This is a genomic window from Streptomyces sp. DSM 116793, from assembly GCF_057320905.1.
In genome coordinates this window covers 9,084,803-9,287,313 of the sequence record NZ_CM170494.1, presented here as the reverse complement: position 1 = coordinate 9,287,313, position 202,511 = coordinate 9,084,803, and the positions used below count along the sequence as shown (strand labels likewise).

The window sequence follows — 202,511 nt, the reverse complement described above, 5'->3', positions numbered from 1 at the left end:
CTCCAGGAGCACGGCCGGGCAAGCCCGGACCGGTGGCCTCCGCTGCGCTCCAGCCACCCAACAGGCCACGCTCCCCGCGGCCTGACTCGGCAGCAGCAAGGGGAGGGAGGGGTGACGGGCCGTCGGAAGGGGGGACCTAGGCAGTTTCGTTTGGATCAGTGAGTCGTTGGTCCGTGTGTGCCGTTGACTGATGCGCAGTGGGCGCGGATCGAGCCGTTACTTCCGGATCGGAGGCCTCAGCGGGGTGGCCGGTGGCGTGATCACCGTGAGGTGCTCGACGCGATCGCTTACAGGTTCCAGACTGGAACGCAGTGGGTCCACCTGCCCGAGAGGTACGGCAACTGGCGAGGCGTCTACAACCGCCTGCGCATGTGGGCCGTCGATGGGACCTGGGAGCGGGTGTTCATCGCCCTGATGGCCCAAGCCGACGCAGACGAGGACTTGAAGTGGGCCGTCTCGGTCGACTCCACGATCGTGCGGGCTCACCAGCACGCAGCCGGGGCCCGCAAAAGGGGGCCCCGGCCGGCGAGCCGCACGACCATGCCATCGGACGGTCCCGCGGCGGGCTGACCACGAAGATCCACCTCGCCGCCGACGGCAACTGTCGACCGTTGGCCTTCGTCCTCACCGCCGGGCAGGCCGGTGACGCCCCCGCATTCATGGATGTGATGGCCCGCCTGCGCGTACCCCGGCGCCGTGGACGGCCGCGCACCAAGCCGGACGTGGTCCTGGCGGACAAGGCGTACTCCTCCCGCGCGATCCGCCATCACCTTCGTCACCGTGGCATCCGGGCAGTGATTCCCATCCCGGCGGACCAGCAACGACATCGGCTACGTCGAGGCAACCGGGGCGGCAGGCCACCGGCCTTCGACCGGCAGACATACAAGCAGCGCAACACCGTCGAGCGGTGCATCAACCGCCTCAAGCAGTGGCGGGGCATCGCCACCCGCTACGAGAAGACCGCGACCATCTACCTGGCCGGACTCCACATCGCAGGCATCTTCCTGTGGTCCGCCCGATGATCCAAACGAAACGCCCTAGGGACGTGGAATGAGTTGACCGGTTGTCAGGCTGCTTTGCATGGTGGCCACAAGGCAGCAGTAACAGAATTCAGCCACGTTCGAGGATTTTCTCGGTTCCGAGTGCTTCACTTTGATGCATGGGATAGAGTCTGGACTCAGACAGCATCACCACTAAGGGATCTGGACCGGTTTCCGATCACGCTTCCGGTTACTGGCCTGAGGCTGCGACCCGGGTCAGGCGAGGTTCACCGTAGCCGATCGCACGCCTCCTACGTGCAGGTTTCACGCTTCCTGCCCAGCCAAGAGCCCAGGAGAAGGCAGACGGATATGTCGACCACAAGCCGCGCCGATCAGCGTGAGGCGGCGCAGCAGGAAGCCGTTGACGCGGTTGTCCATGCCCTCGAATTGTCTGCAAGATCGCTTACTCCCGCGAGGGGGCTCCGGACTCAGGTGATCATGGCGACCGGGTCCGGTAAGACCCGGGTTGCGGCCCGCAGCGCGGAGAAGCTCCGCGCGGGCCGTGTGCTGGTGCTCGTCCCCTCGCTGGATCTGCTCACCCAGACCGAGGCCGCGTGGCGCGAGGCCGGCCGCACGGGCCCGATGGTCGGGGTCTCGTCCCTGCGGGGCGAGGACGTGACCTTCCCCAACACCACGGACGTGGAGGAACTGGTCGGCTGGGTGCGGCCGTTCGACAAGGCCACCGTCTTCGCCACGTACGCCTCCCTCGGGCTGGGCACGCTGGAGCGCGCGCACAAGGCTGGCCTTCCGGGGTGGGACCTGATCGTGGTCGATGAGGCGCACCGGACGTCGGGGCGGCTGGGCAAGCCGTGGGCGGTCGTCCACGACAACACCCGCATCCCGTCCCTGCGCCGCCTCTACATGACCGCCACGCCTCGTCTGTGGCAGTTGGACGAGGAGGCCGAGGGCGCGCCCGGTGAGCTGGTGGCGAGCATGGAGGACGACCCGGACGGCCCGTTCGGCGCCCGCTGCTTCACGCTGACGCTGTCGGAGGCGATCGACCGGGGAATCTGCGCCCCTTATCAGGTGGTGTGCGTGGACATCACCGACACGCAGCTCCAGGCCGCGCAGCTCCTGGGCGCTGAGGGTCGTTCGGACGAGGTCCGCGGGGCCCGGCTCGCCGCGCTCCAGACCGCCCTGCTCAAGGCGTCGTCGGAGGAGGGCTTCCGGCGCACGCTCGTCTTCCACCACGTGGTGAAGGAGGCCGAGGCGTTCGCGGCCGGCCTTACCGACGTCGCCGCGCAGCTGCACGCCGCCGACCCCGAGCTGTACCCGCGCACGATCTGGGCGGACTGGCTGTGCGGCGAGCACAAGCCCAGCCACCGGCGGCGGGTCCTCGGGGAGTTCGCCGATGGGATCGCCACGGACGGCACGGTCGTGGAGAAGTGCTTCCTGGGCTCGGTGAAGGTGCTGGGCGAGGGCGTCGACACCAAGAACTGCGACTCCGTGTACTGGGCCGACGTGCGTGGCTCGATGCCCGACCTCGTCCAGGCCGTGGGCCGCGCGCTGCGGATGCAGCCCGGCGAGGGGAAGGTGGCCAGCCTGGTCGTGCCAGTGCTGCTCGGGCCGGGCGAGACCGCGGACAACATGCTCACCAGCCGCGCGTTCGGCGGGTTGGCGAAGCTGCTGGAGGCGCTCAGAGCGCACGACGCCCGGGTGGTGGAGCAGCTCGCCGAGCAGCAGGCCCCCAGCGCCTACAAGCCCGTCCAGAAGGCCGCGCAGGGCCAAGAGAGCCGGGGCGAGGGGAACGGGTCCAGCGGGCCATCGGCCCTGGCCCGGAAGCTGCTGAAGTTCAGCACGCCGCGCGACCCGGCGCAGCTGGCCGCGTTCATCAACCTGCGGGTCCTCAACCCCGAGCACGAGCACTGGCGGCGGGGGGTGGAGGCCGCCGTCATCTACGCCCGTGAGCACGGCGACCTGAAGGTGCCCTTCACCTACCGGGTGCCCGGCGGGGAGGGCCAGGCGGTGGAGGCCGAGGGGTGGCCGGCCTCGCTCGCGGACTTCCCCCTCGGGCAGTGGATCGCCGACAACCGGCGCTTCTACGCCCGCGGGGACATGGACGAGGACCGCATCGAGCAGTTGGAGAAGCTGGGCATGGTGTGGTCGCACTTCGACGTCGCGTGGGAGGAAGGTCTCGCGGCGGCGCGCGGGTGGGCGGCCGAGGCGGGCCACCTCCTGGCCCCGCTCGACGCCACCTTCCAGGGCTACCGGGTGGGGATCTGGCTGAAGAACGCGCGGGCCGCCGCCCGCAAGGTGCAGGCGATCGAGCAGCGGCGTGCCGAGGGTCTGCCGGTTCAGTCGTCGGCCGGGGCGCTGTCGGAGGAGCGGCGCGAACAGCTGGAGGACATCGACCCGTCGTGGTGCCCGAGCTGGCCGGTGGAGTGGCAGCGCTGCTTCCACCTCGTCCGGCGGCACCTGGAGGCCGGCCGCCCGCTGCCGACCGAGCCGGGCGACGTCGTGCACCAGGGCGAGGACCTCGGACGGTGGGTGCGCTCGGTCCGGCTCGGCTGGGACAACCTCACCACCGTCCAGCAGTGGATGTGCGAGCAGGTCCTCGGGATCGAGTCTGCGGCCGAGGACGAGAAGCCGCCCCCGCGGCGTACACAGGCCGACAAATGGGCCATGAACTATCAGGCCGCCCGACAGTTCTACGAGCGCGAGGGCCACCTGCGGGTGCCGAGGAAGCACGTCGAACGGATCGTCCTCGGCGAGGAGGAGCGGGAGCTCCGGCTCGGGGCATGGATCGGGAACCAGCGCTCACGGGCCGCGACACTGTCCCCGGAGCGGGTGGAGCAGTTGTCCGCGATCGGGATGCGGTGGTCGTGATGGACGCGAGCGCATCGGTCTACACAGCAGATCCACTCAAAGACTCATGAACCGCCCACTGAGGTCCTACAGAGCGGCGGTTGTCTGCTGACCGGTCGCGCTGGCACCGAGCCAGTTCGACCACGACAGATTGAAGTCCCCGTAGCCGTTGTCTCCGGCGGCCTTACCGCGCGGAGATCCGGTGATGGTGACGGGGTCACCCTGCTTGGTCAGGTTGTAGAACCACTCGGCGTTGGCAAAGGACAGGTGCACGCAGCCATGCGATCCGTTGCCGTGGCCCGGGTCCGGGTCGCCGGTGGAGTAATGGAGATAGGTGCCCGACGTGGTGAGGTGGACGTCCCAGGGCAGTACCAGGTCGTAGTAGTTGGGGTCATTCTTGTTGCAGGCGATACCGACGCTGCAGGAGGTCTGCCGCAGCTCTTTCTGCTTGTCGATCACTGCCATCGTTCCGTCCCAGGACGGGAAGGTGGGGCTGCCGGCGTCGACCGGGATCGTGCGCAGCACCTTGCCGTTCTCGGTGACTGTCATCGAGTGGTTGGGCACCGACACCGTGGTCTGGACATCCGATCCGATGGTGAAGTGGTGCACATAGCTGTGCACACCGATCCGGCCGTTGCCGTTCTTCACGCCGGTCAGATCGGCGTTCAGGGTGACCTTGGTACCGGCGGTCCAGAAGTGCAGCGGACGCCAGTCCGCCCGGGTCGAGCTGAACCAGTGCCAGGCTCCCTCCACCGGCTGGGACGCCGACACCTTCATGTGGTGTTCGACCCCGGCCCGGGCGGACGTCGCGACCGGGTTGCTGAAGTTGACCGATATCGGCATCGCCACTCCGACCGTGGCCCCGTCCTCGGGTTCGATCGTGTTCAGCAGCATCGGCGGACCGGCCGGCGGCTTGGGCTTCGTCGCCATCTTCGCTTGTACCGCTGCCGCTGCCGCCTTGGCCGAGGGCGACCGGGCGGCCGAGGACGACCCGCTTGCACTGCAAGCACTGGCGCCGGCCAGAACCGCTCCCATGATCAGTGCGATTCTTATGTGCTTTCGACGGCCCATTATTCGGTCCACAACCACGCTGCAGCTCCAGTCACATCGCTCACGTCGGCATCCGACACCTGTAAAGGATACAGAAGCCGACCAAATGGTCGCAGAACATATATAAAGGGACCGTCAAGTCCTGGCGCGTATCCGAGCAGGCAAGACCGTAGGACAGACGGGCGGATGGCCCGCCCCGGCCCGACAAAATTGAGGTCCGCAGCCCCCGAGGCTGCTATGTCGTGTCAAGCCGCGAGTACGTTCCTGGATGCTCCCAGTCTTGGTGCGTTCAGTCCGTTCGAGGGTCTTGAAGATCGAGCGGCAGATGACCCGCTTGAGGCATCTATGCGCGTCGCGAGGAGTCTTCCCCTCGGCGATTTTCCGGGCGACATACGCATTCGTGGCCGGTCAAGCCGCATGCGGATCAAGGTGATCGTGTGCATGGCGCGGTTGAGCTGCCGGTCTCCACTCCGGTTGAGCCGGTGCCGGTTGGCGAGCACAGAGGAGGCAGGAATCGGCGAGACGCCGGCGAAGGACGCGAAGGCGGCTTCCGAGCGGACCGGCCGGTCCGCCGATGCTGCTGAACACGATCGAACCCGAGGATCGCCTCCACCACTGACGCCCACCCCCACCCATATCCCAGGGCTTGGTCAGTGAGAGGAGGAGAGAAGAGGTTGTGACAACGCGACGCAAGGGCCGTATCTGCATGTGACCTGCGGATTTCCCGTCCCGATGGGCGCCGGGCACCAAAGTGGGTCCCAAAGTGGCACCCCAAGTGCATACCGCAGGAGGGCGGCTTGCCTGCTGCCGGTCGGTCCCATGGCCGGGGCCGGGCGCGCCGGGCGCCTGCCCATGGTCGGTGCGTGGTCATCGCGGTGGCTCCTTCGCTTCGGGCCGCCCTTGGGTGGGCGGTGATCGAGGAGCAGCGTGCAGGGGATTCCCTTGTCCGCGATCTGACCGTGGCCGGTAGCGGCCGTGGTCAAGGAGAAACGCGGCAGCGGCCGGGGCGGTAGCGGACCAGGACAAGGGGTCGTGCGCCGACTCGACGCACTGCCCGCGGCGCGGGCCGAGGTGGACTGGGACGCGCGCGGGGCATGCGGCCCTGCCAACGCTCCGCCCTCGCCCGAGCTCGCTCCCGCCGGGTGGGCGCCGGGGCCCCACGGCGCGTGGGGCCCCGGCGTTTCTGACGCTCCCCGGGCGTCACGGCGTGGCCGGCACTGCGCCGCGCCGGGGCAACAGCGGTCGGGGCGCGGCGCGCCCCCGACCCATCCGCGGCGGGCTCCCTCCCCTGCCCGCCGCCGGTCCCCCGCCAGCCGCGCGCAGCGCCGCCCCGGGGCCCCCTGGCTGCCCCTCGAGCGCCCGCCCTCCCTCCCTTCCTTATTTCCTTCACCACCAAGATGAGAAGGGGGCGCGAGAGGGGCAGACAGGGGGAAGTCAGCGAACTCACCAGATGAAAAACAGGCCTTGACCTGCACCGCCCCATGATCGCTCCCAGATGCTGCGCACCCCCTGGCGCAACCCTTGGCTCGCCCCCCGGTGCACCCTCTGGTGCGCCCTCCCTCGCACCCCTCTGCGCGCCCCCGGCGCCGCCACAGCCGGACCCGCACCGAGCACGCTCCGCCTCTCCATACGCTCCCCCACCCTCTTCAGCGACCTCCCCGAACGCCGGGGCGCCGTCACGACCGTACGGCCGGGCGGGCCGGCCGGACAGGGCGCACACCGGCCCGCCGCCGCACGCCCCGGGCGGCCGCCGGCACGGCCATGCCGGTCCCGGGCCGCGGTGCCGGCCGTGCCCTGCCAGCACTGGGGTCGTTGACCAGGCGGGGCGCTGTGCCGTCGCTCCCCGCCGTCCTGCTCGCCGCCCCTGCCGAGCTGACCGTGCCGACCCTCGCCGTCCCGCCCGCGCCCGCATCGGGGCCGGCGCTGAGTCCCGATGGCGGTCAGCGCCTCGTCGAACAGGCCGTGGTGGCCGACGCGTTGAGCGGTATGGAGCCCGAGGCCCTGGTGTGCGTCGACGTCCCCCTGTCCGGCGGCGGACTGCGTCAGTACACCGCCTGGACCGGCGGCGGCGAGCAGCTCGGCGACCACATCGACCGCGTCGCCCTCGCCGCCGGGCTGGACGCCTGGTCCTGGATCGAGATCCTCGAACGCCACGTCCGCATCACCTACCGCGGCCGGATCGAGATCCGCGCCCACCCCCTGCGCCGCGTCCTCGCCGACGTCGAGGCCGGCCACCGCGGCGACGAGAGCATCCACGCCGGCCTCGCCCGCGCCCTGGCCGCCGAAGCCGCCCGCCACGGCCTGCCCCCGCTGCCCGCCCCGGGAATCCTCCGGTGGATCGGCGTCGGCCCCCGGCTGCATCACCAGCACCGGCTGTAACCCGTCCGGGGAGGCCGTCCGCCCGCCGGTAGGGTGATCCGCCCGGTCGGCAGACGTGAAGGACGACGACATGGCCAGCACCCCGGCGCCGCGCGGCACCCACCTCGTCATCGCCCGGGAGATCGCCGACCAGGTACGGGCCGACCCCGGCATGCGGCAACTGCCCTCGGCGCCGGCGGGGCACCGTACGACGGGCCGCCGCACGGCCCGGCACGGCGGACAACCGGCACGCACAGCCGTAACAGCACCCCCCGGCACCCCGCCCAGCTCGCCCACGACGGCGGGGGCCCGCTCGCGCACGGCCGCGGGGATGTCCGCCGTACGAGCGTGAGCAGCTGCCCGCCGCCACCGCACGACGGGGCTGGGTCTGGACGGCGCCCATGCCGCCGGCGCCGGACGAGCGATTTCCAGACGTTGTCCGCGCACCCCAGCGGATCACCGCCCCATTCGGCAGACTGAGGGCAATGAGAGCCGCCTCTGCACGCCAACTGGCACTGCCCTGGGGGAACTTGTGATCATCCGGGGATTCCTCGACAACGACGGTGAGCTGGCCCAGCACCTCGCCCAGCAGCTCAACATCCCACTGGACTGGCCCCAGGGCGAAGGACTGAACGCCGGACACGTCGCGCAGATCGCTTCCGCGGCAGCCTGCGACGTCTCCTACAACCAGGCATCCAACGGCCATCTGATCGACCTCTTCGCCGCCCTGCCCCTGCCAGGCACACCCGACGGCGACGAGTTCTGGATGGCGCTGGAGAAGGCGGGAGGCACTGCCGCCCTGTACATCGACCCCGGCAACATGGGCGGCCCGTTCTTCGACCGCCTGGCCCGGGGCAACGAAGCGGGCATCGCCGACCGCGTGCTCAGCTTCCTGGCCGAGCTCGACGACCAGCAGCGCGACGCCGTGACCAAAGTGATCGGCGACGCACTCGCCCACGACACCCTCATCCCAGGCGCCCGCTACCTCGGCCAGCTGTGGCTGCGCGACGCCGAGACCACCGCCTGGCACGTCCTGCTCGCCAAGCGCCGGCAGCACGAGGCAGGGGACGACCGCGCACGCTTCTTCGAAGCCTGGGGCAGCGCCTGAACACCACGGCCGTAACAGCCGGCGGCTCCACTGCCGGAGCCAGGACGTTGGGACGCCCCCGGCCGAAGGGGATCACCGCCGTCATCACGGACGACGAGCCCGAGGCGAGCCGGGCGGGCGGTCGTACGGCGGCCGCCTGGAGGCGCGCGGCAGATGCGGAGGGGCGGTTCACGGCCAGGTCGGCGTCGCCGGCGTCGACGGTTCGCAGGCGATGTGCACGCAGCTGATGGTCCTGGACCGCAATCCGCACGTGGTAGGCCTGTCTCGGCGCGGCCGGTGCGACTGATCGTGCAGCGCCGCTGGGTGGAGGCCGCCGTAGCGGTACGGTTCGAGCAGCTGGCGCCGGGGCTGTGGGGGCTGGTCGACAAGCGCCACCTGCGCGGCCCGTCGCCCACCGGGCGTACGGACGAGCGGGTGGTGGCCGCCATGCTGGAGGCGCTGCGCCGGTGCCGGGGGCGGAGGAAGACCACCACCCGGCAGGTCATCGAGCTGACGGAGCAGATCGTGGCGGACACCCACGAGCCGGGCCGGGTACGGCTGCCTGCCCGCTCGTCGCTGTACCGGCTGGTGAAGGCGCTGTCGGATCCGGCCGAGCCGCCGGGCAGCCCGGCCGCGCACCGCCACCGCAGCGGGCCGGGCCGGTGGCCCGCCTGCCGCGCTGCGGCCCGCGGAGCGGGTCCATGTCGCCACCGCCCGCCTGCCAGACGGCGCGGTGGGCGAGGACAGGGCCGGGGTGAAGGTGGCGGTGACGGCCGCGCTGGATCAGGCGGGCGGCTGCGTGCTGGCCGCCGTACTGCACCCTGAGCAGGGCGGGCCGGTTGAGCTGTCGGTGCTGCTGGCCGAGCTGGCCGTGCCCCAGATGCTGCGCCCGGGCTGGCCCGCCCTGCTGGAGCAGGCCCACGCGGGCGGGCCGGCGCGGCGGCTGATGTCCTTGCCCGCCCGGATCGAGGCCACCGCGGCGCGGCCGGCGGCCGTGCCCGAGACACTCGTCCTCGACCACGGGACGGCCGGCGTCTCCTCGACGTTCCTGACCGTGTGCGAGAGCCTCGGCATCAGCCTAGAGCCGGCCCCGCCCCGGACGGCGGACGCCCGCCCCGGTTCCCTGCGCACGCTTCAGGAGCTCGCCGGCCTGTTCAAGATCCTCGGCTACAACTCCAGCCCCAGGTTCCGCGACCTGGACGACCAGCGGTTCTGGCGGGCCATGATGCCCGGCGTCGAGACCGGCAGCTACGGCGTGGTGGAGGACCTGGCCCGCAACCGCGTGAACCTGAACAAGGTGATCACGCACTGGCCGGACATGCTGAAGGTCGCCGGTTCCCTGGTCACCAACCAGGTCCGCGCCTACGACCTGCTGCGCATGTTCGGACGCGACGGGCGCCCGACCCCGCTGGGCGCCGCGTTCGCGGAGTACGGGCGAATCGCGAAGACCGAGCACCTGCTGCGGGTCACCGACCCAGTGGACGACACCTACCGCTGGCAGATGAACCGGCAGCTCACCGTGCAGGAATCCCGCCACAAGCTGGCCCGGGATGTGTGCCACGGCAAGCGCGGCACCATCCACCAGGCGTACCGCGACGGCATGGAGGATCAGCTCGGCGCGCTCGGCCTGGTCCTCAACGCCATCGTGCTCTGGACGACCCGCTGCATCGACGCCGCCGTCGTCCAGCTGAAGGCCGAGGGCCACGAGATTCGGGACGAGGACATCACCCGGCTCTCCCCGCTCAAGCACCGCAACCTGAACCTGCTCGGCCGCTACAGCTTCACCGCCTCCACCCCGGCCGCAGGCGCCCTGCGCCCGCTGCGCGATCCAAACGCACTGGAGCTGGACGAAGACGAGGACGAGTCGGCTGCCGACTGAAGCGGGTTGTCAGCCGGCAGGCACCAACGCGGCGTCGTACCGTACGGCGGCTCAGAAGCTGTGTTCTGACGCTGACGTGTCGACCTCGTTGAAGGGCGGGCCCGGCCTTGTCAGTGGCCACCTGTTTACTTGGCATATGACCGACAAGATGAGTCACAGCGATGTCCGCCGAACCACGGCTCTCACTCCCGACACAGAGATGGTCGAGCCGTACGGAGGCGGGACGGGATTTCGGTTCAAGATCCGCAACGTGAAGATCGATGGCCAGGCCGACGTGGTACACGTGCGCGGAGGAGGTTCGCACAAGGTCAGTTTCGACGTGCTGCATGATTGCTCGGAGTGTGGCAACGCCATCAATCAGGTGATCGTTGGGCTGGCGGGCCAGGATCGGGCCCAGGCGTCGGTATGGAACGGCAAGCAGCGCAGCGGCGGCGGCTTGATGGTGGTCAATGCCGGCACGCACGTCGAGGCGCTGGCGGAAGACAACCCAGGTCCGGCGGAGTGGGTAAATGTGTCGTGCGACCTCGTTGTTCCTGACGAACCCGGCGTCTACTCGGTTCGAGCACGTTACGCCCAGGCGTATCAGGGACGCCTGATGACTGCCGAGGGACGTGCGATCCCACAGCCGGAGTACCAGGACGTCCTGGGTTGGTGGAAGGTCGACCGTCCGGAAGGGCCCGGCCCGGAATCGACCATAGGCACCATCATCGTCGAGGCATGAAGCTACTGGTCAGCCTCTTCGGCCAACCCCATGACCTCGACCGAGCTCGGCATGGTCTCACCGCCGACGTCGATCGCGGCTCAGCGGGCCCGCCTCACCCGCCAGGGTGGCGGACCCCAGGGAGTACAACAACCGGCCCCGGCCGGATGCGGCAGTCAGCGTATCTGTCGTCAAACGATCGGTTGTTGGACACATTGGCCGCAGTCCGCAGGAACGCTTTGTACGCATCCTGCGCGCGGTCCTGGAGAACACCGAGGTCGGGCGCCTCGGGGTCCAGCCCGTCTTCCGCCAGTAGCTCGACATAGCCCGGCAGAGGCGGCGTGATGGGGCCGCCATCCAGGCCCTGGCCCTTGAGGGCCTCAATGGCGCGGCGGGTCGCGCCGCTGAGAACGACGAACCTCTCTGTCACCGCAAGCGCGAGCAGTGGCGCATGCTCGCCGAACGCGCTCCAAACGGCGTCACCGCCGACTACCTGCACCAGGTCTTCGAGCCCACGGCCCGCGCGATCGACGGCCTGGAGAAGGCCCTACCGAGCTGTGTGCCCGCCTCCAGCCGTTCCAGGACCGCTACGACCAGGCCGTGCGCGAGGGTGACGTGGCCCGGCTCACCGGAATCGCCGAGTAGCCGGGGGGAATCTCACCCCCCGGCCCTCACAGAACCGTGCATAACAGTCTCCCGTTACACGGCTCTTGCCGCTCTGATCTTCAGACCGCCACGGCACTCACAGACGGAGCGAGGCGCCAGTGGGCGAACATGCGGGGGTATCGCCTAGCGATCTCCTGCACCTTCTCCAGCGCCCTCCGCTTGGCCGTGAACCGCTTGTACTTCTTGCGGACCCAACGCACCAGGTAGGCATTGATGCGCATCGCGAAGGGGATCAGCTCCCACGGCCGAAAACGCCCGTAGTAGTTGAACCAGCCCGACACCAGAGGATTCAGCTTCTGTGCGAGCTCGTTGAGGGTCAGATCGGTCCGGGTGTGCAGGTGCAAGGACCGCACCGTCCGGCCGATCCTCGTCAGGGCTTCCCTGCTGATCGCCGGCTCGAACGACAGGAACTTCTCGCCGTTCTTGTGCCGGTTCCTCCTGGCGCGGAACGTGTACCCCAGGAACGTGAACGCGGTGTGCTCGTAGGAGCGGGGTCGCGTTCCGTCCTTGCAGTAGATGATCCGGGTCTTGGCCGGGTGCAGTTGCAGTCCGACCTCGGCCATCCTGTCCGTGAGCGCGGCCAGCACCTCGCGGGCCTGGCGCTCACTGACGCAGTGCAGCACCGCGTCGTCGGCGTACCGTTCGAACCAGACGGTCGGGAACTCCCGGGCCATCCAGGCGTCGAACGCGTAGTGCAGGAACAGGTTTGCCAGGACGGGAGACGCGGGGGCCCCTTGCGGGGTTCCGCGCTCCCGTTCATGCAAAGTGCCGTCGGGCATGACGAGCGGGGCCGCAAGCCACCTCCGCACATACAACTTCACCCAAACGGCGTCGGTGTGCGCTTCCACCGCCTTGACCAGCAGGTCCCAGGGCACGCTGTCGAAGAACTTGGCGATGTCGAACTCCACCACCCAGCTCCGCCTCCAACACCGTTCCCGGCATTTCGCTACTGCATCCAACGCGGACCGCCCAGGCCGATATCCAAAGCTGTCCGGATGGAAAATAGGCTCCACCCTTCGCATCAGATGCCGGGCCACCACGGTCTGAGCCACCCGGTCGGCGACAGCAGGAATACCCAGCATCCTGATACCGCCTCCATGTGACTTGGGAATGGCCACCGCGCGCACCGGGGGCGGAAAGTACGAGCCCGACGACATCCGATTCCAGACCCTATAAAGGTTGTTCTTCAGGTCCTTCTCGAAGTCATCGAGGCTCTGTCCATCCACACCAGGCGCACCCTTGTTAGCCCTGACTTCCTCCCACGCCTCCTTGACTTCCCACTTCGAAATATCAAACGGTTTAGCCTGTGACTTCAACTGGCCCATCGCACTCCTCCCGGACACGTCCGGTTGATGTGATCAACACAGTCACGAGCGACCCGGCCCCTTCGCTCCACTCCCATTACAGGAGCTTCGTCACTACTACGAGCCGGTCCGCCAGCGCGCCCCGCATCGGTACTCGACCCCTCACAGTTGCGTCTGCCTGGGGCTCTCCCTCTTGCCACCGCGATGCGGTGGGCAGTGTCGGGACACGCCTTCACCTGTTCCGCACGGAAGCCGCAGATCGGACTCACGTCGCCTGCATGCCGGACACCACCTGGCCAATAAACGGGCACCCGCCAGGCTCATCCCGGAATTTGGACAACACCCCGGTTTCGATGTCATCTAACTTGCTTTCGACACTTCAGCAGCGATTCACTTGCGTTCGTCTTTCCGATCCCCACCTGACGCCTCTCACGACGCCTTTTCCTCATCGCTCACCACGACGGTCTTAAGCCAACGCAGCATGAGGTGGTTTGAAGCCTCCCCCCGTAGGGCGGCTCCGAAGGGCCACAAAACCTTCATCTTCCGCACAGCACCGCAATTGGAAGCTGTCCTACAATCAACTCCTTTTCACGTCAGGTCGCAATGCCCGGGCAAGCACGGCCGCTGGGGACGCGTCTGTGTCCTGGACGACGGTCACGAGACCTCGATGGAGGAACCGCACTGGGGCCGCAACAGCGCGGGGCAGCCGATCGCGTGGGTGGGCAGCGCGCCCGACGACTGGTGAGTGCACCAGGTCGTGCCGCCTTCCACGACGGGCGGCGGCGTAAGAGGTCGTTTTCTCCCGATGTTTATTCCCGGCATCTGATGCTTAGTCTGTTCCGTCGGGTCGCGCCAGCGGACCGCCGGGCACCGGCACGATGACCGCTCACACGTCAGGACTGCCGGGCGTAACCGGGAGGCGCTGCCCGTGCGGGCAAAGCGCCTCCCGGCGCACCTCAGCGGACCCGGAGCCCGGAGCGGAAGACCGCCCGGACGTCCCGCAGCCTGTTCAGGTCTTCCAGCGGATCGCCGTGAACCGCCAGGAAGTCGGCGTCCGCGCCGGCCTGGATACGGCCCTTGCGCCCTTCGACCCGGCACGCCCTGGCAGCCTGACTGGTGAGCGTTTGCAGCGACCGGAGCGGAGACAATCCGCACTCCACAAGATCCAGGGCGGCGTACGGCAGCACATTGTGCGGCTTGACGGAATGGACGCCGGCGTCCGATCCGATCACGACTTTGGCACCGATACCTATCAGGTACTGGCTGATCTCCCGCGCCCTCGCGATGGTTTTCCGGCCCGCTTCCGGAAGGGCGTCGACGCTCACCGGCATGCCGAACGTCAGGCTGAGATATGTGTCGCTCGCGGCGATACCGCGCAGCACGTCGTGATCCAGTTCCTTGAGCTCGCGCTCAAAAAACGACACGTGCTCAACGGTGTCCACGCCGACGCTCACCGCGTCGATGATGGCTTCCATCCCGTGCGCGTGCGCTGCCACGGGCAGACCCAGCCGGTGCGCCTCCTCGACAACGGTACGGATCTCGTCCCTGGTGTACTGCGACGAGCCGGGATCGGATCCCGCGGTCATGTTGCCGCCGCTGGCCATGATCTTCACGACCGCGCATCCGCGGTGGTGGCGTTCCCGCACCGCGACGATCAGTGCGTCCGTTCCCTGTGTCTCCCCGCCCATGAAGTAACAGTGCCCGCCGGGGGTGGTGATGGGCGGACCCGCGGCGAGGATCTCCGGCCCTCGTTCCGGCGCCTTCCTGAACTCCTCCGCCAGGGTCAGCGACAAGAAGTTCCGGTCGCCGAGGTCCCGCACCGTGGTGATGCCCGCGAGTACCGCGCTGTGGGCCGCCTCGCGCATCTGGACCAGGAGCTGCTCGTCATCGACGGCCTTGAGCGACTCGACGGCCTGCGGGCCCGCGTCGAAAGCAAGATGCATATGGGCCTCCACCAGTCCTGGCAAGAGGCACACGTCGGGGCCCAGGTCGACGACATGCTTGCCGGACGGTATCGCTCCCGTCCGGTCCACGAAGAGGATCTGGCCGTCCTCCACATGCACGGTCGCCGGACCTGACATCGTGAACCCATCGAACATGGACCTGGCGTGCAAGGCGTAGGACCCGGGCAGGTCACCGCCCTGAACGTTCACGTCGACACTCTCGAACTGAGTCATTGAATCCCCTTTATGGGCATGAGTTGGACTCTGGCACCGCACGCGGGGAAGAACGAGGCGCCATGTGCCCGGCTGGAGCACCGTGCAGCTCCGGTCCGAGTGACAGGCGCCGGCCCCGCCGACGCGACCCGTCACAAACGGAAGACGGAATCCAGCCCGTTCGCGATCACTTGTACGGTGTTGCCCTTCTCACACCTGAGCTTCCCCCGGCCTCAGCCTCGGCCTCTCGGACACCGCGGGTGGCACGGCGGGTCAGGCCGACAGACTGAGGCTGGGCCTGAGGACGTACGCGCGTTTCCCATCGCGTATCAGCGGCGAGGGAGCTGTTGTGGTCCACGCGGCCGGGGAGATGAGCGGGCAGCGCGCACAGCGGCTGGAACGGCTCGGCATGGTGTGGTCGGTAGCGGATGAGCGGCTCCAGGAGAACCTGGAAGCCGCCAAGGCGTACTACGAGCAGCACCGGACGCTGTGCGCGCCCCGGTCCGCGACGATGCTGGACCGGCCGGTGGAGCAATGGCTGTCCAATCTGCGGCGTCCCGGTGCGCTGGATGGCCACCCCGAGTGGAAGGCCGCGCTGGAGGCCGTGGACGAGCACTGGAACCCGGCGTGGCCAGCGGAATGGCAACGGCACTACGCCGCGCTGCGGGAGCTGGTACGCGACGAAGAGGGCCGGGCCGATGTCCTGCCCGGCGTCACCGTGCACAGGATGGACGTCGGCAAGTGGCTGGCCCGCCAACGGCAGCACACGGTCTGGGCCGGGCTGATGGACGAACAGCGCGAGCTCCTGGAGCAGCTCGGCGTCGTGCCGCTGCCACCGGAGCAGGAACCGCCCGCCAAAGCCCCCAAGGCAGCGTCTGGGGCCTTCGAGCGAGGCGTGGCGGCCCTGGAGCAGTACAAGGCCCGCACCCGCTCCGTGACCGTCCCCAGGGCCCACGTAGAGCAGCTTCCGGAAGGCACCGAGGTCAAGCTCGGGGTGTTCCTGTCCAACACGAAGACCAGGCGCGCCAAACTCACCACCGACAAACTCACCGCGCTCGCCGCCCTCGGACTCGACTGGGCAGCGCAGGCCGCACCCGTGATCCCGGCGTCCCGCGAGTCGCACACCACGCCGCCCGGCCCGCGACGCTCCCACCTTCCCGCCGCGGCGGGCGCTCACCGCCATCGCGCCGGCCGCCAGGCCGCGCGCCGCAGAGCACCCGCCGCGCCCGATCCCCGATGCCGCCGCGCCGACCACACCCACCCCACCCTCCCTTTTTTTCTTCATTTCGTCGTGGAGTAGCGGCAGCAGAGGGGATGTCAGCACCCCGACCACGCCCACCACGGGCCCTGGCCTGCGACAACGCGGGCGGTCACGGAGAGCAGCTCAGTAGATGGCTCAGTAGATGGCTCGGTAGATGGCGTAGGAGATGGCGTGGGAGTTGGCGCAGTAGATGTGACCCCTGCGCAACTTCCAGCGAAACGGTGCGGCGGGCGGGCGGTGACGCTGGGTACCGGCTGCTGTGGTGGCTGCGGGGGCGGGTACGGTCCACGGGCATGGACAGCAGTGCGGGCACGTCGCCGGGGGCGGACCGGTGTGCGTGGTGCGGCGGGCCGGTGACGCAGCCGAAGACGGGGCGCAGGCCGCGCTACTGCCGGCGGACCTGCCGGGACTACGCGTATGTGTCCCGGCGCACCGAGCGGCTGATAGACGAGGCGGTCGACCAGGCGCTCGGCGTGGTGCCGCTGCCGGAACTCCCACCGATCCCCGCGGCAGCGCTGGAGCAGCCCCAGCCCGGCCCGCCCCAGCCACCTGTTTCATCGATCGCAGAAACGCAGACCGTTGGCGCTGAGCTTGTCCTACCTTCCAAGCGTGGGTCTGAGCTGGTCCTTCGTAAGATCGGCGGGCCCAGGGGTTCTGGGTATGGCTGTGAGCTTGTCGCCGTTGGATGGCTCAAAGAACTTGGCCGCCCGGAGCCCCGCGACGACTCGACCGCTAATTGGGATACGCGACTCGATCGCTGTGTAGGACAACGTCGGCGAGGTCGTCTGCGGGACAGTCTGTGACGACGAGCTGGCGGAGGTGACCCGTGCCTCAGATCTGGGCCGGAGTGGACATCGGCAAGGAACACCATCACTGCGTGGTGGTCGACGAGCGAGGCGAGCGCCTCCTTTCACGCCGAGTGTTCAATGACGAACCGGCCCTGCTGGAGCTCATCGCAGACGTGCTCACGCTCTCTGAGGACGCCCTGTGGGCGGTGGATCGGCCTCCTGCTCAGCCACCAGCAGCCGATGGTCTACATCACCGGCCTCGCCGTGCACCAGGCCTCGACGGCCTACCGCGGCCAGGGCAAGACGGACGAGAAGGACGCGTTCGTCATCGCCGACCAGGCACGCATGCGACAGGACCTTGGCCCCCTGCGGCCCGGCGACGAGATAGCCGTCGACCTGCGCACCCTGACCGCCCGCCGCCTGGACCTAGTCAACGACCGGACCCGTCAGACCAACCGGTTGAGGGCACAACTGCTGGAGTTCTTCCCCGCGTTGGAGCGCGTGTTGGCCTTGAGTAAGAAGGGTCCGGTCGTGCTGCTGACCGGCTACCAAGCGCCGGCAGCGATCCGCCGCAGCGGGGCCAGGCGGATCGGAACCTGGCTGAAGAACCGCAAGGTGAAGAACGCGGCGGCGCTCGCCGAGACGGCCGTCGAGGCGGCCAGGGCCCAGCACACCGCACTGCCGGGCGAGACCCTCGCGGCCGCCATGGTGGCCCGGATCGCCAAGGGCGTGCTGGCCCTGGACGAGGAGATCGCCGAACTCGACGCGCTCATCGAAGCCCGGTTCAACGAGCACCGACACGCGTTGGTGATCCGGAGCATGCCCGGCATGGGCACCCTCCTCGGCGCCGAGTTCATCGCCGCCACCGGTGGCGACCTGGAGGCGTTCGGCACGGCCGATCGCCTGGCGTCCTTCGCCGGCCTCTCACCAGTGCCGCGGGACTCCGGCCGCGTCAGCGGCAACATGCGCCGCCCGCGCCGCTACCACCGAGGTCTGCTCCGGGCCTTCTACCTCTCCGCCATGTCCAGCCTGAGAACCTGCTCCGCCTCCAAGGCTTACTACGGGCGCAAGCGGAACGAGGGGAAGGGGCACAAGCAGGCCCTGCTCGCTCTGGCCCGTCGACGAGCCAACGTCTTGTGGGCAATGCTTCGAGACGGAAAGTGCTACGAGGTTCTACCGACCGTAACGCCAGCGGCTTGACATCGTCATTGGGAAGTTCTTTAACCTTTGGCGGTGCCTCAGTGACACCGGTAGGTTCTCCACGGTGACTTTGATGGAGGCACGGGGCCACGTGTCGATGAGCGACGGAGCGCGGTTGCGCTGGATGGCGCTGGGGGACACGTCTCGGCAGCCGGCTGTGGTCCTGCTCCATGGCGGTCCGGGGCTGCCGGACTATCTGGGTGATGTCGCCCTCATGATCGCGGACCTCGCGCCTGTGTACCGGTACGACCAGCGTGGCACGGGCCGATCCCCGTGGCGGGGGCGCCATTCCTTCGCTCGGCATGTCGACGATCTCGCCGAGTTGCTCGACGCGTGGGACGTGCCCCAGGCCGTGCTGATTGGGCACTCCTACGGCACCGATCTGGCGAGCCGGTTCTGTCTGAGGCACTCTGACCGGGTTGCCGCCATGCTGCTGATGTGTGGGCCGTTCGTCGGTGATGGGCGTACCGGGGACCGAGCGGAGCGCCAGCGCCGCATGTCCACAGTGCAGCAGGAGCGGCTCCGCGAATTGGAAGAGTTGCCGCACCGTACCGAGGAGCAGGAAGTCGAGCTGCTCACTCTCGCCTGGTTCACCGACCATGCCGATCCCGAACGCGGGTGGCACTGGGCTGCCCAGGGTGCCCGGCGGCGTCGCCCGGTCAACTGGTCCATGAACGGCGAACTGGGCAAGGAGCGACGCGCGGATCCGCTAGACGAACACCTTGCCGAGCTACGTGCGTGCCTTCCCGCGCGGACGGAGCTCCTTGGTGGTGTCGACGATCCTCGCCCTGTGTCGGCTCTTGATTCACTTGCGCTCCGGCTCGCTCTTCCGCTGACTCGGATCGAGGACGCGGGGCACGAGCCCTGGTTGGAGCGGCCTGGCGCCGTGCGTGCGCACCTTCGGCGATTCGTGCAAGGTGCTATGGGAGCGTAGGGCCTCGACGGGTTCGCTGGCTGGCTTCTCCCCAGTCGTCGGCGCCGCGGCATCCGATGTCGAAATGTGCCTCGAACTGGGTCACCGGCCTGGGCGTTCGCCGGATGCCGAGGCGGCCTTCGTCTGATCATGTGCTCGGGACCAAGGTGCACGTGATCACGAGGGGCGTGGAGGCGGACGTCTGCCGGGAAGGCCTCGCCTACACCGCGCGCTGGTGGCAGGCGCGTCGATGGATCAAGGAGCGCCGTTTCCTGCGCGAGCAGGCCGAGCGCTGAGGTGCCGGCGGTGGCGCGGTCGGTGCCGTGCCACCACTGCCCCTGCACGGGGGGAGCGCCGCCGCGACCGTGATGGCGGCGGCTGCCCGACCACCGTCCATCTCATCGTCGTCACACCGACGGTGCCCGGGATCGCGCGGGGCGCACCCGCCTACTTGAGGCGTGGTGGCGCCCGCCCGGGCTGTCAGGAGGGGAACCGCTCGGGGCGGAAGTCCGCGAGCAGCTCGTCTCTCTTCCCGCTGAGGATCTCCGAAGCCAGCAGTCGCCCGATCACCGGCCCAAGCGTGATCCCGCTGTGGGAAACGGCCTCGTAGTAGCCCGGCACGGACGGCACCGCTCCCACCGAGGGCCATCCGTCGGCAGGGACGGGCCGGTCGACGACTCGTGTCTTCGCGATGCGGGAGTTTCCGAGCTCGGGGACGACGTGGCGCGCCGATTCGTGGAGCAGCTGTGCGAGTTGGCCTGGATCTTCGCCTGTGTCGATGAGTGCGTCGATCTCGCGGCTGTGGAGGACGACCGAGGTGTCTCCGGCAGGACGAATCTCGATGTGAGGCGCGTGCATGGCCCGCTGAACGGGGACCTGAGCACAGTCGATCCGGGCGACGACGCCGGGTTCCCGGCGCATCGGCAAGCGCCGTGGGAGGAGCCCTGCGACATGGGAGGCGCCGGGGCCCGCCGCGTTCACGACGATGTCGACGTCGAGACGGCTCCCATCGGACAGAGCAACTGACCGGATGCTTCCATCGGCACCGGTGCCGATGTCGCATACCGCGTTGCCGGACCGGAGCTCGGCGCTGGATGCGACGGCCTGGCCGACCAGGCGGCCGACAAGATGGCGTCCGTGCACCCAGGCTTCGTCGGGGTAGAACAGGACCGGTACATCGTCGGGCATCGTGAGAGCCGGTTCGAAGCGGCTGCGGACCTCGGCCCCCGTGTACATCTCGACCCGGTAGTCCCAGCTGGCCAGCAGTTCCGCTGTTCTCAGGAACTTCGCCTCCGCTGCGGGATCGTCTGCCCAGCGCAAGTGGCCGCTGGGATACCACCACGAGTCCGGCCCGATGGCCCCGGCAAGCTCACGGTGAGCTGCCATGCCCGCGACGTTCAGGACGACGTAGGACCTGCGCGCGGTCTTGTTGCTCGCGTTGACCCACGAGAAAGACCAGTTGGTGACACCTGCGCCCGGCTGGCCTGCGTCGATGAAGACCACCTCGGCGCCCTGCCGGGACAGGTTCCAGCCCACACTCGCCCCGATGACGCCCACTCCGATGACAGCAACACGTTCAGGCCGCTTCACGGACCCGATCCCCACGAACGGCCCCTTCCCAGATCACAGGCAAACTCCCGTTTCCAGCTCGGGCACCAGTAGTCCTCTCGCGCTACGGCAGATGATGCTGGCCATCGCGCTCTTCGCGGCTGTTGCTGGGGATGCGGGTGCTCATAGTCGCTCATCAGGCACTCGAAGAGAAGGGCTTGGAAGGCTGGCTGCCCGCGGTCGGTGGGATCCAGAGGGGGGCCGCGGCCGTCCTTCGCCGGGAGTCGTCCCAGGTACAAAAGCCGCGCGAGTTCCTTGCTGATCCGCTTGTCGGTCGTGTGCGGCACGGGGTTCCTGCTCCGGCTGCCCCCGGGGCGGCAGCCGTGGAGGAATGCATGCACGGACACCGAGAAACGTGTGTTGCGGGAGCGGGCATCCCACCCTTGAGACATCTGCGACTCCGCCCGGGCGGATCGCTCGCCTCCAGACCGTCCCTGGCCTGGCAGGGGGACAGTACCGGACCGCGCGCGGCAGACCACGCGACGCGCCGGGCGGCACACGGCACCGTAGCCCACCAGCGGCACGGCGAGTAGTTCGTCGTCGCGCAGTGGAAGGGATCCGGTGTGACGTGGACGCTGCCGGAGCCGATGCTGAGCACCCCCGTACCCACACCCACGCTGCGGCCGGGCTGGGCGGCCGAGCCGAAGTGGGACGGGTTCCGGGTGGCCGTCTGCGTCGACGCGGGCCGGGTGGTGCTGCGCTCCAGGCGCGGCACGGACATGGGGCCGGCGTTTTTGGACGTCGTGGCCGGGGCCGTGCAGCTGCCGGATGCGACGGCGATGGACGGCGAGCTGGTCGTATGGGACGCCGCAGGTCGCCTCGCGTTCGAGCGGTTGCAGAACCGGCTTGCCCGGCGCGGCGTGGGGGCGATGCGGGCGGCGCAGGAGTGGCCGGCCCACTTCGTGGCATTCGATCTGCTCAGGTTGTCCGGGACGGACACGACCGGGTGGCCGTACCGCAGGCGGCGGGCCGCGCTGGAGACCGTGTTCGCTGCCCGCCGGCTCACGGCGCCGTGGGCGCTGTGCCCGTCGACCACCGACCCGGAGACCGTGCGCGCGTGGCTGTCGTGGGCGTCGGTGGGGATGGAGGGCGTGGTCTTCAAAAGGCTCACCGACACCTACCGGCCATCGGTGCGGGGCTGGGAGAAGTACAAGGTCCGCAAGACGAGTGAGGCGATCGTCGGCGCGGTCACCGGCTCGCTGGCCGCTCCGCGGACGCTGCTGCTCGGCAGGTACGACGCCGAAGGCCGCCTTCAGTACGTCGGCCGCACCACGACCCTCGCCCGCCAGGCAGGCGCGGCGGTCGCCGGCCTGCTCACCGCGGGGCGGCACGGGCATCCGTGGACGGGCTGGTCGTTCTCCGCCGGGTGGGACAGCCGACAGCAGCTGGACGTCACGTTGGTGGAACCCGAGCTGGTGGTGGAAGTCGGCGTCGATGTCGCCCGTGACCCCTCCGGCCGGTGGCGTCATCCCGCGCGCTGGCATCGCGCCCGGCCCGACCTCTCCCCCGCCGACGTTCCCCACCCGACATCGCCGCACTGACGGCGGCACTGCGCAGCGGCACGGCCTGACGCGCAACCGGCTGAGTGACGCCCCCCGCCCCCAACCAGTGACGGCCCCCGCCCCCTACCGCGGCCGCACCGCCCATCCCGCCCGTCCCTTCCTTCCACTCCAGCCAGAGACATGACCAAGCGGCCACAACGGTGATGTCTGCGGGCCGACCACGGCGAACCCGCGTGGTGACCTGTGCGGACACAGGAGCGGTCCTTTCGGGTCGCGCACCCCCATAGGCGCAACCTTCGCCGCAGCCCCGTGCTCCTGGTCGACTGAGGCATCTGGTCACGCGGCCCGGACATCTCCCCCTCCCCGGGCACGGGCCAGCCGGGCGCAGCTCGGAGCGCGCCCGGCGGGCACCGAGGGCGCGGTCTCCCAGTAGGGGTGCCACCGCAGCCGGACGGACAGGCGCAGCAGGCGGCGGCGCAGGGCGGTGGTGTCGCGGGGGGCGAGGTGCGGCGAGCGCGTTTGTAGGTGGCATTGAAGGCGGCTTGCGTCTGCACCAGCTCGTCGGGGAAGGCGGTCACACCCATACCAGCATGAGAGCGCTTATTCGACCCGCGGGCCTTGTCATGCGGTCTTGGTGCGGAAGGAGCGGAGACCCCACGCGCAGCCAACGGTGGCGATGGCAGCACACCAGACGAGAGCGAAGATCACATTGTTGCCGGCCGGGGAGCCGGTCAACAGCGCCCGGACACTGCCCACGACGGGGGTGAAGGGTTGGAATTCGGCAAACCAGCGGATTCCGGCGGCCATGGACTCGGTCGGCACGAACGCGCTGGATAGGAACGGCAGGACGGTGGAGATGATCTGGGTCATGCTGTTGGCGCCTGTGGGGGTCTTGGCTGCGAGGCCGATGGCAACGGCGAGCCAGGTGAGCGCGAAGGCGAAGGCGAGGACGAGGCCGGCGGCGGCGAGCCAGGCGAGGGGGTTGCCGGCGGGCCGGAACCCGACGAGCAAGGCGACCAGAGTGAGCAGAACGGCCGCGAGGACGGTGCGGATGATGCCGCCGACGACGTGTCCGAGAAGGACAGCGCTGCGGGCGATGGGCATGGTGCGGAACCGGTCGATGATGCCTTCGGACATGTCGGTGGACACGCTGACCGCGGAGGGCAGGGCTCCGGCGGCGACGGTCATGACGAGGATGCCGGGGGTGAGGAAGTCCACGTAGCTGAGCGTGCTGCCGGACCCGGAAAGGCCGGCTCCCACGTAGTTGCCGAAGACGTAGACGAACAGCACGAACATGAGCACCGGGAGGGCGACGGAGGCGACCAGGAACAGCGGGTAACGGCGCAGATGTCGCAGTTCCCGGCCGACCATGGCGGAGGAGTCTTGGGTGGCGGTAGCGATCGTCATCGGTGGCTCTCGGCCTGCGTGGTGTTCTCGGTACCGGTCCGCGGGGCGGTACCGGTGAGGGCGAAGAACACGTCGTCCAGGTCTGGTGTGTGCACGGTGATGTCCTCGATGGGCAGTCCGTCGGGAACCCGGTCGAGGACTCGTTTGATCGCCCCGCCGTCGACTGCCATCGGGCACCGCAACATGAACGCGTCCCCGTCCGGGATGCTGCCTGGGACCGAGAGGGCCGCGGCGTGGAGGTCGGCGGATGTCGCAAAGCGCAGGGTGATGTGCGCGCCTGGTGCGAGTTGTTTGAGTTCGGCGGGAGTGCCATGGGCGACGACGCGGCCGTGGTCGAGCAGGGCGATCTGGTCGGCGAGCTCGTCAGCTTCCTGAAGATATTGCGTGGTGAGGAACACGGTCACGCCCTCGGCGACGAGCTCGCGGACGATCTGCCACATCGTCTGCCGGCTGCGCGGGTCGAGCCCGGTGGTCGGCTCGTCCAGGAAGATCAGCGCCGGATCCCCCATCAGGGTCATGGCGATGTCGAGCCGCCGCCGCATCCCACCGGAGTAGGTCGCCGGGGGCTGGGTCGCGGCCTCGCTGAGGTCGAAGCGTTCCAGCAGGTTACGCGCCCGGGCTTCGCCCTCGTCACGGGCGAGGTGGTAGAGCTTGGCCACCAGCAGCAGGTTCTCCAGTCCGGTGAGCATGCTGTCCACGGCACAGAACTGGCCCGTCACCCCGATCTGGGCCCGCACCTTGGCCGGTGCCATGCGCAGATCGTGGCCGAGCACCTCAGCACTTCCGGCGTCCGGAAGGCGGAGGGTGGAGAGCACCTGCACCAAAGTGGTCTTCCCGGACCCGTTCGGGCCAAGGAGGGCGAACACCGACCCTCGTGGCACTGTGAGCGAGACGCCATCGAGGGCGACGTTCTTCCCGAACGCCTTGCTCAGGTCTGTCGCGACGATCGCGGGTGCGGCCGCACCGGCCCGCGGCGATATCAGCGCCGGTCCGGGCACGTCACTGGTCACGACCGGCGCCCGTCGCAAAGGAGCCGTTCCAGCTCCGTCTCGGCATCCTTGCTGCCTGCGTCACACAGCCGTTGCAGCTCGCGCAGATCACCCCGCTCGACGGCACGGCGGGTCAGCAGTCGCCCGGCACGCTCGCTGCCCTCGTCGAGCAGCTCGGACAGCACGTCCAGGTCGCCGCGGGCATCGGCGAGGTCGGCGAGACGGTCCAGCGCGGCCTCGCTGCCTTCGTCCGCGAGCGCGCGAAGGGTGTCTTCATCGAAGTCCTGATCGATCACGAAACCAGCCTGAAACCTTGCCCTTGGGGCAAGGTCAAGGACCATGATGAGGGATGCTTACGATCGGGCAGCTCGCCAAACATGCCGGCGTGTCAACCAAGGCCATCCGCGTCTACCACGCCAAGGGCCTACTACCCGAACCCGACCGGGACGCCTCCGGATACCGGCGCTACGACGCCCAAGCGATCATCGACCTGACCCGGATCGTCACCCTCGCCCAAGCCGGCGTCCCGCTGGCCCGCATCCGCGACGTGCTGGACGCCGACGCCGACCAGGCCACGGAAGAGATCGGCCGGATCGATGCCGAACTACGCACCCGCATCCGCCAACTCCAGCAACGTCGAACCCGGCTTCGCCACCTCGACCAGCCCGACCGCCTCTGCCTACCGCCCGAAGCCATCGAGTACATGGACCACCTACGTACCATCGGCCTGTCCGAACGCCACGAGCACGCGATCCGCGACGGCTTCATCCTCAGCTACGCCCTCGCCCCCGACCTCACCCGAACCATCCTGCCCTCACGCACCGCCCTGCTAGACGACGACGACTACGTTGCCGTCCTCCGCGGCTACGACGACGCCATCGACTGGAGCCCGGACGATCCCCGACTCGATCAGCTCGCCCATGCGGCGACGCGGCTCGCCCTGCGCATGACGATGTTCTCCGATCTCCCCGGCTTCGACCGCGTGCCACCGGAGACCATCGACCTTCTGGCCGGACACCTCGGCATCGACAGCCCCGCGTGGGAACGCCTCGACCAACTCATCACCCGACGACTCACGCACGCAGCAGAAGTCGGCAATGCCAGCAAAACGGACAGCACCCACACCACCTTTGATCAGAGGGCTCCCCAGCCCTCAGATCGTCTCTACCGCAGGCCGTAAGCGATGGCGTGGACCCGGTCCAACGCCGTAGCCCAGTCATCTGCTGAGCTGCCCGCGGGCTACCTCACTTCAACACGCTCAACTTGACAGAGAAAACGGCCGGCGGCACGGGAGCGGTGCGCATCGAGTGGACTCGGTGCGGTGGAGCGGGCCGGTGGGGGCGGCGCGTTTCCCCCTGACACAAGCCGCGGTCAAGGGGAAACCCGGCGGGTGCCCGCCGGGTGGATGCACGGCATCGTCCCGGCGATGTCGTCCACTCCCCGGCCGGTGGACTCCACTCCACTCGGTGGAATGGACTCCACCGAGTGGAGTGGATGCGCGGCATCGCATCCACCGAGTGGAGTGGATGCGCGGCATCGCCGGTGCGATGCACATCACCGGATGCGCGGCATCGGGTGCACTCAGTGCCCGGCCTCCCGGCCGCGGCACTGTCCGGGCACCTGCGGGCGGTGCGCCTGCTGGCCGTCCTCGCGCACCGGGGTGCGGCCTCTCGGCATCGTCGCGGTGCGCGTAGCGGTCCATCGTGGCGCGAGCCCGGCCGACCGCTGCGGTGAAGGCGTCCCCGAGGTGGCACAGCCGCTCGGCTGTGAGATCGAGGGCTCAGCTTCCACGTCGGTGCGGGACTCCCGCAGGGCCCGCAGCACCAACAGGCGGGCGGCGCTCCGGGCCGCGTTTCGCATGCCGCCGGTGTCGGCTTCGTGACGTGCCGGCAGGTCAGGTGCGGGGCCGCGATACGCTGGATCTGGTCGACGGTGGCAACCTTCAGCACACCGAGCACCCGGAGCACGTCCGCGCGCAACGCGTTCGACGATCCTGCCGGATTCGTGATCCCCCTACCCGCCACCGTCCTTCACCCCCATCCATCCGCGACCGGCTCCTCACCCCGGACGCGCCCCGGGACGGGCGGGAAAGCCCCGCAGCGCCCCCGGCCCCGACGGTCTCCTGAAGCACTGACACCCACCCCCACTCTCCTTTTTTTCCAGGTGTAGGTGTCGAAGGGGAACCAGAGGGGTTGTGACTGGACAGGCCAGGCGCCCAACCATGCCGGTGACCTGGAAAGATCAGGAGATGGCGGCAGGCCCGGGACCCAAGGAGGGTCCGCAGGAGGCCACCAAATGGCGGCGGCAGGAAATTGTCTGCTCTGCCAGGCCGGCCGGCGCACCTTGCTGGAGAACGTCGCCGTGTCCGGCACGGCGAGGCGTACGTCAGGAGCTGCTCATGTCCCCTGCCGTTCCCTTGCCGCACCGGGACAGCGGCGGTCGGGGCGTGGCGCACCCCCGACCCTCCGCGGCGCGGAACCACGCTCGTGGGTTGCGTCTCAGCGCTGACGCCGGGTACCGGCTGCCGTGGTGGCTCAGAGAGCGGGTACCCACGGACATGGACAACAGTGCGGGCACGTCGCCTAGTGCGGACCGGTGTGCGTGGTGCGGCGGGCCGGTGACGCACCTCGGACGGGGCGCAGACGGCACTACTGCCGGCGGACCTGCCGGGACTACGCGTACGTCCCCGGCGCACCGGGCGGCTGACAGGCGAGGCGCGTCGACCAGGCGCTCGGCGTGGTGCCGCTGCCGGAACTCCCACCAATCCCCGCGGCAGCGCTGGAACAGCCCGCCCCGCCCCGCCCCGCCCTGTCTCATCGATCGCAGAAACGCAGACCGATCGCGCTGAGAGCTGCCGACCGCCCCCAGCCGTCTCCATCGCGACGACAGCCCCTGACCACGGTGCTGGTCGACGTCGTGCATCGTGTGCTCCGCTGTCGTTCGTTGCCCACCGGTCGGCGAACAACTGCTGGAAGGCGACGTCGTGCGCCGTGTGCTCCGCTGTCGTTCGTTGCCCACCGGTCGGCGAACAACTGCTGGAAGGCGACGTCGTGCGCCGTGTGCTCCGCTGTCGTTCGTTGCCCACCGGTCGGCGAACAACTGCTGGAAGGCGACGTCGTGCGCCGTGTGCTCCGCTGTCGTTCGTTGCCCACCGGTCGGCGAGCAACTGCTGGAAGGCGGGCGCAGTGGCGTCGACGGCGGACGCGGCGTCGACGACGACCAGGCCCGGCTCACTCACGTGCGCCTCGTTGATCGGGCCCATGTACGGCGGCACCTGCGGTAGCGCACGGGCTGCCATGCCGGCTTCGGCCGACCGCTGGGGTACAGCTGCGTTCGACGACGGTGCTGCCGCGGCTTGGGGGCAGGCCCGCCGCCCGACGCCGCCGGATCTTCTCAATGAGGTGCTGAATCTGTCGTAGTCGCTCCGCCGGAGCTCTAACGCCCCTTGGCTCCGCCATCCGTCATGCGCGCCCCCTCAGGCCGTGCTCACCATCATGACGCCACACGACCGGGCCCCCGACGGCCGACGCCGTACGACACCGCGCGCCGCCGCCCCTGCCTCGTCGTCCGGGAGGTCGCAGGTCGTTCCCGGCGCCGCCGTACACGCCGTCGGAACCGGCCCTCGGCCGGGAGCCGGTGGCTACAGTCGCGTGACGTCCAACCCGCCGTCCGCATACTGCTTCCTGATGGCTTTCTTGTCGAACTTCCCCACACTCGTCCTCGGCACCGCGGGCACCACCGCCCAGCGCTCCGGGACCTGCCACTTGGCGACTCGGCCGCTCAGGAACTCCTTGAGGTCGCCGTAATCGGCGGATCTACCCTCCTTGAGTACGATGGTCGCAAGCGGCCGCTCGCCCCACTTGTCGTCGGGGACGGCCACGACCGCGGCTTCCGCCACAGCCGGATGTCCCATCAGCGCGTTCTCCAGGACGACGCTGGAGATCCACTCGCCGCCGGACTTGATGACGTCCTTGGCCCGGTCAGTCAGGGTGAGGTACCCGTCCGGGCTGATGACGCCGACATCCCCCGTCCTGAGCCAGCCGTCCTCGCTGAACTTGCCCCCGGGCCTGAGTTCCAGGCCGTCGCCGCCGCCGTAGTACGCGCCGGCCACCCACGGGCCCCGCACCTCCAGCTCCCCCGTCGACTCGTTGTCCCACGGCAGGATCTCGCCGCTCGGCCCGGCGAGCCTGGCCTCGATACCGGCGGGAAAGCGGCCCTGTGTGATCCGGTAGGGCCACTCCTCCTCGGGAGTGAGGCCGCCGGGCGGGTCGGACGTCGTGGCGAGGGGCGACGTCTCCGTCATGCCCCAGGTATGACTCAGCCGGACGCCGAGCTTGTCGTATGCGGCCATCAGCGCGGGCGGGCAGGCGGAGCCGCCGATGGTGACTCGGGCCATCGATGTGAGGTCGCGGGGCCTGTCGGTGACTTCGGCCAGCAGACCCTGCCAGATCGTCGGGACCGCGGCGGCGTGAGTGGGCCGTTCCTGCTCGATCATGTCGGCAAGCGGCGCGGGCTGCAGGAACCGGTCAGGCATCAGCATGCTCGCGCCGACCATGAACGCAGCGTGAGGCACCCCCCACCCGTTCACGTGGAACTGCGGGACGACGAGAAGGGTCAGGTCCCGGTCGGTGAAAGCGAAGGCCGCCGTCGTGTTCGCATGCAACGAGTGCAGGTAGACCGAGCGGTGGGAATAGACCACACCCTTAGGGTCGCCCGTGGTGCCGGACGTGTAGCACATGGCGGCTGCGGCACGCTCATCGAGAACGGGCCACGCGAACTCAGCGAAAGCGGGGGAATGACGGGCCAGGAGCTCCTCGTACTCGTGCACCTCCGCCTCGGTCCCCTCCAGCAGACTCCGGTCGCCGGCGCCGCTGACGATGATGTGCCTGACCCTCGGAAGGCGGGCGAGGAGTGGCGCGAGCAGCGGCAGCAGGGAGCCATTGGTGATGATGACGCGATCATCGGCGTGGTTGGCGATCCAGACCAGCTGCTCGGCGGGCAACCGCAGGTTAAGAGTGTGGAGGATCGCGCCCATGGAAGGGATCGCGAGGTATGCCTCGACGTGCTCGGCGTTGTTCCACATCAGCGTCGCCACACGGTCGTCGGGCATGACGCCGAGGTCCTGCCTGAGGGCGGACGCGAGTTGCACGGCGCGACCGCCCGCCTCGGCGAAACTCCGGCGCCGCGGCTGGTCGTGACCCGTCCACGTGATGATCTGCGAAGCCGCGTGGACCGTCATGCCATGGTGAAGGATACGAGTCACCGTCAGCGGCACATCCTGCATGGTACTCAGCACGGCGTCCCCTCAAGGACGACATCTCCAGGACGGGCAGTCGCCGCTGCGGGAATGTCTGGACTTACGGAGACCTCTGGACTTACGGAGACCTCTGGACTTACGGAGACCTCTGGACTTACGGAGACCTCTGGACTTACGGAGACCTCTGGACTTACGGAGACCTCTGGACTTACGGAGACCTCTGGACTTACGGAGACCTCTGGACTTACGGAGACCTCTGGACTTACGGAGACCTCTGGACTTGCGGAGATGTCTGGACTTGCGGGGGTGTCTGGACTCTGCACGGATATCAATTCCGTATGTCACTTTCCAAGAGTGGACCGTCAAACGTTTTCCACATCGGGCTCTTGCACGCCCAAGAGAACCGCTCGCGCTCCCCGATGGCGCCGTCGACGAATCAGGATCAACGGCGCTTGACAATGACAGGATCGATTCCGTTGACCACGTTGGCCACCGGTCTCCCCTCGATGGCAGCCTTGACGTTCTCGAACGTCATGGAGAAGACCTTTCGCACGGATTGACGCGTGGCCCCCGCAGTGTGACAGGACAGCAGTACGTTCTCGTGGCTGCGCAGCGGGTGAGCGACACTCAAAGGTTCCTGCTCGTACACGTCGAGCGCGGCCCCTTTCAAACGACCACTCTCCAGAGCAGCAAGGACGGCGTCATCCGGCGCGATCCCTCCACGAGCGACGTTCACCAGAAAAGCACCTTCCTTCATCATTCCGATTCGCCGCGCATCAAGAAAGCCGTGAGTCTCAGCCGTCAAAGGCAGGCACACCACGACGACATCGGAGGTGGCAAGAAGTTCTTCCACCTCAAGGAACGTCCCTTCGGTCCGACGTCGACGCGACCAGTACACAACCGGGGAACCCAGCGCCTCGAACAGCCGCTTGACCTCCGTGCCGATCGCTCCCATCCCCAGAACACCCACACGACGATCACCCAGTTCGTCGGCGCCGCGTGCGGTCGTGTCGAACTGCGGCCACCCGCCTTCACGCATCCGCCGGTCCGCCCAGGTAAGGCTGCGTGACAAGTCAAGCGTGGCCGCAAGCACCCATTCGGCCACCGCTCGCGTATTCGCCCCGGGCGTGTTTGCAACCGGAACTCCCGCCGCCGTAAGGGCCGCCACGTCGAAAGAATCCAGTCCGACCCGAGGAACCTGCAAAAAGGCGAGACGTGAAGCTGCCACCACGGCGTCGGCGTCGAACGCGAGCACCCCCGTATAGTCACCTATGACTATATCGACGTCTTCCAACGCCGCCAGCACCCCAGCCCTGTCCCGCACAGCGGGAACGCCGAGTTGCACACCCAATGGATCGAACAGATCACGCAAGCGCTCCTCAGCCACAGGAGGCAACGCCAGCACACGCCACGATGACCGAATATTTTCAGGCACTTGACATCTCCTCTTGCAACGTGTCTGCATTGATCCTCTTGCACACATGGACAACAGCCGTCAGCAGTGGACCCTGCGACCTGATACAGCTCACACGACAGTGGCGAGGTGGAGGGGAGGCCCCTCGGTGCCGGGCCGGGTCCACTCGGTTCGCTCCACGGTCAGCGACTGATCACAACCGGTGCACCAGTCCGCGGACTGCGCCGGCCGGCCGCACTCGGTGCACGTGATCACCATCGGCCGCGCCCACTGCGGTGCCGCCGTGTGCCTGGCCCCCCAGTTGGCGAAGGCGTGAAGCACGGGCAGGGCATCACACCCGGCGCCGGTCAGGCGGTACTCGACCCGCGGGCGCACCGCACCCCCGTAAGGGACCCGCGCCACCAGGCCGGCCCCGGTCATACGCGCGAGCCGGGCCGCGAGCACGTTGTCGGACGAGCCGAGCGCCGCACGCAGGCCCTCGAAGCGGACGTTGCCGGCAAACACCTCGCGAAGGACCAGCAGCGTCCACGGATCACCGAGGACGTCGAGACCGCGAGCAATCGGACACGGCCTGTCCGACCAGTCCGACCTCAAAGACATAACATTTCCTTTCTTCAAGAAAGCTAACACCCTGGACGTTACACCTCTGACCGCAGGAGCGACAACCCACGGCCGGTCGGCCCGCAGCGCCAACCACCCACCGTGCCCACACAGCTCCCAGCAACTCCACCCGGGAGTACGAGCCGGAAGTGTGAGACGGAGGCCGGACCCCGCAACGACGACCACCCCAACCACAGCGCGGATCCGGCACAGAACTCCAAGAAGACCCGCACAAAAGCGAAGGACTTCGACCCCACCACCGAGCGACTACACACCCCAGAACACCTTCACCGCGGCAGCCCACCCAGCCCGCACCACCATGAACCGCCACACCGACCAAAGGAAGATACGAACGGAACGAACCCACAACGCAAACCCTCACCGCGACACCGAACCGAGAGATAACGCCCTACCACACCCACGAACCAGCCGAGTCGGACCCATCACAAGGCCCCCACACTCAATCGAACCCATCACAAGCCCCCCACGCTCAAAAGACCCTTCCCACACCCCCGCCGCCGCACCTGCTCATGGGCCTACCACGTGGCCCCCCCGACCGCCGGCCCGGCCACTTCACCCCCCCACCCCACAGCACGAAGTCCACCAACCCGCCCCTAACAGCCACAACCACCGGCCAGGCCCACCAGCCCAGTCCACACCCGGAACCGGGCTGCCGATGCTGCCGCCTACCCGGGCCGGCAGCCGGAACACCCTGCAACACCCGACATACCGCCGGCAGCGACCTGACACACACACTGGCCGGCATCCCTGCACAGCATGGCGAAATGCTCCCCGGCACGCCCGAAAGAGATGCTCCCCGGCACGCCCTAAGCGGCCGACCTGACCACCAGTCGAACCAAGGCCACCAACTCCGTGCGACGGCCACGACATCGACCGCCGGGCGAGCCACCATGACCAGCCACTTCCCGACGAAAACGAACAGTTACCCAACCGGCGCGGTCGGTTGATGCGCGACCGCACCATACAAGGGACCACCGCTGCGACCTACGATGAACACACCGACAGCGAACACAGGCGGTGGGCACACGGCCAGCAAGCACACCGGCAGCGAGCCGAGCACACGGACAGCGAGCACAGGCGGCGAGCACACGGGCGATGACGGCACGGTCGTGACGCAGCAGCACACGCGGGATGTCCCACCAAACACAGGACCGCACCGCGTCCGTCAGCTCGAACAGCTCATCGCCGCGTCCGCTCAGACACGCCTACAACTCCTCCCGGAAGCGTGACGCCTCCGCGAGCGCTTCCCCGCATCCGCTCCCCCACATCCGCATCAGGCAGCAGACTCACCCTCACGGTCTTCGTCGTGATCACGTGCACCTTGGTCGGAGCACATGATCAGACCAAGGCCGCCTCAGCGTCCGGTGAACACCCAGCCGAGCCATCGAGTCCGAAGCGCAATTTCGGAGCCGGCCCAACGGCCGCCGACCTCCCGGTAGCGTGATCGACATGACAGCTGAGGGCGGGGCGACACAGAGCGAAGCACTGGTCGGCGGCATGATGAACGCGGGCGCGGTCATCCGCCGCGGTTCCCTGGTGGAACGACCGGCGCCGCCTACCGCGCGCGCCCTCCACGCCCATCTCCTCGCACTCGAAGAGCACGGCTTCAACGCAGCTCCGACCCCAGTCCAGCTCACCGCGGACGGCCGCGAGCAGCTGACCTACATCCCCGGCGACGTCGCCCTGCCGCCATTTCCCCGCTGGGTGATGACGGAGACCGCTCTGAGCTCGGTGGGAAGCCTGCTGCGGCGCCTGCACGACGCCAGCGCGGCCATCACCGTGGACACCCGCGCCGCCGCCTGGCCCCATGCTCTGGCCGACCCGGCGGGAGGACGGATGCTGTGCCACAACGACGTATGCCCGGAGAACGTCGTCTTCCGCGACGGCCATGCCACGGCCCTGATCGATTTCGACCTGGCGGCGCCCGGACGGCCACTGTGGGACGTCGCCATGACCGCCCGCTACTGGGTCCCCATGCTCGATCCCACGTCCGCGGCAACCCTCTACCCCGCCGGGCTGGACGCCCCGGCGCGACTGCGGACTCTCGCCGACAGCTACGGCCTCTCCCCACAGGAGCGCGCGGAACTACCCAGCATCATCGAACAGGCCACCGCATCCTGCCGGGCCTTCGTCGCAAACCGGGTGGCCGACGGTGACCCCGTCTACACACAGGCGCTGTCCGAGCACGGTGGATGGCAGCGGTGGGACCGCATCCAGGAATGGCTTGAGGCCCACCATGAGATGTTCACGACCGCCCTGCTGGACTGACCGGCCCAAGGGTTGAAGAACAAGCTCAGGTATGCCGAGACAAGAAGGCGACGAACGCGATGTAGGCGATGGCAGCGGTGGCCACGAACCCGAAGTAGGGATCGCCGCTTCGTCCGGATGCCAGGTCACCGATGAAGGCGCAGAGATTCCCCACACCAAGCACCACCACGCCCGTGCCGGCCCGGGATCGCCCTCCGATCCCGGCGAAGCACTCATCGGAAACCTTCTCGGTGAGGCCCTGATAGGTCTCGCTCCGGCGTCCCAGCAGCACTAGGCCAAGACTGCGGACCGCCAGGATCCCGAACGTCACCAGGCCGACAGCGAGGCGGCCGCCGACGGTCGCGGCTGCGGCTGCGGCTGCGAGGCAGACGACTCCAGCGACGAGGAAGAAGCACGGGGACCGACCGCCCGGCTGGGTTACCGGCCATCCGCTGGGCTCTCTTCGACATCAACATCTCCTCAACGCTGACCTCGAAGAACTTGGCCATGGACAAGCCCGGCGGCCGGGAAGGCGCGACGGCCCCCACGGCCGTCACCGCGATGGGGCGAGGCCTGGCCGACGCGGCGGTGATCGTCGATCCGACGGTCTCGCAGGGCATACACGGGCGGGCCGTGACCTCTTTCGCCCGAAGCCGCTGGAGAGGTGCCGGGCACCCGGTCGGCGAACCTCCCTCCGACCGGGCCCGGCACCCGCGTCTGTGTCGGAGCGGCGGCGGGTGGCTACCGGTGCCGGTCGAGGAATCCGCCGACCAGCCGGAGGAACTCCTCCTGCCGCTCCCAGGCGAGCGCGTGGCTCGATCCGGGCCCGCGCACCGCGTGGAGTTCCGCTCCCGGAATGGCCGCGGCGACCGCCCCCAGGCGCGGTGGGGTGACCAGGTCCTGCTCCCCACTGATGACGAGGGTCGGGCAGGCGATCGAAGGGAGCCGGTCGACGGTGTCGTGCGCCAGGTCGGCGCCCCACTGCTCGGCCACCGTCCTGCGCTGCGCCTCGTTCTGCGGCAGGGCAGGCGCGGTCGCCGCCATCACCTGGCCGAGGGCGGGTGAGTCGAGCAGTTCGGGGGAGAACGACACGGCGCTCTGCGCCCGCCACGCCATCTCCGGCCGCCCGAGGGCAGCAGGCGGTCGCGACGGTACCGCTCGGCGGCCTGCCGAGTCGGACGATGTTGCGAAGGCGGCGGTCGTCCGCGTTCTGGCGGACCGAAGCTGCTCAGCGCAGTACGGCCGCCAGCAGGTCGGCACCCAGCGCCGTCAGATCGGGCAGATTGAGGGTGTACCGGACGTAACGGCCCTGCCGCCGAGCCGTGAGCAGGCCCGCACGGCGCAGGACGGCAAGGTGGCGGGACACCTCCGGGGGTGAGAGTTCCCAGAAGTGGGCCAGCTCGCCGGTGGTGTGCGGGCCGCGGGCCAGGGTGCGCAGTAGCCGCAGCCGTACCGGGTGCGCGAGCGCCTCCAGCCGGAGGGTGACCGTCTCCAGAGGGACCGGTTCCGCCGGACTCGGCTCGGCGACGGGGTACTGCACCACCGGATGCCACCCAGGCGCGTGGACCGCCACGAGGTGCGGGCGGCCGAAGACGCTGGGGATGAAGGTGACCCCGGCCCCACACGCAGCGGTCGCCTTGTCCTGCACCTTGTCCACGATGATGCATTCGCCGTCCGGTGCCAGGGTGACCGCGCCGGAGACGGAGGCAAGTGCCGCCCCGATGCCGTGGCGCCTGAGCAGTTCGTTCTTCAGGCGCAGATCGGTGGCGAGCTGCACCGCGACGCCCGCCCAGGCGTCGTCGAAGAATGCCGCGGCGCATTCTTCGAGGGTGTGGCGCACCCGCGCCCGCACCGCGGCCGGGTCCGCGAGCAGCCGTTCCGCGAAGGCCTCCTGCAGCGCGCCGCGGGCCTGGGCCACGTCCAGGGCCCGCTCACGCGCGGTCGTATCGGTGAGCGGCGACGCCCCGGGGAAGTGGACCCGGTTGCTGCCGCAGGTGGTGACGAGCGCGGCGGTCACATACCTCTCGTCGTCGATCCGGTCCACGTCGTCCAGCTCCTCGGCGAGGGTCGGCCGGGGCCGCGCGGGGATCAGGAAGTCGGCCTGTGAAGAACGCCAGAGGAACTCCGCCTCCCTGAGCCGCTCGGCCAGCTCCGGCCGCAGCCCGGCCCAGACGTCCGCGGCCCAGTCGGCGAACTGCGGATGGTGACCGGGTTCGGCCAGCACGTGCAGCATCGCGGTCAGCTCGGCCAGCGGGGAGGCGGCGAACCGCATTCGCTCGGACGGCAGACCGCTGATGTCGATCCTCAGCGTCATCCCCCCATCATCACCGCCCGGACAACCTGGCGACGGCGTCGATTGACGATGTGCGTCAACCGACGTGCCCTGCCCCAGCGGCCGAACGCACCGTCTGCAGCCATGGCAACCATCACCGGAATCCAGCCCCGCGCCCTCGTCCGTGCCTCCGGAGGCCCCCGCTATGCCGTCGCCCTGGCCGTGGACGCGCTAGGCACCGGCCTGCTGCGGCCCTTTCTGCTGCTCTACGGCGTGACGGTGCTGAGGCTGTCCGCGCCCGTCACCGGCACCGCCATGACGGTGGGCATCGTCGCGGGTCTGGTGTGCATGCCCGCGGTGGGCCGATGGCTGGACCACGGCGCACGTAGCACGGTCGTGGCGGCGTCGATGCTGGTGCGGGTGCTGGGCGTGGCGCTGCTGCTGGCCGCCCCAGCGGGGCACATCTGGCTTTTCGCGACGGCGGCACTCTTCCTCGGCATCGGCAACCAGGCATGGCCGGCCGCCCACGCCGCGCTCGTGGCCACGGTCGCCCACGGCCGAGAACGCGACACCGCCCTCGCAGGAGCCCGCGCCCTGCGCAACGCCGCCCTGGGCGTCGGAGCGCTCCTTGCCACCGTATGCCTGGCCGGCGGCACCACCGCGCAGCGGGCGCTGGCAGTTGTCACTGCGCTCGCCTACCTTGCCGCAGCCGCCTTGGCGTGGTCGGTCCACGTGCACACACATCCAGCGGAGGCCGCCCCGGCCGAGGACCGGGACGACGAACCCGCACCCCGGATGCTCGCGCTGCTTGCCGCCAACGTGGTCTACGTCTTCTGCCTCAACGTCCCCGAGATCGCCATCCCTCTGGTCCTGGTGACGCAGTTCCACGCGTCCCCGGTGTGGCCGGCAGCCGTCTTCGTGGCGAACACGGTGCTGGTGGTCACCCTGCAGGTGCCGGTCACCGTCCTGATGTCCCGCTTCTCCCGGCGGACCGCGCTGGCTCTCGCCGGCGTGGTACTCGCCGCGTCCTACCTCGGCTTCCTCGCGGCCACCTCGCTGGGACGCGGCTGGGGTACCCCGGCCGTCGCCACGGTGTCCGTGGTCTGCACCATCGGCGAGATCGTCTATGCCGGCAGCGCCACCACGCTCGTCACCGCCCTCGCCCCGGCTCCTGTCCTGGGACGCGCCCTCGCCCGCTTCCAGCTCTCCACGGGCTTCGGTCTCGCCGTCTCCCCGGCGGTCATCACCGCTCTCGCCTCCCACGGCTCGGCCGCCCTCTGGGGCACCCTCGCCGCCGCGACACTCCTCTCCGCCTCCGCCGTTGCCACCGAGAAGGATCAAGGAACACGGCTCAGCGGTCGCTGACCCCGGGGGCGAGCAGGCTTGTGAGCTCGGCGATCGCCTCGGGGGACGGCTTGAAGTAGCGGCGGACGTTCTCCGGCTTCTTGTGCCGGGACTTCGCCATCAGCACCAACGGCGAGGCGTGCCTGTGCGCCGAGATGGGTCAGGGCGGAGTGGCGGCACTCGTGCAGGTCGCATCGGCGCGTAACCGGCGAACGGATCGCGTACGAGATCCTTGTGGCACAGGTCGACCGTTTCGACGGGTCCGGTGGCCTCAGGCTGCATCAGCGTCGACCTGGAGTGCGGGAGCGCCGGTTTGCGGGTCGCCTGGCCCGGGCCGCCTTCTTCACACGGCCGAGGCGGCGGCCCGCACCTGGTCGAGGATGCGCCGGGCGGTGTCGCCGAACTCGTCGGTGCCGTCCGGGGTGCTCCACTGCTCGTAGGCGGCGTTCATGGCCAGGACGGCCAGGTGTGCGGCCACTGCTGCGGGGAGGGCGGGCGTGCCGCGGCGTTGCATGGCCGCCTTCAGCGTGGCCGTGAGGCTCGCGCTCTTCAGCGCCTCGCGCTCCTTGAGGTCGGGGTGGGCGTCGATCACCGCCCGCCTGCGGGCAGTGAACGCGCGGCGCTCGGGGGTGAAGACCTCCCGCCCGAGGGCGTCGAGGCCGTGCGCCATCGCTTCGAGCGGAGCGTTGTTCGCCGGCGCGGCGGCGAGCGCCGTGATGAGCGGCCCGGTCAGCGCGTCCTCGCCGAAGAGCACTTCCCGCTTGTCCTGGAAGTGCCGGAAGAAGGTGCTCTTGGCGACTCCGGCGCGTTCCGCGATGTCGAGCACGGTCGTGTTCTCGTACCCGCGCTCCGCGAACAGCTCCAAGGCGGCGTCGGCGATTCGTTGCGGTGCGTCGGGCTTCCAGCGGGCCATGGCCACAGCTTACGGGACTTGGTCCCGTCACCGTGTACAGTGATAGGACCAAGTCCCATCACTGATTGCGGAGACACACCATGAGCCGAGCCGTTGTCCACGAGACCTTCGGCGGCCTCGAGGTCCTGGAACTGCGCGAGGTCCCCGAGCCGCACGCGAAGGCCGGCGAGGTCCGGGTCCGGGTGAGCGCCCTCGGCCTCAACCCCATGGACTGGGTCCTCACCTCGATGCCCGCGGTCGCGGAGCAGTTCGGCATCACCCTTCCGTCCGGTTTCGGCACCGACTTCGCCGGCGTCGTGGACGAGGTCGGCGGAGGCGTCTCCGGCTTCGCCGTGGGCGACCGCGTCTACGGGAGCGCGCTGAGCCGGGCCGCCGCCGACTTCGCGGTGGTCGACCCCGCGACGGACGCGATCCTGCACACGCCCGACGGGATCGGCGACGAGGTCGCCGCCACGCTCGCGGTAGCGGGGCTGACCGCCTCGGCGGCGCTCGGGGCGATCGGCGTGAGGGCCGGAGACACCGTCCTGATCGGGAACGCCTCCGGGGGTGTGGGCGTGATCGCCGCCCAGCTGGCCAAGCTGGCCGGCACCCGCGTGATCGGAACCGCTTCCGAGGGCACCTTCGGCTTCCTCCGCCAGTTCGGCGTCGAGGCAGTCACCTACGGCCCCGGGCTGGAAGACCGGGTGCGCGCCATCGCACCCGACGGCGTGAGCGCCGCGACCGACCTCTTCGGCACGGAGACCGCCGAGGCCGCGCTCGCCCTCGGCGTCCCCGCCGAGCGGATCTCCACCATCGCCGCCGGCCCCAATCCTCCCGGGGGCGTGCGTGCGACCGGCGGCATCGACGCGAAGCCCGAGGACCTGAAGCGGATCGCCGACGCCGTCGCCGCAGGTCAGATCACCGTGCCGATCGCCGAGACCTTCCCCATCGAGCAGATCCAGGAAGCCGTGCGACTGCAGGCAGACCGCCACGTCCACGGAAAGATCGTGGTCACCCTCTAAGATGCGGCGACGAGAGCCCGGCCGGGGCGCCGTTCACTCCTGTCCGGCCTGGTCCGGGTCGCGCAGGAGCCGCAGACCGCCGGGCATCTCGGGCAGCGGGAACGAGTACCGGCCGAGCCTGTTGACGTGGTGGCGCACGAACGGGGACAGCCGGGCGACATCGCTGTCGCGGACGTCGACGGGCGACATCGCTGTCGCGTGCGTCGAAGCCCTCGGCGCGCAGGGCGGACACCACGGCGTCCATGTAGCGGGTGTTGAACGGCACCAGGGCGTTGAGGACCAGGCCGGGCGCGCCGATCCTGTCCTCCATGCCTTCCTGGTAGCGCTGGTAGAGCTGTCCGGCACGGCCGTGGAGATCTTCCGGGCGAGCGCGTGGCGGCCCTCCTGGCGGTTGGCCTGAACCTTGATCTGACGCCGGTAGACGGCTCGTCGGCCAGGCGCAGGATGTGCAGGGTCCTGGCGATCCGGCCGTGGTGCGCGATGGTGTCGCCGAGGGCGGTCGGGCGGCCGTCGCGGGAGAGCATGCCGATCACGTCGTAGGCGCGCACCGCGCCGGTGTGGATGGAGCCGATGATCCGCAGCAGGTCCTGCCAGTTCCGCTCGATGCGGTCCAGGTCGATGCGGCCGCGGGCGGTGTCGTTGAACGCCCCGTAGTCAGCGGCGCGGTCGATGCGCCACAGCTTCTGGTCGGGCAGGTCCGCCAGCTGCGGCGCGTGGGTGAACCCGGCCAGGGTGAGCAGGCCGAGCACGATGAACGAACTCGCCGTGGCCCCGGACAGCTCCGCGATCTCCGCCGAGGCATGCCGGTCGAATGAGGGCCTTCAGGGCCTGCTCGGAGTTGTGATCAGCATCCGCAGCGCCTTCACCAGCCGTGCCGCGTCCTTCTCGCCGAGCGGGGCGAGGAACTCGCGTTCCGCCGCCTCGCGGGCTTCCTCCGCATCGGCCCCCACCCGCCTGCCCCGCTCCGTCAACTCAACGACGTTGCGGCGGCGATCCTGCTCACTGCGGCGCCGCTCCACCAACCCCTTGCCCTCCAGCACGTCGACGAGCGCGACCATGGTCGTGCGGTCCACGCCCAGCCGCCGCGCGGCCTCCAGCTGCGACAGCGGGCGGCCCGCCGCCAGCACCGCGAGAACCGCCAACTCCCGTGCGTCCAGCCCGAAGGGGGCCAGTGCGGGCCCAGCGTGCTCGGCCAGCCGCAACTGCGCGTGCTTGAGCAGGTAGCCCAGCCGCGTGCCGAGCAACTCCTCGACCGCGGCCCCGCCGTCGTCATCCTCCGCCATCCCGGCATCTTAACAATCGTCTGATGGTCAGCTGCACTGACGATCAGCTAAGTTGACGGCTATGCCTATTGATGCATCCCAGCGCACGCTCCGTTTCGGAGTCAAGACGACGCCCATGCACCTGGCCTACGACGAGATCCTCCGTGTCTGGGAGGAGGCCGACGAGCTGCCCGAACTCGACGACGCCTGGCTGTGGGACCACCTGATGCCGCTGGCCGGACCGCCCGGCGGCGCCGTCCTGGAGGGCTGGACGCTGCTGGCCGCGCTGGCCGCTCGCACCACTCGGCTCCGTCTCGGCCTGCTCGTCACCAGTAACAGGCTGCGCGCCCCCGCTCACCTCGGAAAGATCGCCACCACCGTGGACGTGATCTCCAAAGGGCGCCTGACCATGGGCCTGGGCGTCGGCGGCACCCGACAGCCTGACGGCCTCAACCCGGCCGTCGCCGGGTACGCCGCCTACGGCCTCCCGCTCCCGAGTCCCGGTGAGGGCCTGGCCCGCCTCACCGAGACGATCACCATCCTGCGCCGCATGTGGACCGAGGAGGTCTTCGATCACGACGGCCCCTTCACCTCCCTGCGCGGCACCCGCAACGGCCCCGGCCCGGTCCGGCCCGGCGGCCCCCCACTGCTGATCGGCGGCTGGGGCACCCGCACGCTGCGCATCATCGCCGAACACGCCGACATCTGGAACGTCCCCGGCCCGCCCCACAACGGCACGGACTGGATCGCCGAGCGCGCCCGCGTCCTGGACGCGCACTGCGCGGCGATCGGCCGTGACCCCGCCGAGATCACCCGCTCCGCGCAGATCATCGTCGACTACGCCGACCCGGCCGCCACCCGCGCCCACGTCCGCGCACTCGCCGCCGTCGGCATCCGGCACGTCGTGCTCGCGCTGCCCCGCCCCTATCCGGACAATGCCGCCCGCTGGCTTGTCGAGGAGATCGTCACCCCTGTCCGCGAGTACGGCGCCTGACGGCGTCTCCGCTATTCGGCCGCCCACCGCCCCTGCCCCGACACCCTCCGGGGCGCGTGCGCGGGTGCGCATGCGACCCCAGGGCACGACGACGCAGCCAGCATCGCGGTGGCGTCGTCGGCGGCCGCGACGTCGACGACGACCAAGCCCGCTCACTCACGTGCGCCTCGTTGATCGGTCCATGTGGGGGGGCACTACGCCCGGGCGCCCCGGGAGGGTTCCGCCGCTGCGGTGTCTTCACCCACCGAGTGGCGGCCGTCAGGGGCTGTCGCCGCCCCAGTCCCAGCGGGCCGGATCGCCGCGGCGCGGATCGTACAGCCCCCGGCCCCGAGGGCCGAACTGCCCGAGCTCTGTTCGGTGGAGTGGATGCCCAGCATCGTGGGTGCGCACCGCGGCATCAGGTGCACGGCATCAGGTGCACGGCATCGGTTGCGCGGCATCGGGGGCACTCAGTGGCCGGCCTCCCGGCTGCGGAAGCGGTCCGGGCTGCTGCGGGCGGTGCGCCTGCTGGTCGTCCTGGCGCACCGGGTGCACTGCACCGGCGAGGACGGACCGCTCGTACTGCAACGGGGCGCGGGGTATCTCCCGCTCCCCCGGCTCCAGTTCCGAGGGCCGGGCGCGGCCGGTGTGCCCGGGTCGGCCGGGGGCTGCCGGTCCGGGTCCGGTGCGGCGGGCGGCAGGCGGCAGGCGGCAGGCGGCAGGCGGCAGGCGGATTCCAGGTCGGCCAGCGACCAGCGGGCGGTGTAGAGGCGGTAGGCACGGACCAGGCCGCGCAGTGTCTTCGGCTCGCCACGCGCCCTCCTTCCACCCCTCGCGCAGCTGTGCGAGAGGCCCGACCTTCCGCTCGGCGGGCGCGTCATCTTCCCGGCAACACAGAAAGGCCCGGCCCCCCTGAACCTCGCGGGGCCGGGCCTTCATTGCTCACGAGGCATCGAACGGTCAGAAGTAGGCCCGCCACTGCTGGGAATTGCCGCCGGTGCACTTGACGAGCGTGACGTGGGCGATGGCCCCCGACCCCTCGGCAAGGCAGGTCTTGGTCACGTTGTTGATCAGCTCGTTGCCCGCGACGGTGGGGTAGAACTGCCACAGGGCTGCCGGGTCGCTGGACGAACAAGGCTTCATCGTCGCCTGACCGTTGCGGGCGACCAAACACAGCCTGTCACCCGCGTTTTGCCGCAGTTCGGAGAGCTCGCCGATGGCGTCGTTCACCAGCCAGGTCTGGTACGCGCCCTCGTTGCACCCTGTCGCGTAGGGCCCGTAGTCGGCCCGGTAATCCAGGCAATCGAGCGTGGCCGCGTTCTGCAGGTGTGTGTAGCTCGACGACGCGTTCGCCGGCGCGATACCCAGTCCCCAACCCAGCACAACGGCCGCACCCACGGCGGCAACCTTCTTCATCAACGCAGTCCCCCTTGGCTTGTTCCGGCATGGCAGAGCGCCGCCGAACAGTAAACACGGGATACCAGCCGGAAGGTGCGTTAACGGCCGACTATCTTCACCCACGGCTTGCTGCTGCCATCACGTGGCGCGAGGGCCGGGCAGACTTCGGCTCATGGCTTGGTGTCCACCTGCACCTCGTACGTGGCGCTGCCGCCCTCGACCAAGCTGATCGTGGCGGTGAAGCCGTTCAGCCGTTCGGGTGCCAGCACGCGTGGCTGTCGAGGGCGGCGGCGCGGATGGACACGGCGACGTCGACCAGGCGGTCGCCGACAACGCAGCAGTTCAGAGCGGTTGTAATACCCGTGGGGGCTGGAGTCGCCGTTCTGCGATGGCGTTTCAGTAACGGAGCTCTCGGACGGCGGTGAATCCGTAGATGAGAGCTATGCCGGAAAGACCGATGATCACGGGCGTACCCGTCTTGGCCTGAGCGCCACCGGCTACCGGTACAGCCCTCTGACACGGGCCCCGGTAAGGGGACCGTGATCGTCACGGCGGAGGTTGAACGCAGCCCGTGCCTGCTCGTAGGGATTGGCGGAGGACCGGGCGAGAGACGCGGCGGTCAGCGAGCAGTGCAGTGCATACTCGTCGTCGCCGCTCTCGCGCCTGGTGCGGGCCAGGTCGTTCAGTACGTCGCAGCGCAGGCCGGGCTCGCCGATCGCTTCGGGTCTCTCCAGTGCCCGCCGGTGGTGTTCCAGTACTTCTGGGTATCGGCCGCGCACCCGCAGCACGCTGCCCAGACAGGTGAGCGCCTCGGCCTCGCCGCGCGGATGGCCGATCTCCCGGTACAGCGCCAGCGCCGCCCATAGCGGTGCCTCCGCCTCGGCTATGTCCCCAGCAGTAGCCGCGCCTGGCCCACCCTCTCCAGGGTGTGCGCCTCGCCCCGGCCGGTCTCCGATGTGCCGGAACAGTCGCAGTGCCTGCTCGAAGTCGGCCAACGCCTGCTGATGGTCGCCCAGCAGCATCCGGCACGCTGCCAGATTTGCCGGCGCGCCGGCCTGCCCGCGGCTGTTGCCACTCATGCTGCAGTGGCAGCACCTGCTGCAGCAACCCGATCGCCTTGGCGTACTGGCCGTACCCCATGTGGGTGGCGCCCAGGCATGCCAGCGTGCTCACTTCGCCCTGCCGGTTGCCCGCGGCCTGTGCAGTGGCAGGGCCCGCGTGAAGTGGTCCAGTTACTCCATGTACCGGCCCCGCCAGGTGGTAGTCGGTGGCCAGCCAGCCCAGCGCCTCGCCGTGACCGCCGGGCTGGGGCAGGACCAGGCCACCGCCGAGGCCGGACCGGATCGGGGTGGGCACGGCGGCCGGGCCGCTCGCCGTCGGACGAGTACCGGGGATCTTCAGTGCGCGTTTCGGCGCGCCCATCGACGTCGAGGAACTTCGACGCCGCATCACGTCATCGGAGCAGCAGGTGGTGGAGCTGACCGACCGGCTCGAAGAACGCGAACCAGGCTTGACGGCGCCGGTGCGGCCAATCGCGAACTGATGTCCCGCCTCAACGCGCCACGCCCAGGGCATCACCGAGGTAGCCGAGTCACCGACTGACGCGGCTGGGGGCGGCTGGATGGTCGGGCAGGGCCACGGTGCTGCTTACCTTCTCCCCCAGCCTGAGCATTGCGTTCAGGAACAAAGGACGGGACAACACGGTGTTGCGGAACCGTATGCCGGCGGCGGTGCCGGGCGCGAGGAACTTCCCCGTGCGGTCACCGCCTGCCTGACAACCCCTGGCGTACTTCCGGAGCCTGCTCTCGTACCGGGCGAAGGCCACCCGGTGGTCGCCCTGGGCTCGCGCGAGTTCACCGGCCAGCACGTAGGCGGCGACCACTGCGGTTCCCGTGCCCATGCCGCCGATCGTGGCCCCGCAGGCGGCGTCCCCGACGAGGCACACTCGCCCAGTGGACCAGGTATCCACGTCCGCCCGGCTGATCGAGTCGAAGTACAGGTCGGGGGCCTGGTGCAGTGTGTCGAGCAGGCGGGGCACCTCCCAGCCGAGGCTGGAGAACGCGTTGTCGATCAGACGCCTCTGCTGTTCGGGGTCGCGGCGGTCGTACGACAGCTCAGGCGCGGCGAATACAAAGAACGCCCCCGCCTGCGCCGGGTTCCTATGGTCGGCGCCGACGGAGGCGAACCGCCCCGGGACGTTGTAGCCGATCGAGCCCTTTCCCAGGCCCAGGTCGTTGGGCAACTGCCAGGTCGCGGCGTAGTAGCCGAGGTGGCTCACATAGTCCTCCTCCGGGCCGAAGGCGAGGCGACGGACGTTGGAGTGCAACCCGTCCGCGCCGATGACCAGGTCGAAGTCGCGCGATGCTCCGCGCTTGAAGTCGACCCGCACGCCGGAGGAGGTCTCGGTGAGGCCCGTGATCGAGTCGCCGAAGACGTACTCGGTGTGGGGGAGGCTATGTTCGTACAGCACTCGGGCCAGGTCCCCGCGGAGCACCTCCATCTCGCCCCCGGTGAACTCGGCCGGCAGATGCAGCAGCGTTCGGCCTAGTTCGTCGACGAATCGCACCGGGGTGCCGCCGGTCTGGATACGGCGCAGTTCGGGAATCAGGCCCATGCGCTCCAACACGGTCAGGTGCGTTTCACCACGGAAGTCGACGGCCTGACCACCCTTGCGCAAGGCCGGGGCCAGTTCGACGACCGTCGGCCTGAAGCCGTGGCGTCCCAGCCAGTAAGCCAGCGCCGGGCCGGCGATACTCGCGCCGGAGATGAGGACGTTCCTGTTCACGGGCTCCTCCGCTCTAAAAAACTGTGTCCGATGGACACTGATAATTACTGTGTACCGTAGACACAGATAGTTCGGCAAGGCCAGAGCAGGAGGGACGGCGGACATGGGTGGCGAGCACACCGAGCTGGTGCGGCTGCTGTGGGGCCCGCACCCCAGGCCCGCACGGGGACCCCGACCGAAGTTCGATCTGGACCGCATCGCGCGGACCGGGATCGAGATCGCCGACTCGGAGGGGTTGGCCGAGGTGTCCATGCAGCGGGTCGCCGCCCAACTGGGCGTGACCAAGATGGCGCTGTACCGGTATGTGCCGGGCAAGGCGGAGTTGGTCGCTCTGATGGTGGACGCCGCGATCGGCCCGTACCCGGCGGCGAAGACGCGGCGCGGTGGCTGGCGGGAGCAGATGGAGGAATGGGCCCGCCAACTGCTCACCGTCTTTCGCCAGCACCCTTGGGCGCTGGACGCCACCATCGGGCCACGGATCCCGGGGCCTGGAGAGCTGTCCTGGATGGAGCACGCCATTTCGGCGCTGGATGGCACGGGACTGAGCGGTGCCGAGCGGATGGACGCGGCTGTTCTGCTGGTGGGTCACGTCCGCGGCATCACCCAGCAGGCCCGTGCCGCAGGCCCTGCGGGCGACCCTGAGGCCCAGCTCAGCACCATCCTTGGCGATCTGATGCAGACCCACGGTGAGCACTTCCCCGCGCTCACTGGGGCCCTCGCGTCAGCAGCCCAGTCCGACGGACAGGATCAGGCGTGGGAGTTCGGCCTGCATCGCATCCTGGACGGCTTGGCCGCACTCATCGACCAGCGCGCACGCTGACCGCTGCTTGTCTCACAGCCGGCCGGCCTGCCCTGCTCATCGTCGCACGTTGGCAAGAGCCGGTCGTCGCTGAACAGGTGCCGCGCCTCGCCCTCACCTCAGGCGGCCCGGTCGAAGCCGGCGCCGGCCGAGGCGCGGCATCCACGGACGGCTGGCCGGTGAGTCAGCTTGCACTCTTTCGTCGTCGCGTGGGAGAGCGCACGGCGGTCGCTCGCGGAGGCGTGGTGGTCGCCGAGCTCCTGGACCCCGGCGAGGCGCACTGGCTCCAAGAGCAGGCCCGCAACGTCCGCCAAGGCTTCATGGACCCGAAGCAGAAGGCGGCGTTCGAGGAGTTTCTCGCCCGACAGCCATCCCTCGATGAGCAGTGACACGCGACTCACTCTTCGGCCACTGGATCATCAGGAATCATCCGCAACGCGGGCCTCCTCGTGATGGCGCAGCAGCCCCATCGCACCGCCGCGATGATCCGGGCGTGCTCTCAACGCTGGGGCGGGGTGCCGAGTACGGCCAGGCGCTCGAAGGCGCCGAGAACTGCTGCGGCCTCTCGTACGTGCGGTGCGGCACTCCTCCGGAGCCCGTTCTCGTGAACACCGACCGGCCGTGTCAGAGGGTGCCTTGCGGAGTCATGGACACCTGCTGCCGGAACTGCAGCAGCAGGCCATTCCGCGACGCACCGCCTGAGGGCTGCATAGGCCGCCGGATGGCCCGGTGGGAGGGGGAAGAGTCGCAGTGAGAGCACGACTGCCCCTGGCCGCGCCGACGGGTCCCGGCCGCGGCCACCGCGGCGGCCGGCGACGTCGGCGCCGCAGGCGGCGATCCACCGGGCCCGTGGCTGGGGGTGTCGCTGATCCATGTGTCGGTGGCGGGGTCCCCTCAGCGCACGCAACGGGGCGGGGTGCCAGTCCAACGGTGCCACCATGAGTGGCCCGCAGGCCCGGAGCGGCTCCGGCAAGTGGAGCCTTCGAGCAGTTCGGCGGTGCCTCTTGAGGGTGTGCGAGACCGTCTGGGCGGATGTCGAGGACGTGCCTGGGTGAGCCTGTTCCGAACATGGCCGGGCCCAAGGCCTGACCAGCAGGAACGTCAGCCCACTGTTCCGAACAGTCTGTTGCCGTTGCCCCCGCCCGATCCACCTGCGCAAGCTACCGAAAGGTCCCGCCGGCCGGGAGCGGCGGCGTTCCGTACGACGGCGCGTCGTCTCACGCGATCCGTGCGGAACCGGGAAGTGACCTCGGAAGCATCCACTGAGATGGGGGAGAACGATGCGTTTGCTCTTCAGGAGACTCGCCATAGCCGCCACCGCGGCCACCGCTGGCCTTGCCCTGGCCGTACCGGCATCCTCCGCGGCGCCGGCCGGCGCGCCGGGCGGCACGATCGCCCAGGCCTGCCCCTTGACCTGGCACCCGGACCCCGACGACTACAGCGGCGACTACGGCGCTGCCACGGTCTCCCAAGCCGACGGGGCCCCCTTGCGGTCCGGGCCGTACGAGGCGTGCGGTTCGCTCGCCACCCTGAAGGACGGCTGGCCCATGACCGTCTACTGCTACTACAGCAACGACTACGGGAACACCTGGTTCTACGTCAGCGCCTACCCCGACTGGCAGACCGGGTGGATCTACTCGCGCAACGTCGACTGGGACACCGCCGTGCCGTGCTGAACGGCCTCCCCGCGGCCGCGCGGCTCGCGCGGGTGGGACCGGGCGCGGCATCCAGGATCCTCCCGCGGTACGAGGGAGCGGCCTGGCCCGGGGCAAAGGTCGCGCTGGTGCGCGGGGCGGTGATGTCGGTGGCGGCAGGCAGGACGAGGTTCCCGTGCAGTCGATGACGATCATGTTGTCGTCGCCGGCCGCGGTCGGCAGACCGGGACCGATCCCCACGATCACCGTGCCGCCGATGAGGATGCCGGCTTCCTGCCAGTCGCCCGCCCAGCAGCGGATTGCCGGTGATCACGGTGCCGCCGGTCAGCAGCAGCGGCCGGCCTTCCGTTGTGCACAGGTCGCACAGCACGCTGTCGTCACGGCGAGGCTCACCCAGGGTGGCGGTGGACATGCCCGTACCTGCTTCGGTCGTCAGAAATCCATGGAGGCGGAAGGGGATGGAGGGGGCGGCTCGCCCTCTCCGGCCCGGCGGGACGCGGGCTGGTCCGGTGAAGACGCGGGCCGTCGGCATCGAGGAAGGGGGCCTGCGTCAGGCGGCGGAAGCGTCAAGGACCTGCTCAGCCAGGTTCTCGGCCTTCGGTACGCGGACGACGCGGACGACGCGGACGAGTTGCTGGGGCGGCTTGCGCAGGTCGTCAGGTTCGGCGCGGAGGCGCGCCAAGTCCTCGGTCCGCTTGGCAGACGTGCCGCCTCGGCCCCGGCGAGCGGCGGCGCGCCCATCAGCAGCCGCACCACGGCGTCGGTGATGGCCCGCACCTCCGCGGCATCATCCGGGCCGACGCCACGGCCGGCGTGCTGCGCGGGGACCGTGCCGGCAACGCGGGCGAGCCCCGACCGCGTCAGCGGCGCCCATGGCGATTTCGGAGACCGCTCCCACTGCCCCGGCCAGGGCTTCTGCACGCTCACGGGTGCACCACCGAGGAGTGCGGAGTCTGCTCACGGAACCGTGCCCCGCCTGAGGTGAGCAGGCGGGGCACCACCACGTCAGCTTGCGACAGCGCTGACAGACAACAGCCGGTCAGCTCAGCGAGACGTCCACACCACAGGCCGTTACCGCATTCTCGCCCAGGGCGCCGACAGCAGCACCGTTTGGGCCCGGTCGCCTGTCAGGACTCCAGGTTCTTCAGCACCCCGCTGGTGTGGAACGTGCCGATGGCGGTGGACTGGCCGATGCCTCCGCTGAGGTGGCGTGTTCGTCGCTCCCACCACTGGGGGTCGGTGGCCCGCTCGTAATCGCTGCGCAGGCCGGCCGGGATCAGGCGGAGGCGTTCATTGGGAAGATCTCTGCCGTTGGCTGCGGCCCACGCTGAGATCTCTTCGAAGTCCGGGGCCGGTGAACCCTTGACCGCGTACGCGGGAAGAGGATCCTCGGCGAGTACGGTGCGGGGCAGTGAGAGGCCGAAGCGCTTCTCGAAGACGGCCAGGCCTCGGCGCTTGCGATCGTCGTAGTCATCGGTGTGGGGATCGCAGTAGGTCTCCCCGTCGGGGTGCAGGATTCCGGCGGCCGCGAGATCGGGCAGCAGCAGGTCGGGCTCCTGGCCGTAGCGATGGCTTTCCTCGCACAGCCCGAATCCGCAGACGGTGCGGCCGTCGCGCGCATACAAGACGATGGTGGGCGGGTGTTCCGCGTTGTAGTGGTAGTGGACGGCTTCCACCCCGTCGCGTGAGACCTCCTCCAGTCGGTTGAGGTAGGGGCCGTAGGCAATGGCGAACGCCCAGCCGGCGTGCTCGCCGACGCGTACCACGGCGCTGCCCGGCCCATGGTCGGGAAAGGCATCGAGATCGAGGGCAGCCATCTCGGCGTCGGTCATCGGTTCCGTCCCGGCCCCGTGTGGCGCGCCCAGGCGAAGGGCCAGTTCCTCTGCGTCGATACCGCGAGCGAAATGCACATCCAGCATCCACCCCGAGCTCGTCGTCGCGCCGACCATCCACTGAATACCGTGGTCCACGTGCCCTCCCCTTTCGGAAACGAACGGCCCCTGCCCGTTCGTGCGTTCGTGCGTCGGTGATGACCATAGGAGGGCCCTGTGACATCGCACCCTCCCTCGGCCCGTACAGCCGCCCAGGAGCGGGCGGAGCGCGAACGCCAGGCGGTGGCCGCCGCCGGGCTGTCCCGCCGCACGGCCGAGATCCGCACCGACCGTCGTCCCCCGCTGGGCGTCTCAGCTGCTGGATGTTCTCGGCTTCCTATTGAAAAACACGCCTCGCCGTACACAGAATGCCTGCATGACTGCTGCTGGGGACCTGCTCGTGGAACGCCTCCACGTCGATCTGTGTCGCCGGTCCAGCGCCGCCTGTCGCGGCTGACCTCTTCCCCCCCGGGACCGCTCTGTAGTTTTCCTGCTCGCCGGATTCCCCCCTGCTCTTCCGGTTCGGGGTTCTCCTGACGTCGTCCGCGGTCCCTCCGCACCCTGTGCAGGGGCCGGCCGCTCCCGGGCGGTTCGCACCTGACATCGCCTGCGGCCCTCCGCACTGTGTGCTCTGCTGCTCGACGCCGAGCCGCTTCGGGCTGCCCTCGGCGGGCCCCTGCTTCCACCTGTCCTCTCCCAGCTCCCGGAGTGCCTTGTGCCCGGATTGACGTTCCACTGGTTCCTTCCCACCACCGGCGACAGCCGCCACATCGTGGGGGGCGGCCACGGCTCCGTGCCCGGTGCGGCCCGTGGTGACCGGCCCGCCACCATCGAGTACCTCGGGCAGATCGCCCGCAGCGCCGAGCAACTCGGCTTCGCCGGCGCCCTGACCCCGACGGGAGCCTGGTGCGAGGACGCCTGGGTGACCACGGCGATGCTGACGCAGGTCACCGAGCGACTGAAGTTCCTGGTGGCGTTCCGGCCCGGGCAGATCAGCCCGACGCTGTCCGCGCAGATGGCCGCCACCTACCAGCGCCAGTCCCACGGGCGGCTGCTGCTGAACGTGGTGACCGGCGGCGAGTCGAAGGAGCAGCGCGCGTACGGCGACTTCCTGGACAAGGACGAGCGCTACGAGCGCACCGGGGAGTTCCTCGACATCGTGCGTCGCCTGTGGGCCGGAAACACCGTCGACCACGAGGGCCGACACCTGCGGGTCGAGGGTGCCCGGCTGAACCGGCGGCCCGACCCGGCCCCACAGGTCTACTTCGGCGGGTCCTCCACCGCCGCCGGCCACGTCGCGGCCCGCCACGCCGATGTCTACCTCACCTGGGGTGAACCGCCGCAGCAGGTCCGGCGGAAAATCGAGTGGGTCCGCGCACTCGCCGCCGAGCAGGGCCGCACGCTGCGGTTCGGCATCCGTCTGCACGCCATCAGCCGGGACACCTCGGCCCAGGCGTGGGCCGAGGCACATCGACTGCTGGACGGGATGGACCCCGAGCGCATCGCCGCCGTGCAGCAGGCACTGGCCACCAGTGAGTCGGAGGGACAGCGGCGGATGCGGCAACTGCACGACGGCAGTACCGAGCGCCTGGAGATCTACCCCAACCTGTGGGCCGGCGTGGGGCTGGTAAGGGGCGGGGCCGGTACGGCACTGGTCGGCAGCCACGAGGAGGTGGCCGACCGCATCGAGGAATACCACGAGCTGGGCATTGACGAGTTCATCCTCTCCGGCGTGCCGCACCTGGAGGAGGCCTACTGGGTCGGCGAGGGGGTGCTGCCGCTGCTCGAACGACGCGGCCTGTGGCACCATCCCGCCGCGGCCGGCGCGCTCGACGGAACGTCCGGGCCCTCGGCGCCCGACACCGAGCCGGGTCTCGTCCCTTTCGTCGGCCGATGACCGCCACACAGGCGGCGCACGCCGCCCAACCACCGTCCCCGTCGCGGACCGGCGCCCGGCGACTGCGCACGGTGGTGCTCTCCAGTCTCTCCGGTACGACCGTCGAGTGGTACGACTTCTTCCTCTACTCCACGGCCGCCGGCCTCGTCTTCGACAAGCTGTTCTTCCCCACCGCGAACCAGACGGTGGGCACCATGCTGTCCTTCGCGACCTTCGCCGTCGGCTTCGTCGCCCGCCCCCTCGGCGGCCTGCTCTTCGGCCACATCGGCGACCGCATCGGCCGCAAACGGACCCTGGCGTTCACGATGGGCCTCATGGGCGTCTCCACCGCGCTGATCGGCGCACTGCCCACCTACCGCCAGGCCGGCCTCCTCGCGCCCACTCTGCTGCTGGTGCTGCGCATCGCGCAGGGCGTGGCGCTGGGCGGCGAGTGGGCCGGCGCCGTGCTGCTGGCGGTGGAACACGGCCCGGCAGGACGCAAGGGCCGCTACGGCAGCTTCCCTCAACTCGGCCTCGCCTTCGGCCTGGCCTTGGGTACCGGCGTGTTCGCGCTGCTCAGCAACATTTTGAGCGACGCCGCCTTCCTCGGCTACGGCTGGCGGGTCGCCTTCCTCATCAGTCTGCTTCTGGTCGTCATCGGCCTGGCCGTACGGTTGCGGGTCCCCGAGACGCCGGACTTCACCGCCGTGCGGCGCCACCGCGAGGAGTCCGGCGAACGGGGAGCGGCACCGTTGACAGAACTGGCGCGTGAGCGCACCTTGCGGCGGCACACGCTGCTGGGCATGGTGGCCCGGTGGGGCGAAGGGGTGTCCTTCAACACCTGGGGCGTGTTCTGCCTCACCTACGCGACGCAGACGCTGCACCATCCCCGTACGCCGGTGCTGCTGGCGGTGACCACGGCCTCGCTGGTGATGGCGGCGCTGCTGCCGCTGTCCGGTGCCCTGGTGGACCGGGTCGGCGCACGCCGCGTCTACCTGGCAGGCATGGCGCTGTTCGCGCTCTCCGCCTACCCGGCGTTCTGGCTGTTCGGCGCCGGCGGGGGCTGGGCGTTCGCCATCGCACTGGTGGCGACACTGGGCGTGGTCCACGCTTCGTTCTACGGAGCCCAGGGCACCCTCTTCGCCGCGCTGTTCCCCACCCCCGTGCGCTACACCGGCATGTCGGTCGTCTACCAGGTGTCCGGCATCTTCGCCTCCGGCCTGACACCGCTGGTCATGACGGCGCTGCTGGCCCTCGGCTCCGGCACACCCTGGTACGCCTGCGGTTATCTGGTCTCCACAGCGCTGGCCAGTGTCTGGGCCACCACCCGGCTCCGCGACCGCGACCTCCACCTCGCCACCGGCAGGCCCCCCGCCCCCTCCCGCACGGACACACCGAGCGACACCGAACGGAACAACAGTGGCCGCGAAGTACCGATCACACCTCCCGCACGGTAGGAGGCAACCGACCATACGACCGAGGCCCACATCGGGATCAGAGGCCCATATCGGGATCAGCGACCCACATCGGGATCAGCGGCATCAGCCTCAATCCGCAATGCGCCCAGGATCCGCCGCCGGATCCCTTCCGCGCAGGTCACGCGGGTCGCAGGTCAGTGTCGGGCCTCGGTGCGGTGACGGCGATGCCGACGGGGACGCGGGCGCCGAGTGGGCGGACGGCGCCGTTGAGCACGGGATCGCAGGACTTCCGGCCGTCGAGGTAGCGCTTGAAGAAGGCGGAGGCGTAGGTGACCAGGCCCTGGCGTTGGGCGGATTCGGTCAGTTCGGGGATGCTCGTGGTGCGGTCGGCGTCGCTGACGCAGGTGCCGGCGGGGCCTCGGTGGGTGGCCTCGTCGGTGGCGGTGGGCAGGCCGCTGCTCGGGGACCAGCGGGTGTTGAAGAAGTTGTGGTTGCCGCCGAGCAGGTGCACGGTCCGGACCGTCGCGGTCTGATCGGACCGGGTGATGGCCCCCGAGTAGTACTCGTCGCCCTCGGAGTTGCTGGTGAAGCCGCCCTGGTCACAGGTGCCGAAGGTGGTCATGAAGGGGATGTCCGGCGCGGTCAGGTACTGGTCGGGGGTGCCGTCGAGAGCGGGGAAGACGGCGGCCAACGGCAGGACCGCCCTGATGCTGACGCCTTTGGGCCAGTCCTTGCGGTTGGCCGCGGACGCCTGCCACTGGACAGCGCGTCCCCCGCGGGAGTGCCCCAGAGTGCCGACATCGGTCATGTCGAGCCGACCACGGAAGTCGACGGAGGCGGTCTTCCCCGTGTCAGTCCAGGTGAAGTGCCCCGTCAGGGGGCCCGTGCCCGCGGCGGCGAGCTGACCCCACATCGCCAGGTGCTCGTTGATGAGCGCGGCGCGCGCGGCGTCACCACCCGCTCCGCTGGGGTCGACGGCGTTGAGGCCGTCGGCGCTGATGGAGATGGCGACGAACCCCTGCCGGGCCAGCTGCTCACCGAGGTAGTCGAACCCACGGTAGCTCTGCATCGCGTTCACTCCCGGACGGCACGGCCACTGGTGCAGGAAGTGGTCCTGCCTCTCCGCCTCCTGCTGGTCCCCCGCCTGCTCCGCTCTCTGCTCGCCCGCCCACGCCCGCTCATCGGCGCACGACGACCACAGCCCGTGCAGGATCACCACGACGGGGTGCTTCCGCGTTCCGAGATCGCTGGGATAGTGGACGACCCCGGTCAACTCGGCACGGGCTCCCCCTGTGTTCGCAGCGGTGAAGGCCTGGTCCCCGAGGTGGTACTCGACGCTGCTGACGCCGGCGACCGCCGTCCTGCCCGCTCCGGCGCGCGAGGACGGGCCGGTCCCGCTCGGGGGACGGACCGGCGGACGCGATACCCGTCGACGCGAAAAGCGTCGCGCCGGCCAGCGCGGCCGCCGTCAGGGTCGTGGCGGCGCTGCGGGCACGGGAGCCCGCTCGGCGGGAACTCGTGACGGACATAGGGGTACTCAGCCTTCCAGCTCGGACGCCGGCAGTCCGATCCTGCCGATCGACCCGGCTGAGTATGCGCTGCGGATGTCATGAAGCCGTTGGCTTCCTGTTCGGAATCCTTGATCCCGGATCGGCGGCCCCGGCCCGTGTCATCCGGTTCGGGGCTCAGGGCATCCACAGCACCAGGCCCGTGCCGCTCCGGGACGCCGCTGCTGCACGATCATCCTGCTGTCGCTCAGGATGGCCCCCTCCGTCGTCGAGCAGGGGCGCCACGGGGTGGGAACGTGGTACCGGCTGGTACATAGTTCGACGACATTCAAAGTTTGACCGCGATTGACGTTTTGGGCATCGTGGGCGTAGGTCCGGCCGAGCCGGCACCGCCGCACCCCCTGCCCCAGCCGCGAGGAGTCGCACATGAGTCGCGCCGTCCGTTTCCATGAGACCGGTGGCCCCGAGGTCCTGCGCTTGGAGGAGGTGCCGGAGCCGACACCGGGTGAGGGCGAGGTTCTGATACACACCCGCGCACTGGGGCTCAACCGGGCGGAGTCGATGTTCCGGCGGGGCGAGTACGGCACCGACCCGGTCTTCCCTTCCGGCCTCGGCTACGAAGCCGCCGGAGTGGTCGCGGCCTTGGGACAAGGCGTGACCGGGCTGCGCGTCGGCCAGGCCGTCAGCGTGGTGCCGTCGTTCGGCATGACCGACTACCCCGTGCACGGTGAAGCGGTCCTCGCCCCCGCGCACGCCGTGGTCGCCCACCCCGACCATCTGTCCTTCGAGGAGGCGGCCTCGGTCTGGATGCAGTTCATCACCGCCTACGGCGGCCTGGTGGACATCGCCGGAGTGCGCCCCGGGGACACCGTGCTGATCCCGGCCGCCTCCAGCAGTGTGGGCCTCGCGGCCATCCAGATCGCCCACAGAGCGGGCGCCCGCGCCGTCGCCCTGACCCGCACCAGCGCCAAGCGGCAGCAGCTCCTGGACGCCGGGGCCGACGTGGTCATCGCCACCGCCGAGGAGGACACCGTCGCCCGGGTACGTGAGCTGACCGGCGGCGAGGGTGCCCGGGTGATCTTCGACCCGGTTGGCGGCCCCGCCCTGGCCGACCTCGTCGAAGCCGCCGCCTACGAGGCCGTCATCGTCATCTACGGCGTCCTCGACGCCGCCCCCGCCCCACTGAACACCGGCACGGTGCTCTTCAAGCGCCTCACCCTCCGCGGCTTCGAACTGTTCGAGATCACCACCGATGACGCACGCCGGGCCGCCGCCGTCGACTACGTCCGCACCGGCCTCACCAAGGGTGAACTGCGTCCCGTCGTCGACAGGACCTTCCCCCTGGACGCCATCGCGGATGCCCACCGCTACCTGGAGGCCGGTGGGCAGGTCGGCAAGATCGTCGTCACGGTCACCTCCAGGGACAGAACCGCGTCGTAGAGCTCGGCTTCCCACCGCGTGGTAAAGCTCGGCTTCCCACCGCGTGGTAGAGCTCGGCTTCATCATGCGCTCCGGTGGCAGGTGAGTCAGGTCTCGGGGCGGACGACGAGGTCCGCGCTCGCCCGCGCGGCCTGCGTGACGTGCGCGGTGGCGCGCCGCAGCGAGCCGATCAGGTCCAGCGGGACGGGCGGCTGCCGGACGACCGCGACGGTCGTGGTCATGACGGCTCCTGTGAGAGGCGCCCGTACAGCGCGGGCCGCCGGTCCACGTGGACGTCGTTGAGTTCGCTGATGGTCTTGTCCCGGGCCTCGGCGAGGTCGAGGGTCGCGGTCAGGATCGTTTCCTCACCGAGTCGCAGCGGGGTCAGGGGGTAGCCGTCGGTGTCGACGATCACACTGCCACCGAGCCAGTCCTGCCCGCGTTCGGTGCCGGTCCGGTCGGCGACCGCGATGAACATGTGGTTGACCGAGGCGTCGGCCTGCACGCGGACGATCTCGCCCGGCCGTTCACGCTCCGGCCGCGGGTACAGCGGCCAGTTGACGGGCCCGCACAGCAGGTCCGCGCCGTCCAGGGCCGCGAGCCTCACCCACTCGGGGAACTCCAGGTCGTAGCAGACCATGAACCCGATGCGGCCGTAGGGGGTGTCGACGACCGGCGGGGGCCTGTCGCCGGGAGTAAAACCCCAGGTCTTCTCCCCGTTCCACAGGTGGGCCTTGCGGTAGGTGGCGCGCAGCCCGGTCGGATCGGCGAGGGCGGCCGCGTTGTAGACGCGCCCGTCCTCGCCGCGTTCCGCGAAGCCGCCGACGATGACCAGATCGTGGCGGGCGGCGAGTGCCTCCCACTCCTTGATCGTGTCACCGTCCGGCGGCTCTGCCACGGCCCGCAGTTCCTCCGCGCCGGTGAAGACGTAGCCGGTGCCGGCCAGCTCCGGCAGGACCACGACGTGTGCGCCGCGCTCGGCGGCCGCCTCGACGGCCGTGCGGATCCGCCGCCGGTTTCCCCCGGTGTCGCCGACCCTGGGTGCGATCTGGCACACGGCGACGGTGACCTCGGTGCCCGGGGCGGCCGGGCGGGGCGGCTGCCGGCTCATCGGGCGGATCCCTCCAGTTCGGCTTCGCTCGCCACCTGGGCGGCGGCCTCCGCTTCATGGTCCAGGCTCCGGGAGAACAGCAGGTAGAGCACGCCGGAGACGACCAGGCCGACGGCGAAGGAGAAGTCCGCTCCGCCGAGAGCGTGCGCTGCGGGGCCGGCGTAGAAGCTCGTCGAGAAGAAGGGGACCATCGCGGCGAACCCGATGACGTAGGCGGTGACGCCCCGCCACGCCCAGCGTCCGTAGACGCCGTCCGGTTTCAGGATCTCGGCGATGGCGTACTTCCCCCGGCGCACGAGGTAGAAGTCGACCAGGTTCACCGCGGTCCACGGGACGAGGAAGTACAGCATCATCAGCACGAAGTTGTTGAAGCTGTCGATGTAGTCGTCCGGGATCAGCAGGGCGACCACCAGGGACACCAGGCCGACCACGACGAGTCCGATGACGCGCAGCCGCACGGTGGGGCGGACATTGCGGAAGCCGTCCAGCGCGCTGGCGCCGGTGAGCATCGCACCGTAGGCGTTGACCCCCATGATGGAGATCAGTGCGAGCACCGAGGCCAGCACGGCGATGAGGCCGAAGCCGGGGAAGAGCAGGTCGCCGACCTGCCGCACGGCGAGGATCGGGTCCGGGTTGGGCAGGTAGCCGGCGAGGATCGCGCCCAGCGACATCAGCCAGACGGCGGAGAACGCGGCGCCCGAGTACACCGCGGAGATCAGGCCCCGTGCGGGCACCTTCGCCGGCAGGTAGCGGGTGTAGTCGGAGACGTACACCGCGTAGCTGATGTTGTACCCGGCGGCGAGAGAGAACTGCACCAGGAACGCCGTCAGGTGCCATCCCGCCGTGGCGGCGGGCACGTCGGCGGGGGTGGGGTGGGAGCCGAAGTGGACGATCGCCACCACGGTGAGGACGGCGAAGACGACGACCAGCAGGTACGTCAGCCAGCGCTGGACGAAGTGGAGCAGGTCGTGGCCGACGACCGCGATGACGATGGACAGCGCGATCAGGACCGGGTACCAGAAGAGCTTGCTGTCCGGCAGCGCCAGTCCAAGGCCCTGTGCGGCGAGGACCGTGTCGAAGACCAGGAAGCCCACGTAGACGAAGACGGTCGCGGCGAAGGGCACCGCGGAGCCGCGGCTGCCGAACTGGGCGCGGGACTGGATCATCTGGGGCAGGCCCATCCGGGGGCCCTGGTTGGCGTGGAAGGCCATGAAGAACGTTCCGGCCATGACGCCGAGCACGATGGCCAGCACGCTGTACCAGATGCTCAGCCCCATGGAGGCGCCGACGAACCCGGTGACCATGGTCGGCAGGACGAAGTTGCCGGTGAACCAGAACGGTCCCTGGTGCCAGACCTTGCCGCGTCGTTCAACGGCGGGCACGTAGTCGATCGAGTGCTGCTCGATCGCCGAGTCGTGCTGCGTCAGAGTGTCCGAGGAGGTCATCGCCTTCCCCTTATCGTTCGTGGGGCCGGTGGTCCGGCGCAGGCAGGTGGTCGGGCGTCATCGCCGAGAGGATCTCGTAGGCGGTGTGGGCGGCGGCGACGGCGGTGAGCTGGGCGTGGTCGTAGGCGGGGGCCACCTCGACCACGTCGGCGCCCACCAGGCGCGTTGCGCGCAGGGTGCGGATCATCGTGAGGAGTTCCCGGCTGGTCATCCCGCCCGCTTCGGGGGTCCCGGTGCCGGGGGCGTGCGCCGGGTCCAGGACGTCGATGTCGATGGACAGGTACACGGGCCGCTCCCCGAGGCGGGCGAGCATGCGCTCGATCGCCCGGGGCAGGCCCTCGGCCTCGATCTCGGGGCTGGAGATCACGGCGAACCCGAGGCGTTCGTCGTCCCGCAGGTCCTTGCGAGAGTACAGCGGGCCCCGGGTGCCCACGTGCAGGCTGGCGGTGAGGTCGATCAGTCCCTCCTCGGACGCGCGGCGGAAGGGGGTGCCGTGCGTGACGGGGGCACCGAAGTAGGTGTCCCAGGTGTCGAGGTGGGCGTCGAAGTGGAGCACGGCGAGCGGGCCGTGCCGCCGGGCGGCGGCGCGCAGCAGCGGCAGGGCGATGGTGTGATCCCCGCCGAGGGTGAGCAGCCGGGCACCGTCCGCGGTCAGTTCCTCGGCGGCGGTCTGGATCTGAGCGACCGCCTCGTCGAGACTGAACGGGTTGGCGGATATGTCGCCGGCGTCGACGACCTGCTGGGCGGCGAAGGGCTCCACGTCCTGCGCCGGGTTGTAGGGTCTCAGCAGCCGGGACGCCTCACGGATGTGCGCGGGCCCGAAGCGGGCGCCGGGCCGGTAGCTCACCCCGCTGTCGAAGGGCACGCCGACGACGGCTATGTCGGCGCTCGGGACGTCTTCCAAGCGGGGCAGCCGGGCGAAGGTCGCGATCCCCGCATACCGGGGGCTCAGACTCGCGTCCGGGGGGCCGACCGGGGGCCGCGGGGATTCGGCGGAGTTCATCGGAACCTCGGATCTGTTCCAGGAGAGAGATTACCTATACACAACAAAGAGTGCCTATTAGGCATCTCGCGTTCCGGGTAGTGTTTGCTCTGAGTTACCACCCTGTCAAGGGTCGTCCGGGAGCCGAACGAGTGACGCGAGGATTCGATGAAAGCGCTGCACCCGACGCCGTCCCCCGCTCCCGTCCGGGTCGGGGCACGCCTGCGGGCCTGCCGCAAGGCCCAGGGCCTGACCATCGAGCAGGTCGCCGCCGCCACCGGCCTGACCAGGGGATTCCTCAGCCGGGTCGAGCGCGACGAGACCTCACCGAGCGTCACTACGCTGGTCACCCTGTGCCAGGTGCTGTCCCTACCGGTCGGATCCCTCTTCGAAGACGCCGATGCCGAGGTGATCCGGCTGGACGCAGCGCCACGCCTCAACATGGGCGGGCACGGCGTCGAGGACCGGATGGTCACACCCCGCGCCCAATCGAAGATCCAGATCCTGCGATCGCGACTCGAGCCGGACGCACACGGCGGCGACCATCTGTACACGATCAACTGCGACGTGGAAGTGCTGCACGTGGTCAGCGGCGAGGTCTCCGTCCGCTTCACCGACCGCACCGAGGTACTCGCCGCCGGTGACACCCTGACCTTCTCCGGCCGGGAGCCACACACCTGGCGCAACTGCGGCCCCGGCCCCGCCGAGGTCACCTGGACCTTCGTCCCGGCCCCCTGGAGCGGCTCCCACTGACCCGGGAAGCTCACCGGACCAGCGCCCGCCCGCCCCTGGCCGGAGCGCTCGTGGCCCTGGCGGACTGGATCTCTGCGGCCAGATGCCCGCAGCCGTCGTTCAACGCCCGCCGTTGCGCCCGGCAACGGCGACGCGGGCAGGTGCCGGCGGGGCCCGGCTGACCGGGTGGCGGGCGTGAGAAGGGCCGCGCCGCGCCGCCCACCGCCACTGCGGCCCGTCCGGCCCGGCGTCAGCGCGTCCGCCGTCACGCGCTGGTCAGCCGGGTACGTCACACCCACCTACGCACCGTGAGGTTCGGCCGGGCGATCCGGGTGCCCGGACCGCCCGCCGAGGCTCACGGCGTGGGGGCTGCGACGCCTTGCAGGTCGTGTCCTTCGCCGGCGGCTTCCCGGTGAGGAGGTAGCTGGTGCCGTGAGCGTCCATGCGCGTGTTGTCGCCGAAGAGGTACTGGCCATGGTTGCCGCCGCCGCCGGCGACGACGAGCCGCGAGCCGGCCAGGGCCCCGTGCATCGTGCGCGCACCGACCAGCGGTGTGGCGGCGTCGTCGGCGGCCTGGAGCATCAGCACCGGCGGCACCTTCACCGAGCCGACCTTCACCGACCTGGCGGCCGGGGCCTGCCAGAAGGCGCACGGCGCGCTGTACCAGGTGTTCAGCCAGGCGAACTACGGTGCCTGACGTGCCGAAGCGGCCGTGTCGTCGTGCCAGGTCCGCCACGACCGGGGCCACTTGGTGTCCACGCAGTTGTACGCGAGCTGGGCCGTGGGCACGCCGTCGGACGCCACCTGGTCCGTGGCACCGAGCAGTGCGCCGTCGTCACCGCGCCGGTGGTCGGAGACCGCCTCGGCCAGGTCGGGCCACATCAGGTCGCTGTACATGGCGGAGGCCAGCAGGTCGTCCGGTTCCGCGCTGCCGGGCGAGGCCGCGGCGGGTTGGCGTGGGGATCGTGACGTCAGCCTGCTCTCGGGTGGATCCTGTGCACTGTCGGAGATCAAGATGCGAGCAGGCGGCGGTGGACTTGCCGTCGGTGCACCGCCGTGACACGGCCGCAACAGGATCCGCACGGTCACCACGGGAGCCCCGACTGGACGGTCCGCACGTCAGGGCCCCCGCTGGAGAGCCCGACCGCCGGGGACTGCTCCGACGAGGCGTCGGCCACGTGCTGGGTCCTGAGGCGACCGGGAGTCCAGCTCGCCTGTTGAAAACAGCGAGGCGATGATCGAGACCGCGGACGGCAGGGGCAGCATAGGGGGAGACGGAACGATCCCTGTCCGGAGAGGTGCCACATGCCCAGTGTCGTAAAGATCAATGTCCTGACCGTGCCCGATGAGCAGCGCGAGATCCTGGAGAAGCGGTTCTCTTCGCGGGCGGGGACCGTGGAGTCCTCGGACGGCTTCGAGTGGTTCGAACTGCTTCGCCCCGTGGAGGGAACCGACCAGTACCTGGTGTACACCAGGTGGCGGGACGAGGCCTCCTTCCAGGCGTGGATGGAGGGTCCGATGAAGTCCGCTCACCAGGGAGGTGGTGAGGAAGGCGGGCAACGCAAGCCCGCTGCCTCCGGGTCCACCCTGTGGTCGTTCGAAGTAGTTCAGCAGGCCGCTCCCAAGCACGGCTGACTCGGCCAGGCACTGCTCCCGAGGCGGAGAGGCTCCTCCTCTCGTGGTGGGTGCGACGCCGAGTGCGCCTTCGACGGCCCGGGCCGCCTCCGATCCTCGACAGGCGGGCGGCCCGGGCCGTTCGACGGGTGACCAACTGGGGCACTTGCTCGACCGCACCACCGACGAGACCGGGTCGGGCGCCGGCATCGCGAGCTCGGCTACGAGCCGGTGGCCGGGCACTGGACGGTGGTCTCGCGCAGGGGGGCGATCAGCGCCACGGCGTGGTCGCGCCACGGCATGGTCGGCGGTGGCATCGCTGGTGCCGAAGGAGGCAGCTGAGGAATCTCCGAGCGAGGACGGGTGACCTCTGAGCGGGCGCGGTCTGCGACGAGGTCCGGGTGCGCGCTGACGATACGGCAGGCGAGGCGGGCAACACCGACGGCACGCGAGGCGGGCAACACCGACGGCAGGACGGGAGGTCTGCCTACTCCCCCAGCGGGGTGGGTACTCACACACACCGTGGGACTTCGTGGGCTTGCTCGACGCACGCCGACCGGATCTCCTCCAGCAGCTTCGGGTAGTGCTCGCCGTACGTGCCCACCGCTGCCCATACCGCGTCCAGTGCCGCCCTCAGCGGGTCGGGCTCGGCAGCGGCGAGCACCGCGGGAAGAGCGACGTGTGGCTGTGAGATCCGCCCGGTGCCACGCGGAACGCCGGAGGTGTGCACCACCGCAGGCAGACTGTGCCCCACACCTCCGGTCGGTGCCGGCCTCTCGGGAGCGGCCACCGTCGGTACCAACGCACCCAGTGCCCGGCCGAGGACCGGCCGCCTCCGCCCGTGGTCCCTGGACTCCGCGGCCGGGACCCACGTCCACCCGGCCACCGGCGGGGGCGCCGGTGGGCGGTACGGCGGTCGCTCGGGAGGTATCGACTTGAGCACCGACCGCCTCGGGACCCGCGGATCGGACCGCAGGGTCTCCCATAGCCGGGCCACGTCGTCGAACGGCGGCGGCAGCGGACGTCTCTCCGTCAGGGCGGTGAGCGCCTGCGTGACCCACGACACGTCGGTCAGGCCCGCCGTCTCGCAGGCCCGCCGGGCGGCCAGCAACGCCACCGCACTCTGGACCTCGGGACCCGCGGCATCGAGGGCGTGCACCAGGTCGCTGTCGAAGCGGAGCAGGCCGCGGACATTGCCGCCAACAGCGCGCAGTCTCTCGCTTGGCAGCCGTCCGCCCCACTCCCACTGCTCGCGGTGCAGTCGCCGCTCCTCGGCGGCCCGTTCCTCCGCCTGGCGGGCCAGGCGTTCGGTCTCGGCGCGCTGCTCGGGTGTGGGCGGTGGCGGAAGTTCGCGTGCGTGGCGGTGCCAGTACGCGGCGTTCCGCGAGGTCTGGCGGATCACGCGGTCCGGGCGGGGCGGCGCTGGCCAGAACTGCAGGAGGTAGCTGTCCGCCTGTGGCTTCCCGGCCGCTCTGGTGTCCAACTCCCGTCCCTCGTCCATTCCCCGGGCGCAGTACCGCACCCGGTAGTCGGTCCGGACGAGATCCAGGTCCCACGCGGCCCCGCCCGCCCACTGCACCAAACAGGTGCGTTCCGACACCGGGCGGAAGGACACCTCCACCACGTCCTCCCAGACCGGATCCAGCACAGGAGCCTCGTCGTGGACTTCCACGACGAAGCCGACGCTGCCGGTGTGCAGTCCGGTGATCAACCAGAGCGCGCCCGGGACCGCGGCCCCGCACAGCCCCGCGCTCTGGCCTGCGAACGCCTCGAAGAGGTCCGGGTTCGCGCTTCTCGGATCGCTCTGGACGTGGATCTGACCGTAGTGAACGTGCACGTCGCCTGTGACCGGCCTACGCACGGCAACCCCTCCCTTCGCCGCAGACGGCCTCGGGTCCCCTGTCGGACGGGCCGTCATATGCCCGCATCATGGCGGAGGCCACTGACAACGGGTCCGACGGCAACGGCCAACGGCATCCCGCGCGGGCAGCCTCCAGGCATGGGTGTGGCGGTCGAGGAGGTGAGGGCGGAGCCCCGTGGTGACACGTCGGCCGCCACGATGGCCGTGCCGGGCCGCCGGGCCCGCTCCGCGCTTCGGCCGGGACTGGTCCTTGCATATCGCTGACGTCCAGCACCAGTCCGCCCCTGCGCCGGTCGCCGGTCGCCGGTCGCCGGTCGCCGGTCGCCGGTCGCCGGTCGCCGGTCGCCGGTCGCCGGTCGCCGGTCAAGCGTGTCAGACTCACCGATCGCGCGGTTACGACTGGGGCGAGTGCGGCCAGGGCGCCGCCGACGGCGAGTTCAGCACGGACTCAAGCGTCGGGCCCGGTCGAATGCGATGGCGCCCCGGCAGTCGGACGTGTCCGGCCGGGGCGCGGGAGGGTGGACGCGAAGGGCGGTCGCCTCGCGGCGAAAGGCACCATGGGGCTTCAGCCGAACGATCTTCCCCATGGGCAATGGGTGAGGCCCGGGGACACTGTCCCCTCCGCATCCACGCCTGGTTCAACGGGCCGAGGTGTCCTCCTGTTCCGGTTCCACAGCCCCTGACGGAGTGAAACCTGCCACATGGGACGGGCCGAGGAGAACCGTGCATCCGTGGCGCTGGCAGGGGTGGGTCGGCCCTGCCCAGGCATGACCGGCTCAGGGCATGAGGGGGAGCTTGCCGACGAGCTTGTCGACCCGGTTGCGCGGGCCGACGAGGCTGACTGCGCAGTAGTCCATGGACTCGCTCTGGGTCTTGCCCACGGCGGTGATGTAGTCGCTGTAGACGCGAGTGCTCTGGGCGGCGGCGGGCACGTCGGCGACGAAGGTGTCGGCGCGAGAGGCCGCCTTGTCGCGGATGGAGCGCAGCGTGGCGGAGTCGGCGACGAGCACCGAGCAACCCACCCAGGGCAGGCCCGGATGCACGGCGCCTTCCGCGTCGGCGGCCTCGGAGCCCAGCAGTCCGGGGACCGCGGCCACCGTGGGGGCGGCTGCGCAGACGGCGGCGTTGGCGGCTCGGCCGGGAGGCAGATCGGCGTTGACGACGACGACCCATTTCAGCCGCACCTGACGGGTGGACAGGCTGAAGTCCATCTCCTCGGACGCGAAGCCCACCGTCGTCGCGCTGGACGCGTTCACCACAGACATGTGATCCCCTGTACTCGTTCGGCCAGACGCAGCAATGCTAGGCAGTGATGTGGGGCTTCAGACGATGTCCCGAACGTCATGCGCCGATGGAGGGGCTTTCGGAATCCTCGGCGCACGTGATGCGGCCGATCCCGGGGAATCTCCGTCGTTCGTACGGAGGAAGGGCCCCGGGGAGGCCGCAGAGATCAGGCAGGAGTCCAGGCCAGGCCCCCATTCGCCGTACTTCGTTCGGCCTATCATGAGTTCTGTGGAACTTGATGCGCTGGACCGGGCCCTGCTGCGGGAGCTGCAGAACGACGCACGGCAGACCAACCGTGACCTCGCGGCCAAGACCGGGGTCTCACCTTCGACCTCGCTGGAGCGGGTGAGGCTGCTCCGCGAGCGTGGCGTGATCACCGGCTACCACGCGGCCTTGGATCTCGACGCGGCCGGCCGGCCCGTTCAGGCGCTCATCTCGGTGCGCATCCGGCCACCGGCCCGGCCCGTCATCGAGGGGTTCCGGGAATGGGCGGCGCGGCTGCCCGAGGTGATCGGCCTGTTCGTCACCTCGGGCAGTCACGACTTCCTCATCCATGTCGCGGTCCCGGATGTGGACAGCGTGTACGCCTTCGTCATCGACCGTCTCACCGAACGCCGCGAAGTCGCCGACGTGCAGACCACGATGGTCTACGAGCACGTTCAGCCCCGCCGTATCGAGCCGGCCGGCCCTGACCGTTCCCGCTCCTCGCGCTCAGCCCGCTGACCGGTTGTCTCCTCACGGTGGCCGTGCCGTGATCCGCCGCGGATCGGCCGGGGACGCGACCGGGATTCCACGGCCCCCGCCACGGGTGCCCCGGGGACAGCGACCGGGGGAATCCGACCGGGCCCATCGGGGGCTCGGAGGTCTGGCCCGCCAGGTGCTCCACGGGATTGAACGCCAGCACGGCGCAGCCCGCCCGGCCGTGTGTTGGTGATCAGTACGCCGGCGCTGCGGACCAGCGCGAGACGGGCGTCTCGGCCCGCCGCGGACTTCATGTCCAGCGCCAGACTGCGCTTGTTGCGGTTGACGCTCAGCGGGGCGGGCATGGGTCGAGTCTCCCGCGGCGCACCAGTGCGGGTGCCGGATGGTCACGCCGCCGCTCGTCGTGCGTCCGGTAGGTCCTGCCTCCCGGAGCCGTCCCGGGGTGAACCCGCCCGGGAGGTGTCGCACCCGCCCGCACCGCAGCGAGCTGGAAGAATGGAGTCCGCAGTCACTCACCGGAGGGGTTCGTCTGTGAAGGTCGGGCTGGCACGTTCCGCCGCAGTCCAGTGGGTCGCCCGGCATGCCCGGCCCGACGCCGGCTTTCGGGGTGCGTACTTCAGCGGCTCGACCGTCGGGCTACCGGACGACGCCGAGCTCCCGCCGTCCTCCGACGTCGACATCGTGGTCGTCACCGCCGATGACGACCCGCCGGCCAAGCCGGGAAAACTCCGCTACCAGGGCGCCCTCCTGGAGGTCAGCCACCTGCCCTTGCGCGAGCTCGCCTCCGCCGACGATGTGCTCGCCTCCTACCACCTGGCCGGAAGCTTCCGCACCGACGCGGTCATCGACGACCCCACCGGTCATCTGCGCAAGCTGCACGCGCAGATCGCGCCCCGTTTCGCCGCCCGGCCCTGGGTCCGCCGCAGGTGCGAGGACGCCCGCCACCGGATCGAGACCCGCCTCGCGGCGATCGACACCTCGAGGCCGTTCCACGAGCAGGTGAACGCCTGGCTGTTCCCCACCGGTGTGACGTGCCACGTGCTCCTCGCCGCCGCCCTGCGCAACCCCACCGTCCGCCTGCGCTACCGGGCCGCACGCGACGTGCTCACCGAGTACGGCCACCTCGGCAGCTATTCCGACCTGTTGAGTCTTCTCGGTTGTGCACACCTGCCTGCGCAACGCGTTCAGCACCATCTACGCGCACTCGTCACGACGTTCGACGCCACCGCCCAGGTCGCGAAGACCCCGTTCTTCTTCAGCAGCGACATCACCCCCGCCGCGCGGCCGATCGCGATCGACGGTAGCCAGGCACTCATCGACTCCGGTGACCACCACGAGGCGGTCTTCTGGATCATCGCGACCTTCGCTCGCTGCCACACCATCCTGGCCACCGACGATCCCCACCTGCACGAGACCCTCGCGCCGGCCTTCCGGGCAGCCGTCGCCGACCTGGGCGTCAGCTCCACGCCCGACCTCCTCCACCGGGCCGGAGAGGTCACCCGATTCCTGCCCCGGCTCTGGCGGACCACCGAAGAGATCCTGACCGGCAACCCCGACATCACGGAATAGACGCGGACGGACAGCGTCTCGGCCGGCGCGCGATGCCGCGCCCTCCACCGGCCCGGGATCGCCGCGGCCCGGGCCAGGGGCCGGCGCACGCGCATCCCCGCGGTCCGGGCGATGACAGGGTTAGGCTTGGCGTTTGGCATGTCGAGCCAGCGTTCCTGCTACGGAGAGTATCGGGATGGTACGCAACGTCAACGTTGCTTCCGATCCGGCGTCGAAGTCTGTCGGCTTCGCGCACAACGCGCTTGACGCGCCTGCCCCCGCTCTGGCTCTCCTCGGCCCCGACGGGAGGATCCTGGCGTGGGGGGACGGCTGTCAGCGGCTGCTCGGCCACCGTGCGGAGGACGTCGTCGCGGCGCCCGTGCGGCAGTTCCTGGCGGCTCCCGGACAGGACGTCTCCTGGTCGCCGGCCCCTGGGGCCGTGGGGCGGCGCGGCGCCCGGCGGGCCGCGGCCGCCGTCGTGGATCTCAGGCACCGGGACGGTGGCGTAGTCCGCCTGACGGTGGAGACCGTCGCACTCACCGGTGGGGACGGTGAGCACTGCTGGCTCGTCGCCGCCACGGGCGCGCCGGAGGGCACGCGGGACCCCGAGGAAGAGGTGTCCCTGCTGGATCGGTCGCCGCTGGCGGTGGCGGTGTGGGACGCCGAGATGCGGCTGGTGTGGGCGAACGACACCACCAGGAAGGTGACGGGCCTGTCCGCCGGGGCCGCCTCGGGGCCGTCGGCGCGGCGGATCCTGCGGGGCTTCGACAGGACCACCACCGAGCCGGTGATGCGGGAGGTGCTGGCGTCGGGCGAGCCGGTGGACGACCATGTGGTGCGGTGGGTGTCGCCGGAGGACGGCCGGGAGGTCGTCTTCTCCTCCTCGCTGTTCCCTCTCGTGTCGAGCGACGGTACTCGGGTGGGTGTGTGCAGTGTGTCGTTGGACGTCACCCAGAGCTGGGAGCGGGAGCGGCTGGCGCTGCTGGGCAGGGCGGCCCACCGCATCGGCACCACCCTGGACGTGATGACGACCGCGCAGGAGCTCGCGGACATGGCCGTCCCCGCCCTGGCGGACTATGTCGCGGTGGACCTGGCCGAGGCCGTGCCGCTGGGCGAGGAACCGCTGAAACGCATGGCGGAGGGCGAGTTCGGCATCCCCGCCTTCCGCCGCGCGGGCATGGCCTCCGTCCACGAAGGAGCGCCCGAGGCACCCTTCCCGGTGGGTGACGTGGTGTACGTGCCACCCGGGTCGCCGTACCTCGCCGTGCTGGGCGAGGGCCGCTCCCATCTCAGCCCGGTGCTGGAATCCGGCCTGGGGACGTGGCTGGACCACGACCCCGCCCGGCGCCGAACCGTCCGTGAGACGGGCATCCACTCCCTGATGATGATTCCGCTGCGGGCCCGCGGCACCATCCTCGGTATCGCCGTGTTCGCCCGGAACGACAACGTCGTTCCGTTCTCGCGGGACGACCTGCTGCTGGCCGAGGAACTGGCCGTCCAGGCGTCGCTGAGCCTGGACAACGCCCGCCGCTACACCCGCGAGCGTAGGGCCGCGCTGACCCTGCAGCGCAGCCTGCTGCCGGAGAAGCTGTCGGGGGGCGGCGCGGTGGACCTGGCCAGCCGCTACCTGCCGTCGGACCGGCACGAGGGGGTCGGCGGGGACTGGATGGACGCCATCGAGCTGCCCGGCGGCCGGATCGCCCTGGTCATCGGCGATGTCGTGGGGCACGGCGTCCACGCCGCCGCCACCATGGGACGCCTGCGCACGGCGGTGCACACCCTCGCCGTGCTCGACCAGCACCCCACGAGACTGCTCGACCACCTCAGCGAGGTCACCGACCAGCTCGCGCAGTCCGGCACCTGGGCCACCGACCAGCCTTCGATCACCGGCGCGAGCTGCCTGTACGCCGTGTACGACCCGGCGCAGCGGGTGTGCACCCTGGCGCGGGCCGGTCATCCTCCGCCGCTGCTGGTCACACCCGGCGGGGAGGTCACGATCGCCGACACCCCGGTGGGCCCGCCGATCGGGACGGGCACCGGCCCTTACGAATCGGTCGACCTCGAACTGCCCGGGGGCACCGTGCTCGCCCTGTACACCGACGGACTGGTCGAATCCCGCCGCGTCGACATCGACACGGGGCTCGACCGGCTGGCCGCCGCACTGCGCGAACCACCCGCCGACCTCGACGACCTCTGCTCCCGCGTCATCACGAGGATGACCGCCAACGCCCCGCAGGAGGACGACGTGGCCCTCCTCGTGGCCCGCACCCGCGGCTCACCGGCCCGGCCCCGCTCCGGGCTCCGGGCTTCCGGGGGCCGGGCGGCGCGAGAGGCTGAAGGGCCGGCTGGGGGGAGTCGGGCGGTGCGTCGCGGGCTACCGGGCCGGCGGGATTCGGTAGACGGAGACGTGTGAGGGCGACTCGGCGGTGAACTCCGCGCCGGCCCAGTCGGCGTGCCTGGTCTCCAGCTCGAATCCGGCCAGTTGGGCCATGAGGTCGAGTTCGGCCGGCCAGACGTAGCGGTGCGGGCTGCGGAACAGCTGTGCCTGCTTGGTCCCCTCGAACCGGAAGTGGTGCGACACGACGTGCTGGCGCAGGACGTCGTAGGTGTCCAGCAAGATGAAGCCGGGCTCGGACTGACAGACGATGGCCGACTGGCCCGGGGGCAGCTTGCGCAGCTCGGGCACCCGGAGCTCGACCACGAACCGGCCGCCGGGCCTGAGGTGACGCGCCGCGTTGCGGAAGCACGCGACCTGCTCGGATTGGGTGAGTAGGGTCGAGATCGCGTTGTAGACGATGTAGACCAGGGTGTACTCCCCCGGGGCCACGGTGGTCGCCATGTCACCGAGGACCACGGGGATCGTCGCTTCGTCGACCTTGGTGCGCAGCTGCTCCACCATCGGCGGCGACAACTCGATGCCGACGACCGGAACTCCTCGCGCGGCGAGCGGAACGGCCACCCGGCCGGTTCCGATGGCGAACTCAAGCGCCGGCCCCTCCCCCGCCAACCGCGCAAGGCGCTCCACAGGCGGGCCCAGGACCTCCGGTGCGAACATGCCCGATCCGGGCGTGTCGTAGTGCTGGGCGACATCAGCGTCCCAGACTTCCTCCTGCCGCATCCCGACAACTCTCACCGCTGACCGCGGGCCCGTCCAGCGAATATCCGCCCCGCCGCGGATCCAGGCGACGACCACGGTCTCGGGGTGGTGCCGGGCCGGCACCCGCAGCGGTCGCCACCTGGCCCAGCGCCCTGGCATCGCTCTGCGCTGAAGTGGCGGGACCGCGGGACGTCGCCGAGGTTGCCTGGCGGTACCTGGCGTCGGATCGATGGCGTTGCCGCGGGGGTGGCGCGAAAAACGGTGAGGCGGGTGCCGACGGGCATGGGCAGGATGTCAGCGCCCAGTACCTGATGAGAAGGGACCCGACGACCGTGGCTCGTGCCATCACTCTGATCCGCTCCGCTTCCCTGTCCGATGTCGCCGAGTACGCCTATGCGGCCACGGCGCCGGCCGAGTCCCGCCTGATCTTCCTCGCCGGGGCGTGTCCCCTGAACGACGACGGCTCGACGGCGGCGGTCGGGGACTACGCGGGGCAGGCGTTGAAAGCGGTCGAGAACATGCAGGCCGCTCTGGCCGCCTCCGGCGCGTCGCTCCAGGACGTCATCAGTACACGGGTTCTCGTCGCATCGACCCGGCGGGAGGATCTGGTGGCCGCCTGGGAGGTGGTCCGGGACTCCTTCGCCGACCATGACGTCCCCAGCACCTTGCTGGGTGTCACTGTGCTCGGCTACAAGGACCAGCTCGTCGAGATCGAGGCCGTCGCCGCCGTGCTTGATTCTTGAGGTCCATCACCCCCCGGCCGGGCGTGGCCGGGGCTGGATGCGCCTGGCGCGTACGCGCTGCGAGGCCGCCGGCCACCTGAACGCGATCCTCCGGTCGGTCCCGCCCTCGCCCGATTCGGGTCCGGGCCCGGCCCGCCCTCGCCTGGCAGGACGGGCTCGGGCGTGGGTGGTCCGGGCCCGGGGGTGGGCGGGGCGGGGATCAGCGCATGGCCGCGTCCCGTGCCGCGGTCAGCAGGTCGTCCGCGGTGAGCGTGCCCGGGTCGCGGGCCGTCCGGGGGGACTTCCCCGGACGGCAGGCGGGAGGCGGAGGCGGACGGGCGGTCCTCGTGGTCGCGGACCGACCAGGTTCTTGCGGACGGTGTGTCAGGCCTGCCCGGCGGCATGGTCCGGCCGGACGACGCCCGCGGCGGCGTCGCGCGTGTTCGCGGTCGGGCCGGTGACGGTGATCATGAGCCCGTGACCAGTCCTCCTGCCGAGGTCAGGCGGAACGTCGCGCGAGGTCTTGCAGCAACGCGATCGCCTCGGCCGCCCGCTCGTAGGGGATGAAAAGGTGGTCATGGTGGAAGCCGGCCACGACATTGCAGCTCAGGCCCGCGCCGGCGAGTTCCCGGGCGACGGCGGCCGTGAGCCCGACTGCGTCCAGGGAAGAATGGACGCGCAGCGTGACCCATGCCGCCACGTAGTCGTACGCGAGTCCAGCCGCATCGGCATCCTCCAGCCGTACGACCAAAGTCAGCCCCTCCTGCTCGGCGACCGTGACGACCGGCGTGAGGCCAGGTGGGATGCCGGCCTCGGCGACGGTGAACACATAACGCCCCGGCCGCAGCTCCGGGCTCATACCACTCAGCAGTTTCCGCAGGTCGGCCTCGCCACTCATGGCCACGATCATAGGGTTGTGCGCGGTCGGGACGCCGCTGGACGACGCACGTCGGAAAGCGCGACCGGAGGGCGGCCCGAGTGGCGACTCCGGCGGCGGGGCCGGTGACCGGGCCCGCTATCGAGGCGGAGTCGTGGTCACGGGCCGAGAGCGTGGCGGCCAGCACTCCGACCAGCGCCATCGACGCGACGGGCAGCAACACGGCCGACCGCAGCAGCCGCGGGGGCGGCGCCGGGGACGGCTGCGACGTCCGCGACGTCCGGGTGGAGAGGGCGCGGGCGCGGTGGATCTGGTGCACCAGGACATCCTTGCGATGGAGATGGCGACTCGGCGGGAGGTCCCGTTCGGCCGGAGCTGACAGCAACTCCTGGACCCCACTGCGGGCGGAGCCGGCGCCACGACAGGTGGTCGGCATTCCTCTGGTCTCCTCCCGCGGCAAGCAGGGCCGCGAACGCGGCCCTGCTCTCCCATCTCTCCGCGAGGGCCCCGCAGTTAAGCGTTCGTGCCGCCGAGTGGGCACCGGCTGAGCCGGTCGAGCCGCGCGCCGGGCCCGCCCGGCCGACCCGGTGCGTCGTGGACCGAGGCGGGACGGCGGACGTCATCGATCCGGCGGACCGTCCCGTCGGCGAAGCCCTCGACCGGCACGGGGTCGGTGCGCACGCCAGGGAGGTGAGCCGCCACGCACACCACAAGCTTCGCCACGCTCGACGAGTGACACCCCTCACTAAGTGATAGCTTGAGTTTCACTTATCGAAGGGAAAGCCGAGTGGACGAGGGCATCGCACGAGCGCTTCGGATCGACCGGAACTCGACGGTCGCCGACCGGCGGGTCGACATCACGACCACGGGGGCACGCACGGGAAGGCCTCGGCGCATCGAGATCTGGCTGTATCGGGCGAGCGGTCGGCTCTACCTGACCGGCCGCCCCGGGCCCCGGGCCTGGTATGCGAACCTCCTCGCCCATCCACGTTTCACCCTCCACCTCAAGGGAGAAGTGGTCGCCGACCTCCCCGCCCTCGCCGTCCCCGTCACACACGAGGCCGAGCGCCGAAGGATCTTCACCGAGCTTCTCGACGACATCAACGCATCCGACGCGATCCCCCATCCGGATCCGCGGCCGACGGTCGAGGACTGGCTGGCCGGCAGCCCCCTCGTGGAGATCCAGCTCGTCGATGCGACGTGACTTCGACGTGACACAGGACACCACCGGGTGCTGTGCCGCCGTGTGGCCGAACGCGGCGTGACGCAAAGCACCGGAATGACGGCGTCGTCCACCGATTGATAGCGACTACTCTCATTTATCGAGGCAGGAACCGTCTGCGAAAGGTGATGGATCAATGACCGACTTCACCGCACCGGCCACGGCGGACACCGCCGCCACCGTCGCCGAGCGCATCGCCGCGCGAGTCGGGGCACTGCGGTTCGACGACCTGCCCGACGAGGTCGTCGCACACACCAAGCTGGTGCTGCTGGACCAACTCGGCGTGCAGACACTCGGCGCCACCCTCCCCAACGTCCGGCCGGTGCTCCGGTTCGCGGAGAGCCAGGGCGGCACACCGGAGGCGACACTGACACACTCGGGCAGGCGAACGAGCGCTTCCCTGGCCGCGTGGGTGAACGGCACGCTGGGGCACAGCGCCGAGTACGACGACGCGCACGCGCTGGCCTGGCACACCTCGTCCGCCGTGGTTCCCGCCGTGCTCGCCCTGGCGGAGCGCGAGGGCGCGGACGGCCGTGAGGTGATCACGGCCGTGGCCGCCGGGATCCAGGTGATGGCGCTACTCGGCGCGGCCACCGCAGGCATGGTCACCACGGGCTGGCACGGTTCCAAGGTGCTCGGCGTCTTCGGCGCCGCCGCGGCGTCCGGGATCGTGCTCGGCTTGAGCACGGCCGAGCTGGTCAATGCGTTCGGCATCGCGGCCAGCGACGCGGGCGGCACGATGGAGTACGACCAGAGCGGCGGCGAGGTCAAGCGTCTCCACGGGGGTTCCGCGTCGCGTGCCGGGCTGGAAGCCGCACTGCTGGCCCGTGCCGGACTGACCGGCCCGCCGACGATCTTCGAGGGGCACCGCGGTGTGTTCCGGCTGTTCGGCGGTGGCGAAGCCACCCGGATCCCCGACGCGCTCTGGGAACGCTGGCACGTGCTCGACACTATCTTCCGCTTCTACCCGGGCGTTGCCACCAACCACGCGCCGCTCGACGCGATCCGGCACCTGCGCGAGGCACACGATCCGAAAGCCGGCGACATCGCGCACATCAGAGTCGGCCTGGTCGATTTCGCCGTGGGCCACGGCGCCTCCGTCACCCGGCCCACTGACGCGATCTCGGCGCAGTTCAGCCTCGCGTTCGGTATCGGCCTGCAGTTCGTCACGGGACGCAACACCCCCGCCGACTACCTCGATCCCGCCCGCTGGAGCGACCCCGAGATCCTCGCGATCGGCGATCGTGTCGAGCCCTACGCGATGCCGATTCCCGCGGATGAGCCGATCTTCACCGCCCAGGTCGACATCGAGTTGCGCGAGGGCACCACGCTGAGCCACCGCCAGACGGGCTTCCGAGGACATCCGAGTCTGCCGGCCACCCGGGCCGGGATCGAGGCGAAGTTCCGCGACAACGTCATCGGCGTCCTGGGCGACGAGCGAACCGAGGCGCTCATCGCGGCCGTCACGGGCCTCGACGCCAGCCCGGACGTCGGCGCGCTCACCGGCCTGCTCGGTCGGGCCACCCCGCACAGCACCGGCGATCAGGACACCGGCTCCACGGAAAGGAGGGGGTGATGTCGCGTTCCCACCCGACCGGCGGGCCCGCCGAAGGACTACGCCGTGACGCCGCCGAGAACCGCGCGCGACTGCTGGACGCGGCCGAACGGGTCTTCGCCGAGCACGGCACGGGTGCCACCATGGAGGACATAGCCCGCGCCGCGGGGGTCGGTCCCGCCACGCTCTACCGGCGCTTCGGCACCAAGGAGGCCCTGGTACGCGAGGTCCTCGGCGTGTTCTTCCGGCGGCTGGTCGACCTCACCCACCAGGCCTGCGCCGAACCACCGCAGCGGTGCCTGGACGTCTACCTGGACACCGTCGGCTGGGAACTGGCCGCCAGCCGCGGCTTCATGCACGGGATGTGGGGCGAACTCGCGCCGGCCCCTCTGGTGCGGGAGCTCGAGGACCTGACCGGCCGACTCCTGGCCAGAGCCCAGGAGGGCGGCGTGTCCAAGCAGGTGACCGTCGGCGACATCGCGACCGCCGTCTGGGCGCTGCGCGGCGTCATCGAGACCAGCGGTGAGGTGGCACCGGACGCGTGGCGCCGACACCTCAGCTACCTCCTCGCCGGGTTCCGCACCCCGGTCGACCACGCCGCGGCGACGCTCACCGCCCAGCAGGTCGCGGCCGCCGTCGCCGCGACCCGGAGGAGCCGGCAGTGAAGTCCGGGCGGTCGAGGTCGCCCCCGGGAGGTCCCGGTCAGCACGTCCCTGCCCCAGGCCACGGACCTCACCCGCGCTCTCGGTCCCCCTTGTTTGAAATAGGTAAAGCACTTACGCTTATTTCAAGCAGTCCCCTCGGCACGCCCAAGGCGGCCGAATGACGGAGGAGCCAGAGCATGCGCGCGATCCAGTACGAGCGGTTCGGTGGGTACGACGTCCTCGACCTCGTCGAGGTGGCCCCGCCGGTCGCCGCCGACGGGCAGGCGGTCGTCCGGATGACGGTGGCGGGCGTCAGCCCGCTGGACGAGACGGTGCGTGCCGGGAAGCTCGCCCCCACCCTGCACAAGCCGCTGCCGATCCGGCCGGGCGGCTCCGGCGTGGGCGTCGTCGAGCAGGCGGGTGCTTCCGGGCCGGCCGCCGGCACCCGGGTCGTGCTGAGCGGTGGCCGCTATGGCGTGAGCGCCGACGGCACATGGGCCGACGCGGTCGCCGTCGACCCCGCCCACCTCGTTCCTGTGCCCGACGGGGTGAAGGAGACGGCCGCCGCCGCGCTGACCGCCGGTGCCGGCTACCTGACCGCCTACCTGGCTCTGACCGAACTGGCCGGGTTCCGCAAGGGCCGGAGTGTTCTGGCCCCCGGTGTCGGCGGCGCGGTCGGCCAAGGGGGGGTGGAGGTCGCCCGGGTGCTCGGCGCGACACACGCCATCACCACCGCCACCAGCACGCGGAAGGCAGAGCAGGGCCGAGCCGCCGGATACGAGGTCATCGACCTGACCCGTGAGTCCCTGCGCGACGGCGTCGCCCGGATCACCGACGGCAAAGGCGTGGATGTGGTGCTGGACGGCGTCGCCGGGGACCTCACCGGGGAGGCCCTCGGCGCGCTGGCGGTCGACGGCACCCTGATCAGCATCGGTTACGCCGGCGGAATGGCGACCCGGATCAACGTCACCGACCTGATCTGGAAGAACGCGCACGTGCACGGTTTCCGCTTCGCCCTGTTCAGCCCCGAGGAGGTCAACGCGGCCAACTCCGTCCTGCTCAACCTGCTCGCGCGCGGAGAGTTGCGCCCGGCGGTGGCCCGGGCCTTCCCCCTGAAGGATGCCGCCGACGCCCAGCGGCTCCTGGCCGAGGGCAGTCCTTTCGGGCGCGTCCTGCTCACGGTGTGAAACCGTTGATCCCCGCGACGCACTTCTCTTCCGCGGTCGCCGCGGAGGCAGGGTTGCCGCGGGGGCGGGGCAGCGCGCGTCAACCCGTATCGTTAGAACAGCCAAGGAACACCATGGATATTGCTGGAAAGAACGTGCTGCTCGCCGGCGCGACCGGAGGCCTCGGCCGCGCCATAGCGACCGCGCTCGCCGCCCGGGGGGCCGACCTGACACTCAGTGGGCGCCGTGCGGGGGAACTACGGCAGTTGGCCGAGGCGCTCGGCGCACAAGCCGTCGCGGCGGACATGTCCGATGCCGGGGACGTCCAGCGACTGGTCAGGGAGGCGGGGCGGGTTGACGTTCTCGTTGTCAGCTTCGGGCTGCCAGCAAGTGGCGAGCTGCTGGATTTCACCGAGCAGGAGGCCGACCGCGCCATCACCGTGAACCTGCGGGCTCCCGTCGCGCTGACCCGTGCGGTTCTCCCCGCCATGCTGGAAAGGCGTCAGGGGCACGTGGTCCTGCTCGGCTCGCTGGCCGGCAAGATCGCCCAGACCCAGGGGTCGCTCTACAACGCGACGAAGTTCGGCCTGCGCGGATTCTGCCTGGGCCTGCGCCAGGACCTGAGAGGCACCGGAGTGGGCGTGTCGGTGGTGCAACCGGGCTTCGTTCGGGATGCGGGCATCTTCGCTGAAGCCGGTGCCGAGCCGCCGAGTGGCGTGAAGACCGTGTCGCCGCTGCAGGTCGCGCACGGCGTGCTGCGCGCGATCGAGAAGGACGTGGCCGAAGTGAACCCGGCCCCGCTCTCACTGCGCCTGCTCGGCACACTGGCCACTGCGTTCCCCGGTATTTCCGCCGCCGTCCAGCAAACGGCGGGCTCCAGGCGAACCACCCGGGCCCTGGTGGAGGGCACACGCCACAAGCGTTGAGCGCCTGCTCGTCACGCGACCTGCTCGTCACGCGGCCTGCTCGTCACGCGACCCGCGGCTGTCCGCGCCGGCGCCGGCATCCGCTGGGCCCGACTGCGCGTCGCAGGATGCCGGCCGTCGGCTCCGCGTATCGCCCCGGTCTCTCGCAGGCCCTCGCGCGCAGCCGGTCGAGGAACTCCCTCGACCGGCATGTGGTCGCGCCCAGCGGCAGAGGAGCGCACCCACCGGGCTGCAGAACGGCCTGGTCAGCGCCGGCTTCCACCGCATCGTGCCGGCCCGCACACGCTGGCGCTAACCGCGCCCGGGTCCGCCTCGGCGACGATCATCCGCCCTGTCCCGCGGCCCCGTCACCCGCCCGCACGTCGGCGAGCTTGATGACGCCGCCGATCAGCATGTCCAGGCCGAAGGTGTAGTAGTCGTCCGGGCTCGCACAGTCGGACAGCGGATCGGCGCAGGCGACGACGGCGGGGAAACGTCGGGGCGAGAGAGCGATCAGCGAGGCGCGTTTGACCCGGATGGCGTCTTCGCGGGCCTCCGGCTCCGTCGGCAGTTCCCGACCCGGCTCGGCGGCGACGAGGGCGACCACGGCACTCAGCAGATAGGCGCCCGTCTCGGCGGCACGCTCGTCCGAGAGGCCCGCCTGCCGCAGCAGCGACAGCGTGCGCTCGGTGACGGCCAGGCCGGCGGGAGAGGACAGCACACGCTGCGGAAGCAGCGGCGCGAGCGTGGGGTGAGGCCGCAACACGGCCAGGAAGCCTTCCAGAACCGCACGCAGTCGGTGCGGCCACGGCTCGTCCGCCGCCTCGCCCGGTAGCTCCACCTCCGCGAAGAGGCGCTCGGCAATGCCGTCCAGGAGCTGGTCCTTGTCCTTGAAATGCCAGTAGAGCGCCGTGGGCGTGACGCCGTGGTACTGAGCAAGGCGCCGGATGGTCACCGCGTCGAGCCCTTCGGCATCAGCCAGCTCCACGGCCCCCGCCGTGATCGTCTCCCGGCTCAGCCGTTCACGGACCTGAGTCGGCATGTCGTTGTCCACCATGGTGACAACCCTACCCCTTACGTGTCTCATGCTCTATGCTCATGAACAACGTTCAGGAGATCCTGAGGGGACGCCGGCCGGCAGTCCGCCCCTTTTCCCCGTAACACCCTCTTCGCCAGGAGACATCGTGAAAACTCTCGTCACCGGAGCAACCGGGTACCTCGGCCGAGCGGTCGCGCAGCGACTGCTCGTCGCCGGCTACGACGTCCTGGGGCTGGCGCGCAGTGACGCCGGTATGCGAGCGCTCGCCGCGGCAGGGGTGACGCCCGTGCGCGGTGATCTGGGCGACCGTGATTCCCTGCGCGCCGCCGTCCAGGACGCGGACGCCGTCATCGAGACCGCGAACGCCGACAGCGCGGAGGCCACCACGGCACTGCTGGACATCCTCGCGGGCTCCGGCAAGCGGTTCATCCGCACCAGCGGCGTCGCCGTCTACACGGAACTGTCCGGCGGTGAGCCGAGCGACACCGTCCACGTGGAGGACCCCGGCTTCGTCCCCATTCCGGCTCTCGCGCACCGCTATGAGCTCGACCAGCGGGTCCTGGCGGCCGCCGAACACGGTCATCACACGGTGGTACTGCGCCCGGGCATGGTCTACGGCCAAGGCGGCAGCGAGCAGCTCCCGGTGTTGTTCAGGGCGGCGCTACGGGACGGCCTGAGCCGCTACACCGGACGCGGCCTGAACCGCTACCCCACCGTGTACCTCGACGACACGGCCGAGGCCTACCTGCTCGCCCTGGAGTCCGCACCGCCCGGAAGCCAGTACAACCTGGCGGCCGATGAGAGCGAGATGCGCTCGGTCGCGGAAGGGATCGCCCGTGCTCTCGGCCAGGAGAGCGCGGTATCCGTCCCGCTGGAGGAGATGGCAGAGGCCATCGGCATGCTCTACGCCGTGGGGATGAGCAGCAATGTCCGGGTCGATGCGGCCAAGGCACGCACGGAACTCGGCTGGAACCCCAAAGGCCCCTCGCTCCTCGACGAGCTCGTCCACGGCTCCTACCGCAGGGTGTGGGGACCGCGCGAGGCCACCCTGACCGCCGGACAGGCGGCCGCGTGAGCTCCACAAGAGCCCCCGGAACATCCGGTCGGCACTTCCCGGCCCGGGACGAACAGGACCTGGTGACGCACGGTGCGTCCCCCCGGCGATTCACCACCGCCGGCCTCGACGCGGCCGCCCCCGGGCGCCGAGGGCAGGGGCCTTCGGGTCGGCGATCGACGCAGATCACAGGTCGGCTGACGGCTTCCCGCCGTGGTTGGCGGGAGGGACGGTCACGGTTGGTGGGAGGCACGGTCATGGTGGGACGCCGCGCCGTCGCGGAGTGGCGAACCATGGCGAACCGCCCGGTACCCCCTGCGGGTCAGCGGGCCCCGGCCGCGTTGTTCTGGACGCGCTGGCGGGCTCGGTAGGCGCGCAGGTTGGCCGGATTGCCGCACCTCTTGACGTCGTGCCACACGCCGCTGTTGTTCCGGGAGCGGTCGTAGAACGCGCACCGGCAGCGGGGGTTCCGGCAGACCTTCAGACGGCGTCGCGTGTCGGTCAGTTGCGCTTCGTACATCGCGGCCAGCACCAGCGAGACGAGGCGGCGCCAGCCGGTGCCGCAGGCCTCCAGGTGGACCTCGCCGTCCTCACCGAGGTGGAGCGCGGCGGCGTAGTGAACGATCGGGGCGGCTCCGCCAGGCCCGGCGGCGCCGTCCGGGGCACCGGCACGCGCGGTGAGCTCCTGGAGATCGTCGCGGAAGGCGCGGAGTTTCCGCACGCCCCCCGCGTCGAGGACGATCTGCGGCGCGGGCTGCCCGGTGGCTGCGGACCAGTCGGTGACCGCCACGTCCACCCAGGCCTGGGCGCTCGCCAGGTCGGAGAGGAGGTCGGGGCGGCCGGCGGAGACGGTGTTGAGCAGGTCCTGCACGAGTGCCAGTGCCCCGGGAGCGGGCTCGACACCATAGCGGTCACTGGCGGGCCAGGCCATCGGGCGCGCCTCCTTCACCGTCTCCTCGACCATTGCATCCATTCATTCTTTCACAGGCGGTCGGCGTCCCCCGGGGGCATGCGCACCGGGAGCGGTGCGGGAGGCCGGGGCGGCCGGAGTGGCCCGTGCATCAGGGCTGCCACCGCCGGCCAGATGCCCGCGGAACCAGGCCAGGGCGGCGGAGCTCGCCCGGTCGAAGCCCGCGGTGTAGGCGTCGAAGTGACCACCGGGGATCAGCTCCAGGCACTTGGGCTCCAGCGCCTTCTCGTACGCCGCCAGGGCCAGGTCCGTGAGGGTGACGGCGTCCTCCGCGGCCACCACCATGAGCAGAGGGGTGGGTGAGATGCGGCTCACCCAGGCGCCCGGCTCGTACATACGGGCCGCGCGGGTGGAACGGACGGTGACCTCGTTGGTCCACACCTCCTCGGCGGCAGGCTGCAGGTAGAAGTCGATCGCCTCCTGCGTGCGGTAGGACGCCGCGACGACCGGATCAGCGCTGACCAGGGCCTGGCGGTGCGGCGGTGCGCCCCGCAGTTGCGCTCGTTCGTCCTCGGTGAAGGCCCTTTCCAGGGCGGCGACCGACTCCGGGGCCACCCGCCGCAGTCCCTGCTCATAGCCGCTGATGGTGGGGACTTGGGCGACGACCGCCTTGAGTCGGCGGTCGGTTGCGCCCAGGACGAGCGCATGGCCGCCTGCGTAGCTGGTGCCCCACACGCCGATCCGTTCCGCGTCCGCCTCGGGGCGGCTCTCCAGGTAGGAGATCGCGCGGCGCCAGTCGGAGACCTGCTGCCAGGGGTCGATGTCGTGGCGCGGCATGCCGCCGCTGAGGCCGAAGCCGCGGTGATCGTGCAGGAGGACGAGGAACCCGGCCCGCGCGAAGACCTCCGCGAACGGCCGTATGCCATGCTCCCTGGTCCCGCCGTACCCGTGGGCCATGGTGATCGCCGGATGCGGACCCGAACCGGGCGGCAGGTAGAGAGTGGCCCGCAGCATGACACCCCCCTCGGCGGGGAAGGCGACTTCCTCTTGCCTGAGCTCGGTCACGGTGCACCACTCCTTCCGTGCTCGGCGCGTCCTTCAGTTCTCGGCGCGCTGCCGGGGGCACTACGTACAGGACAGTGGCGAGGAGATCACGGGCCACCGTCGTTCCAGGGCGGCCGCTTCGCCGGCTCAGCCGTCACCGAGGAGCGCCTGGGCTCCGTACCAGACCGGACCGGGATTCAGCCGGTCCGGGTGAAGTTCGAGCATGCTGTCGTAGAAGTCGCGCGGGCTCGGCTTGGACCCGAGCAGCCGGATCACGTCCTTCAGGTACTGCCGTGTCCGCTCCACGGTGGCGGGGTCATCGGGCAGGTCGCGATTCTTGTGTCCGGCCACGACGGCCCGCGGCTGAAGGGCCTCCACCCGGTCGAGAGCGCCCAGCCACTCGGCGAGCCCACCGTCTGCGCCCTCCAGGAAGTACTGGTGCACGCCGTTGTAGACGACGTCCCCCGCCACGACAAGGCCGAGGGAGGGGACATGGAGCACCGATGTCCCGTCGGTGTCCGTGTGGCCGGTCTCCACGGGGCGCAGGACGTTGCCTTCGAGGAGGAACCCCTCTGCTGGTACGACCTCCGCCATGACCGGCGTCTCGGGGATAAGCCCGGGGAAGGCCCTGTCCCACATCTGCGCGCGGCCCTCCGTGGACTGCCGGTGCATGACCTCGATCGTCGCCGCCGTCGCGTACGCGGTGACGTCCGGGAAGCGCCGCATGAGCTCGCCAGTGGTGAACCAGTGGTCGCCGTGGCCGTGCGTGGCGTAGATGTGGGTCAGCCGCCTGCCGGTCCCCTCGATCCAGTCGCCGACCCGGGCGGCCTGGCTCCGGGTGAAGGGCGGGTCGACGAGAACGGCGTCCCGCTCACCGAGAATCAGCGTCGTGGCGACCGGCGAGGACACGATGCGTTCCCCGTTCGGCAGGTACTGGTCACCGCTCCTGGGGGTCCCGTCGGAGACGAGGACCTCGTAGGACAGGTGGGCGGGCTCCGCCGTGCTCATGGGTGGCTCCTCGGTGTGTTCCGACTCCGACGTGACGGCGTCCTCAGCCGAGCGACCACCGCCTACGAAATAACTGTACCACCTATGGTTATGTCGCACCGCGTTCGACCGAGTTCCCCTGGCCGCCCCTTCCCCCCACGTGGCGCCCCTCATCCGCTGCACTAACGGGACATCGGGCACCGCACCGCCCGCACTGTCGCGGTTGCGGCGCTGATCGCAGTCGCGCTGCTCGCCGGCCCGAACCCGTGCTCTATTCGCGGTCGGGGGCGGAGCTGTGCTCGGTGGCCGCCCAGGTGGCCAGCAGCCGCAGGGCGTCGTGAGAGGGAGAGCCGGGCACGGTCGTGTAGACGACGAGGAACTGTTCACTCTCGGCTTCCACGGCGTAACGCTGCGAGTTCAGCGTCAGCGTTCCGACGACGGGATGGCGGAGGGTTTTCTCATCGGAGCCTGGGGCGCGTACCTGGTGGCTGGCCCACCAGGTACGGAAGTCGTCGTCCTTCAGCGACAGCTCGCCCACCAGTGCCGCGAGACGGCGATCGTCGGTATAGCGCCCGGCATCCAGCCGCAGGTGGGCGACACAGCCTTTGGCGACGGTGGCCCAGTCGTCGTAGAGGGTGCGGAACGCCGGGTCCAGGAAGGTCAGCCGGACCATGTTCCGGTACTCCGGCGGCAGGACGCCGAAGTCGACGAAGAGGGCGGCCGCGAGAGGGTTCCAGGCCAGCACGTCCAGACGGCGGCCCACCACCATCGCCGGCAGGTTCACCAGTGCGTCGAGCAGGTGCCGGGTCTCCGGCCGGATCCGCTGGGAAGGGACATCGGGTCCCGGTGGCCTGCGGGTGACATCGGCGAGTGTGAGCAGGTAGTCGCGTGCGGCGCTGTCGAGGCGCAGCGCGTCGGCGAGCGAGATGAGGACGGCGCGCGAGACGCTGGTCGTGCGGCCCTGTTCGAGCCGGACGAGGTAGTCGACGCTTACGTTCGCGAGCTGGGCCAGTTCCTCGCGGCGCAGACCCGGCACCCTGCGCAGCCGCCCGTCATCGGGCAGCCCGACGTCCGAGGGCCGCAGCCGCTCCCGGCTGGCGCGGAGGAAGTCGCCGAGCGCCGTGCGCGAGCGTGGCCCTTGTGTGCGGTGCATGTCTTCAGTCTCCCTCGCGTCACCCCGTAGCAGGCCGGGGGTGCCTGGTACAGCCAGTCCTACGGACGAGCCCGCCCTGCCGCCGGGAGCGGATCGACGACCAGGCTGGGGACGTCGATACACGGGAGTGGAAGGAACCTGTCGTGCGCTACACGCTGCTGGGGAAGTCCGGGGTGCGGGTGTCGGAGCTGGCATTCGGCACGATGACCTTCGGGGAGGACTGGGGCTGGGGAGCCCCGAAGGAGACCAGCGCCCGCCTGCTGGACATGTACGCGGACGCCGGAGGGAACTTCCTGGACACCGCTGTCGGCTACACCGGCGGCTCGTCGGAAACGATCCTGGGCGAGCTGCTGGAGAAGCGCCGGAACCGGTTCGTGCTGGCGACGAAGTACAGCTCCCAGACCCGCCCCGGGGACATGAACTCCGTGGGCAACCACCGTAAGAACCTGGTGGACTCGCTGGAGACCAGTCTGCGCCGCCTGCGCACGGACCGGATCGACCTGCTGTGGGTGCACGTGCGCGACACGCTCACCCCCGTGCCCGAGATCATGCGCGCGCTGGACGACCAGGTGCGGGCCGGGAAGGTGCTCTACGTCGGGGTGTCCGGCTGGCCGGCCTGGGAGATCGCGCAGGCCAACACGCTGGCCGAGCTGCGCGGCTGGTCACCGTTCGTCGGCCTCCAGATCCGCTACAACCTGCTGGAGCGCACCCCTGAGCGTGAGCTTCTGCCCATGGCAGGCGCGTTTGATCTGCCCGTGGTGGCGTGGGGGCCGCTGGCAGAGGGTCGGCTCACGGGCAAGTATCTGCGTGGTGAGACGGGGCGGCTGGACCGTGATGGCAGTTTCCGTCCCGGCGAGGACGACGACGACGTCGTGCGGGAGGTGATGGCCGTCGCCGACGAAGGGGGCTGGTCGCCCGCACAGGTCGCCCTGGCCTGGCTGCGGACGCGCCCCGGCACCGTCGTACCCCTTCTCGGCGCCCGTGACGAGCACCAGATGCGGGACAATCTCGGCAGCGCCGACGTCCAGCTGGACGCGGCGCAGACGGCACGCCTGAACGAGCTGAGCGCGCCCACCCTCGGCTTCCCCCACAACGTCTCACGCACCGAGCGGATCATCACCAGCGCGTACGGTGACCGTTGGCGTGCGGTCGACGACCGCCGCACCACGGTACGGCGTGCCGTGGGCGACGACGAGGATCTGGGCGGCTACCGGTGAGCTCGCCGACGGCGACTTCCAGCACGACGCGGCAATCACGGTCGCGCCGGGCGGGCCGGCACGTCGCGGGCCGGCGCCACCCGCCGGGCTTGGCCCGGAACGTTACGCGGCGACCGCGCGACCAGGGTCCTCAGGCGCCACGTGGGTGCCGGTCGGCGGGCCGGCCTCACGGCGGACGAGCTGCGGAGAAGCGGCTGCCGGTGCAGAACGCCGGGCGGCGGCGGGCGAGATCGTCCGACCGTTCTTGCGTCAACTCCATAGCGCGGTGACCTCGTCGTGCGTGGGTTCGGAGACAAGGCCGCCGGAAGCGGAGAAGACGCGGGTGTTGGGTGCGGTTGCGCTGTCATAGACGGGCCAGCCGGGGTCGCCGGTCTCGGCGAAGCGCCGCCAGGTGCCGAGGAGGTCGTCCCGGATGGCGTGGTTGGCGGCGGTGTCCATCCCGAACGCGGCGAGCGCGCCGAAGATGAAGGGGAGGTCCGCCCCGTGCGGCGTGCCCGCCTCGGGTCCGAGCGGGTCGGCGGCGAACAGGGCCCGGTATGCCTTTCCGCCCGCTTCGACCTGGGCCCGTGCCAGCCGGTTCGCAGGAAAGCGGTAGACGGCGTCGGTGAGGAATCGGGAACGGAGCCGCGTCAGGTCGGCCTGCGGATCATGTTCACGGTATGCGCCGAGCAGTTCCCCGGGGCGGTCGAAACCGGCCTGGCGCATGTCGGCGAGGAGGGCGTCCTCGTTCTCGGGGCGGAAGCCCGGCGCGGTTTCGAACAGCTGGACCTCATCCCGGTTGGTGCTGACGAGCAGAGTGAGGCCGGCTGCTGCGCCCTCTCGTACCGCCACCGAGGGGAGACGGTGGAGCACGCTCCCGTCGTGCACCACGCCCCAAGCGCGACCACCGGGCAGGTTCCGGCGCCCGATGTCGGAATCGATCACGGTGAGCTGAACGTCGAGAACACGATCGGCGGGCACTGTGCGCAACTCCTCCACCGTCGACAGGCGCAACGCGGCGAACAGGTCCTCGGCCATCGCCGTCGCCGTCGCGGCGGTGTACACCTTCTCGGTGTTTCCGCTGCTGAGGATCGCGCGGTGGAAGAGGCCCGCCGACGAGGGCACCGCGAGGAGCGCGCCGATCGAGAACGCGCCCGCGGACTCACCGGCGACGGTGATGTTCTCCGGGTCGCCGCCGAACGCGGCGATGTTCTCCCGTACCCACCGGAGTCCGGCGATCTGGTCCTGCAGGCCGAGGTTGGTACTCCCGGCCCAGTCGGACCCACCGAGATCAGCCAGGTGCAGCCAGCCGAGTGCACCCACGCGGTAGTTGAGGGCCAGGACCACACAACCCGTGGCGCGGGAGAGCGAGACGACGTCGGTCATGGGCGGGGATGCCGAGCCGATCTCGAACCCGCCGCCGAAGAGCCACACGAGCACGGGACGCCTACCGTCGACACCGGGGGTGCACACGTTGAGGTACAGGCAGTCCTCACTGGTGATGCGTCCGGCGAGTCCGAAGGGATCCGCCAGCAGGGCGGTTCCGCGCTGAGCAGGATTCGGCGGAAAGGCGGTCGCGTCACGAACTCCGGTCCATGGGACGACCGGCTGAGGCGGTCGCAGCCGAAGATCGCCGACCGGGGGCCGCGCGAACGGGACGCCCGCGAAAAGCACACCTCCGCCGGGCTGGGCCCGGCCCCGTACATCGCCGGCCGTGGTCGTCGTCAACGTGCTGGTGGTCATGTCCGTTCTCCGTACGTCGTCGGCGCCTTGGCCGCTGGCGGAGGCTTGCCGACGGTGCCGGCCTCCACGACCTCCAAGGCGGTTGGTTCATCCGCCGGACCGGCCGATCGCGGCATGGCGCTCCGCCGGCCGGCTCAACGTGCTCGGGTTCTCCCTCCACCAGCGGGAAAGCAGCAGTGGGGAAGGGCAATGACCCGCAACGGCGGTTCATGTCGCGGCGGACTCCCGTGGTGGGTCAAGTTCCATCTCAAGGAGGCAGAAGCTCAGGCTCTTGCCGTGCACGTCCACGTTGAGGGTGTGGGTCGCCCCCTCGTCGAGGGCGTCGTGCAGGACGAACTTGAGTGCGTGCAGCTGGGGCAACTCATACCGCTGCACGGGGCCGTCGACGATGTCGGCGAAGTGTTCGCGTACGCGTTCGGCGGTCAGTCGGGTGCGCAGGAACTCGTAGTCGCGTGCTCGGTAGGCGATGACGGAGATGTCGGCGATGGTGCCCTTGTCGCCGGCACGGCTGTGCGCCAGTTCGTGCAGTCTCATCATGCCGCCATGAAGGTGATCTCGGTCTCCACCCGGTCACGCGGCACGAAGACGGAGAGGATGGCGACGACCTTGTGGGTGCGACCGGTGGCGCCGCCGCCTCCAGCAGGGCCATTGAGCCACAGCGCCCGGACCTCGTGGCCGATCCGGCGGGCCTGGTCGAGGGTGGCCGTACGGGCGGCCACGCGGGCACGCGTCTCCTGGGGTTCCACCGGGTACCTGGCCGCGCCGCGGTGCACGGCGTCCACACCGATGAGTTCGAAGCGGGCTTCGGCGGTGGGCACGCCGGCCATGTGCAGGCGCTCGCGCACCACATCCAGGGCCAGCCGGCCACGGGCGACGGCATTCGGTCCGGCGTAGGAGATCTCGCCTTCGCCGACATAGCCGGCGAGGTAGCCGACGGAGACCTTGAGCAGGTCCGGGCGTTGCCTGCCGGTGATCCCCGACACCGCGACCGCGTCGTCACCGACCTGGGTCAGCCGCGCGCCGGAGAAGTCCGCCACCGCGTCCGCCGAGAGGTACGCAGCGGGGTCGTGCACCTCGTACAGCAACTGCTCGGTGCAGGTGCGTACGGTCACCCGGCCACCTGAACCGGGCACCTTCGTGATCGTGAACGAGCCGTCCTCGGCGACCTCGGCGAGGGGGAAGCCGAGGCGGGCCAGGTCCGGCACGTCCTTGAACCCGGGATCGGCGAAGTACCCGCCTGTCACCTGACCGGCGCACTCCAGCAGGTGGCCGACACCGATGCCTCGGCCCAGCACGTCCCAGTCGTCCAGGCGCCAGCCGAACTCGTACACCAAAGGAGCCAGGTACAGCGACGGGTCCGCGATCCGCCCGGTGATCACGACATCGGCACCGCGGGCCAGCGCCTCCACGACGGCGTCGCAGCCCAGATAGGCGTTGGCTGACACGATCGTGTCCCCCAGGGAGGAGAGGGTGGCGTCCCGCTCCATCAGCGGCAGGTCGCTCCCCTTGACCAGGCTCAGTACGTCATCGCCGGTGACTGCGGCGATCCTCAGGTGGCGCAGGCCCTTGCGCCGGGCGATGCCGGCGACCAGCTTCGCCGCCCCGAGCGGGTTGGCGGCGCCCATGTTGGTGATGATCTTGACGCCCTGGCTGGAGCAGTGGTCCAGCACCGCGTCCATCCGCTCACCCAGCAACGGGCTGTACCCGGCCTCCGGGTCCCGTAGGCGGTCGCGCTGGGCGAGCGCGATGGTCCGTTCGGCGAGGCACTCGAACACCAGGTAGTCCAACCGCCCGTGCTCGGCGAGCTCGGCCGCAGGCTCGATGCGGTCGTCGGCGAAACCGGCGCCGGAGCCAATTCTGATCTTCTTCATCATCACCCTCCGCCCGCCAGCATGAGCCTCTTCCGGTCACACCTCCACTATCAATAAGTTCTCCATCTATGCTCTGGGAGCATGGATTTGACGCTACAACAGCTGGACGTCTTCCGGCGGGTCGCGCGAACTCGCTCGTTCACCCGGGCCGCTGCGGAGCTGAGGCTGAGCCAGCCGGTCGTCAGCCGAACCATCGGGGAGATCGAGCGCAAACTGGGCGTCCGGTTGTTCACCAGGACCACTCGCTCGGTCGATATGACCGCCGCGGCAACCGAGTTCCTGACCGTCGCGGAAGGTGTGCTGGACACCTACCGACTGGGCATGAAGCGCTTCTCCGCATACCGCGCGGGCGACTACGGTCACGTCAGGATCGCCGCCCTGCCCTCCGTCGCCGCCGTGCTGCTCCCACCGATCCTGGTCGGATTCCTCGCCGAGCACCCCGGCACCACCCTGCACCTTCTGGACGGAACCACCCGGGAAGTGATCGACCACCTGCGTTCAGGATCGGCCGACCTCGCGATCGCCGACCAGAGTCCGGCCGCATCCGACCTCGCCCGGCAGCCGCTGGCTCACGACCGGGTGGTGGCCGTCCTGCCTCCCGACCACCCGTACAGCGCACGGACGAATCTCTTCTGGTCCGATCTCGCTGCTGAACGGTTCATTGCGCTCAGCACGGACAGCAGCGTGCGCAGGCTCACGGACCTCGGTTTCGCGCAGGCAGACGTCGAGCCCGAGACTCTCGCCGAGACACGAACGGTCGCCACGGCGGGCGGGATGATCGCCAGCGGCCTCGGCATCAGCGCCATGCCGGAACTGGTCCTGCCGCTGCTGTCCTTCACCCACCTCGTCACCCGCCCCCTGGAAAACCCCGTCATCACCAGGAAGCTGTCGCTGTACCGGCGCCGCGGAGAACCTCTCTCCCCCGCCTCACAGCGACTCGTGGACCACCTGGTCACCGCATGAACGCGGAAGGCGGCCGCCGAGCCCGGGGAGAGGGCTGCGACAACGCAAGCGCGCAGGCCGCGCTGGGGTCGCACCGCAGACAGGTCGCGGTGCACCGCCGGTCACCGGCTATCCGCGTCAAGGTGCTGCCGGTCACCGGCTACCCGCGTCAAGGTGCTGGTCATGCCGCAGATGTCGCAGGTCGGGCGGTAGGCGGCGATCCGGCGTCGCCATCGCGGCGGCGTGTCGATGCGGGAGCTTGAGCGCAAGCATGACGTGACGTGGCGGACGGTCCGTAAGGCAGTGGATTCGGTTGGCCGGAGCCGCGTGGGAAGCCCCCGCCCCGAGCGACCGCTCTGGATGTGCCTGCGGGGAAGGTCCGCTACGACAACCTCAAGGCAGCCGTCGCACGGGTGCTCGGACTGAGCCGGGCGAGGGTGGAGGCCGATTGGTGGATCGCGTCCCGGTCGACTTTCGGCATCGGGAGCTCTTACCGCCGCCCGGGCCTCGAAGGCGTCCACGAGAAGGGCGGCGTCGAGGGACAGATCGCCAACATTCGAAACCGGGACCGACGCCTACCGCCTCGCCGGCACCCGGGCACGCGGGCAGAAGAGCCGGCCGGGGACGGCCCGATGATGACAGCCCCGTCTCGGCGGCCCGCCGGCCCTCGAAGCTACTCAGGCGAATTCACTCAACGGCGCCGTGACCGCTTCTTGCCACCGGTCTCGGTGGCCGTCGGCTTGCAGTCGGTAATAAAGGGTCTCCCGGCCCTCGTCATCGGCTGAGCCGACGTGGTCGCCGATGTTGTGCGCGAGCAGGTAGTGCGCGAAGAGAACGCTGCCGGCCGGGCCGACCGCTTGCACCGGATCGCCGAGTTCGATCTTCGGGTACGGTCCAGGCGCCATGTCCTCAACTCGTCTGAGGGCATCCGCTCCCCGCTCGGCGAGATACCGGCCGAATCTGAGGTGGGTACCGGGCCACAGCCACAAGTTGCCCCGCCCGGGTGACGTGTGATCAGTGAGCCACGCACCCGCGAGCAGGGTGAACGTGCCCGGTCGGCCGTCGGGTTCCGTCGGCGTCAGCCCGTCGACATGTGGCCCTCCTGGGCGGTGCGGCCAGGGGGGAACCGTGGTGGCCACCTGCACGCCTTCCGGCCTCTGGATGCCGAGCCCACCGCGGAGCAACTGCCGCGCCAGCTCCTCGATAGGCGTCTGGAAGAAGAAGTCGAGCAGCGGATGCCCCTGGTGTCCGAACTGCCGGAAGATGAAGTGCGGACCCGTGTGTCCCTCGGCGGGAGGCTGCTTCGCCAACATCGCCGCAACCACCCTGCGTCCCACTGCGACCTCCCGAGGAGTCAGCACGCCTGGAACCACGAGGTATCCCTGCTGGCGGAACGACGTCCTCATGTCCTCAGTGATCACGGTAGCCACCGCCTCACTCCATCAACCGACGATCCATGTGGGCAAGCGAATTACCGGGGCGGACAAGGCGGTCACCACGGAGCTGATCTACAGCGGCAGCTCGGAGGAGCTTCAAGCAGGCCCGCACGGGCGGCGAACCGTCCCACCGTGACGTCATGTCTCACCGACATCTCCAAGCCGCCCCCGCCCCCGCCTGCCTCCCGAACCGGTCGCCGGTGCTGCTGCTTGCAGGGCTCTGGTCCACTTCGTGTGGTCGCGCACACGGGGTGACTGTTGATCTTCGCCTCGCCTCATGGGGGTTTCAGCGGTCGCAGGCGGTCGGTGCGCGCGTGAGCGGCTGGCCGCGCACGAGCCTGGCTCCCCTCATCAGGCCCCCGAAAATCGATCATCTAGGCTGGCGCGGTGACTGGTGAGCAGGAGCGGGTGCGGCCGTCGGGAGTGTGGGCCACGGCCGTGGGGGTGGCCAGGGTGCGGGCGCTGGAGACCGAGCGGGAGAACGCGCTGTTCCGCGACCCACTGGCACAGGCCTTCGCAGCCGCCGGCGGCCTGTGGCCCTCCTCGCCGCCACTGCCCGATGACGAGGCCGCGCGACGCCGCCGGCTGGCCGTGTCGTTCTCCATCGTCATCAGGACGAAGTTCCTCGACGACCTGTTGCAGCAGGCCTCCGCGTCCGGGGTCCGGCAGGTCGTGCTGCTCGGCGCCGGCATGGACAGCCGGGCCTTCCGGATGGACTGGCCCGAGGGCACCCGGCTGTTCGAGGTCGACACCGCTGCACCACTGGACTTCAAGGCTTCGGTGCTGCGCCAGGAGCGTGCCGTCGCACGCTGCGAACGGATCACCGTCGCGGTGGATCTGCGTGAGGACTGGCCAGGCGCGCTGGCCGCAGCAGGGCACGACCCGGCCGTGCCGACCGCGTGGATCGCCGAAGGACTACTGATCTATCTGCCCGAGGACGCGGTGGAGCTACTGCTGGCCCGGATCAGCGCGCAGTCGGCGGCAGGCAGTCGGATGGGGCTCACATTGGGCTCGCGCGGCGTGATCGACCGCTTCGGCGCGGACGCCGCGCCGGGATCGGCGGCGTCCATGTGGGTCTCGGAGATGCCCGACGACCCGGTGGGCTGGCTGGCCGGGCACGGCTGGGAGGCCGACAGCCACACCCTGCGCGAGTGCGCCGCCGCCTACGGCCGCCCGATCAGCACCCCGCCGCAGCGCGAGGAGCGGCCCGGCGGTCTCATCTCGGCGGTCCGCCGGTAGAGCGCCTCCCGGTTCCCCGGATGATCGATGCCACGGGGGCCTGATGAGCGGAGCCGGGTTCACGCGCGGCCAGCCCGTCATGCGCGCACCGACCGCCTACGACCACTGAAGTTCGCCCGATAGATCGCCTGGCTGGACAGTGGTGCGGTCATCAGTCCTTCGCCGTGAACGAAGTGCCGCCGCGGTGGAACGAGCTGCTGTTTCCTCGGTCGAGGGCGTGTTGGTGGCATCGGTCCAGGTGAACGACACGGTCGTCCGGGTCGAGGCCCGTACGACCGCGGGGCGGGCGGCCGGTCCGGGGTGTGGGTGCCGGTCGGGGCGAATACCGGGTTCAGGGGGACGACGAGCGGCCCGGGGCCCGCGGCGGCGGGCACCACGCGGGGCGGGTACCGTCACGACGGCCCGCCCCGCCGGTGACCGCCTGCCATGGTTCAGGCGATCGACAACCGTTCCCCCTGGCACCCCCTGGCGGCTGTCTCCTCAGCTGAGCGTCTTCGTGGCCACCGCGTCGTACGGCTTCAGCTCGTCGAAACGGCCGGAGAGCACCTTCGCCGCCCACTCGGGGTCCTGGAGCAGTGCACGGCCCACGGCGACGAGGTCGAACTCGTCGCGCTCGAGCCGATCCAGAAGGTTGTCGAGGTTGCCCACCCCGGAGCCCTGGCCCTGGAAGGACTCGAGGAAGTCGCCTCCGTTCAGACCGACCGAGCCCACGGTGATGGCCGGCTTGCCGGTCAGCTTCTTCGTCCAGCCGGCCAGGTTGAGGTCGGAGCCCTCGAACTCGGGGAGCCAGTAGCGGCGCGTGGAGGCGTGGAACACGTCGGCACCGGCCGCCACGAGCGGCGTCAGGATCGCCTCCAGCTCCTCCGGGGTCTCGGCCAGGCGGGCGTCGTAGGCCTCCTGCTTCCACTGCGAATAGCGGAAGATGACGGGGAACTGCGGCGACACGGTCTCGCGGATCGCGGCGACGATCTCCGACGCGAACTTCGTACGGGCCACCGGATCGCCGCCGTACACGTCCGTACGGCGGTTCGTGCCCGCCCACAGGAACTGGTCGACAAGGTAGCCGTGGGCGCCGTGGATCTCCACGCCGTCGAACCCGATGCGCTCGGCGTCCGCCGCGGCCTGAGCGAAAGCGCCGATGACGGCGTCCAGGTCGGTGCGCGTCATGGCCTTGCCGCCCTCGCTGCCGTCTATGCGCAGACCGGAGGGGCCGACGGCCGGGGCCTCGGGGAACGGCTGCTGGCCCTGCTCGCGGACCATGCCGATGTGCCACAGCTGCGGGACGATGGTGCCGCCCGCCGCATGCACCGCCTCCGCGACCTTCGCCCAGCCCGCAAGCTGGTCCTCGCCGTGGAAGCGCGGCACACGGTCGCTGCTGCCCGCCGACTCGTGGCCCACGTAGGTGCCCTCGGTGACGATCAGACCGACACCGGCGGCGGCGCGACGCCCGTAGTACGCCACCACGTCCTCGCCGGGGACGCCGCCCGGGGAGAACATGCGGGTCATCGGGGCCATCACGATCCTGTTGGGGACGGTGAGACCGTTGAGCACGATCGGGCGGGAGAGGATATCGGCCGTGCGGGCGGCGTTGGGCGTGCTGACGGTCACGTAGGGGCTCCTCAAGTGGCTCTGCTAACCGGTTGTACGGCACACCTACAGGTGTGTCACCCAAAGCAACCTCACCCACCGGCCTGCGCATTCCGTACACACGATGAGCCACGGCGTGACCCCGGACACACTCAGTGGTCCTGCGCGTCGCTGTAGGACAGGACACCCCGGAAGGGCGCGGGGAACCGCGTGCGGGACCCGCCACCGGCCGGTGCAGCGGCCGCGAGCCCGAGCGCACCCTTCGTAGGCCACGACGAGGCCCCGCCTCGTCGTGGGCGGGCGCGCGGTTCCCCGCGGTCTTTGGGGGCGGCCGGGTCGGAGACCCGTTCTCATCGGCGGTCGGTGTCGATTCCGTGGTCCGCGAGGGGTCCCACGTCCAGGCCCGCCGCACGGCAGTGCGCGATGAGATCCGGCAGCATCGCCAGGGTGGCCCGCCAGGCGCCGGGTGCCGCGGTGCGGTCGCTGTCGTGCAGGAGGACCGTGCCGCCGCCGCGCAGATCGCGGCGGACCGTCGCCAGTACGGACGCGGGCGTGGCCTCGGCCGTCCAGTCCCGGCCCCAGGCCGACCAGAGCACCGGCCGCAGCCCGCAGCGGTGCGCGGCGAGCCAGCGTCCGCTCGTGAGGATGCCGTACGGCGGGCGGTACCAGCCGGGCACCGCGCCGGAGGCCCGCCGCACGACCCGCCGGGCACGCGCCAGCTCCCGGGCGTCCCGGCCGGGGGCGGGCAGCCAGGGGTGGCCGTGCGTCCAGCCGTGCACGGCCAGCTCATGGCCGCGGTCGGCGATCTCGCGTGCCAGTTCCGGATGCTCCTGTACCGCCTCACCGAGCACGAAGAACGTGGCCCGCACCCCCAGTCGGTCCAGGGCGTCCAGGAAGCACGGGGTGCTGTCCGGGTCCGGCCCGTCGTCGAAGGTCAGGGCCACATGCCCACGGTCCCCGAGGCCGGCGAGCGCGGGCCACACCACCCGGCGCACCCCCGGCAGCCAGGTGCCGGCGGGCGCGATGTGCGCGGCCAGGGCCAGTGCCGGAAGCACGGGCAGGGCCGCCAGCGCCGCCTGCCGTCCGACCCGGCGCGGCGCAAGCGGTACGACCGGTGCAACCGGTACAACCGGTCGTTCGGGATGCCCGCCGGGCCGCCGTACGAGCCCGGGGAATCCGGGCCGCCGTACGAGCCCGGGGAATCCGTGCCGGCGCCCGGGCCCGGGAAGTCCGGGTCGCCGTACGAACCGGGGAAGTCCGGGTCGCCGTATGTGCCCCGGGAGTCCGGGTCGCCCGGGGAGCCCGCCGGGCGGCTGGGCGGTCACGGCCGCCACCTTCCTCGCCGGCGGTTGCGCCACCGGGCGCGTTGCGGGCGCAGGCGGGTGCGCAGCCGCGGCCGCAGGCGCGGACGGCGCCGCGGTCCCGCGGAGGCCTCGCCGACCACCACGGTGTCCCACTCCCCGTGGACCGCCGGGGAGCGGGAGAGCCCGGTGGTGCCGGCGGCGATCAGGAGGACGCCGAGGACACCGGCGAGCGGATGGTCGCCCAGGGACACCTGTTCCCCGAACAGTGCCCAGCCGAGGGCCACGCTGACCAGCGCGTCGCCGAGTGTCAGCGCCGGCTGGGAGGCCGCCAGGGTGCCGGCCCGCAGGGTGCTCTGCAGGACGAGGAAGCTGAGGAACCCCACCGCACCGGTGGCGTACAGGTAGCCGCTGGTGAACACGTCCGACGCGCCGTCGGGGATGCGCCCGGTGACCTCCTTGATCAGCGCGGCCGTGCAGGCGAAGCCGATGGCGGTGATCGTACCCAGCACGGTGGCGCGGGGTGTGCCGTGCACCGTGTGGGCGAGGATGGTGAGCAGGGACACCGCCACGGCCAGGCAGGCGCCGGCCGGCAGCCAGTGCGCCGCGTCGGAGGTCGCGGCACCGCCTGTCGGGGCCGCCGCGCCCATGAAGAGCCCGAGTCCCGCGGCGAGCATCAGGAACGACAGCCAGGTGAGCGCGCCCGGCCGGTGCCGGAAGACCATGCTGCCGAGCAGCAGCGTGAACAGCAGCTCGCTGGCGAGCAGCGGCTGCACCACGGACAGTTCCCCGACGGTCAGCGCACCGGCCTGGAACACCGCGGCGAGCACCATCGCCGCGAATCCGGCCAGCCAGTACCTGCGCCGCAGCAGCCCGAGCATCCGGCGCAGCACCTGCCGGGCCTGCGGGCCGACGTCCGGGTGGCGGACGTCCTCGGCCTTCTGCTCCACCGCGGCGCGCCGCTGCAGCACGGACGCGGCACCGTTGCCCACCGCCGCGAGCAGCGCCAGGGCAACCGTGAGCGCGTCCACACCATCACCCGAACCGTGCGGCCAGCCGGTGGTAGAGGCCGGGCGCGACACCGCGCACCAGGGCCGGCACCCTCAGCCAGGCGGGCACGTACACCTCGTGGCGGCCCTGCCGCAGCGCCGCGCACACCGCCTCGGCCACCTTCTCCGGCGCCATCGGCCGGGGTCGGCCGCGGGTGTAGGGGGCGCCGCGCCGCTCGAAGAAGGGGGTGTCGACGACGCCCGGCAGGACGTGCGTGAGGCGTACCCCGGTGCCGTCCAGTTCGTAGCGCAAGGCGTCGGCGAAGGTCGCGACGGCGGCCTTGGCCGCGGAGTAGACGGCCTCGCCGCGCACCCCGAGGGTGCCCGCGACCGAGCCGATCAGCACGATGTGCCCGCCGCCCGCCGCGAGCATGTGCGGCAGCACGAGGCGGACCAGGCGGACGACGGCGACGAGGTCCACGGACAGCACCCGGTCGGCCGCCGACCAGGGCATGGCGTGGAAGGACCCCGCCCAGCCGACGCCGGCGCCCGCGACCAGCAGGTCGATGCGGCCCGCCGCGCGGAGCACCTCGCGCACCAGGTGCGCGGTGTCGTCCTCGGCGGTGAGGTCGGCGCGCAGGGCCGTGGCGGAGGTCGCCGCCGCCACCGCGTCCAGGCGGACCTGGTCACGGCCGGTGAGCAGCAGCCGCCAGTCGCCCTCGGCGGCGAGCCGCCGCGCCACGGCCGCCCCGATGCCCGACGACGCGCCCGTCACCAGGGCCACGCCGTGCGCGGTGCCGCCCGGGTCCGCCAGATCCGGGGCGGGCCGGTGGGTGACGCCGGAATCCGTGCGGGCCATGACATCTGCCTCCGTCCGCCGTGGTCACGCCGGTGCACCACGTCGATCGCTGCGGCACGACGTGCGGGGTCGTGTTGAAGTAGCCGGGCCCGGGGGCTCGTAAACCTTTCCGGGGCCGTCCGCAGCAGCGGCGGAACCCGAACGGGGGGACGTCGGCGGTCTCCGCGCTCGGCGGCGCCCCTCCTGCCGGTCCGGCCGTTTGAGGCGGGCCGACCGCGGATACCCCGGCCGAGGGCACCCAGCGGCACCCCGGGTCCGAACCTGGCCCGGGTGCCGCGGGGCAGGACCGGCCACGGGGCCGGGGCGCGCCGGAGGGCAGGGACCCGCCCGGCATCCGGCGGGCACCCCACTGACGAACCGGAGGACGGCGGATGCCCGCACGATTCCTCATCGTGAGCGCAAGCATGGGCCGCGGACACGACGCGGTCGCCGCGGAGCTGGCCCGCAGGCTGCGGGCGGCAGGCCACCACACGGCCCACGCCGATGTGCTCGACCTGCTCCCCGGCGGCCTCGGGGGCGGCGTACGCGGTTTCTACCGGACGGCCGTCGGCCGCTTCCCCGCGGTGTACGCGGGCGTGTACGCGGCGTTCTTCCGGCCGGGGTCCGGGCCGCGCCCGGGCGTCGCGCCGCTGGCGACCCTGGCGGAGCGGGCGCTGCTGGACCTGGTGGCCCGGGAGCGGCCGGACACGGTGGTGGCGACGTTCCACCTCTCCGCCCAGCTGACCGGCCGGCTGCGGGCCCGGGGCCGACTGCGGGTGCCGGCGGCGGTGGTGATCACCGACTTCGCCGCGCACCGCCAGTGGCTGCACCCGGGCAATGACCTCCAGCTCTGCCTCACCCCCGAGATCGCGGCCCGCGTGCGGGAGACGCTGGGGCGCCCCGCGGCCGTGTCGGGGCCGCTGGTGGGCGAGCGGTTCCTCGGCCCCGCGCCCACCGGGGACGACTGGGCGGCGCGACTCGCCGGGACGCCCGGGGGGCCCGTGCTGGTGTCGGCGGGCGCCTGGGGGGTGGGCACACGGGTGGCGCACACGGCGTGGCTGGTGTCCGCGGCCGGGTACCTGCCGGTGGTGCTGTGCGGGGACAACGCCCGGTTGCGCAGGGAACTGGCCCGGGAGCCGGGGGCGCTTGCCCTGGGCTGGACCGAGGACATGCCGGGGCTGCTGGGCGCCTCGCGCGCCCTGATCGACAACGCCGCCGGGCAGACCGCGCTGGAGGCGCTGGCCACCGGGGTTCCCGTGATCGGCTACCGCCCCATTCCGGGCCACGGCGTGGCGGGCGTCAGGACGATGGCGCAGCTCGGCCTCAGCGACCATGCGTGGGACTCGTGGTCGCTGATCCGCGCGCTGGACACGCTCACCCCGCCGGGGCCGGTCCGCGAGCGGCGGATCGCGGCGGGCCGGGCGCTGCTGCGCTCCGACGCGGTGCGGCCGCTGGAGGAGCTGGCCGCGGGCGGCCCCGGTCCTCAGTCGCCTGCCTCCGGGTCGCGGTCGGACGCCGGCCACACATACGGCAGGTCGTCGGGCACACCGGGGAACAGCCCCGCGTAGTGGGCCGGGTCCTTGCGGACCAGCGCGGACCGGTGGCTGCGGTGAAAGTCAGGATCGCCCAGCCAGGGCGGCAGCTCGCCGGCCGCGGCCAGCTCCCGTTGCGTGCGCACCGCCTGGTCCGGGCCCCGGGAGGCATAGCCGGCGAGCAGGGAGGCCGCACAGGTGTCGGCGCGTCCCCCGGCGGTCCACCGGGCGCACATCTGGAGGCCGTAGCGGACCAGCGCCTCCTCGTAGCCGTGCCACATCCGCACCGCGGGGTGCCGCCGCCAGCCGTGCCCGGCCACGGTCAGGCCGCGCAGCACCTGGAGGGCCTCCACCCGCTGCTTGCCGAGCCGTCGCAGGTCCAGCACGGCGGCGGTCTCGGCGAAGTCCGGGTACGGGAGGAACGTCTGCATGGTGGTGCTCTACCCGCGCGCCGCCGGGGCCGCGCCGGCCGGCGGCGAGGACGGGCAGAAGAAGACCGGCCGGGTTGCGGCGATTTCGGGTTACCCGTACACGCATGACACGGCTGACGTATTGGGAACACCTCACCCATCTGGGCCACCGCGGGCACCACGGCCACGCGGACGGCGACGCGGGACACGACCGCGCGGGCATCGGCGACAGGCACGGCGGGGCACACGACGGCACCGGGCCACACGGCGGCTCACAGGACGGCGCCGGAGACCGTCTGCGGGACCGGCTCGGAGACCGCACGGGAAGCCGGCCGAACCGCGGGCGGCAGGACGGCGCGCGGCAGGAGGGCGCGGACGGGGGCGGGGGCGGGGCACCGGCCGGTGCCGGGGCGGCCGTCGCCGACGAGCCCGAGCAGACCGCCGGCCGCTCCTTGCGGGCGGTGCTGCGCCGCACGGCCCGGGAGTTCCAGGAGGACGAGCTGACCGACCGGGCGGCGGCGCTGACGTACTACGCCGTGCTCTCGCTCTTCCCCGCCCTGCTGGTGCTGGTCTCGCTCCTGGGCCTCGCCGGGCCCGGGGTGGCGGACGAGGTCGTGGACACGGTCAAGCGGTTCACGCCCGCCTCCACCGACACCACGATCACGGACGCCGTGCACCACCTCCAGGCCAATGCCTCGCTGGGGTCGGCGCTGGCGGTGGTCGGTGTGCTGGGTGCGCTGTGGTCGGCCTCGGGCTATGTGGCGGCGTTCATCCGCAGTGCCAACGCCGTCTGGGGCATGCCGGAGGGCCGCCCGATGGTGCGGGTGCTGCTGGTGCGGCTCGGAGTGACGGTGGCGTTGGTGCTGCTCGCCTGCGCAAGCGCGCTGATCGTGGTCTTCACGGGCGGGATCGCGCAGCGCGCCGGATCGGCCCTCGGCGTCGGCCACACGGCGCTGACGGCGTGGTCGATCGCCAAGTGGCCGGTGCTGGTGGTGCTGGTGTCCGCCATGATCTCGCTGCTGTACTGGGCGAGCCCGAACGTGAAGGCCCACAAGGTGCGCTGGGTCGCCCCGGGCAGCTGTCTGGCCCTGTTGATCTGGATCGCCGCCTCGGCCGGCTTCGGCGTGTACGTGGCGAACTTCGGCTCGTACAACGCGACCTACGGCACGCTGGCCGGGGTGATCGTCTTCCTGGTGTGGCTGTGGATCGGCAACCTGGCGGTGCTGCTGGGCCTGGAGTTCGACGCGGAGCTGGCTCGCGAGCGGTCCCTCACCGGTGGCGGCAAGGCGCGGCGGGCACGGTACGCCGTGCCGCGGGACACCCGCAAGTGGAGCAGGAAGGACCGGCGCCGCGCGGAGGAGTGACGCGCCGCGTGAACCACCCCGCGGCATCGACGCCGGTCTTCGGGGTACCCCGTGCTGGGACCGAGCAACGGCAGGGAAAGGCAGGTGAGGAGCGTGAGCACCGTCTACCACGACCGGCAGGGCACCGCCGACGAGTCGGTGGGCGTGCTGGTCTCCCGCGCGTCCGAGCAGATTTCGCAGCTGGTGCGCCAGGAGCTCCACCTGGCCCAGGCGGAGATGCGGCTGAAGGGCAAGCGGTTCGGGATCAGCGGGGGCCTGTTCAGCGGGGCGGGGCTGATGGCGTTCCTCGCACTGGAGGGACTGGTGGTCGCGGCGATCGCCGCCGTGACGGCGGTTCTGCCGGTATGGGCCTCGGCCCTGGTCGTCGTCGGCGCGCTGCTGCTGATCGCGGGCGTCATGGGCATCGCGGGCCGGCTGGAGATGGGCCGGGCCACTCCCGCCGCGCCACGGGAGACCATCGCCAGCGTCAAGACCGATGTGGCCGAACTGAGGGAGGCGGCACACCGATGAACCACCGCAACTCACATCCCGGGGCCTCCGCCACGCCCGCCGAACTCCGCGCCCAGGTCGAGGAGCTGCGGACGGAGCTGGGCCACACGGTGGAGGCGCTGGCCGCCAAGGCGGACGTCAAGTCCCGTGCCCAGCAGCGGGCGGCCCAGGTCAGGGAGCAGATGCACAGCAGGGCCACACAGGTCAGGGGCAAGGCGCACGGCACGGCGTCGCAGGTGAAGCAGCGCGGCGGGACGCCCCGGGCGGAGGGCGGGAAGGGCGCCTCCCTGGCGCTCCTGAGGGACAGGCGGATACTCATCACCCTCGCCGTCGTGGCCGCCGCGGGCACCGTGCTCGCCGTGGGCCGCCGCCGCTACTGCCACCGGGGCCACTGAGCCCCGCCGGCCGCGCCCCCGGGCAGCGCGCGGCCGGGCGCCCCCGGGCCCGCCGGCACCACGCCGGCGGGCCCGCCGCCGTACCGTGCGGGTGTCGCGGCGCCGACCCCGAGCCGCGACACCCCGCACGGGACGCTCGGGCACGCCCGCGTACCGGCCGTTAGAACCGCCTCGCCAAGGGCACCCGTGAAGTGCGCTGTTCTTCAGGTCTCACCACGAAGGACGATGAACGACCATGGACACACCCCACAAGGAGAAGCACCCGGGCCCCCGGCCGGCGCCCCCGGCCGGCGCGGCCCACGGGACCCCGCTGACCTCCGCGCCGACCTCCGCGGCGACTCACCGCACCGACACCCGGCCTGCGTCCACGGCGACTCACCGCACCGACACCCGGCCTGCGTCCACGGCGACTCTCCGGGCCGGCCCCCGGCAGGCCGGAGGCATCCGCACCTGCATACCGGCCCTGCGCGGCCGGGGCGGCTACCAGGAACCCACGGAGGCTGGACCGGACTCGCACATCGTGCGCGGCGAGGACTGAGCGCCCCCTCGTCTCCCCCTGCCGCCCGGCGCTCGCGCCGGCACGCGACCGCGGGCGGGCGGAGCACTCGGCGGCAGGGTCACGGGACGGCACGGAGCACTCCGGGCCGTCCCGTGACGACCTGGGGCGGAAGCACCCGCACCGCTCACCGGGCCGAGCGCCGCTTCCCGGGGCGGTCGGCGCCGGCGGTGTTGCATGATGTGCTGATGAGCATCCAGACGCATACCGCTCCGCTGCCGGCCGCGGTCGACACACAGGCGCTGCTGGCGCTGGCCGACGCCCACCACACGCGTGCGGCACGCGCCTTCGGGACGCGTACGGCCGCCGGGCACCTGGTGAAAGTCTACGGGCTTACGGCACCGGGGCGCACGGTCGGCGAGGCGGAGGCCGCCGGTGCGCTGCGGATCGCCGCCGGGCATCTGGAACTGGGCCGGCTGCGCGGATCGCTCGGGCTCGCCGTGCTGATCGTGCACGCGGGCGGCGACGGCGACTACGTCCTCGTGCACAGCTGGATCGAGGGGCACATGTCCGACCTCGCGGTCTTCACCGGCCCGGCCGGTGAGCCCGGCCGGCTGCGGCCCGGGCGCACCGGCCTCGCCCCGTGCGTCTGGGAGGCGGCGCTCCTCGCCCATGAGCGGGAGGCGTTCTCCCGGCACGTCCTGGACGGCACCGGCCCCCTCGCGGGCCGGCTGGCCGCGTGGGGGGCCGATGTACGGGAGGGCGAGGTCGGTTAGGGTGCGGCGCCCCGGCGCGGGTGGGGCCCCTCTCCGTGCCGGGGTGCGGCGGGTCAGCCCCGGGCGAGCACGTCCAGGGCCACCGCCGCCGTCCAGGCGAAATCCCGGCTGCCGTGTGCCTGCCCGGTACGGGCGTCGACGTACTCGGCGAAGTCCGAGGTGGTGGCCGCCGTCAGGAGCGCCCCCGCCAGCCGGTCCGCGGTGTCCTCGGCACCGTACTCGCGCAGTCCGCGCTCCAGCGTCCAGTTGACGTTGAACCATGCGGGGCCCCGCCAGTAGCGGGATGCGTCGTACGCGGGCCCCAGCAGGTCGTAGCTGGGCACCAGGGCGTTCGGCGTGCCCGGTGCGAAGTGCGGGCCGTGCAGGGTGTCCAGCAGGGCCCGGGCGACCCGGCCGGGCAGGCCGGGTACGGCCAGCGGCAGCAGGCCGCTGACACTCCGCTCCTCGATGAGGGCGCCGGAGACCAGGTCCCGGCAGAGGAACTGGCCCGCCTCCGGCTGCCACAGCCGGGCCACCAGCGCCTCGGTGAGCGCACGGGCGCGCTCCCGGTGCGGCTCGGCGGGTCGGCCGAGGCTCTCCGCGATGGCGGCGAGGGCGTGTTCGGAGACGGCGAGGAACGCGTTGAACGCGGGGTCCTCCACGGCGAACGGATGCGGTGCCGCGGCGTCGTCGTAGCGCTGGTCGCGGTAGTGCGTGGCGAGCCGCACATAGCGGCCGTAGTCGTCGTCCGTGGGCCGGTCGGCCGGAGCGCCGTGGGCGAGGTCGGCGCGCCGGAAGGAGTCGGCCGGCGCCGGCTCGACGCGCGCGAGCGGCCCGTCCCAGCAGGGGCTGTTGTCCATGCCGGACTCCCACGGGTGGACGACGGCCGCCAGGCCCTGCCCGCCGAGGTCGCGGCGGTCCGCGAGGTAGCGGTGCCAGGCGGCGAGCCGGGGGTGGAGCCGGGCGAGGAAACCGCGCCGCCGGGACAGCTCCGGGTCGCTGCTGTGCACCAGCCAGGCCGCCAGGGCGTGCACCGGTGGCTGCACGATCCCCGAGGTCTCCGTCCCGGCGGGGGCCCCGGCCGCGGCGCCGGCCTGTCCCGAGCGCCAGAAGCCGGGGCCGGGGAAGTAGGCGTCGGGCGGCACGGCCGGGTTGAACACGATGTGCGGGATGCGGCCGTCCGCCCACTGTGCGCCGCAGAGCGTCTCCAGCTCGCGCTGCGCCCGGTACGGGGACAGGTGCCGCAGGCCGATCGCGATGAACGCGGAGTCCCAGCTCCACTGGTGCGGGTAGAGCGTCAGGGACGGCACGGTGCCGGCACCGGTCCAGTGCGTCAGCAGGACCCGCGCGGCCGCGTCCCGGGGAGTGCGTGGGTGGGGGGTGGGGGTTGTGGGGGTGTCGAGCGCGGTCTGGGTCATGCGCCGTTCCTGCGCAGGAAGGCGGGGACGGAGCGGACCGCGGCGACCGGGTCGCCGGTGAGGCGGCTCTCCAGGGCCAGGTAGCCGTTGTAGCCGGCGGCGTGCAGGGCACCGAGCCAGGCGGGCCAGTCGAGGTGGCCGGCGCCGGGCTGGAAGCGGTTGGAGTCGCTCACCTGCGCATGGCCGATGTAGGGGGCGGCGGCGAGGATCGCGCCGGCCGGGTCGGCCTCCTCGATGTTCATGTGGTAGCTGTCGATGCCGATGCGCACCGAGTCGAGCCCGGTGGCGCGGATCAGGTCCACGGCCTGTTCGAGGCGGTTGACCATGTGGTCCTCGTAGCGGTTGAGCGGTTCGAGGAAGAGGGTGACGCCCTCCGCCCTGGCGTGCTCGCCGAGTTCGGTGAGGCCTTCGAGCAGGACGGTGCGCTCCTCCTCCTCGCCGCGGGGCGGTTCGAAGGGCGGCAGGCGGCGCGAGAACATCCCGTACGAGGCGGGCGTCTGGGCGCCCAGGCCGCCCAGCTCCGCGATCACGGAGAGCTGGGACTTCATCTGCACGATGGCATCACGGCGCAGGTCGTCGTCGAAGGCGCCGAAGAAGTGCAGCATGTCCACGCAGACGGTGGGCATCACGACCCCGTCGGCGAGGGCTCCGCGCAGCTCGGGCAGCCGCCCCTGGAAGTGCAGGTCGCCCTTGCCGCGCAGCTCGATGCCGTCGTAGCCGGCGCGCTGCGCGAACTCCCACTTCTCCTGGAGGGTGGCACCGGGAAGCAGTTGCTCCTGGCAGGCGGTCTTCAGCATGTGGGGGCCTCTCAGAATTCCAGGACGACCTGGAGGGCGTCGGCGGGGCGCTCGTCGAGCAGGACATAGGCGTCGGCGGCGCGGTCGGCCGGTACGACATGGCTGACGAGCGAGGCGACGTCGACGCGCTGCTCGGCGACGAGTGTGAGGAAGGTCTGCTGCAGCCGCTCGACGTTCCACCGGGGCGCGAGCTGCGGGGGCACGCCGCCGATCTGGGAGCAGATGAGCTGGATGCGGTTGTGGTGGAACTCGTCGCCCAGGCGCAGCCCGATGCCGTCGCCCTGGTAGAAACCGGAGGCGACCACTCGGCCACCGGTGGTGACCGAGCGTAGCGCCTCGTGCAGGGCCGGGTACGCGCCGCTGATCTCGATGGCCACGTCGGCGCCGCGGCCGCCGGTGGCGGTGCGGAGGGTCTCGGCGACGGCGTCGCTCCTGGCGTTGAGGGTGGTGGCCGCGCCGAAGGCGCGGGCGGTGGCCAGGCGTCCGTCGAGGGCGTCGACGGCGGTGACCCGGGCGCCGTTGAGCTGGGCGAGCCGGGTGGTGAGCAGGCCGATGACGCCCTGGCCGAAGACGGTGACGTCCTCACCGAGGTGGATGTCGGCGGCCAGCACGGCGTTCAGCGCGATGGCGCCGACCCGTGCGAACGTGGCCGCGAGCGGGTCGAATCCGGCGGGGAGGGTGTGTCCCACGAGCCGCTCCGCGGGCACCACGCCCTCGCTGCGGTGCCCCCAGATGCCGTACACGAGGTCGCCCACGGCCGGCACGCCCGGCGCACCCGCGACATCGGGCGCGACCTCGGTGACCTCACCGGTCTCGGAGTAGCCCCAGCCCGCCACCGGGTACTGGATGCCGGCCGCACCCTCCCGGAAGAGCCGTGCCTCGGCGTCCCAGGTGCGGGTCAGGTACGGGTTGGTGCCTCGGTAGGCGGTGAGCTCGGTGCCCGCGGACACACCCGAGAAACGGGTGCGCACCCGCAGGTGCCCGGCCGGCAGCTCGGCACGCGGGTGCTCGGCCACCTCCACCTGTCGTGGGCCGGTGAACTGGACGACACGTTCCACGTGGCGACTCCGAAAGCCTTGGTTCAGTCGGCCGGGAAGACCCAGCCGTGGGGACAACGTCGAAGATACCCGCGACTTATGTCTTGTCAATACGCAAAAGTAGTGCTGAGATGCGTCAGAACCCAGCGGAAGTAGGGAGAAGGACAGCGCATGCAATGGTGGATCCGCCGTTCCAGAACGGCCCCGGCAGCCGGATCGGCCCGGCCGTCCCGGATCTCCCGGGTGCTCGGCAGGGGCGCGTCGGGCCGTGCGGCCCCGCCGCTCCGGCCGGCCGGCCCGGCCGGAGGCAGCATCCGCGCTCGGCGCGCGGCCCGCCCCGCGCGGAGGCTCACGGCACTCGGGCTCGCCGCGGCACTGAGCACCGGCGTCCTGGCGGGCTGCTCCTCCCGCGTCGGCCCCGCCGCGCCGGACAAGACCATCACGGTCTGGTCGGAGCAGAACCTGCCCCCGCAGATGGCGGCGACGAAGAAGATCGTCCAACGCTTCGAGCAGCAGACCGGGATCAAGGTGAAGCTGGTCGGCGTGGACGAGGGCCAGCTCCCGCAGCTCATCATGTCCGCGGCGGCCTCCGGCACGCTGCCCGATGTGCTGGGCGCGGTGCCGATGGGCCAGATCTGGCAGATGTACAGCAACGGTCTGCTGAACACCAAGGTCAGCGGGGACATCGTGCGGAGCCTGGGCCGCGGCACGTGGAACGCCAACGCCCTGCGGCTCACCTCGGACGCCGGAAAGCAGCTCTCGGTGCCGTCCGACGCCTGGCTGCAGCTGCTCGCCTACCGCAAGGACCGGCTGGCCAAGGCCCACCTGCCGGCCCCGGACACCTACGCCAACCTCGTCAAGGACGCCGCCGCGCTCACCAAGCACGGCCAGTACGGGATCTCGGCCTCCACCGACCCGTCCGACCCCTTCACCCAGCAGAGCTTCGAGGACCTGGCGCTGGCCAACGGCTGCCAGCTCGTGAACGGCGGGGGCAAGGTCACCCTCGACTCACCCGCCTGCCGCACCACCTTCTCCACCTACGACAAGCTGGGCCGCACCTACGGTGCCCCCGGCACCCAGACCGTCGACTCCACCCGGGCCACCTACTTCGCCGGGCAGTCGTCCATCGTGCTCTGGTCGTCGTTCCTGCTCGACGAGCTGGCCGGACTGCGCTCGGACGCGCTGCCGACCTGCCCGGAGTGCAAGAAGGACAAGGGGTTCCTCGCCTCCCACAGCGGCCTGGTCACCGGGCTGTCGGGCCCCGACCACGCGAAGCCCGCGCAGTTCGGCGAGATCACGTCCTGGGCGACCACCAAGACCGCCGAGACCGCCGCGTCCCGGAAGTTCATCACGTACATGCTGAGCAGCGGGTACAAGGACTGGTTCGGCATGGCGCCCGAAGGCATGATCCCCGTTCGCGAGGGGACGGCCGCCCGCCCCCACGAGTACCAGCAGGCCTGGCGGTCCGACAAGATCGGCGTGGACATCCGCAAGCCGATGGACCAGGTGTATCCGAAGGCGCTGCTCGACCAGCTCGTCGCCGGCGTCGACACCATGCAGCGGTGGGGCATCACCCAGGGCCAGGGCGCCCTGGTCGGCGCCCTCAACGGTGAGCTGCCGGTGCCCAAGGCGCTCTCCGCGATGACCAGCGGCCAGACCTCGCCCCGCCAGGCAGCGCAGGACGCGCAGTCCGAGGTGTCCGCCCTCCAGAAGTCCCTCCAGTAGCCGCCCGCCGAGGAAATCCCATGAGTGCACCCACTACAAGCAGAACCGGATCGCCGCGCCGGGCCGGCACGCACGCCGCGCCCGGAGGCCGACCGAAGCGTCCGCTGACCGCGGCACGCCGCGAGAACCGGGCCGGCCTCGCCTTCGTCACCCCCACCTTCGTGGTGGTGCTGGTGGTCGTGATCGTGCCCATCCTCTGGACCGTCCTGCTGGCCTTCCAGCGGGCCCGGCTGGTCGACATCCAGGGCATGGGCCTGTTCGGCAACTGGTCACTGCGGAACTTCTCCCAGGTCTTCGGCTCGCCGGGCTTCTGGTCCAGCCTGGTCACCACGCTGGTCTACACCGTCGGCGGCACCGCCGGCTCCGTCGTGCTGGGCCTGATCGCGGCCCTGGCGCTGCGCCGCCCGTTCCGGGGCCGCGGGCTGCTGCGCGGCACCATGCTGCTGCCGTACGTCGCGCCGGTCGTGGCGGTCACCTTCGTGTGGGAGGTGGCGCTCAGCCCGCAGTACGGCATCGTCAACAACTGGGGCACCCGCTTCCTCGGCTGGCACGACCCCATAGCGTTCCTGTCCACCCGCAGCTACGAGGTGAACCTGCTGGGCTGGCACGTCGGGGTGCCGCTGGCGCTGCTGACCGTCATCGCCTTCGAGACCTGGCGGTACTTCCCCTTCGCCTTCCTCTTCCTGCTGGCCAGGCTCCAGGCGGTGCCACCCGGCCTGGAGGAGGCGGCCCGCGTCGACGGCGCCACCCCCACGCAGCGGTTCCGCTATGTGCTGCTGCCCCAGCTCATGCCGGTCATCGCGCTGCTGTGCGTGCTGCGGTTCATCATGACGTTCAACAAGTTCGACGACGTCTACCTGCTCACCGGCGGCGGCTCGGGCACCGATGTGGTGGCCGTGCGCGTCTACGACTTCCTGACCGCCCGCTTCGACGTGGGCGCGGCGTCCGCGCAGGCCCTCGTGCTGGCCGTGGTGCTGATGGCGCTGCTCGGCCTGTACTTCGTGTTCTTCGCCAAGAAGACCCAGGAGGAGGTGTGATGAGCCGCGCGCAGTTCGAGGAGCGCTTCTTCGGGGTGGCACGCTGGGTGACGATCGTGGTGGTGGCCCTCATCACCATCGTGCCCTTCTACTACATGCTGATGCTGTCGGTGAAGCCGATCGACGCCCTGCTGCTCGACCCGGGGTCGCTGTGGGTGCCGGTCAGGGACTTCACCCTGGACACCTACCGCAGCGTGCTGAAGCCGACCTCCCAGGGCGGGCAGGGCTTCCTGCGGATGCTGCTCAACTCCGCCCTGGTGGCGCTCGGCACGGTGCTGCTCACCCTGGCGGCGGCCGTGCCCGGCGCGTATGCGGTCAGCAGGCTGAAGTTCTTCGGCAGCCGGCAGGTGAGCGCACTCTTCCTCGCCGTGTACCTCTTCCCGGCCACGCTGCTCGCGGTGCCGCTGTTCGTGATGTTCGCGAAGATCGGGCTCTCCGGGAACCTGGTGGGCCTGGCGATCGTGTACATCGCACAGACCGTGCCCGTGTCCATCTACATGATGAAGAACTACTTCGCCACGATCCCGTACAGCATCGAGGAGGCTGCCGCTCTGGACGGCTGTACACGGCTGCAGACGGTGCGCAAGGTCGTACTGCCGCTGAGCGTGCCGTCCCTGATGGCCACCGGGCTGTATGTCTTCATGATCGCCTGGAACGAGTTCCTCTTCGCGCTGCTGTTCCTTGCGGCCTCCCCGGACAAGTGGACGGTGCCGCTGGGCCTCCAGCAGCTCGCGGGCGGCATCGAGGTGCCGAAGACGGTGCTGATGGCCGGGTCGGTGGTGCTGACCATCCCCGTCGTGGCGCTGTTCTACGCTGCGGAGCGACTGCTGACGGAGGGTCTGACGAGCGGCGCGGACAAGGCCTAGCCGTGGTGCGGCGGAGACGGGGCGCGGCCGGGGCGCGGCACACTGCCGCTCCTCGGCCCGCCGGGCGGCCCGGGTCCAGACCCGTGAGCCGCCGCCAGGACGAACGAGGAGTACGGAGTATGCCGGCCAGTCAGGCGAGCGCAGGCCATCTGCTGCAGTTGATCCGCAGCGGACGGGCGACCACCCGCGGCGAGCTCCAGCACGCCACGGGGCTGTCCCGGTCGACCGTCGGCCACCGGCTCGACCAGCTCTTCGGCGCCGGCTGGCTGCGGGAGGCGGGTGGCGCCCCGGGCGCCGTCCCGGCCCCGGCGACCGGCGGCCGGCCCCCGGCGGGCCCGGCCGCCACGGGTGGGCGGCCGTCCGCACGGCTGGAGTTCGACTCCTCCCATGCGGTGGTGATCGCCGTCGACGTGGAGACCCGGCACGCCCAGGCGGCGGTACTCGACCTGGCCGGCCGGACACTCGCCGAGCACACCGCGCCGCTGCTGGTCTCGGACGGCCCCGACCGGGTGCTCGACACGCTCGCGCGGTGGTTCCCGCCGCTGCTCGCCGAGGCCGGCGTGACCGCGGCCAAGGTCTGCGGGATCGGCCTGTCGGTGCCGGGCCCGGTGGACTGGACGACGGGGCGGGTCGTCCAGCCGCCGATCATGCCCGGCTGGGACCAGTACCCGATTCCGGAGCGGATGCAGGAGGCCTACGCCCGCCATGTCGCCCCGGACGCCCCGCCCGTGCCGGTGCTCGTCGACAACGACGCCAACCTGATGGCGTACGCGGAGCAGCGCCGCTTCTACCCGGACTGCTCGGCGTTCCTGCTGGTGAAGGTCTCGACCGGCATCGGCGCGGGCGTCGTGGTGGACGGCGAGCCGTACCGGGGCATCGACGGCGGGGCCGGCGACATCGGGCACATCAGGCTGCACGACGAGACCGACGCGCTGTGCATGTGCGGCTCGTACGGCTGCCTGGCGGCGGTCGCCAGCGGCCGGGCCATCGCCCGGCGGCTCACCGCCGACGGCACTCCGACCGCGTCCGGCTCCGATGTGCGCCGTCATCTCGCGGCCGGGCAGCCTGACGCGGTGCGGCTCGCCAGGGAGGCGGGGCAGCGGGTCGGGGAGGTGCTGGTCACGGTGGTGACGCTGCTCAACCCCGGCGTCCTGGTGCTCGCCGGCGACCTGGCCGGGACGCCCTTCCTGACCGGGGTGCGCGAACTGCTGTACCAGCGCGCCATGCCCCGTACGACCGCCCATCTGCGTGTGGTGACCTCGCGGCTCGGCGACCATGCGGCCCTGGCGGGGGCCGGCGCGATGGTGGTGGAACACCTCTATGCGCCGGACCGTGCCGACGCCCGGCTCGCCGCGCTCGTCGGGGGCTGAGCGGCGCGGGCGGGCCCCTGACACCCGCCCGCGCCCTGGCCCACTCCCCTCGTCCCTGGCCCACTCCCCTCCCTGTCCCCCGAACCACCCTGGAGCATCCCGTGACCACCAGCCGTCCCGCACCCGCCACCCCCTCGCCCGCCTCGCCCGGGGCCGCCCGGACGCCGGAGAGCACCGCCCGCGACGCGGAGGGCGTCGCGTTCCCCGAGGCCGCCGAGGTCCTGGGCGGCGCGGACGGCGTGGCGGCGCCACCGCTCCGGGTCGGCCTGGTCGGGGCGGGGCCCTGGGCGCGGGCGATGCACGCACGGGTCCTCGCGGCCGGCCCCGAAACCCGGCTGACGGCGGTGTGGGCGCGGCGCCCCGAGGCGGCGAAGGAGACCGCCGCACCCTACGGGGCCGCGGTGGCCGCCTCGTTCGAGGACTTGCTGGACGGCTGCGAGGCCGTGGCGTTCGCGGTGCCGCCGGCGGTGCAGGCCGAGTACGCGGTGCGGGCCGCGGCGGCGGGCCGGGCGCTGCTGCTGGAGAAGCCACTGGGCGGGGATCTGGCGTCGGCCCGCAGGGTGGCGGACGCCGTGGCCGAGCACGGGGTGGTCTCCCAGATGGTGCTGACCAAGCGGTACCACCCGGTGACCCGCGCCTTCCTGCGCGCCGCGGCGGACACCGAGGTGCTGGGGGCCCGCTCCTGCTATCTGCACGGGGCGTTCCTCGGCGGCGACTTCGCCACGTCGTGGCGGTTGGAGCAGGGTGCGCTGCTCGACCTGGGGCCGCATCTGCTGGACCTGCTGGACGCGGCCATCGGCCCGATCACCGCCATACGCGCCACCGGGGACTCCCGCCGGTGGATCGAGCTGAGCTGCGAGCACGCGAACGGTGCGGTCAGTCAGGCGTCGTTGTCGGGTGCCGTGCGGGTGGCTCAGGCGCAGACCCGGGTGGAGCTCTTCGGTGCCGCTGAGCCACTGGTCTACGACACCTCGGGGGTGGACCACGAGGAGGCCTGGCCGGTGCTGCGCCGGGAGTTCGCGGCGGCGGTGCGCAGCGGCCGGCCGTCGGCGCTGGACGCGGCGCGGGGGCTGCGGCTTCAGGAGCTGGTGGAGATGGCGCTGGATTCCGGCCGGTCGGGGCGGTGATCACCGCTCGCGCCGCCGATGAGCTCGCGGACGATGTCCGTCTGCCCGGCGCGCCGAGAGGTCTCCTCGATCAGATGGATGAGCACCCATCGCATGGAGACCGCCGGCCGTGCCAGGCGGTGCCCATGTCGTCCAGGTCCAGTTCCTCGATGACCCGGTCGGCGGCGGCGCGGGCCCGTTCGTAGAGGGCGAGGATGCCGGCCGTGGTCTCGTCGAGGGAGCCGCAGGTCGGCGTTCTCGTCGCCGGGGTCGAACGGCAGGGGCTCGGTCGGTCCTGCCGAAGGTCTCGCAGAACCACGCGTACTCGGCGGGCGTGAGGTGCTCCCCAAGACCCGGCAGATGGGCGCCCGAGGGCGTCATGGGCCGCAGCAGCTGATCGTCGTCGTCCTCCTCTGCCTTCCAGAGCACCGCTTGCCGGTGCCGTTCGAGGCCGGCGTGCAGGCTCTCCTTCTCGGCGCCGGTGTACGGCACGGGTTCTGACATGTCCGGGACGGTGACAGCCGGCGCGCTCCATCGGCTCGTCCTTTTCCCCCTGCTGGCTGGCCCCGCACCGGCCCGGAGCCGGCCGGCTCCGGGCTTGCCGGACCCGGGCCTTCCTGACCCGGGCTTCGCCCCTGGGGGGTGGCTCCGGGGCTGATGCGGGCCTGTCCGGGGCTGATGCAGACCCGGTGGGTTCGCCGTCAGGGCCGCTCGGAGTCGCCGGGTATCAGCAGGCCGCGGTTGAACGCCTCGGCGACCGCGGCGGCGCGGTCGCCTACGCCGAGCTTGGCGTAGATGTTCAGCAGGTGCGTCTTGACCGTGGCCTCCGTGATGAACAGCCTGGCCGCCGCCATCTTGTTGGTGGTCCCGGCCGCGACCAGTTCGAGCACCTCCAGCTCGCGACGGCTGAGGGGGGCCGCCGTGGGTGCCCTGACCCGGCTCATCAGCCGCGCGGCCACGGACGGGGAGAGCACGGCCTCGCCGCGGGCGGCCGCCCGGACCGCCCTCAGCAACTCGGCGCGGGGTGCGTCCTTCAGGAGGTAGCCCGTGGCCCCCGCCTCCACCGCGGGCAGCACATGGGCGTCGGTGTCGTAGGTGGTGAGGACCAGTACCCGGGCGGTGTTGCCCTGCCGGGCCAGCTCGGTGATCGCGGTGACGCCGTCCATGCCCGGCATCCGCAGGTCCATCAGGATCACATCGGGCCGCAAGGCGGCGCCGAGCCGGACCGCCTCGGCGCCGTCGGCGGCCTGCCCGACCACCTCGAACTCCGGGTCCCGCGCGAGCATCCTGCACAGGCCGTCCCGCACCACCGGGTGGTCGTCGGCGATCAGCAGCCTGATGGGGCCTCGGGCCGTGGACGCGGTGGCCTCACGACGCGCTTCGGGGTCCGGGGTGGGGTTCGGGCGGCTCATGGGTGCGACTCCCCCACCGCCGCCGGGACGCAGGCGGAGATCCCCGTGCCGAGACCTGGCTCCGACTCGACCTGGAGGGTGCCCGACAGGCCCTCGATGCGCTGCCGCATCGCGACCAGGCCGAAGCCGCCGCCGCCCGCCGCCGGTCCGCCGACCGGCTCCAAGGCGTATGGACCCGGGTCACGGTGGTCGGATGGCCCCGGATCGCCGTGGCCGGCCCACGGATCGGCACGGCCCACCGCCGGACGGCCGGCCGTCCCGGACGTCGCCTCCCCGGCGCTGTCCACCCCGGCCGCGGCCGCCCTGGCGACGCCGCCCGTCCCGGCTGCCTCCGCGCCTCCTACGTCCTCCGTCGCGGCCGTCCCACCCGTCGCCGCCCGCCCGAAGGCCCGTGTCCCGGGCGGCTCCGCCCCCGTGGACCCGCGGCGCGGACGGCTGTCCGTCGCCGGCCGGGACCGGGTCGCTGCCGGCCGGGCGCCCGCAGGGGTCGCCGAGGGCTTGGGGGCCGGGGCGCCCACCGAGGGCTCCCTGTCGGGGCCACCGTCCGCTGCGGTGCCATGGCCGAGCAGGGCCGCCGGGTCGAAGCCCCTGCCGTCGTCCCGTACGTCCAGGGCCACCGCGTGCTCCAGGTACGACAGTGTGACGCCGACGCGGCTCGCCCCGGCGTGCCGGGCGACGTTGGCCAGCGCCTCCTGCGCGGTGCGGAGCAGGGCGACGTCGACCTCCAGGGGTGTCGGGCGGGCCGTGCCCGTGGTGGTGACCTCGACGGCGAGACCGTGCAGTGCCGACCAGCGGTCCGCGACACCGGTGAGTGCCTCGCCCAGGCGCCCGGTCTCCAGCGGCTCCGGGCGCAGGGCGTGCACGGACCTCCGGGCCTCCGACAGGCTCTCCCGGGCGAGCAGGGTCGCGGCGGCCACGTGCCTGCGCCACTCCGTGGGCTCGTCGCCCGCCTGCTCGGCCGCCTGCAACTGGGTGATGATGCCGGTGAGCCCCTGGGCCAGGGTGTCGTGGATCTCCCGGGCCATCCGCTGCCGTTCGTCGAGCATCCCCGCCTCCCTGGCCTGTGTCACCAGTTGCTCGTGGAGGCCGGCGTTCTCGGCCAGGGTGGTCTCCAGGCGGTGGTTGGCCCGTCTGGCCTCGTCCAGCGCCTGCCTGCGCTGCTCGTCCTGCCGGGCGCCGCGCCGGGCGAGCCAGGCGAAGCCGCACATGGGGAGCACGTTCACGGCCAGTACGGCGGCGTACGACAGCAGGCCCAGCACCGTGGACTTGTCCACCTCGGCCGCCTGGGCCGTGCCCGCCACCGCCGCCACGGCGCCCACACCGGGGAGCTGCCATGGCCAGGGAAGCAGCCGGAACGCGTAGAGGTAGCCGGCCGGGCTGAAGCATCCGAACCAGGGGTCCCTGACGACGAGGACGGCGGTGATCGCGATCAGGCCGGTGACGAACACCGCCATCATCGCTGGGCGCTCCCGCCAGGCGGGACGCAGGGTGACCAGCGAGAGCATCCATCCCCCGGCGAGCGCGCAGAGCGCCAGGTCGACGAGGAGTGACTGCCCCGACGAACGCTTCACCACGGCCGTGAAGACGGCCAGGGCGGCCAGGAGCAGATACGGGCCGACGGAGACCACCGGCGGCCACTGCTTCCTCGTGTCCAGCCACGAGCGTGGCATCGCACCGCTCATCTGCGCCCTCCCGGATGGCGTCCACCTCGGCCACGGAGAATGTAACCGGGGCCGGGCGAGCCGCGGCCGGGGGCGGGCCATGGCGCGGCTTCCATAGGACGGCATCGGGCTCACCCCGCCGTGAACAGGGACCGGACACGTCTGGCATTCACCATCACCACGACGCCCGCCAGCAGCAGGCCGCAGACGGCCTGCTCGATCTTCATCCAGAGCGGGAAGGCACCGGGCAGCGCGATGATCACGGCTATGGCGACCGTCATGGCGCCGGAGACCAGCCGCAGCCGGAGGTAGGCACGGCGGGATCCGCGGGCGGCACGGGCGGCGAACCGGTACGTGAGCAGGGCGCTGACGACGACGATGGTGCCGCGCGTCCAGACGGCGTCGTTCACCACCGCGGTGTCGTGGCGGAGCAGGACGATGGCGAGCAGGGTGAGCATGCTGAGGCCGAGATAGCCGGCGACGAGCAGCCTGGGACAGCGCAGGGCGGCCCGGATGTCCGCCTCGCCCATGCGGTCCGCGGCGGGGCTCGGGGTGGTGCTCATGAGGGACCTTTCGTGTCGGTCGGGCCGCGCAGCGCGCCCGCGGCGGCCGGGCGTTCGGCCAGGCACGTTCAGCGTTCCAGCGCCCCGCGGACGCGCACATCGCCCGATCTCATGAGCCGGGGGTGGAACCATCGATCAACCGATCGGTGGAGGGCGCCGCCCGATCGTGCGATACGGGCGGTCCCGTCACCTCCGCTACGGACGGGCCGGGGCGGGCGCCGAGGACGGCAAGGCCTTCGACCCCGTCGCACGTGCGGCGACGTCCCGGCCCCGGCCGCGTCATGGATCGGAACGGGCTGGGCACTCCCCAAGGGCAAGGGTCACAAGCGGCGACACAGGAGACCGACCATGTCCAAGGCAGTGCGGATGGACCGCTACGGCGGCCGTGAGGTGCTGTACATCGCGGACGTCGACCGCCCCGTGCCCGGGGCCGATGAGGTGCTGGTCCAGGTCAGGGCGGCGGGTATCAACCCCGGCGAGACGAAGATACGCGAGGGGGCCCTGCACCGGATCTGGCCGGCCACCTTCCCGCAGGGCCAGGGCAGCGACCTGGCCGGCACCGTGGTGGAGCTGGGCCCGGACGTCGACTCGTTCTCCGTGGGCGACGAGGTCCTCGGGTATGTCGACACCCGCTCGAGCCAGGCCGAACTTGCCGCCGTGCCCACCACTCAGCTCACCCCCCGCCCGGCCGGGGTGCCGTGGGAGGTCGCGGGGTCCCTGAAGGTCGCAGGGTCGACGGCCTGGGCGGCGCTGGACGCGCTGGACCTCAGGCCGGGCGAGACGCTGGTGATCGCGGGCGCCACCGGCGGGGTGGGCTCCCTCGCGGTACAGCTCGCCAGGCGCTCCGGAGCCACCGTGATCGGGATCGCCGGTGCGGACCGCCAGGCCTGGCTGGCGGAGCACGGGGCGGTGCCGGTCACCTACGGTCCCGGGGTGGCGGACCGGATCCGCGAGGCGGCGCCGGGCGGCGTCGACGCCTTCTTCGACGCCTTCGGCTCGGACTACGTGCGGCTCGCGGTCGACCTCGGGGTGCGGCCCGAGCGGATCAACACCATCGTCGACCCCACGGCCACCGACACGTACGGGGCCCGGTTCGTGGGCGGCGCGGCGGCTCCGATGCCCGAGACCCTGCGTGACCTCGCCGACCTGATCGCCACCGGGGAGCTGGAGGCGAAGGTCGCGCGCACCTACCCGCTCGACCGGGTCGCGGACGCCTACGAGGAACTGGAGCAGGGCCACACCCACGGCAAGATCGTCCTGATTCCCTGAGATCCGGCCTGGTTCCCCGAGCGGACGGCCCGCGACGCTCGGCACCGCGTGCGGGACTCTCTGCGCCGCGTGCGGGACACTTCGCACCGCGTGCGGGACGCTCCGCACCACCCGCCGCAGTCCTCCGCCGCCGGTCCCCACGTCCTCGGGACGGACCAGGTCGCGCTGGCCGCGCAGGAACTCACCGGGCGCGTTCGTGCTCTCCTGCCTCCACGCCGGCCCCGCCTCGCGGCAGGTGGCCGGCCCTGTCACGGCCGGGAACACGGGACTGGCAGCCCACCGCGCCATGACGGAGGGTGGGAGCCGGAGCAGGTTCCCCGTCGTGCGCGGCCTGCCCCGTCATCCGGACCCACGAGAGAAGGGCACGGCATGCCTACCTCTGTTCCCGGCGGAACGGTCACGCCGGCCGCCGGCCTCACCCTCAGCCGCATGGGCTACGGCGCGATGCAGCTGGCGGGCCCGAACGCCTTCGGTCCACCGCGGGACCGCACCGAGGCGCTGGCCGTGCTGCGGGAGGCCGTCGAGCTGGGCATCACCCATATCGACACCGCCGACTTCTACGGCCCCCTCTTCGTCAACGAACTCATCAAGGAGGCCCTGGGCCCCTACCCGGAGGGCCTGTGCATCGCGACCAAGGTGGGCGTGCGGCGCGGCGCGGACGGCAGCTGGATCCCGTCCGGGGAGCCGGACGACCTCAGGGCCCAGGTCCGCGAGAACCTCCGGCACCTCGGCCTGGCCGCACTCGACCTGTGCTACCTGCGCACCGGCTCGTACGAGGGCCCCAGCGAGGGGTCGATCGCCGAGGGGTTCGGCGCGCTCGCCGAACTCCGGGACGCGGGCCTCATCCGCCACCTCGGGCTGAGCGGCGTCACCTCGGCGCAGCTCACCGAGGCGCAGTCCATCGCGCCGGTCGCCGCGGTGCAGAACCTGTACAACCTCGGCAACCGGCACGACGACGCCCTCGTCGACCGGTGCGCGGCCGAGAACATCGCCTACACGGCCTATTTCCCACTGGGCGGCTTCACTCCCCTGCAGTCCCAGACGCTGATCGACCTCTCCGCCGACCTGGGCGTCACACCGCAGCAGACGGCCCTGGCCTGGCTGCTGCGGCGGTCGCCCACCATGGCCCTGATCCCGGGCACCTCCTCGGTGGCGCACCTGCGGGAGAACACCGCCGCGGCGCATGTCGTCCTGCCTGCGGACATGGTCGCGGAACTCGACACGATCGGCATGTGACACCCGGGACGTGCCCGCAAGCCCGACGCCCTGGACGTGTGCCACCCGCGACGTGTCCGGCCCGGGCCGGCCTGGCCGCCGGCGGTCCACCGAGCGGTCCACCGAGCGGTCCACCGGGCGGACCGCCGGGCGGACCCGACCGCGGTCCCGGGCATAATGGCGGTGGCGCCCGTGGGCAATGGGGCCTTGCGCACGGATCCGGCACACCGCACCCGGTGAGGCCCGGACCGGTCCGGACGGCACACCCCGCCACCGAGGACACGAGACACACATGGCATTGCAGATCAGCGCCACCAACCCCGAGCACCCGACCCTGCTGCTCGACCTCCCCTGGCACCTCCCCCTCGAACAGTGGCCGGAGAAGCACCTGGTGCCGCTGCCCCGCGGCCTGTCCCGGCACGTGGTGCGCTACGCGCGCGCCGGGAGCGAAGTGGTCGCGGTGAAGGAGCTCGCCGAGCGGCCCGCGCTGCGCGAGTACGAGATGCTGCGCGCCCTCGACCGTCTGGCGATCCCCGCGGTCGACCCGCTGGCCGTGGTCACCGGCCGCACGGACACCGAAGGCCAGCCCCTCGAACCGGTGCTGATCACCCGTCACCTGCGGGGGTCGCAGCCGTACCGTTCCATGTTCGAGACCACGCTGCGGCCCAGTACCGTCCACCGGCTGATGGACGCCCTCGCGGTCCTGCTGGTGCGGCTGCACCTGGCGGGGTTCGCCTGGGGCGACTGCTCGCTGTCGAACACCCTCTTCCGGCGGGACGCGGGCGCGTACGCCGCCTATCTCGTGGACGCCGAGACCGGCGAGGCGCATCCGAGTCTGAGCGACGGGCAGCGGGAGTACGACATCGAGCTGGCGCAGGTGAACATCAGCGGCGAGATGTTCGACCTGGAGGCGGCCGGCGCGCTCCACCCGTCCCTCGACCCGATCACCTTCGGCACCGAGATCGGGCGCCGCTACGGCGAGCTGTGGAACGAGCTGACCCGGGTGTCGGTGTATCCGAAGGGCAAACGGCACTACATCGAGCGCCGCATCCGCCGGCTGAACGACCTCGGGTTCGACGTCGCCGAGATGCAGATCGGGCAGGCCTCGAACGGCGACACGGTGACCTTCGTCCCCAAGGTCGTCGACGCGGGCCATCACCAGCGCCAGTTGCTGCGGCTGACCGGCCTGGACACCGAGGAGAACCAGGCCCGCCGGCTGCTGGGCGACCTGGAGAGCTGGATGGCCACGCAGAAGGACTACGCGCCCGACGGGCTGGGCGCCCGGCCCGAGGTGCTGGCCCACCGCTGGGTCCGCGAGGTCTTCCGGCCCACCGTCCGTGCCGTCCCCGAGGACATCCGCAGCGGCCTGGACCCGGCCGAGCTGTACCACGAGCTGCTGGAGCACCGCTGGTACCTGTCCCAGCGCGCCCAGCACGATGTGGGCCTGGACGCGGCCGTCGCGGACTACGTCCGCACGGTGGCGCCCTGAAGGTACGCGGGGGATCGCACACGCAGCCGGCCGCCGGCCGGTGGCCCCGAGGCGGCACGGGTTGCCCCCTGGGGACAGTGGCGACACGACCGTCTCGTGGCGCCTGGTCGCGCAGTTCCCCGCGCCCCTTTCACCGGGCTCAGCCCCACGGACAGGGCCACGCAGAACTGCCGCACGCAGCCGGCCGCCGGCCGGTGGCCACGACGCGGCACGGGATGCCCCCCCTGGGACGGTGGCGAACAAACCGTCTCGTGGCGGCTCGTCGCGCAGTTCCCCGCGCCCCTCAGCCGGGCGCGGGACGGTCGCGGGATCGGGGCGCAGTTCCGCGTCGGCGAGCGGGGTACACGGAGGTGAGGACGAGAGCAGAGGGAGGTATCCGAGCCATGGCACGGCCCGTGTGGAGCGGCACGCTCACCTTCGGTCTCGTGTCGCTGCCCGTCAGTCTCCACCCGGCCACGGACAGCCACACCATCCACTTCCACCAGGTCCAGCGCGACACCGCGGACCGGGTCCGCAACAGGCGCGTCAACGAGCGCACCGGCGAGGAGGTCCCCCTCGACGAGATCGTCAAGGGGTTCGACGCGGGGGACGAGTACGTGGTCGTGGAGCCCGAGGAGCTGGCCGAGGTCGCGCCGGGCCGCTCCGAGGCGCTGGACGTGGCCGGCTTCGTCGACCTGGACGATATCGACCCGGTGTACTTCGACCGGACGTACTACATGGCACCCCGCAGTGAGAACCATGCGAAGGTGTACGCGCTGCAGGCCGGCGTCGACCGTGCCAGGGAGTCGGGGCGGGGCCGCCGCCGGCGCTCCGGCGCCCGCTCCGGCGCCCGGGCCGAGGGCGGCTCCGGCGGCCACGGCGGCGCGCGGCGCACGACGACCGCACGGAGCGGCGGGGCCCGCGGCGCGTCGCGGGGCGGTTCCCGCAGCGGCGCGCGCCGGGGTGCCGGTTCCCGCGACCGGCTGCGGGAGCTGTCCAAGGACGAGCTGTATCGACGCGCCTCCGAGGCGGGGGTGCGGGGCCGCTCCGGCATGAACCGCGACGAGCTCATCAGGGCCCTGAGCGGCGACGGCGAGCGACGTGCCGCATCCTGATGCCCGGTGGGCGGCGGCCCCCGGTCCGATGGCCTCCGGTTGGCAGCGTCCGGACGAGGCCCCTCGGGGAACGTTCCGGGAAAGGGCACCGCGGCACCGATGAGTTCCGGGCGGGGGCGGGGTCAACCCCTTGCAAGAGCACCGCAACACCGAGGACGCACCGAGAGCCGCGAGGAGAACGACATGCCGAGGATCACCCCCAACCTCTGGTTCGACACGCAGGGCGAGGAGGCAGCCCAGTTCTATGTGTCGATCTTCCCCAACTCCAGGATCACCAGGGTCCTGCACTACGGCGAGGCGGGCCCGCGCGAGGCGGGCCAGGTGCTGACCGTCGACTTCGAGCTCGACGGCCAGCCGTACACCGCGATCAACGGCGGCCCCGACTTCACCTTCGACGAGGCGGTCTCGCTGCTGATCAACTGCGCCGACCAGGACGAGGTCGACTACTACTGGTCGCGGCTGCTCGCGGACGGCGGCCAGGAGAGCCAGTGCGGCTGGCTCAAGGACAAGTACGGCATGTCCTGGCAGGTCGTGCCCACCGAGCTGGAAGAGCTGATCGGCGACCCCGATCCGGGCCGCTCCCAGCGAGCGATGAAGGCCATGCTCGGCATGGTGAAGATCGATCTGGCCGCCCTGCGAGCGGCGGCCGACGGCCAGTGAGAGGGGGCCCGGGCGGCCGGACGCGGGCCGGGCGGCCGGGAGCGGGGCCCGGGCACAGCACATGCCCGGGCCCCGGCAGGCGCGGCACCGGCAGGGGCGGCCCGCCGGCCCGGCCCCCACTCTTCGCTCCGTCCCGCCCGGGGTAGCCGTCCCGTGAGCGTGAGGAGAGACGCCATGGCGGATCTGCTGGACAAGGGCCCGGACGGACCGCGGCGGCTGCGGGAGCTGCTGGCGGGGGACGCGCCGGTGGTGGCGCCGGGGGCGTACGACGCGATGAGCGCGCTGCTGATCGAGCGGGCGGGGTTCCCCGCGGTGTACATGACCGGGTTCGGGACGGCGGCGTCGCTGCTCGGCCGCCCGGACGTCGGCCTGCTCACGATGACCGAGATGACGGGGGCCGCACGGCGGCTCGTCTCCGCGGTGGGCGTGCCCGTGATCGCCGACGCCGACGACGGCTACGGCAACCCGGTCAACGTGGTCAGGACCGTGCACGAGTACGAGGCCGCCGGGGTGGCGGCGATCCACCTGGAGGACCAGGTCGCACCCAAGCGGTGCGGGCACCTGGACGGTAAGGAGGTCATCCCCGCCGAGGCCATGGCGGGCAAGATCGAGGCGGCCGTGGCGGCCCGCAGGAACCCGGACTTCCTGATCATCGCCCGGACCGACGCACATGCCGTCGAGGGCTTCGACGCGGCCCTGCGGCGGGCCCGCCGTACCGCGAGGCGGGTGCGGACATGCTGTTCGTCGAGGCGCTGCGCACCGACGCCGAGATCGAAGCCGCGGCCCGCGCCTTCCCGGACGTACCGCTGCTCTTCAACTGGGCCGAGGGCGGCAAGACCCCGCCGACCGGTCTGGACCGGCTCGCCGAGCTGGGCTACCGGCTCGTCATCCTCCCGCTCACCACGCTGCTGGCCGCGACCCAGGCGGTCACGGACGTGCTGGCGGGCGTGCGGCAGGTCGGCACCCCCGAGGAGGCGGTGAAGTGCCTGCCGGGCCTGCGGGACGTCGTCGACACCCTCGGCCTGCCGGACGTGCTGGCCCTGGGCGAGAGGTTCGACCACGGCTGACGGGCCCGCCCGTACGCCGAGGCCCGGCCGGGGCCCGTACGCCAGGGCCCGTACGCCAGGGCCGCGCGGCATGGACGGTGCGCGGACCGCGGGCGTAGACCGCGCCACCGGGGAACCCGGTCGGTGGGAGATGCGGGCCGGGGCGCGCGTGCCGAGACTGGAAGCGGCGCGGCCGGCCGGGCCGCGGGCCCCGGACATCCGTCAGTACGCAGGGAGCGACCCCATGCGATTCCACGACCGCACCCAGGCGGGCAGGGACCTCGCGGACTGGTTCCTCGAGTGGCCCGAGACCGAGCGCCTCACCGACATCATCGTGCTGGCGCTGCCGCGCGGGGGTGTGCCGGTCGCGGCGGAGCTGGCGAGCGCCCTGCATGCGCCGCTGGATGTCCAGATGGCCCACAAGATCGGCATGCCCGGCCGCCCCGAGCTCGGCGTCGGCGCCCTGGCGGACGACGAGCCGCCCTCGTTCGACCACGAGATGCTGGCCTACCTCGGCCTCACGGAGGACGAGCTGCTGCCCGTCGTCGCGCGTGAGCGCAAGGAGATGCACCGCCGCGAACGCCGCTACCGCATGGGACGCCCGGCCCCGCACCTGCGGAACCGCACCGTGATCCTGGTGGACGATGGTCTGGCCACCGGCGCCACCGCCCGCGCCGCCCTGCGTCATCTGCGTACCCTGCACCCCAAGCGGCTGATCATGGCGGTGCCGGTGGGCAGCCCGGACGCCGCGGTGGATCTGCGCGACTACGCGGACAGTGTGATCTGCCTGCACCAGCCCGAGCACTTCCGGGCGGTGGGCCAGTGGTACACGCACTTCGGGCAGCTGACCGACGACGAGGTGGTCGACACGCTCAGGTCGTTCTACGCGGCGGCGTGAGGGCGGCGCGCAGTTCCCCGCGCCCCTCCTGGCCCGCGGGCCACACCCCGGAAGGGGCGCGGGGAACTGCGCGACAAGCCATGAAGCGACCGCCCGGGGCGCCCCTGCCCCAAACCGCCTGGTCGGGCCACCGAACCGCCGGGTCGGGCCACCGGCGGACGGACGAGCGACCGGACTTGGGCCACCGGCCGTGGCCGGCCGCCGGCCGGTGGCACGCACGGCCCCGCGCGGCTCTCCGCGCCCCGTACGGGGCGGCCCTCACTGCTGCTCGGCCTGGAACATCCAGACGTGCTTCTCGAGCTGCCTGGTCAGCTCGATGAAGATGTCCTGCGTCACCAGGTCGCTCTTGTCGGTCAGGTCGATGCGCTCCCGCATCCTCCTGACCGCGCCGCCCAGCGCCTCCACGAGCGCGGCGACGGCGTCGGCGTCCTTCACCCAGCCGTCCCCGATGCCGCTCAGCCCCGAGGTCTCGGCGACGGTGCGGGCCCGGCCGTCCGGCGGGACCCCGATCGCGGCGGCGCGCTCCGCCACGGTGTCCGCGTAGGAACGGGCCGTGGAGACCACCTCGTCCAGCTGGAGATGGATCGAGCGGAACCGCGGGCCGACGATGTTCCAGTGTGCCTGCTTGGCGATCAGCGAGATGTCGAGGAGCTCCACCAGCGCGCCCTGGAGGGCGTCCCCGGTGGTCTTGCGGTCCTCGTCGTGCAGCGGGCTCTGCATGGCGGCCATGCTGGTGCCTTCCTTCCTCGTGATCGGTTGTGCCTGTGGCGATGTTGCGAACGCGGGTGCCCCCGAACCCGGCAGGACATGCGCCGGGCCCCGCCGCCGCACCGGCGGGCCAGGGGCTGCTCACCGGTGGCCCGGGCCTCCACTGCCGAAGGAGCCGCTCGCGCCCGGGTGCCATCGCCTGCGCCGCTGGTTCCTGCTGGTGGTCGAGCCGTGTGTGCGCAGCTCGTGCGGGAGCAGCCGTTCGTCGCTGCGTGGCAGCTCGTCGGGTTCCCGGCGCTCGCGCTCCTCGCGCACCGGGCCGCCCTCCGGGAGGTGCGGCTGGTCCTCCTCCGACGGCGGCGGGGGTTCGTCCCTGCGGATCCTGATCCCGAGCGACACCGCCCAGATCAGTCCGACCACCACGGGCAGGCCGACGATGAGGATGACGCCGACGGCGAGCCCGCCGGAGAGCGCCAGGTTTTCCATGCTCAGTGCCATCATTGGACAGCGGGTACCCGCAAAGTTCTCGTTTACCGACCGGATGCGCCGCGGCGCATCCGGTCACCGAACGTCCAGCGCCGCTCACCGGCCGACGCGACCCACGCTCGCAGAGCAGAGGTCCCCCGGCTGGCCCAGAATGGACGCGGGCACCCCGGAACGGACCAACGGCCCAAGACGACCGGCCGGAACGCGCCTCGGCGCGCCGCCGCGCGCCCCCTAAAGGCGCGGCCGCCGCGTCCCGACGTAGGAGCGGAACCTGCCTGCGATGGAGAAGAACACGACACAGTCACCAGCACGCCCGACCACCTCCGGCGAGGTGTTCGGCGCACCCAGCTGGGTCAGCCTGATGGCCAGGGACCTCACGTCCTCGCAGGACTTCTACGGTGCCGTCATGGGGTGGGACTTCCGCGCCGGGAAGCTCGGCGAGGACTTCTCGGTCGCGCTGGACCACGGCTCCCCGGTGGCCGGCATCGGGGCGCTGGCCACCGCACTGCAGGTGGGGGTGGCTTGGATTCCGTACTTCGCCGTCACCGACGCCGACCAGACCGCGGCGCGGATCAGGGAACGCAGCGGCACCATGGCGGTGGGCCCGCTCTCCTTCGTCCTGGGCCGGGGCGCGCTCGCGGCCGACCGCGACGGGGCCGCCTTCGGCATCTGGGAGGGCCGTCTCCTGGAGGAGTGGGTGGAGTGGCGCGACCACGCGCCCGCCTGGGCGGGGCTGCACACCCGGGACGCCTTCGAGGCGGCGATCTTCTACGGTGAGGTGCTGGAGTGGGCGGCCGCGCGCCCAGGGGCCTGCGAGGTCGAGTACGTCGACGACGAGGTCGTGCTGCGCAGCGACGGGCACGTGGTGGCCCGGCTGGAGTCGGGGGCCCTGGAGAACGCCCCGGACCCGCTGGTGCGGCCCCACTGGGCGGTGCACTTCCGGGTGCCCGACGTGGCGCGCTGCATAGCGGCGACCCGTGCTCACGGCGGCTCGGTGACCGAGGAGCGGATGACGTCCCAGGGCCCCGAGGCCATCCTCCGTGACCCGGACGGCGGACTCTTCACCGTCAACGAGGTCACACCGCCCCCGGGCAGGAGCTGACGTCCCACGGCCGGCGGCCCCGCCCGGACTGCCCCGCCACGCTCCTGGGTACCCGAGTCCGCGCCCCGCGGTGCGACCGAGCCCGCCGGGCGCGGCAAGCGGTCCGCGCAGAAGGAGGGCAGACGTGCCTCAGCGGAAAGCCGACCAGCGAAAACGTGAAGACGCCGACGGCGGGGACACCCTGCGGACCTACCGCGAGAAGCGGCACTTCGACCGGACCGCCGAGCCCCGCGGCAGTGCGGAGGAGGGCGGCGAGCACCCCCGGTTCGTGGTGCAGATCCACGATGCCAGCACCATGCACTTCGACTTCCGCCTGGAGGTCGACGGCGTCCTGAAGTCGTGGTCGGTGCCGAAGGGGCCCTCGGCCGACCCGCACGACAAGCGGCTGGCCATGCCGACGGAGGACCACCCGCTGGAGTACCGGGACTTCGAGGGGGTGATCCCGGAGGGCGAGTACGGCGGCGGCACCGTGATCGTCTGGGACAAGGGCACCTACCGGCCGCTGAGCCACGATCGCAGGCACCGCCCGGTGCCGTTCGCCGAGGCCCTGCAGAAGGGACACGCCAGCTTCTGGCTGGAGGGGTCCAAACTGCGCGGCGGCTACGCGCTCACCCGGATCCGCGGCGGGGACGGCACCGAGCGCGAGGCCTGGCTGCTGGTCAAGGCCGACGACGACCGGGCCCGGCAGGACGGCGGCCCGCCCGACCCGCGCCGGGCGCGCTCGGCACGCAGCGGGCGCACCCTGCGGCAGGTCGCCGAGCACCCCGAAGCCGAGTGGCAGAGCAACCGGTCGTGACGGCCCCGGGAAGCACCGCGGAGCAGGGCGCCCACGGCCCGGGCGCCCGGCTGCTCACGCGGCTGCCCGCGGACCTGCGGGCCAGGCTGCGTGCCGCGCCGTCCGGGGTGGAGCTGGCCGCGGAGCCGATGCTCGCCACGCTCTCCGACCGCCGGGAACTCCCGGCCGACTGGCTGCTGGAGCGGAAGCTGGACGGCGAGCGGGTCCTCGTGGTCCGCGAGGGCGGCCGGGTCCGGCTCTTCTCCCGCACCGGCCGTCGTCTGAACGCCACCTACCCGGAGGTGGTGGCGGCCCTGGAGGACCAGGAGTGCCAGGACTTCACCGCCGACGGCGAGATGGTCGCGTTCTCCCACGGCCGCACGGACTTCTCCCGGCTGCAGCAGCGCATGGGGCTCACCCGGGCCGAGGAGGTGCGGGCCAGTGACGTCTCCGTGTACTACTACCTCTTCGACCTGCTGCGTCTGGAGGGCGTGGAGACCACCCAGCTGCCACTTCGGGCCCGCAAGTCCCTGCTGCGCGGCGCGCTCGCCTACCGGCAGCCGCTGCGCTACAGCGCGCACCGCAACGCCGACCCGGAGCGCGGCGCCACCGCCGGGCAACTCCTTGACGAGGCCTGCGCCCGGGACTGGGAGGGGCTGATCGCCAAGCGCGCGGACAGCCGCTACCAGCGCCGCCGCTCCACGGACTGGCTCAAGCTGAAGTGCTCCCGCGGCCAGGAGTTCGTGGTCGGCGGCTTCACCGAGCCGTCCGGGACCCGGATCGGCTTCGGTGCGCTGCTGCTCGGCTACTACGACCACGGGCGGCTGCGGTACGCGGGCAAGGTCGGCACCGGCTTCGACCACAGGACGCTGCGGGAGCTGACCCGGGTGCTCGGCGAACTGCACCGGACCGGGTCGCCGTTCGCCGATCCGGTGCGCGAACGCAGGGCCCACTGGGTCGAGCCGCTGCTGGTCGCCCAGATCGCGTTCACCGAGTGGACGCGGGACGGCATGCTGCGCCATCCGCGCTACCTGGGGCTGCGGGACGACAAGGCGGCGGGCGACGTCGTGCGCGAGCGGCCCATGGGTTAGCGGGCGCGGACGCCGGTTACCCGGTGTCCTCTCCGACGAGAGCTGAGGAGGCATCGATGACGGAGTTCGGCTACTTCCTGGCGTGCGAGGAGCACGGGCCCGGTGAGCTCGTCGAGCAGGCGCGCATGGCCGAACAGGCCGGGTTCACCGCGCTGTGGATCTCGGACCACTTCCACCCGTGGAACGACCGTCAGGGCCAGAGCCCGTTCGTGTGGTCGGTGATCGGCGCGCTCTCCGAGGCGGTGTCGCTGCCCGTGCAGACCGCGGTCACCTGCCCCACCGTGCGGCTGCACCCGGTCCTCGCGGCGCAGGCCGCCGCGACCAGCTCTGTGCTGCTGGACGGGCGGTTCCGGCTGGGCGTGGGCAGCGGGGAGGCGCTGAACGAGAGCGTGCTCGGCACCGCGTGGCCGGAGGCCACGGTCCGGCTGGAGATGCTGGAGGAGGCCGTGCAGATCATCCGGCGGCTCTTCGAGGGCGAGGAGGTCAGCCACCGCGGCCGGCACTACACCGTGCAGAACGCCCGGCTGTACACGGTGCCCGACGAGCCCGTGCCCATCGACGTCTCCGCGTTCGGGCCGCAGGCCGCCGAGGTGGCCGGGCGGATCGGTGACGGCTTCATCACCATGCAGCCCGACCCCGAGCCCATCGAGCGGTTCCGGCGCAGCGGCGGCGGCACCAAGCCGGTGGCCGCGGGCCTGAAGGTGTGCTGGGCCCTCGACAAGGACGAGGCCGTGCGCACTGCGCACCGGCTGTGGCCGAACGAGCAGCTCCCGGGCGAGCTGGGGCAGGTCCTTCCCACTCCGCAGCACATCGACCAGGCGTCTCGGCTGGTCACTCCCGAGCAGGTGGCGGAGAGTGTGACGTGCGGAAGCGACGTGGACGCGCACGTGTCCGCGCTCCAGGCCTACGTCGACGCCGGCTTCGACACCGTCTACGTCAATCAGATGGGTCCTGACCAGCAGGGTTTCTTCGACTTCTACCGCATGAAGGTGCTGCCGCAGCTCACCGGCTGAGCCCTTGGGCGGGGCTGCGCCCCGGCCCCCTGTCACGCGCGGGCCCTTTCACGCGCGGGGCGCGCTCTGAGAAGGGCGTGGGGACCTGGGCGACCGGTCCACCACCGGCCGGTGGTCCGGCAACGGCAGAAGCTGCGGCCTTGGGACGGTGACGACGCTCGTGTCTCGTCGTGACCGGGTGCGCCCACGCGGCGGAGCCGCACAATGTCACCGCCCCGCGCGCCTTCGAGGCGGGGCTGCGCCCCGAGCGGCAGAGGCCGCCCCTTCGGGACGGTGGCGACCTGACGGTTCGACGTGGCTGGGTGCGCAGTTCCCCGCGCCCCTGGGTTGACCGGAGCTGGGTTGACCGGGTCACCGCCCCGGCCTGCCCGGGCAGGCCGGGGCGGTGACCCGGTCAGGCGCTGCGGAGACGTAGCTGGACCTCGTTCTCCTGGTCGCCCGCGGCCGTGCCGAGGATCTCGACGGAGAACGCGGCGGACAGGGTGTCCCTGAGCTGGTCCACCGCGTGGTAGCCGCCCTGTACGTCCACCGTGACCGGTGCCGTCAGCCGGCGCCGGCCCGCGCTGCCGGGGCCGCCGCTGACGTCGAAGGTGGCCGCCCACACCGTGGGCTGTGTCGCCGAGGCCATGTGCGGCACGTCCGCGGCGTCGCGGTCGGACGGGAAGAAGTCCCGCAGCGCCTCGAACACCGCTTGGGCGTCGCTCTCGGAGCAGCCGCTGACCTCCACCAGTACCTGTGTGGGCCCTGTGCCGTCGGATACCGTCATCCTTCGCTCCTTTCGGGTACGTCGTGCTTGCCCCGGCCGCCGGCGGCGGCGAGGCGGGCGCGCTGCGGACCGACCGTGTACCGGGGGTCCTCCGCTGAGGCCACGCCGGCCGCGAAGACACCGAACCGGGTACAGGCGGAGCCCGCCAGCAGGGCGAGGCCGCTCAGCGCGGCCGCCGGGCGGGCCCGGCCGGCCAGCAGGGCGCCGGCCGCGCCGGCCGTCACCAGTGCCCGGGCACAGCGCATCAGTGTCCCCGCACGGCCCGTGCGGTAGGTCTCCGCGACGCTGCCGAGGCGCCGTTCGACGGCCCGGGTGAGGGCGTGCTCGGCGCCCGCTGCGAGCACGGCCGCATAGCGTGCGGGGCATGTCTGGGCGGGCGGGCCGAGCACCAGCGCCATGCCGGAGGCGGCGGCCGTCGCGGACGCGGTGAACAGGTACGGCAGCTCGCGGTGGGCGCCGTGCCAGGCCGGTACGGCGGTGTCCGCAGCCAGGACGCCGGTGTAGGCGGCGACGGCCGGGCCGAGCAGCCCCGCGGCCGCGGTGGCGGCGGCGCCGGCGCGCGGCAGCCGGCCGGTGACGGCGGACAGGGCGGCCGCTGTGGCCGTGGGACCGTAGCCGGCGAGCAGCCAGGAGCCCACGCTCATCGGGGAGGTGGGCTTGAGGACACGCAGCATGTTGGCGAACCGCTCGGGCCTGCCGAGGTCGTGGACGAGCGCGGCGGCCGACAGCGAGACGGCCGCCGTGGCGGAGACCTTCAGCGCGGTGGCCGTGGTGGTCCGCCCGGTGAGGTGGGCGCCGGCGGCCAGCACGGAGCCGGCGCCGGCGAGGCCGCCGAGGAAGAAGTACCCGGCGATGTCGGTGGCGGCCCAGGAAGGGGCCTTGATGACGGGGCGTCCGTAGTACGAGGTGACGTCCGCCCGGGGCACCATCGGCTCCTCGCCGCCGCTCAGCCGCCGACGGCGCCGGCGGCCTGAGCCGTCCGGGCCCGCTTCGGGGCCCAGCCGCAGCGCGCCGGGGGCCGCCTGGCGGCCGGGGCGCTCGCCCTCGATGCCGTGCCGGGTCACGTCGGAACCGCTCATGACCGTCCCCCTCCCCGGCGCCCGCGCCTGGCGGGGCCGGCCTTGCCGGTGAGTGCGTCGAGTGCGAACGACAGCGCGAAGGAGCCGAGCAGGGACAGCGCCGCGGCTCCGGCGTGCCGCCACATGGCGGGCAGATCGCGGGTGGTGACGACGGGGTCCGGCGGCAGGCCGTAGACCTCGGGCTCGTCGAGCAGCAGGAAGAACGCGCCGTCGCCGCCGACGCCGTCCTCGGGGTCGTGCCCGTAGAGCCTGGCCTTGCCGACGCCGGCCGCCTGGAGCCGGGCGACGCGCTGTGCGGCACGTTCGCGCAGCTCGTCGAGGGGGCCGAACTGGATGGAATCCGTCGGGCAGGCTTTGGCGCAGGCGGGCTCCTGCCCGGCGGAGAGCCGGTCGTAGCAGAGGGTGCACTTGAACGCGCGGCCGTCCGCGGGCCGTTGCTCGATGACGCCGTAGGGGCAGGCGGGCACGCAGTAGCCGCAGCCGTTGCAGATGTCCTCCTGGACGACGACGGTGCCGAACTCGGTGCGGAACAGCGAGCCCGTGGGGCAGACGTCGAGGCAGGCGGCGTGCGTGCAGTGTTTGCAGACGTCCGACGACATCAGCCAGCGCAGGTCGCCGCCGGCGCCGGCAGCGGCACCGTGCGCACCGTCCGTGCCCTGCGCACCGCCCTGCGCGGCGTCGGCGAGCGGCAGTTCGGTGCGGCCGTCCGGGGTGGGCGGGCTCTGCTCGACGAAGGCGACGTGCCGCCAGGTGGAGGCGCCGAGGCCACCGGTGTTGTCGTACGACATGCCGGTGAGCGCGAGGCCGTCCTCGGGAATGGCGTTCCATTCCTTGCAGGCCACCTCGCAGGCCTTGCAGCCGATGCAGACGGAGGTGTCGGTGAAGAAGCCGACGCGCTCCGGCGGATCGGGGTGTCCGGCGTCGCGGGCCGGGTCGGGTTCGGGGCCGCTGAGCAGGTTCCGCGCGGCGCGCAGGGCGTCCACAGCCTGCCCGGCGCCGGCGGCCGTGGTGTCCGTCACGTGCCTGCCTCCGTTCCGGTGGTGGCGGTGATGCCGGCGCGCCTGCGGTAGTCGGCGACGAACCGCGGCAGGTCGGGGCCGCGCGGCCGGCGGCCCGGCCGGATGTCGGCGGAGAGGGCCTTGTCCTCCTGGATGTGGGCGTTGGGGTCGAGGGCGATGGCGAGCAGCTCGTTGGCGGCGTCGCCCGCCGCGATGCCGTTCGGGCCCCAGTGGAAGGGCAACCCGATCTGGTGGACGGTGCGGCCCTGCACGGTGAGCGGCTTGATGCGCTCGGTCACCATCACCCGGGCCTCGACGGCGTTGCGTGCGGTGACGACGGTGGCCCAGCCGCCGTGCTCCAGGCCGCGCTCCGCGGCGAGCTGCGGGGAGACCTCGCAGAAGAACTCCGGCTGGAGCTCGGAGAGGTAGGGCGAGAAACGGCTCATGCCGCCGGCGGTGAAGTGCTCGGTCAGCCGGTGGGTGGTGACGACGTACGGGAAGACGTCGGCGCCGGGCTCGTCGCCGCTCGGGTGGAAGCGGTTGCCCGCGCGGGGCAGCAGCTGCCGCACCGGGTTCCTCGGCCGGGACGGGTACAGGGCGTTGCCGAACGGCGAGTCCTGGGGCTCGTAGTGCGTGGGCAGCGGCCCGTCCTCCAGGCCCGCGGGCGTGAACAGCCAGCCCTTGCCGTCCGCCTGCATGATGAACGGGTCGTCCCCGCGCAGCGCGTCCGGTCCCCTGGCGCCCTCGGGCGGTACGTACCCGGGCGGGCGGTCGGGCACGAAGTCCGGCACGTCGTGCCCGGTCCACCGTCCGCCGCCCGGAGCATCCGGATCCCACCACACATAGGCCTTGCGCTCGCTCCAGGGGGTGCCGTCGGGGGCGGCGGAGGCACGGTTGTAGAGGATGCGCCGGTTGGCTGGCCAGGCCCAGGCCCACTCGGCGGCGACCCAGTCCTGCTCGACGTGTGGCTTGCGACGGGCCGCCTGGTTGACGCCGTCCGCGAAGACTCCGCAGTAGATCCAGCAGCCGCAGCGGGTGGAGCCGTCGTCCTTGAGTTCGGTGTAGGCGGAGAGCGGGGCGCCGGTGGGGCCGTTGCCGTTGATCTCGGCGAGCACGGCGGCGGCCACCGGCTCCCGTAGCGGTCCTTCCACCGGATAGTCCCAGGTGAGGTCCTGAACGGGCCGGTCCATGGGGTCGGTGGAACCGGCCAGCCTGGCCTTGATGCGGCGCCCGAGGTGGTACATGAACCACAGGTCGCTGCGGGCGTCCCCCTCGGGCTCGACGGCGGCCTCGTGCCACTGGAGCCAGCGGTTGGTGTTGGTGAAGGAGCCGGACTTCTCGGTGTGGGCGGCGGCGGGGAAGAAGAACACCTCGGTGCGGATGTCCTCGGTGCGCAGCTCGCCCGTTTCGATCTCCGGGCCGTCCTTCCACCAGGTGGCGGACTCGATGAGGGAGAAGTCGCGCACCACCAGCCAGTCCAGGTTGGCCATCCCGAGGCGTTGCAGCCGGGTGTTGGCGGAGCCCACGGCGGGGTTCTCCCCCATCAGGAAGTAGCCCTTGCAGACCCCGTCGAGCTGGGCCATGACGGTGTCGTAGGTGGAGTGGGAACCGGTCAGGCGCGGCAGGTGGCCGAAGCAGTAGTCGTTCTCCTCGGTGGCCGCGTCCCCGTAGTACGCCTTGAGCAGGCTGACGAAGTAGGCCCGCATGTCGCCCCAGAAGCCCTTGTCGGTGCGGCTGGCGTCGATGAACGTGTCCAGCGTCTCGTGGGCGTGGGCGTGCGGCATGGGCAGGTAGCCGGGCAGCAGGTTGAAGAGGGTGGGGATGTCGCTGGAGCCCTGGATGGAGGCGTGGCCGCGCAGCGCCTGGATGCCACCGCCGGGCCGGCCTATGTTGCCCAGCAGGAGCTGGAGGATGCTGGCGGCACGGATGTACTGGGCGCCGACGGAGTGCTGGGTCCAGCCGACGGCGTAGGCGAAGGCGCTGGTGCGGTCGGGGCCCGAGTTGGCGGTGAGCGCGTCGCACACCGTGCGGAAGGTGGCCCGGGGCACGCCGCACACCTCCTCGACCAGCTCGGGGGTGTAGCGGGCGTAGTGGCGCCTGAGGATCTGGAAGACGCAGCGCGGGTGCCGCAGGGTCTCGTCGCGGGCCGCCCGCGCGTCTGCGCGGGGGCCTCCGGAGCCGTGCGCCTCGGCTCCGCCTGCCTGGGGGATCCGCAGGTCGTGGGTGTGCGGGGCGGGGTCGCCGGCCGCGTCGCCGGGCTTGTCATGCTCCCGCTGCTCCTCGACCTCGCCGGTGGGCTGCTGGACCCGGGTGTTCTCGTACTGCCAGCTCCGCGGGTCGTAGTGGCGCGCCTCCTCCTCGAGGCCTGAGAAGACGCCGAGGCCGCCCTCGGCGTCCTCGGTGTCCCGGAAGTCCTCGCCGACCAGGGTGGCGGCGTTGGTGTAGGCGAGCACGTAGTCGCGGAAGTACTTCTCCTCGGTGAGGACGTGGTTGATGATGCCGCCCAGGAAGGCGATGTCGGTGCCGGCCCGGATCGGTACGTGCAGGTCGGCGAGGGCGCTGGTGCGGGTGAAGCGCGGGTCCACGTGGATGACGGTGGCGCCGCGCGCCTTGGCCTCCATCACCCACTGGAAGCCCACCGGGTGGGCCTCCGCGAAGTTGGAGCCCTGGATGACGATGCAGTCGGAGTTCTGCAGGTCCTGCATGAACGTGGTGGCGCCGCCGCGGCCGAAGGAGGTGCCGAGGCCCGCGACGGTGGAGCTGTGGCAGACCCGGGCCTGGTTCTCCACCTGGACCACACCGAGTCCGGTCAGCAGCTTCTTGATGAGGTAGTTCTCCTCGTTGTCGAGGGTGGCCCCGCCGAGGCTCGCGATGCCGAGGGTGCGGGCGGTGCGGACGCCGTCCTGCTCCCACTGCCAGGTCTCGCGGCGGGTGGCGACCACCCGGTCGGCGATCATGTCCATCGCCGTCTCCAGGTCGAGCGGCTCCCAGTCGGTGCCGCCCGGACGGCGGTGGAGGACCTGGTGGTGGCGGGCGTCCCCGGTGGTGAGCTGGAGCGTCGCCGAGCCCTTGGGGCAGAGCCTGCCGCGGCTGACCGGGGAGTCGGGGTCGCCCTCGATCTGCACGACCCGGCCGTCCCTGACGTACACCTCCTGGCCGCAGCCCACCGCGCAGTACGGGCACACGGACTTGACCACCCGCTCCGCGCCGTCCGTGCGGGGCCGAAGGCCCCGGGTGTGCGAGGACATCGCGGCGCTGCCCCGGCCGAGCGGGTCCCCGTCGGTGAGCTGTCGGTACAGGGGCCACTCGCGGACACGTTCACGGATGCCCATCGCATTCCTCCCGCACATCGGCTGTGGTGACTGGTGCCGCGGGCTCCTCTCAGGGTGGCCCGCGGCGCTGGTGTCGGCGAGGCGGCGGCGCGTGCGGACGGGGGCTCCACCACCACGGGCGGGCCGTGGAGCCCCGGCCGCCGCGCCGTCGTCACGCGGTTACCACGATCGGCGTAACCGAAACGGACCGTTCGCGCGGCGGCGCGGTGCCGGCCCCGCGCTGACTCGGTGGGGCGGTGCCGCTCGGCGAGGAAACGCCGGGGCCCCAAGGGGCGCGGGGAACCGGGGGCACCTCCCACGCCTTTCAGGCAGTGCGGGAGCGGCAAGCCGCACCGGGCCGCCGGGTCGCCACCGCCCCGAAGGGGGAAGCATCTGCCGCCCCTGACCACAGGCAGGTGGGTGGCTCCGCAGCGGTCGGGCCCGCAGGGCTGCCCGGGGCATGTGCCTCAGCCGGACAGCCCCCCCGGCAGCGCCAGCGCGCCGAGCAGGACCGTGCCGGCGAGCAGCCAGGCGACGTAGTCGCCGATGTGGCCGGAGTGGAGGCGCCGCAGCGGTCTGGCCCAGTGGAGCCCCTCGTGCAGCGACCCGGTGCGCACCGCGAGCGCGGCGAGGGCGACGGCGAGCGCGGTCGACGCGAGGCCGAGCCCGACGCCCACGGCCGACCAGTGCGGCGGCGCGGCACCGCTCGTGCCGAGGGCCCGCCCGACGGCGGCCGCGCACCCCGGCACGGCCCCGGCCAGCAGCGCGGCGGTGAGCAGCACGGCGGGCACGGCCAGCATGGGCAGCGGGACCCGGCCGAGGCGGCCACCGGTCTCCGGCTCCTCGTCGGTACCGCTGGTCTCGTACGGCCGGTCGGAGGCGGGGATCGGCCCCCAGCCGAGGAAGACCCGGGCCGTGACCCGCAGCACCGCTCCCCCGGTCAGCGCGGAGACCACCACGAACAGCACGGTCAGCGGCCCGCCCGCGGCCTCCTCTGTGACGGCCTTGCCGAGGCCGGTGCCGAACGGCGGCAGTCCGGCGAGCGCGACACCGCCGGCCGCGAACAGGCAGGCCACCGAGCCCAGTGCGCGGGCGCGGCCGTGCAGCTCGTGCTCGTCGACGCTGCCGTAGCGGTCGAGCAGTATCCCGGTGCCGGCGAACAGGGCCGCCTTCACGCCCGTGTGGCCGAGCAGGTACAGGGCGATGCCGTCCCTGCCCTCGGGGGTGAGCAGCCCGATGCCGACCAGGAAGAGGCCGGTGTGTGCGATGGTGGAGAACGCCAGCAGCCGTTTGAGGTGCCGCTGCTGCCAGCACATCACGGCGCCGGTCGCCGCGGTGAGCACCCCGAGGGTGATCAGGGCCCGGGTCACGGACGGCGCCGGGATGCCGCCCGAACCGGCGAAGACGGTGGCGTGCACCCGCCACACCCCGTAGACGCCGAGCTCGACCATCACCCCGGACAGCAGCATGCACACCGGTGTGGGCGCGACCGCGTGCGCGTCGGGCAGCCAGAAGTGGAAGGGCACCGCCGCGCACTTCACCAGCAGGCCGGTGAGGATCAGCACGAAGGCGGCGAGTACCAGTGCGTCGGGGCTGCCCTGGGCGTCCAGCCGGGCGCCGGTCTGCCGCATGCCGAGCTCACCGGTGCGGGCGTACAGCAGCACGATGCCCAGCAGCGTGGCGTAGGCGCCGAGGGAGGTGACGACCCCGAACGTCAGCGCGCCCTGCACCGCCTTGGGATCCTCCACGCGGTAGCCGGTCAGCGCGTAGGCGACCACGCTCATCAACTCGAAGAAGACGAACGCGTTGAAGAGGTCGCCGGTGAGGGCGAAGCCGCACATGCCCGCCTGGAAGAGCAGTACCAGGCCCGGGAAGCTGCCCGCGTGGCGGCGCGGCGGCTCCTCGAAGTACCGCCAGGAGTAGACGAGCACGGCGACCACGAGCAGCGAGACCAGGGCGGCGAGCCCGACGCCCGCACGGTCGCCGACGAGGACGATGCCGACGCTCTCGCCGTGCCGGGGCGTCCAGCCGCCCACCCATTCGAGGGTGTCGTCGGGCGTGGTGAACAGCAGGGCGAGCGCGAGGCCTGCGGTGGCCGACGCGGTGGCGAGGCCCAGCACCTCGGCGGCGGCACGGCGCAGCCCGCGCCCGGCGGCGACCAGCAGGGCGGCGCCGCACAGCGGCAGGGCGACGAGCAGCGGCAGCAGGCGGCTCATCCGCGCAGCTCGGAGAGTTCGTCCGGGTCGACCGTGCCGTGCCGCTTGGCGACCTGGATGGCGAGCGCGAGCAGCAGCGCGGTGACGGTGGCGCCGACCACCACGTCGGTGAGCGCGAGGGCCTGGACCACCGGGTCGACCAGCGGCCGCGAGCCGGGGGTGAGGTCGGAGAAGACGGGTGCGGTGCCGCCGGTGCGGTACCCCACGGCGAGCAGCAGGACGTAGGTGGAGGACTGGCACACCGCCAGGCATCCCACCGCGTGCACCAGGTGTCTGCTCGTGGCGAGCCCGTAGCAGCCGGCGAGGAACATCCAGCCGGCGACGAGGTAGGGCAGTACGGACATCAGTCTCCGCTCTCCTCCACGATCTCCACGGCCTGGTCGAGGAAGCGGGCGAGCAGCACCACGACGGCGCAGGCGACCTCCATGCCGATGGCGGCGTTCAGCAGCGGCACGGTGCCCCCCGAGGGGATGGTGTTGAAGGTGCCGTACGGCCGCAGGGTGTTGGCGAGGAAGGCGGACCCGCCCGCCAGACCCGCCACGCCGATCAGCAGGTAGGCGGCCTCGCCGGCCGCGTCGCCCACCTCGTAGACGCCGATCGGGCGGATCCGCTCCAGGGCTCGGTAGTCGACGCCGATGTACAGCAGGTGCAGGGCGGTCGCCACCACCACGCCGCCCTGGAAGCCGCCCCCGGGGCTGAGCTGGCCGTGCGCGACGATGTAGAGGCCGGCGAGCGCGGCGACGGGCAGCATGACGAGGGCGTAGCGCCGCACCGGCCGGACGACGGTGGCCGGCAGCGGGCCGGCCTGCCGTTCACCGCGGGTCTGGCGGAGCAGGACGACGGTGCCGAGCACCGCGCCGAAGAGGATGCTCTCCTCGCCCAGGGTGTCGAAGGCCCGCTGGTCGAAGTTGACGGACGAGATGACGTTGGCGGTGTGCCGGCCGAGTGCGGCCCGCACGGCCCGGGCGCCGTAGGGGTGCCATGCGGTGCCGAAGTGCGGCAGCCGCAGGCAGGCCGCGGTGAAGAGCGCGGCGAAGCCGGCGCTGCCGAGAGCCAGCAGCAGCATCCGCAGCCGTCCGCTCATCCGCCCGCCCCCTCGGGGCGCTCCCCCGGCTCGCCGCTGCCGGACCGGCCGGTGGCGGTCCGGCCGCCGGTGCCGGACCCGCCGGGCCCGCCGCTGCCGGGTCCGCCGCCGGCGGTCCGGCCTGTCGTGGCATGGCCGGGGCCTCCCCGCGGGCCGCCCGCCCTGCGCCGCACCTTGCGGACGGAGAGCAGGATCAGCAGCGGGGTCAGGGCGGAGCCCACCGCGAGCTGGGACAGGGCGACGTCGGGGGCCTGGAGGACCATGAACAGCACCGCGAGACCAAGGCCCAGCACGGCCAGCACCAGGGCCTGGCGTTCCGGTTCGCGCACCGCCACCGCCGCGGTCGCCGACGCGGCGACCAGCAGCAGGGAGATGACGATGAGCGCGTCATTCATCGCGTGCCCCTTCGTGGATGCCGCCGGCCAGGGCGCGCGAGGCGACCACGTTGCCGGTGATCAGCAGTGCCCCGATCAACAGCAGTTTCACGCCGGCCCGGCCGCCGCCGGCGGCCACCGCGAGCGCGACGACCGCGACGGCGGTGCCGGTGGCGGCGGCCGCGGTGAGCCGGGGCGCACGGGGCCCGTGGGGCCGCAGCTCGTCGGCGAGCAGCCGGGCGTACACGAGGGTGCCCACCGGGCCGAGGATCGCCAGTTCGAGGCCCGCGTCGACGTACGCGGAGCGGCCGTAGCCCTGCGCCAGCAGCAGGAGGGCGACACAGACCAGCGAGGTGGACAGGTTCTGGGCGATGACCCTGCGGTGCAGCGGGCCGGTGGCGACGCCCCGCACGGCCGCGCCCACTCCCCCGGCGAGCAGCACGGCCGCGGCGAGCAGCCAGCCGTTCACCGGCGGGTCACCGCCCGGCGCGCGCCGCAGGCCGCGGCGCCCGAGAGCAGTGCGGCCGCGGCTCCGACCAGGAGTTCCCACCGGTCCACGGTGGAGATCAGCATCAGCCAGAGCACGAGCAGGGCTGCTGCCCATGCCGCCGTCTCGGCGACGGCCGCGGCCCGTCCGGGTTTTCGTGCCATGCGTCACCTCCGCCGACCGCCGCGGCCCGGCCGCCGGACGGCGGCACCGTCCTCACCGGGGCCGTGCTCCTCGTCACGTCAACCCGGCCATCCAAGCACCGTGCGTACCCCGCCGGCGCACAACGCGCGGGCGGCGGCACGGGCGGTGTGCCGCGTATGGCAGGCGTCCACATGCCGGTCAGAATGTGCGGTGGACGCCCGGGTCCGCGGCCCACTCCCTCCCGTTCCCCCTGCGGCGCGTCGCATGCCCGTGCGATCGGCGCGGGCGGCGGGACCGCCCCGGCGCTGACCGCCCGTCATACCCGCGGCGGCGGCCTACAGGTGTCCGGACCAGGGCGAAAGGGAAGTGACCAAAGATGCGCGTGGTAACGGACCGTCTCGCCCCCGCCTGGGCCTGGATGAGGAAGCCGCTCCGGGATCCCGTGGCGGCCCAGGCCCTGCGGTCGACGGTGGCGGCGACCATCGCGTACGTCATCGCCAAGCAGCTCAGCAACCAGCCGGCCCCGCTGACCGCTCCGCTCACGGCGCTGCTGGTCGTCCAGGTCACGCTGTACGCGACCCTCAAGACCGGGGTGCGGCGGGTGAACTCGGTGGTGGCGGGCGTCGTCATCGCCGTCGTGTTCAGCTCGCTGGTCGGCCTCACCTGGTGGAGCCTCGCCCTGATCATCATCGCGTCGCTGACCATCGGGCGCTATGTGCGGGCCGGGGAGTTCGTCGTCGAGGTGGCGATCAGCGCCATGCTCGTCCTTGGCGTGACCCAGGTCGCCTCCAACGCCTGGGACCGGGTACTGGAGACCCTGATCGGGGCGCTGACAGGCCTCTTCTTCAACCTCTTCTTCGCGCCGCCGGTCTGGGTGGAGACGGCCGGCGACTCCCTGCTCGACCTGGCCCGCCGGATGCGCAGGCTGCTGCTGCACCTGGGCGAGCAGCTCGACTCCTACACCCCGGTGGAACATGCCACGGCCCGCCTGCTGGAGGCGCGCCAACTGGACCATGACATCTCCGAGGTGGACGCGTCGCTGCGGCAGGCCGAGGACAGCCTGCGGCTCAACCCGCGGGTGCGCGAGGGGCGGCTGCACCGGGTGGTGCTGCGCACCGGCCTCGACACCCTGGAGATCTGCACGGTGGTGCTGCGCGTCATCGCCCGCACCCTCACCGACCTGGCGCGCGAGCGCGAGCAGCAGTGGCTGCTGGAGCCGGAGGTGTCACTCGCGGTGCGCGAGCTGCTGGCGCACATCGCGGACGCGATCGTCAGCTTCGCGGTGCTGGTGACCACCCGCACCAGCGAGGACGCGGAGACCGCCGAGGCCCGGCTGCGCTCGGAGCTGGCCGCGGCGGTGGCCCGCCGGGACTCCGTCGCCCAGATGCTGCTGCAACTGGTGCAGGGCAACCCCGAGCAGTGGCAGCTGCACGGCGCGCTGCTCACCGAGGTCAACCGCATCCTCGACGAGCTGGACATGGAGCACCGCTCGCGCCGCCTGATGGAGGAACTGGACCGCAGCACGCGCATGCTCCATGAGCGCCATCCGCGCCTGATGCGGCTGCGCCGCGTGGCGGACCGCCGCATGGGCCGGCTGCGCAAGCGGTGGCTCGGCCTGCGGGGTGCGCCCCGGTAGGGGCCTTGTGCGGTTCGCCCGCGTGGGCGCGACCCGCTCTGCGGCCGGCTACCCAGGTAGCGGTTGGGGCGGGGCGGGGCGGTCACATTTTGCGGCTCCGACGCGTGGGCGCCCGGCCACGGCGCGCCGCGGCGGGCCACCGGGCCGAGCGAGCCCCTTGCGGTCTCCCGCCTGTGGGGGTGCCTCCCACGCCCTCACGGCAGTGGGACGGCCGGTGGGGCTTGATCGCGCGGTTCCCCGCGCCCCTCCCGGGGCTGAGCCCCTTCCGGGCTGAACCGCACGAAGACAGCCCCCCACCGGGGCCGCCGGCCCGGAGACTCAGCCGGACGGCTCGTCGGGTACCGGATGGTCCGGGTGCGCGCCGCCGGAGCGGGGCGCACCCCGCTTGCCGGTGCCGGACTCGTCCGTGTCAGGCAACTCCTCGTCCTCCTCGCCGTCCCGCGCGTCGTCGCGCTGCCGCTCCCGGGGCAGGTCCCAGCGGTCCTCCCGGCCGTGGAACTGCTGGTCGGGCATGTCGCGGGGCACCGGCTCCGGCTTCCGCCGACCGCCGTCCGGACGGCGGTCGTCCGTGCCTTCCCTGCGCTGGTCGGCCACTGCCTCGTCCTCCTTCGCGACGGCGGCCGGCGGGCCGCCGCGGTGAGCGGTTCCGTTGCGCCGCGGGTACCTCGGGGCCGGTCCCCGAAACCGCGGGCGGTACGGCGCCCACCCGCGCCGCCGACGGCGTCACCAGCAGAGGCAGAAGGGGTGCCCGGCCGGGTCCGCGTACACCCGGAACCTGCGCTGCCCGCCCTGGTCGTCCAGGTCGAGGGGCTCCGCGCCGAGGGCCAGCACCTCGCGCTGCGCGGCCTCGATGTCGGTCACGTCGAAGTCCAGGTGGAGCTGCTGGGAGTTGTCGTCGGCCTGCGGCCAGTCCGGTGCGCGGTGCCCCTCGGCACGCTGGAACGCCAGCCGGGCTCCCCCGGGCAGGTGGAGGTCGTACCAGTTCTCGTCGTACTCGCTGACCTGCCCGCCGAGGATCCCGGCGTAGAAGTCGGCGAGCGCCGCAGGGTCGGGGCAGTCCAGGGCCGTGAGGGTGTAGGTCGCGATGGCCATCGAGGGGTCTCCTTCGGGTTCCGGTCGCGCTGCGGTCACAGGGCGTGCAGCGCCGGCAGGAGCTTGCTGTGTGCCCATTCGATGAACGGCAGTTGGTGGTCGCCGCCGATCTGCACCAGCGCGATCTCGGTGAAGCCGGCCTCGGCGTACGGCCTGACCGCCTCGACGAACGTGTCGACGTCGTCACCGCACGGTACCGCCTCCGCGATGTCCTCGGGGCGCACATACGCGGTCGCCCCGGTGAAGCCGGCGGGCCCGGGCAGCTCGGCGTTGACGGGCCAGCTCCCGACCGCCCAGCGGAACTGGTCGTGGGCGCGGGCGACAGCCGCGGCGCGGTCGGGGTCGTAGCAGACCGGCAGTTGGCCCACCCGGGGCTTGCCCCGGCCGCCGTGCCGGTCGAAGGCGTCCATCAGCTCCCGCTTGGGCTCGGTGGCGATCATCACGTCCGCCTTGGTGCCGGCCACCTCGCAGGAGCGCTCCCCGGAGACGGCCACGCCGATCGGAGGCGGCTGCTCCGGCAGGTCCCACAGCTTGGCGTCGACGACGTCGAAGTGGCGGCCGTGGTGGTTCACATAGCCGCCCTCGAACAGCGCCCTGATGATGTCGATGGCCTCCGCCAGCTTCCCGATCCGGACGTGCGCCGCCGGCCAGCCCCGGCCCACCACGTGCTCGTTGAGGTTCTCCCCGCTGCCGAGCCCGAGGCGGAAGCGGCCCTCGGCGAGGATCTGGACCGTGGCGGCCTTCTGCGCCACGACCGCGGGGTGGTACCGCGTCGTCGGGCAGGTCACGTAGGTCATCAGGGGGATGCGCGAGGTGGCCTGGGCGGCGGCGCCCAGCACGCTCCACGCATAGGGTGAGTGCCCCTGGGAGGCGAGCCACGGGAAGTAGTGATCCGAGGTGACGGAGAAGTCGAACCCGGCCTGCTCGGCGGCCACGGCGTGCTCGACCAGCTCACGGGGGCCGGCCTGTTCCGTCATCATCGTGTATCCGATGTGCGCCATGGGCACTGGGTTGCCCGCGGCGGACGGGTGAAACCTCCGGCCCGCTCGGCACGGTGCGGCCCACGCTCCCACGGGCACCGCGCTCCGGGCGGTTCCGCCCGGCGGACACGCGCCGGGCGGCTCCGAGCTCGCCGCGTTCCATGGGCTCCGCCCGGCGCCCTACGCGGCGCGCTTCCAGGGCGCCGAACGCCGGTCGGGGAACCGTCCCGTCGGGCACCACGCGGCCGGCGGATTCCGGGCACCGCCGCATCACACCACCGCATCGCGCCGCGGAACCGCGCCCCGGTGACGGGACGGCCGGTGGCCGTGCACCGCGCGGCACACGATCGCGGCCGCCGCCCGCCCTGTCTGGATTCTTCCGTCGAACCGAGGAGGTCAGCGGCCCCGAGGACACCGCGGAAAGCCTTCTCCCCTCCAAGAACCCCTGGCCAGAGCCGGTGATGCGGGGCAGGATGGGCCCTGTCCTCCGGCAGTGGAGTACGCGACAGAGGCGGGAGCGGATGGCCGACGAAGTACCCTGCGCGGTCGGGCAGGGACCCGGCGGCGTGCCCCGCGGGGCCCTGCTACGGCCGGACGGGGCGGTGCCCGGGCCGGACGCGGTCCCGCCGCCGGACGCGGCACCCTCCGCGGCGGCCGCGGTCACCCTGTCCGTGCTGACCGGGCCCACGGCGGGCAGCGAGTCCCCCTTCGGCGAGCGGACCGTGCTCCTGGCCGGCCGCGCGGCGGAGTGCCGGCTGCGGCTGCCCCGGGACGACACCGGCGCCGACCGGTTCCACTGCCTCTTCGACATCAGTCCGCCACACGTCCGGATACGGGACCTGGCCGGTGCCCACGGCACCTTCGTCAACGGCGAGGAGCTCGCACACCGCCCGGGCGGACGGGCCGTGCCGGGCGCCGCCGAGCGGGACCTCGCCGACGGCGACGAGGTGCGGCTGGGCGGGACCGTGCTGCGGGTCGGCATCCGGGCGGCCGGCGAGACACCGGCACCCGGCGGGATGCCGGCGCCCGGCCCGGCACCGGATGCGGATGCGGATACGCACGCGGCACCGGATGCGGATGCGGCACCGGATGCGGCACCGTCGCCTCGCCCGACAGCGACGCCCGGCACGGCCCCGGCACCCGCGCCCACGGCACCCGGCGCATCGGCCGCGCCCCACACCGTCTCGTCGCCCGGTCCGGCCACCGCGCCCGGCACGGGACAGGGGCCCGCCGCGGTCCCGGGCCCCGCCGACGTCACGGCACCCGGGACGCTCCCCGCGCCCGCCCGCTGCCCCCACTGCACGCCGGACGCCGACCGCGACCGGGGCCGGAGCCGGAGCACGGGCGACACCACCTGTGAGCGGTGCCGCAGCCGTCCGATGGCCGTGCTGCGCGAGCTGCTGCGCCGCGCGGCCGAGTGCGGTGACCGCACCGTGGACCGGGACCTGGCGGGGGACGGCGCCCTTGCGGGGAACGGCGGCCCCGCCGGGGGCCGCGGCATCGCGCGGGAAGACGGCCCGGCGCGTGGCGGCGGCCTCACACAGGACGGCTGCCTCGACGCGCTGCGCGGCTACGAGGTGGTGCGGGAGATCGGCAGAGGCCGGTACGGGATCGTCTGCCTCGCCCGGCACCGCGGCACCGGCGCGCAGGTCGCGCTGAAGCTGATGCAGGCCCGGGGCCCGGTGGCACCGGGGAACCGCGCCGCGTTCCTCGCGCGGCTGGAACGGCTGCGCGGCCTGCGGCACCCGAACATCCTGCGCCTGTACGGCGCCGGGGCGTACGGCGCGGCGTTCTGCGTGGTCACCGAGTACGCCGCGGGCGGCACGCTGGAGGACCTGCTGGCCGCACGCGGCGGTGTGCTGCCGCCCGCCGAGGCGGTCGGCATCGCCCTCCAGGTGCTGGACGCCCTCGCGAGCGCCCACGCGACACGCCCACGGGCCGGCACCGGCACGGTCGGCTCCGCGCATCCGGACACCGGCGCGATGCGGCCCCCGCATCCCGGCACCGGCGCGATGAGGCACACGCACCCGGGCGCCGGCACGGTGGGCCCCACACACCCGGGCCCCGAACCGGCGGGATCAGCGCATCCGGGCACCGGCACGGAGGAGACCACGCGTCCGGACACCGGACCGGCGGGGCTCGCGCACCTGGACGTCAAGCCTTCCGACATCTTCCTGACCCGGCCCCCGACCGGGGCCGGGCCCTCGACCGTGGCCCCGCTCCGGCGGCCCGCCGACGGGTCCGGCGGCGGGGACACCGCGGCACCGCCCGTCGTCAAGCTCGGCGACTTCGGGCTCGCCGCGGCCTTCGACCGGGCGGGACTCGCGGGGCTGACGCGGACCGGTGCCCGGGCGGACCCGGTCGGCTACCTGCCGCGCGTCCGGCTGGTGGACGACGCCGGCGCGGGCCCGGAGGCGGATGTGTGGGCCACCGCGGCAGTCCTGTACCGCATGCTCACGGGCGCCGTGCCGCGCGAGGTGCCGCCCGGCGCCGATCCGCTGGCGGTGCTGCTGCGGGAGCCGCCCGTGCCGCTCCGCCGGCGCAACCCCGCGGTGCCCCGGCGGCTGGCCCAGGTGATCGACGCGGCGCTGATCGACAGCCCCCGTATCGTCACGGCCGGCGCGGGCGAGTTCCGTGCGGCGCTCAGTGCGAGCGTTCGCTGACGCTCCGGTGGCCGCCCGGCAGCATCTCCTGGACCTTGGCCTTGAAGCCCTGCCTGACCATCGCTGCACGGTCGCTGTCGCCCTTGAGGACCGACGCGGCGGCCGCCTCGATCTGGTCGAGCGAGGCGTGCGGCGGAATCGGCGGGACGGCCGGGTCCGTGCAGAACTCCGCGACGAAGGGCCGCTCCGAGGCGAGCGCGGACCGCCAGGCGCCCTCGACGTCGCCCGGCTTCTCCACCCGCACACCGCCCAGACCGAGGGAGCGCGCGAAGTCCGCGTAACGCACGTCGGGGATCTCCTGCGAGGGCAGGAACTGCGGGGCGCCCGACATGGCCCGCATCTCCCAGGTGACCTGGTTCAGGTCGTGGTTGTTGAGGATCGCGACGATCAGCCGCCCGTCCTTCCACTGCCGCCAGTACTTGGCGATGGTGATCAGCTCCGCCATGCCGTTCATCTGCATGGCCCCGTCGCCCACGATCGCGACCGCGGGCCGCTCCGGGTGGGCGAACTTGGCGCCGATCACATACGGCACCCCGGGGCCCATGGTGGCGAGCGTCCCGGACAGCGAACCGCGCATGGTGCCGCGCATGCGCAGGTGGCGGGCGTACCAGTTGGCGGCGGAGCCGGAGTCGGCCGCGATGATCGCGTCGTCGGGCAGCAGCGGATCGAGCGCGTGCACCACGTACTCCGGGTTGACGGGGTCGGCCTCGACGGCGGCGCGCCGTTCCATCACCTCCCACCAGCGGGCGTTGTCCTTCTCGATCTTCTGCCGCCACTTGCCGTGCTTCTTGCGGTCGAGCCGCGGCAGCAGCCGCTTCAGGGTCTCGGCGGCGTCGCCGACGAGGTTGACCTCGAACGGGTAGCGCATCCCCACCATGTGGGGGTCGATGTCGATCTGCACGGCCCGCGCCTGGTCGAGCTCGGGCATGAACTGCGTGTACGGGAAGCTGGAGCCGATGACGACCAGTGTGTCGCAGCCCTGCATCATCTCGTACGAGGGGCGGCTGCCCAGCAGCCCGATCGAGCCGGTCACATAGGGCAGGGTGTCCGGGAGGACGTCCTTGCCGAGCAGGGCCTTGGCGACGCCGGCGCCGAGCACGTCGGCGAGCTCCTCGACCTCCCGGCGGGCGCCGCTCGCTCCCTGCCCGATGAGCACGGCCACCTTCTCGCCCTCGTTGATCAGCCGGGCGGCCCGGCCGATGTCGTCGTCGGTGGGCACCGGCGCGTACCGGGCCATGCCCAGGCTGGAGGGGACCATCTTGAACGCGTGCTGCGGCGGGCTGTAGTCGAGCTCCTGCACGTCGGCGGGGACGATCACGGCGGTCACGGTCCGCTCGGCGGCGGCCGTGCGCATGGCGCGGTCGAGCACGTTCGGGAGCTGCTCGGGCACCGTCACCATCTCGCAGAAGTCGGAGGCGACGTCCTTATAGAGGCTCTGCAGGTCCACCTCCTGCTGGTACGAGCCGCCCATCGCGCTGCGGTTGGTCTGGCCGACGATCGCGACCACGGGCACGTGGTCGAGCTTGGCGTCGTAGAGGCCGTTGAGCAGGTGGATCGCGCCCGGCCCCGAGGTGGCGGCGCACACGCCGACCCGGCCGGAGAACTTGGCGTAGCCGACGGCTTCGAACGCGGCCATCTCCTCGTGCCTGGCCTGGATGAACTCGGGCTTGTTGCCGGCCCGCTCCCAGGCCGCGAGGAGGCCGTTGATGCCGTCGCCCGGGTAGGCGAAGACATGCTCCACGCCCCACTCGCGCAGCCGTTCCAGGATGTGGTCGGACACCTTCATCGTCACGGGAACCTCTCTCTTCTCCTCACGGAGGCGTTGCCGGAGCCCGGGATCCGGTGCGCGTGCGGGTACCCCGCAAAACAGCCGTCAAGACAGCCGGATGCCCCCGGCCCCGCGCACACAGCCGTACCCGCGCGCCGCCGTGGCACCGTGGCGGGGCCCTGCCGGACCGGCGTGGGCCCGGCCGGCGGCGGACAGGCCGGACGGGCCGGGCAGGCCGGGTAGGCCTGGCGCAGAACCGGCCCGGGAAGCGGGGAACGAGGCGCCGGCGCACGACGGGCCGACGTACGATCGGCAGAGGAACGGGATGGAGGGGTTGGGCACCACCGCGACCTGGCCGGGGACGGCGTACAGCCACGCCGGCACCCCGGGAGAGGAGCCCGGACATGAGCAGCAGCACCCTCGACGAGCGGACCGGCAACAGCGCCTACGGCAAGAAGCCGTTCAAGCGGTCACGGAGCCACTTCGCGGACCGCATCACCGCCGACGGCCGGGACGGCTGGCCGGTGGAGGCCGGACGCTACCGGCTGGTGGTGAGCCGCGCCTGCCCCTGGGCGAGCAGGGCGGTGATCTCCCGCCGGCTGCTGGGCCTGGAGGACGCCCTGTCGCTGGCCGTCACCGACCCGATCCAGGACGACCGGAGCTGGCGCTTCACGCTCGACCCGGACGGCCGTGACCCGGTGCTGGGCATTCGCTACCTCAGCGAGGCCTATGACGCCCGGGAGACGGGCTACCCGGGCGGGGTCAGCGTGCCCGCGATCGTGGACGTGCCCAGCGGACGCCTTGTCACCAACGACTTCCAGCAGATCACCCTGGATCTCGCCACCGAGTGGCGGGCCCTGCACCGGCCCGGCGCGCCCGACCTCTATCCGGAGCCGCTGCGCGACGAGATCGACGAGGTGATGGAGGGCGTCTACCGGGACGTCAACAACGGGGTGTACAAGTCGGGTTTCGCCACCACGCAGGACGAGTACGAGGAGGCCTGCCGGGCGCTCTTCCACCGTCTCGAGGAGGTGTCGCGCCGCCTTGCGAACCGCCGCTACCTGGTCGGGGACACCATCACGGAGGCGGACATCCGGCTGTTCACCACGCTGGTGCGCTTCGACGCCGTGTACCACGGGCATTTCAAGTGCAACCGCTGGAAGCTGTCCGAGGACCCGGTGCTGTGGGCGTACGCACGGGACCTGTACCAGACCCCCGGCTTCGGCGACACCGTGGACTTCGACCACATCAAGCGGCACTACTACCGGGTGCACACCGGCATCAACCCGTCCGGAATCGTTCCCGTCGGCCCGGATCTCCAGGGCTGGCTGACCCCGCACCACCGTGCGGAGCTGGGCGGCCGTCCCTTCGGCGACGGCACGCCGCCCGGCCCGGTGCCCGCGGCGGAGGAGGTGCCGCCGGCGGGGCGGCCCTGAGTCGGCGCTCCCCGGCCTGCCGGCGGCGGGCCCCGCCGGGGTGGAACCCGTCGGCCGCGGCCGGCCCGCCGGCCGTGGCGGGCTCGTTCAGCGGACCGGCTCCCGTCAGGCGGTGGCCGGCGGCCGGCGCAGCACATACAGCCCCACGCAGGCCACCAGCGCCACCACGCACCCCGCGAACACCAGGCCCGCGTCGCGCAGGCCGAGCCAGACGGCCATCGCCCCGACGCCCACCACCGGCAGCGAGATGCCCGTATACGCGACGACGAAGAAGGACGAGATGGTGCCCGCCCGGTGGTCCGCCGGTGCGGCCCGGCCGACCGCGGTCAGGCCGGCGCGGAAGCCCAGTCCCTGGCCGAAGCCCCCGCACAGGGCGCCCGCCACCAGCAGGTCCAGCGTCCGCAGGGCAAGCGAGCCGGCCACCATCAGCAGCCCCAGGACCAGCAGCAGGCACCCGACGGGCAGCGCACGGCGGATGCCCAGGCGGCCGGTGAGGAGCTGGCCGATCGTCGAGCCCAGGAAGACGGAGAAGACCACCGCGCCGGACACGGCCAGGTCGGTCTCGTGCAGGGTCTGCGCGAGGAAGCTGGGCGCCACCGCCGTGAAGAGCCCCAGCAGCGCGAACCCCGCGAAGGCCGCCAGGGACGTCGCCGTGAACACGCCGCGCACCGCGGGCGGCACCTTCAGCCCCGGCGGGCGCGGCGGCCAGGCGGGCCCGGCCCGGCCCGCGGTCTCCGGCAGCCGCAGGATGACCAGGGCGGAGAGCACCACCAGGGCGAGGTGCACCAGGTAGGGCAGCCGCAGCGGGTGGGGCGCGTACTGGGCGAGCAGCCCGGACAGCAGCGGGCCGCAGCCCAGGCCGCCCATGTTGGCCGCGGTCGCCGCGAAGCCGGCCCGTGACTGCCGCCCCTCGGGGGCCAGTTCCAGCACGGTGGCGGTGGCGGCGCCGCTGAGCAACCCGGCGGCGAAGCCGGACAGCAGCCGGCCGAGGAACAGCAGCGGCAGCCCACCCTCGAAGACGAAGCACAGGGCACTGCCCGCGGACAGCCCCATCGCGGCCAGCAGCACGGGCCGCCGGCCCACCCGGTCGGAGAAGTCGCCCAGGGCGAGCAGCACCCCGATCACCCCGACGGCGTACACGGCGAAGACCACCGTCACGATCAGCTCGGAGAAGCCGATCTCCGCCCGGTAGAGCCCGTAGAGGGGCGTCGGCAGGGTCATGCCCGCCATGCCGACGGTGAAGACCACCGCGGCGGCGAGGTAACCGGGTCGCCGCACCCTTCGTTCACCGCTCTGACGTGGAGCATTCACGCCGTCCACGGTACGAGCGCGTGATCCGCGCCGCGCACCGGGGCCTCGCCACGGGGTGCGCGGCGCCCGCGCCGCAGGTCGTGCGCGCCGCCGCTCTCGCGGGAGGTGGGCGGCTCCTGTCGCAAAAGAGCGGGCACGTACGGGACGAAGCCGGGTAGGCGTTCCACCGTGGCCGACGACGCATCCGCGCTGCCGCCGCCTGCGGCCCGGCGGCGCGGCCATCCGCCTCCGGCCCGGCCTGACGGCCCCGCGCGGCAGGCGGCGGATGGGACGAGAGCACCTGGGGCAGGAGTGAGTGGGACATCCTCGGACCGCAAGACGCGCCTCACCGTTCTGGTGGCGCTCGGCGCCAATCTGGCGATCGCCGCCGCCAAGGCCGTGGGCGGGCTGGTCTCCGGCTCGCCCGCGCTGCTGTCGGAGGCCGCGCACTCGGTCGCCGACAGCCTCAACGAACTGTTCCTGCTGGCCGCGCTGCACCGCAGCCGCCGCCCGGCGGACAGCCGGCACCCCTTCGGGTACGGCAAGGAACGCTACTTCTGGTCGCTGCTCGCGGCGGTGGGCATCTTCGTCATGGGCGGCTGCTTCTCCGTCTTCCAGGGCTTCGAGGCGTTGCGGAACGGTGCCGGGGAGAGCCACGCCGGCTATGTGGCGGGCCTGATCGTGCTCGGCGTCGCGCTGCTCTTCGAGGGCGCTTCCCTGCTGCGGGCGGTCCATCAGGCGCGCAACGATCCCGGGTCCGAGGGGCTGCGGGATCCGGCGCTGCGCACCGTGCTCGCAGAGGACGGCACCGCGGTGCTCGGTGTGACGCTGGCCCTGGCCGGGCTGGCGCTGCACATGGTCACCGGACAGGTCGTCTGGGAGGCGTCGGCGTCGTTCGCCATCGGACTGCTCCTCGTCCAGGTCGCCTACCGGCTGGGCCGCGAGGCCCGGGACCAGCTCATCGGAGAGGCGGCCGACCCCGTGCTGCGGCGTGAGATCCGGGAGTTGCTCAGTACCCAGCCGGAGATCGACAACGTCGAGTCGCTGCTCACCATGCGGCTCGGTCTGGACTCCACCCTGGTGGCGGCCCGTATCGACCTCCGGCCCGGCCTGGACAGCGAGGAGGTGGAACTGGTCTCCGAGCGCATCAAGTCATCGGTGCACGACGCCGTGCCGGAGGCCGACCAGATCTTCCTGGACGTCACGGAATCACCGCCGCGGCGGACCGCGGGCACCGCGCTGACAAGGGCGGGAGCACGCAGAGGGGGCGCGGGGCCCGGGCGGTAGCGCCACGGGAGAGGGAGCGACGGGGCCACGGGAGCGGGGCCATGGGAGCGGAACGCTCATGCGGCGGGAGAGGAACGTTCGAGCCGCATGCGAAGCGTTCGTACCGCGGGAAGCCATGGGCCACGGGAAGAAGGCAGCGGCGCAGAGCCGGAACGGCCCGTGGCGCCGCGATGGAAGAAAAGGCTCGGGCGCGGCGGGAAAAGCCCGCCGTGTGAGGTGGAGGGGGCGTAGCGACGGGGCAGCGGAGCGAGCGGACCGGGGAATGCGGGCCTGGCGCCGGTGTGTCTCGCGGGCGCTCCGCGCAGGGTGATCATCCGTCGAAGGAACGTCGCTTTTTCGTATAGGAGTACGAGCCCCCGGGGCCCTCGCCGACGCGGCGCTCACCCTTCGCCGTGGCCCTTGCCGCCGTCGCTTGTCCCAGGTGAGCGGCGTGTGCCAGGGTGGCCCCGGTTCCGCAGGGACCGGGGGCCGGACCTGCTCACGGGGCTTCCGCGCACCTCCGGTACGGCATTCCGTCCCCGGGCCCGCCCCGTACCCAAGACCCGTGGGGCGCTGGCCCGTTCGGGGATTTCCCGTGGTTCCGCCCGCTGTTTCCGCCCTTTTTCCGCGTGCTTTGCTTCGGCTCGGAAGGAAAGCCTCTGTGCCCATGCACCGCCCCCCGCATCCTTGCTATCCGCCCGATCCCGAACCGCTCCAGGAGGAGTCCGATGCGGCGCTCGCGGCATCCCTCAGAACGCCCTCGTGGAGCGCGGATCCCCGCCCTCTGGGCATCCTTGTGGAGCGGCACTGGGAGCAGGTGCACGACTACGCGGCGCTCTGCGCGGAGCTGACGGGCTGCCGGGCCGGCGCGCTGGCCGCGGCGGCCCTGCACCAGGTGCTCAGGGGTCTCGGCAGGACCGGGCCCGCCGTGGCCCTGCGCCCGCAACTGCTGATGACGGTGCGCCACACCGCGGAGACGTGGGCGCTCGACGCGCACTGGGCAGGCCAGGCCGGGGCCGCGGGCGCCGCCCCGCCGGGGCTCGCGGCCGCCGGCGACCGGCGGCTCGCGCTGATCTCCTTCCGCGGCCTGTCGCCCACGGGGCAGTGCCTGCTGTGGCACACCGCGGTCGAGGCCGAACCGGTCTCGGTGCCCGCGGCGCTGCTCGCGCTCGACATCGGCTCGGCCCTGACCGAACTGGAGCTGGCCCGCGGGCAGTTCAGGTCCGGTCTGCTGGGGACCCACGCGGAGCGCGCGGGGCAGCCCCTCTGCCGTGTCTACAACCGGCTGCTCGACACCCAGACCCGGCGCGGCGGGACCCTGCTGCCCGACGTCCGCCAGCATCTGCTGGACTGCCCGGACTGCGGCGCGGCGGCGGAGCAGCTGGACATGCTGGAACGCCGGCTCGGGGAGTTGCTCGGGCAGGCGGTGCTGGGCCGTCCGGCGGCGGACTACCTCGCCTCCCGGCCCGGCCGCCCGGATGCCTCACCCGCCGGTCCCGGACCCGCGGAGGCCGCGCCCCGGCCGGGCTGGCACCGGCGTCCCGGGCGGCACCGCCTTCCGACGGGCGCCGCGGACGGCGGTCCGGCCGCCGGCGCGGCGGCGCCCCCACGGGAGCCCGCGGCACCGTCGCGCGGCTACGCCAGGGCACTGCTCACCGGCGTCGGTCTGGCCTCGGCGCTGGCGCTGGGCGCGGCCGTGACGACCACGCTGTGGCCGGCGGGCAACGCCTCCCGGGCGGGATCGGCGGCACCGGGCGGTGCCGTGCCCCGACCGGGCCTCGGCAGCCGGGCCTGGGCGCCGCCCCGGGCACCCGCCGCGACCGGGGTCCCGGTCGGGACGCCGCCGGCCGGTGCCCCGGAAGCCGGGCCGCGCCCCGCCCCCGGCCTCCGTCCCGACGCCGCGCTCCGAGCCCTGCACGGCACGGGTAGGGACCCGGCGCCTTGCACGCCGACGGCCACCGCGCAGCCGGCCGGCGGAGGTGGCCTGCGCCCGGGCACCGCCGCCCCCGAGCCCTGCCCCGACCCGGCACCGGACCACACGGCCCCCTCCGCCGGGACCCTCCTCTCCCCCGAGCACGGAGGCGATACGCCCGGACACCCCGCGGCGCGGCGCGCCCCCGTGCCCGAGCGGGCACGGCACCTGGCCGGCTCCTGCACCACGGCGGTGCCGGAGCAGGCCCCACCACCCCGGGCCGGCGAGTAGGGGCGCGGGGAACCGCGCGAGCAAGCGACGACAGCGTCGGGGCACCGGCGTCCCACAGCGGCAGCGCCGCGGGCGCGGGGAACCGCGGCGGTGCCCGCGGAGGGAGAATCCTGGAGGCGGGACGGCCCAGGGGCGCGGGGACCGCACGCGCCACCACTTCCGACCGGTACCCGAGCACCAGACCGCAGGGGCCTACCGGTGCCCGAGCACCAGACCGCAGGGGCCTCCAGACCACAAGGGCTTACCGGTGCCCGAGCACCAGGCCGCAGGGGGCTCGGTCTGCCGGCTCCCGAAGCACGTCGCCGGGGCCTCGTCGCCCCGGCGACGCCGTCGCCATGCGCTGCCGCCGTGGCTGGGCCACGCTGGACGCAGGAGGTGCCATGCTTCCCGTCGAAGCGCTCGACCGGATCGCGTTCCTGCTGGAGCGGGCCCAGGCCCCCACCTACCGGGTCCGTGCCTTCCGCACGGCCGCCGCCGCGGTCGAGGCGATGCGGGAGGACGAGCTGCGGGAACTCGCGGCCGCGGGCACCCTCCAGTCGGTGCGGGGCATCGGGCCGCGCACCGCGCAGGTGGTGACGGAGGCGCTGGACGGCCGGGTGCCGGGCTACCTGCAGCGGCTGGAACGGGAGAAGGAACCGCTCACCGAGGGCGGCGAGCGGCTGCGGAGCCTGATGCGCGGGGACTGCCATCTGCACTCCGACTGGTCCGACGGCGGGAGCCCCATCGACGAGATGGCGGCGACCGCGGCCCGGCTCGGGCACGACTGGGCGGTGCTCACCGACCACTCGCCCCGGCTGACCGTGGCCCGCGGGCTGTCCGCCGAGCGGCTGCGCAGGCAGCTGGAGACGGTGGCCCGGCTGAACGCACGGTGGGAGCCCTTCCGGCTGCTCACCGGGATCGAGTGCGACATCCTCCCCGACGGCTCGCTCGACCAGGAGCCGGAGCTGCTGGAGCGGCTCGACGTGGTGGTCGCCTCCGTCCACTCGCAGCTCCGGATGGACACGGCCGCGATGACCCGGCGGATGATCAGGGCCGTGCGCGATCCCCGCACGGACATCCTGGGGCACTGCACCGGGCGTCTGGTCGGGGAGCGGAGGCGGCCCGAGTCGGAGTTCGACGCCGAGGAGGTCTTCGCCGCGTGCGCGGAGACCGGCACGGCCGTGGAGATCAACAGCAGGCCGGAGCGGCGCGACCCGCCGCTCCGGCTGCTGCGCACCGCGCTGGCGGCGGGCACGCTGTTCGCCGTCGACACCGACGCCCATGCGCCGGGCCAGCTCGACTGGCAGATCATCGGCTGCTCCCGCGCCGAGGAGTGCGGGGTGCCGGCCCGGCGGATCATCACCACCTGGAGCGCGGACGAGCTGCTGGAGTGGGCCGGGACCCGGCGGCCCCCCTGATCCCGGGCAGCGCCCAGGAGGCCGGATCCCCTCACCCCGCTGCCCGTCGGCCCCTGCTCCACCGCCCCGCGTGACCCATCGCACCCGGCGTGTCGGGTGTGGATGTTTGCGCGGCCCGTGTGCGTTGCAGACGAAGGTACGACGGCCACGGGCCACGCCCGGCCGGCCGCAGCCCCATCCGCGACACTGCAAGGGAACAGAGAGATGCCACTCACCGGCGAGTACGAGCCCAGCACGAGCCAGCGGTCCCGCGATCAGGTCGAGCTGTACGAGAGCTCGGGCGGCACGGAGGGGACCACCCTGCGCGGCATGCCCGTGGTCATACTGACGTCGCGTGGTGCCAGGAGCGGAAAGATCCGCAAGACGCCGCTGATGCGGGTGGAGCACGACGGCGCCTACGCGGTGGTCGCCTCGCTGGGCGGCGCCCCGAAGCACCCCGTCTGGTACTACAACCTGCTGGCCGACCCCCGGGTGGAGCTGCAGGACGGCCCGGTGCGCCAGGACATGACGGCACGCGAGGTCACCGGCGACGAGCGGGCACTGTGGTGGCGGCGCGCCGTCGAGGCGTACCCCGACTACGCCGACTACCAGCAGAAGACCGACCGCGAGATCCCGGTCTTCGTACTGGAGCGGGCCCCCGCCCCGCACTGAGCCGAACCGCCCCGAGCCGGGCGATGTGCTGCTGCGCAGAGCCCGGTCGCGCAGCCCCCCGAGCCCCTCATACGGCCGCGTCCCTCCGTGGGGCCGCGCCCCGGAAGGGGCGCGGGGAACTGCGCGCGCAACCGCAAGAGACCGGCAGCCGGCAGGCCACAACAGCCCCCTACCCCGCCGCGACTGCCGCAGGCAGTCGGCAAGGGCATTCCGGGGGACCCGGCGGAACCTGCGGACCGGCCCTCACGCCGCGGCAGCGGCGAAAGCACCCAGACCGCCGAGCACACGATCCGGCGTCAGCGGCAGCTCGCGATACCGCACACCCGTGGCGTGGTACACCGCGTTGCCGATCGCGGCGGCCGCGCCGACGATCCCGATCTCGCCGATCCCCTTGCTGCCCATCGGGTTGAGCTGGGCGTCCTCCTCGTCGATCCAGTGCGCCTCGATGTCGCCGATGTCGGCGTGCGTGGGGACGTGGTAGAGGGCGAGGTCGGTCTCGGTGAAGTCGCCGAAGGCCGGCTCCATGGTGCTGCCCTCCATGAGGGCCATTCCCGCGCCCATGGTCATGCCGCCGAGGAACTGGGAGCGGCCGGTGCGGGCGTTGAGCACATGCCCGGCGGCGAACACCCCGAGCATCCGGCGGATCCGCACCTCCCCGCTGTCGGTGTCCACCTGCACCTCGGCGAAGTGCGCACCGAAGGCGCTGCGTGCGTGGTCCGCCCCGCGGTCGGCGGCGTGGGCGGTGTCGGCGTGCGCGTCAAGGCCCTCGGGCGGCAGCGGTCCCCGGTGCTCCCGCAGGCGCGCGGCCAGCGCGGTGCAGGCCTCGTGGACGGCGGTGCCCCAGGACGCCGTCCCGGACGAGCCGCCGGCGACCGGTGCCTTCGGCAGCGCGCTGCTGCCGACCTCGGTGCGCACCGCGGTGAGCGGCACGCCGAGCGCGTCGGCCGCGATCTGGGCGAGGACGGTGCGCGCCCCGGTGCCGATGTCGGCGGCCGCGACCCGCACGGTGCAGGTGCCGTCGGGGTGGGCGTGCGCGCCGGCCAGGGACGGCTGGAAGTGGACGGGGTAGAGCGCGGAGGCGACGCCGGTGCCGATGAGCAGCGCTCCCCTGCGGTCGCGACCGGGCCGGGGGTCGCGCTCGGCCCAGCCGAACCGCTCGGCGCCCTCGCGCAGGCACTCCGCGAGGTGCCGGCTGCTGAACGGCCGGCCGCTGTCCGGCTCCCGGTCGGTGTCGTTGCGCAGGCGCAACTCGACGGGGTCGAGTTGGACGGCCTCGGCCAGTTCGTCCATGGCCGACTCCAGCGCGTACATGCCGGGGCAGGTGCCCGGGGCGCGCATCCAGGAGGGCGTCGGCACGTCGAGCGGGACGACGCGGTGCAGGGTGCGGCTGTGCCGGGAGCCGTACATCGACCGGCTCGGCGTGGCGCCCTGTTCCACGAACTCCTTCACCCGCGAGGTCTGGGTGGTGACCTCGTGGCTCAGCGACGTCAGCCGCCCGTCGGGCTCCGCTCCGAGCCGTATCCGGTGCAGGCTGGGGGGCCGGTGGCCGACCACAGCGGCGAGGTGCCGTCGCGGCAGCGCGAGCGACACGGGCCTGCCGACCTGCCGGGCGGCCATGGCGGCGAGCACGGTGTGGGGCCGGGGTGTGCCCTTGGAGCCGAAGCCGCCGCCGACGTGCTCGGCGACGACGGTGATCTTCTCCTCGGGGAGTCCGAAGAGCGCCGAGAGGGCCGTGCCGACCGCGCTTGCGCCCTGGTCGGAGTCGTAGACGGCGAGCCGGTCGCCCTGCCACTCCGCGGTGGCGGCGTGCGGCTCCATCGGCTGGTTGTGCTCGGGCGGCACCCGGTAGGCGGCGTCGACGCGGACCGGGGAGGCCGCGAAGGCGGCGTCGGGGTCGCCGTGTTCGCGGATGCCGGGGTAGCCGCCGTTGACGTTCTCGGGGACGTAGGCGTCCGGGTGGTCGGCGGTCAGGGTGACGTCGTGCGGGGCGGTCTCGTACTCGATGTGCACCGCGGCCGCGGCGGTGCGGGCCGTCTCCAGGGTCTCGGCGACGACGAGCGCCACGTACCAGCCGCGGTGCGGCACGCTGTCGTTCTGCAGCACGTTCAGGGTGGGGTCGCCCGCGTCGCCCAGCCGTGGCGCGGTGGCGGGCGTGAGGACGGCGAGCACGCCGGGTATGTCCAGGGCGGCGCGGTCGTCCACCCGGACCACCCGGCCGCGCGCGACGGTGGCGGGCACGGGCCAGGCGTGGGCGCAGTTGTAGGGGTGGTACTCCGCCGCGTACCGGGCGGCGCCCATGACCTTCTCGTGGCCCTCGCGGCGCTCGACCGGGTCGCCGAGGACCGGACCGTCCGGGGAACCGGTCGGCGTGGCCGGGCCGGAGGCCGCCCGGGTGCCGGGTGCCGCTGTGGTGTGACGCATCGCCAGTTCCTTCCGTAGCAGCGTCGGTCGGTTGCCAGGGGGTGCCGCCCGCGCGCCGCGCGCCTGGTCCCGGCGGCCGGGCTGCCGGGTGGTGGGTGCATGTCAGCGCGGGCCGGTGGTGAGCCGGGTCAGCACCTCACAGGCCAGATTGCGCGCGAGGGGGATCTTGTAGGCGTTGTCCCGCAGGGGTTCGGCCCGGGACAGCTCGGCGTCGACGGCTTCCGCCACGGCCGCCCTGGTGGGCTCGGCATCCTGGAGGGCCTCCTCGGCGCGGCGGGCCCGCCACGGCCGGTGGGCGAGGCCGCCGAACGCGAGAGCGCTGCGCCGCACCCGGCCGTCCCGCATCTCGACGAGGGCGGCCACCGAGGCGAGCGCGAAGGCGTACGAGGCGCGATCGCGGGCCTTGCGGTAGGCGGCGGGCAGGCCGGCGCTGTGCGCGGGCAGCACGACCGCGGTGATCAGTTCGCCCGGCCGGATCACCGTGTCCTGCTCGGGCCGGTCCCCCGGCAGCCGGTGGAACTCGGTGACGGGTACGGACCGCTCGCCGTCGGTGCCGTGCAGTTCGACCGTGGCGTCGAGGGCGGCGAGGGCGACGGCCATGTCGGAGGGGTGAGTGGCGATGCAGTGCGGGGAGTGTCCCAGCACGGCGTGGTCGCGGTGGCTGCCCTCGCGGGCGGCGCAGCCGCTGCCCGGCCGGCGCTTGTTGCACGGCTTGCCGGTGTCCTGGAAGTAGGGGCAGCGGGTGCGCTGCAGCAGGTTGCCGCCGATGGTGGCGATGTTGCGGAGCTGGCCCGAGGCGCCGGCGAGCAGCGCCTGGGTGAGCACCGGCCACCGGGTGCGGACCAGCGGGTGCACCGCGACGTCGGTGTTGCGTGCGGTGGCGCCGATGCGCAGGGCCCCGTCGGGGCTCTCCTCGATGCCGTCCAGGGGGAGCCTGCTGATGTCGACCAGGGTGTCCGGGGCGGTGACGCCGAGCTTCATCAGGTCGACGAGGTTGGTGCCGCCGCCGAGGTAGTGCGCACCGTAGTGTCCGGCGTAGGCGGCGGTGGCCTCGTCCACGGTGGCGGCCCGCACATAGGAGTAGGGCTTCATTCGATCACGTCCTCGACGGCGGCGACGATGTGGGGGTAGGCGCCGCAGCGGCAGATGTTGCCGCTGAGCCGGGCCCGGATCTCCGCCGGGGTGAGCGCGACGGGCTCGTGGGCCGGATGGTCCGGTTCGGTGACGTCGGAGGGGTGACCCGCCGCGGCCTCGGAGATCATGCCGGCCGCGGAGCAGATCTGCCCCGGGGTGCAGTACCCGCACTGGAAGCCGTCGTGGTCGAGGAAGGCGCGCTGCAGCGGGTGGAGTTCCCCGCCGTCCGCCTCGGCGAGTCCCTCGACGGTGGTGATGTCGTACCCGTCCTGGGCGACGGCGGGCAGCAGGCAGGCGTTGGCGCGGCGGCCCTCGACGAGGACCGTGCAGGAGCCGCACTGCCCGTGGTCGCAGCCCTTCTTGGCGCCGGTGAGGCCGAGTTGCTCGCGGAGCACGTCCAGCAGCGCCGAGCGGTTGTCGACGACGAGGGTGCGGGATGTGCCGTTCACGCGGAGGGTGATGCGGGAGTGGGTCGTCTCCCGCGTCTCGCCCGCGGAGCCCGCGTACGGGCCGTGCGGCTCCTCGGGGGTGGTCGGGGCGTGGGTGCCGGGATGCAGCGTCACGGTGCTCACCTCGCCGGGGGCGGCTCGCGGGACTCACGGCGCGTGTCGGTGCGGTCGGAGTTCTCCGGGACGACGTGGACGGCGGCCTCCTCCGCCGATGCCGCGGCGCCGCTGATGCCGACGTCCTCCGCGAGCAGGTCCTTCTCCTCGTCCTCGTGGGCGCCCTCGTCGGGGGCGACCAGGCGTCCCGCGCGGTCGTCGCCGACCTCGTCGTCGCGGGGCTCGCCGTTGCCGCCGGGCTTGTCGCCGATGCCGTCGTCGAGGAGCGCCTCGTCGTCGAGGGCGGGGTCCGGTTCCTCCTCGGCGAGGCGCTGGTCCAGGGTCTCGCCCTGGTTCTGCTCCCTGGCCGTCGTGCCCTGGTGCTCGACGGCCAGGGGCCGCTCGGGTGGTGACGCGCCCTCGTCGTAGGGGTCGGCGCCCCGGTCGATCAGGGTGTCCTCGGGCTCGCGGATGCCCTCGTAGAGGGGCTCGTCGGGCTCGTCCGGCTGGTAGACGTCGTCACCGTTCGGGTCGTAGAGGTCGTCGCCGCTCGGGTCGTCGGCCGACATGGTTGGCCCCCTTCCTCCGACTGTTCCTCCCCGCTGCGCGTATCCAGCCCGCGGCGGACCACACCTGCGGCTTGCCGGCGGCCGCCCCGCGGCGGCCCGGTCAGCCGCCCCCGACGACGGCGCGGTCGGCCACCCCCGGCGGCGCGGTGAGCCTCGCGAGGTCAGCCGCTCCGGCAGTGCGGTCAGCCGCTCCCGGGAGCCCTGACGAGGACCTCGCCGGCCGCGGTGCGGTAGTAGAGCACCGAGCGGCCGCTGCGCCGCCGGCCGGCGAGGCCGGCGTCGAGCAGGACGCGGAGGTGCCGGCCGACCGAGCCCAGCCCCTGGCCGGTCAGCGTGACCAGGTGGGTGGTGCTCTTCGGGGTGTCAAGCAGGACCAGGACGGCCGCCCGCGCGGGCCCGAGCAGCCGCGCCAGCGCCTTGGGCACGGCGGTGCGGTCCGCATCGGCGAGGACGCCGGAGCAGGGGTGGACGACGGCGTACCGGGCGGCCTCCGGAGGCGTGGACCAGGAGACCCAGCCGTGCTGCTGGTGGGTGACCGGGACGAAGAAGAGCGGGGCTCCTGAGACCTCCCGGGGCGGGTGGTCACGGGGGTTGACCTGGAGCCGGCTGCCGCCGAGCCAGCGCATGCCGGGGCGCATGGCGTCCAGTGTGGCGGCCCAGCCGACCTGCCCGAGCCGGCCGGACCGGGCGACGATGTCGGCCTCGATGATCCGCCGGCGCCGCTCCCAGTCGGGCCGCACGGTGTGCTGCCACACCCACGTCAGCAGGTCGGCGGCGCGTTCGGGCAGGTCGGAGCGGTCCAGCGGGGCCGGCAGCGGGCCACCGAGCGCGTCCCGCAGGTCCTGTCGTGCCCGCTCCGGCGACATGGCCCTGATCTGGTCTGTCTCCGCGTCGAACGCGGGCTCCCGGGCCCCGGTGGGGGTGGGGGTGAGGAAGTCGGCGATCCAGTGGTCGCGGTAGGCCGCACGGAGGAGGCAGGCGGTGACCGGGTCGGCGTCGAGACGGGCCCGGTAGGCGCCGAGGTGGGCGGTGAGCCAGGCGCGCTCGCCGGGGTGCGTGGCCTGCCGGGTGTGCAGGGTGAACAGGCAGGCGGTGGTCTCGGCCAGGGCGGAGACGAGGAACCTGCTGCCCGCCAGCGTGTCCGCGTTGACGTGCCACAGCCCCAATGCTTTCGCCTCCCCGCGAAACATTAACGCCCTCCGGGGCCGCCCACGGAGCCTTGTGGCCATGCACACATACGGGGATCTCTTCCGGGTGCGGGAGTTCCGTGCGCTCTTCACGTCCGTGTCGGCGCAGGTCGCCGCGCAGACGGTGAGCGGGCTGGCGCTCGCCACCCTGGTCTACGGGGCGACGGGGTCGCCTCTGCTGGCCGCGCTGAGCATGTTCGGCGCGTCGTTCGCGCAGCTGGCCGGGGCGCTGACGCTGCTGTCGGCGGCGGACCGGCTGCCGCCGCGCGGCGCGCTGACCGCCATCGCGCTGGTCTTCGCGGCGGGCACCGCGGCGCTGGCGGTGCCGGGGCTGCCGGTGTGGGGGCTGTTCTGCCTGGTGCTGGGCCTCGGTCTGGTGGCGTCGGTCGGGGGCGGGGTGCGCTACGGGCTGCTCAACGAGGTGCTGCCGCGTGACGGGTACCTGCTGGGCCGTTCGGTGCTCAACATGTCCGTGGGTGTCATGCAGATCTCCGGCTACGCCCTGGGCGGTGTGCTGACGGTGGCGCTGTCGCCGCGCGAGACACTGCTGGCCGCCGCACTGCTCCACCTCGCGTCGGCGCTCCTGGCCGGTACCGGGCTGAGCGGGCGGCCCGCGCGCGCCGCGGGCCGTCCCTCGATCGGCGAGACCTGGCGGACCAACCGGCGGCTGTGGTCGTCCGTGCCGCGCAGATACGTGTATCTCACGCTCTGGGTGCCCAATGGGCTGATCGTCGGCTGTGAATCGCTGTTCGTGCCGTACGCACCACATCATGCGGGCCTGCTCTTCGCCATGGCCGCGTTCGGCATGCTCGCCGGGGACACGGTCGCTGGGCGCTTCGTGCCGCCGCGGCTGCGGCACCGGCTGGGGGCGCCGCTGCGGCTGCTGCTCGCGGCGCCGTATCTGCTCTTCGCGCTGCCGCTGCCGCTGCCGGCCGCGGTCGCCGCGGTGACCGTGGCGTCGACGGGCTTCGCGGCGAGCCTGCTGCTCCAGGACCGCCTGCTGGCGCTGACGCCGGAGGATATGAGCGGGCAGGCCCTCGGGCTGCACTCGTCCGGCTTGCTCGCCCTGCAGGGCGTGGGGGCGGCCCTTGCGGGCGCCGTCGCGCAGTGGTCCTCGCCCGGCACGGCGATGGCGGTGATGGCGGTGGCCTCGACGGCGGTGACGCTGGCACTGGCGCCGAGGCTGCGTGCGGAGCCGCCGCAGCCGCGCGGGACGGCCGAACGGGCGGTCGTCGGTCCGTGATCCGGCGGGCGGCCGTTGCTCGCGCAAGTTCCCCGTACCCCTGTGCCACGGCACCGCCGGTGCCCCTCAAGGGGGCGCGGGGAACTGCGCGAGAAGCCCGGCGCGGCCCGTGGAGTGGCACCGGTACGAACGGGCGGGTGCGGTCGCTCCGGCCACCGGCCGGACGAGAGATCCCGCCACCCCACGGGGCTGTTTTCGGACGACGCGCTCACCTGCCGGGGAAACGATCAATCTCTCCATGCCGCGGCACGCTCGGCACCCACCGCGCCCCGGACGGTGACAAGAGGCACCTTCCGGCCATCCGGCATCCCCCACTCCCTCCACAGGGGGCGGTTGGCCGGAAGTCTGTGGTGACAAAGGCCCCGGGAATCGATATTCGTCGTCTGATCACACCATGTTGTGCGGGCGTAACGCTCCGCTCATCATGCGGCGGGCGACGTGACGGGGGTTGCTGTGCACGACGAGATCCTGTGCCAGGTCACCGCCTACGGGGTCTGCGGCGGCAGGCGCGTGGGCGTGCCCCTCGGCACCTACCGGGCCCCGACCCTGCCTCTTGCCCTGTGGTGGCTGCGGGACCGCGCGGCCTGGATAGCCGACCGGCTCGATCCGAACCCGGACGACCCCTTCTTTCCGGCAACGGCCCTCACTCCGGTGGCGGACACCGTACCGGATGTTCCGAGCGCGCTGCGCGCCTGGTGCTTCGATCCGGCGCACCAGGAGAACGTCGCCGAGGAACTCGCCGCCGGACGCCTCATGCGGTTCGCCACCCGGGACGACACGACGGAGTACGAATTGCTGGCGGAATCGGTCGACGCCATGCGCATGCACCGCGCCATGCCGATGCTGATCACCACATGCCCGACCGGGGCGGACTGAGCACGCACCCGGCTCGGCAGGGCCCCGGCCCGATACTGGTCCGTACCAACACCTTGACATGAACATTGCTCACTTCTTGAATCGTGGAGGGCCGCTCCCCCGGCGCGCCCCATCCCCCACATCCACGGACGGGCTGCTCACCGGCTTGTCACGGGGAAGGAACCCCATGATCAAGAGCAACTCCGGCGTGCGCCGGCTCGGCCTCCGGCTCCTCGTGCTCCTCGCGGTGCTGTTCGGCCTCGCCGTCGTGCCGGCCTCCGCACAGGGCCGGGCGGGCGCCGCCCCGTTCAAGGTGCTGGCCTTCTACAACGGCACCTACGACGCCGCCCACATCGCCTTCGTCAAGGAGGCCAACGAGTGGTTCCCGCAGGCGGGCGCGGACCACGGCTTCACCTACACCGCCACCGACGACTGGGGCCTGCTCGCGGACAGCGCCGCCCTCGGGCAGTACCAGGTGCTGCTCTTCCTCGACGACGCCCCGAAGACCGAGGCCGAGCGCTCCGGCTTCGAGGCCTACATGAAGGGCGGCGGCGCCTGGATGGGCTTCCACGTGTCCGCCTTCACCACCGACGCGCAGAGCTGGCCCTGGTACTACGAGCAGTTCCTCGGCAGCGGCGACTTCGTCTCCAACACCTGGGGTCCCACCACCGCCACCCTGCGCACCGAGGACCGCGACCATCCCGCGACGGCCGGCCTGCCCGCCACGTTCACCTCGTCGGTGAGCGAGTGGTACAGCTGGAGCAACGACCTGCGCAGCAACCCGGACATCGACATCCTGGCCTCCGTCGACCCCGTGAGCTTCCCACTGGGCACCGACCCGAACCAGTCCTGGTACGACGGCTACTACCCGATCCTGTGGACGAACACCGAGTACCGGATGCTGTACGCGAACTTCGGCCACGACGCCATGGACTACGCCACCAACACACCCCTGTCGTCGACGTTCGACAGCGAGACCCAGAACACCTTCCTCCTCGACGGCCTGACCTGGCTGGGAACCGGGGCGGCACCCGTCCGATAAACCGTCCCCCAACCTGTCCACCCCGCACTCCGCACCCGTCCACCCCCGCACTCCGTCACCCACGCCGCTTCCGTCACCCACCGTGGCCGGCCGCTGCCCCGAGGCAGCCGCCGGCCACGGGTTTTTCGCGGGGCCGCGGGCCGTTTCCTACCGCTGCGCAGGACTTAACCTGGTATTGACCCGCTATGGCGGACTATGGAGAGAACGCGACCGGGCTGCCGCGCGTGGCATGCGATGCAGTCGGGCCTAGACCTGCTCTTTCACTCTGGAGTGATAGGGATGCACAGCCGTTTCCAGCCCGACAGGCGGCTGACCGCCCGCATGCTGCTGACGCTCTTCCTGCTCGGCCTGCTCTACGTGGGCTTCGTCGCCGCACTCATCGTGCTGCTCCAATCCGTGGTCCTCGTGGTCGTCATCGCGGCCGCGCTGCTCTTCGCGCAGTACTGGTTCTCGGACAAGATCGCCCTGTACGCCATGCACGGCCGGATCGTCTCCCGTGAGGAGGCGCCGCACCTGCACGGTGTCATCGACCGCCTGTGTGCGGCGGCCGACATGCCCAAGCCCCGGGTGGCCGTGGCCACCACGGACATGCCCAACGCGTTCGCGACGGGCCGCAACCCCAATCACGCGGTGGTGTGCGTCACCTCCGGCCTGGAGCGACGTCTGGAGCCGGAGGAGCTCGAGGGCGTGCTCGCCCACGAGCTGTCGCATGTGGCGCACCGCGACGTCGCCGTGATCACGGTGGCCTCGTTCCTGGGCGTGATCGCCGGGCTCGTGGTGCGCTTCGCGTTCTACTCGGAGCTGTTCGGCCGCGGCCGGCGCGACCAGAACACCATGGCGCTGCTGGCGATGGTGGTCGGCGTGTCGATCGCGGTGTACGCGATCAGCTTCGTGCTGATCCGCGCCCTGTCGCGGTACCGCGAGCTGGCCGCGGACCGGGCCGGTGCGATGCTCACCGGCCGCCCCTCGGCCCTCGCCTCGGCGCTGACCAAGCTCACCGGCGACATCGCCCGGATCCCCACCCGCGACCTGCGGACCGCGAAGGCGTTCAACGCCTTCTACTTCACCCCGGCCGTCGGCACGATGCCCGGCTTCAAGCAGCTCTTCTCGACTCACCCGAGCCTGGAGCGCCGGCTCGACCAGCTGGCCGCCATCTCGGCCCAGCTCGGCCAGACCACGGACACCCGGAGCTGACCGCATGGGTTTCCTGGACACCCTGCTCGGGCGCAGCCGTCCGGCCGCGCCCGACCTGGACCAGCTCTTCGGCCTGCCCTCGGCGGCGGTGACCCTGGAGGCCGCCGCCGCCTTCACCCCCACGGGGGTGGGCTCGGTCTGCTTCTCCAGCGTGGAGGGCGCCGAGTTCGCCCAGGTGCACGACGGCGTGCGGGAGCTGCTCGACGCGGACAGCGACCGCAGCGGCCCGCCCATCGCGTTCGAGCGGGATGGCTACGGCTACTCCTGGCTGATCTCCCGCCGGTCGCCCGACGACCTGCCCGCCCTGGTCAGCGATCTGCACGCGGTCAACTCCGCCCTGTACGAGTCCGGCTTCGGACCGCAGCTGCTCTGCTCCCTGGCGGGCTTCCGGGACCCCGAGGGGCGCCGGCTGGCGCTGGTGTACCTGTACAAGCGCGGCTCGTTCTACCCGTTCGCACCGCTGACCGGCGAGCGCCGCGACAACACCCTGGAGTTGCAGATCCGCGCAACCCTCGCGAACGACCTGCGCATCGAGCCCGACCTCACTCGCTGGTTCCCGCTCTGGGGCGCACCCGGGCTGTGACGACGGCCCGGCCCCGGTCCCGGACGGGCCGGGGCCGGGCCCCGGTCCCGCCGGCCGACGGGCCAGCAGGTCACTTCCCCAGCGCACCCGCCCGTGCCGCGCGCCGGGCGAACACCTCGCCCTGCGCCGTGGCCATCTCCCGCAGCGCCGACGCACGCTCCCGCCGGGTGAGCCGGTCCAGGTAGAGACGCCCGTGCAGGTGGTCGGTCTCGTGCTGGAGGCAGCGGGCGAAGTAACCGCGGCCCTCGATCACGAGCGGCCTGCCGTCCTTGTCGGAGCCGCGGACGACGGCGTGTTCCGGCCGGGGCACCACGCGGTACGGACCCGGTACCGACAGGCACCCCTCGGCCTCCTCGGCGAGGCCCCTACGGGCGGCCGGCAGCTCGTCCAGCACGGGGTTGGCTATATGGCCGACGTGCCGGACGCCCCACTCGTCGGTGCAGTCCCAGACGAAGAGGCTGAGACCCACCCCGACCTGGTTGGCGGCGAGGCCCGCGCCCTCGCAGATGTCCAGGGTGGCGAACATGTCGTCGATCAGCCGCGTCAGCTCGGGCGAGCCGAAGTCCTCGACCTCCCGGCACCTGCGGTGCAGGACTTCCTCCCCCACCACGGTGACCCTGCGCATGACGCCCCGGACGGCCTCGGGCACCGTGCGGGGATACGAGTCCACCGGCTCGCCCTGGACCCGCACCCGGCGGTCCCACCGCACTCGTCCGCCCCCGAAACCGACGGCCATGATGCCCCCATCCCTTGCAAAGTGCTTTGCAAAGTAGCACACTCCGTGAGATGACCAAGGAGAACCACCAGGACACTCCGCCGCACCCGGCGCCGGACGGCACCCTGCGCACCACCGGTCGGGCACCGCAGCCGCTGCCCGATCATCCGGTGCGCATCGCGCTGCTGGACCTGCTCGCCGAGACGGGCACCCTGACGGCCACCGAGGCGGCCGCGCGTCTCGGCCACAGCTCGGGGCTGTGCTCGTTCCATCTGCGTCAGCTCGCCCGGCACGGCCTGGTGGAGGAGGCGCCGCACCGGGGCGGCAGGGCCCGGCCCTGGCGGCTGCGGTGGGACGCGCCGGACCGGCCGCAGCGAGCGGCGCGGGAGTTCACCGCGCTGACCCGGGACGTGGAGGACGAGAGCCACCAGCGCTGGCTCGACCGGAGGGAGCGGCTGCCGGTCGAGTGGCAGGACGACCACTCGTTCTCGGCGGTGGTGCACCTCTCCCCCGCGGAACTCGCGGACGTCGCCGCCGGGGCGCGGGAGCTGCTGGAGCCCTACCGGGAGCGGGACGGGGACCCGGCCGCGCGTCCCGCGGACGCGGTGGCCGTGGCCGCGGTCACCCGGCTCTTCCCCCTGCTGTGAGGCGGCGCGGGTGTGCACCCCGGGGCGCGGAGGACCGCGCGCACCCCACCGTCGGCCGGCGGCCCGGCCGTGGTGCGCGGGGTGGACACCGCCGGTTCCGGAGGGCGGCGCACGGGCGCCGCTATATGCGCCACTTGCGGAGCTGCTCGGCGGCCGAGTAGACGTCCGCGTCGCCGTCGCGCACCTGGCGGACCAGGCCGGACAACGCGCCGTACGGCGGGTCGATGCCCTCGCCGGACTGGCCCATGTACTGGGCGGCGACCAGGGCGGCGTAGAGGGAATTGAGGTGCGGCAGCGGCTCCAGGCGGACGATGGCGTGCAGGAGCGCCGCCGCCCGCCAGGCCGCATCCGGATCGGAGGCGGCGAGCGTCGGCATCTTGGTCTTGTGACGGGCTACCGCCGCCACCAGCGCCGAGTAGTCGGCGACGGACACGTCCTCGGGCATGGCACGCTCCTGGACGTCCAGGAGCCATGACACGTCGATGTAGAGGGGCATCAGGCGACCGCGGCTCCCCGGCCACGGCGCCGGGAGGGCGGCAACTCGTCGGGGAACGCCTCGTCGAACTCGGCGCTCAGCTTCTCGCCCCAGGCGAGCGCGCCCGCCACGAACTGCTTCCGCTGGTGCTCCCGCACGCCGAGATCGTGCAGATACTGCTTCAGGCTCTTCCCCTCGGCGGCTGCCGCCGCCCGGACCCCCTCCAGCTCCTCGTCGGTGAACGACACATTCAGGGATGGCATGCTCTCACGGTACCAATCAGGTGCCATTGCAGGGAACGACCCTACCGTCGCCGCGGGAGCACCGGAACAGGGGTGGTGTCGCGGGAGGCGGGGTGCGCTGCCGTAGCGTGCCGCCATGACCACACACAGCTCCACACCCGATCTGCCCACCACCGCACATGCCGTCGCCGCGCTCTCCGCGGGGCCCGTCGACGCGGACACCTCGTTCGTCCCGGTGGACATCGCCCTGCCCGCGCCCGGCCCCCACGACCTGCTGGTGGAGGTCCGCGCGGTCTCCGTGAACCCGGTCGACGTGAAGGTCCGCGCCGCCTTCGGCCCCACCGAGGCGCCCAAGGTGCTGGGCTTCGACGCGTCGGGGGTGGTGGTTGCGACCGGTTCGCAGGTCAGCGCGTTCTCGGTGGGTGACGAGGTGTACTACGCGGGCTCCATCGGCCGCCCCGGCGCCAACGCCGACTACCACCTCGTCGACGAGCGCATCACCGGGCACAAGCCCGCGTCGCTGGACTTCCCGGCGGCCGCCGCGGTGCCGCTGACCACGCTCACCGCTTGGGAGTCGCTGTTCGAGCGGATGGCCCTGCGCAGGGACAGCACCGGGACGCTGGTCGTGATGGCCGGGGCCGGCGGGGTCGGCTCCATGGCGATCCAGCTCGCCCGGCAGCTCACGGACGTCACCGTGATCGCCACCGCCTCCCGCGAGGAGTCCATCGCCTGGACCGAGTCGCTGGGCGCCCACCATGTGGTGAACCACCACAACCTCCGCGAGGACCTGCGCAGGGTGGCACCGGACGGAGTGCAGTTCATCCTGTCGCCGTTCTCGCAGGGCAACGTGCAGACGTACGCGGATGTCATGAGCGTGCACGGGCAGGTGGTCGCGATCGACGAGCCGGCCAGCCTGGACACCCTGCCGCTGAAGTCCAAGAGCCAGACGTGGCACTGGGAGCTGATGTTCACACGTCCGCTGTTCGACCCGGAGAGCACGGCGCAGCGCGAGATCCTCGACGAGGCGGCCCGGTTGTTCGATGCGGGCGTTCTGAAGTCGACGCTCACGAAGAAGCTCGCTCCGATCACGCCGGAGACGTTGCGCGAGGCGCATCGGGCGGTGGAGGGGTCGGGGATGATCGGGAAGGTCGTGATCGCGGCGGAGTGAGACCCGGGCCGGCCGGTCCGGTCGGGGCGGCGGTCGGTCTGGCCGATGGTCGGTCGGGACGGCGGTCGGTCGGTGCTCCCCCGGGCCGGTCGCGTTCCGCGGGTCTCCCCGTGGCTTGGCGCGGGGTTCCCCGCTGCCCCTTCCAGGCGTGGCCGCGCGCCGACAGCGGCGCGCGGCTGCGTCCTGGGGCACCTTCGGAGCCCTTGAGTCCGTGGGGGCTCCGCCGCGTGGGTGCGAGCAACCAGCCACGTTCCGAAGGACCCCGTGTCGCCCTCCGGGTCGGCGATGGAACGCACGGGTGCGGATCACCGGTGGCGAATACCTCTTTGTCAGAGCTAACCTTTCCCCCATGGCCCCAGAAGACCTTGCGGACGCGCTGGCGGACGCGCTGGCCGGAATTCAGCGGCTGATCCGGCGGCGGGTGCGCAGCACCATGGCCGAGCCCCGGCTGCGCGGCGCACAGGTGGAGTTGCTCCGGCTGGTCGTCGCCCGGCCCGGCATCCGGGTGTCGGCGGCGGCCAAGGAGCTGTATCTCGCGGGCAATTCGGTCTCCACGCTCGTCAACCAGCTCAGCAAGGCGGGCTTTCTGATCCGGGAGACCGATCCCGGGGACCGCCGCTCGGCGCTGCTGCGGCCCACGCCCGCGGCCGAGTCACGGCTGCGGGACTGGCAGGCACGGCGCAGCGCACTGGTGCGCGGGCAGGTGGCGCGGCTGAGCGAGGCCGACCGTGCGGCGCTCGCCGCCGCCGTCCCCGCCCTGCGCAGACTCGCCCGGAATCTGCACGAGGAAGTGGAGGGCCCATGACCGACACACCGGAGAAGCCCATGTCGAACTCGGCCGACACGCCGGCGGGCCGCTCCCCGGAGGCCACCGGCAGGCCTTCCGGCACGCCCGGCGGCACGGACACCGGACGGCCCGCCGGGGCCACGGACGCCGGACGGGCCACCGGGGCCGCCGAGGAGCCACCCGGCACCACGGGCGCCGCCTCCGGGAAGCGGCCCGCCGGGTCCGCGCCGGGCGACACGCGGTCCACGCCCCACGCACCGGACACGGCGTCGGGCACCGGCACACCCGACGCACCGGCGGACCCCGACACCAAGGCCGACCCCGACGCCCCGGCGGGTGCCGCCGGCGCCCGCCGGGGCGCGCCGACCGCCCGCCGTGAGGCCCCCGCCGACCAGGGCGGCCCCGACGCCGTCACGTGCACCGGTCTCGAGTACTCCTTCGGCACCACGAAGGCCGTCGACGGCCTGGATCTCTCCGTGGCCGCGGGCGAGGTCTTCGGCCTGCTCGGGCCGAACGGCGCCGGCAAGACCACCGCGATCCGCTGCCTCACCACCTTGCTGCCGGTCCCGTCGGGCACCGTACGGGTCTTCGGGCACGACGCGTCCCGGGAACGGATGGCGGTGCGCCGGCTGCTCGGATACGTGCCGCAGCAGCTCTCGGCCGACGCCGGCCTCACCGGACGGGAGAACGTGGCGCTCTTCGCCCGCGTCTTCGACGTGTCCCGCCGGGAGCGCGCGGACCGGGTCAGCCAGGCGCTGGCCGCGGTCGACCTCTCCGATGCGGCCGACCGGCTGGCCAAGACCTACTCGGGCGGTATGATCCGCCGTCTGGAACTGGCCCAGGCGCTGGTCAGCGCGCCGCGCCTGCTGATACTCGACGAGCCCACCATCGGCCTCGACCCGATCGCACGCACCAGCGTGTGGGAGCACATCAACGCCGTACGGTCCGCCACCGGCATGACCGTGCTGGTGACCACGCACTACATGGACGAGGCCGACCAGTACTGCGACCGGGTCGCGCTGATGCACCGCGGCCGGATCCGCGCGCTCGGCACCCCCGGCGAACTCAGGTCCGACCTGCGCAGCCGCCGCCGGGCGGACGGCGAGACCTCCGCGAACCCGACGCTGGAGGACGTCTTCCGGGACGTCGCCGGCAGCGGCCTCGACGAGTCAGGAGACTTCCGCGATGTCCGAAGCACCCGCCGCACCGCCTCGCGCGTCGGCTGAACCGCGCCCCGGCGCGCCCCGGCCGCTGGACCTGCTGGTGGCCCCGCCCGCGGCCCGCGCCGGATGGCGGGTACTGCCCGCCCGGGTCGCCGCGATGTGCGCGGTCGAGCTGCAGAAGCTGCGGCACGACCGCACCGAGCTGTACACCCGTGCGATACAGCCCGCCCTCTGGCTGCTGATCTTCGGCGAGACCTTCACCCGCATCCGGGCGATACCCACCGGCAACGTGCCCTACCTCGACTACCTCGCACCCGGCATCATCGCCCAGTCCGCGATGTTCATCGCGATCTTCTACGGCATCATGATCATCTGGGAGCGGGACGCCGGGATCCTCACCAAGCTGCTGGTGACGCCCACGCCGCGGTCCGCGCTGATCACCGGCAAGGCGTTCGCGGCCGGGCTGAAGGCGCTCATCCAGGCGGTCGTCGTGGTCGTGATCGCGGCCCTGCTGGGCGTGGCGCTGACCTGGAACCCGCTGAGACTGCTCGGTGTGGCGGCCGCGGTGATCCTGGGCTCCGCGTTCTTCTCGTGCCTGTCGATGTCCATCGCGGGGATCGTGCTCACCCGCGACCGGTTGATGGGCATCGGACAGGCCATCACGATGCCGTTGTTCTTCGGCTCCAACGCCCTGTACCCGGTGTCCGTGATGCCGGACTGGCTGCAGACCATCAGCAAGATCAACCCATTGAGCTACCAGGTCGACGCGTTGCGGGGCCTGCTCCTGGGCACTCCCTCGCATCTGGGGCTCGACTATGCGGTGCTGCTGTTCGCCGCACTCCTGGGCATCGCCGCCGCCTCCTCGCTGCTGGCCCGCCTCGCCCGCTGACGCGGGCAGCCCCTCGCCCGCCGACGCGGGCAGCCGGGCATCCGATGACAAAAGATCCCGGGCACACTACACATAAGCCGCAATTAAGGGCACTATGGGATAAACGGCCTTGAGCCGTACCAGTAAGCACGGCCGGACTTCGTACAGTGAAGGAGTCGAGTCCTCATGGCCGAGGTTTACCACCACAGGGGTGACATCAGCAGTCATCCCGATGTGGATGAAATGAGGGCACGATACGCCCGGGTACTCGGTGGGCGAGACGTTGTGCTGATGGATGCGCCGGTGTTCCTCATCGGCCTCTACCTGGCCGTCTCGCCCTGGGTGGTGCACTTCACCACGAACCAGTCCTTCCTGGTGGTGCACAACGTGATCATCGGCATCGCGCTCGGCCTGCTGGCCCTGGGGTTCACCGTGAACCCGGCCCGGATGTACGGGCTGAGCTGGGCCATGAGCGCCATCGGCGTGTGGCTGATCATCTCGCCCTGGATCGTGGGTACCCACCCGGACGCGGGCGTCATCGCGAACAACGCCACTTTGGGTGGCCTGACCGTAGCATTGGGGCTTTTGTGCGCGGCTGCTGCAGCGAAGGCTAAGAGCAGCCGCCACTCCCACGGTTAGGCCGGCGACTCGACGGAAGGGGGCGCACAGTCCCGCGCGGCGCCCGGCCCGACGGGCGTGCCGGCGCAGGGCGTTGCCCGACACAGCGAACCGCCGTCCACCTCAGACGGGGACGAGCGGTCGGCCCGGCCGGTTCGCCGACGTGCGGACCGGCCGGCGTGTGCCGGTGCGCTCCCTCGCGAAGTCCCCCCGCACGCCCTGTGATCACGCCCCGTGCTCCGTGCGTGCGCGCCCTGCGACCACCGCTCTTGCCGCACCGCGCCCCTGTCCCGCTGAGCGATCCGCCCTGCGCCCGGAGTTGATCGAAATGGCCTGCCCGGGCATCACACACCAACCGGTTCGTGTCTGGTCTCGACCTCTCCCGGTCAAAGCCCCAAGACCGGAGCGACTCAGGGAATACCCTCACAACCGGGGGCGGTACGGCGAGGCGGCACGAAGAGAGCGGTGGAGCGTGGTCGTTGGACAGCGGCATACCGGCACGCTTGCGGTGCAGCAGATGCGCCCCGGGGACCACGCCTTCCTCTGCTACGGCGCACCGAGAGGCAGCGGCGCGCCGCAGGGCGCACGGGCCCCCGGCGCGGAGACGGACGGCTGGGACGTGCTGTCGGCCTTCATCTGGTCGGGGCTGGCCCGCGGCGAGAAGGTGCTGGTCCTGCCACCACCGGGGCTGACGGAGCCGAGGGTGTGGGGGCGCCTGCAGCAGGCGCCCGGTCTGCTGCTCGCCACCGGCCGCACCTCCGGCCAGCTCTGCCTGACCACCATGCGGAAACTGCTCGGGCCCGGCGGACGGTTCACCCCCGAGCGCCAGTGGCAGTCCCTCCGGGAGCAGACCGAGAGGGCACGCCGCGAAGGGTACGCCGGTCTGCGCTGCTACATCGACATGGGGTGGGTCGCCGACCTCGGCGCCCGCATCGAGGTGGTGATGGACCGGGAGCGGCGCGCCGGGCACCTCTTCACCGACGGCTTCTACAGCGAGATCTGCGCCTACCACCGCGCGGACTTCCCCACCGAGGCCCTCGACACCCTCTGCGCGGCCCACCCCCGCAACCTCCTGCCGGGCCTCGGCCAGCTGCGTGCCCTGCATAGCACCGGCACCCTCCGCCTGATCGGCGAGGCGGACGTGGCCACCCGCGGCCGTTTCCGGCAGGCCCTCACCACCGCGGTGTCCGGCAGCGCCGGAACCGCACGGCTGACCGTCGACCTGACCGGCCTGACGTTCCTCGGCAGCGAGTGCGCCGCCGACCTGGTCGGCGTGCTGGGCCGCCGTCCCGGAGGGCAGACGGTCAGCGTCCGGTGCACGGACCGCGACGCGGCCCTGCTGTTCCGCCTGGGCGCGGACCGGGCCAACGTGGACGTGCTCCCCCGCTGACCAGCCCGCAGGCCGGCGGCACGACGATCGCGGCCGCGACCGGGCCCCGGCGGCCGTGACCGGTTCCGACGGCTGTTGTCCCCGCCCGTGGAGCCGCCGGGCCGGGCGGCGCCGGCTCGGACGGCGCCGAAATTCCCTCGGAGACACCGCCCCGCACAGGTTAGGGTCCGGGGGACACACCGACATCGGCGAAAGGGCGGGGCAGGCGGCCATGGAACGAATCGGTCCCCCGTCGATCGCGGGAGAGCGCGAGATGCTCCGCGCGTTCCTCGACTTCCACCGCGCCACCCTGGCCATGAAGTGCGAGGGCCTCGGCGACGAGGAGCTGCGCCGGCGGTCGATGCCGCCGTCGACGCTCACCCTGCTCGGTCTGGTACGGCACATGGCGGAGGTGGAGCGCGCCTGGTTCCGCCGGGTGGTGGGCGGCGAGGACATCGCCCTGGTCTGGTCGGACGACGGTGACTTCCAGGCCGCGTACGACGCACGGGACGCCTCCGGCGCCGAGGCCTTCGCCGCCTGGCGGGCGGAGGTCGAGAAGGCACGCGCGATCGAGGCCGCCGCGGACTCCCTCGACCTGGTCGTGCCCTGCGAGCGCTGGGGTGAGGACGTCTCCCTGCGCATGGTGATGCTGCACCTCATCCACGAGTACGCACGGCACAACGGCCACGCCGACCTCCTCCGCGAGGGCATCGACGGCACGGTCGGAGTCTGAGGGCCGGCTACGGCACGTGCCCGAGGCCCGGCGAACCGCGACCGGCACGGCAGGACCCGGTGAACGGCGCCGGTGGGGCCGGGGGCTGATTCCGGTCGAATCCGGCGGCCGAGAACGAACGGAGGGCCGGGGAGACGCCCGCCCGACGCCACGTCAGGCCTGGCTCCGGCCTTGCTTCCGCGCCCCATCCGCTTCTCGCACCGCAGCGACTTCTCCCTGCTCAGCGGCACCGCGCCGGCGCGTCGGCGACGCACCCGAGGGGCCGTCCCCCGTTTCCCCGCGGTCTATTGACGCGTACGCGTCCACCTGTATGGTCTAGTCCAAGCAGCAGGACCTGCGCCGCCCCGCCCGTGTGGTCGCGGTGGCGGTCATGGGTTTGTGCCGCCGTCCCTTCGCGCCTCTTGGCCCCACAACTCGAGAGGCCGACCCGCCGGGTGCCCTGGTTCCCCTCTCCCACCCGCGCGGGAAGACCTGATGTGAAGGAGTACGCATGCACGCAAAGAGAAAGCTGGCTGCACTCGTCGGCGCTGCACTCGCCCCGGTCATCGCGGTGAGCCTGCCCGCGGGTTCCGCGAGTGCGCACGGTTACATATCCCAGCCGCCGAGCCGTCAGGCGCAGTGCGCCGCCGGCGTGGTGAGCTGTGGCGACATCAAGTACGAGCCGCAGAGCGTGGAGGGCCCCAAGGGGCTGACGAGCTGCAGCGCGGGCATCTCGCGGTTCTCCGACCTCGACGACAACAGCAAGGGCTGGGTCGTCACCAAGGTCGGCTCCACGGCCACCTTCAGCTGGAGGTACACCGCACGGCACGCCACCAGCAACTGGCAGTACTTCGTGGGCGGCAAGAAGATCGCCGAGTTCAGCGGGAACAACCAGCAGCCCGGTGACACCACCACCCACCAGGTGAACTTCGGCAGCCTGCGCGGGCAGCAGAAGGTGCTCGCGGTGTGGAACATCGCGGACACCGCCAACGCGTTCTACTCCTGCGTCGATGTGAACATCGGCTGAGGCGTTCCCTCCCTCCCCCCAACCACCGGGCACCGTGTCGGAGACCACCGGGCCCAGGCCGGAAGGTGGTCCCGGCGCGGTGTCCGGACCCGCCGGCACCCGTGCCGGTGTGACAAGCGCACCACCCAACCCCCCACACGCACAGTGCCGCCCCTACCGGGCGGCAGGCAGGAGTGACCATCGTGCGAACGCGCATGATCGGACTGCTGACCGCGGCGGCGTCCGCGGTGACCCTCTCGGTGCTGACGCTGGCACCCACGGCGTCCGCGCACAACACCTCGGTCAAGGCCGACTTCGTGGTCAGCGAAGCGCAGTTCAACAGCATGTTCCCGAACCGGAACCAGTTCTACACCTACCAGGGCCTGACCGACGCGCTCAGCGCCTACCCGGAGTTCACGCACTCGGGCAGCGACACCGTGCAGAAGCAGGAGGCCGCGGCGTTCCTGGCCAATGTCGCCCATGAGACCGGTGGCCTGGTCTACGTGGTCGAGCAGAACACGGCCAACTATCCGCACTACTGCGACCCATCGCAGCCCTACGGCTGCCCCGCGGGCAACGACAAGTACTACGGCCGCGGCCCGATCCAGCTCAGCTGGAACTTCAACTACAAGGCCGCGGGCGACGCGCTCGGCATCGACCTGCTGAACAACCCGGACCTGGTGCAGAACGACGCGGCGGTGTCCTGGAAGACCGGGCTCTGGTACTGGAACACCCAGACCGGCCCCGGCACCATGACCCCGCACAACGCCATGGTGAACGGCGCCGGTTTCGGTGAGACCATCCGCAGCATCAACGGCAGCCTGGAGTGCAACGGCGCAAACCCCGGCCAGGTCCAAGACCGCATCGACAACTACACCAAGTTCGCGCAGATCCTGGGCGTCGACCCGGGCGGCAACCTCAGTTGCTGAGCCCGGCCGGGCTCCGGGCCCCGCGTCCGGGACCCACCGCGTGACACCTGCCGCGAAGGGCCGTGGGCCGGCGAGCCCCGGCCCTTCGCACTGCCCCGGCGCGGCCGGCCCGCGTCCCGCACGGGGCACCCCGCTCCCGGCCGTCAGCCGCGTCCGCCGGGGACCACCGCACGCCCGGCCGCGGTGAGCGCCCGGACCGCGTCCGCGCACACCTCGGCGACGATGTCGGTGGCCGAGTCGATACCGCTGATCAGGTCGACCGCCTCACCGGCCCAGACCGGCAGGGCCGTCATGTCGCCGCGTGCGACGGCCGCACGGTACTCCTCCAGCGCGGCCGTGTCGGAGCTGAGTTCGTCCTCCCGGTTCCGCCAGCGGTCCAGGAACTCGTTGCGCAGGGTGCGTGCGGTGTACCGGGCCGGCCACGGGGCGCCGCGCGCGATGTCCAGCACCCTGCTGCGCGCGGTGTCACCGCCCTCCGCGTCCACCAGCGCCTTGAGCACCTCCGCCGGCACCAGCGCCTCCCTGCTGGCCCGGAAGCGGGTGCCCATCAGCACCCCGGCCGCGCCCAGGGCCAGCGCCGCGGCCACTCCCCGTCCGTCCGCTATGCCGCCCGCCGCGAGAACGGGTGTGGCCCCGGCCGCGTCGACGACCGCGGGCACGAACGGCAGCGTGGCCCGGCCGCCGCCGTGCCCGCCTGCCTCCGAGCCCTGCGCGACCAGGACGTCGGCGCCCGCGTCGAGCGCCTGCGCCGCCTCGGTGCGGCTGGTGACCTGCACGAGCAGCGGCACTCCCGCGTCGTGCACGGGCGCCGCGAGCGGTCGGGGGTCGCCGAAGGAGAGCATGACCGCCGCGGGCCGGTACTCCAGGGCCCGTGCCACGGTGTCCGCGTCCGCGGCCCAGCTGAGGAAGCCCACTCCCCAGGGACGGGTGGTCTCACGGGTGACCAGCGACAACTCACGCTCCAGCCAGCCGCGCTCGCCCCGGCCGGCGCCCACCATGCCGAGGCCTCCGCCCCGGGACACCGCCGCGGCCAGCGCGCCGCCCGCGCTGCCGCCCATCGGTGCCGACACCACCGGGCACTCGATCCCCACCAACTCCGTGAACGCCGTCTTCCATGCCATGCCCCCATCATCGTCCGCACCCGCAACGCACCCGCGCCCGGGCGCCACACGGCCGCCCCACCGCATTCACGCCAAAGCCCCCCGAGCCCTGTACCTGTGGCCTCCGCCGCGGCGTGATCGGCCCATGACCGCCCGTCACCGGAGCCTCCACGGCCGCCATCGGGCTGGGCCTTTGTGCGCCGGAGCCTTTCACGGACCGTGATGCCGCACTGGTCCCCGACGGGGGACGGTCTCGGCCACCACCGCGATCGCCGTGCTGCCCGAGGGATCTTTGCTCCCTACACTCTTCCTGTCGGCGCCTGCTCCAGGGCCGGGTGCCGACGGGACTGCCGCGCCGCAGGAGCCATATGAGTTGGGCTCCCCCGCCCCGACATCTCCGCGGCGCGGCAGTCGGACCTCCCGGCACACCGCACCCCGCTCCGGGGCCCCTCCGGCACTCCCCGCGGCCCGCTGTCTCATCCTCAGGTCAAGGGTGAGGCACCACTCTTTAGGTGCAACATAGTCCACTCGTTGGTGGTGTCTTCCCTGGCAGAACGGCCGCACTTGCGTGTCCTGCGCAGTACGAGAGTTCTGACGACGCGGTGCCGCACGCCCGATGTGGGTAGCATCCGGCACCACACACCTGCACACGATTCGAGAGAGCGGGGACGCGATGCCGGACAATGCTTCGGACCACACCAACCTCAAGACCCAGTACGCCGCACAGGTGGCCACCGACCTGGAGAACAACGCCAGGGAGCAGGAACGTATCGCTTCGGAGATCGCCACACTGCAGACCCAACTGGGCGAACTCGAGCGGGATCACGCCCTCCTGCTCAGCATGCAGCAGGCACTGGCCGGGGACCCCCCGAACGCTGCCCCTGACACCCCGACGGGTGACACCACGTCCGCCGGTGGACCGTCGAGGGCCCGGCTGCCCCGGGCCCGCAAGCCGCGGGACGGCGCAGGGGAGAAGGGCGAGAAGAGCGAGCGGGACACCAAGGGCACACGGAGCACCAGGGGCGCCAGGCAGGGCGCGGACGGTAAGCCCGGCAGGGCGGCGAAGGCCGCGGCGCAGGGCACCAAGGAGCGCACGGGCCGCCGCAGGACGCCGGGCACGCCCACGTTGCGCGAGGTGGTCGGGTCCCTGCTCGCCGGACACGACGAGCCCCGTTCCGCCGCGGAGGTCACCAACGCGCTCGCCGAGCGGCACCCCGAGCGCAAGGTCAGCCCGACGGTGGTGCGCAACACCCTGGAGGCGCTGGTGGCCAAGGGACAGGCACACCGCAGCAAGCAGCAGAAGTCGGTGTTCTACTCGGCCGTGGCCACGACGCCCCGAGTGGCCGCGAGCGGCGGGGACGTGGAGGCCGGGCCCTCGGACGAGGCCTCCGGCGCCTGAGCCGCCGGGCGGCTCAGGACGGGCACGGGCGGCCGGTCCCGGCCGGGCGGTGACCGGTCACCCGGTGGTGAGCGGGCAGTCGGTCACCAGCCGTGCCGGGTCCCCGCCCCGGGGCAGGGGCACGGTATGGCCGGCCGGCGGCCGCCGCCCGTCGTCGAGCCACGCCTCCAGGGCGCGGAACGCGCTGCGGTGACAGGGCGTCAGCGGCCGGAGCCGGTCGGGGAACGTGTCGAAGAGACCGTCGACATGCGACCCGCCGGCCACGCGGTAGTAGCGGAACAGCCCGTCGCGCCCCGCCGCGTGCACCATCCGGGCGTAGGCGTCGCCGGTGCGGCTGATCGGCAGCAGCACGTCGTAGGTGCCCTGCAGACTGATCAGGGGCTTGCCGATGCGGCCGGTCAGGGCGATCTTCGCGACCGCCCGCCGTACCGACGCGGGGCGCGCCGCGTAGTCGTAGTCGGCGTCGCAGCCGGGGCCGCCGCCCGCGGCGCAGAAGGGGGTGCCGGCCTGGAGGGCACCGTCGTAGTCCGGGTCGAGTTCCTCGCGGTAGGTGCGCTGGGTGAGGTCCCAGTAGGTCTGGTGGTAGTACGGCCACAGGAACTCCGAGCCCGCGGGGTAGCCGGCGGCGAGCAGGGCGCGGTGTGCCCCGGCCGCACCAGTGCCGCCCGCCGCGTAGCCGGGGTAGGCGCGCAGGGCCGGCGGCAGGAAGGTGAGCGGGTTGGGGCCGTCGGTGCGCCACAGGACGCCCTCCCAGTCCACTCCCCCGTCGTACAGCTCGGGATGGTGCTCCAGCTGCCAGCGGACCAGATAGCCGCCGTTCGACAGCCCGGTCGCAAGGGTGCGCCGCGGCGGACGGTGGTACCTCTGGAGCGTCACCGCGCGGGCGGCTCGGGTGAGCTGGGTGAGGCGGCTGTTCCACTCGGCGATCGCATCGCCCGGGGTGCGCCCGTCGCGGTGGAAGTCGGCGCCGGTGTTGCCCTTGTCGGTGGCGGCGAAGGCGTAGCCGCGGGACAGCACCCAGTCGCCGATGGCTCGGTCGTTCGCGTACTGCGCCCGGGTGCCCGGGGCGCCGGTGACGACGAGCCCGCCGTTCCAGTGGTCGGGCAGCCGGATGACGAACTGCGCGTCGTGGTGCCAGCCGTGGTGGCTGTTGGCGGCCGAGCCGTCCGGGAAGTAGCCGTCCAGCTGGATGCCGGGCACCTTACCGGGCACCGGCAGGCCCGCCGGGGTGAGTCCCGCCCAGTCGGCCTGGACGGTGTGTCCGGAGGCGAGGGTGCCCCGCGTGGTGAGGTCGTCCAGGCAGGCGCTCTCGGCACGCTCGGCGGCCGGGACACGGAGTTGTGCGTCCGTCCCGCAGTGCGCGGGCCCGGGCGCGGGCGGTCCGGCGGACCCGGGTGCCGCGGCCGTGACGGCGAGCAGGGCGGCGGCGACCAGCGCCGCCGCGCCGCCCGGGCGCAGGGCGCGGCCCCGCCTCCGGTGGTGCGGCGGGCGGGCGGGGCGACGGTCCGCTGCTCTGCTCGGTGGGGCGTGCATGGCAACCTCCGGAGCCGGTGGACGCGGTAGGCCGTGTGAGCGGGCTTGGGGAGGCTATGCGCGCGGGCACCGCCGCGGCACGGGTGCGCGGTACACAGTGGCCGGGCGCGAAGTGGTGTCCGGCACCGTGGTCGGCCGCATGGCCGGGCGGGCCGGCGCCGGGGGCTCGGACGTGCGCAGGCGCCGCGGCTCGGGGCCACGGCGCCTGCTGACTCACGGTGGGCCGGGACACGGCGTCCCGGCCGGTGCCCGGAGGCCTACGGATACGACGTCACCGTGGATGGCACGGTGCTGGTTCCGGAGGTCGCCGCGCCGGTGTTGTTGATGACGTGGTTGTACTGGCCCATGCCGCCGAGCGAGATCACCAGCAGGTCGTGGAACTTCACGCCCGACTTGGTCGGTGCCTCGAAGCCGTGGTCCTGCACGATGGACGGGTCCACGTTGTAGTTGCAGTAGCTGCCCAGGCCCCAGGCTTCGTGGGTGTTGACGGAGTCGGCCACCTTGTAGGCGGCGTACCCCTTGGTGCTGCCGTTCTGGATGGCGGCCTGGTTGGGGGCGTCGTAGGCCTTCTCGTTCTGGAAGAAGATCGTCTTTCCGTTCTGGCCGTTCCACTGCACGTCGTACTTGTTGAAGTGCTCGACGAACAGCCCGGTGGCGAGGACGTCGTCGCCGTTGACCACCAGGCCGTAGTCGGAACGGTTGGCGGTCCAGCCGACCCCGCTGCCGTGGTCGGCGCGCCACAGCCAGGTGTGGTCGATGATGGTGTCGTCGCTGTTGACGGTCATCGCGGTGGTGACGAGGCCCGGCCCCGCGCCGCCGACCCTGGCGAACACGTCCTGCACCGATGTCGGGTTGGCCGAGTGGTCGGCCGACGAGCCGGGCGGGCCGACCTCGAGGAGCTCCGCGGAGTTGGTGCTGCCCGCGTCGAGGAGGAAACCGGCCAGCTTGACGCCGTCCACGTCCGCGACCTTCATCGCGGTCACACCGTTGTCGGGCACGATCGTGGCGTAGCCGAGGCCCAGCACGACGGTGTTGGCACGGTTGACGTTGATCGTCTGGTTGACGTGATAGATGCCCGGCGTGAACAGCAGGTTCAGGCCCTGTGCCAGCGCCGCGTTGATGGTGGCGGCGGAGTCCCCCGGATGGGCGACGTAGAACTGGTCCAGCGGGATGGAACTGCCCGCTGGTGTGCCGCTCGCCCAGTCCACGCCCTGGGCGTTGGTGCGCTTGGCGGGCACGAACACCTTGTAGGTGCTGCCGTCCAGGTAGAGGAACGGCTTCTCGCGGGAGACGGGCGTGGTTGCGAGGGTGGTGTACGGCGGGTTGGGGAAGCTCTGCGCCGGTGCGCCCTGCACACCGGAGAAGACCATGTTCCAGACGCCGTTCACCCAGCCGCCGACGGAGCTGTCGCGGGTGTACCACTGCTGCTGCGAGTAGGGGCCCACGGAACCGTCGATCTTGCTGTCCGCGATGTAGCCGCCGCTCGCCCAGCCGTAGCCGTTCGGGGCCAGGTTCAGCCCGCCCTTCACATGCATCCGGCGGAACGGGGCGGCCTGGGCGACCGCCCAGCGGTCGGTGCCGTTCACCGGCTTGAGCGCGAGGTTCTCGGCGCTGCGCCAGAAGTTCTGCGTCGCATTGCCGTTGAACCAGCCGGCGTCCACCGTCACATCGCCGTTGATCGTGGTGGAGTCGGGCGACAGGCCGAGGCCCGAGATGGAGGTGTAGAAGCCGAGCTGGGCGTTGAGGCCGTTGTAGGTGCCCGGCTTGAACAGGAGCTGGTAGCGTCCCTGGCCGAACTGGGCGGACTCCTGCTTCCTGAAGATGTCGTCCAGGGTGCCCTGGATGTTCGGCGTCGAGGGGTCGAAGACGATGACGTTCGGACCCAGGTCGCCGCCGCCGGCCAGCGGGGCCGCCTGTGCGGTCCCCGGGGTGAGCGCAGGCACCAGGGCGAGCGCCACCGCGGTCAGGGCGGAGCCGAGCACCGCCGCCACCGAGGCGCGGCCACGGCGGGGCGTGGGATGTGCTCCGCCCGGGTGCACCGGGCTGTGCGGGGGAGAAAGCATGTCGGAGAACTCCTGGAGTAGTTGAGTGCGGGATGCCGCCTCGACCCGGAGAGAGCGCTCTCAGTCGGCAGATGGATCCTTGACCCGGCCGGTACGCCGCGTCAAGACTTGTGCACGGACCGGCATTTCACCGGTCATGGCCCGGACGAGCGCGGTCCATTCGGCGGCAACCGCGGGGCGACTTGGGCCACTTGCCGGACAACACCCTCTTGCCCGAATTCAAGATCTCGCAGCACGCGGGATGCATGGTGCGGGAGAGCGATCAGAAGGTGAAGTACCGAGGTGGGTGGCCCGACGAGTTGGACACCGCCCGGCGTGCCCGCTCCCGTGGTCGGCGCCGAGGTGTGCGACAGGCCTTGACACTCGCTTACTTCATTCCTTAAATCAAGGTCGAGCCACGAGCACCGAACCCCCACCCCGGCCGGTGTGGCCTCCGGACCACACCTGCTCTCCTGTCAGATGCATGACAGGTGCTCGGGAACACCCCCCACACCGGAAGGCAGAGTCATGGACTCTCCGCATGTTGGCCGGCGCCTGCTGATCGCCGGCATCTCCGCCCTGGTGGCGGCCACCGCCCTGGTCCTCCCCTCGACGGCGGGGGCGAGCACTCCGGCCGACGCCGGCGCCAAGCCCGCGGTCAAGCTGAAGGAGGCCTTCTCCGACACCTTCGACGGTGCGGCCGGCTCCGCCGTCGACTCCTCGAAGTGGGTGCAGGAGACCGGCGACAACAACGGCAACAACCACGAGCGCCAGTACTACACGGCGGGCAACGCCAACGCCGCGCTCGACGGCGACGGCCACCTGGTCATCACGGCGCGCAAGGAGAACCCGAACAACTACCAGTGCTGGTACGGCATCTGCGAGTACACCTCGGCGCGGATGAACACCGCCGGCACGTACAGCGCCCAGTACGGGCACGTCGAGGCGCGCATGAAGATCCCGCGGGGCCAGGGCATGTGGCCGGCGTTCTGGATGCTCGGCACCGACATCAACTCGGGCACCCCCTGGCCGGACTGCGGCGAGGTCGACATCATGGAGAACATCGGCAAGGAGCCGGGCACCGTGCACGGCACCATCCACGGCCCCGGCTACTTCGGTGCGGGCGGCATCGGCGCCGGGTACAGCCTGCCGGGCGGTGCGGCCTTCGCCGACGACTTCCACACCTTCGCGGTGGACTGGGCGCCCGACTCCATCAAATGGTCGGTGGACGGCAATGTCTACCAGACTCGCACGCCCGCGGACGTGGGCGGCAACGAGTGGGTGTTCAACAAGCCGTTCTTCCTGATCCTCAACCTCGCGGTGGGCGGTGACTGGCCGGGCGACCCGGACGGCGGCACCAGCTTCCCGCAGGAGCTCGTGGTCGACTCGGTGTCGGTCAGCACCAGCTGAGGCCCGACCGCGGCACCGGTCCGCAAGGGGCGCACGGCACGGGGCAACCCCCGTGCCGTGCGCCCCTGCACGTGGGCGCACCGGCCCGTGCCGCGCGAGGCGGTCGGGTCAGCGGCGGTGCGGGGCATCGTGCCGGGCCGGCGGGGGCGGCGCGGCGCCCGGGTGCGGCGGGGGCGGGGGCAGGGTGGCGAGACCGGGCGGGGCCCCGGGCCACACCAGCAGCACGGGACAGGGGGCGTGGTCGACGACGAACCGGCCGGCCGGTGCCAGGCTGTGCGGCCCGAGCCGGGCGGGGTCGCCGTCGCGCGCCACCACCAGCAACTCGGCGCCCTCGGCCGCGGCCACCACCTCACGCTCCACGCGTCCGTGCCGCACCAGCCGGGAGCAGGGCCGGCCCAGCCGCCGGGCGGCGGCGTCGAGCAGCTCCCGGGCGGCGTCGGCGCCCAGGTCAGCAAGGCGCGCACCGGGGTCGTCCGCAGGGTGGCCGCGGCCCAGCAGCCCCGCGAAGGCGCCGTGCGCGACCGCGGGCACCTCCTCCTCCCGGACGTGCAGCAGCGCGATCCGCGTGTCCTCACGAGCCTGGGCGCGCGCCGCGTCGACGCACGCCGGCCAGGTGCCCTCGGCGATCCAGGCGATCACGGTCACGGTGTCATCCTCCGATCACGAGCAGGGCCAGCCACAGCGCCGGCACGGCGACGGCCAGGGCCAACGGCACGGTCAGCGCGCCCAGCCCGGTGAACTCCGCCAGGTCCACCTCGTGGGCGTGCCGGTGCGCGATGCGCCGCCACAGCAGGGTGGCGAGCGAGCCGGCGTAGGTCAGGTTGGGCCCGATGTTCACCCCGAGCAGCATCGCCAGTACCGGGCCCGGGCCGGCCTGGGCGGTGAGCGGCAGCAGGACGAGCACCGCGGGCAGGTTGTTGATCACATTGGCGAGGACGGCGGCCAGCGCGGCCACCGCGAACAGGTCGGGCAGCCCGGAGCCGTCGGGCACCAGCCGCCCCAGCAGATCGCCGAGGCCGCCGTCCACCACGGCACGGACCACCAGGCCGAGGGCCACCACGAAGGCGAGGAACGGCACGGCGGCCGCGTCCAGCAGGTCCCGGGGGCCGGTGCGGCGGCGGATCAGCGCGCGGCCGGCGAGCACCCCGGCGCCGGCCGCCGCGGCCCATGCCGGGGCGGCGCCCAGCGTGGACGCCAGGACGAACCCGGCCAGCGTGCACACCACGGTGACCAGCGCGAACAACGGCAGCGGCGGCGCCTCGCGCGGACCGCCCACCGCGTCGGCCGGCCCCAGCTCCGCGGCGAAGAAGCGGCGCAGGACGAGGTACTCGGCCGCCACCGCGAGCAGCCAGGGCAGCGCCATCAGCGCCGCGAACCGGGTGAAGCTCAGCCCGCTCGCGGAGAACGCCAGCAGGTTCGTCAGATTGGAGACGGGCAGCAGCAGCGAGGCGGTGTTGGCGAGGTGGGTGCAGGCGTACACGTGCGGCTTGGCGCGGACACCGAGCCGGGCCGCGGTGGCGAACACCACGGGGGTGAGCAGGACGACCGTGGCGTCCAGGCTGAGCACCGCGGTGATCAGGGACGCCAGGACGAAGACGGCGCCCAGCAGCCGCCGCGCGGCGCCCCGTCCCGCGGCCGGCGCCCCGCGCGCCATCGCCGCCCCGCACCAGCGGAAGAGGCCCTCGTCGTCGCAGAGCCGGGCGAGCACCAGGACGGCGGCCAGGAATCCCACCACCGGCCCCAGGTGAGCGGCCTCTGCGCGGGCCTGGTCGAGCGGCAGCGCGCCGGTGGCCAGCACCACCCCGGCGGCGGGCACCGCGACGGCCGCCTCGGGCAGGCCGAGGGGCCGCAGCACGGCGCCCGCCAGCACGGCGACGAGGAGCGCGGCGGACAGCGCCTGAAGCAGCGGTGTGTGCAACCGGCCCGGCCCTCCCGAGGCGCGACGATCGACGGCGTGCGACCATCATCGCGCCCGGCCCTGTGCTGCCCCCCGGCGGGCGGGGCCCGCCGGGGTCGCCGTCACCCGTTCACCGGGTGCCGTCCGCGGTGCCCTCCGGGGCCGGGAGGGTGCCGGTGCGGGCCACCTCGCTGTACCAGTGTGCGCTGGACTTCGGGATCCGCTTGCCGGTCGGGTAGTCCACGTACACGGCGCCGAACCGCTTGCTGTAGCCGTAGCCCCACTCGAAGTTGTCCAGCAGCGACCACAGGAAGTAGCCCCGTACGTCCACGCCCGCCTCGATGGCCCGGTGCACGGCCGCGAGGTGGGCGGCCAGGTAGGCGATGCGGTCCGGGTCGTGCACCTCGCCGTCCGGGTTGACGTAGTCGTCGAAGGCGGCCCCGTTCTCCGTGATCATCAGCGGCAGCCCGGGGAAGTCGGTGTGCAGCCTGAGCAGCAGGTCGTACATGCCGGTCGGGTCCACCGTCCAGCCCATGGCGGTCCTCGTGTCGCCCGGCGGCTGGTGGAAGGCGACGCGGTCGCCACCCGGCCAGGGGCTGTGGGCGCTCTTTCCGTGCCCGTCGGAGGTGTGGGTGCCCTCGCCGGTGGCGGCCGACACCAGGGTCGGCGTGTAGTAGTTGACGCCCAGGAAGTCCAGCGGCTGGCGGGCCAGGGCGGTGTCGCCGTCGCGCACGAACGACCAGTCGGTCAGGTGGGCGGTGTCGCTGAGCAGGTCGGCCGGGTACTCGCCGCTCAGCAGCGGCCCGGTGAAGACACGGTTGGCCACCGCGTCGATCCGGCGTGCCGCGTCGAGGTCGGCGGCGTCCTGGGTGAGGGCCCGCACATGGTGGACGTTGAGGGTGATGGAGACGCGCCCGGCCGGCGGCAGGGCCGCCCGCAGGGCCTGCACCGCCTTGCCGTGTGCCAGGTTGAGGTGGTGTGCGGCGCGCAGGGCGGCCACCTGGTCGGTGCGGCCGGGCGCGTGCACCCCGGAGCCGTAGCCGAGGAAGGCGCTGCACCAGGGTTCGTTGAGGGTGATCCAGGTGTGCACCCGGTCGCCCAGCGCCTCGGCGGCCAGGCCCGCGTACTCGGCGAACCGGTCGGCGGTGGCGCGCTCGGGCCAGCCGCCGGCGTCCTCCAGCTCCTGCGGCAGGTCCCAGTGGTAGAGGGTGGCGACCGGCTCGATGCCCTTCTCCAGCAGCGCGTCGGCGAGCCGCCGGTAGAAGTCGAGCCCCTTCTGGACGGCCGGGCCGCGTCCGGTGGGCTGGATGCGGGGCCAGGACAGCGAGAAGCGGTAGGCGCCGACGCCGAGGTCGGCCATCAGGGCCACGTCCTCGCGCCAGCGGTGGTAGTGGTCGGTGGCGACGTCGCCCGTGTCGCCGTTCTTCACCTTGCCGGGGGTGTGGGAGTAGGTGTCCCAGATGGACGGGGTGCGCCCGTCGACGGCCGCGGCGCCCTCGATCTGGTAGGCGGCTGTCGCCGTGCCCCAGGTGAAGCCCTCCGGGAAGGTGCGGGCGGCGGTGGTGTCCGGTTCGGGTGCTGGGCGGTGTGTTGCTGTGGCCACGAGGGTCCTTCCGGAAGCGTCCGTCCATGGGGTGGACGGAGGGTGGATCGGCGTTCGGTGGGTCTGGTTCGGGGGCGGCCTGTGCGGGGGGCGGGTCGGGGCCGGAGCGGGAGGCGGGGCACGGGGTGCGTCGCCTCGTGGCCGGGCGCGGGGCGGCCGGCCGGCGGCCGCCGGGGTGTTCACCCCTTGACGGCGCCCTGCATGATGCCGCCGACGATCTGCCGTCCGAAGACGACGAACAGCGCGAGCAGCGGCAGCGTGCCGAGCAGGGCGCCCGCCATGATCAGGGAGTCGTCGCGGATGTACCCCTCGCTGAGCTTGGTGAGCGCGACGGGCACGGTCGGGTTCTCCATGTCGAGCGCGATGTACGGCCAGAAGAAGTCATTCCAGGCGTGCACAAAGGTGATCATGAAGAGGACGGCCATCGCGGGACGGGCCACCGGCAGCACGATGCTCCAGAAGATCCGCAGCGAGTGGGCGCCGTCCACCCGGCCCGCCTCCACCAGCTCGTCGGGCAGCGCCTCGGACAGGTACTGCCGCATGAAGAACACGCCGACGGCGCTGACCAGCGTGGGGAAGATGACCGAGGGCAGCTGCTGGCTCCAGCCGAGCTGGGTCATCATCATGAACAGCGGGACGACACCGAGCTGCGGCGGCACCAGCATGGTGCCGATGACCAGCATCAGCAGGATGTTGCGGCCTCTGAAGCGCAGCTTGGCGAAGGCGAACCCGGCGAGCGTGGCGAAGAGCACGGTGGACAGTGCGATGGTGCCGGCCACGATCAGGCTGTTCGCCATCGCCCTGCCGAGCGCGGCGTCCTGCCAGGCCTTGCCGAGGTTGTCCAGCAGGTGTGGTCCGGGCACGAAGGGCGGCGGGGTCTGGGTGACCCGGGTGTTGTCGCTGGAGGCGGCCACCAGCGTCCAGTAGAGCGGGAAGAGCGAGACGAGCGCGGCCAGGATCAGCAGGGCGTAGGTGACGGGCCCCGCGTGGTGCTGACGCCCGGCCCTCGGCCGCGGGAACAGCCGCGGTCGCCCCGCGGACCGCTGTGCCGCGGGCTCGGACCGGGGACCGGTCCTGGCCGGAAGGCTGTCGGTGGTCATGGCGGGAGCTCCTTCAGGACGGGCGGGTGAACAGGCGCCGCAGCAGGCGCTGGGCGACGAAGAGGAGGACGAGCAGCAGGAACATCGCCCAGGCGACGGTGGCGGCCCGGCCCATCTGGTAGTTCTTCCAGCCCTCCTCGTACAGCAGCAGGCCGAGGGTCTGGTACTGGTTGTCGGCGCCGCCGGTGATGCCGTTGGGGCCCTGACCGAAGATCAGCGGCTCACCGAAGAGCTGGGTGGCGCCGATGGTGGAGAGCACGATGGTGAAGACGATCGTGGAGCGGATGCCGGGGACGGTGACCTTCGTGAACTGCTGCCAGCGGGACGCGCCGTCGATGGCCGCCGCCTCGTACCTCTCGAGCGGGATGGCCTGCATGGCGGCCAGGTACAGCAGGGCGTTGTAGCCGGTCCAGCGCCAGATCACGATGGACGAGATCGCGGACTGCGCGGCCCACTTGCTGTTCTCCCAGTCGATGTGGTCCACCCCGACCAGGCTCAGCAGCCAGTTGATCATGCCGAAGTCGCGCTCGAAGAGCATGGTGAAGACCAGTGCCGCGGCGCCCACGGAGGTCGCGTAGGGCGTCAGGGCGGCCACCCGGAAGAAGCTGGAGCCGCGCAGCCGGTAGTTGAGCAGATGGGCGAGCCCGAGCGCCATCAGCAGCTGCGGGACGGTCGAGATCACCCCGATGGTGAAGGTGTTGGCGAGGGCGTTCCAGAACCGGTCGTCGTGCCAGAGCGCCGTGTAGTTGTCGAAGCCGACCCAGTCCATCAGGTCCAGCGTGGACAGCTCCACATGGTGCAGGGAGATCCAGCAGGTGTAGATCAGCGGGTAGAAGCTGAAGGCCGCGAAGACGACGAAGAACGGGGCGACGAACGCATAGGGCGCCGCGCGCAGGTCGAGCCGGTGCAGCAGCGCGCCGCGCCGGACACGGCCGCCGCTGCCGGGCGGCGCGCCGGCGCCGGCCGGGGTCAGGGGGGTGGAAGTGGCCACCGGGGGTCCTTACATGAGGTCGCTGGTTGCGGGGGTGCCGCGCCGGGGAGGAACGGGCGCGGCCCGGTGACCGCCGGGCGCGGCCACCGGTACCGGGCACGGGGCCGGTCAGCCGACGGCCTTCTGGATGCGCTCGTCGGTGGTGTTCCAGGCCTTGTCCGGGTCGGTGCCCTGCGACTCGACCTGCTGCAGTCCCTGCGTGAAGATGTCCTTGATGGTGCCGTCCTTGCGGCCCAGCACCTGGTGGTCCGGGATGTGCTGGGCGGCCTCGGAGAAGATCCGGCCGATCGGCGCGCCGGAGAAGTACTCGGACGTCGCGTTCTTCACCGCCGGCGACTCGAGCGCCTGCCGGGAGGACGGGAAGTTGCCCAGCTTCTTGAAGAGGAACTCCTGCTGCGCGGGGGCGGTGAGCCAGGCGACCAGCTTCTCGGCCTCCGCCTTGACGGGGCTGGCCTCGGTCACGCCCAGGAAGGAGCCGCCCCAGTTGGCGTCCCTGGGGGCCTTGGCGACGTCCCACTTGCCGGAATTCCGGGGGCCCGCCTTCTCGGTGATGTGCGCGAGCATCCAGGCGGGGCAGACCGTGGTGGCGAAGGTGCTGTTGGCGAGGCCCGGGTCCCAGCCGGGCTGGAACTGCCGCAGTTTGGCGGTCAGCCCGCTGGTGGCGGCCCGCACGGAGAGGTTCCAGGCGGCCTTGACGTCGGGGCTGGTCTTGTAGATCAGGTCGCCCTTGTCGTTGTAGAACTGCTCTGGGTTGCCGTAGACCATGGCGTTGAACAGGGCGCTGGCGCTGTCCACGTAGGCGACCTCGGCGTCCTTGTTGTGGGCCTTGAAGTCCTCGCCGACGCTCACGTACTTCTTCCAGTCGCCGGCCCAGAGCCTGCCGACCTCCTCCCGGCCGGTGGGCAGGCCCGCGGCCTTGAAGAGGTCCTTGCGGTAGCAGACGGCGAGCGGCCCGATGTCGGTGCCGAGGCCGAGCACCTTGCCGTCCTTGGTGGTGACCTGTCCTTCCTTCCACGGCAGGAAGTGGTCGGTGCCCGGCACCTTGGAGAGGTCGACGAACTTGTCCGCCTGGGTGTCGACGATCTCCCGGGCGCGGCCTATCTCGATGCCCTGGATGTCCTTGAGGCCGCTGCCGGCGGCGAGGTGGGTCTGCAGCGCGGTGTAGTACGTCTGCTCGTCACCGGCCACGTCGGCCTTGATCTGGACGTCCGGGTGCTCCTTCATGTACCGGTCGAGCAGGCCGGTCTCCTTGAAGCCCATCACGCCGAACAGGCCCATCGTGATGACGGTCTTGCCGTTCTTCTTGCCTCCCCCGGTGCCGCCGCTGCTGCCGCCGCACCCCACGACGAGTCCGAGCGCGGCGGCGGCCGCCACGGTGGCGAAGATCCTGTTGCGCAACATCCTGTGGGCCGTGCCCATTCGTCCTCCTAGCGGCGGCGCTGACGCACCGCAGTCCCGGCCAGGGCCGGAGGCCCTGGCTCGAACACTGCGGTGGGTACGTTCCCAACGAGGAGCCGGATGTACGGTGGGAACGTTCCCAAAGGTGCCCGAAGCGTGACTGGCCGACGATGAACCTGTCAAGGACACCGCGCCACTTCGTTGCCGGCGGCGCCGTGGGGCACAGTGCACAAGGGGGCGGCCGCGCCCGTGGTTCTGGCAGAATGCGCTGGTGGCGGGCGCCCGGGCCGCGCGCAAGGCAAGGAGGGTCCATGGCGGGGAGGCAGCGTCCGACGATCAAGACCGTGGCCGCGCGCGCCGGGGTCGGGCGCACCACGGTGTCCCGGGTGATCAATGGCTCGGATCTGGTCAGCGACGCGGCGCGCGCAGCAGTCCTGGCGGCGATCGCCGAGCTGAAGTACGTCCCGAACTCGGTGGCCCGGGGCCTGGTCACCAGCCGCACGGACGCCATCGCGCTGGTGATCCCCGAGTCGGAGAGCAGGCTGGGCTCGGAGCCGTACTTCTCGGCGGTCATCCGGGGGGTCAGCACCGTGCTCGCCGCCGGCAGGACCCAGCTCCAGCTCGTCCTCGTCCGTGACCAGGGCGAGCTCGACCAGCTCACCGAGACCGTCGCGGCCCGCCGCGTGGACGGCGTGCTGCTGGTCTCGGTGCACGCCGACGACCCGCTGCCCGGCCTGCTGGAGGAGATGGGGCTGCCCACCGTGCTGGCGGGGCGTCGCTCGTCCGGCGAGTCGCTGAGCCATGTGCACTCGGACAACGCCGGGGGCGCGGCCGCGGCCGTACGGCACTTGATGGACTCCGGGCGCCGGACGATCGCGACGATCGCGGGACCGCAGGACATGGACGTGGGCCGCGGCCGCCTCGGTGGCTGGCGCGAGGCGCTGGCGGGGGCCGGGCGGGCGCACGGCGGCCCGCTGGTGGCGGTCTCCGACTTCACCGAGGAGGGCGGCGAGCGGGCGATGCGCCGGCTGCTGTGCGAGGTGCCGGAGCTGGACGCGGTGTTCGCCGCCTCCGACGTGATGGCGGCCGGGGCCCTGCTGGAGCTCAGACGGCAGGGGAAGCGGGTCCCGGACGACGTCGCGGTGGTCGGGTTCGAGGACTCGATCATCGCGCGGCACACCCATCCCCCACTGACCAGCGTGCGGCAGCCGGTGGAGGAGATCGGCGAGACCATCGCCCGGGTCCTGCTGGAGGAGATCGCGAACCCTGACGCCCCGCGCCGGCACCTCGTGCTGCCCACCGAGCTGGTCGTGCGTGAGTCTTCCTGACGTACGTGCTTCCGAACCCCAGGAGTTCCGCCACGGGTGAGGGATTCGGCGGGGCCTATGGCTACTGAACGTGATGCCAACTGGTCGATCGACCCGGCCGCCGCGGACAGGCTGTGGGACTACACGCTGCCTGTCGTGCGAGCGGCCGCGTACGGAATCGTGATGGCTCGTTGATCACGCGGGCCCAGTCCGTTCCACAACCCGGCGGCACGATGGGCCCGGAGGCGAGCTGTGCGGGAAGCCGACGGCGAGGGCCTGCGGCGGCGGTCTGACGCTGCTCCTGGTCCCTGCTGCTCGCCATGGTGTGCAGCAGGGTGCTCCTCGGTGGCGTCCGGTGGCGTTGACCGGGCCGAGGCGCAGAGGATAGTCGACCAATGCGGGCAGGCTCGGCGTCGGCCGTCGCTTCGGCGGCTTCTGGCCCGACGGGCCGGCTCCGGGCGTTCTGGGCTGGGGCAACGAGTCACGTGGCCATGTGCCAAGCGGGCTGCCCGCCTCGCGGCGCCGCTGGGCGTCCTGTTCCAGGACGGTCGACCGCGGACACGGGTAGTGGTGCCGGTTCGGCTCACGAGGCCGGGCGGAGTGTCATCGAGCGGGTGGCGCGGTCCGGTGGGCCCATCGCGGCGTTGACGCGCTGCAGCACGCGGCGGTCCGGGTCGGGGCGCTGGTCGGCGATCGCGGCGGGCAGGTCGGCGCGGCCGGAGACGGAGAGTTTGCGGTAGGCGCGGCTGAGGTGGAGTTCGACAGTGCGCCGGGTGACGTAGAGGCGGCCGGCGATCTCCTTGTTCGTCAGGCCCTCGGCGGCCAGTAGGGCGGTGCGGTGTTCGGCCGGGGTGAGGGCGTCGGGTCCGGTCTCGGCGCCGCGCCGGGGGCGCGCGCCCGCGGAGGTGAGGTCCGCGCGAAGCACGTCGACGAGCGCCCAGGCGTGGCATTTCTCGGCCAGGGCGAGAGCCGCGCGCAGTTGTTCGCGGGCTTTGCGGACCTTGCGCAGCCGCCGCAGTTCGCGGCCCAGGGAGCGCAGCACACGGGCCCGCTCCAGCCATGCCCCGGAGTCCTCCAGCAGGTCGGCCGCCTCGTACAGCAGGGGAGCGCGCTGCCCGGCCTGGGTGACGGCGGCGAGGGTGTGCAGGGCGGTGGCGACGGCGTGCGGAGCGCCCCAGGCGCGGGCCAGGTCCAATTGCTCGTGGGCCAGCCGTGCGGCGGCGGCGGTGTCGCCCGCCTGCGCGTACAGGGCGGCGGCGGCCGTGCGCCACGGGTGGCGGTCGTGGCAGTGCGCGCCGCGCACCAGCCGCCGCCCGCACTCCTCGAGGTCGGCGAGTGCGGCCTGGGTGCGGCCGAGCGTGTCCTGCAGCCGGCCCCGGTGGAACAGCAGGTCGGGCAGGGCCGCCTTGGGTAGGTCGGTCAGCGCCGGGTCGTCCAGGAGGAGTCGGCGTGCCCCGTCCAGGTCGCCGGTCTCCAGCAGGACACCGCCGAGCCAGCAGTGGGCCAGGGCGCTGCCCAGCCAGGTCCCGGTGGGCCCGTCCGCCAGGGCCGCGCGGGCCGCCCGGGCCGCCTCGCCCAACCGGCCGGCCCGGTAGCCGCACTCGGCCAGGATGGCCTCGGCCAGGGCCGCCCTGGTACGCGCGCCCTCGTCGCGGGCCGCCTGGGCCAGCGCCCGGCAGGTGTCCAGTGCCTCGTCGTGTTCCCCCGCCTCGCACAGCAGTTCCGTGAGCAGCAGCCGCAGTGGGGTGGTGGGTACGTCGCCGGGGCCGATGGGTTCGCTCAGCCCGGCACGTGCGTGGCGGACCACCTCCTCGCGCCGCCCGCCCTGTACCCGGGCGGTGAGCGCCGACAGGGTTGCCTGGGCGCAGCGCACCCAGGAGGTGCGGGCGGCGGTGGGGGCGGCCGGGACGGGCAGCGGTGCACGGTTGCCGCCGGTGAGCAGGGTGAGCACGCCGAGGACGGCGAAGGCGCCGGCGGCCGGTTCCCGGTCGGGGTCGGGGAGCTCCAGGTCCGCGAGCGCGCCCCGCACGGTGCGTTGGGCGCCGTCCAGGTCGCCTTCGAGGGCGGTGGCCTGTGCGAGGTTGACGAGGGCGGCGAGGGCGGCGGTGTCGCTGCCGTGGCGCGGCCGGCCCAGGGCACGCAGCCGGCTTACGGCTTCGGCGGGCGCGTCGGCGGCGAGTTCGACGCAGCTGAGCCTGCGCAGGAGTTCGGGCCGGTCGTCGGGGTCGCCTTCCTGGGCGCACCGCTCCACCAGGGTGCGGGCCCCCTCCAGGTCGTGCCGGGACAGGGCCGCGCAGGCGGCGTCGAACAGCAGTTGGCGGGCCCAGCGTGTGCCGATGCGTGGGGCGTGCCGCAGGTGGCGGACCACCTCGTGCGCGGGCGCCCCGGCGGCGTGCAGGGCGCAGGCCGCCGCCGCGTGCAGCCGGGCGTGTTCGCTGGGCGGCAGCGCGGCGAGGAAGGAGACCGGCACGATCGGCTGGGTGAAGGCGACGCCCCCGTCGGTCTCCTGGAGCACGCCGCAGCGTACGAGCGCGTGGAGCATGTCGGCGGCTTCGGTACGGGAGATGCCGACGAGGTCGGCGACCAGGGCGGCGGTGCCGGTCCGGCCGATGACGGCGATGGAGTCCAGGGCCCGGCCGATGCCGGGGAACCGTTCCTCGAAACGGGCGACCACGGTCTCCGCCACCTCTACCGAGCCGAGGCCCTCGATGTGTTCGCAGGTCGGTTCGGTGGCGGTGCCGCCGCGTTTGAGTTCGCGCAGCAGGGCGTGCACCAGCAGAGGGTTGCCGCCGGTGACCCGGTGGCAGGCGTGCACCAGGGCGTCGGCGACGGGGCGGCCGAAGAAGGAGGCCAGTAGGTAGCCGACGGCGCCCGGGTCCAGGCCGGGCAGCACCGTGCGCTGGTGGAAGTCGGAGACGACGCGGGCGAGGTCGGCGGTGCCGTCTTTCCATGCGCCGTTGCCGCCGCGCCCGATGCCCTCCCGTCCGCCGGAGCCGTGGCCGGCGCGGCCGGTGCCGTCGGCACGCGCCGTGTGGTCACGCGGCCGGGACAGGCCGGGGGCGACCGTGGCCAACAGCGCCACCGGCAGCCCCTCCAGCCGGGCCATCAAGTGTTCCAGCCAGCGCAGCGAGCGGTGGTCGGCCCAGTGCAGGTCGTCCACCGCGATCAGCAGCGGCGTGCGGGGGGTGAGCGTGCCGATGAGCTGGTTGAGCCGGCCGGCGGCGGCATCGGAGGGCTCCGGTTCTTCGGCGGACAGCCCGGCGCGTGCAGCCGTGGAGGTCGGGACGGCCGATTGGCGGGGGTGCAGCTGGCGCAGCACGTCGCAGGTCAGGGTGGTCCCGGACGGCCGGGCCCGGATGGAGACCGTCTCGAACCCGGTGGCCTGGGCGGTTCTGACGGCGGCGCGCATCAGGTACGACTTGCCGGCCCCGATACCCCCTTCCAGCAGGAGGCTGGCCCCCGCGCCGGACGCGGCAGAGGCCAGGATCCTCTGTAAGTCGGCCACTTCACAGTCGCGACCGAGCACACGAATCCCTCCTTCGTCCCGTTGGCCCTGGAGTGCTGTGGTTCCCGCGCCCCGCGTGACGCCGTACGCGGCCTGGGCCGGCGCGGCCGGGCGCCTCCGGTCTCCACCGCCGCGGAGGGGTGTCCGGATTCAGACGCTGTCCACGGCTCCGTGCTGGCTGCGCCACTGTGCTGTGGCCACGCCGGCGAGAACGACCTCCACCACGTCCTCGGCGAGGGTGGGCGTGAGCGGCAGGTGGCCGAAGAGCACCCGGTAGTAGGCGGTGGCGCCGAGCATGTCCAGCAGCAGGTCGATATCGGCGTCGGGGCGGATGTCGCCGCGTCGGATGCCCCGGCGCAGAGCGGCCGCCGTGGCGGCACGGCGGGGGTGGAAGAGCTCGTTCAGGAACTCCGACTCCAGTTCCGGATCGTCGGCGAGGTCCGCGATCAGCGCCGGCAGCGCGCGTCGTCCGATGGTCGTGGTGAACGTGTGGCTCAGGCCGCGGATCCCCGCGATGAGGTCGCAGTGGGTGCAGCCGGTGTCGGGGGTGGGTGAGACGCCCATCGTCTGCACGAGCGTGCTGACCACGAGGTGCTGCCGGGAACGCCAGCGGCGGCGCAGGGTCGGCTTGCTGGTGCCGGCCCGGGCGGCGACCGCCTCCAGCGTGAGCCGGCCGTAGCCGACCTCGTTGAGGATCTCCATCACCGCGCGGCGTACCGCGGCGTCGATGCGTTCGTCGCGCGGTCGGCCACGCGAGCGCTGCGCTGCGAGCGGAGCTGTGCCCGCGGGGCCCTGTGGCGTGCTCACCATGCCTCCAGTATATTTATCTTTCCGTTCCGCATCGGAAAGTAATTCTCTCATACGAGGTGACGTCATGTCTCAGCACGTCGGCGGCATACCGGAAGACCTGGGGCCGCCTGCGACCACCGGCGAGTCCACGCGGCCGGCGCGGACCGAGAGCGTCTTCTCCGGCCGCTACCGGGCGCTGAGCCTCGGCGTGATCCTGTCGGTGAGCATGGTCGCGTTCGAGTCCCTGGGCGTGGCCACGGTGCTGCCCGACATCGCTCGGAGCCTGGACGGCCTGGGTGCCTACGGATGGGGCCTGTCCGCGCTGATGCTCGCCAACATCGTCGGCACCGTCCTCGCGGGGCGGGCCGCCGACCGGCGGGGCCCCTGGGGTCCGGTGACGGCGGGGATGGCCGTCTTCGCGGTGGGCTGCGCGGTGGCCGGGGCGGCCGGCTCCTGGCCGCTGTTCCTGGTGGGCCGCTTCCTCCAGGGGCTGGGCGTGGGCGCCGTGATGGCCATGGCCTACACGGTGATCGGGCTAGCCTACCCCGAGCACCTGCGGGCCCGGATGTTCGCCCTGCTCTCCTCGGCCTGGACGATTCCCTCGCTGATCGGCCCGGTCGTCGCGGGCACTCTGGCGGACAGCACCACCTGGCGCGCGGTGTTCCTGCTGATGCTGCCGATCGTGGCGATCGCGACGCTGCTCACGCTGCCCGGCCTGCGCCGCCTGGAGCGTCCGCGGGACGAGCGGCGGGCGGCCCCGGCCGAGCCGTGGTGGAAGGGCCCGCTGGCCAGTGCCGTGCTGCTGACGGTGGGCACCGGTGTGCTGCTCCAGGCGCTGCTGCTGGAGAACATGATCCTGCTGGTCGTGCTCGCGGTCGTGGGCGTCGCCGTCGCCCTGCCGGCGCTGCGCCGGGTGACCCCGGAGGGGACCCTGGCGGCGCGCCCGGGCCTGGGGGCCGGTGTGGTCGTCCGGGGCCTGCTGTGCGGGGTGTACTTCGGCAGCGAGGCCTACCTGCCGCTGGGCCTGCAGGAGTTGCGCGGGCAGAGCGCGTGGGCGGCCGGTCTCGGCCTGTCGGCGGGTGCCATCGCCTGGGTGGTGGGCTCGGCCTGGCAGGCCAAGCGGGACGCCAAGGCGGGCGGGCGGACCGGCAGCGTGGTCATGGGCTTCGTGGTCCTGCTGCTGGGCGTCGGCGTGATCGCCCTGTCGATCCTGACCGGGACGGTCCCGGCGTGGCTCGCGGTCGTGGGCTGGGCCATCGGCGGCATCGGCATGGGTGTGGCGTTCAACGCCGCCACCACCGACACACTGGAGCAGGCGCCGGCGGAGCGGCAGGGTGAGGTGAGCGGGGCGCTCCAGTTGGCGCAGACCCTCGCCACCGGTGTGATCGCCGGTCTCGGCGGCGCGGCGCTGGCCATCGCCGAGCACTACGACGCCACCACCCGCACGGCGCTGGCCGGTCTGTTCGCCCTGACGGCGCTGCTCGCCCTGATCGGCGTCCTGACCTCCCGGCGCCTGCGGCCCGCCGACACGGCCGGGTGACGGTTTCCCTTTCCCTGCCGGGCCCGACCCCCGGATCCGGCCGGGAACGGCCGGTGCCGGTTGCCGGGAACGGCCGGCACCGGGCCGAGGGTGCTCCACCGCTGGGGCTACCGTGAGCACGGGGCCCCGATGAGGCGTCCGGCACCCACACGGCGCACTGTGCCGTGCCGGACACCTAACGGCCTGCCGTACGCGCGCCGAAGACATCCGGCGGGCCGTGTGCCCCTCCCGGGACCGCCGTCGGAACGATCCGGGCGGACGGTACGCGCGTCCCATCCCCCGTCCGCGCGACGCCGGAGCGCGCCGGACCCGCCCGGCGGCACGAGGAGGTCCTCGTCCGGCCGTCGGCACGGCCGAACGAGGGCCTCGCCTTTCCCGCTCCTCCCGTGCGTCCGGTCAGGCCCGGCAGTGGAGCATGGTCAGCGGCGGGTTGGCGAGGAAATCCGCCCAGTAGTCGGCGCCCAGTTCACGCAGGGCCTCCTCCGGCACGTGCAGCGGCACCCACGTCACATCGCGGAAGCCCGCCCGGTGCAGGCTCTGCTCGTACACCTCGCGACGCGGATACGACGTGACGAACTCCACCGGCGGGTCGAGCAGTACGGTGACGCGCACCCGGGGGCCGATCGGGCCCTGCCCCACGGGCTCGTACGTGAAGCCGTACTTGGCCATGGGCGGACCGTCGAAGCGGTGGGCGGGCGCCTGTGTCAGCACACAGAACCGGGCGCCGGGCGCGAGGCTGCGGTGCGCCGCCCGGCACATCCGCTCCATCGCGGCGGCGTCCTGCGTGGTTGACAGGGTGTGGTGCAGGGCCGTCAGCGTCGCCTCCCGGCCGCCGTGGCGCTGGGTGGAGACAGTCATGCCGGTCGCCACCCGGTCGACGAGCAGCCCCCGCGGCCACAGCGGCGCGGTCGACTCCAGGAACCGTCTGAAGGACGAGGACACATTGCCGTAGTAGGTGGGGCACGCCAGCACCAGCCCGTCCGCCCACACCACGTCCTCCGGTTCGGCCACCCGCTCGGGCCAGCCCCGGCCGGCGTACTCCCACTCCGCCTCGGTGGGCAGCCGGAAGGCGCGGCCGGTGCGGTCGGCGAGCCAGGCGGCGTAGGCGTCGGCGGCCTCGGGCGGCACGGTCCACACCGGGTGGTTGCCGAGCCCGTCGGGGTAGCCGCCGAACCGCCACGAGCTCGGCGGCACGGTGCTGCCGGTGTCCTCCAGGAAGCGCCGGTACTCGGCGTTGGTGACGGGGTGGAGTGCGATGCGGAACGCCGGCAGGTCCACCTCGTACACGGGGCACTCCTTGGCGATCCAGTCCTCGATCACCCCGGCGTGCCGCCAGCTTGCGGTGACCCGGCCGACCTCGTCGGGGGCCAGGCCGAGCCTGACGCGGGCGGCGGGGACGTCGGCCATGGGCGGGTCGTCGGGACGGACACGGGGGTCGCCGATCAGGCCGAGCACGGTGCCCGCCGCGTACCGGCGGGTGAAGGACAGCTCGGGGTCCTCCGCGACCGCGACGAGGGTGGCGGCGGGCGCGCCGCGCAGATCGCGGTGGTCCCGCAGCGGCCAGGGACCGGTGCGTGCCACGAAACAGTCGGGCAGCGCCATCGCGGCCCGGTCGGAGAGGGTGTTGGGGTTGGCCAGCACCGGGGTGCCGGTCACGGATGCCTCCCGTTCGGTGCGCGGAGCGTGAACCGCCGGATCACCGGCGGTCATCGGATCGGTGGGGACGGCGTCGGCCACCGCCCGGTAGCCGGTGCCGTCGAGGCGGATGTGGTCCCGTGGTCGTAGGAGGCCCGCCCCGCCGCGGGTCGGCGGGGGCGCGCACGACCGCGCCGGAGTCGGTGACGGCGTCGGACTCCGGGGAGGTGCGCAGTGCTGCGTCGAGGGCGACACGCTGCCGCTCGGCCCCGGCGGGCGCGGTGGTGCCCGTGGCGCCGCCGGCGGCGGGGACCGGCGCACACCGCCGGGGAGGGTTGCCGAGCCGGACGACTCGGCACGGCCCACCGCGACCCGGCCGAGCACCGGGTTCCGGGTGCCGGGGCGTTGGGCGGCCGCAGCCGCGGCTCACCGCCGCCGCCCGAGGTGCGCGCGATCACGCGTACGGTGCGGTTGGCGATGCCGGTCTGCGAGATGCCGTCCTGCGCGGCGGCTCCGGCGCGGTACCCCAGGTGCTGGACCATGTGCCCCCGACGGGACCCGGTGCAGGGTCCCCGGCGGGGCGGGCGGCGGCCGACGGGGCGGTGCCCGGCAGGGCACCGCCCGGCAGGGCACCGCCCGGCAGCGTGGCCGTGGCCACCGCCGCGAGCACGCCGGACAGCCGGCCACCGCGTGCGCGGGCCGGGGCGGCATGTCGCCGGCCCGCGCTCATCGGTCACCGTCCCCGGTCGCGCCCCCGCCCGTGGCGCGGTACGTGCCCACCAGGTAGTGCAGCCCGGCCGCCCCGCGGGGCACCAGTCGTACCTCGACGGGCGTGAAGCCGTGCGCGGTGACCAGCTCGGTCAGCTCCGCCTCGGTGAACTCCCGGTACAGGCGCCGCGCCCCGTTGGCGAAGAGGCGGCCCGGTCCGTCGGCCGACCGGAACACGGACACCGTGAACAGGCCACCGGGGCACAGCAGTTCGCGGATCCGGCCGAGGTAGCGGCCGTAGCCGTCGGGATGCTGGTGGTGCAGACAGCCATTGTCGAGAACGGCGTCGTGGACGGCCGTGCCGTCCAGATCGGGCAGCGAGCACACCGCGAACCGCGCCCGCCCGTCGCTGCGGGCGGTGACCGCGGCCCACTCGGGGGACTCGACGATGTCGATGCCGGTGACCCGGCAGCCCGCGTCGCACAGGACGGCGGCGTCGCGGCCGTGTCCCGTGCCGATGTCGAGGACGTGCGCGCCGGGGCGGTCGCCGAGGGCACGCAGCAGCAGGCGGGGGGCCTCGCGCATGGCGTCCTCGGCGGTCCACACATCGCGCCCGTTGACGTAGTGGTCCTGGAAGTCGGAGCGCAGCACATTCGCGTACGCCGACTCGTCGAGCGGCGGGGCGGCGGCGGGGGCGAGGGAGTACCGGTCGGCTATCCGGTGGCTGGACATGGGTGAGTGGCTGGACATGGGTGACGAGTCCTGACGTGTGGAGGCACGGGCCGGCGGCGGGCGGGAGCGGGCCGGACGCGCCGGCGGTGCCGGAAAGGCCACGCTGCTCCGGCACCGCTCGTCACGGGGCGCCGGGGGCGACCTGCCAGGGGCCGCACCCGGTGCGGCCCGCTCCCGGGCCCTGCGGAGCGCCGCGTCCGGTGCGGCTCCCGCTCCCGCTGTCGTTCAGCCGGCGACCGTGTAGACCTGCCCGTCGTACGAACCGGCGACGAACAGCTTGCGGGCCGCGTCGTAGGCGAGGCAGGAGATGCCGGAGGTGGTGGGCCGGTCGGTCACGGACCAGCGGTCGTCGGCCCGGTCGTAGATCGCGACGTGGCCGTTGTAGCTGCCGGTGGCGATCAGGCGGCCGTCGGTGTCGGCGGCGACGCACTTGATGGAGTGGGTGTGCGGTGTGGACAGGACCTGCACGGTGCGGTCGGGGTGCCAGATGCGCAGCTTCAGATCGCGGCTGATGCTGGCGAACCAGCCGTCGCCGAGGCCCGCGCAGCCGTTGGCGATCTTGTCGTGGGCGGCCTCGACGGTGGCGGCCTTCTCCAGTGTGGAGAGGCGGTACCAGGTGGCGGAGGCGTCAGCGGCGACGGAGAACAGCAGGTCGCCGGAGACCGCGACGCCCTTGACGGCGTTGACGTTC

Annotated in this window: 178 protein-coding genes and 12 pseudogenes (1 of these 190 cut by a window edge); 89 read left to right on the top strand and 101 right to left on the bottom strand. The window is 72.1% G+C overall.

What is annotated here, in order from left to right:
- Nucleotides 1–177 precede the first annotated feature (177 nt).
- Nucleotides 178–1,022 (top strand): annotated as a pseudogene (locus ACSMXW_RS36905) (IS5 family transposase).
- A gap of 405 nt (nt 1,023–1,427) precedes the next feature.
- Nucleotides 1,428–3,866, top strand: a complete 2,439-nt coding sequence (locus tag ACSMXW_RS36900; RefSeq protein WP_485802930.1) for a helicase associated domain-containing protein — start codon at nt 1,428–1,430, stop codon at nt 3,864–3,866.
- A gap of 66 nt (nt 3,867–3,932) precedes the next feature.
- Here ACSMXW_RS36900 and ACSMXW_RS36895 read toward each other — a convergent pair whose 3' ends face one another.
- The gene (locus tag ACSMXW_RS36895) at nt 3,933–4,916 is read right to left on the bottom strand and encodes a L,D-transpeptidase (RefSeq protein WP_485808535.1); all 984 of its coding nucleotides are present in this window, start codon (nt 4,914–4,916) and stop codon (nt 3,933–3,935) included.
- A gap of 224 nt (nt 4,917–5,140) precedes the next feature.
- A complete protein-coding gene (locus ACSMXW_RS36890; RefSeq protein WP_485802929.1) occupies nt 5,141–5,395 on the bottom strand; it encodes a hypothetical protein in 255 nt (84 codons plus the stop codon).
- Nucleotides 5,396–6,725: 1,330 nt separating this feature from the next.
- Here ACSMXW_RS36890 and ACSMXW_RS36885 point away from each other — a divergent pair.
- The 6 genes and pseudogenes from ACSMXW_RS36885 to ACSMXW_RS36860 all read left to right on the top strand — a co-directional run bounded on the left by ACSMXW_RS36885 (nt 6,726) and on the right by ACSMXW_RS36860 (nt 10,940).
- A complete protein-coding gene (locus ACSMXW_RS36885; protein ID WP_485802927.1) occupies nt 6,726–7,274 on the top strand; it encodes a hypothetical protein in 549 nt (182 codons plus the stop codon).
- Nucleotides 7,275–7,344: 70 nt separating this feature from the next.
- Nucleotides 7,345–7,605: a hypothetical protein gene (locus ACSMXW_RS36880; protein WP_485802925.1), complete on the top strand. Its 261-nt coding sequence runs from the start codon at nt 7,345–7,347 to the stop codon at nt 7,603–7,605.
- A 180-nt stretch (nt 7,606–7,785) separates the two neighbouring features.
- Nucleotides 7,786–8,361, top strand: coding sequence for a hypothetical protein (locus tag ACSMXW_RS36875; protein ID WP_485802924.1), 576 nt, complete (start codon nt 7,786–7,788; stop codon nt 8,359–8,361).
- A 276-nt stretch (nt 8,362–8,637) separates the two neighbouring features.
- Nucleotides 8,638–9,165: a hypothetical protein gene (locus tag ACSMXW_RS36870; RefSeq protein WP_485802922.1), complete on the top strand. Its 528-nt coding sequence runs from the start codon at nt 8,638–8,640 to the stop codon at nt 9,163–9,165.
- Between the two features lie 322 nt (nt 9,166–9,487).
- A pseudogene (locus ACSMXW_RS36865) lies at nt 9,488–10,219 on the top strand (Tn3 family transposase); the annotation flags it as partial.
- 136 nt (nt 10,220–10,355) lie between these two features.
- Nucleotides 10,356–10,940, top strand: a complete 585-nt coding sequence (locus tag ACSMXW_RS36860; RefSeq protein WP_485802920.1) for a hypothetical protein — start codon at nt 10,356–10,358, stop codon at nt 10,938–10,940.
- A gap of 94 nt (nt 10,941–11,034) precedes the next feature.
- On the opposite strand, the gene ACSMXW_RS36855 is transcribed toward ACSMXW_RS36860, so the two are convergent.
- From ACSMXW_RS36855 to ACSMXW_RS36845, 3 genes are all read right to left on the bottom strand, one after another.
- Entirely contained in the window at nt 11,035–11,418 is a 384-nt protein-coding gene (locus ACSMXW_RS36855; RefSeq protein ID WP_485802919.1) for a hypothetical protein, read from the bottom strand.
- 226 nt (nt 11,419–11,644) lie between these two features.
- Entirely contained in the window at nt 11,645–12,910 is a 1,266-nt protein-coding gene (gene ltrA / locus ACSMXW_RS36850) for a group II intron reverse transcriptase/maturase (RefSeq protein WP_485802917.1), read from the bottom strand.
- A 935-nt stretch (nt 12,911–13,845) separates the two neighbouring features.
- On the bottom strand, nt 13,846–14,946 hold the full coding sequence (locus ACSMXW_RS36845) for an amidohydrolase family protein (RefSeq protein ID WP_485802915.1): 1,101 nt from the start codon (nt 14,944–14,946) through the stop codon (nt 13,846–13,848).
- Nucleotides 14,947–15,394: 448 nt separating this feature from the next.
- Here ACSMXW_RS36845 and ACSMXW_RS36840 point away from each other — a divergent pair, with 448 nt between their 5' ends.
- The 4 genes and pseudogenes from ACSMXW_RS36840 (at nt 15,395) to ACSMXW_RS36825 (ending at nt 19,503) form a co-directional block, all read left to right on the top strand.
- Nucleotides 15,395–16,345, top strand: a complete 951-nt coding sequence (locus tag ACSMXW_RS36840; RefSeq protein WP_485802913.1) for a helicase associated domain-containing protein — start codon at nt 15,395–15,397, stop codon at nt 16,343–16,345.
- Nucleotides 16,346–17,132: 787 nt separating this feature from the next.
- Nucleotides 17,133–18,294 (top strand): annotated as a pseudogene (locus ACSMXW_RS36835) (IS110 family RNA-guided transposase).
- Nucleotides 18,295–18,367: 73 nt separating this feature from the next.
- Nucleotides 18,368–19,228, top strand: coding sequence for an alpha/beta fold hydrolase (locus ACSMXW_RS36830; protein ID WP_485808534.1), 861 nt, complete (start codon nt 18,368–18,370; stop codon nt 19,226–19,228).
- A gap of 152 nt (nt 19,229–19,380) precedes the next feature.
- A complete protein-coding gene (locus tag ACSMXW_RS36825; protein ID WP_485802911.1) occupies nt 19,381–19,503 on the top strand; it encodes a hypothetical protein in 123 nt (40 codons plus the stop codon).
- 184 nt (nt 19,504–19,687) lie between these two features.
- Here the strand turns inward: ACSMXW_RS36825 and ACSMXW_RS36820 are convergent, their stop codons facing one another.
- Entirely contained in the window at nt 19,688–20,812 is a 1,125-nt protein-coding gene (locus ACSMXW_RS36820; protein WP_485802910.1) for an NAD(P)/FAD-dependent oxidoreductase, read from the bottom strand.
- 566 nt (nt 20,813–21,378) lie between these two features.
- On the opposite strand from ACSMXW_RS36820, the gene ACSMXW_RS36815 reads away from it, so the two are divergent.
- Entirely contained in the window at nt 21,379–22,356 is a 978-nt protein-coding gene (locus ACSMXW_RS36815; protein ID WP_485802909.1) for an ATP-dependent DNA ligase, read from the top strand.
- A 582-nt stretch (nt 22,357–22,938) separates the two neighbouring features.
- Here ACSMXW_RS36815 and ACSMXW_RS36810 read toward each other — a convergent pair.
- The 3 genes from ACSMXW_RS36810 to ACSMXW_RS36800 are packed head-to-tail and all read right to left on the bottom strand — an operon-like array spanning nt 22,939 to nt 25,009.
- Nucleotides 22,939–23,724: an ABC transporter permease gene (locus ACSMXW_RS36810; protein WP_485802908.1), complete on the bottom strand. Its 786-nt coding sequence runs from the start codon at nt 23,722–23,724 to the stop codon at nt 22,939–22,941.
- Entirely contained in the window at nt 23,721–24,734 is a 1,014-nt protein-coding gene (locus tag ACSMXW_RS36805; protein ID WP_485802906.1) for an ATP-binding cassette domain-containing protein, read from the bottom strand. The genes ACSMXW_RS36810 and ACSMXW_RS36805 overlap by 4 nt, the downstream gene beginning before the upstream one ends.
- Nucleotides 24,731–25,009: a hypothetical protein gene (locus tag ACSMXW_RS36800; RefSeq protein ID WP_485802904.1), complete on the bottom strand. Its 279-nt coding sequence runs from the start codon at nt 25,007–25,009 to the stop codon at nt 24,731–24,733. Before ACSMXW_RS36800 ends, ACSMXW_RS36805 begins: the two co-directional genes overlap by 4 nt.
- Nucleotides 25,010–25,062: 53 nt before the next feature.
- On the opposite strand from ACSMXW_RS36800, the gene ACSMXW_RS36795 reads away from it, so the two are divergent.
- The gene (locus ACSMXW_RS36795; RefSeq protein WP_485802902.1) at nt 25,063–25,893 is read left to right on the top strand and encodes a MerR family transcriptional regulator; all 831 of its coding nucleotides are present in this window, start codon (nt 25,063–25,065) and stop codon (nt 25,891–25,893) included.
- A 401-nt stretch (nt 25,894–26,294) separates the two neighbouring features.
- Here the strand turns inward: ACSMXW_RS36795 and ACSMXW_RS36790 are convergent, their stop codons facing one another.
- The 5 genes from ACSMXW_RS36790 to ACSMXW_RS36770 form a co-directional block, all read right to left on the bottom strand.
- The gene (locus tag ACSMXW_RS36790; protein ID WP_485802901.1) at nt 26,295–26,573 is read right to left on the bottom strand and encodes a hypothetical protein; all 279 of its coding nucleotides are present in this window, start codon (nt 26,571–26,573) and stop codon (nt 26,295–26,297) included.
- A gap of 82 nt (nt 26,574–26,655) precedes the next feature.
- Nucleotides 26,656–27,975, bottom strand: a complete 1,320-nt coding sequence (locus ACSMXW_RS36785) for a DUF6207 family protein (RefSeq protein ID WP_485808533.1) — start codon at nt 27,973–27,975, stop codon at nt 26,656–26,658.
- A gap of 378 nt (nt 27,976–28,353) precedes the next feature.
- Nucleotides 28,354–30,009: a long-chain fatty acid--CoA ligase gene (locus tag ACSMXW_RS36780; RefSeq protein WP_485802899.1), complete on the bottom strand. Its 1,656-nt coding sequence runs from the start codon at nt 30,007–30,009 to the stop codon at nt 28,354–28,356.
- A gap of 403 nt (nt 30,010–30,412) precedes the next feature.
- On the bottom strand, nt 30,413–31,405 hold the full coding sequence (locus tag ACSMXW_RS36775) for an NAD(P)-dependent oxidoreductase (protein ID WP_485802897.1): 993 nt from the start codon (nt 31,403–31,405) through the stop codon (nt 30,413–30,415).
- Nucleotides 31,406–31,495: 90 nt separating this feature from the next.
- A complete protein-coding gene (locus ACSMXW_RS36770; RefSeq protein WP_485802895.1) occupies nt 31,496–31,984 on the bottom strand; it encodes a winged helix-turn-helix transcriptional regulator in 489 nt (162 codons plus the stop codon).
- A gap of 1,470 nt (nt 31,985–33,454) precedes the next feature.
- On the opposite strand from ACSMXW_RS36770, the gene ACSMXW_RS36765 reads away from it, so the two are divergent.
- A complete protein-coding gene (locus ACSMXW_RS36765) occupies nt 33,455–34,273 on the top strand; it encodes a phosphotransferase (RefSeq protein WP_485802893.1) in 819 nt (272 codons plus the stop codon).
- A gap of 25 nt (nt 34,274–34,298) precedes the next feature.
- Here ACSMXW_RS36765 and ACSMXW_RS36760 read toward each other — a convergent pair whose 3' ends face one another.
- From ACSMXW_RS36760 to ACSMXW_RS36750, 3 genes are all read right to left on the bottom strand, one after another.
- Complete coding sequence (locus ACSMXW_RS36760) at nt 34,299–34,583, bottom strand: hypothetical protein (protein WP_485802892.1); 285 nt, start codon at nt 34,581–34,583, stop codon at nt 34,299–34,301.
- A gap of 410 nt (nt 34,584–34,993) precedes the next feature.
- The gene (locus ACSMXW_RS36755; protein ID WP_485802890.1) at nt 34,994–35,368 is read right to left on the bottom strand and encodes an alpha/beta fold hydrolase; all 375 of its coding nucleotides are present in this window, start codon (nt 35,366–35,368) and stop codon (nt 34,994–34,996) included.
- Between the two features lie 112 nt (nt 35,369–35,480).
- Nucleotides 35,481–36,566, bottom strand: coding sequence for a DUF5937 family protein (locus ACSMXW_RS36750; protein WP_485802888.1), 1,086 nt, complete (start codon nt 36,564–36,566; stop codon nt 35,481–35,483).
- 102 nt (nt 36,567–36,668) lie between these two features.
- Here ACSMXW_RS36750 and ACSMXW_RS36745 point away from each other — a divergent pair, with 102 nt between their 5' ends.
- Complete coding sequence (locus tag ACSMXW_RS36745) at nt 36,669–37,889, top strand: MFS transporter (RefSeq protein ID WP_485802886.1); 1,221 nt, start codon at nt 36,669–36,671, stop codon at nt 37,887–37,889.
- On the opposite strand, the pseudogene ACSMXW_RS36740 reads toward ACSMXW_RS36745, so the two are convergent.
- Nucleotides 37,876–38,089: pseudogene (locus tag ACSMXW_RS36740) on the bottom strand (site-specific integrase); the annotation flags it as partial. The gene ACSMXW_RS36745 and the pseudogene ACSMXW_RS36740 sit on opposite strands and share 14 nt — an antisense overlap.
- Nucleotides 38,090–38,211: 122 nt before the next feature.
- Nucleotides 38,212–38,781: a TetR/AcrR family transcriptional regulator gene (locus ACSMXW_RS36735; RefSeq protein WP_485802884.1), complete on the bottom strand. Its 570-nt coding sequence runs from the start codon at nt 38,779–38,781 to the stop codon at nt 38,212–38,214.
- Between the two features lie 80 nt (nt 38,782–38,861).
- Between ACSMXW_RS36735 and ACSMXW_RS36730 the strand changes: the two genes are divergently transcribed.
- Complete coding sequence (locus tag ACSMXW_RS36730; protein ID WP_485802883.1) at nt 38,862–39,782, top strand: NADP-dependent oxidoreductase; 921 nt, start codon at nt 38,862–38,864, stop codon at nt 39,780–39,782.
- Between the two features lie 33 nt (nt 39,783–39,815).
- Here ACSMXW_RS36730 and ACSMXW_RS36725 read toward each other — a convergent pair.
- Both ACSMXW_RS36725 and ACSMXW_RS36720 read right to left on the bottom strand, forming a co-directional pair.
- Nucleotides 39,816–40,552: pseudogene (locus ACSMXW_RS36725) on the bottom strand (Tn3 family transposase); the annotation flags it as partial.
- A 51-nt stretch (nt 40,553–40,603) separates the two neighbouring features.
- Nucleotides 40,604–41,065, bottom strand: a complete 462-nt coding sequence (locus tag ACSMXW_RS36720; RefSeq protein ID WP_485802881.1) for a MarR family winged helix-turn-helix transcriptional regulator — start codon at nt 41,063–41,065, stop codon at nt 40,604–40,606.
- A gap of 61 nt (nt 41,066–41,126) precedes the next feature.
- On the opposite strand from ACSMXW_RS36720, the gene ACSMXW_RS36715 reads away from it, so the two are divergent.
- A complete protein-coding gene (locus ACSMXW_RS36715; protein ID WP_485802880.1) occupies nt 41,127–42,038 on the top strand; it encodes an LLM class flavin-dependent oxidoreductase in 912 nt (303 codons plus the stop codon).
- 11 nt (nt 42,039–42,049) lie between these two features.
- Here the strand turns inward: ACSMXW_RS36715 and ACSMXW_RS36710 are convergent, their stop codons facing one another.
- Nucleotides 42,050–42,184, bottom strand: a complete 135-nt coding sequence (locus tag ACSMXW_RS36710; RefSeq protein ID WP_485802878.1) for a hypothetical protein — start codon at nt 42,182–42,184, stop codon at nt 42,050–42,052.
- A 220-nt stretch (nt 42,185–42,404) separates the two neighbouring features.
- Here ACSMXW_RS36710 and ACSMXW_RS36705 point away from each other — a divergent pair, with 220 nt between their 5' ends.
- Entirely contained in the window at nt 42,405–42,785 is a 381-nt protein-coding gene (locus tag ACSMXW_RS36705; RefSeq protein ID WP_485802876.1) for a hypothetical protein, read from the top strand.
- Nucleotides 42,786–42,977: 192 nt separating this feature from the next.
- On the opposite strand, the gene ACSMXW_RS36700 is transcribed toward ACSMXW_RS36705, so the two are convergent.
- The gene (locus tag ACSMXW_RS36700) at nt 42,978–43,433 is read right to left on the bottom strand and encodes an RICIN domain-containing protein (protein ID WP_485802874.1); all 456 of its coding nucleotides are present in this window, start codon (nt 43,431–43,433) and stop codon (nt 42,978–42,980) included.
- 479 nt (nt 43,434–43,912) lie between these two features.
- On the bottom strand, nt 43,913–44,494 hold the full coding sequence (locus tag ACSMXW_RS36695; RefSeq protein WP_485802873.1) for a hypothetical protein: 582 nt from the start codon (nt 44,492–44,494) through the stop codon (nt 43,913–43,915).
- Between the two features lie 269 nt (nt 44,495–44,763).
- On the opposite strand from ACSMXW_RS36695, the gene ACSMXW_RS36690 reads away from it, so the two are divergent.
- On the top strand, nt 44,764–44,958 hold the full coding sequence (locus ACSMXW_RS36690) for a hypothetical protein (RefSeq protein ID WP_485802871.1): 195 nt from the start codon (nt 44,764–44,766) through the stop codon (nt 44,956–44,958).
- Nucleotides 44,959–45,006: 48 nt separating this feature from the next.
- Here the strand turns inward: ACSMXW_RS36690 and ACSMXW_RS36685 are convergent, their stop codons facing one another.
- On the bottom strand, nt 45,007–46,200 hold the full coding sequence (locus ACSMXW_RS36685; protein WP_485802869.1) for an FAD-dependent monooxygenase: 1,194 nt from the start codon (nt 46,198–46,200) through the stop codon (nt 45,007–45,009).
- Nucleotides 46,201–46,303: 103 nt separating this feature from the next.
- On the opposite strand from ACSMXW_RS36685, the gene ACSMXW_RS36680 reads away from it, so the two are divergent.
- The 3 genes and pseudogenes from ACSMXW_RS36680 to ACSMXW_RS36670 all read left to right on the top strand — a co-directional run bounded on the left by ACSMXW_RS36680 (nt 46,304) and on the right by ACSMXW_RS36670 (nt 48,675).
- Nucleotides 46,304–47,020 (top strand): TetR/AcrR family transcriptional regulator, encoded by a 717-nt coding sequence (locus ACSMXW_RS36680; RefSeq protein WP_485802867.1) that lies wholly within the window; start codon nt 46,304–46,306, stop codon nt 47,018–47,020.
- 173 nt (nt 47,021–47,193) lie between these two features.
- Nucleotides 47,194–47,388: pseudogene (locus ACSMXW_RS36675) on the top strand (hypothetical protein); the annotation flags it as partial.
- Nucleotides 47,389–48,279: 891 nt separating this feature from the next.
- Entirely contained in the window at nt 48,280–48,675 is a 396-nt protein-coding gene (locus tag ACSMXW_RS36670) for a hypothetical protein (protein ID WP_485802865.1), read from the top strand.
- A 529-nt stretch (nt 48,676–49,204) separates the two neighbouring features.
- Here the strand turns inward: ACSMXW_RS36670 and ACSMXW_RS36665 are convergent.
- Together ACSMXW_RS36665 and ACSMXW_RS36660 are read right to left on the bottom strand one after the other, a co-directional pair.
- Complete coding sequence (locus ACSMXW_RS36665; protein ID WP_485802863.1) at nt 49,205–49,336, bottom strand: hypothetical protein; 132 nt, start codon at nt 49,334–49,336, stop codon at nt 49,205–49,207.
- Nucleotides 49,337–49,781: 445 nt separating this feature from the next.
- A complete protein-coding gene (locus tag ACSMXW_RS36660) occupies nt 49,782–50,624 on the bottom strand; it encodes a DUF6461 domain-containing protein (RefSeq protein WP_485802861.1) in 843 nt (280 codons plus the stop codon).
- A gap of 616 nt (nt 50,625–51,240) precedes the next feature.
- On the opposite strand from ACSMXW_RS36660, the gene ACSMXW_RS36655 reads away from it, so the two are divergent.
- On the top strand, nt 51,241–52,422 hold the full coding sequence (locus ACSMXW_RS36655) for an LLM class flavin-dependent oxidoreductase (RefSeq protein WP_485802859.1): 1,182 nt from the start codon (nt 51,241–51,243) through the stop codon (nt 52,420–52,422).
- On the top strand, nt 52,419–53,858 hold the full coding sequence (locus ACSMXW_RS36650; protein WP_485802857.1) for an MFS transporter: 1,440 nt from the start codon (nt 52,419–52,421) through the stop codon (nt 53,856–53,858). Before ACSMXW_RS36655 ends, ACSMXW_RS36650 begins: the two co-directional genes overlap by 4 nt.
- 139 nt (nt 53,859–53,997) lie before the next feature.
- Here the strand turns inward: ACSMXW_RS36650 and ACSMXW_RS36645 are convergent, their stop codons facing one another.
- A complete protein-coding gene (locus tag ACSMXW_RS36645) occupies nt 53,998–55,092 on the bottom strand; it encodes an alpha/beta hydrolase (protein ID WP_485802855.1) in 1,095 nt (364 codons plus the stop codon).
- Between the two features lie 661 nt (nt 55,093–55,753).
- Here ACSMXW_RS36645 and ACSMXW_RS36640 point away from each other — a divergent pair.
- Nucleotides 55,754–56,767 carry a zinc-dependent alcohol dehydrogenase family protein gene (locus ACSMXW_RS36640; protein ID WP_485802853.1) on the top strand — a complete coding sequence of 338 codons (1,014 nt, stop codon included), beginning with the start codon at nt 55,754–55,756 and terminating at the stop codon, nt 56,765–56,767.
- An 86-nt stretch (nt 56,768–56,853) separates the two neighbouring features.
- Here ACSMXW_RS36640 and ACSMXW_RS36635 read toward each other — a convergent pair whose 3' ends face one another.
- The 4 genes from ACSMXW_RS36635 to speB are packed head-to-tail and all read right to left on the bottom strand — an operon-like array spanning nt 56,854 to nt 60,305.
- Nucleotides 56,854–56,988, bottom strand: coding sequence for a hypothetical protein (locus ACSMXW_RS36635; protein WP_485802851.1), 135 nt, complete (start codon nt 56,986–56,988; stop codon nt 56,854–56,856).
- Nucleotides 56,985–57,857 (bottom strand): nitrilase family protein, encoded by an 873-nt coding sequence (locus ACSMXW_RS36630; protein ID WP_485802849.1) that lies wholly within the window; start codon nt 57,855–57,857, stop codon nt 56,985–56,987. The genes ACSMXW_RS36635 and ACSMXW_RS36630 overlap by 4 nt, the downstream gene beginning before the upstream one ends.
- Nucleotides 57,854–59,302, bottom strand: a complete 1,449-nt coding sequence (locus ACSMXW_RS36625) for a purine-cytosine permease family protein (RefSeq protein WP_485802847.1) — start codon at nt 59,300–59,302, stop codon at nt 57,854–57,856. The genes ACSMXW_RS36630 and ACSMXW_RS36625 overlap by 4 nt, the downstream gene beginning before the upstream one ends.
- 10 nt (nt 59,303–59,312) lie before the next feature.
- The gene (gene speB / locus ACSMXW_RS36620; protein ID WP_485802845.1) at nt 59,313–60,305 is read right to left on the bottom strand and encodes an agmatinase; all 993 of its coding nucleotides are present in this window, start codon (nt 60,303–60,305) and stop codon (nt 59,313–59,315) included.
- A 147-nt stretch (nt 60,306–60,452) separates the two neighbouring features.
- Between speB and ACSMXW_RS36615 the strand changes: the two genes are divergently transcribed.
- Entirely contained in the window at nt 60,453–61,037 is a 585-nt protein-coding gene (locus tag ACSMXW_RS36615) for a helix-turn-helix domain-containing protein (protein ID WP_485802843.1), read from the top strand.
- A gap of 255 nt (nt 61,038–61,292) precedes the next feature.
- Here the strand turns inward: ACSMXW_RS36615 and ACSMXW_RS36610 are convergent, their stop codons facing one another.
- Both ACSMXW_RS36610 and ACSMXW_RS36605 read right to left on the bottom strand, forming a co-directional pair.
- The gene (locus ACSMXW_RS36610) at nt 61,293–61,634 is read right to left on the bottom strand and encodes an alpha/beta hydrolase (RefSeq protein ID WP_485802841.1); all 342 of its coding nucleotides are present in this window, start codon (nt 61,632–61,634) and stop codon (nt 61,293–61,295) included.
- Between the two features lie 66 nt (nt 61,635–61,700).
- Nucleotides 61,701–62,030 carry a hypothetical protein gene (locus tag ACSMXW_RS36605; RefSeq protein ID WP_485802839.1) on the bottom strand — a complete coding sequence of 110 codons (330 nt, stop codon included), beginning with the start codon at nt 62,028–62,030 and terminating at the stop codon, nt 61,701–61,703.
- A gap of 291 nt (nt 62,031–62,321) precedes the next feature.
- On the opposite strand from ACSMXW_RS36605, the gene ACSMXW_RS36600 reads away from it, so the two are divergent.
- Nucleotides 62,322–62,651, top strand: a complete 330-nt coding sequence (locus ACSMXW_RS36600; protein WP_485802837.1) for an antibiotic biosynthesis monooxygenase family protein — start codon at nt 62,322–62,324, stop codon at nt 62,649–62,651.
- 490 nt (nt 62,652–63,141) lie between these two features.
- On the opposite strand, the gene ACSMXW_RS36595 is transcribed toward ACSMXW_RS36600, so the two are convergent.
- Both ACSMXW_RS36595 and ACSMXW_RS36590 read right to left on the bottom strand, forming a co-directional pair.
- Entirely contained in the window at nt 63,142–64,491 is a 1,350-nt protein-coding gene (locus ACSMXW_RS36595) for a hypothetical protein (RefSeq protein WP_485802835.1), read from the bottom strand.
- Nucleotides 64,492–65,267: 776 nt separating this feature from the next.
- Nucleotides 65,268–65,756 carry a DUF2000 domain-containing protein gene (locus ACSMXW_RS36590; protein ID WP_485802834.1) on the bottom strand — a complete coding sequence of 163 codons (489 nt, stop codon included), beginning with the start codon at nt 65,754–65,756 and terminating at the stop codon, nt 65,268–65,270.
- 247 nt (nt 65,757–66,003) lie between these two features.
- Between ACSMXW_RS36590 and ACSMXW_RS36585 the strand changes: the two genes are divergently transcribed.
- The gene (locus tag ACSMXW_RS36585; RefSeq protein WP_485802832.1) at nt 66,004–66,498 is read left to right on the top strand and encodes an Lrp/AsnC family transcriptional regulator; all 495 of its coding nucleotides are present in this window, start codon (nt 66,004–66,006) and stop codon (nt 66,496–66,498) included.
- Here the strand turns inward: ACSMXW_RS36585 and ACSMXW_RS36580 are convergent.
- On the bottom strand, nt 66,435–66,770 hold the full coding sequence (locus tag ACSMXW_RS36580; protein ID WP_485808531.1) for a hypothetical protein: 336 nt from the start codon (nt 66,768–66,770) through the stop codon (nt 66,435–66,437). The two genes, ACSMXW_RS36585 and ACSMXW_RS36580, sit on opposite strands and share 64 nt — an antisense overlap.
- A gap of 238 nt (nt 66,771–67,008) precedes the next feature.
- Here ACSMXW_RS36580 and ACSMXW_RS36575 point away from each other — a divergent pair, with 238 nt between their 5' ends.
- Entirely contained in the window at nt 67,009–68,046 is a 1,038-nt protein-coding gene (locus ACSMXW_RS36575) for a hypothetical protein (protein ID WP_485802830.1), read from the top strand.
- A 175-nt stretch (nt 68,047–68,221) separates the two neighbouring features.
- A complete protein-coding gene (locus ACSMXW_RS36570; protein ID WP_485802828.1) occupies nt 68,222–70,438 on the top strand; it encodes a SpoIIE family protein phosphatase in 2,217 nt (738 codons plus the stop codon).
- On the opposite strand, the gene ACSMXW_RS36565 is transcribed toward ACSMXW_RS36570, so the two are convergent.
- Complete coding sequence (locus ACSMXW_RS36565) at nt 70,400–71,143, bottom strand: class I SAM-dependent DNA methyltransferase (RefSeq protein WP_485802826.1); 744 nt, start codon at nt 71,141–71,143, stop codon at nt 70,400–70,402. The genes ACSMXW_RS36570 and ACSMXW_RS36565 overlap by 39 nt on opposite strands.
- A gap of 311 nt (nt 71,144–71,454) precedes the next feature.
- Here ACSMXW_RS36565 and ACSMXW_RS36560 point away from each other — a divergent pair, with 311 nt between their 5' ends.
- Nucleotides 71,455–71,865, top strand: coding sequence for a RidA family protein (locus ACSMXW_RS36560; RefSeq protein WP_485802825.1), 411 nt, complete (start codon nt 71,455–71,457; stop codon nt 71,863–71,865).
- A gap of 478 nt (nt 71,866–72,343) precedes the next feature.
- On the opposite strand, the gene ACSMXW_RS36555 is transcribed toward ACSMXW_RS36560, so the two are convergent.
- Complete coding sequence (locus ACSMXW_RS36555) at nt 72,344–72,742, bottom strand: ACT domain-containing protein (protein WP_485802823.1); 399 nt, start codon at nt 72,740–72,742, stop codon at nt 72,344–72,346.
- A gap of 766 nt (nt 72,743–73,508) precedes the next feature.
- Between ACSMXW_RS36555 and ACSMXW_RS36550 the strand changes: the two genes are divergently transcribed.
- The 5 genes from ACSMXW_RS36550 (at nt 73,509) to ACSMXW_RS36530 (ending at nt 78,234) form a co-directional block, all read left to right on the top strand.
- Entirely contained in the window at nt 73,509–73,925 is a 417-nt protein-coding gene (locus tag ACSMXW_RS36550; protein WP_485802821.1) for a nitroreductase/quinone reductase family protein, read from the top strand.
- A gap of 154 nt (nt 73,926–74,079) precedes the next feature.
- Nucleotides 74,080–75,519: an MmgE/PrpD family protein gene (locus ACSMXW_RS36545; RefSeq protein ID WP_485802820.1), complete on the top strand. Its 1,440-nt coding sequence runs from the start codon at nt 74,080–74,082 to the stop codon at nt 75,517–75,519.
- Nucleotides 75,519–76,163 carry a TetR/AcrR family transcriptional regulator gene (locus tag ACSMXW_RS36540; protein WP_485802818.1) on the top strand — a complete coding sequence of 215 codons (645 nt, stop codon included), beginning with the start codon at nt 75,519–75,521 and terminating at the stop codon, nt 76,161–76,163. The genes ACSMXW_RS36545 and ACSMXW_RS36540 overlap by 1 nt, the downstream gene beginning before the upstream one ends.
- A gap of 176 nt (nt 76,164–76,339) precedes the next feature.
- On the top strand, nt 76,340–77,329 hold the full coding sequence (locus ACSMXW_RS36535) for a quinone oxidoreductase family protein (protein WP_485802817.1): 990 nt from the start codon (nt 76,340–76,342) through the stop codon (nt 77,327–77,329).
- 113 nt (nt 77,330–77,442) lie between these two features.
- Nucleotides 77,443–78,234, top strand: a complete 792-nt coding sequence (locus tag ACSMXW_RS36530; protein WP_485802815.1) for an SDR family NAD(P)-dependent oxidoreductase — start codon at nt 77,443–77,445, stop codon at nt 78,232–78,234.
- 322 nt (nt 78,235–78,556) lie between these two features.
- Here ACSMXW_RS36530 and ACSMXW_RS36525 read toward each other — a convergent pair whose 3' ends face one another.
- Complete coding sequence (locus ACSMXW_RS36525; protein ID WP_485802814.1) at nt 78,557–79,270, bottom strand: TetR/AcrR family transcriptional regulator; 714 nt, start codon at nt 79,268–79,270, stop codon at nt 78,557–78,559.
- A gap of 127 nt (nt 79,271–79,397) precedes the next feature.
- On the opposite strand from ACSMXW_RS36525, the gene ACSMXW_RS36520 reads away from it, so the two are divergent.
- Nucleotides 79,398–80,327 (top strand): NAD-dependent epimerase/dehydratase family protein, encoded by a 930-nt coding sequence (locus ACSMXW_RS36520; protein ID WP_485802812.1) that lies wholly within the window; start codon nt 79,398–79,400, stop codon nt 80,325–80,327.
- A gap of 301 nt (nt 80,328–80,628) precedes the next feature.
- Here ACSMXW_RS36520 and ACSMXW_RS36515 read toward each other — a convergent pair whose 3' ends face one another.
- From ACSMXW_RS36515 to ACSMXW_RS36500, 4 genes are all read right to left on the bottom strand, one after another.
- Nucleotides 80,629–81,270 (bottom strand): CGNR zinc finger domain-containing protein, encoded by a 642-nt coding sequence (locus ACSMXW_RS36515; RefSeq protein ID WP_485802810.1) that lies wholly within the window; start codon nt 81,268–81,270, stop codon nt 80,629–80,631.
- A 9-nt stretch (nt 81,271–81,279) separates the two neighbouring features.
- Nucleotides 81,280–82,281 (bottom strand): alpha/beta hydrolase, encoded by a 1,002-nt coding sequence (locus ACSMXW_RS36510; RefSeq protein WP_485802809.1) that lies wholly within the window; start codon nt 82,279–82,281, stop codon nt 81,280–81,282.
- A gap of 126 nt (nt 82,282–82,407) precedes the next feature.
- Nucleotides 82,408–83,268 carry an MBL fold metallo-hydrolase gene (locus ACSMXW_RS36505; protein ID WP_485802807.1) on the bottom strand — a complete coding sequence of 287 codons (861 nt, stop codon included), beginning with the start codon at nt 83,266–83,268 and terminating at the stop codon, nt 82,408–82,410.
- Nucleotides 83,269–83,518: 250 nt separating this feature from the next.
- Complete coding sequence (locus ACSMXW_RS36500; protein ID WP_485802805.1) at nt 83,519–84,400, bottom strand: helix-turn-helix domain-containing protein; 882 nt, start codon at nt 84,398–84,400, stop codon at nt 83,519–83,521.
- 143 nt (nt 84,401–84,543) lie between these two features.
- Here ACSMXW_RS36500 and ACSMXW_RS36495 point away from each other — a divergent pair, with 143 nt between their 5' ends.
- The gene (locus ACSMXW_RS36495) at nt 84,544–85,617 is read left to right on the top strand and encodes an aldo/keto reductase (RefSeq protein WP_485802804.1); all 1,074 of its coding nucleotides are present in this window, start codon (nt 84,544–84,546) and stop codon (nt 85,615–85,617) included.
- Between the two features lie 249 nt (nt 85,618–85,866).
- Here ACSMXW_RS36495 and ACSMXW_RS36490 read toward each other — a convergent pair whose 3' ends face one another.
- From ACSMXW_RS36490 to ACSMXW_RS36480, 3 genes are all read right to left on the bottom strand, one after another.
- Nucleotides 85,867–87,339, bottom strand: a complete 1,473-nt coding sequence (locus tag ACSMXW_RS36490; protein ID WP_485802802.1) for a carboxylesterase/lipase family protein — start codon at nt 87,337–87,339, stop codon at nt 85,867–85,869.
- Nucleotides 87,340–87,546: 207 nt separating this feature from the next.
- Complete coding sequence (locus ACSMXW_RS36485) at nt 87,547–87,876, bottom strand: AtuA-related protein (RefSeq protein WP_485802800.1); 330 nt, start codon at nt 87,874–87,876, stop codon at nt 87,547–87,549.
- Nucleotides 87,873–89,213 carry an acyclic terpene utilization AtuA family protein gene (locus ACSMXW_RS36480; RefSeq protein ID WP_485802798.1) on the bottom strand — a complete coding sequence of 447 codons (1,341 nt, stop codon included), beginning with the start codon at nt 89,211–89,213 and terminating at the stop codon, nt 87,873–87,875. Before ACSMXW_RS36480 ends, ACSMXW_RS36485 begins: the two co-directional genes overlap by 4 nt.
- A gap of 78 nt (nt 89,214–89,291) precedes the next feature.
- Here ACSMXW_RS36480 and ACSMXW_RS36475 point away from each other — a divergent pair, with 78 nt between their 5' ends.
- The gene (locus ACSMXW_RS36475) at nt 89,292–90,173 is read left to right on the top strand and encodes a LysR family transcriptional regulator (RefSeq protein ID WP_485802796.1); all 882 of its coding nucleotides are present in this window, start codon (nt 89,292–89,294) and stop codon (nt 90,171–90,173) included.
- 656 nt (nt 90,174–90,829) lie between these two features.
- On the opposite strand, the gene ACSMXW_RS36470 is transcribed toward ACSMXW_RS36475, so the two are convergent.
- Nucleotides 90,830–91,582, bottom strand: coding sequence for a phytanoyl-CoA dioxygenase family protein (locus ACSMXW_RS36470; protein ID WP_485802794.1), 753 nt, complete (start codon nt 91,580–91,582; stop codon nt 90,830–90,832).
- Nucleotides 91,583–92,011: 429 nt separating this feature from the next.
- Between ACSMXW_RS36470 and ACSMXW_RS36465 the strand changes: the two genes are divergently transcribed.
- Complete coding sequence (locus ACSMXW_RS36465; protein WP_485808529.1) at nt 92,012–92,827, top strand: class I SAM-dependent methyltransferase; 816 nt, start codon at nt 92,012–92,014, stop codon at nt 92,825–92,827.
- 480 nt (nt 92,828–93,307) lie between these two features.
- Here ACSMXW_RS36465 and ACSMXW_RS36460 read toward each other — a convergent pair whose 3' ends face one another.
- From ACSMXW_RS36460 to ACSMXW_RS36445, 4 genes are all read right to left on the bottom strand, one after another.
- On the bottom strand, nt 93,308–94,435 hold the full coding sequence (locus ACSMXW_RS36460; protein WP_485802792.1) for an NADH:flavin oxidoreductase: 1,128 nt from the start codon (nt 94,433–94,435) through the stop codon (nt 93,308–93,310).
- Nucleotides 94,436–94,764: 329 nt separating this feature from the next.
- Entirely contained in the window at nt 94,765–95,469 is a 705-nt protein-coding gene (locus ACSMXW_RS36455) for a polysaccharide deacetylase family protein (protein ID WP_485802790.1), read from the bottom strand.
- A gap of 266 nt (nt 95,470–95,735) precedes the next feature.
- The gene (locus ACSMXW_RS36450) at nt 95,736–96,746 is read right to left on the bottom strand and encodes a DMT family transporter (RefSeq protein ID WP_485802788.1); all 1,011 of its coding nucleotides are present in this window, start codon (nt 96,744–96,746) and stop codon (nt 95,736–95,738) included.
- Nucleotides 96,747–96,750: 4 nt separating this feature from the next.
- Entirely contained in the window at nt 96,751–97,563 is an 813-nt protein-coding gene (locus ACSMXW_RS36445) for an SDR family NAD(P)-dependent oxidoreductase (protein ID WP_485802786.1), read from the bottom strand.
- A gap of 371 nt (nt 97,564–97,934) precedes the next feature.
- Between ACSMXW_RS36445 and ACSMXW_RS36440 the strand changes: the two genes are divergently transcribed.
- Nucleotides 97,935–99,110, top strand: coding sequence for an MGDG synthase family glycosyltransferase (locus ACSMXW_RS36440; protein ID WP_485802785.1), 1,176 nt, complete (start codon nt 97,935–97,937; stop codon nt 99,108–99,110).
- On the opposite strand, the gene ACSMXW_RS36435 is transcribed toward ACSMXW_RS36440, so the two are convergent.
- Nucleotides 99,026–99,505 carry an MSMEG_6728 family protein gene (locus ACSMXW_RS36435; protein ID WP_485802783.1) on the bottom strand — a complete coding sequence of 160 codons (480 nt, stop codon included), beginning with the start codon at nt 99,503–99,505 and terminating at the stop codon, nt 99,026–99,028. The genes ACSMXW_RS36440 and ACSMXW_RS36435 overlap by 85 nt on opposite strands.
- A gap of 104 nt (nt 99,506–99,609) precedes the next feature.
- Here ACSMXW_RS36435 and ACSMXW_RS36430 point away from each other — a divergent pair, with 104 nt between their 5' ends.
- From ACSMXW_RS36430 to ACSMXW_RS36410, 5 genes are all read left to right on the top strand, one after another.
- Nucleotides 99,610–100,848: a YihY/virulence factor BrkB family protein gene (locus ACSMXW_RS36430; RefSeq protein WP_485802782.1), complete on the top strand. Its 1,239-nt coding sequence runs from the start codon at nt 99,610–99,612 to the stop codon at nt 100,846–100,848.
- A 93-nt stretch (nt 100,849–100,941) separates the two neighbouring features.
- Nucleotides 100,942–101,358: a phage holin family protein gene (locus tag ACSMXW_RS36425; RefSeq protein WP_485802780.1), complete on the top strand. Its 417-nt coding sequence runs from the start codon at nt 100,942–100,944 to the stop codon at nt 101,356–101,358.
- Nucleotides 101,355–101,732 (top strand): DUF3618 domain-containing protein, encoded by a 378-nt coding sequence (locus ACSMXW_RS36420; RefSeq protein WP_485802778.1) that lies wholly within the window; start codon nt 101,355–101,357, stop codon nt 101,730–101,732. Before ACSMXW_RS36425 ends, ACSMXW_RS36420 begins: the two co-directional genes overlap by 4 nt.
- A 235-nt stretch (nt 101,733–101,967) precedes the next feature.
- Entirely contained in the window at nt 101,968–102,270 is a 303-nt protein-coding gene (locus ACSMXW_RS36415) for a hypothetical protein (RefSeq protein WP_485802776.1), read from the top strand.
- A 206-nt stretch (nt 102,271–102,476) separates the two neighbouring features.
- Nucleotides 102,477–103,004 carry a hypothetical protein gene (locus ACSMXW_RS36410; RefSeq protein ID WP_485802774.1) on the top strand — a complete coding sequence of 176 codons (528 nt, stop codon included), beginning with the start codon at nt 102,477–102,479 and terminating at the stop codon, nt 103,002–103,004.
- Nucleotides 103,005–103,057: 53 nt separating this feature from the next.
- Here the strand turns inward: ACSMXW_RS36410 and ACSMXW_RS36405 are convergent, their stop codons facing one another.
- From ACSMXW_RS36405 to ACSMXW_RS36395, 3 genes are read right to left on the bottom strand one after another with little or no spacing between them, the layout of a single operon-like run.
- Nucleotides 103,058–104,401 (bottom strand): MGH1-like glycoside hydrolase domain-containing protein, encoded by a 1,344-nt coding sequence (locus ACSMXW_RS36405; protein WP_485802773.1) that lies wholly within the window; start codon nt 104,399–104,401, stop codon nt 103,058–103,060.
- The gene (locus ACSMXW_RS36400; RefSeq protein ID WP_485802771.1) at nt 104,398–105,198 is read right to left on the bottom strand and encodes a sugar phosphate isomerase/epimerase family protein; all 801 of its coding nucleotides are present in this window, start codon (nt 105,196–105,198) and stop codon (nt 104,398–104,400) included. Before ACSMXW_RS36400 ends, ACSMXW_RS36405 begins: the two co-directional genes overlap by 4 nt.
- 11 nt (nt 105,199–105,209) lie before the next feature.
- Nucleotides 105,210–106,256 (bottom strand): zinc-dependent alcohol dehydrogenase, encoded by a 1,047-nt coding sequence (locus ACSMXW_RS36395; protein ID WP_485802769.1) that lies wholly within the window; start codon nt 106,254–106,256, stop codon nt 105,210–105,212.
- Between the two features lie 150 nt (nt 106,257–106,406).
- Here ACSMXW_RS36395 and ACSMXW_RS36390 point away from each other — a divergent pair, with 150 nt between their 5' ends.
- The 5 genes from ACSMXW_RS36390 (at nt 106,407) to ACSMXW_RS36370 (ending at nt 112,360) form a co-directional block, all read left to right on the top strand.
- On the top strand, nt 106,407–107,960 hold the full coding sequence (locus ACSMXW_RS36390; protein ID WP_485802767.1) for an ABC transporter substrate-binding protein: 1,554 nt from the start codon (nt 106,407–106,409) through the stop codon (nt 107,958–107,960).
- A gap of 20 nt (nt 107,961–107,980) precedes the next feature.
- A complete protein-coding gene (locus ACSMXW_RS36385; protein WP_485802765.1) occupies nt 107,981–108,997 on the top strand; it encodes a carbohydrate ABC transporter permease in 1,017 nt (338 codons plus the stop codon).
- The gene (locus ACSMXW_RS36380) at nt 108,997–109,863 is read left to right on the top strand and encodes a carbohydrate ABC transporter permease (protein WP_485802763.1); all 867 of its coding nucleotides are present in this window, start codon (nt 108,997–108,999) and stop codon (nt 109,861–109,863) included. Before ACSMXW_RS36385 ends, ACSMXW_RS36380 begins: the two co-directional genes overlap by 1 nt.
- Before the next feature lie 119 nt (nt 109,864–109,982).
- Complete coding sequence (locus tag ACSMXW_RS36375) at nt 109,983–111,233, top strand: ROK family transcriptional regulator (RefSeq protein ID WP_485802761.1); 1,251 nt, start codon at nt 109,983–109,985, stop codon at nt 111,231–111,233.
- Nucleotides 111,234–111,454: 221 nt separating this feature from the next.
- Nucleotides 111,455–112,360, top strand: coding sequence for a Gfo/Idh/MocA family protein (locus tag ACSMXW_RS36370; protein ID WP_485808527.1), 906 nt, complete (start codon nt 111,455–111,457; stop codon nt 112,358–112,360).
- Here the strand turns inward: ACSMXW_RS36370 and ACSMXW_RS36365 are convergent.
- The 6 genes and pseudogenes from ACSMXW_RS36365 to ACSMXW_RS36340 form a co-directional block, all read right to left on the bottom strand.
- Nucleotides 112,312–112,455, bottom strand: coding sequence for a mycothiol transferase (locus tag ACSMXW_RS36365; protein WP_485802759.1), 144 nt, complete (start codon nt 112,453–112,455; stop codon nt 112,312–112,314). The genes ACSMXW_RS36370 and ACSMXW_RS36365 overlap by 49 nt on opposite strands.
- On the bottom strand, nt 112,431–112,658 hold the full coding sequence (locus tag ACSMXW_RS36360; RefSeq protein WP_485808584.1) for a hypothetical protein: 228 nt from the start codon (nt 112,656–112,658) through the stop codon (nt 112,431–112,433). The genes ACSMXW_RS36365 and ACSMXW_RS36360 overlap by 25 nt, the downstream gene beginning before the upstream one ends.
- Nucleotides 112,649–112,843: pseudogene (locus tag ACSMXW_RS36355) on the bottom strand (mycothiol transferase); the annotation flags it as partial. The gene ACSMXW_RS36360 and the pseudogene ACSMXW_RS36355, both read right to left, overlap by 10 nt.
- Before the next feature lie 197 nt (nt 112,844–113,040).
- Nucleotides 113,041–113,751, bottom strand: a complete 711-nt coding sequence (locus tag ACSMXW_RS36350; RefSeq protein WP_485802757.1) for a response regulator — start codon at nt 113,749–113,751, stop codon at nt 113,041–113,043.
- Complete coding sequence (locus tag ACSMXW_RS36345; RefSeq protein ID WP_485802755.1) at nt 113,748–115,421, bottom strand: sensor histidine kinase; 1,674 nt, start codon at nt 115,419–115,421, stop codon at nt 113,748–113,750. Before ACSMXW_RS36345 ends, ACSMXW_RS36350 begins: the two co-directional genes overlap by 4 nt.
- A gap of 122 nt (nt 115,422–115,543) precedes the next feature.
- The gene (locus ACSMXW_RS36340; RefSeq protein WP_485802754.1) at nt 115,544–115,975 is read right to left on the bottom strand and encodes a hypothetical protein; all 432 of its coding nucleotides are present in this window, start codon (nt 115,973–115,975) and stop codon (nt 115,544–115,546) included.
- 348 nt (nt 115,976–116,323) lie between these two features.
- On the opposite strand from ACSMXW_RS36340, the gene ACSMXW_RS36335 reads away from it, so the two are divergent.
- The 7 genes and pseudogenes from ACSMXW_RS36335 to ACSMXW_RS36305 all read left to right on the top strand — a co-directional run bounded on the left by ACSMXW_RS36335 (nt 116,324) and on the right by ACSMXW_RS36305 (nt 123,646).
- A complete protein-coding gene (locus ACSMXW_RS36335; protein WP_485802752.1) occupies nt 116,324–117,244 on the top strand; it encodes an NADP-dependent oxidoreductase in 921 nt (306 codons plus the stop codon).
- Nucleotides 117,245–117,613: 369 nt separating this feature from the next.
- Nucleotides 117,614–118,480 carry an oxidoreductase gene (locus ACSMXW_RS36330; protein WP_485802751.1) on the top strand — a complete coding sequence of 289 codons (867 nt, stop codon included), beginning with the start codon at nt 117,614–117,616 and terminating at the stop codon, nt 118,478–118,480.
- A 271-nt stretch (nt 118,481–118,751) separates the two neighbouring features.
- Entirely contained in the window at nt 118,752–119,948 is a 1,197-nt protein-coding gene (locus tag ACSMXW_RS36325; protein ID WP_485802750.1) for a DUF4032 domain-containing protein, read from the top strand.
- A 383-nt stretch (nt 119,949–120,331) separates the two neighbouring features.
- Nucleotides 120,332–121,042: a non-homologous end joining protein Ku gene (gene ku, locus ACSMXW_RS36320; protein WP_485802748.1), complete on the top strand. Its 711-nt coding sequence runs from the start codon at nt 120,332–120,334 to the stop codon at nt 121,040–121,042.
- A 183-nt stretch (nt 121,043–121,225) separates the two neighbouring features.
- A complete protein-coding gene (locus ACSMXW_RS36315) occupies nt 121,226–121,702 on the top strand; it encodes a VOC family protein (RefSeq protein ID WP_485802747.1) in 477 nt (158 codons plus the stop codon).
- Between the two features lie 174 nt (nt 121,703–121,876).
- Nucleotides 121,877–122,769, top strand: a pseudogene (locus ACSMXW_RS36310) (isocitrate lyase/PEP mutase family protein).
- 223 nt (nt 122,770–122,992) lie between these two features.
- On the top strand, nt 122,993–123,646 hold the full coding sequence (locus tag ACSMXW_RS36305; RefSeq protein ID WP_485802745.1) for a phosphoribosyltransferase: 654 nt from the start codon (nt 122,993–122,995) through the stop codon (nt 123,644–123,646).
- 258 nt (nt 123,647–123,904) lie between these two features.
- Here ACSMXW_RS36305 and ACSMXW_RS36300 read toward each other — a convergent pair whose 3' ends face one another.
- Complete coding sequence (locus ACSMXW_RS36300) at nt 123,905–124,366, bottom strand: Dps family protein (RefSeq protein ID WP_485808525.1); 462 nt, start codon at nt 124,364–124,366, stop codon at nt 123,905–123,907.
- A gap of 129 nt (nt 124,367–124,495) precedes the next feature.
- Nucleotides 124,496–124,852, bottom strand: a complete 357-nt coding sequence (locus tag ACSMXW_RS36295) for a DUF6479 family protein (RefSeq protein ID WP_485808523.1) — start codon at nt 124,850–124,852, stop codon at nt 124,496–124,498.
- A 268-nt stretch (nt 124,853–125,120) separates the two neighbouring features.
- On the opposite strand from ACSMXW_RS36295, the gene ACSMXW_RS36290 reads away from it, so the two are divergent.
- The 4 genes from ACSMXW_RS36290 to ACSMXW_RS36275 all read left to right on the top strand — a co-directional run bounded on the left by ACSMXW_RS36290 (nt 125,121) and on the right by ACSMXW_RS36275 (nt 128,821).
- Nucleotides 125,121–125,942 carry a VOC family protein gene (locus tag ACSMXW_RS36290; protein WP_485802743.1) on the top strand — a complete coding sequence of 274 codons (822 nt, stop codon included), beginning with the start codon at nt 125,121–125,123 and terminating at the stop codon, nt 125,940–125,942.
- A 124-nt stretch (nt 125,943–126,066) separates the two neighbouring features.
- Entirely contained in the window at nt 126,067–126,738 is a 672-nt protein-coding gene (locus tag ACSMXW_RS36285; RefSeq protein WP_485802741.1) for a DNA polymerase ligase N-terminal domain-containing protein, read from the top strand.
- Nucleotides 126,735–127,808: a non-homologous end-joining DNA ligase gene (gene ligD, locus ACSMXW_RS36280; protein WP_485802739.1), complete on the top strand. Its 1,074-nt coding sequence runs from the start codon at nt 126,735–126,737 to the stop codon at nt 127,806–127,808. Before ACSMXW_RS36285 ends, ligD begins: the two co-directional genes overlap by 4 nt.
- A 56-nt stretch (nt 127,809–127,864) precedes the next feature.
- Nucleotides 127,865–128,821 carry an LLM class F420-dependent oxidoreductase gene (locus ACSMXW_RS36275; RefSeq protein WP_485802737.1) on the top strand — a complete coding sequence of 319 codons (957 nt, stop codon included), beginning with the start codon at nt 127,865–127,867 and terminating at the stop codon, nt 128,819–128,821.
- Nucleotides 128,822–129,215: 394 nt separating this feature from the next.
- Here ACSMXW_RS36275 and ACSMXW_RS36270 read toward each other — a convergent pair whose 3' ends face one another.
- The 10 genes and pseudogenes from ACSMXW_RS36270 to ACSMXW_RS36225 all read right to left on the bottom strand — a co-directional run bounded on the left by ACSMXW_RS36270 (nt 129,216) and on the right by ACSMXW_RS36225 (nt 139,300).
- Entirely contained in the window at nt 129,216–129,587 is a 372-nt protein-coding gene (locus ACSMXW_RS36270; protein WP_485802735.1) for a hypothetical protein, read from the bottom strand.
- A complete protein-coding gene (gene nrfD / locus ACSMXW_RS36265) occupies nt 129,584–130,666 on the bottom strand; it encodes an NrfD/PsrC family molybdoenzyme membrane anchor subunit (protein WP_485802733.1) in 1,083 nt (360 codons plus the stop codon). The genes ACSMXW_RS36270 and nrfD overlap by 4 nt, the downstream gene beginning before the upstream one ends.
- Nucleotides 130,663–131,685, bottom strand: a complete 1,023-nt coding sequence (locus ACSMXW_RS36260) for a 4Fe-4S dicluster domain-containing protein (RefSeq protein WP_485802732.1) — start codon at nt 131,683–131,685, stop codon at nt 130,663–130,665. The genes nrfD and ACSMXW_RS36260 overlap by 4 nt, the downstream gene beginning before the upstream one ends.
- Nucleotides 131,682–134,996 carry a formate dehydrogenase gene (gene fdh / locus ACSMXW_RS36255; RefSeq protein ID WP_485802730.1) on the bottom strand — a complete coding sequence of 1,105 codons (3,315 nt, stop codon included), beginning with the start codon at nt 134,994–134,996 and terminating at the stop codon, nt 131,682–131,684. Before fdh ends, ACSMXW_RS36260 begins: the two co-directional genes overlap by 4 nt.
- 446 nt (nt 134,997–135,442) lie before the next feature.
- Nucleotides 135,443–137,191: a complex I subunit 5 family protein gene (locus ACSMXW_RS36250; protein ID WP_485802728.1), complete on the bottom strand. Its 1,749-nt coding sequence runs from the start codon at nt 137,189–137,191 to the stop codon at nt 135,443–135,445.
- Nucleotides 137,188–137,535, bottom strand: coding sequence for a sodium:proton antiporter (locus ACSMXW_RS36245; RefSeq protein ID WP_485802726.1), 348 nt, complete (start codon nt 137,533–137,535; stop codon nt 137,188–137,190). Before ACSMXW_RS36245 ends, ACSMXW_RS36250 begins: the two co-directional genes overlap by 4 nt.
- Nucleotides 137,535–138,275, bottom strand: coding sequence for an MnhB domain-containing protein (locus ACSMXW_RS36240; protein WP_485802725.1), 741 nt, complete (start codon nt 138,273–138,275; stop codon nt 137,535–137,537). The genes ACSMXW_RS36245 and ACSMXW_RS36240 overlap by 1 nt, the downstream gene beginning before the upstream one ends.
- A 161-nt stretch (nt 138,276–138,436) precedes the next feature.
- Nucleotides 138,437–138,670: pseudogene (locus ACSMXW_RS36235) on the bottom strand (Na(+)/H(+) antiporter subunit B); the annotation flags it as partial.
- Entirely contained in the window at nt 138,663–139,118 is a 456-nt protein-coding gene (locus ACSMXW_RS36230) for an MrpF/PhaF family protein (RefSeq protein ID WP_485802724.1), read from the bottom strand. The pseudogene ACSMXW_RS36235 and the gene ACSMXW_RS36230, both read right to left, overlap by 8 nt.
- Nucleotides 139,115–139,300 carry a hypothetical protein gene (locus ACSMXW_RS36225; protein ID WP_485802723.1) on the bottom strand — a complete coding sequence of 62 codons (186 nt, stop codon included), beginning with the start codon at nt 139,298–139,300 and terminating at the stop codon, nt 139,115–139,117. Before ACSMXW_RS36225 ends, ACSMXW_RS36230 begins: the two co-directional genes overlap by 4 nt.
- 356 nt (nt 139,301–139,656) lie before the next feature.
- Between ACSMXW_RS36225 and ACSMXW_RS36220 the strand changes: the two genes are divergently transcribed.
- Nucleotides 139,657–140,916: an FUSC family protein gene (locus ACSMXW_RS36220; RefSeq protein ID WP_485802721.1), complete on the top strand. Its 1,260-nt coding sequence runs from the start codon at nt 139,657–139,659 to the stop codon at nt 140,914–140,916.
- Nucleotides 140,917–141,234: 318 nt separating this feature from the next.
- Here ACSMXW_RS36220 and ACSMXW_RS36215 read toward each other — a convergent pair whose 3' ends face one another.
- The 3 genes from ACSMXW_RS36215 to ACSMXW_RS36205 all read right to left on the bottom strand — a co-directional run bounded on the left by ACSMXW_RS36215 (nt 141,235) and on the right by ACSMXW_RS36205 (nt 143,009).
- Nucleotides 141,235–141,510: a hypothetical protein gene (locus ACSMXW_RS36215; RefSeq protein ID WP_485802719.1), complete on the bottom strand. Its 276-nt coding sequence runs from the start codon at nt 141,508–141,510 to the stop codon at nt 141,235–141,237.
- A gap of 129 nt (nt 141,511–141,639) precedes the next feature.
- Nucleotides 141,640–142,008: a VOC family protein gene (locus tag ACSMXW_RS36210; RefSeq protein ID WP_485802718.1), complete on the bottom strand. Its 369-nt coding sequence runs from the start codon at nt 142,006–142,008 to the stop codon at nt 141,640–141,642.
- Between the two features lie 35 nt (nt 142,009–142,043).
- A complete protein-coding gene (locus ACSMXW_RS36205) occupies nt 142,044–143,009 on the bottom strand; it encodes an LLM class F420-dependent oxidoreductase (protein ID WP_485802716.1) in 966 nt (321 codons plus the stop codon).
- Nucleotides 143,010–143,509: 500 nt separating this feature from the next.
- Here ACSMXW_RS36205 and ACSMXW_RS36200 point away from each other — a divergent pair, with 500 nt between their 5' ends.
- Nucleotides 143,510–145,651: a protein kinase domain-containing protein gene (locus tag ACSMXW_RS36200; RefSeq protein ID WP_485802714.1), complete on the top strand. Its 2,142-nt coding sequence runs from the start codon at nt 143,510–143,512 to the stop codon at nt 145,649–145,651.
- Here ACSMXW_RS36200 and ACSMXW_RS36195 read toward each other — a convergent pair.
- Nucleotides 145,632–147,437, bottom strand: coding sequence for a thiamine pyrophosphate-requiring protein (locus ACSMXW_RS36195; RefSeq protein WP_485808522.1), 1,806 nt, complete (start codon nt 147,435–147,437; stop codon nt 145,632–145,634). The genes ACSMXW_RS36200 and ACSMXW_RS36195 overlap by 20 nt on opposite strands.
- Nucleotides 147,438–147,823: 386 nt before the next feature.
- Here ACSMXW_RS36195 and ACSMXW_RS36190 point away from each other — a divergent pair, with 386 nt between their 5' ends.
- Nucleotides 147,824–148,855, top strand: coding sequence for a glutathione S-transferase family protein (locus ACSMXW_RS36190; protein WP_485802712.1), 1,032 nt, complete (start codon nt 147,824–147,826; stop codon nt 148,853–148,855).
- A 105-nt stretch (nt 148,856–148,960) separates the two neighbouring features.
- On the opposite strand, the gene ACSMXW_RS36185 is transcribed toward ACSMXW_RS36190, so the two are convergent.
- Nucleotides 148,961–150,085 carry an MFS transporter gene (locus tag ACSMXW_RS36185; protein WP_485808520.1) on the bottom strand — a complete coding sequence of 375 codons (1,125 nt, stop codon included), beginning with the start codon at nt 150,083–150,085 and terminating at the stop codon, nt 148,961–148,963.
- A gap of 372 nt (nt 150,086–150,457) precedes the next feature.
- Between ACSMXW_RS36185 and ACSMXW_RS36180 the strand changes: the two genes are divergently transcribed.
- From ACSMXW_RS36180 to ACSMXW_RS36165, 4 genes are all read left to right on the top strand, one after another.
- Nucleotides 150,458–151,432 carry a cation diffusion facilitator family transporter gene (locus ACSMXW_RS36180; protein WP_485802710.1) on the top strand — a complete coding sequence of 325 codons (975 nt, stop codon included), beginning with the start codon at nt 150,458–150,460 and terminating at the stop codon, nt 151,430–151,432.
- Nucleotides 151,433–152,078: 646 nt separating this feature from the next.
- Nucleotides 152,079–153,614, top strand: coding sequence for a hydrolase (locus tag ACSMXW_RS36175; RefSeq protein ID WP_485802708.1), 1,536 nt, complete (start codon nt 152,079–152,081; stop codon nt 153,612–153,614).
- 380 nt (nt 153,615–153,994) lie between these two features.
- On the top strand, nt 153,995–155,011 hold the full coding sequence (locus ACSMXW_RS36170; RefSeq protein ID WP_485802706.1) for a PHP domain-containing protein: 1,017 nt from the start codon (nt 153,995–153,997) through the stop codon (nt 155,009–155,011).
- Nucleotides 155,012–155,215: 204 nt separating this feature from the next.
- Nucleotides 155,216–155,662, top strand: a complete 447-nt coding sequence (locus ACSMXW_RS36165) for a nitroreductase family deazaflavin-dependent oxidoreductase (RefSeq protein WP_485802704.1) — start codon at nt 155,216–155,218, stop codon at nt 155,660–155,662.
- Between the two features lie 243 nt (nt 155,663–155,905).
- Here the strand turns inward: ACSMXW_RS36165 and ACSMXW_RS36160 are convergent, their stop codons facing one another.
- The 5 genes from ACSMXW_RS36160 to ACSMXW_RS36140 form a co-directional block, all read right to left on the bottom strand.
- The gene (locus ACSMXW_RS36160) at nt 155,906–158,083 is read right to left on the bottom strand and encodes a xanthine dehydrogenase family protein molybdopterin-binding subunit (RefSeq protein ID WP_485802702.1); all 2,178 of its coding nucleotides are present in this window, start codon (nt 158,081–158,083) and stop codon (nt 155,906–155,908) included.
- Between the two features lie 102 nt (nt 158,084–158,185).
- A complete protein-coding gene (locus ACSMXW_RS36155) occupies nt 158,186–159,175 on the bottom strand; it encodes an FAD binding domain-containing protein (protein ID WP_485802700.1) in 990 nt (329 codons plus the stop codon).
- A complete protein-coding gene (locus ACSMXW_RS36150) occupies nt 159,172–159,678 on the bottom strand; it encodes a (2Fe-2S)-binding protein (RefSeq protein WP_485808518.1) in 507 nt (168 codons plus the stop codon). The genes ACSMXW_RS36155 and ACSMXW_RS36150 overlap by 4 nt, the downstream gene beginning before the upstream one ends.
- A gap of 107 nt (nt 159,679–159,785) precedes the next feature.
- The gene (locus ACSMXW_RS36145; protein ID WP_485802698.1) at nt 159,786–160,328 is read right to left on the bottom strand and encodes a DUF5709 domain-containing protein; all 543 of its coding nucleotides are present in this window, start codon (nt 160,326–160,328) and stop codon (nt 159,786–159,788) included.
- Between the two features lie 182 nt (nt 160,329–160,510).
- Nucleotides 160,511–161,494, bottom strand: a complete 984-nt coding sequence (locus ACSMXW_RS36140) for an ArsR/SmtB family transcription factor (protein WP_485808516.1) — start codon at nt 161,492–161,494, stop codon at nt 160,511–160,513.
- A 61-nt stretch (nt 161,495–161,555) separates the two neighbouring features.
- On the opposite strand from ACSMXW_RS36140, the gene ACSMXW_RS36135 reads away from it, so the two are divergent.
- The 5 genes and pseudogenes from ACSMXW_RS36135 to pspAB all read left to right on the top strand — a co-directional run bounded on the left by ACSMXW_RS36135 (nt 161,556) and on the right by pspAB (nt 166,432).
- Nucleotides 161,556–162,758 (top strand): MFS transporter, encoded by a 1,203-nt coding sequence (locus tag ACSMXW_RS36135; RefSeq protein ID WP_485802697.1) that lies wholly within the window; start codon nt 161,556–161,558, stop codon nt 162,756–162,758.
- Nucleotides 162,759–163,211: 453 nt separating this feature from the next.
- On the top strand, nt 163,212–163,634 hold the full coding sequence (locus ACSMXW_RS36130) for a hypothetical protein (protein WP_485808514.1): 423 nt from the start codon (nt 163,212–163,214) through the stop codon (nt 163,632–163,634).
- Nucleotides 163,635–163,800: 166 nt separating this feature from the next.
- A pseudogene (locus ACSMXW_RS36125) lies at nt 163,801–164,640 on the top strand (ThuA domain-containing protein); the annotation flags it as partial.
- A 294-nt stretch (nt 164,641–164,934) separates the two neighbouring features.
- Nucleotides 164,935–165,849, top strand: a complete 915-nt coding sequence (htpX, locus tag ACSMXW_RS36120) for a zinc metalloprotease HtpX (protein ID WP_485802695.1) — start codon at nt 164,935–164,937, stop codon at nt 165,847–165,849.
- Between the two features lie 4 nt (nt 165,850–165,853).
- Nucleotides 165,854–166,432 carry a PspA-associated protein PspAB gene (pspAB, locus tag ACSMXW_RS36115; protein WP_485802693.1) on the top strand — a complete coding sequence of 193 codons (579 nt, stop codon included), beginning with the start codon at nt 165,854–165,856 and terminating at the stop codon, nt 166,430–166,432.
- A 70-nt stretch (nt 166,433–166,502) separates the two neighbouring features.
- On the opposite strand, the gene def is transcribed toward pspAB, so the two are convergent.
- Nucleotides 166,503–167,168 carry a peptide deformylase gene (def, locus tag ACSMXW_RS36110; RefSeq protein ID WP_485802691.1) on the bottom strand — a complete coding sequence of 222 codons (666 nt, stop codon included), beginning with the start codon at nt 167,166–167,168 and terminating at the stop codon, nt 166,503–166,505.
- Between the two features lie 50 nt (nt 167,169–167,218).
- On the opposite strand from def, the gene ACSMXW_RS36105 reads away from it, so the two are divergent.
- Nucleotides 167,219–167,794 carry an ArsR/SmtB family transcription factor gene (locus tag ACSMXW_RS36105; RefSeq protein ID WP_485802689.1) on the top strand — a complete coding sequence of 192 codons (576 nt, stop codon included), beginning with the start codon at nt 167,219–167,221 and terminating at the stop codon, nt 167,792–167,794.
- Nucleotides 167,795–167,915: 121 nt separating this feature from the next.
- Here the strand turns inward: ACSMXW_RS36105 and ACSMXW_RS36100 are convergent, their stop codons facing one another.
- Both ACSMXW_RS36100 and ACSMXW_RS36095 read right to left on the bottom strand, forming a co-directional pair.
- Nucleotides 167,916–168,290 (bottom strand): toxin Doc, encoded by a 375-nt coding sequence (locus ACSMXW_RS36100; RefSeq protein ID WP_485802688.1) that lies wholly within the window; start codon nt 168,288–168,290, stop codon nt 167,916–167,918.
- Entirely contained in the window at nt 168,290–168,532 is a 243-nt protein-coding gene (locus ACSMXW_RS36095) for a hypothetical protein (RefSeq protein ID WP_485802686.1), read from the bottom strand. Before ACSMXW_RS36095 ends, ACSMXW_RS36100 begins: the two co-directional genes overlap by 1 nt.
- A gap of 115 nt (nt 168,533–168,647) precedes the next feature.
- Between ACSMXW_RS36095 and ACSMXW_RS36090 the strand changes: the two genes are divergently transcribed.
- The 9 genes and pseudogenes from ACSMXW_RS36090 (at nt 168,648) to ACSMXW_RS36050 (ending at nt 177,131) form a co-directional block, all read left to right on the top strand.
- Entirely contained in the window at nt 168,648–169,679 is a 1,032-nt protein-coding gene (locus ACSMXW_RS36090) for a zinc-binding alcohol dehydrogenase family protein (RefSeq protein ID WP_485802685.1), read from the top strand.
- A 349-nt stretch (nt 169,680–170,028) separates the two neighbouring features.
- On the top strand, nt 170,029–170,484 hold the full coding sequence (locus tag ACSMXW_RS36085) for a MarR family winged helix-turn-helix transcriptional regulator (protein WP_485802683.1): 456 nt from the start codon (nt 170,029–170,031) through the stop codon (nt 170,482–170,484).
- Nucleotides 170,485–170,861: 377 nt separating this feature from the next.
- Nucleotides 170,862–171,692: pseudogene (locus tag ACSMXW_RS36080) on the top strand (ATP-binding cassette domain-containing protein); the annotation flags it as partial.
- Entirely contained in the window at nt 171,652–172,518 is an 867-nt protein-coding gene (locus tag ACSMXW_RS36075; protein WP_485802681.1) for an ABC transporter permease, read from the top strand. The pseudogene ACSMXW_RS36080 and the gene ACSMXW_RS36075, both read left to right, overlap by 41 nt.
- Before the next feature lie 165 nt (nt 172,519–172,683).
- Nucleotides 172,684–173,136, top strand: coding sequence for an SPW repeat protein (locus tag ACSMXW_RS36070; protein ID WP_485802679.1), 453 nt, complete (start codon nt 172,684–172,686; stop codon nt 173,134–173,136).
- Nucleotides 173,137–173,587: 451 nt separating this feature from the next.
- Nucleotides 173,588–174,505, top strand: a complete 918-nt coding sequence (locus ACSMXW_RS36065) for an MEDS domain-containing protein (protein WP_485802678.1) — start codon at nt 173,588–173,590, stop codon at nt 174,503–174,505.
- A 211-nt stretch (nt 174,506–174,716) separates the two neighbouring features.
- On the top strand, nt 174,717–175,217 hold the full coding sequence (locus tag ACSMXW_RS36060; RefSeq protein WP_485802676.1) for a DinB family protein: 501 nt from the start codon (nt 174,717–174,719) through the stop codon (nt 175,215–175,217).
- A 490-nt stretch (nt 175,218–175,707) separates the two neighbouring features.
- On the top strand, nt 175,708–176,223 hold the full coding sequence (locus ACSMXW_RS36055; protein ID WP_485802674.1) for a lytic polysaccharide monooxygenase auxiliary activity family 9 protein: 516 nt from the start codon (nt 175,708–175,710) through the stop codon (nt 176,221–176,223).
- Between the two features lie 182 nt (nt 176,224–176,405).
- Nucleotides 176,406–177,131, top strand: coding sequence for a chitinase (locus tag ACSMXW_RS36050; RefSeq protein WP_485802673.1), 726 nt, complete (start codon nt 176,406–176,408; stop codon nt 177,129–177,131).
- 143 nt (nt 177,132–177,274) lie between these two features.
- Here ACSMXW_RS36050 and ACSMXW_RS36045 read toward each other — a convergent pair whose 3' ends face one another.
- Nucleotides 177,275–178,252, bottom strand: a complete 978-nt coding sequence (locus tag ACSMXW_RS36045; protein ID WP_485802671.1) for an NAD(P)H-dependent flavin oxidoreductase — start codon at nt 178,250–178,252, stop codon at nt 177,275–177,277.
- Nucleotides 178,253–178,904: 652 nt separating this feature from the next.
- Between ACSMXW_RS36045 and ACSMXW_RS36040 the strand changes: the two genes are divergently transcribed.
- Entirely contained in the window at nt 178,905–179,630 is a 726-nt protein-coding gene (locus ACSMXW_RS36040; RefSeq protein ID WP_485802670.1) for a hypothetical protein, read from the top strand.
- Nucleotides 179,631–179,687: 57 nt separating this feature from the next.
- Here ACSMXW_RS36040 and ACSMXW_RS36035 read toward each other — a convergent pair whose 3' ends face one another.
- Together ACSMXW_RS36035 and ACSMXW_RS36030 are read right to left on the bottom strand one after the other, a co-directional pair.
- Entirely contained in the window at nt 179,688–181,163 is a 1,476-nt protein-coding gene (locus ACSMXW_RS36035; protein WP_485802668.1) for a 3-hydroxybutyrate oligomer hydrolase family protein, read from the bottom strand.
- 257 nt (nt 181,164–181,420) lie between these two features.
- Entirely contained in the window at nt 181,421–183,226 is a 1,806-nt protein-coding gene (locus ACSMXW_RS36030) for a coagulation factor 5/8 type domain-containing protein (RefSeq protein WP_485802666.1), read from the bottom strand.
- Nucleotides 183,227–183,733: 507 nt separating this feature from the next.
- Between ACSMXW_RS36030 and ACSMXW_RS36025 the strand changes: the two are divergent.
- Nucleotides 183,734–184,612, top strand: a pseudogene (locus ACSMXW_RS36025) (glycoside hydrolase family 16 protein); the annotation flags it as partial.
- Between the two features lie 111 nt (nt 184,613–184,723).
- Here the strand turns inward: ACSMXW_RS36025 and ACSMXW_RS36020 are convergent.
- From ACSMXW_RS36020 to ACSMXW_RS35995, 6 genes are all read right to left on the bottom strand, one after another.
- Nucleotides 184,724–185,260 (bottom strand): universal stress protein, encoded by a 537-nt coding sequence (locus tag ACSMXW_RS36020; protein ID WP_485802664.1) that lies wholly within the window; start codon nt 185,258–185,260, stop codon nt 184,724–184,726.
- Nucleotides 185,261–185,264: 4 nt separating this feature from the next.
- Entirely contained in the window at nt 185,265–186,533 is a 1,269-nt protein-coding gene (locus tag ACSMXW_RS36015; protein WP_485802662.1) for an SLC13 family permease, read from the bottom strand.
- 109 nt (nt 186,534–186,642) lie between these two features.
- The gene (locus tag ACSMXW_RS36010; RefSeq protein ID WP_485802660.1) at nt 186,643–188,115 is read right to left on the bottom strand and encodes a GH1 family beta-glucosidase; all 1,473 of its coding nucleotides are present in this window, start codon (nt 188,113–188,115) and stop codon (nt 186,643–186,645) included.
- Between the two features lie 179 nt (nt 188,116–188,294).
- Entirely contained in the window at nt 188,295–189,215 is a 921-nt protein-coding gene (locus tag ACSMXW_RS36005) for a carbohydrate ABC transporter permease (RefSeq protein WP_485802659.1), read from the bottom strand.
- Between the two features lie 13 nt (nt 189,216–189,228).
- On the bottom strand, nt 189,229–190,206 hold the full coding sequence (locus ACSMXW_RS36000) for a carbohydrate ABC transporter permease (RefSeq protein ID WP_485802657.1): 978 nt from the start codon (nt 190,204–190,206) through the stop codon (nt 189,229–189,231).
- Between the two features lie 108 nt (nt 190,207–190,314).
- Nucleotides 190,315–191,625, bottom strand: a complete 1,311-nt coding sequence (locus tag ACSMXW_RS35995; RefSeq protein ID WP_485802655.1) for an ABC transporter substrate-binding protein — start codon at nt 191,623–191,625, stop codon at nt 190,315–190,317.
- A gap of 290 nt (nt 191,626–191,915) precedes the next feature.
- Here ACSMXW_RS35995 and ACSMXW_RS35990 point away from each other — a divergent pair, with 290 nt between their 5' ends.
- Complete coding sequence (locus tag ACSMXW_RS35990) at nt 191,916–192,932, top strand: LacI family DNA-binding transcriptional regulator (protein WP_485802653.1); 1,017 nt, start codon at nt 191,916–191,918, stop codon at nt 192,930–192,932.
- A 562-nt stretch (nt 192,933–193,494) separates the two neighbouring features.
- Here the strand turns inward: ACSMXW_RS35990 and ACSMXW_RS35985 are convergent.
- Both ACSMXW_RS35985 and ACSMXW_RS35980 read right to left on the bottom strand, forming a co-directional pair.
- Nucleotides 193,495–196,437, bottom strand: a complete 2,943-nt coding sequence (locus tag ACSMXW_RS35985) for a helix-turn-helix transcriptional regulator (RefSeq protein ID WP_485802651.1) — start codon at nt 196,435–196,437, stop codon at nt 193,495–193,497.
- A 129-nt stretch (nt 196,438–196,566) separates the two neighbouring features.
- Nucleotides 196,567–197,226: a TetR/AcrR family transcriptional regulator gene (locus ACSMXW_RS35980; protein WP_485802650.1), complete on the bottom strand. Its 660-nt coding sequence runs from the start codon at nt 197,224–197,226 to the stop codon at nt 196,567–196,569.
- A gap of 64 nt (nt 197,227–197,290) precedes the next feature.
- On the opposite strand from ACSMXW_RS35980, the gene ACSMXW_RS35975 reads away from it, so the two are divergent.
- The gene (locus tag ACSMXW_RS35975; protein WP_485802648.1) at nt 197,291–198,745 is read left to right on the top strand and encodes an MFS transporter; all 1,455 of its coding nucleotides are present in this window, start codon (nt 197,291–197,293) and stop codon (nt 198,743–198,745) included.
- Nucleotides 198,746–199,141: 396 nt separating this feature from the next.
- Here the strand turns inward: ACSMXW_RS35975 and ACSMXW_RS35970 are convergent, their stop codons facing one another.
- The 3 genes from ACSMXW_RS35970 to ACSMXW_RS35960 all read right to left on the bottom strand — a co-directional run.
- On the bottom strand, nt 199,142–200,401 hold the full coding sequence (locus ACSMXW_RS35970) for an SUMF1/EgtB/PvdO family nonheme iron enzyme (RefSeq protein ID WP_485802646.1): 1,260 nt from the start codon (nt 200,399–200,401) through the stop codon (nt 199,142–199,144).
- A 705-nt stretch (nt 200,402–201,106) separates the two neighbouring features.
- Nucleotides 201,107–201,838, bottom strand: coding sequence for an SAM-dependent methyltransferase (locus tag ACSMXW_RS35965; RefSeq protein ID WP_485802644.1), 732 nt, complete (start codon nt 201,836–201,838; stop codon nt 201,107–201,109).
- A 207-nt stretch (nt 201,839–202,045) separates the two neighbouring features.
- A protein-coding gene (locus tag ACSMXW_RS35960) for a WD40 repeat domain-containing protein (RefSeq protein ID WP_485802643.1) crosses the window boundary here: on the bottom strand, nt 202,046–202,511 show its final stretch. The gene runs 1,220 nt beyond the window's last position; the window shows 466 of its 1,686 coding nt (coding positions 1,221–1,686); its start codon lies off the right edge, out of view; it ends in the stop codon at nt 202,046–202,048.

Bases quoted from the DNA above. Each gene is read 5' to 3' on its own strand.
- ACSMXW_RS36175 (WP_485802708.1), top strand. From the start codon at position 152,079: ATGCACCGCCCCCCGCATCCTTGCTATCCGCCCGATCCCGAACCGCTC.
- speB (WP_485802845.1), bottom strand. From the start codon at position 60,305: ATGAACTCCGCCGAATCCCCGCGGCCCCCGGTCGGCCCCCCGGACGCG.
- ACSMXW_RS36060 (WP_485802676.1), top strand. From the start codon at position 174,717: ATGGAACGAATCGGTCCCCCGTCGATCGCGGGAGAGCGCGAGATGCTC.
- ACSMXW_RS36795 (WP_485802902.1), top strand. From the start codon at position 25,063: ATGCTTACGATCGGGCAGCTCGCCAAACATGCCGGCGTGTCAACCAAG.
- ACSMXW_RS36580 (WP_485808531.1), bottom strand. From the start codon at position 66,770: ATGAAGTCCGCGGCGGGCCGAGACGCCCGTCTCGCGCTGGTCCGCAGC.
- ACSMXW_RS36135 (WP_485802697.1), top strand. From the start codon at position 161,556: ATGCACACATACGGGGATCTCTTCCGGGTGCGGGAGTTCCGTGCGCTC.
- ACSMXW_RS36405 (WP_485802773.1), bottom strand. From the start codon at position 104,401: ATGACCCAGACCGCGCTCGACACCCCCACAACCCCCACCCCCCACCCA.
- ACSMXW_RS36680 (WP_485802867.1), top strand. From the start codon at position 46,304: ATGGGTGGCGAGCACACCGAGCTGGTGCGGCTGCTGTGGGGCCCGCAC.
- ACSMXW_RS36895 (WP_485808535.1), bottom strand. From the start codon at position 4,916: ATGGGCCGTCGAAAGCACATAAGAATCGCACTGATCATGGGAGCGGTT.
- def (WP_485802691.1), bottom strand. From the start codon at position 167,168: ATGGCCGTCGGTTTCGGGGGCGGACGAGTGCGGTGGGACCGCCGGGTG.
- ACSMXW_RS36375 (WP_485802761.1), top strand. From the start codon at position 109,983: ATGCCGGCCAGTCAGGCGAGCGCAGGCCATCTGCTGCAGTTGATCCGC.
- ACSMXW_RS36305 (WP_485802745.1), top strand. From the start codon at position 122,993: ATGCGATTCCACGACCGCACCCAGGCGGGCAGGGACCTCGCGGACTGG.
- ACSMXW_RS35965 (WP_485802644.1), bottom strand. From the start codon at position 201,838: ATGTCCAGCCACTCACCCATGTCCAGCCACCGGATAGCCGACCGGTAC.
- ACSMXW_RS36590 (WP_485802834.1), bottom strand. From the start codon at position 65,756: ATGTCTGTGGTGAACGCGTCCAGCGCGACGACGGTGGGCTTCGCGTCC.
- ACSMXW_RS35995 (WP_485802655.1), bottom strand. From the start codon at position 191,625: ATGGGCACGGCCCACAGGATGTTGCGCAACAGGATCTTCGCCACCGTG.
- ACSMXW_RS36045 (WP_485802671.1), bottom strand. From the start codon at position 178,252: ATGGCATGGAAGACGGCGTTCACGGAGTTGGTGGGGATCGAGTGCCCG.
- ACSMXW_RS36365 (WP_485802759.1), bottom strand. From the start codon at position 112,455: ATGCGATGGGTGCTCATCCATCTGATCGAGGAGACCTCTCGGCGCGCC.
- ACSMXW_RS36040 (WP_485802670.1), top strand. From the start codon at position 178,905: ATGCCGGACAATGCTTCGGACCACACCAACCTCAAGACCCAGTACGCC.
- ACSMXW_RS36615 (WP_485802843.1), top strand. From the start codon at position 60,453: ATGAAAGCGCTGCACCCGACGCCGTCCCCCGCTCCCGTCCGGGTCGGG.
- ACSMXW_RS36270 (WP_485802735.1), bottom strand. From the start codon at position 129,587: ATGACGGTATCCGACGGCACAGGGCCCACACAGGTACTGGTGGAGGTC.
- ACSMXW_RS36555 (WP_485802823.1), bottom strand. From the start codon at position 72,742: ATGAGTGGCGAGGCCGACCTGCGGAAACTGCTGAGTGGTATGAGCCCG.
- ACSMXW_RS36335 (WP_485802752.1), top strand. From the start codon at position 116,324: ATGTCCAAGGCAGTGCGGATGGACCGCTACGGCGGCCGTGAGGTGCTG.
- ACSMXW_RS36445 (WP_485802786.1), bottom strand. From the start codon at position 97,563: ATGGCCCGCACGGATTCCGGCGTCACCCACCGGCCCGCCCCGGATCTG.
- ACSMXW_RS36095 (WP_485802686.1), bottom strand. From the start codon at position 168,532: ATGCCATCCCTGAATGTGTCGTTCACCGACGAGGAGCTGGAGGGGGTC.
- ACSMXW_RS36475 (WP_485802796.1), top strand. From the start codon at position 89,292: ATGGATTTGACGCTACAACAGCTGGACGTCTTCCGGCGGGTCGCGCGA.
- ACSMXW_RS36430 (WP_485802782.1), top strand. From the start codon at position 99,610: ATGACACGGCTGACGTATTGGGAACACCTCACCCATCTGGGCCACCGC.
- ACSMXW_RS36410 (WP_485802774.1), top strand. From the start codon at position 102,477: ATGAGCATCCAGACGCATACCGCTCCGCTGCCGGCCGCGGTCGACACA.
- ACSMXW_RS36190 (WP_485802712.1), top strand. From the start codon at position 147,824: ATGAGCAGCAGCACCCTCGACGAGCGGACCGGCAACAGCGCCTACGGC.
- ACSMXW_RS36070 (WP_485802679.1), top strand. From the start codon at position 172,684: ATGGCCGAGGTTTACCACCACAGGGGTGACATCAGCAGTCATCCCGAT.
- ACSMXW_RS36210 (WP_485802718.1), bottom strand. From the start codon at position 142,008: ATGGCCATCGCGACCTACACCCTCACGGCCCTGGACTGCCCCGACCCT.
- ACSMXW_RS36635 (WP_485802851.1), bottom strand. From the start codon at position 56,988: ATGACCACGACCGTCGCGGTCGTCCGGCAGCCGCCCGTCCCGCTGGAC.
- ACSMXW_RS36340 (WP_485802754.1), bottom strand. From the start codon at position 115,975: ATGAGCACCACCCCGAGCCCCGCCGCGGACCGCATGGGCGAGGCGGAC.
- htpX (WP_485802695.1), top strand. From the start codon at position 164,935: ATGCACAGCCGTTTCCAGCCCGACAGGCGGCTGACCGCCCGCATGCTG.
- ACSMXW_RS36440 (WP_485802785.1), top strand. From the start codon at position 97,935: ATGCCCGCACGATTCCTCATCGTGAGCGCAAGCATGGGCCGCGGACAC.
- ACSMXW_RS36325 (WP_485802750.1), top strand. From the start codon at position 118,752: ATGGCATTGCAGATCAGCGCCACCAACCCCGAGCACCCGACCCTGCTG.
- ACSMXW_RS36400 (WP_485802771.1), bottom strand. From the start codon at position 105,198: ATGCTGAAGACCGCCTGCCAGGAGCAACTGCTTCCCGGTGCCACCCTC.
- ACSMXW_RS36830 (WP_485808534.1), top strand. From the start codon at position 18,368: ATGGAGGCACGGGGCCACGTGTCGATGAGCGACGGAGCGCGGTTGCGC.
- ACSMXW_RS36785 (WP_485808533.1), bottom strand. From the start codon at position 27,975: ATGGGCCCGATCAACGAGGCGCACGTGAGTGAGCCGGGCCTGGTCGTC.
- ACSMXW_RS36105 (WP_485802689.1), top strand. From the start codon at position 167,219: ATGACCAAGGAGAACCACCAGGACACTCCGCCGCACCCGGCGCCGGAC.
- ACSMXW_RS36330 (WP_485802751.1), top strand. From the start codon at position 117,614: ATGCCTACCTCTGTTCCCGGCGGAACGGTCACGCCGGCCGCCGGCCTC.
- ACSMXW_RS36630 (WP_485802849.1), bottom strand. From the start codon at position 57,857: ATGAGCCGGCAGCCGCCCCGCCCGGCCGCCCCGGGCACCGAGGTCACC.
- ACSMXW_RS36005 (WP_485802659.1), bottom strand. From the start codon at position 189,215: ATGACCACCGACAGCCTTCCGGCCAGGACCGGTCCCCGGTCCGAGCCC.
- ACSMXW_RS36505 (WP_485802807.1), bottom strand. From the start codon at position 83,268: ATGAGCACGGCGGAGCCCGCCCACCTGTCCTACGAGGTCCTCGTCTCC.
- ACSMXW_RS36200 (WP_485802714.1), top strand. From the start codon at position 143,510: ATGGCCGACGAAGTACCCTGCGCGGTCGGGCAGGGACCCGGCGGCGTG.
- ACSMXW_RS36300 (WP_485808525.1), bottom strand. From the start codon at position 124,366: ATGCAGAGCCCGCTGCACGACGAGGACCGCAAGACCACCGGGGACGCC.
- ACSMXW_RS36420 (WP_485802778.1), top strand. From the start codon at position 101,355: ATGAACCACCGCAACTCACATCCCGGGGCCTCCGCCACGCCCGCCGAA.
- ku (WP_485802748.1), top strand. From the start codon at position 120,332: ATGGCACGGCCCGTGTGGAGCGGCACGCTCACCTTCGGTCTCGTGTCG.
- ACSMXW_RS36090 (WP_485802685.1), top strand. From the start codon at position 168,648: ATGACCACACACAGCTCCACACCCGATCTGCCCACCACCGCACATGCC.
- ACSMXW_RS36765 (WP_485802893.1), top strand. From the start codon at position 33,455: ATGACAGCTGAGGGCGGGGCGACACAGAGCGAAGCACTGGTCGGCGGC.
- ACSMXW_RS36435 (WP_485802783.1), bottom strand. From the start codon at position 99,505: ATGCAGACGTTCCTCCCGTACCCGGACTTCGCCGAGACCGCCGCCGTG.
- ACSMXW_RS36540 (WP_485802818.1), top strand. From the start codon at position 75,519: ATGTCGCGTTCCCACCCGACCGGCGGGCCCGCCGAAGGACTACGCCGT.
- ACSMXW_RS36225 (WP_485802723.1), bottom strand. From the start codon at position 139,300: ATGGCACGAAAACCCGGACGGGCCGCGGCCGTCGCCGAGACGGCGGCA.
- fdh (WP_485802730.1), bottom strand. From the start codon at position 134,996: ATGGGCATCCGTGAACGTGTCCGCGAGTGGCCCCTGTACCGACAGCTC.
- ACSMXW_RS36205 (WP_485802716.1), bottom strand. From the start codon at position 143,009: ATGGCGCACATCGGATACACGATGATGACGGAACAGGCCGGCCCCCGT.
- ACSMXW_RS36570 (WP_485802828.1), top strand. From the start codon at position 68,222: ATGGTACGCAACGTCAACGTTGCTTCCGATCCGGCGTCGAAGTCTGTC.
- ACSMXW_RS36565 (WP_485802826.1), bottom strand. From the start codon at position 71,143: ATGCGGCAGGAGGAAGTCTGGGACGCTGATGTCGCCCAGCACTACGAC.
- ACSMXW_RS36880 (WP_485802925.1), top strand. From the start codon at position 7,345: ATGGCCAGCACCCCGGCGCCGCGCGGCACCCACCTCGTCATCGCCCGG.
- ACSMXW_RS36705 (WP_485802876.1), top strand. From the start codon at position 42,405: ATGCCCAGCATCGTGGGTGCGCACCGCGGCATCAGGTGCACGGCATCA.
- ACSMXW_RS36625 (WP_485802847.1), bottom strand. From the start codon at position 59,302: ATGACCTCCTCGGACACTCTGACGCAGCACGACTCGGCGATCGAGCAG.
- ACSMXW_RS36535 (WP_485802817.1), top strand. From the start codon at position 76,340: ATGCGCGCGATCCAGTACGAGCGGTTCGGTGGGTACGACGTCCTCGAC.
- ACSMXW_RS36750 (WP_485802888.1), bottom strand. From the start codon at position 36,566: ATGACGCTGAGGATCGACATCAGCGGTCTGCCGTCCGAGCGAATGCGG.
- ACSMXW_RS36155 (WP_485802700.1), bottom strand. From the start codon at position 159,175: ATGAAGCCCTACTCCTATGTGCGGGCCGCCACCGTGGACGAGGCCACC.
- pspAB (WP_485802693.1), top strand. From the start codon at position 165,854: ATGGGTTTCCTGGACACCCTGCTCGGGCGCAGCCGTCCGGCCGCGCCC.
- ACSMXW_RS36480 (WP_485802798.1), bottom strand. From the start codon at position 89,213: ATGATGAAGAAGATCAGAATTGGCTCCGGCGCCGGTTTCGCCGACGAC.
- ACSMXW_RS36245 (WP_485802726.1), bottom strand. From the start codon at position 137,535: ATGTCCGTACTGCCCTACCTCGTCGCCGGCTGGATGTTCCTCGCCGGC.
- ACSMXW_RS36695 (WP_485802873.1), bottom strand. From the start codon at position 44,494: ATGAGTGGCAACAGCCGCGGGCAGGCCGGCGCGCCGGCAAATCTGGCA.
- ACSMXW_RS36100 (WP_485802688.1), bottom strand. From the start codon at position 168,290: ATGCCCCTCTACATCGACGTGTCATGGCTCCTGGACGTCCAGGAGCGT.
- ACSMXW_RS36035 (WP_485802668.1), bottom strand. From the start codon at position 181,163: ATGCACGCCCCACCGAGCAGAGCAGCGGACCGTCGCCCCGCCCGCCCG.
- ACSMXW_RS36030 (WP_485802666.1), bottom strand. From the start codon at position 183,226: ATGCTTTCTCCCCCGCACAGCCCGGTGCACCCGGGCGGAGCACATCCC.
- ACSMXW_RS36275 (WP_485802737.1), top strand. From the start codon at position 127,865: ATGACGGAGTTCGGCTACTTCCTGGCGTGCGAGGAGCACGGGCCCGGT.
- ACSMXW_RS36055 (WP_485802674.1), top strand. From the start codon at position 175,708: ATGCACGCAAAGAGAAAGCTGGCTGCACTCGTCGGCGCTGCACTCGCC.
- ACSMXW_RS36770 (WP_485802895.1), bottom strand. From the start codon at position 31,984: ATGTCTTTGAGGTCGGACTGGTCGGACAGGCCGTGTCCGATTGCTCGC.
- ACSMXW_RS36380 (WP_485802763.1), top strand. From the start codon at position 108,997: ATGAGCCGCGCGCAGTTCGAGGAGCGCTTCTTCGGGGTGGCACGCTGG.
- ACSMXW_RS36315 (WP_485802747.1), top strand. From the start codon at position 121,226: ATGCCGAGGATCACCCCCAACCTCTGGTTCGACACGCAGGGCGAGGAG.
- ACSMXW_RS36240 (WP_485802725.1), bottom strand. From the start codon at position 138,275: ATGAGCGGACGGCTGCGGATGCTGCTGCTGGCTCTCGGCAGCGCCGGC.
- ACSMXW_RS36640 (WP_485802853.1), top strand. From the start codon at position 55,754: ATGAGTCGCGCCGTCCGTTTCCATGAGACCGGTGGCCCCGAGGTCCTG.
- ACSMXW_RS36385 (WP_485802765.1), top strand. From the start codon at position 107,981: ATGAGTGCACCCACTACAAGCAGAACCGGATCGCCGCGCCGGGCCGGC.
- ACSMXW_RS36545 (WP_485802820.1), top strand. From the start codon at position 74,080: ATGACCGACTTCACCGCACCGGCCACGGCGGACACCGCCGCCACCGTC.
- nrfD (WP_485802733.1), bottom strand. From the start codon at position 130,666: ATGAGCGGTTCCGACGTGACCCGGCACGGCATCGAGGGCGAGCGCCCC.
- ACSMXW_RS36170 (WP_485802706.1), top strand. From the start codon at position 153,995: ATGCTTCCCGTCGAAGCGCTCGACCGGATCGCGTTCCTGCTGGAGCGG.
- ACSMXW_RS36755 (WP_485802890.1), bottom strand. From the start codon at position 35,368: ATGGCGTGGCGGGCGCAGAGCGCCGTGTCGTTCTCCCCCGAACTGCTC.
- ACSMXW_RS36790 (WP_485802901.1), bottom strand. From the start codon at position 26,573: ATGCGAAACGCGGCCCGGAGCGCCGCCCGCCTGTTGGTGCTGCGGGCC.
- ACSMXW_RS35980 (WP_485802650.1), bottom strand. From the start codon at position 197,226: ATGGTGAGCACGCCACAGGGCCCCGCGGGCACAGCTCCGCTCGCAGCG.
- ACSMXW_RS36220 (WP_485802721.1), top strand. From the start codon at position 139,657: ATGCGCGTGGTAACGGACCGTCTCGCCCCCGCCTGGGCCTGGATGAGG.
- ACSMXW_RS36295 (WP_485808523.1), bottom strand. From the start codon at position 124,852: ATGGCACTGAGCATGGAAAACCTGGCGCTCTCCGGCGGGCTCGCCGTC.
- ACSMXW_RS35975 (WP_485802648.1), top strand. From the start codon at position 197,291: ATGTCTCAGCACGTCGGCGGCATACCGGAAGACCTGGGGCCGCCTGCG.
- ACSMXW_RS36290 (WP_485802743.1), top strand. From the start codon at position 125,121: ATGGAGAAGAACACGACACAGTCACCAGCACGCCCGACCACCTCCGGC.
- ACSMXW_RS36730 (WP_485802883.1), top strand. From the start codon at position 38,862: ATGAGCCGAGCCGTTGTCCACGAGACCTTCGGCGGCCTCGAGGTCCTG.
- ACSMXW_RS36250 (WP_485802728.1), bottom strand. From the start codon at position 137,191: ATGAGCCGCCTGCTGCCGCTGCTCGTCGCCCTGCCGCTGTGCGGCGCC.
- ACSMXW_RS36860 (WP_485802920.1), top strand. From the start codon at position 10,356: ATGACCGACAAGATGAGTCACAGCGATGTCCGCCGAACCACGGCTCTC.
- ACSMXW_RS36075 (WP_485802681.1), top strand. From the start codon at position 171,652: ATGTCCGAAGCACCCGCCGCACCGCCTCGCGCGTCGGCTGAACCGCGC.
- ACSMXW_RS36195 (WP_485808522.1), bottom strand. From the start codon at position 147,437: ATGAAGGTGTCCGACCACATCCTGGAACGGCTGCGCGAGTGGGGCGTG.
- ACSMXW_RS36650 (WP_485802857.1), top strand. From the start codon at position 52,419: ATGACCGCCACACAGGCGGCGCACGCCGCCCAACCACCGTCCCCGTCG.
- ACSMXW_RS36490 (WP_485802802.1), bottom strand. From the start codon at position 87,339: ATGACCACCAGCACGTTGACGACGACCACGGCCGGCGATGTACGGGGC.
- ACSMXW_RS36515 (WP_485802810.1), bottom strand. From the start codon at position 81,270: ATGGTCGAGGAGACGGTGAAGGAGGCGCGCCCGATGGCCTGGCCCGCC.
- ACSMXW_RS36745 (WP_485802886.1), top strand. From the start codon at position 36,669: ATGGCAACCATCACCGGAATCCAGCCCCGCGCCCTCGTCCGTGCCTCC.
- ACSMXW_RS36350 (WP_485802757.1), bottom strand. From the start codon at position 113,751: ATGAGCCGCCCGAACCCCACCCCGGACCCCGAAGCGCGTCGTGAGGCC.
- ACSMXW_RS36600 (WP_485802837.1), top strand. From the start codon at position 62,322: ATGCCCAGTGTCGTAAAGATCAATGTCCTGACCGTGCCCGATGAGCAG.
- ltrA (WP_485802917.1), bottom strand. From the start codon at position 12,910: ATGGGCCAGTTGAAGTCACAGGCTAAACCGTTTGATATTTCGAAGTGG.
- ACSMXW_RS36500 (WP_485802805.1), bottom strand. From the start codon at position 84,400: ATGCACCGCACACAAGGGCCACGCTCGCGCACGGCGCTCGGCGACTTC.
- ACSMXW_RS36670 (WP_485802865.1), top strand. From the start codon at position 48,280: ATGCGTTTGCTCTTCAGGAGACTCGCCATAGCCGCCACCGCGGCCACC.
- ACSMXW_RS36485 (WP_485802800.1), bottom strand. From the start codon at position 87,876: ATGATGAGACTGCACGAACTGGCGCACAGCCGTGCCGGCGACAAGGGC.
- ACSMXW_RS36525 (WP_485802814.1), bottom strand. From the start codon at position 79,270: ATGGTGGACAACGACATGCCGACTCAGGTCCGTGAACGGCTGAGCCGG.
- ACSMXW_RS36390 (WP_485802767.1), top strand. From the start codon at position 106,407: ATGCAATGGTGGATCCGCCGTTCCAGAACGGCCCCGGCAGCCGGATCG.
- ACSMXW_RS36810 (WP_485802908.1), bottom strand. From the start codon at position 23,724: ATGACGATCGCTACCGCCACCCAAGACTCCTCCGCCATGGTCGGCCGG.
- ACSMXW_RS36415 (WP_485802776.1), top strand. From the start codon at position 101,968: ATGGACACACCCCACAAGGAGAAGCACCCGGGCCCCCGGCCGGCGCCC.
- ACSMXW_RS36185 (WP_485808520.1), bottom strand. From the start codon at position 150,085: ATGGCGGGCATGACCCTGCCGACGCCCCTCTACGGGCTCTACCGGGCG.
- ACSMXW_RS36715 (WP_485802880.1), top strand. From the start codon at position 41,127: ATGCCTATTGATGCATCCCAGCGCACGCTCCGTTTCGGAGTCAAGACG.
- ACSMXW_RS36165 (WP_485802704.1), top strand. From the start codon at position 155,216: ATGCCACTCACCGGCGAGTACGAGCCCAGCACGAGCCAGCGGTCCCGC.
- ACSMXW_RS36160 (WP_485802702.1), bottom strand. From the start codon at position 158,083: ATGCGTCACACCACAGCGGCACCCGGCACCCGGGCGGCCTCCGGCCCG.
- ACSMXW_RS35990 (WP_485802653.1), top strand. From the start codon at position 191,916: ATGGCGGGGAGGCAGCGTCCGACGATCAAGACCGTGGCCGCGCGCGCC.
- ACSMXW_RS36085 (WP_485802683.1), top strand. From the start codon at position 170,029: ATGGCCCCAGAAGACCTTGCGGACGCGCTGGCGGACGCGCTGGCCGGA.
- ACSMXW_RS36720 (WP_485802881.1), bottom strand. From the start codon at position 41,065: ATGGCGGAGGATGACGACGGCGGGGCCGCGGTCGAGGAGTTGCTCGGC.
- ACSMXW_RS36530 (WP_485802815.1), top strand. From the start codon at position 77,443: ATGGATATTGCTGGAAAGAACGTGCTGCTCGCCGGCGCGACCGGAGGC.
- ACSMXW_RS36345 (WP_485802755.1), bottom strand. From the start codon at position 115,421: ATGCCACGCTCGTGGCTGGACACGAGGAAGCAGTGGCCGCCGGTGGTC.
- ACSMXW_RS36145 (WP_485802698.1), bottom strand. From the start codon at position 160,328: ATGTCGGCCGACGACCCGAGCGGCGACGACCTCTACGACCCGAACGGT.
- ACSMXW_RS36735 (WP_485802884.1), bottom strand. From the start codon at position 38,781: ATGGCCCGCTGGAAGCCCGACGCACCGCAACGAATCGCCGACGCCGCC.
- ACSMXW_RS36700 (WP_485802874.1), bottom strand. From the start codon at position 43,433: ATGAAGAAGGTTGCCGCCGTGGGTGCGGCCGTTGTGCTGGGTTGGGGA.